Origin of the sequence: Paenibacillus sp. FSL M7-1414, assembly GCF_038003195.1 — a bacterium.
GTDB classification, from domain to species: domain Bacteria; phylum Bacillota; class Bacilli; order Paenibacillales; family Paenibacillaceae; genus Paenibacillus; species Paenibacillus amylolyticus.
In genome coordinates, this window is record NZ_JBBOOS010000001.1 from 1,672,475 (window position 1) to 1,903,160 (window position 230,686).

The 230,686-nt window shown below is 44.5% G+C and carries 244 protein-coding genes, 1 tRNA gene and 1 pseudogene (2 of these 246 cut by a window edge); 214 read left to right on the forward strand and 32 right to left on the reverse strand.

Features of this window, described 5'->3' with window-relative positions:
• From MHH92_RS07515 to MHH92_RS07540, 6 genes and pseudogenes are all read left to right on the forward strand, one after another.
• Positions 1 to 1,808: the 3' portion of an ABC transporter ATP-binding protein gene (locus MHH92_RS07515; RefSeq protein ID WP_340902958.1), read on the forward strand. Its footprint begins 13 nt before the window's first position; only the last 1,808 of its 1,821 coding nucleotides appear in the window; its start codon lies beyond the left edge, outside the window; the stop codon is at positions 1,806 to 1,808.
• Positions 1,809 to 2,010: 202 nt separating this feature from the next.
• On the forward strand, positions 2,011 to 3,762 hold the full coding sequence (locus MHH92_RS07520; protein ID WP_445744703.1) for an ABC transporter ATP-binding protein: 1,752 nt from the start codon (positions 2,011 to 2,013) through the stop codon (positions 3,760 to 3,762).
• A pseudogene (locus MHH92_RS07525) lies at positions 3,759 to 3,965 on the forward strand (Rpn family recombination-promoting nuclease/putative transposase); the annotation flags it as partial. The gene MHH92_RS07520 and the pseudogene MHH92_RS07525, both read left to right, overlap by 4 nt.
• A gap of 384 nt (positions 3,966 to 4,349) precedes the next feature.
• Entirely contained in the window at positions 4,350 to 6,230 is a 1,881-nt protein-coding gene (gene recQ, locus MHH92_RS07530; protein WP_036610632.1) for a DNA helicase RecQ, read from the forward strand.
• Between the two features lie 405 nt (positions 6,231 to 6,635).
• Positions 6,636 to 8,678, forward strand: coding sequence for a B12-binding domain-containing radical SAM protein (locus MHH92_RS07535; protein ID WP_340902962.1), 2,043 nt, complete (start codon positions 6,636 to 6,638; stop codon positions 8,676 to 8,678).
• A gap of 150 nt (positions 8,679 to 8,828) precedes the next feature.
• Positions 8,829 to 9,473, forward strand: coding sequence for a DUF3885 domain-containing protein (locus MHH92_RS07540; RefSeq protein ID WP_340902964.1), 645 nt, complete (start codon positions 8,829 to 8,831; stop codon positions 9,471 to 9,473).
• A gap of 271 nt (positions 9,474 to 9,744) precedes the next feature.
• On the opposite strand, the gene MHH92_RS07545 is transcribed toward MHH92_RS07540, so the two are convergent.
• Positions 9,745 to 10,275 carry a hypothetical protein gene (locus tag MHH92_RS07545; RefSeq protein WP_340902965.1) on the reverse strand — a complete coding sequence of 177 codons (531 nt, stop codon included), beginning with the start codon at positions 10,273 to 10,275 and terminating at the stop codon, positions 9,745 to 9,747.
• A gap of 230 nt (positions 10,276 to 10,505) precedes the next feature.
• Here MHH92_RS07545 and MHH92_RS07550 point away from each other — a divergent pair, with 230 nt between their 5' ends.
• The 4 genes from MHH92_RS07550 to MHH92_RS07565 all read left to right on the forward strand — a co-directional run bounded on the left by MHH92_RS07550 (position 10,506) and on the right by MHH92_RS07565 (position 12,648).
• Positions 10,506 to 10,985 carry a hypothetical protein gene (locus tag MHH92_RS07550; RefSeq protein ID WP_340902967.1) on the forward strand — a complete coding sequence of 160 codons (480 nt, stop codon included), beginning with the start codon at positions 10,506 to 10,508 and terminating at the stop codon, positions 10,983 to 10,985.
• A 47-nt stretch (positions 10,986 to 11,032) separates the two neighbouring features.
• Positions 11,033 to 11,599, forward strand: a complete 567-nt coding sequence (locus MHH92_RS07555) for a histidine phosphatase family protein (RefSeq protein WP_340902968.1) — start codon at positions 11,033 to 11,035, stop codon at positions 11,597 to 11,599.
• 68 nt (positions 11,600 to 11,667) lie between these two features.
• Complete coding sequence (locus tag MHH92_RS07560) at positions 11,668 to 11,943, forward strand: hypothetical protein (RefSeq protein WP_340902970.1); 276 nt, start codon at positions 11,668 to 11,670, stop codon at positions 11,941 to 11,943.
• Positions 11,944 to 12,063: 120 nt separating this feature from the next.
• Positions 12,064 to 12,648 (forward strand): chloramphenicol phosphotransferase CPT family protein, encoded by a 585-nt coding sequence (locus MHH92_RS07565; RefSeq protein WP_339188940.1) that lies wholly within the window; start codon positions 12,064 to 12,066, stop codon positions 12,646 to 12,648.
• 42 nt (positions 12,649 to 12,690) lie between these two features.
• Here the strand turns inward: MHH92_RS07565 and MHH92_RS07570 are convergent, their stop codons facing one another.
• The gene (locus tag MHH92_RS07570; RefSeq protein ID WP_340902972.1) at positions 12,691 to 13,062 is read right to left on the reverse strand and encodes a hypothetical protein; all 372 of its coding nucleotides are present in this window, start codon (positions 13,060 to 13,062) and stop codon (positions 12,691 to 12,693) included.
• Positions 13,063 to 13,222: 160 nt separating this feature from the next.
• Here MHH92_RS07570 and MHH92_RS07575 point away from each other — a divergent pair, with 160 nt between their 5' ends.
• The 18 genes from MHH92_RS07575 (at position 13,223) to MHH92_RS07660 (ending at position 32,390) form a co-directional block, all read left to right on the forward strand.
• The gene (locus MHH92_RS07575; protein WP_340902973.1) at positions 13,223 to 13,516 is read left to right on the forward strand and encodes a hypothetical protein; all 294 of its coding nucleotides are present in this window, start codon (positions 13,223 to 13,225) and stop codon (positions 13,514 to 13,516) included.
• Positions 13,517 to 13,652: 136 nt separating this feature from the next.
• A complete protein-coding gene (locus tag MHH92_RS07580; RefSeq protein WP_340902975.1) occupies positions 13,653 to 14,693 on the forward strand; it encodes an ABC transporter substrate-binding protein in 1,041 nt (346 codons plus the stop codon).
• Between the two features lies 1 nt (position 14,694).
• A complete protein-coding gene (locus MHH92_RS07585) occupies positions 14,695 to 15,471 on the forward strand; it encodes an IucA/IucC family C-terminal-domain containing protein (protein ID WP_101314939.1) in 777 nt (258 codons plus the stop codon).
• A 45-nt stretch (positions 15,472 to 15,516) separates the two neighbouring features.
• The gene (locus MHH92_RS07590) at positions 15,517 to 17,238 is read left to right on the forward strand and encodes a helix-turn-helix domain-containing protein (RefSeq protein ID WP_340902977.1); all 1,722 of its coding nucleotides are present in this window, start codon (positions 15,517 to 15,519) and stop codon (positions 17,236 to 17,238) included.
• A 329-nt stretch (positions 17,239 to 17,567) separates the two neighbouring features.
• Positions 17,568 to 18,173, forward strand: coding sequence for an oxidoreductase (locus MHH92_RS07595; RefSeq protein WP_340902979.1), 606 nt, complete (start codon positions 17,568 to 17,570; stop codon positions 18,171 to 18,173).
• 144 nt (positions 18,174 to 18,317) lie between these two features.
• On the forward strand, positions 18,318 to 18,809 hold the full coding sequence (locus MHH92_RS07600; protein ID WP_076251680.1) for a GNAT family N-acetyltransferase: 492 nt from the start codon (positions 18,318 to 18,320) through the stop codon (positions 18,807 to 18,809).
• A 402-nt stretch (positions 18,810 to 19,211) separates the two neighbouring features.
• The gene (locus tag MHH92_RS07605; protein WP_340902980.1) at positions 19,212 to 19,520 is read left to right on the forward strand and encodes a hypothetical protein; all 309 of its coding nucleotides are present in this window, start codon (positions 19,212 to 19,214) and stop codon (positions 19,518 to 19,520) included.
• Between the two features lie 202 nt (positions 19,521 to 19,722).
• Positions 19,723 to 20,112 carry a hypothetical protein gene (locus MHH92_RS07610; RefSeq protein ID WP_340902981.1) on the forward strand — a complete coding sequence of 130 codons (390 nt, stop codon included), beginning with the start codon at positions 19,723 to 19,725 and terminating at the stop codon, positions 20,110 to 20,112.
• A 533-nt stretch (positions 20,113 to 20,645) separates the two neighbouring features.
• Complete coding sequence (locus MHH92_RS07615; RefSeq protein ID WP_036669548.1) at positions 20,646 to 21,050, forward strand: DUF4279 domain-containing protein; 405 nt, start codon at positions 20,646 to 20,648, stop codon at positions 21,048 to 21,050.
• A 485-nt stretch (positions 21,051 to 21,535) separates the two neighbouring features.
• A complete protein-coding gene (locus tag MHH92_RS07620) occupies positions 21,536 to 22,171 on the forward strand; it encodes an AAA family ATPase (protein WP_340902982.1) in 636 nt (211 codons plus the stop codon).
• A gap of 105 nt (positions 22,172 to 22,276) precedes the next feature.
• Positions 22,277 to 22,651 carry a hypothetical protein gene (locus tag MHH92_RS07625; RefSeq protein ID WP_340902984.1) on the forward strand — a complete coding sequence of 125 codons (375 nt, stop codon included), beginning with the start codon at positions 22,277 to 22,279 and terminating at the stop codon, positions 22,649 to 22,651.
• A gap of 112 nt (positions 22,652 to 22,763) precedes the next feature.
• On the forward strand, positions 22,764 to 24,569 hold the full coding sequence (locus tag MHH92_RS07630; RefSeq protein ID WP_340902986.1) for a serine hydrolase domain-containing protein: 1,806 nt from the start codon (positions 22,764 to 22,766) through the stop codon (positions 24,567 to 24,569).
• Positions 24,570 to 25,277: 708 nt separating this feature from the next.
• Positions 25,278 to 25,748, forward strand: coding sequence for a hypothetical protein (locus MHH92_RS07635; RefSeq protein WP_036669369.1), 471 nt, complete (start codon positions 25,278 to 25,280; stop codon positions 25,746 to 25,748).
• Positions 25,749 to 25,807: 59 nt separating this feature from the next.
• On the forward strand, positions 25,808 to 26,764 hold the full coding sequence (locus MHH92_RS07640) for an SHOCT domain-containing protein (protein ID WP_340902989.1): 957 nt from the start codon (positions 25,808 to 25,810) through the stop codon (positions 26,762 to 26,764).
• 234 nt (positions 26,765 to 26,998) lie between these two features.
• Positions 26,999 to 27,307: a hypothetical protein gene (locus MHH92_RS07645; RefSeq protein ID WP_340902992.1), complete on the forward strand. Its 309-nt coding sequence runs from the start codon at positions 26,999 to 27,001 to the stop codon at positions 27,305 to 27,307.
• Positions 27,308 to 27,546: 239 nt separating this feature from the next.
• Positions 27,547 to 29,049, forward strand: a complete 1,503-nt coding sequence (locus MHH92_RS07650) for a hypothetical protein (RefSeq protein ID WP_340902993.1) — start codon at positions 27,547 to 27,549, stop codon at positions 29,047 to 29,049.
• Positions 29,046 to 29,576 (forward strand): hypothetical protein, encoded by a 531-nt coding sequence (locus MHH92_RS07655; RefSeq protein ID WP_340902994.1) that lies wholly within the window; start codon positions 29,046 to 29,048, stop codon positions 29,574 to 29,576. The genes MHH92_RS07650 and MHH92_RS07655 overlap by 4 nt, the downstream gene beginning before the upstream one ends.
• Positions 29,577 to 32,390: an AAA family ATPase gene (locus MHH92_RS07660; protein WP_340902997.1), complete on the forward strand. Its 2,814-nt coding sequence runs from the start codon at positions 29,577 to 29,579 to the stop codon at positions 32,388 to 32,390. It begins immediately after the preceding gene.
• A 469-nt stretch (positions 32,391 to 32,859) separates the two neighbouring features.
• Here the strand turns inward: MHH92_RS07660 and MHH92_RS07665 are convergent, their stop codons facing one another.
• Positions 32,860 to 33,105 carry a helix-turn-helix domain-containing protein gene (locus MHH92_RS07665; RefSeq protein ID WP_340902999.1) on the reverse strand — a complete coding sequence of 82 codons (246 nt, stop codon included), beginning with the start codon at positions 33,103 to 33,105 and terminating at the stop codon, positions 32,860 to 32,862.
• A 164-nt stretch (positions 33,106 to 33,269) separates the two neighbouring features.
• On the opposite strand from MHH92_RS07665, the gene MHH92_RS07670 reads away from it, so the two are divergent.
• Together MHH92_RS07670 and MHH92_RS07675 are read left to right on the forward strand one after the other, a co-directional pair.
• A complete protein-coding gene (locus MHH92_RS07670; protein WP_340903000.1) occupies positions 33,270 to 33,455 on the forward strand; it encodes an aspartyl-phosphate phosphatase Spo0E family protein in 186 nt (61 codons plus the stop codon).
• A 38-nt stretch (positions 33,456 to 33,493) separates the two neighbouring features.
• The gene (locus tag MHH92_RS07675; RefSeq protein WP_340903002.1) at positions 33,494 to 33,796 is read left to right on the forward strand and encodes a hypothetical protein; all 303 of its coding nucleotides are present in this window, start codon (positions 33,494 to 33,496) and stop codon (positions 33,794 to 33,796) included.
• A 124-nt stretch (positions 33,797 to 33,920) separates the two neighbouring features.
• Here MHH92_RS07675 and MHH92_RS07680 read toward each other — a convergent pair whose 3' ends face one another.
• From MHH92_RS07680 to MHH92_RS07690, 3 genes are all read right to left on the reverse strand, one after another.
• Positions 33,921 to 35,600, reverse strand: a complete 1,680-nt coding sequence (locus MHH92_RS07680; protein WP_340903004.1) for an ABC transporter substrate-binding protein — start codon at positions 35,598 to 35,600, stop codon at positions 33,921 to 33,923.
• 134 nt (positions 35,601 to 35,734) lie between these two features.
• A complete protein-coding gene (locus tag MHH92_RS07685; RefSeq protein WP_340903005.1) occupies positions 35,735 to 37,345 on the reverse strand; it encodes a response regulator transcription factor in 1,611 nt (536 codons plus the stop codon).
• Positions 37,346 to 37,767: 422 nt separating this feature from the next.
• Positions 37,768 to 39,579 (reverse strand): sensor histidine kinase, encoded by a 1,812-nt coding sequence (locus MHH92_RS07690; protein ID WP_340903006.1) that lies wholly within the window; start codon positions 39,577 to 39,579, stop codon positions 37,768 to 37,770.
• A gap of 169 nt (positions 39,580 to 39,748) precedes the next feature.
• On the opposite strand from MHH92_RS07690, the gene MHH92_RS07695 reads away from it, so the two are divergent.
• From MHH92_RS07695 to MHH92_RS07720, 6 genes are all read left to right on the forward strand, one after another.
• On the forward strand, positions 39,749 to 40,711 hold the full coding sequence (locus tag MHH92_RS07695; RefSeq protein ID WP_370511435.1) for an ABC transporter permease: 963 nt from the start codon (positions 39,749 to 39,751) through the stop codon (positions 40,709 to 40,711).
• Between the two features lie 16 nt (positions 40,712 to 40,727).
• Positions 40,728 to 41,600: a carbohydrate ABC transporter permease gene (locus tag MHH92_RS07700; protein WP_036610522.1), complete on the forward strand. Its 873-nt coding sequence runs from the start codon at positions 40,728 to 40,730 to the stop codon at positions 41,598 to 41,600.
• A gap of 196 nt (positions 41,601 to 41,796) precedes the next feature.
• The gene (locus tag MHH92_RS07705) at positions 41,797 to 42,453 is read left to right on the forward strand and encodes a hypothetical protein (RefSeq protein WP_340903008.1); all 657 of its coding nucleotides are present in this window, start codon (positions 41,797 to 41,799) and stop codon (positions 42,451 to 42,453) included.
• Positions 42,454 to 42,496: 43 nt separating this feature from the next.
• The gene (locus MHH92_RS07710) at positions 42,497 to 42,964 is read left to right on the forward strand and encodes a GNAT family N-acetyltransferase (RefSeq protein WP_340903009.1); all 468 of its coding nucleotides are present in this window, start codon (positions 42,497 to 42,499) and stop codon (positions 42,962 to 42,964) included.
• A 120-nt stretch (positions 42,965 to 43,084) separates the two neighbouring features.
• Positions 43,085 to 44,701, forward strand: coding sequence for a xylulokinase (locus tag MHH92_RS07715; protein WP_282322207.1), 1,617 nt, complete (start codon positions 43,085 to 43,087; stop codon positions 44,699 to 44,701).
• Positions 44,702 to 44,997: 296 nt separating this feature from the next.
• Positions 44,998 to 45,639 carry a FusB/FusC family EF-G-binding protein gene (locus MHH92_RS07720; protein ID WP_340903010.1) on the forward strand — a complete coding sequence of 214 codons (642 nt, stop codon included), beginning with the start codon at positions 44,998 to 45,000 and terminating at the stop codon, positions 45,637 to 45,639.
• 128 nt (positions 45,640 to 45,767) lie between these two features.
• Here the strand turns inward: MHH92_RS07720 and MHH92_RS07725 are convergent, their stop codons facing one another.
• Positions 45,768 to 46,355 (reverse strand): NAD(P)H oxidoreductase, encoded by a 588-nt coding sequence (locus tag MHH92_RS07725; protein WP_340907643.1) that lies wholly within the window; start codon positions 46,353 to 46,355, stop codon positions 45,768 to 45,770.
• A 244-nt stretch (positions 46,356 to 46,599) separates the two neighbouring features.
• Here MHH92_RS07725 and MHH92_RS07730 point away from each other — a divergent pair, with 244 nt between their 5' ends.
• The 14 genes from MHH92_RS07730 to MHH92_RS07795 all read left to right on the forward strand — a co-directional run bounded on the left by MHH92_RS07730 (position 46,600) and on the right by MHH92_RS07795 (position 54,286).
• Complete coding sequence (locus MHH92_RS07730) at positions 46,600 to 46,986, forward strand: winged helix-turn-helix transcriptional regulator (RefSeq protein WP_340903011.1); 387 nt, start codon at positions 46,600 to 46,602, stop codon at positions 46,984 to 46,986.
• 18 nt (positions 46,987 to 47,004) lie between these two features.
• Positions 47,005 to 47,490 (forward strand): NUDIX hydrolase, encoded by a 486-nt coding sequence (locus tag MHH92_RS07735; RefSeq protein ID WP_340903013.1) that lies wholly within the window; start codon positions 47,005 to 47,007, stop codon positions 47,488 to 47,490.
• 69 nt (positions 47,491 to 47,559) lie between these two features.
• Positions 47,560 to 47,949: a hypothetical protein gene (locus MHH92_RS07740; RefSeq protein ID WP_340903015.1), complete on the forward strand. Its 390-nt coding sequence runs from the start codon at positions 47,560 to 47,562 to the stop codon at positions 47,947 to 47,949.
• 185 nt (positions 47,950 to 48,134) lie between these two features.
• On the forward strand, positions 48,135 to 48,998 hold the full coding sequence (locus MHH92_RS07745; protein ID WP_340903016.1) for a DUF4085 family protein: 864 nt from the start codon (positions 48,135 to 48,137) through the stop codon (positions 48,996 to 48,998).
• A 35-nt stretch (positions 48,999 to 49,033) separates the two neighbouring features.
• Positions 49,034 to 49,306, forward strand: coding sequence for a hypothetical protein (locus MHH92_RS07750; RefSeq protein ID WP_155985068.1), 273 nt, complete (start codon positions 49,034 to 49,036; stop codon positions 49,304 to 49,306).
• Positions 49,307 to 49,328: 22 nt separating this feature from the next.
• Complete coding sequence (locus tag MHH92_RS07755; protein WP_036610495.1) at positions 49,329 to 49,544, forward strand: hypothetical protein; 216 nt, start codon at positions 49,329 to 49,331, stop codon at positions 49,542 to 49,544.
• Between the two features lie 41 nt (positions 49,545 to 49,585).
• Positions 49,586 to 50,131 carry an HAD-IIIA family hydrolase gene (locus MHH92_RS07760; protein WP_036669414.1) on the forward strand — a complete coding sequence of 182 codons (546 nt, stop codon included), beginning with the start codon at positions 49,586 to 49,588 and terminating at the stop codon, positions 50,129 to 50,131.
• Between the two features lie 20 nt (positions 50,132 to 50,151).
• Entirely contained in the window at positions 50,152 to 50,625 is a 474-nt protein-coding gene (locus MHH92_RS07765; RefSeq protein WP_340903020.1) for an NUDIX domain-containing protein, read from the forward strand.
• 88 nt (positions 50,626 to 50,713) lie between these two features.
• A complete protein-coding gene (locus MHH92_RS07770; RefSeq protein ID WP_340903022.1) occupies positions 50,714 to 51,577 on the forward strand; it encodes a phosphotransferase in 864 nt (287 codons plus the stop codon).
• A gap of 89 nt (positions 51,578 to 51,666) precedes the next feature.
• On the forward strand, positions 51,667 to 52,206 hold the full coding sequence (locus MHH92_RS07775; RefSeq protein ID WP_340903023.1) for a MepB family protein: 540 nt from the start codon (positions 51,667 to 51,669) through the stop codon (positions 52,204 to 52,206).
• A gap of 25 nt (positions 52,207 to 52,231) precedes the next feature.
• Positions 52,232 to 52,492 (forward strand): hypothetical protein, encoded by a 261-nt coding sequence (locus MHH92_RS07780; RefSeq protein WP_340903024.1) that lies wholly within the window; start codon positions 52,232 to 52,234, stop codon positions 52,490 to 52,492.
• A 40-nt stretch (positions 52,493 to 52,532) separates the two neighbouring features.
• Positions 52,533 to 53,570 carry a hypothetical protein gene (locus MHH92_RS07785; RefSeq protein WP_340903025.1) on the forward strand — a complete coding sequence of 346 codons (1,038 nt, stop codon included), beginning with the start codon at positions 52,533 to 52,535 and terminating at the stop codon, positions 53,568 to 53,570.
• Between the two features lie 197 nt (positions 53,571 to 53,767).
• A complete protein-coding gene (locus MHH92_RS07790) occupies positions 53,768 to 53,926 on the forward strand; it encodes a hypothetical protein (protein ID WP_340903027.1) in 159 nt (52 codons plus the stop codon).
• Between the two features lie 63 nt (positions 53,927 to 53,989).
• Positions 53,990 to 54,286 carry an SHOCT domain-containing protein gene (locus tag MHH92_RS07795; RefSeq protein ID WP_340903029.1) on the forward strand — a complete coding sequence of 99 codons (297 nt, stop codon included), beginning with the start codon at positions 53,990 to 53,992 and terminating at the stop codon, positions 54,284 to 54,286.
• Between the two features lie 147 nt (positions 54,287 to 54,433).
• Here the strand turns inward: MHH92_RS07795 and MHH92_RS07800 are convergent, their stop codons facing one another.
• Positions 54,434 to 55,417 carry a cation diffusion facilitator family transporter gene (locus MHH92_RS07800; RefSeq protein WP_340903031.1) on the reverse strand — a complete coding sequence of 328 codons (984 nt, stop codon included), beginning with the start codon at positions 55,415 to 55,417 and terminating at the stop codon, positions 54,434 to 54,436.
• A 292-nt stretch (positions 55,418 to 55,709) separates the two neighbouring features.
• Here MHH92_RS07800 and MHH92_RS07805 point away from each other — a divergent pair, with 292 nt between their 5' ends.
• The 7 genes from MHH92_RS07805 to MHH92_RS07835 all read left to right on the forward strand — a co-directional run bounded on the left by MHH92_RS07805 (position 55,710) and on the right by MHH92_RS07835 (position 61,544).
• The gene (locus MHH92_RS07805) at positions 55,710 to 56,387 is read left to right on the forward strand and encodes a response regulator transcription factor (protein ID WP_253506705.1); all 678 of its coding nucleotides are present in this window, start codon (positions 55,710 to 55,712) and stop codon (positions 56,385 to 56,387) included.
• On the forward strand, positions 56,384 to 57,760 hold the full coding sequence (locus tag MHH92_RS07810; protein ID WP_340903033.1) for a sensor histidine kinase: 1,377 nt from the start codon (positions 56,384 to 56,386) through the stop codon (positions 57,758 to 57,760). Before MHH92_RS07805 ends, MHH92_RS07810 begins: the two co-directional genes overlap by 4 nt.
• 67 nt (positions 57,761 to 57,827) lie before the next feature.
• The gene (locus MHH92_RS07815) at positions 57,828 to 58,958 is read left to right on the forward strand and encodes an ABC transporter permease (protein WP_340903034.1); all 1,131 of its coding nucleotides are present in this window, start codon (positions 57,828 to 57,830) and stop codon (positions 58,956 to 58,958) included.
• Positions 58,955 to 59,632: an ABC transporter ATP-binding protein gene (locus MHH92_RS07820; RefSeq protein ID WP_249911380.1), complete on the forward strand. Its 678-nt coding sequence runs from the start codon at positions 58,955 to 58,957 to the stop codon at positions 59,630 to 59,632. The genes MHH92_RS07815 and MHH92_RS07820 overlap by 4 nt, the downstream gene beginning before the upstream one ends.
• A gap of 164 nt (positions 59,633 to 59,796) precedes the next feature.
• Positions 59,797 to 60,357 carry an NUDIX hydrolase gene (locus MHH92_RS07825; protein ID WP_340903036.1) on the forward strand — a complete coding sequence of 187 codons (561 nt, stop codon included), beginning with the start codon at positions 59,797 to 59,799 and terminating at the stop codon, positions 60,355 to 60,357.
• A gap of 22 nt (positions 60,358 to 60,379) precedes the next feature.
• On the forward strand, positions 60,380 to 60,892 hold the full coding sequence (locus MHH92_RS07830; protein WP_307414429.1) for a DUF4275 family protein: 513 nt from the start codon (positions 60,380 to 60,382) through the stop codon (positions 60,890 to 60,892).
• Positions 60,893 to 60,950: 58 nt separating this feature from the next.
• Positions 60,951 to 61,544: a DUF4304 domain-containing protein gene (locus MHH92_RS07835; protein ID WP_340903039.1), complete on the forward strand. Its 594-nt coding sequence runs from the start codon at positions 60,951 to 60,953 to the stop codon at positions 61,542 to 61,544.
• 136 nt (positions 61,545 to 61,680) lie between these two features.
• Here the strand turns inward: MHH92_RS07835 and MHH92_RS07840 are convergent, their stop codons facing one another.
• Entirely contained in the window at positions 61,681 to 62,502 is an 822-nt protein-coding gene (locus tag MHH92_RS07840; RefSeq protein WP_340903041.1) for a DUF2785 domain-containing protein, read from the reverse strand.
• Between the two features lie 77 nt (positions 62,503 to 62,579).
• On the opposite strand from MHH92_RS07840, the gene MHH92_RS07845 reads away from it, so the two are divergent.
• On the forward strand, positions 62,580 to 62,873 hold the full coding sequence (locus tag MHH92_RS07845) for an RNA polymerase alpha subunit C-terminal domain-containing protein (protein ID WP_036610457.1): 294 nt from the start codon (positions 62,580 to 62,582) through the stop codon (positions 62,871 to 62,873).
• 19 nt (positions 62,874 to 62,892) lie between these two features.
• Here MHH92_RS07845 and MHH92_RS07850 read toward each other — a convergent pair whose 3' ends face one another.
• Positions 62,893 to 63,837, reverse strand: a complete 945-nt coding sequence (locus MHH92_RS07850; RefSeq protein WP_340903045.1) for a hypothetical protein — start codon at positions 63,835 to 63,837, stop codon at positions 62,893 to 62,895.
• A gap of 352 nt (positions 63,838 to 64,189) precedes the next feature.
• Between MHH92_RS07850 and MHH92_RS07855 the strand changes: the two genes are divergently transcribed.
• The 54 genes from MHH92_RS07855 to MHH92_RS08120 all read left to right on the forward strand — a co-directional run bounded on the left by MHH92_RS07855 (position 64,190) and on the right by MHH92_RS08120 (position 101,696).
• The gene (locus MHH92_RS07855; protein ID WP_047842146.1) at positions 64,190 to 64,696 is read left to right on the forward strand and encodes a DUF2569 domain-containing protein; all 507 of its coding nucleotides are present in this window, start codon (positions 64,190 to 64,192) and stop codon (positions 64,694 to 64,696) included.
• A 119-nt stretch (positions 64,697 to 64,815) separates the two neighbouring features.
• A complete protein-coding gene (locus tag MHH92_RS07860; protein WP_339188862.1) occupies positions 64,816 to 65,430 on the forward strand; it encodes a histidine phosphatase family protein in 615 nt (204 codons plus the stop codon).
• A gap of 38 nt (positions 65,431 to 65,468) precedes the next feature.
• Positions 65,469 to 66,125, forward strand: a complete 657-nt coding sequence (locus MHH92_RS07865; RefSeq protein ID WP_339188861.1) for a pyridoxine/pyridoxamine 5'-phosphate oxidase — start codon at positions 65,469 to 65,471, stop codon at positions 66,123 to 66,125.
• An 81-nt stretch (positions 66,126 to 66,206) separates the two neighbouring features.
• Positions 66,207 to 66,776 carry a GNAT family N-acetyltransferase gene (locus MHH92_RS07870; RefSeq protein ID WP_339188860.1) on the forward strand — a complete coding sequence of 190 codons (570 nt, stop codon included), beginning with the start codon at positions 66,207 to 66,209 and terminating at the stop codon, positions 66,774 to 66,776.
• 339 nt (positions 66,777 to 67,115) lie between these two features.
• Complete coding sequence (locus MHH92_RS07875) at positions 67,116 to 68,072, forward strand: radical SAM protein (protein WP_339188859.1); 957 nt, start codon at positions 67,116 to 67,118, stop codon at positions 68,070 to 68,072.
• Positions 68,073 to 68,367: 295 nt separating this feature from the next.
• Positions 68,368 to 69,381 (forward strand): phosphodiester glycosidase family protein, encoded by a 1,014-nt coding sequence (locus tag MHH92_RS07880; protein WP_340903050.1) that lies wholly within the window; start codon positions 68,368 to 68,370, stop codon positions 69,379 to 69,381.
• Positions 69,378 to 70,391, forward strand: coding sequence for a bifunctional glycosyltransferase family 2/GtrA family protein (locus tag MHH92_RS07885; RefSeq protein ID WP_340903051.1), 1,014 nt, complete (start codon positions 69,378 to 69,380; stop codon positions 70,389 to 70,391). Before MHH92_RS07880 ends, MHH92_RS07885 begins: the two co-directional genes overlap by 4 nt.
• A 127-nt stretch (positions 70,392 to 70,518) precedes the next feature.
• Entirely contained in the window at positions 70,519 to 70,779 is a 261-nt protein-coding gene (locus MHH92_RS07890; protein ID WP_340903053.1) for a DUF962 domain-containing protein, read from the forward strand.
• A gap of 20 nt (positions 70,780 to 70,799) precedes the next feature.
• Positions 70,800 to 71,510, forward strand: a complete 711-nt coding sequence (locus tag MHH92_RS07895) for an AAA family ATPase (RefSeq protein ID WP_339188844.1) — start codon at positions 70,800 to 70,802, stop codon at positions 71,508 to 71,510.
• 67 nt (positions 71,511 to 71,577) lie between these two features.
• The gene (locus MHH92_RS07900; protein WP_339188841.1) at positions 71,578 to 72,066 is read left to right on the forward strand and encodes a cysteine hydrolase family protein; all 489 of its coding nucleotides are present in this window, start codon (positions 71,578 to 71,580) and stop codon (positions 72,064 to 72,066) included.
• A gap of 257 nt (positions 72,067 to 72,323) precedes the next feature.
• Entirely contained in the window at positions 72,324 to 72,845 is a 522-nt protein-coding gene (locus MHH92_RS07905) for a GNAT family N-acetyltransferase (RefSeq protein WP_339188838.1), read from the forward strand.
• 24 nt (positions 72,846 to 72,869) lie between these two features.
• Positions 72,870 to 73,280 carry a hypothetical protein gene (locus MHH92_RS07910; RefSeq protein WP_340903055.1) on the forward strand — a complete coding sequence of 137 codons (411 nt, stop codon included), beginning with the start codon at positions 72,870 to 72,872 and terminating at the stop codon, positions 73,278 to 73,280.
• A 305-nt stretch (positions 73,281 to 73,585) separates the two neighbouring features.
• The gene (locus MHH92_RS07915) at positions 73,586 to 76,297 is read left to right on the forward strand and encodes an S-layer homology domain-containing protein (protein ID WP_340903056.1); all 2,712 of its coding nucleotides are present in this window, start codon (positions 73,586 to 73,588) and stop codon (positions 76,295 to 76,297) included.
• A 237-nt stretch (positions 76,298 to 76,534) separates the two neighbouring features.
• Positions 76,535 to 77,017 (forward strand): hypothetical protein, encoded by a 483-nt coding sequence (locus MHH92_RS07920; protein WP_339188832.1) that lies wholly within the window; start codon positions 76,535 to 76,537, stop codon positions 77,015 to 77,017.
• 70 nt (positions 77,018 to 77,087) lie between these two features.
• Complete coding sequence (locus tag MHH92_RS07925) at positions 77,088 to 77,552, forward strand: NUDIX domain-containing protein (RefSeq protein WP_339188831.1); 465 nt, start codon at positions 77,088 to 77,090, stop codon at positions 77,550 to 77,552.
• 41 nt (positions 77,553 to 77,593) lie between these two features.
• Positions 77,594 to 77,974, forward strand: a complete 381-nt coding sequence (locus tag MHH92_RS07930) for a hypothetical protein (protein WP_339188830.1) — start codon at positions 77,594 to 77,596, stop codon at positions 77,972 to 77,974.
• A gap of 51 nt (positions 77,975 to 78,025) precedes the next feature.
• Positions 78,026 to 78,661, forward strand: a complete 636-nt coding sequence (locus tag MHH92_RS07935) for a hypothetical protein (protein WP_340903059.1) — start codon at positions 78,026 to 78,028, stop codon at positions 78,659 to 78,661.
• A 53-nt stretch (positions 78,662 to 78,714) separates the two neighbouring features.
• Complete coding sequence (locus tag MHH92_RS07940; RefSeq protein ID WP_340016277.1) at positions 78,715 to 78,993, forward strand: hypothetical protein; 279 nt, start codon at positions 78,715 to 78,717, stop codon at positions 78,991 to 78,993.
• A 133-nt stretch (positions 78,994 to 79,126) separates the two neighbouring features.
• On the forward strand, positions 79,127 to 79,579 hold the full coding sequence (locus MHH92_RS07945) for a hypothetical protein (protein ID WP_340903060.1): 453 nt from the start codon (positions 79,127 to 79,129) through the stop codon (positions 79,577 to 79,579).
• Between the two features lie 31 nt (positions 79,580 to 79,610).
• The gene (locus MHH92_RS07950) at positions 79,611 to 80,114 is read left to right on the forward strand and encodes a DUF4188 domain-containing protein (protein WP_340903061.1); all 504 of its coding nucleotides are present in this window, start codon (positions 79,611 to 79,613) and stop codon (positions 80,112 to 80,114) included.
• 25 nt (positions 80,115 to 80,139) lie between these two features.
• A complete protein-coding gene (locus MHH92_RS07955) occupies positions 80,140 to 80,640 on the forward strand; it encodes a hypothetical protein (protein WP_340903062.1) in 501 nt (166 codons plus the stop codon).
• Positions 80,641 to 80,808: 168 nt separating this feature from the next.
• Positions 80,809 to 81,255: a LytTR family DNA-binding domain-containing protein gene (locus MHH92_RS07960; protein WP_340032264.1), complete on the forward strand. Its 447-nt coding sequence runs from the start codon at positions 80,809 to 80,811 to the stop codon at positions 81,253 to 81,255.
• Complete coding sequence (locus tag MHH92_RS07965) at positions 81,252 to 81,662, forward strand: hypothetical protein (RefSeq protein ID WP_282318870.1); 411 nt, start codon at positions 81,252 to 81,254, stop codon at positions 81,660 to 81,662. The genes MHH92_RS07960 and MHH92_RS07965 overlap by 4 nt, the downstream gene beginning before the upstream one ends.
• Positions 81,663 to 81,677: 15 nt before the next feature.
• On the forward strand, positions 81,678 to 82,076 hold the full coding sequence (locus tag MHH92_RS07970; RefSeq protein WP_340903063.1) for a hypothetical protein: 399 nt from the start codon (positions 81,678 to 81,680) through the stop codon (positions 82,074 to 82,076).
• Positions 82,077 to 82,154: 78 nt separating this feature from the next.
• Complete coding sequence (locus tag MHH92_RS07975) at positions 82,155 to 82,547, forward strand: hypothetical protein (protein ID WP_340903064.1); 393 nt, start codon at positions 82,155 to 82,157, stop codon at positions 82,545 to 82,547.
• Positions 82,548 to 82,552: 5 nt separating this feature from the next.
• A complete protein-coding gene (locus tag MHH92_RS07980) occupies positions 82,553 to 82,900 on the forward strand; it encodes a hypothetical protein (RefSeq protein ID WP_127544694.1) in 348 nt (115 codons plus the stop codon).
• 290 nt (positions 82,901 to 83,190) lie between these two features.
• A complete protein-coding gene (locus MHH92_RS07985; RefSeq protein WP_340903066.1) occupies positions 83,191 to 83,643 on the forward strand; it encodes a hypothetical protein in 453 nt (150 codons plus the stop codon).
• A gap of 59 nt (positions 83,644 to 83,702) precedes the next feature.
• Positions 83,703 to 84,545, forward strand: a complete 843-nt coding sequence (locus MHH92_RS07990) for an adenylyl-sulfate kinase (RefSeq protein WP_340903067.1) — start codon at positions 83,703 to 83,705, stop codon at positions 84,543 to 84,545.
• A gap of 220 nt (positions 84,546 to 84,765) precedes the next feature.
• Positions 84,766 to 85,257, forward strand: a complete 492-nt coding sequence (locus MHH92_RS07995) for an NUDIX hydrolase (protein ID WP_340903068.1) — start codon at positions 84,766 to 84,768, stop codon at positions 85,255 to 85,257.
• A 14-nt stretch (positions 85,258 to 85,271) separates the two neighbouring features.
• Positions 85,272 to 85,841: a phosphoglycerate mutase family protein gene (locus MHH92_RS08000; protein ID WP_340903069.1), complete on the forward strand. Its 570-nt coding sequence runs from the start codon at positions 85,272 to 85,274 to the stop codon at positions 85,839 to 85,841.
• A gap of 93 nt (positions 85,842 to 85,934) precedes the next feature.
• On the forward strand, positions 85,935 to 86,450 hold the full coding sequence (locus tag MHH92_RS08005) for a nucleoside deaminase (protein WP_340903070.1): 516 nt from the start codon (positions 85,935 to 85,937) through the stop codon (positions 86,448 to 86,450).
• The gene (locus MHH92_RS08010) at positions 86,447 to 86,821 is read left to right on the forward strand and encodes a hypothetical protein (RefSeq protein ID WP_340903071.1); all 375 of its coding nucleotides are present in this window, start codon (positions 86,447 to 86,449) and stop codon (positions 86,819 to 86,821) included. Before MHH92_RS08005 ends, MHH92_RS08010 begins: the two co-directional genes overlap by 4 nt.
• 41 nt (positions 86,822 to 86,862) lie before the next feature.
• A complete protein-coding gene (locus MHH92_RS08015) occupies positions 86,863 to 87,405 on the forward strand; it encodes a GNAT family N-acetyltransferase (RefSeq protein ID WP_340903073.1) in 543 nt (180 codons plus the stop codon).
• Between the two features lie 20 nt (positions 87,406 to 87,425).
• Positions 87,426 to 88,091 carry a Type 1 glutamine amidotransferase-like domain-containing protein gene (locus MHH92_RS08020; RefSeq protein ID WP_340903075.1) on the forward strand — a complete coding sequence of 222 codons (666 nt, stop codon included), beginning with the start codon at positions 87,426 to 87,428 and terminating at the stop codon, positions 88,089 to 88,091.
• The gene (locus MHH92_RS08025; protein ID WP_340903077.1) at positions 88,084 to 88,977 is read left to right on the forward strand and encodes a PhzF family phenazine biosynthesis protein; all 894 of its coding nucleotides are present in this window, start codon (positions 88,084 to 88,086) and stop codon (positions 88,975 to 88,977) included. Before MHH92_RS08020 ends, MHH92_RS08025 begins: the two co-directional genes overlap by 8 nt.
• A 26-nt stretch (positions 88,978 to 89,003) precedes the next feature.
• A complete protein-coding gene (locus MHH92_RS08030; RefSeq protein WP_340903079.1) occupies positions 89,004 to 89,765 on the forward strand; it encodes an aminoglycoside adenylyltransferase domain-containing protein in 762 nt (253 codons plus the stop codon).
• 4 nt (positions 89,766 to 89,769) lie between these two features.
• Positions 89,770 to 90,129, forward strand: a complete 360-nt coding sequence (locus MHH92_RS08035; RefSeq protein WP_340903080.1) for a GNAT family N-acetyltransferase — start codon at positions 89,770 to 89,772, stop codon at positions 90,127 to 90,129.
• 145 nt (positions 90,130 to 90,274) lie between these two features.
• Positions 90,275 to 91,114, forward strand: a complete 840-nt coding sequence (locus MHH92_RS08040; protein ID WP_340903081.1) for a GNAT family N-acetyltransferase — start codon at positions 90,275 to 90,277, stop codon at positions 91,112 to 91,114.
• A 23-nt stretch (positions 91,115 to 91,137) separates the two neighbouring features.
• Positions 91,138 to 91,728 carry an HD domain-containing protein gene (locus MHH92_RS08045; RefSeq protein ID WP_127544656.1) on the forward strand — a complete coding sequence of 197 codons (591 nt, stop codon included), beginning with the start codon at positions 91,138 to 91,140 and terminating at the stop codon, positions 91,726 to 91,728.
• Between the two features lie 45 nt (positions 91,729 to 91,773).
• Positions 91,774 to 92,229, forward strand: a complete 456-nt coding sequence (locus tag MHH92_RS08050) for an NUDIX hydrolase (protein WP_076327121.1) — start codon at positions 91,774 to 91,776, stop codon at positions 92,227 to 92,229.
• 17 nt (positions 92,230 to 92,246) lie between these two features.
• Complete coding sequence (locus MHH92_RS08055; RefSeq protein ID WP_127544653.1) at positions 92,247 to 92,576, forward strand: HIT domain-containing protein; 330 nt, start codon at positions 92,247 to 92,249, stop codon at positions 92,574 to 92,576.
• Between the two features lie 175 nt (positions 92,577 to 92,751).
• Positions 92,752 to 92,910, forward strand: coding sequence for a hypothetical protein (locus MHH92_RS08060; protein WP_162158967.1), 159 nt, complete (start codon positions 92,752 to 92,754; stop codon positions 92,908 to 92,910).
• 108 nt (positions 92,911 to 93,018) lie between these two features.
• Complete coding sequence (locus MHH92_RS08065) at positions 93,019 to 93,798, forward strand: hypothetical protein (RefSeq protein ID WP_340032269.1); 780 nt, start codon at positions 93,019 to 93,021, stop codon at positions 93,796 to 93,798.
• Positions 93,799 to 93,932: 134 nt separating this feature from the next.
• Entirely contained in the window at positions 93,933 to 94,613 is a 681-nt protein-coding gene (locus MHH92_RS08070) for a zinc dependent phospholipase C family protein (protein ID WP_340903085.1), read from the forward strand.
• A 103-nt stretch (positions 94,614 to 94,716) separates the two neighbouring features.
• Positions 94,717 to 95,139, forward strand: coding sequence for a hypothetical protein (locus MHH92_RS08075; protein WP_340903086.1), 423 nt, complete (start codon positions 94,717 to 94,719; stop codon positions 95,137 to 95,139).
• Positions 95,140 to 95,166: 27 nt separating this feature from the next.
• Positions 95,167 to 95,745, forward strand: coding sequence for a GNAT family N-acetyltransferase (locus MHH92_RS08080; protein WP_340903087.1), 579 nt, complete (start codon positions 95,167 to 95,169; stop codon positions 95,743 to 95,745).
• A gap of 296 nt (positions 95,746 to 96,041) precedes the next feature.
• Positions 96,042 to 96,539 carry a PH domain-containing protein gene (locus MHH92_RS08085; protein WP_340903089.1) on the forward strand — a complete coding sequence of 166 codons (498 nt, stop codon included), beginning with the start codon at positions 96,042 to 96,044 and terminating at the stop codon, positions 96,537 to 96,539.
• The gene (locus MHH92_RS08090; protein WP_340903091.1) at positions 96,536 to 98,098 is read left to right on the forward strand and encodes a PH domain-containing protein; all 1,563 of its coding nucleotides are present in this window, start codon (positions 96,536 to 96,538) and stop codon (positions 98,096 to 98,098) included. The genes MHH92_RS08085 and MHH92_RS08090 overlap by 4 nt, the downstream gene beginning before the upstream one ends.
• Positions 98,099 to 98,180: 82 nt before the next feature.
• Positions 98,181 to 98,957 carry a Cof-type HAD-IIB family hydrolase gene (locus MHH92_RS08095; RefSeq protein ID WP_339188779.1) on the forward strand — a complete coding sequence of 259 codons (777 nt, stop codon included), beginning with the start codon at positions 98,181 to 98,183 and terminating at the stop codon, positions 98,955 to 98,957.
• A gap of 109 nt (positions 98,958 to 99,066) precedes the next feature.
• Positions 99,067 to 99,237 carry a YHYH domain-containing protein gene (locus MHH92_RS08100; RefSeq protein WP_094030640.1) on the forward strand — a complete coding sequence of 57 codons (171 nt, stop codon included), beginning with the start codon at positions 99,067 to 99,069 and terminating at the stop codon, positions 99,235 to 99,237.
• Between the two features lie 94 nt (positions 99,238 to 99,331).
• Positions 99,332 to 99,793, forward strand: coding sequence for a GNAT family N-acetyltransferase (locus tag MHH92_RS08105; RefSeq protein ID WP_076252572.1), 462 nt, complete (start codon positions 99,332 to 99,334; stop codon positions 99,791 to 99,793).
• On the forward strand, positions 99,780 to 100,442 hold the full coding sequence (locus MHH92_RS08110; RefSeq protein ID WP_340903099.1) for an HAD family hydrolase: 663 nt from the start codon (positions 99,780 to 99,782) through the stop codon (positions 100,440 to 100,442). The genes MHH92_RS08105 and MHH92_RS08110 overlap by 14 nt, the downstream gene beginning before the upstream one ends.
• Before the next feature lie 55 nt (positions 100,443 to 100,497).
• Positions 100,498 to 101,025 carry an NUDIX domain-containing protein gene (locus tag MHH92_RS08115; RefSeq protein ID WP_340903101.1) on the forward strand — a complete coding sequence of 176 codons (528 nt, stop codon included), beginning with the start codon at positions 100,498 to 100,500 and terminating at the stop codon, positions 101,023 to 101,025.
• A complete protein-coding gene (locus MHH92_RS08120) occupies positions 101,025 to 101,696 on the forward strand; it encodes a DUF3298 and DUF4163 domain-containing protein (protein ID WP_127544625.1) in 672 nt (223 codons plus the stop codon). Before MHH92_RS08115 ends, MHH92_RS08120 begins: the two co-directional genes overlap by 1 nt.
• A gap of 295 nt (positions 101,697 to 101,991) precedes the next feature.
• On the opposite strand, the gene MHH92_RS08125 is transcribed toward MHH92_RS08120, so the two are convergent.
• Positions 101,992 to 103,152: a glycosyltransferase family 4 protein gene (locus MHH92_RS08125; protein ID WP_340903103.1), complete on the reverse strand. Its 1,161-nt coding sequence runs from the start codon at positions 103,150 to 103,152 to the stop codon at positions 101,992 to 101,994.
• Positions 103,153 to 103,577: 425 nt separating this feature from the next.
• On the opposite strand from MHH92_RS08125, the gene MHH92_RS08130 reads away from it, so the two are divergent.
• Positions 103,578 to 104,147, forward strand: coding sequence for a DMP19 family protein (locus tag MHH92_RS08130; RefSeq protein WP_340903104.1), 570 nt, complete (start codon positions 103,578 to 103,580; stop codon positions 104,145 to 104,147).
• Positions 104,148 to 104,173: 26 nt separating this feature from the next.
• Entirely contained in the window at positions 104,174 to 104,458 is a 285-nt protein-coding gene (locus tag MHH92_RS08135; RefSeq protein ID WP_253506839.1) for a hypothetical protein, read from the forward strand.
• Positions 104,459 to 104,553: 95 nt separating this feature from the next.
• Here the strand turns inward: MHH92_RS08135 and MHH92_RS08140 are convergent, their stop codons facing one another.
• Complete coding sequence (locus MHH92_RS08140; protein ID WP_253506841.1) at positions 104,554 to 105,327, reverse strand: sporulation protein; 774 nt, start codon at positions 105,325 to 105,327, stop codon at positions 104,554 to 104,556.
• A gap of 181 nt (positions 105,328 to 105,508) precedes the next feature.
• Here MHH92_RS08140 and MHH92_RS08145 point away from each other — a divergent pair, with 181 nt between their 5' ends.
• From MHH92_RS08145 to MHH92_RS08240, 20 genes are all read left to right on the forward strand, one after another.
• Positions 105,509 to 106,186 (forward strand): class I SAM-dependent methyltransferase, encoded by a 678-nt coding sequence (locus tag MHH92_RS08145; protein WP_340903106.1) that lies wholly within the window; start codon positions 105,509 to 105,511, stop codon positions 106,184 to 106,186.
• A 6-nt stretch (positions 106,187 to 106,192) separates the two neighbouring features.
• Entirely contained in the window at positions 106,193 to 106,600 is a 408-nt protein-coding gene (locus MHH92_RS08150) for a hypothetical protein (RefSeq protein WP_340903107.1), read from the forward strand.
• Positions 106,601 to 106,652: 52 nt separating this feature from the next.
• A complete protein-coding gene (locus tag MHH92_RS08155) occupies positions 106,653 to 107,192 on the forward strand; it encodes a hypothetical protein (RefSeq protein ID WP_340903108.1) in 540 nt (179 codons plus the stop codon).
• A gap of 8 nt (positions 107,193 to 107,200) precedes the next feature.
• Complete coding sequence (locus MHH92_RS08160; RefSeq protein ID WP_340907644.1) at positions 107,201 to 107,740, forward strand: GNAT family N-acetyltransferase; 540 nt, start codon at positions 107,201 to 107,203, stop codon at positions 107,738 to 107,740.
• Positions 107,741 to 107,787: 47 nt separating this feature from the next.
• Entirely contained in the window at positions 107,788 to 108,312 is a 525-nt protein-coding gene (locus MHH92_RS08165; protein ID WP_036610311.1) for a YfiT family bacillithiol transferase, read from the forward strand.
• Between the two features lie 33 nt (positions 108,313 to 108,345).
• Positions 108,346 to 108,861, forward strand: coding sequence for a GNAT family N-acetyltransferase (locus MHH92_RS08170; RefSeq protein WP_017689739.1), 516 nt, complete (start codon positions 108,346 to 108,348; stop codon positions 108,859 to 108,861).
• A gap of 130 nt (positions 108,862 to 108,991) precedes the next feature.
• The gene (locus MHH92_RS08175; RefSeq protein WP_076327101.1) at positions 108,992 to 109,375 is read left to right on the forward strand and encodes a VOC family protein; all 384 of its coding nucleotides are present in this window, start codon (positions 108,992 to 108,994) and stop codon (positions 109,373 to 109,375) included.
• Between the two features lie 191 nt (positions 109,376 to 109,566).
• Complete coding sequence (locus MHH92_RS08180) at positions 109,567 to 110,313, forward strand: class I SAM-dependent methyltransferase (protein ID WP_047842201.1); 747 nt, start codon at positions 109,567 to 109,569, stop codon at positions 110,311 to 110,313.
• A gap of 49 nt (positions 110,314 to 110,362) precedes the next feature.
• Positions 110,363 to 111,127 (forward strand): SDR family NAD(P)-dependent oxidoreductase, encoded by a 765-nt coding sequence (locus tag MHH92_RS08185; protein WP_253506852.1) that lies wholly within the window; start codon positions 110,363 to 110,365, stop codon positions 111,125 to 111,127.
• A gap of 183 nt (positions 111,128 to 111,310) precedes the next feature.
• Complete coding sequence (locus MHH92_RS08190) at positions 111,311 to 112,000, forward strand: response regulator transcription factor (RefSeq protein ID WP_017689733.1); 690 nt, start codon at positions 111,311 to 111,313, stop codon at positions 111,998 to 112,000.
• Positions 111,997 to 113,001 carry a sensor histidine kinase gene (locus MHH92_RS08195; protein ID WP_047842202.1) on the forward strand — a complete coding sequence of 335 codons (1,005 nt, stop codon included), beginning with the start codon at positions 111,997 to 111,999 and terminating at the stop codon, positions 112,999 to 113,001. Before MHH92_RS08190 ends, MHH92_RS08195 begins: the two co-directional genes overlap by 4 nt.
• Positions 113,002 to 113,117: 116 nt before the next feature.
• A complete protein-coding gene (locus MHH92_RS08200; protein ID WP_253506855.1) occupies positions 113,118 to 113,873 on the forward strand; it encodes an ABC transporter ATP-binding protein in 756 nt (251 codons plus the stop codon).
• A complete protein-coding gene (locus tag MHH92_RS08205) occupies positions 113,870 to 115,795 on the forward strand; it encodes an ABC transporter permease (protein WP_253506858.1) in 1,926 nt (641 codons plus the stop codon). Before MHH92_RS08200 ends, MHH92_RS08205 begins: the two co-directional genes overlap by 4 nt.
• 200 nt (positions 115,796 to 115,995) lie before the next feature.
• On the forward strand, positions 115,996 to 116,541 hold the full coding sequence (locus MHH92_RS08210) for a ClbS/DfsB family four-helix bundle protein (protein ID WP_253506861.1): 546 nt from the start codon (positions 115,996 to 115,998) through the stop codon (positions 116,539 to 116,541).
• Positions 116,541 to 117,071, forward strand: a complete 531-nt coding sequence (pgsA, locus tag MHH92_RS08215; RefSeq protein ID WP_253506864.1) for a CDP-diacylglycerol--glycerol-3-phosphate 3-phosphatidyltransferase — start codon at positions 116,541 to 116,543, stop codon at positions 117,069 to 117,071. Before MHH92_RS08210 ends, pgsA begins: the two co-directional genes overlap by 1 nt.
• 16 nt (positions 117,072 to 117,087) lie before the next feature.
• Positions 117,088 to 117,513: a GNAT family N-acetyltransferase gene (locus MHH92_RS08220; protein ID WP_036669633.1), complete on the forward strand. Its 426-nt coding sequence runs from the start codon at positions 117,088 to 117,090 to the stop codon at positions 117,511 to 117,513.
• A 40-nt stretch (positions 117,514 to 117,553) separates the two neighbouring features.
• Complete coding sequence (locus tag MHH92_RS08225; RefSeq protein WP_243391477.1) at positions 117,554 to 117,991, forward strand: GNAT family N-acetyltransferase; 438 nt, start codon at positions 117,554 to 117,556, stop codon at positions 117,989 to 117,991.
• A gap of 108 nt (positions 117,992 to 118,099) precedes the next feature.
• Entirely contained in the window at positions 118,100 to 118,522 is a 423-nt protein-coding gene (locus MHH92_RS08230) for a hypothetical protein (protein ID WP_340903110.1), read from the forward strand.
• Between the two features lie 179 nt (positions 118,523 to 118,701).
• The gene (locus tag MHH92_RS08235) at positions 118,702 to 119,922 is read left to right on the forward strand and encodes an RtcB family protein (RefSeq protein ID WP_340903111.1); all 1,221 of its coding nucleotides are present in this window, start codon (positions 118,702 to 118,704) and stop codon (positions 119,920 to 119,922) included.
• 248 nt (positions 119,923 to 120,170) lie between these two features.
• A complete protein-coding gene (locus MHH92_RS08240; protein ID WP_340903112.1) occupies positions 120,171 to 121,349 on the forward strand; it encodes a DUF4272 domain-containing protein in 1,179 nt (392 codons plus the stop codon).
• 192 nt (positions 121,350 to 121,541) lie between these two features.
• Here MHH92_RS08240 and MHH92_RS08245 read toward each other — a convergent pair whose 3' ends face one another.
• The gene (locus MHH92_RS08245; RefSeq protein WP_235193769.1) at positions 121,542 to 122,582 is read right to left on the reverse strand and encodes a LacI family DNA-binding transcriptional regulator; all 1,041 of its coding nucleotides are present in this window, start codon (positions 122,580 to 122,582) and stop codon (positions 121,542 to 121,544) included.
• 525 nt (positions 122,583 to 123,107) lie between these two features.
• On the opposite strand from MHH92_RS08245, the gene MHH92_RS08250 reads away from it, so the two are divergent.
• The 10 genes from MHH92_RS08250 (at position 123,108) to MHH92_RS08295 (ending at position 137,002) form a co-directional block, all read left to right on the forward strand.
• The gene (locus MHH92_RS08250) at positions 123,108 to 124,490 is read left to right on the forward strand and encodes an ABC transporter substrate-binding protein (protein WP_445744664.1); all 1,383 of its coding nucleotides are present in this window, start codon (positions 123,108 to 123,110) and stop codon (positions 124,488 to 124,490) included.
• 126 nt (positions 124,491 to 124,616) lie between these two features.
• Positions 124,617 to 127,544, forward strand: a complete 2,928-nt coding sequence (locus MHH92_RS08255; protein WP_340903114.1) for an extracellular solute-binding protein — start codon at positions 124,617 to 124,619, stop codon at positions 127,542 to 127,544.
• 75 nt (positions 127,545 to 127,619) lie between these two features.
• Positions 127,620 to 128,531 (forward strand): carbohydrate ABC transporter permease, encoded by a 912-nt coding sequence (locus tag MHH92_RS08260; RefSeq protein ID WP_340907646.1) that lies wholly within the window; start codon positions 127,620 to 127,622, stop codon positions 128,529 to 128,531.
• A gap of 2 nt (positions 128,532 to 128,533) precedes the next feature.
• Positions 128,534 to 129,397: a carbohydrate ABC transporter permease gene (locus MHH92_RS08265; protein WP_340903117.1), complete on the forward strand. Its 864-nt coding sequence runs from the start codon at positions 128,534 to 128,536 to the stop codon at positions 129,395 to 129,397.
• Between the two features lie 11 nt (positions 129,398 to 129,408).
• The gene (locus MHH92_RS08270) at positions 129,409 to 130,875 is read left to right on the forward strand and encodes an NHL repeat-containing protein (protein ID WP_340903120.1); all 1,467 of its coding nucleotides are present in this window, start codon (positions 129,409 to 129,411) and stop codon (positions 130,873 to 130,875) included.
• On the forward strand, positions 130,856 to 131,476 hold the full coding sequence (locus MHH92_RS08275) for a YIP1 family protein (protein ID WP_076209262.1): 621 nt from the start codon (positions 130,856 to 130,858) through the stop codon (positions 131,474 to 131,476). Before MHH92_RS08270 ends, MHH92_RS08275 begins: the two co-directional genes overlap by 20 nt.
• Positions 131,477 to 131,490: 14 nt before the next feature.
• Complete coding sequence (locus MHH92_RS08280; protein ID WP_340903124.1) at positions 131,491 to 134,076, forward strand: DUF5696 domain-containing protein; 2,586 nt, start codon at positions 131,491 to 131,493, stop codon at positions 134,074 to 134,076.
• Positions 134,073 to 134,972 carry a carbohydrate ABC transporter permease gene (locus MHH92_RS08285; protein ID WP_047842215.1) on the forward strand — a complete coding sequence of 300 codons (900 nt, stop codon included), beginning with the start codon at positions 134,073 to 134,075 and terminating at the stop codon, positions 134,970 to 134,972. Before MHH92_RS08280 ends, MHH92_RS08285 begins: the two co-directional genes overlap by 4 nt.
• Before the next feature lie 28 nt (positions 134,973 to 135,000).
• A complete protein-coding gene (locus MHH92_RS08290) occupies positions 135,001 to 136,011 on the forward strand; it encodes a carbohydrate ABC transporter permease (protein WP_081745928.1) in 1,011 nt (336 codons plus the stop codon).
• Positions 136,012 to 136,039: 28 nt separating this feature from the next.
• On the forward strand, positions 136,040 to 137,002 hold the full coding sequence (locus MHH92_RS08295; RefSeq protein WP_340903126.1) for a glycosyl hydrolase: 963 nt from the start codon (positions 136,040 to 136,042) through the stop codon (positions 137,000 to 137,002).
• A 151-nt stretch (positions 137,003 to 137,153) separates the two neighbouring features.
• Here the strand turns inward: MHH92_RS08295 and MHH92_RS08300 are convergent, their stop codons facing one another.
• Positions 137,154 to 137,420: a SunI/YnzG family protein gene (locus tag MHH92_RS08300; protein ID WP_339188725.1), complete on the reverse strand. Its 267-nt coding sequence runs from the start codon at positions 137,418 to 137,420 to the stop codon at positions 137,154 to 137,156.
• A gap of 222 nt (positions 137,421 to 137,642) precedes the next feature.
• Between MHH92_RS08300 and MHH92_RS08305 the strand changes: the two genes are divergently transcribed.
• The gene (locus tag MHH92_RS08305; protein WP_340903128.1) at positions 137,643 to 138,251 is read left to right on the forward strand and encodes a DUF1349 domain-containing protein; all 609 of its coding nucleotides are present in this window, start codon (positions 137,643 to 137,645) and stop codon (positions 138,249 to 138,251) included.
• 26 nt (positions 138,252 to 138,277) lie between these two features.
• Here the strand turns inward: MHH92_RS08305 and MHH92_RS08310 are convergent, their stop codons facing one another.
• On the reverse strand, positions 138,278 to 139,384 hold the full coding sequence (locus MHH92_RS08310) for an MFS transporter (RefSeq protein WP_282318826.1): 1,107 nt from the start codon (positions 139,382 to 139,384) through the stop codon (positions 138,278 to 138,280).
• An 88-nt stretch (positions 139,385 to 139,472) separates the two neighbouring features.
• Complete coding sequence (locus MHH92_RS08315; protein WP_340903130.1) at positions 139,473 to 140,003, reverse strand: TetR/AcrR family transcriptional regulator; 531 nt, start codon at positions 140,001 to 140,003, stop codon at positions 139,473 to 139,475.
• 235 nt (positions 140,004 to 140,238) lie between these two features.
• Here MHH92_RS08315 and MHH92_RS08320 point away from each other — a divergent pair, with 235 nt between their 5' ends.
• Positions 140,239 to 141,084, forward strand: a complete 846-nt coding sequence (locus MHH92_RS08320; RefSeq protein WP_340903131.1) for an AraC family transcriptional regulator — start codon at positions 140,239 to 140,241, stop codon at positions 141,082 to 141,084.
• Between the two features lie 393 nt (positions 141,085 to 141,477).
• Positions 141,478 to 142,212, forward strand: a complete 735-nt coding sequence (locus MHH92_RS08325; RefSeq protein WP_340903132.1) for a YdcF family protein — start codon at positions 141,478 to 141,480, stop codon at positions 142,210 to 142,212.
• A gap of 109 nt (positions 142,213 to 142,321) precedes the next feature.
• Here the strand turns inward: MHH92_RS08325 and MHH92_RS08330 are convergent, their stop codons facing one another.
• Both MHH92_RS08330 and MHH92_RS08335 read right to left on the reverse strand, forming a co-directional pair.
• Entirely contained in the window at positions 142,322 to 143,659 is a 1,338-nt protein-coding gene (locus MHH92_RS08330) for a M56 family metallopeptidase (RefSeq protein ID WP_340903133.1), read from the reverse strand.
• A 6-nt stretch (positions 143,660 to 143,665) separates the two neighbouring features.
• The gene (locus MHH92_RS08335) at positions 143,666 to 144,040 is read right to left on the reverse strand and encodes a BlaI/MecI/CopY family transcriptional regulator (RefSeq protein WP_340903135.1); all 375 of its coding nucleotides are present in this window, start codon (positions 144,038 to 144,040) and stop codon (positions 143,666 to 143,668) included.
• Positions 144,041 to 144,207: 167 nt separating this feature from the next.
• On the opposite strand from MHH92_RS08335, the gene MHH92_RS08340 reads away from it, so the two are divergent.
• The 17 genes from MHH92_RS08340 (at position 144,208) to MHH92_RS08420 (ending at position 158,039) form a co-directional block, all read left to right on the forward strand.
• On the forward strand, positions 144,208 to 144,729 hold the full coding sequence (locus MHH92_RS08340) for a hypothetical protein (protein WP_340903137.1): 522 nt from the start codon (positions 144,208 to 144,210) through the stop codon (positions 144,727 to 144,729).
• Positions 144,730 to 144,845: 116 nt separating this feature from the next.
• A complete protein-coding gene (locus MHH92_RS08345) occupies positions 144,846 to 145,736 on the forward strand; it encodes a TIGR01777 family oxidoreductase (RefSeq protein ID WP_340903138.1) in 891 nt (296 codons plus the stop codon).
• 152 nt (positions 145,737 to 145,888) lie between these two features.
• Positions 145,889 to 146,890, forward strand: a complete 1,002-nt coding sequence (locus MHH92_RS08350; protein ID WP_340903139.1) for a beta-ketoacyl-ACP synthase III — start codon at positions 145,889 to 145,891, stop codon at positions 146,888 to 146,890.
• A complete protein-coding gene (locus MHH92_RS08355; protein WP_340903140.1) occupies positions 146,880 to 148,172 on the forward strand; it encodes an ATP-grasp domain-containing protein in 1,293 nt (430 codons plus the stop codon). The genes MHH92_RS08350 and MHH92_RS08355 overlap by 11 nt, the downstream gene beginning before the upstream one ends.
• A complete protein-coding gene (locus MHH92_RS08360) occupies positions 148,169 to 149,164 on the forward strand; it encodes an NAD-dependent epimerase/dehydratase family protein (protein ID WP_340903141.1) in 996 nt (331 codons plus the stop codon). Before MHH92_RS08355 ends, MHH92_RS08360 begins: the two co-directional genes overlap by 4 nt.
• Complete coding sequence (locus MHH92_RS08365) at positions 149,158 to 150,018, forward strand: MBL fold metallo-hydrolase (protein WP_340903142.1); 861 nt, start codon at positions 149,158 to 149,160, stop codon at positions 150,016 to 150,018. The genes MHH92_RS08360 and MHH92_RS08365 overlap by 7 nt, the downstream gene beginning before the upstream one ends.
• Positions 150,015 to 151,343 carry a F390 synthetase-related protein gene (locus tag MHH92_RS08370; protein ID WP_340903144.1) on the forward strand — a complete coding sequence of 443 codons (1,329 nt, stop codon included), beginning with the start codon at positions 150,015 to 150,017 and terminating at the stop codon, positions 151,341 to 151,343. Before MHH92_RS08365 ends, MHH92_RS08370 begins: the two co-directional genes overlap by 4 nt.
• A gap of 68 nt (positions 151,344 to 151,411) precedes the next feature.
• Positions 151,412 to 152,332: an SDR family oxidoreductase gene (locus MHH92_RS08375; RefSeq protein WP_340903146.1), complete on the forward strand. Its 921-nt coding sequence runs from the start codon at positions 151,412 to 151,414 to the stop codon at positions 152,330 to 152,332.
• 214 nt (positions 152,333 to 152,546) lie between these two features.
• The gene (locus MHH92_RS08380) at positions 152,547 to 153,128 is read left to right on the forward strand and encodes a DJ-1/PfpI family protein (RefSeq protein WP_017689696.1); all 582 of its coding nucleotides are present in this window, start codon (positions 152,547 to 152,549) and stop codon (positions 153,126 to 153,128) included.
• Positions 153,125 to 153,703, forward strand: coding sequence for a GNAT family N-acetyltransferase (locus MHH92_RS08385; protein ID WP_340903149.1), 579 nt, complete (start codon positions 153,125 to 153,127; stop codon positions 153,701 to 153,703). The genes MHH92_RS08380 and MHH92_RS08385 overlap by 4 nt, the downstream gene beginning before the upstream one ends.
• The gene (locus MHH92_RS08390; RefSeq protein ID WP_340903152.1) at positions 153,700 to 154,575 is read left to right on the forward strand and encodes a serine/threonine-protein kinase; all 876 of its coding nucleotides are present in this window, start codon (positions 153,700 to 153,702) and stop codon (positions 154,573 to 154,575) included. The genes MHH92_RS08385 and MHH92_RS08390 overlap by 4 nt, the downstream gene beginning before the upstream one ends.
• A 100-nt stretch (positions 154,576 to 154,675) precedes the next feature.
• Positions 154,676 to 155,044, forward strand: coding sequence for a hypothetical protein (locus MHH92_RS08395; RefSeq protein ID WP_340903155.1), 369 nt, complete (start codon positions 154,676 to 154,678; stop codon positions 155,042 to 155,044).
• A 50-nt stretch (positions 155,045 to 155,094) separates the two neighbouring features.
• Positions 155,095 to 155,766: a GNAT family N-acetyltransferase gene (locus tag MHH92_RS08400; protein WP_340903157.1), complete on the forward strand. Its 672-nt coding sequence runs from the start codon at positions 155,095 to 155,097 to the stop codon at positions 155,764 to 155,766.
• On the forward strand, positions 155,763 to 155,981 hold the full coding sequence (locus MHH92_RS08405; RefSeq protein WP_340903159.1) for a hypothetical protein: 219 nt from the start codon (positions 155,763 to 155,765) through the stop codon (positions 155,979 to 155,981). Before MHH92_RS08400 ends, MHH92_RS08405 begins: the two co-directional genes overlap by 4 nt.
• A 67-nt stretch (positions 155,982 to 156,048) precedes the next feature.
• On the forward strand, positions 156,049 to 156,435 hold the full coding sequence (locus tag MHH92_RS08410) for a hypothetical protein (RefSeq protein WP_340903160.1): 387 nt from the start codon (positions 156,049 to 156,051) through the stop codon (positions 156,433 to 156,435).
• A 245-nt stretch (positions 156,436 to 156,680) separates the two neighbouring features.
• On the forward strand, positions 156,681 to 157,463 hold the full coding sequence (gene murI / locus MHH92_RS08415) for a glutamate racemase (RefSeq protein WP_340903162.1): 783 nt from the start codon (positions 156,681 to 156,683) through the stop codon (positions 157,461 to 157,463).
• Positions 157,464 to 157,487: 24 nt separating this feature from the next.
• On the forward strand, positions 157,488 to 158,039 hold the full coding sequence (locus MHH92_RS08420; RefSeq protein ID WP_253506937.1) for a histidine phosphatase family protein: 552 nt from the start codon (positions 157,488 to 157,490) through the stop codon (positions 158,037 to 158,039).
• A gap of 68 nt (positions 158,040 to 158,107) precedes the next feature.
• Here MHH92_RS08420 and MHH92_RS08425 read toward each other — a convergent pair whose 3' ends face one another.
• Together MHH92_RS08425 and coaA are read right to left on the reverse strand one after the other, a co-directional pair.
• The gene (locus tag MHH92_RS08425) at positions 158,108 to 158,470 is read right to left on the reverse strand and encodes a DUF423 domain-containing protein (protein WP_253506940.1); all 363 of its coding nucleotides are present in this window, start codon (positions 158,468 to 158,470) and stop codon (positions 158,108 to 158,110) included.
• 64 nt (positions 158,471 to 158,534) lie between these two features.
• Positions 158,535 to 159,464 carry a type I pantothenate kinase gene (coaA, locus tag MHH92_RS08430; protein ID WP_036610217.1) on the reverse strand — a complete coding sequence of 310 codons (930 nt, stop codon included), beginning with the start codon at positions 159,462 to 159,464 and terminating at the stop codon, positions 158,535 to 158,537.
• A gap of 195 nt (positions 159,465 to 159,659) precedes the next feature.
• On the opposite strand from coaA, the gene MHH92_RS08435 reads away from it, so the two are divergent.
• The 7 genes from MHH92_RS08435 to odhB all read left to right on the forward strand — a co-directional run bounded on the left by MHH92_RS08435 (position 159,660) and on the right by odhB (position 167,550).
• Positions 159,660 to 160,448 (forward strand): DUF3891 family protein, encoded by a 789-nt coding sequence (locus tag MHH92_RS08435; protein ID WP_253506943.1) that lies wholly within the window; start codon positions 159,660 to 159,662, stop codon positions 160,446 to 160,448.
• Between the two features lie 238 nt (positions 160,449 to 160,686).
• Complete coding sequence (locus MHH92_RS08440; RefSeq protein WP_074094279.1) at positions 160,687 to 161,196, forward strand: 8-oxo-dGTP diphosphatase; 510 nt, start codon at positions 160,687 to 160,689, stop codon at positions 161,194 to 161,196.
• Positions 161,197 to 161,223: 27 nt separating this feature from the next.
• On the forward strand, positions 161,224 to 161,589 hold the full coding sequence (locus tag MHH92_RS08445; RefSeq protein WP_340903166.1) for a YybH family protein: 366 nt from the start codon (positions 161,224 to 161,226) through the stop codon (positions 161,587 to 161,589).
• A gap of 243 nt (positions 161,590 to 161,832) precedes the next feature.
• Positions 161,833 to 162,330: a GNAT family N-acetyltransferase gene (locus tag MHH92_RS08450; protein ID WP_036610208.1), complete on the forward strand. Its 498-nt coding sequence runs from the start codon at positions 161,833 to 161,835 to the stop codon at positions 162,328 to 162,330.
• Complete coding sequence (locus tag MHH92_RS08455) at positions 162,331 to 162,765, forward strand: NUDIX domain-containing protein (RefSeq protein WP_253506948.1); 435 nt, start codon at positions 162,331 to 162,333, stop codon at positions 162,763 to 162,765.
• 634 nt (positions 162,766 to 163,399) lie between these two features.
• Positions 163,400 to 166,273, forward strand: a complete 2,874-nt coding sequence (locus tag MHH92_RS08460; RefSeq protein WP_047842236.1) for a 2-oxoglutarate dehydrogenase E1 component — start codon at positions 163,400 to 163,402, stop codon at positions 166,271 to 166,273.
• A 5-nt stretch (positions 166,274 to 166,278) separates the two neighbouring features.
• A complete protein-coding gene (gene odhB, locus MHH92_RS08465; RefSeq protein ID WP_253506951.1) occupies positions 166,279 to 167,550 on the forward strand; it encodes a 2-oxoglutarate dehydrogenase complex dihydrolipoyllysine-residue succinyltransferase in 1,272 nt (423 codons plus the stop codon).
• A gap of 126 nt (positions 167,551 to 167,676) precedes the next feature.
• On the opposite strand, the gene MHH92_RS08470 is transcribed toward odhB, so the two are convergent.
• From MHH92_RS08470 to MHH92_RS08485, 4 genes are all read right to left on the reverse strand, one after another.
• Positions 167,677 to 168,657, reverse strand: a complete 981-nt coding sequence (locus MHH92_RS08470) for an alpha/beta fold hydrolase (protein ID WP_101313293.1) — start codon at positions 168,655 to 168,657, stop codon at positions 167,677 to 167,679.
• Between the two features lie 41 nt (positions 168,658 to 168,698).
• Entirely contained in the window at positions 168,699 to 169,676 is a 978-nt protein-coding gene (locus MHH92_RS08475; protein ID WP_076252465.1) for a type I phosphomannose isomerase catalytic subunit, read from the reverse strand.
• Between the two features lie 189 nt (positions 169,677 to 169,865).
• Entirely contained in the window at positions 169,866 to 170,450 is a 585-nt protein-coding gene (locus MHH92_RS08480; protein ID WP_340903171.1) for a class I SAM-dependent methyltransferase, read from the reverse strand.
• Positions 170,451 to 171,404, reverse strand: a complete 954-nt coding sequence (locus MHH92_RS08485) for a TIGR01212 family radical SAM protein (RefSeq protein ID WP_036669734.1) — start codon at positions 171,402 to 171,404, stop codon at positions 170,451 to 170,453.
• Between the two features lie 439 nt (positions 171,405 to 171,843).
• Between MHH92_RS08485 and MHH92_RS08490 the strand changes: the two genes are divergently transcribed.
• Together MHH92_RS08490 and trmB are read left to right on the forward strand one after the other, a co-directional pair.
• Positions 171,844 to 172,044 (forward strand): hypothetical protein, encoded by a 201-nt coding sequence (locus MHH92_RS08490; protein WP_036610190.1) that lies wholly within the window; start codon positions 171,844 to 171,846, stop codon positions 172,042 to 172,044.
• A gap of 152 nt (positions 172,045 to 172,196) precedes the next feature.
• Entirely contained in the window at positions 172,197 to 172,952 is a 756-nt protein-coding gene (gene trmB / locus MHH92_RS08495) for a tRNA (guanosine(46)-N7)-methyltransferase TrmB (RefSeq protein WP_076252463.1), read from the forward strand.
• A gap of 129 nt (positions 172,953 to 173,081) precedes the next feature.
• Here trmB and MHH92_RS08500 read toward each other — a convergent pair whose 3' ends face one another.
• Positions 173,082 to 175,334 carry an AraC family transcriptional regulator gene (locus MHH92_RS08500; RefSeq protein WP_340389829.1) on the reverse strand — a complete coding sequence of 751 codons (2,253 nt, stop codon included), beginning with the start codon at positions 175,332 to 175,334 and terminating at the stop codon, positions 173,082 to 173,084.
• A 408-nt stretch (positions 175,335 to 175,742) separates the two neighbouring features.
• Here MHH92_RS08500 and MHH92_RS08505 point away from each other — a divergent pair, with 408 nt between their 5' ends.
• The 3 genes from MHH92_RS08505 to MHH92_RS08515 all read left to right on the forward strand — a co-directional run bounded on the left by MHH92_RS08505 (position 175,743) and on the right by MHH92_RS08515 (position 179,262).
• Positions 175,743 to 176,648 carry an ABC transporter permease gene (locus MHH92_RS08505; protein WP_017689672.1) on the forward strand — a complete coding sequence of 302 codons (906 nt, stop codon included), beginning with the start codon at positions 175,743 to 175,745 and terminating at the stop codon, positions 176,646 to 176,648.
• A gap of 96 nt (positions 176,649 to 176,744) precedes the next feature.
• Positions 176,745 to 177,608, forward strand: coding sequence for a carbohydrate ABC transporter permease (locus MHH92_RS08510; RefSeq protein ID WP_370511436.1), 864 nt, complete (start codon positions 176,745 to 176,747; stop codon positions 177,606 to 177,608).
• A 100-nt stretch (positions 177,609 to 177,708) separates the two neighbouring features.
• Positions 177,709 to 179,262 (forward strand): ABC transporter substrate-binding protein, encoded by a 1,554-nt coding sequence (locus MHH92_RS08515; RefSeq protein ID WP_076252459.1) that lies wholly within the window; start codon positions 177,709 to 177,711, stop codon positions 179,260 to 179,262.
• A 140-nt stretch (positions 179,263 to 179,402) separates the two neighbouring features.
• Here MHH92_RS08515 and MHH92_RS08520 read toward each other — a convergent pair whose 3' ends face one another.
• Together MHH92_RS08520 and MHH92_RS08525 are read right to left on the reverse strand one after the other, a co-directional pair.
• Positions 179,403 to 180,554: a UDP-N-acetylglucosamine--LPS N-acetylglucosamine transferase gene (locus MHH92_RS08520; RefSeq protein WP_036669745.1), complete on the reverse strand. Its 1,152-nt coding sequence runs from the start codon at positions 180,552 to 180,554 to the stop codon at positions 179,403 to 179,405.
• A 50-nt stretch (positions 180,555 to 180,604) separates the two neighbouring features.
• Positions 180,605 to 181,132: a phosphatase PAP2 family protein gene (locus MHH92_RS08525; RefSeq protein WP_017689668.1), complete on the reverse strand. Its 528-nt coding sequence runs from the start codon at positions 181,130 to 181,132 to the stop codon at positions 180,605 to 180,607.
• Positions 181,133 to 181,843: 711 nt separating this feature from the next.
• Between MHH92_RS08525 and MHH92_RS08530 the strand changes: the two genes are divergently transcribed.
• The 9 genes from MHH92_RS08530 to MHH92_RS08570 all read left to right on the forward strand — a co-directional run bounded on the left by MHH92_RS08530 (position 181,844) and on the right by MHH92_RS08570 (position 190,661).
• Positions 181,844 to 183,082, forward strand: a complete 1,239-nt coding sequence (locus MHH92_RS08530) for a glycosyltransferase family 2 protein (RefSeq protein WP_036610177.1) — start codon at positions 181,844 to 181,846, stop codon at positions 183,080 to 183,082.
• Positions 183,083 to 183,418: 336 nt separating this feature from the next.
• The gene (gene infC, locus MHH92_RS08535; RefSeq protein WP_017689666.1) at positions 183,419 to 183,913 is read left to right on the forward strand and encodes a translation initiation factor IF-3; all 495 of its coding nucleotides are present in this window, start codon (positions 183,419 to 183,421) and stop codon (positions 183,911 to 183,913) included.
• Positions 183,914 to 183,937: 24 nt separating this feature from the next.
• A complete protein-coding gene (gene rpmI / locus MHH92_RS08540) occupies positions 183,938 to 184,141 on the forward strand; it encodes a 50S ribosomal protein L35 (RefSeq protein ID WP_017689665.1) in 204 nt (67 codons plus the stop codon).
• Positions 184,142 to 184,229: 88 nt separating this feature from the next.
• Entirely contained in the window at positions 184,230 to 184,589 is a 360-nt protein-coding gene (gene rplT / locus MHH92_RS08545; RefSeq protein ID WP_017689664.1) for a 50S ribosomal protein L20, read from the forward strand.
• A gap of 579 nt (positions 184,590 to 185,168) precedes the next feature.
• On the forward strand, positions 185,169 to 186,209 hold the full coding sequence (locus MHH92_RS08550; RefSeq protein WP_076252456.1) for a BMP family lipoprotein: 1,041 nt from the start codon (positions 185,169 to 185,171) through the stop codon (positions 186,207 to 186,209).
• Between the two features lie 299 nt (positions 186,210 to 186,508).
• Positions 186,509 to 188,047, forward strand: a complete 1,539-nt coding sequence (locus tag MHH92_RS08555) for an ABC transporter ATP-binding protein (RefSeq protein ID WP_036610171.1) — start codon at positions 186,509 to 186,511, stop codon at positions 188,045 to 188,047.
• Positions 188,040 to 189,119 carry an ABC transporter permease gene (locus tag MHH92_RS08560; RefSeq protein ID WP_076252454.1) on the forward strand — a complete coding sequence of 360 codons (1,080 nt, stop codon included), beginning with the start codon at positions 188,040 to 188,042 and terminating at the stop codon, positions 189,117 to 189,119. The genes MHH92_RS08555 and MHH92_RS08560 overlap by 8 nt, the downstream gene beginning before the upstream one ends.
• A complete protein-coding gene (locus MHH92_RS08565; RefSeq protein WP_036610165.1) occupies positions 189,120 to 190,082 on the forward strand; it encodes an ABC transporter permease in 963 nt (320 codons plus the stop codon).
• 216 nt (positions 190,083 to 190,298) lie between these two features.
• Positions 190,299 to 190,661, forward strand: a complete 363-nt coding sequence (locus MHH92_RS08570) for a hypothetical protein (protein ID WP_339188654.1) — start codon at positions 190,299 to 190,301, stop codon at positions 190,659 to 190,661.
• 6 nt (positions 190,662 to 190,667) lie between these two features.
• On the opposite strand, the gene MHH92_RS08575 is transcribed toward MHH92_RS08570, so the two are convergent.
• A complete protein-coding gene (locus MHH92_RS08575) occupies positions 190,668 to 191,111 on the reverse strand; it encodes a GNAT family N-acetyltransferase (RefSeq protein WP_036611020.1) in 444 nt (147 codons plus the stop codon).
• A gap of 604 nt (positions 191,112 to 191,715) precedes the next feature.
• Between MHH92_RS08575 and ilvB the strand changes: the two genes are divergently transcribed.
• The 4 genes from ilvB to MHH92_RS08595 all read left to right on the forward strand — a co-directional run bounded on the left by ilvB (position 191,716) and on the right by MHH92_RS08595 (position 196,880).
• Positions 191,716 to 193,467, forward strand: coding sequence for a biosynthetic-type acetolactate synthase large subunit (ilvB, locus tag MHH92_RS08580; RefSeq protein WP_036610160.1), 1,752 nt, complete (start codon positions 191,716 to 191,718; stop codon positions 193,465 to 193,467).
• Positions 193,464 to 193,946 carry an acetolactate synthase small subunit gene (gene ilvN, locus MHH92_RS08585; RefSeq protein WP_024628317.1) on the forward strand — a complete coding sequence of 161 codons (483 nt, stop codon included), beginning with the start codon at positions 193,464 to 193,466 and terminating at the stop codon, positions 193,944 to 193,946. The genes ilvB and ilvN overlap by 4 nt, the downstream gene beginning before the upstream one ends.
• Positions 193,947 to 194,207: 261 nt before the next feature.
• Positions 194,208 to 195,200, forward strand: coding sequence for a ketol-acid reductoisomerase (gene ilvC, locus MHH92_RS08590; RefSeq protein WP_036669754.1), 993 nt, complete (start codon positions 194,208 to 194,210; stop codon positions 195,198 to 195,200).
• A 138-nt stretch (positions 195,201 to 195,338) separates the two neighbouring features.
• Positions 195,339 to 196,880 carry a 2-isopropylmalate synthase gene (locus tag MHH92_RS08595; protein ID WP_036610154.1) on the forward strand — a complete coding sequence of 514 codons (1,542 nt, stop codon included), beginning with the start codon at positions 195,339 to 195,341 and terminating at the stop codon, positions 196,878 to 196,880.
• A gap of 416 nt (positions 196,881 to 197,296) precedes the next feature.
• On the opposite strand, the gene MHH92_RS08600 is transcribed toward MHH92_RS08595, so the two are convergent.
• Positions 197,297 to 198,277 (reverse strand): aldo/keto reductase, encoded by a 981-nt coding sequence (locus MHH92_RS08600; RefSeq protein WP_036669756.1) that lies wholly within the window; start codon positions 198,275 to 198,277, stop codon positions 197,297 to 197,299.
• 233 nt (positions 198,278 to 198,510) lie between these two features.
• Here MHH92_RS08600 and leuB point away from each other — a divergent pair, with 233 nt between their 5' ends.
• The 14 genes from leuB (at position 198,511) to MHH92_RS08670 (ending at position 219,185) form a co-directional block, all read left to right on the forward strand.
• Positions 198,511 to 199,596 (forward strand): 3-isopropylmalate dehydrogenase, encoded by a 1,086-nt coding sequence (gene leuB, locus MHH92_RS08605; protein WP_036669759.1) that lies wholly within the window; start codon positions 198,511 to 198,513, stop codon positions 199,594 to 199,596.
• Between the two features lie 277 nt (positions 199,597 to 199,873).
• Positions 199,874 to 200,413, forward strand: a complete 540-nt coding sequence (locus tag MHH92_RS08610) for a peroxiredoxin (RefSeq protein ID WP_036610146.1) — start codon at positions 199,874 to 199,876, stop codon at positions 200,411 to 200,413.
• A 357-nt stretch (positions 200,414 to 200,770) separates the two neighbouring features.
• Positions 200,771 to 201,187, forward strand: coding sequence for a hypothetical protein (locus MHH92_RS08615; protein ID WP_017689649.1), 417 nt, complete (start codon positions 200,771 to 200,773; stop codon positions 201,185 to 201,187).
• A 448-nt stretch (positions 201,188 to 201,635) separates the two neighbouring features.
• Positions 201,636 to 202,742 (forward strand): PAS domain-containing sensor histidine kinase, encoded by a 1,107-nt coding sequence (locus tag MHH92_RS08620; protein WP_036610143.1) that lies wholly within the window; start codon positions 201,636 to 201,638, stop codon positions 202,740 to 202,742.
• 121 nt (positions 202,743 to 202,863) lie between these two features.
• Entirely contained in the window at positions 202,864 to 203,829 is a 966-nt protein-coding gene (locus tag MHH92_RS08625; protein WP_047842249.1) for an AAA family ATPase, read from the forward strand.
• A gap of 4 nt (positions 203,830 to 203,833) precedes the next feature.
• Complete coding sequence (locus MHH92_RS08630) at positions 203,834 to 204,949, forward strand: DUF58 domain-containing protein (RefSeq protein ID WP_047842250.1); 1,116 nt, start codon at positions 203,834 to 203,836, stop codon at positions 204,947 to 204,949.
• The gene (locus MHH92_RS08635; protein ID WP_340903223.1) at positions 204,946 to 206,259 is read left to right on the forward strand and encodes a DUF4129 domain-containing protein; all 1,314 of its coding nucleotides are present in this window, start codon (positions 204,946 to 204,948) and stop codon (positions 206,257 to 206,259) included. The genes MHH92_RS08630 and MHH92_RS08635 overlap by 4 nt, the downstream gene beginning before the upstream one ends.
• Before the next feature lie 83 nt (positions 206,260 to 206,342).
• Complete coding sequence (locus tag MHH92_RS08640; protein WP_036610133.1) at positions 206,343 to 207,299, forward strand: aldolase catalytic domain-containing protein; 957 nt, start codon at positions 206,343 to 206,345, stop codon at positions 207,297 to 207,299.
• A 289-nt stretch (positions 207,300 to 207,588) separates the two neighbouring features.
• Positions 207,589 to 209,715, forward strand: a complete 2,127-nt coding sequence (locus tag MHH92_RS08645; protein ID WP_340903227.1) for a bifunctional diguanylate cyclase/phosphodiesterase — start codon at positions 207,589 to 207,591, stop codon at positions 209,713 to 209,715.
• Positions 209,716 to 209,874: 159 nt separating this feature from the next.
• Positions 209,875 to 209,945: transfer RNA gene (locus tag MHH92_RS08650), tRNA-Gly, on the forward strand.
• A 519-nt stretch (positions 209,946 to 210,464) separates the two neighbouring features.
• Positions 210,465 to 212,357, forward strand: a complete 1,893-nt coding sequence (gene abc-f / locus MHH92_RS08655) for a ribosomal protection-like ABC-F family protein (RefSeq protein ID WP_076252444.1) — start codon at positions 210,465 to 210,467, stop codon at positions 212,355 to 212,357.
• Positions 212,358 to 212,767: 410 nt separating this feature from the next.
• Entirely contained in the window at positions 212,768 to 213,802 is a 1,035-nt protein-coding gene (gene pheS / locus MHH92_RS08660) for a phenylalanine--tRNA ligase subunit alpha (RefSeq protein WP_017689641.1), read from the forward strand.
• Positions 213,803 to 213,884: 82 nt separating this feature from the next.
• The gene (gene pheT, locus MHH92_RS08665; protein WP_076252442.1) at positions 213,885 to 216,338 is read left to right on the forward strand and encodes a phenylalanine--tRNA ligase subunit beta; all 2,454 of its coding nucleotides are present in this window, start codon (positions 213,885 to 213,887) and stop codon (positions 216,336 to 216,338) included.
• A 138-nt stretch (positions 216,339 to 216,476) separates the two neighbouring features.
• Positions 216,477 to 219,185, forward strand: a complete 2,709-nt coding sequence (locus tag MHH92_RS08670; protein ID WP_076252440.1) for a hypothetical protein — start codon at positions 216,477 to 216,479, stop codon at positions 219,183 to 219,185.
• Between the two features lie 104 nt (positions 219,186 to 219,289).
• Here MHH92_RS08670 and MHH92_RS08675 read toward each other — a convergent pair whose 3' ends face one another.
• Together MHH92_RS08675 and MHH92_RS08680 are read right to left on the reverse strand one after the other, a co-directional pair.
• Positions 219,290 to 219,685, reverse strand: coding sequence for a cytochrome C oxidase subunit II (locus MHH92_RS08675; protein ID WP_373461337.1), 396 nt, complete (start codon positions 219,683 to 219,685; stop codon positions 219,290 to 219,292).
• A 217-nt stretch (positions 219,686 to 219,902) separates the two neighbouring features.
• Complete coding sequence (locus tag MHH92_RS08680; protein WP_036610114.1) at positions 219,903 to 220,262, reverse strand: phage holin family protein; 360 nt, start codon at positions 220,260 to 220,262, stop codon at positions 219,903 to 219,905.
• Between the two features lie 187 nt (positions 220,263 to 220,449).
• On the opposite strand from MHH92_RS08680, the gene MHH92_RS08685 reads away from it, so the two are divergent.
• The 4 genes from MHH92_RS08685 to MHH92_RS08700 all read left to right on the forward strand — a co-directional run bounded on the left by MHH92_RS08685 (position 220,450) and on the right by MHH92_RS08700 (position 225,337).
• The gene (locus tag MHH92_RS08685; protein ID WP_047842259.1) at positions 220,450 to 222,816 is read left to right on the forward strand and encodes an endonuclease MutS2; all 2,367 of its coding nucleotides are present in this window, start codon (positions 220,450 to 220,452) and stop codon (positions 222,814 to 222,816) included.
• A gap of 50 nt (positions 222,817 to 222,866) precedes the next feature.
• Positions 222,867 to 223,307 (forward strand): DUF350 domain-containing protein, encoded by a 441-nt coding sequence (locus MHH92_RS08690; protein ID WP_340903233.1) that lies wholly within the window; start codon positions 222,867 to 222,869, stop codon positions 223,305 to 223,307.
• Positions 223,308 to 223,426: 119 nt separating this feature from the next.
• Positions 223,427 to 223,993, forward strand: coding sequence for a hypothetical protein (locus tag MHH92_RS08695; RefSeq protein ID WP_036610107.1), 567 nt, complete (start codon positions 223,427 to 223,429; stop codon positions 223,991 to 223,993).
• Positions 223,994 to 224,122: 129 nt separating this feature from the next.
• Complete coding sequence (locus MHH92_RS08700) at positions 224,123 to 225,337, forward strand: MFS transporter (protein WP_036610105.1); 1,215 nt, start codon at positions 224,123 to 224,125, stop codon at positions 225,335 to 225,337.
• 89 nt (positions 225,338 to 225,426) lie between these two features.
• On the opposite strand, the gene MHH92_RS08705 is transcribed toward MHH92_RS08700, so the two are convergent.
• Entirely contained in the window at positions 225,427 to 226,647 is a 1,221-nt protein-coding gene (locus MHH92_RS08705) for an NAD(P)/FAD-dependent oxidoreductase (protein ID WP_340903235.1), read from the reverse strand.
• Positions 226,648 to 226,744: 97 nt separating this feature from the next.
• Between MHH92_RS08705 and MHH92_RS08710 the strand changes: the two genes are divergently transcribed.
• From MHH92_RS08710 to MHH92_RS08740, 7 genes are all read left to right on the forward strand, one after another.
• Complete coding sequence (locus tag MHH92_RS08710) at positions 226,745 to 226,978, forward strand: hypothetical protein (RefSeq protein ID WP_340903237.1); 234 nt, start codon at positions 226,745 to 226,747, stop codon at positions 226,976 to 226,978.
• 45 nt (positions 226,979 to 227,023) lie between these two features.
• Positions 227,024 to 227,419: a spore coat protein gene (locus tag MHH92_RS08715; protein ID WP_047842263.1), complete on the forward strand. Its 396-nt coding sequence runs from the start codon at positions 227,024 to 227,026 to the stop codon at positions 227,417 to 227,419.
• 160 nt (positions 227,420 to 227,579) lie between these two features.
• The gene (locus tag MHH92_RS08720; protein WP_024628343.1) at positions 227,580 to 228,080 is read left to right on the forward strand and encodes an Lrp/AsnC family transcriptional regulator; all 501 of its coding nucleotides are present in this window, start codon (positions 227,580 to 227,582) and stop codon (positions 228,078 to 228,080) included.
• Between the two features lie 13 nt (positions 228,081 to 228,093).
• Positions 228,094 to 229,302 (forward strand): aminotransferase class I/II-fold pyridoxal phosphate-dependent enzyme, encoded by a 1,209-nt coding sequence (locus tag MHH92_RS08725; RefSeq protein WP_047842264.1) that lies wholly within the window; start codon positions 228,094 to 228,096, stop codon positions 229,300 to 229,302.
• Between the two features lie 188 nt (positions 229,303 to 229,490).
• Positions 229,491 to 229,712, forward strand: coding sequence for an aspartyl-phosphate phosphatase Spo0E family protein (locus MHH92_RS08730; RefSeq protein ID WP_179198508.1), 222 nt, complete (start codon positions 229,491 to 229,493; stop codon positions 229,710 to 229,712).
• 177 nt (positions 229,713 to 229,889) lie between these two features.
• Positions 229,890 to 230,441, forward strand: a complete 552-nt coding sequence (locus tag MHH92_RS08735; RefSeq protein WP_076252431.1) for a hypothetical protein — start codon at positions 229,890 to 229,892, stop codon at positions 230,439 to 230,441.
• Between the two features lie 37 nt (positions 230,442 to 230,478).
• Positions 230,479 to 230,686, forward strand: partial view of a bifunctional adenosylcobinamide kinase/adenosylcobinamide-phosphate guanylyltransferase gene (locus MHH92_RS08740; protein ID WP_036610092.1) — the 5' end (the start) only. 335 nt of this gene lie beyond the right edge of the window; only the first 208 of its 543 coding nucleotides appear in the window; its start codon is at positions 230,479 to 230,481; its stop codon lies off the right edge, out of view.

Here is a 230,686-nt window from a genome sequence, read left to right on the forward strand (position 1 = left end):
AAAAAAATTATACAACGTTAGGCATGTTAACTCGATTATGGACACTAACGGGCAAGTACCGTATGTTCATCATTCTGTTACTTTTCGCCGCATGTTTGGTCTCCCTGATTGAGGTCGGTTATTTGGAATCGATCCGAAGACTGGTCAAAGGCGCGACTGAAGCACAGTTTTCGTTACTTTACTCAGGGTTGATCATAGGCGTTAGCATTGTAGTATTACGATTGATTGTAACCGCATTCATGACGAGGGTCGAGACGTTATTCCAGCAAAAGACATTATTGTCTGTGCAGTCTCTACTGCTCTCATCCTTTAGCAACACAGAGACGCGCGATCTGGCACATTATCATACGGGTGACCTAACCTCTAGGATCTGGACTTCAGCCAAGGAAGCACAGAAGGGGATCAACCAACATGGCATTGAACTCGCGAAAAATATCATTCAGCTGATTCTTGCCTTTGCTTACTTCAGCTGGGTGAACTTGCCGCTGTCGTTGGCTATCATTGCATTCACATTGATCTATCCTCTTGTAACAGTAGGACTGGGTAAACGTCTACAAAGAGAGCATGATCAGTTGAATACCAGCGCAGCGTCAAGAGATGAGATACTGACTGAAATCATCCAAGCCCCAGTTGAGATCCGAAGTTACGGACTCGCGGGTTATGTACACCATCAATTTAAAGGTCGAATGGATCAGGTGTTCAAACATACGATGTCTGTATCTGTGTTACAACGACTTTCGGAAGCAGCCGGACGGGTTTCCACGTATGGTGGCATCATTCTGATTCTCTATCTAGGCGGCATGCAGGTCCTGAATGGACATATGGATGTAGGAGGACTGGCAGCTTTTCTGGTAGCAAGCAGTCAGTTAACACGTCCGATTGAATCGTTATCTGGGTTGTGGAATGATTTTATTGGTTCGGCTTCTCATGCGTCCAGAATCTTTGAGGTGCTGGATTTGGAGAGAAAGAACACGGTTGCTAATACCGGTACAAATACATATGTACGGTCCGATACGCATTTAGGGCAGCTTGAAAAGCAATCTAAACCGGCTGGCATCAACGTGCAGCATGTGTCTTATAGGTATGCGGAGCAAGAAGAAGTGTTAACAGATATTTCTTTTGAGGCCAAGAAAGGAAAGCTTACTGTAATCACCGGGCCAAGTGGATGCGGGAAAACCACGTTATTGAAATTGATAGCCGGATTAGATAGACCTGTTACTGGTTCGATCCAGGTCATGAATCAGAAGAAATTACTGAAGGATATGCACGAAGTTCGGACAGGGAATATCAATCAGGTATATGTTCCGCAACAAGCCTTTATTTTCACAGGTACAGTGGAAGAGAATATTGTTTTTGGACAAGAGGGGATATCTGCCGATCAAGTAAAGGTTGCGGCCCATATGACGCATGCACATGACGCGATTATGCGTCAATCGCTCGGCTATGGGACAGAGCTTCAGCCACAAGGCGGGACGATGTCGGGTGGTGAGCTTCAGCGTATTAGTTTAGCCAGAGCGATGCTGAGGAATCCGGATATTCTATTGTTGGATGAACCGACGTCATCTCAAGACCCGTGGCATGAGCAACGATTGAATGATCTCTTTGCCCGAATCACTGCTGACAAAGGCACAACGGTTATTGCAGTTACTCATCGATTATCGCTGATCGAACGGGCAGATCAGGTCATCTATATTCAGAAGGGACGCGTCGAAGATACGGGGACTCATCGTGAATTGCTGGATCGTCCAAACGGATATCGAAGTTATATTGCGGAGCAGGATACGGAAGTGGAGGGACAGCATGAGTAACAAGATCGAAGATGCAGCATATACCGATGACGTTGAAATGAAAAGCAGTCATGAGAAAAGCGGAGCATATGAGATAAATGAAAATAATGAAAATGAAAATATCGAAAATGAAGCTCATCATCAGATGAACGAAAGTGATGTTCCAGATGACCCAAAACAAGCTGTATCATTGGCAACGGTATGGCCCGTTATTTTTCGCTGGATGAAACCTTATGGATTAGCTGTAGCGATCTTGCTCATTTTTATCGCAGCAGATGCGGTCTTTGATTGGGGACTTGCCTTTGTACAGGGATTCTTCGTGGATGCTATTCATGATGGGGGACAGGAGCAGTTAAACGCTACAGCGTTGATCTTTATCGCCATTCTGGCAGGGTTTATCGTATTACTCGCGATGCATCGTTATGTGCTGGTATGGCTCAAGGAATCGATGCAACGGGATATGTCCATGGATCTGTTAAAACTGTTAAACCGGATGCCCTATTCCTGGGTGCGCAGACAGAAGTCCGGGGATGTGATGCTTCGTATCAAGGAAGACACCAAGCATGGTGCAGAAGTTGTGGAGGCTATTGCAGAGGGTGTTACGGTTGTATTCATCATTGCTCTATCGCTGGGTTACTTGTACAGAGCAGATGCATGGGTTGCGGTTATTGCCTTGGTAAGTGCAGGGGCAATCTGGTTTACGGCGAGGTTGTATGATCAGCGAATTGTACATCTGTCCGATGAGGTCGAATCCAGGGAAGGCGAGTCCCAAGAACAGATCCAACAGTATGTTGAAGGGATACCGGTGATTCAGATGTATAATGCTTCACCGTGGTTTCTCGCTCGTTTTCGGACACAACAGCAATCACTGAATCGTGTTCAGGCCAAGTTGCAGATGACCCTGAGCATGTCGGATAACGTGGCGATGGCGGTGTTTGGTTTGGCTCAATTGGCAGCGTTGTTCCTTATTGCTTTGTCAGCGGCTAGGGGAACTTTGTCTCCGGGCATGGTTGTTGCAAGTAGTCTGCTGTTTGAACTGGTGGTGTGGCCAGTACTCGGCTTGTCCAGCCAGTGGAGTCAGATGCAAGCCAGCGTGGGTGCATTTGGACGTATCTCTGCATGGTTGAAATTGGCGGAGAACAAGAAGGCAGATACATCCAATACTAAGCACGAGGAGCTTGCACAGGGAATTTGTACCCAAGATCAAGGGAGTACACAAAAAGGGGCACATAAAGAGAACGAAATTGCTATGCTACGTCTTCAACAGGTTACGGTAACCGATGAAGACAGTGGTCGGAAGATTTTGGATCAGATTACGCTTAATCTGGTTCCTGGTGGACTGGTTGCGGTAGTTGGCGCCAGCGGTGCTGGCAAATCTACACTGTGCCAAGTGTGTGCAGGGCTGATCGAGCCAACAAACGGAAGCGTATTGCTGGGTGATAAACATGTTGCAGATTATATAGAGATGGATGACCAGTCCAGACTCACGTATATGCCGCAGACACCTACTTTTTTCACAGGAACGATTGAAGATAATATTCGTCTGAGTTCAGACGTTACATTGGACAGAGTGAAGTTTGCGGCAGAGCAGGCAGGTTTGCATGAATATATTGAGGCACAGGAAGGACAATACGCAGCAATGTTGCATGAGAAAGGGGCCAATCTATCTGGAGGCCAACAACAGCGACTGTCGCTTGCCAGACTCTTTACGAGGTCATCTGATCTATATATTCTGGACGAACCAACGTCATCCCTGGATATTCAGACAGAACAGAACGTAATGAATCACTTGCTGAACTTTATGAAAGGCAGCATAGGATTACTCGTCACACATCGCATGGAGGTTGCTCGTCAGTGCTCTCGCATCCTTGTGATGGAACATGGCCGAATTGCCGAAGATGGAACGCATGAACAACTGATGCAGAGGAAAGGATTGTATTATCGTATGAATGCAAGAGGCGGTGGTACAACATGAATGAATCTGGGGTTAAGATAGTAATGGATACGCTGGAGTTCTTAAGTCAGGATCGTGAAGCACGTCGTTTGTATGAAGAGCGGCAGAAGTATTTGCATGACGAAGCTTCTATGATTGAGTGGGCTACGGAAAAAGGCATAGCTAAGGGGATAGAAAAGGGATTAGTAGAAGGGAAAAAAAGAAAGACGATTGAAATTGTGAAGATTGCCGGAGTCTGAGGTAGAATCGTTAACAGATTAAAGTGAAGTTGTAAGGTATAGTAGCTTCACCAGATGAATGGGTATGGGTACACTAGCGTGATATGAGTGTGTCGGTTGTGAATAAAAGTTTACAACAATCGTTTTGTCCAACTAGGGCAGGACGGTTGTTTTATTTTAATGAAGGGGCTTCAAACGTTTTACAGTAAAACGCGGTTGCTCATTCGGGGCTGGGCCGTTAAACTAAAGGGAGCGGCGTTTGCTTGACGGACAAGTCATGAGAACGCCATTTTGTTGTCAAGGATGCGGGATATGAGCCGCTTTCGGATGTCAGAATCGGATCGGACCAAGCTGGTGGGAAAACACCGGTGATAAGTAAGGAGTCTTTACATGAGTGTGCAAACACCTACATTAGAAGAAGCGCAGGGTCTCCTGCAAAAATATTATGGCTATCCCGACTTCCGTGAGGGACAGAAAAAGATTGTAGCCAGCCTGCTCGAACGTGAAGATACGTTGGGTATTATGCCAACCGGGGGCGGTAAGTCGATCTGTTATCAGATCCCGGCTCTGTTATATTCGGGTCTGACACTTGTTGTTTCCCCGTTAATTTCATTGATGAAGGACCAGGTCGATGCGTTGACGACCGCCGGAATTGCTGCCGCGTACATTAATAGTACACTTAGCGGCAAAGAAGTGAATGATCGCATCCGCGCGGCGCAGCGCGGTGAGCTGAAGCTGCTCTATGTCGCGCCTGAGCGACTGGAGCTGGATTGGTTCCGCGAGGAGATGGGCTATTTGCCGATCTCTTGCGTTGCTGTTGATGAGGCCCACTGTGTGTCGCAGTGGGGGCATGATTTTCGGACAAGCTACCTGGCGGTAGCGCCGTTTGTGGACAGTTTGCCGGAGCGGCCGGTGGTTGCGGCCTTTACGGCTACAGCGACGCCCGAGGTCATGGGCGATATTCTGCGGTTGCTGCGTTTGCAGGACCCGCAGACATATGTGACCGGACTGGGGCGGGATAATCTGGCGTTTAGCGTGCTGCGTGGCGAGAGCAAGAAGGATTTTGTCCTGAATTATGCGCGCGAGCATGCCAGCGAGCCGGGCATTGTGTACGCCGCGACTCGTAAGGACGTGGACGATCTGCATCAGCGTTTGTTGCAAGCGGGATTGCCCGCAGGACGCTACCATGCCGGGATGACGGACGATGAACGGTCCCAGAGCCAGGAAGCTTTTTTGTACGATGATATCCGAGTGATGGTGGCGACAAATGCGTTCGGGATGGGGATTGATAAGTCGAACGTGCGTTACGTTATTCATAACAGCATGCCGAAGAACATGGAGGCATACGTGCAGGAAGCAGGGCGTGCGGGACGGGACGGAGAACCGAGCCAATGTATTCTACTATTCGGGGCACAGGACATTATCACCCAGAAATTCCTGATTGAGCAGAATCCGATGGACGGCGACCGTAAACAGAACGATTACCGAAAGCTGCAACAGATGGTGGATTACTGTTACACAACGCGTTGTCTGCGCAGTGCGCAGCTGGATTATTTCGGTGAGGTGCATGACGATACACCTTGCGGTACTTGCAGTTCCTGTACGGACGACCGTGAGTTGGTAGACATGACGATTGATGCACAGAAAATATTCAGCTGCATTCACCGCATGCGTGAACGGTATGGTGTATCGCTGGTCGCTTCGGTGCTCAAAGGCTCCCGTGCCAAAAAAGTGCTTGATTACGGCTTCAACTCTCTACCAACTTACGGCGTGATGGGTAATCGGACAGAGCGCGAGATATCGGAGATCATCAACGTGATGGTATCCGAAGGATATCTGATGTTGTCCGAGGGACAGTATCCGGTTGTACGTTTGCAACCACTAGCGGTGGAAGTGCTCAAAGGCCAGCGTGAAGTGATGCAACGTGTCGTCCGCAAGACAGCGGCAACGGCTTCGGGTACGAATTATGGCGGACGTCGTGGACGCGATGCAATGCCATCTGCGGTTAATGAGACGGTATTTGAACAACTTCGTCTGATCCGGCGTGATCTGGCGGCGAAAGAGCATGTGCCATCGTACATTATCTTCAATGACGCGACCCTTCGTGAGATGAGTGTGGTATGTCCACAGACAGAACGTGACATGCTGGATATCAAAGGGGTCGGTGAGGTCAAGTACCGCAAGTACGGACTGCCGTTCCTGGAGTTTTTCCAGAAGCAATCGGGCGAAGAAGTGGATACGGATGACGATGCGTTTTACGAGTATGAGTGAGTATGAAATGAGTAAGAGTAAGTGTGAATTGAGTATGAATTGTTAATTTTCACTTTCCAATCTTTGAAGTTGGTTGTCGTGTCTCTGTAAAGTGGACAAATGGTGGCGAATTGTCTTTCAAAGGGTGGACATTGGTGTTAGAAAGGGCTGACCGCATCGTATACAACATGTAGTTTTATTGTATCTGGTTCATACTGTATGTTGTATTTTTAGTGTGGTGGGTTGTATATGTCTTTTTGAAAAGAGTGTCCACTCTTTGAAAGACAAAAGTTAGATATGTCCATGAGACATGGAATGGCTAGTTCAAAAGAGGTTTAGATGAACAGCATCCGGGGCAGGATGGCTGTGCAGCTTTCTTTTTACCAAAAAAATATGGTCTGGGTGTCCAGGCAAAGGTTGTGAACCATGAAGGTTATTCTTTCTACATTAAATGCAAAGTACATCCATACCTCCTTGGCCTTGCGGTGTCTGAAGGCATACAGTGAGAAGGATTTTGATATTGACCTGGCGGAGTATACGATCAAGGACCCAGTGATGAACATTGTGTCTGATCTGTACCAGCGTGGTGCGGACGTGATTGGGTTCTCGTGTTACATCTGGAACATTGAAGAGACAATCAAGGTCATTGATAACCTGAAAAAGGTTATGCCGAACGTGAAAATTCTGCTGGGCGGGCCGGAAGTGTCCTACGACACGGAATATTGGATGAACCGGATTCCCAATGTTGATTTCATCGTGATGGGTGAAGGGGAAGAGACGCTACATCAGCTTTTGATGGAGCTGGAAGGGAGTAAGAAGTTCCACTTTGTCTATGGACTGGCGTATCGCAAAGGGGAAGAGGTCATTCTCATGCCAGGACGCCCGAAAGCGGATCTGAACGATCTGCCGTCACCGCACCGATTTGAAGAGGATATCCCGGAGCTTGGGAAACGGGTTGTTTATTTTGAGACCAGTCGGGGCTGTCCGTTCAGTTGTCAGTTCTGTCTGTCCAGTATTGAGGTCGGCGTGCGATATTACGATATTGAGCGGACGAAGTCGGATATTCTGTACCTGATCGAGAAGGGCGCGAAGCTGATCAAGTTTGTGGACCGGACGTTCAACATCAAGCGGGATTATGCGCTCGAAATGTTCAAATTCCTGATCGAGAATCATCAGGGGACGGTGTTTCAGTTTGAAATTACGGCGGATATTATGCGTCCTGAGGTACTGGACTATCTGGCAGAGAATGCACCGCCAGGCACATTCCGGTTCGAGATCGGGGTTCAGTCCACGAATGATCCGACAAATGAACTGGTGAAACGCCGTCAGAACTTTACCAAGCTGAGCCGTACGGTCAACAAGGTCAAAGCTAGTGGCAAAATCGATCAGCATCTGGATCTCATCGCCGGACTGCCGGAGGAAGATTACAATACGTTCCGCAAGACGTTTAACGATGTGTTTGCACTGGGGCCAGAAGAGCTTCAACTCGGATTCCTTAAAATGTTGCGTGGTACGGGCCTGCGTCTGGATGCGGAGAAGTATAACTACACGTACATGGATCACGCGCCCTATGAGATTCTGGGCAGTGATGTCCTGCCGTTCAGTGACATCGTACGCCTGAAGCGGCTGGAGGATGTACTGGAGAAATACTGGAACGCACACCGGATGGACCATACGCTGAAGTATCTGATGGAGCAGGAATTCAACTCACCGTTTGATTTCTTCCAGGCGTTTGGGGATTACTGGGAAGGTCAGGGGTGGCAGAAGATTGGTCACCAACTGGAGGATCTGTTCACTCGTCTGCACAGCTTCTTGGAATCACGGAACACGCCGCATATGGATATCGTGCTCGGCCTGATGAAACTGGACTATTTCCTCGGCCACAAATACAAACCACGCAAAATCTGGTGGGAAGATCCGCTTCAGAAAGATCAGTGGGCAGGTTATATGAAAACGTTGGCTGAACGTCCGGAAGACGTTCGTCTGCCACGTGTTGCCGGCGCCGCAGGCACGGCATGGCTCGAAAGCAGCGGCACGGGTCCGAGTGCCGCTGTGGGAAGTTCGGCTGCTGCCGAGGAAGACTCTGCCGCAGATGCGGCGGGTGTAATCGGCAGCGAAGCCGGGGGTGCAGCGTCGCTCACTTCGGGCGACGCAACAGGGTCCGCCGCGGATGGAGCGGCGGACATGGTGGACGGCAACGCTTCGCGTGCGTTGCCGATGACCTCGGCCATGACCGCACAGACGGTCATGGGTGCCCGTGCTTTCGCCGACCTTGGTCTCGGCGAGAAGGAACTGCAGAAGCACACCGTATTGGATGTGCTTCCGTTCCGGCTTGAGCGTGTGCTAGCTGGCGCCAGCCCGCTTGCCGCGAAAGGCCGGACGCTGCTGGTCGTTGTGTACCAGCAGCATGAAGGGCAGCAGGCGCAGTATTACACGCTGCCGCTGGGAGAAGAAGCCGTTGCTATGTAGGTGCAGCGGCCTGAGATAAACTACATGGCTAATTGGTGCCATGTAGCAAGAGGAAGCGCCACGACTATGAGGTCGGGGCGCTTTTTTTACAACAGCAAAGCTCTCATATTAAGGTACTGTAAAAACCCTAGAAGACACGGAGGCCACAGAATGGACCTGAAGACGTATCTGGCAGAGCATTTTCCAAACCTGACCTTAGAACCGCCTCTTTTTTATAATTGGGATGTTGCAATACGATTCGAACTTGGCAATCCTCTGATGTTTGGAACGAATACGGAGCATTACATGGAACAAGTTTATCAGCGATCACTTGAATTATTTAAGGCTCTTCATGATCAAGAAGATGAAATCCTATTAATAACTCAAGCTTATTTTGCAGATAAGCCTAAACACAAAGTGAAGAAATTGAACCTGTACAGAAAATATATCAAGAAGAAAGGGCCGATTAGAGCCTTGAGCCTTGAGATATTTCCAGGTTTGGATTGTGAACTGGATGACATCCTAGAGCCAATGAACAACATGTATAGGTACTGGACTAAATGTAGAGTTGAGGACTTGAAATATAATCAGTTAATCAAAGCTATATGTAATCATGATGTTGGAATTAAGCCAAAGATTCATCATAGGGTGTATTTCATTAATATAAGTAAGAAAACGATATTTCATATCTATGATGATAGAGGTTGCGATGTTATTTCAGCAGCAAGGAAAGAGCTAATGGATATCTATACGGAGTATAACGATTGGATTTTAGATTATGATCGAGACAGAATTAACAATATATTTATAAGATAATACAGAAAAACCTAAAATTTAATTAATCATAATCTCTAATAATTGTGGAAGAATCAATAAAGTATTCTAGGTAGCTGAGAGAAGCTAGATACAAGTTATACTGTAATATTCATGTATTAGGCCATTCGTACTTGTTGGGTTAGAGAAAAGCAAAGCAAAGAAGCCGGGGACTTAACCACACGGCTTCTTGTAGATGATTTTTTCAAAAAAATTGTAATGTTGCAATAAGGAGATTATCGGCACCAAAGGGTGTTGTAAATTGTTAAGCTTATCACTTTTTTATTTTTTCTAACGGTACGTTAATGCTTGCTGATTCGATTGGAGTTATAGTCGTTCCGTCTTGTTCAATTAAGGAAATGGTTATTTCTATAGAGTCTTGATTATCCAAATCTATAGAAATTGATCTACGCTGAAACTCATCAAACAGGCCTTCTGTTTTAACAACGGTATCTTCTTCAAACAAATTACCATTTTCATCTCGGATCGTAACTTGGAAAATTCGATCTGGAATTTTTTTTGATTGATCCGGTTGATAGTCTCTTTTACTGTACCATAACCCAAATTGTAGTTTTTTTGAAATTGGTAGGTAGTAGAGCTCTGTAAGATGTATATTTGGGTTCTTTAAATCTTGATTCTGTTCTGTAAGCTGAATGGGTTGTTCATCGTTATTATATGGAGTATCCCATTGTAATGGCAATGTCGAACCAGTTTTGAGAGCAATTAGTTCCCTGTCAGCATACCAATAAACCCCAACTAGAATTATAATGACTGAAAAAAGTGAAATAATTAGTGTTTTTTTCACACAACATCCCTACCATCTTTAGTTAATAACCTAACTGTCCTACTCCGTGTATCCAAGATTTAAATAAATTTAAAACCCCATTGTAGTTATTAATTCCATTACTTGCAACTACAGTATTGGACATATCTAAAGCAGAAGTTTTCAGATGTGATCGCACAGGGGTAATGTATTATTTGAAGTAAAGGTTTGGAAAAAACTTTAAGAGTGTTCCGATGTAAGGAGTAAGGATTATGGATAAGAAAGAGAAGAAGTTACTCATTGCTATAATTGTACTTGCTGTAATTGTATTAGGAGTTATATGGTACCTAAAAGTAGGCTATCTATTAAGGAAACCGGAGATGCCCGAAGCAAATATTGCAATTCAGACCCAAATGGTGGATGGCGGTAAGATCAGTTTACGAAATGCTGATTACACGGAAAATCAAATCACGGTTGGATATGAAGTGAAAGGGTTCAGTTTGGAGGAATATAATATTGCTTGTGAGCTTTATCGTGACGGACATTTGATTTCAACTTCTGGCTCAACAGGTGGAGGTTTGATAGAACTGGACGAAAAGCATTATTACTTCATCGGTTATGAGAATATAACTGAATTGACTTTGCCTGAATCTATACATCTAAACGTGGAGATTAAAGTGATACCTAATGATTTTAGACAAAAATCGATAACTGCATCATTTGACGTTAGTCTTGATAAAGAAGTGCAATAAATTAAAGAAGGCAGTAAATTTTGATAAAAGAAATTCAAGGGGGTCCTATGAAGACCATCGTTTATATGGTAAGGCATGCGGAGTCACCGTATACGGAAGGAACGGAAAGAACGAGGGGGCTTACCCTGCAGGGCAAGATGAATGCAGAACGAATAACGGATATATTAACGAATGAAGGAATACATTCCATCGTCTCAAGTCCTTATGCCAGGGCGATTCTAACCTTAGAGGGTGCGGCAGCAGCGTTAGAATTAGATATTCAGATCATGGAGGATCTGCGGGAAAGGCATTTTTCAGATGATATGATTGCGGATGAAGAGTTCGAGCCTGCTTCGAAGAAGATGTTTGAGGACCCGGATTATGCATTGCCAGGAGGCGAGTCGAACACGGTTTGCCAGAATAGAGCAGTGGGCGTGTTGAAACAGATTTTAAAAGAATACAAGGGTAAAAAAGTGGCGATCGGCACACACGGACATGTAATGACGTTGATGATGAACTACTTTGATTCGAGTTACGGATTGGATTTTATGAATCAAACCAAGAAACCGGACATTTATCGATTACAATTTGACGAGATGGAATTAGAGAACGTGACAAGGCTATGGAGCGAATAGAGTGAAAGTGAATAAGCGAGAACGCTTGTTCATAATTTTGGTTAATTGAATTTTAAGGGGTGACTCCATTGACATTACAAAACTTATTTCATGAAAAACCAACGAAACTATGGAAGGAGAGAATGGTTAAACACGGAGATGAGCTTTTCACAGAAGAGAGATTACTAATGTCTGATCAAGCCCTGAATACATATTTGCACCAATTAATAGCATTACAAGAAACGCAAGATTCTGAGCACATGATGAAGGCTGTAGAAGAAGTTGTGCTTAGGTTTAATGAAATGAATGAGGCAATGGTTACTTTATTGAGACGATGGAACGTGAAGAATTGGCTGATTTTATAGACAAGGCGGCTAGGCTGGTTGGATCGGACATCCGGGAGGATGAAGATATTACGGAAGAATGGAGAGAATGGTAATTCGGCAGAACAGTGTTTTCCAATTTTAATGATAAGGGTGATCAATATGGAACGAGGACTCATTATATTTTTGAACGGAACGTCAAGTTCGGGGAAGACAAGCATTGCGATGGAAATGAAAAATCAGGGAGACATTCCGTTTCATCATCTATCTGTAGATCAATTTCTGCATAATTATGATCAATTTATCGATACTACATATCCAGATATGAAACCAACAAGAGAAGTGGAGCACCATGTGATGGCGGATATCCTGTTCGACCCGATCAATTCGATGTACTGTGCAACCATTAAACTGTTTTCGGAAATGGGTTTGAATGTCATCGTGGATACGGTTATCAGCAATGACGAGTGGTTTAACGGTTTTTATGATTTACTATCGGATTATCCGATATTATTTGTAGGCGTGCATTGCTCGAAAGAAGAACTTACCAGAAGAGAGCAGAGCAGGGGAGATCGCGAGATTGGACTTGCCCATTCCCAGTTCGACTACATCTACTCCTATGATGAATATGACCTGGAAGTGAATACGGAAGAGCTTAGCTCAGCTGCATGTGCGGAAAAAATATTAAGTTATATGAAGTCTGATCAGGAATACTCGGCATTTAAGAAGTTAAGCAGAAGAGACTGAAGCTGATTGCGTCAGATAATATGATATCCATTCAAATGAAAGTTAGGGATGCGGCCAAATCTTTTTCTTAGAGTTGCCAGGACCTAATAAGTAGATTTCATCAACACTCCCATAAGTATTAGAAAATGAAATTGTGAAGTCTTTACTACCACCGATAGGAAGTTTACTGCCTTTAATCTGAATGAATAATGAATTGTTATGATGTGAGAGGTAATAGCCGTGATATTTGCTAATACTGTCTGCAAATCCACCTTGTATAGTAATAAGCTCAGGAGAAACTTCAGTTCTCGTAACCATTGTCTCGTCAGGATCGACAACCTTGTTCAACATATAAAATCCAATGATAATAGGAACAACGACAATAATAACTGCGCTAACAATAATGCTAAACTTCATGTTTGGTCGCATACTCATGATTCACCTCATAATTAGATGATATGAATCGATGTCTCAATACTCATTGGGCATCGATTTATTGTATTTAATCAGAACAGAATTCTACGTTTAGAAATATTAGGCTCATTTAAATAATATACTAATTCATTTTTTTTGTAGAGATAGGGGGAGGTCACCGATGGGAATTAACGCTAAGAATCCAGAAGATCATATCCAACACATGTTACAGGCAATCATTGAAAAAGCACTATCCATTATCAACGATAGTCATAAACAATCCTTTGGCTCTTTGGAATATTTCTTGGAGCACATTATAGCGTATCGGAATGAACAACAATACATGTCTAACGAGTGGCATATCCGTACACCGCGCTGGCTAGGGGAGTATGGAAATACGCCGGAAGAAGAAGAGCTTCTTTCAGACATTTACCTACTGCAAGCATATATCACTGAAACATTAAAGGGCGGATAAGCGGCTTACGATGTCGCATTAGTCCGGCTCAAATGTCGCAAAAGTACATGGTAACGCGATGCGGAGATCGTTTATACTCTCTTTATATTTCGATAATGAAAATCATTATCAGTATTATACATAAGGGGGATTCATCATGAATCAAGGAACAAAGAGGCAGGCTGCCGGAAGCAAGGCATATACTGCTCACAAATCACGATTATTCATGGGCTTGATGTTAGCCCTTATTCTTGTCCTGACGGCTTGCGGTGCTGGAACAGGTACAGATAGCGGCAAACCGTCCGCGGCAACGCCAGCGGAGACACCTGCGAATGCAGAAACACAAACAGATGGAGCTTTTCCCGTAACGATCACACACATGAAGGGTGAGCTGACGCTAAACGAAAAACCACAGAGAATTGCAGTGCTTGATGTTAAGTTTCTGGATCAGATGTTAGCGGTTGGCGAGAAGCCGGCTGGCAGTGTTATCGCTGGAGGTAACACCGATTATCCAGAATACTTAGGCGATCAGCCAAGTGATGTGCAGGTTCTGGGTACACGGGACGAGCCTAACCTGGAAGCGATTGTAGCACTCGACCCAGATCTGATCATCATGACCGACTTTCAAGAGAAGCAATATGAGGGTGTAAGTAAAATTGCTCCTACCCTGGTACTCGATTTCTACGAAGACTGGCGGGATACGTTAGCTACAGTGGCTAAGATTACAGACAAGCAGGACGAGGCAGAGAAAGTGCGTACAGCGTATGAAGAGAAAATCGCCGGGCTGAAGACAAAATTGTCAGAGAAGCTGGGTGATGAAACGGTGGCGATCATTCGTCCACGAAAAGAAGGAATTCGTGTTCACGGTATTGAGCACCGCATTGGCGGTATTATGTACAATGACTTGGGGCTGAAGATGCCTGCTTTGGTACAGGAGATTAATGAAGATGGTTCCGTAGAAATCTCGATGGAGAAGGTTCCTGACATTGGGGCAGATCGTTATTTTGTGCTGTCGGATGAGTTGTTTGCGGCAGAGGCAGAGGCGATGTTAACTAATCCCGTGTGGAAGTCCCTTGATGCTGTGAAAAATAACCGCACGTATGACGTAAACTCCACACTGTGGATTGCATACTACGGACCGCTTGCGATTAATCTGATTGTAGATCAGGCATCGGAAGCCCTGCTCGAATCGAACTAATATGAACCCATATCTCTCGACAGACTTATGGAAAGAGACAGTGGAGGATTATTCGATCTTGCTTGGTGAGCCGCCTGAACATAGTGTCCGTACCATTGCTCTAAGTGAGTTGCATGACGAAACGGCATGCCGGGAGTATATCAGTTGGTTTCAGGAGTATATCGATGCGCCTGACATGAAGGTTGCAGCTTCGATGTTAGCCAAACGGATTGGTTATCTGTGGACGGCTCCGCTGGTGACCGCGATGACTTTTCATCATCAGCATGTTTCGTTTCAGCTGGAGAACAGCTTTCTCTATCATCCGGTGCTCTCAGATCATGAGGGAGGCACACGATTTCCTTTTCTAGCGGTGAATGGACTTCAGGCTGAAGGACTAGCGGGAGACAGGGCAGTGTGGCGGGAAAAGGTGGTCGAGGAGATGTTTGCGGTACAGCTTACACCCCTGTTAAAGACGCTTGCTGCAATTGCACCACTTTCGATGAGTATTCTCTGGGAGAATATCATGGTACGTATCGGCCGACTATTCGCTCCTGATGAAGCCGAGACTGAGCAGGAAAGTAAGATCATTCGTGAGGACTTTTCATATCTGACGCAGGTGGCATCCGGGGAAGTGTTTGGTGAGAGGAAGAATCCGTTAACCCGCTTCACCGATTGTAAGGACAATGTGCATGTTGCCAAAAGCGAGCGAATTACCTGCTGTTTCTATTACCAGATGTCAGGGGAATACTGTCTCAAATGTCCGAAAATTGACAATGAGAAAGAATCTCAACTAAAATGACAACAGCAAGAATTTTACCTTTGCTATTGTCAGGAGATGAGAAAAATGCCGCTGCAAGAACAGACAAGTCTATGGAGTGATACAACGATCAAGATGCTTGACGGGTATAGCGGTACTTTGCAGACAGGCAGTGTTCTTAGCGAAACTGAATTAACTTCAAATGTGCTGCTGCTGGCATATGGAGGGGAAGGGGAGCTTGCAATGGATGGCGAGGGTAGCCACATTGGAGCTTCTTTTGCCTGTCATGTGGTGAAGGGATCATCCTTTACGCTGACGGCCAGATCAGAGGACATTCATTATATTGTCATTATGTACAAGGCTTCTTCCATAGAGGGTGCCTCTCTTGTTGTGCCTTCATATCGCAAGCACCCGCTGCGCAGGTCATTTGTTCAAAACTCGGCAACCCATGCGGAATGGATCGAAAACGCCGAAAAAATCGTTGCCAAATGGCGCCGCGGTGAAGGACTGGAACGTTTCTATGCCAACGCCTTGCTTCAAGGAATGATCTACGAGCTGATCATGGAATATGAACGTGGTCAAGGGGGAGCAGAGTCCGACATTGTGGATGTAGTCGCTTCTTATATCACATCGCACTATCGTCAAAACTTGGAGCTAAAAGAGCTGGCAGCCCTGGCGGGTTGTAGTGTAAGACAGCTGCAGCGACGATTCAAACAAGAGAAGCAGCTTGGACCGATGGAATACGTCATTCAGCTGCGTATGGAAAGTGCCTCACGCATGCTGTGTCATACGGATGCTTCCATCGGTGAAATTGCGGACAAAATGGGCTATCGCGATATGTATTACTTCAGTAGGGCATTTAAAAAATATCATGGCGTCCCACCGCTACATTACCGGCATGCCGCCGCTTCGAGAAGAGATGCAGACTATGCGAATGCTTTGCTGCAAAATCGCACAGCATCTTCCTATCAATCAGCCGAAGGCCCGGTCATCTGCCATATGCGCGGGGAGTACACCGTCACCGAAATACCACAGCGTCTCGCTGTCCTCGATGTGCAATATGCTGATCATTTGCTTGCACTGGGCTTGTCTCCGGTAGGAAGTGTCGGACTAGGAAGTACCGTGTTAACGTTCCCTCAATCACTCCGGGCAGGACTCCAGCCTACAGCATTACTTGGTACGTATGAATACCCCGATCTTCCGGCGGTAGAGCGACTTGCGCCGGATCTGATTATTTGCACCGAGGTGCATGATCAGCATCATGAATGGTTAAGCCAGATCGCTCCAGTGCTCATGTTCAAGCGTAATGAAAACTGGCAGACCATCCTGAGTCTATTCGGTGAACTGACAGGCAAGCGAGCAGAGGCCAAGCAGATTATCGCGGATTATCATCGCCGAACAGCTTTGCTGTCCGAGGAATTGTCCTCTGTATTGACAGGAAAAAGTGTGGCATTGATTCGTCCATTGGATTCCCTCGTGCGCGTCCATTCTGCTGCTCATCGCACAGGCGCTGTGCTGTACCGGGATCTGGGTCTGCCCGTTCCGTTATTTGTGGCAGATACCGCCGACACGGCCTATCATATCTCGGTTGAGAGATTACCTGCAGTACAAGCTAGCCACTACTTTTTGCTGAGTAATGAGCTTATGCAGGATGGGATATCTGCGACAGAGACGAGGGTTTTGGAAATGCTGGATGGGAGCGAGCAACAGTGTGTACATTCTGTTGATGCTGCAACATGGATCGGCTGTTATGGGCCGACAGGTATTAATGGGATAGTGGATCAGATTGAACAGGCGCTGTTGGCTTGATAGGTAGTTGTTGGCGCTAGCCCGCTTGCAGCGAAAGTTGGTACGCTCTACCTTTTTTAAAGTTGATATGTTCCAAATGCATCGGAAGGTCGTCGGATTCCCCATGGGATAAAGAAGGGCCTTTTAGTTTTATTACTATACGGAAGGTTCCAATGCATACTGGTATCTTGTACAACCTTCATATATTCAGTGTATTCAAAGCCCATTGGATCGATTGGATAAGGGTTTGAGAAAACTAATAAATCGCCCTTATTCGCCAATTTCCTTTCGTAATTGTAACAATATGGGTTATCATATACGTAGTTCAGGCACTAGTAGGAGGTGATTCAATGAAAAAAAATATAGCAATAATCATACTAATGGTTGGATTGGTAATAAGCATGTACTACAACTATCAATCCAAAGCGTACAAAGATAATCAAGAAGTTGAATACACGGTTAAACTAAATCATGGAACTCAAATGGGTATAAAAGAATCAATCTTTAATTTAGATAATGTGATAAAAAGCTTAGAGGACGGCTCTTCCAAGGAAACAGTCATACATGCCTTAGGAAATGTGGCGGTATCTTTGAAAGTTGGTGAAGAATCATTCGTGTTCCTGAAATCCGACTTCAGGGAAGATCAATTATCATCAACTCACTTAATCTATAATGTGTTTAGAGATATGTATACGTATATAAATGTAGAAATCATAGGCGAAATTTTATCGAATAAGATATCGCTAGAAAAAGAATCGAGAAATCAACTGATTAAGGATATAGGAGTGCTTAAACAAGATTTGGCGTATATTGATAGTCAATTTAACGAGGATATTCTGAAAGAACAAAGTCCTAAGTGGATTGAAAATAGATGGAAAGAGTTAATTGGAGAGATTGTAAATCGAAATACGGATTATAAGTTATATGAAAGAATGAAAATGAAATACAATCTATAATGAGTTCGTGAGAGACTATGGATATAGGCGGATAACCCCGCACCAGCTAACTGTGATCATGTAGCTGCACCCTTTCGGATGCTTTTAAGCCGGTGGTGGGTTAGCATCTACGAAACGACATCAAACCATAAGGAGGACAATTTCGTGATTAGATTGTGTAAAAGCATGGATACGGATGTAATGTATCAGATTATTAATGATGCAGCAAAGGCATACAAAGGAGTAATTCCTGACGATAGGTATCATGAGCCTTATATGACATTGGAAGAGCTAAAGTGCGAAATGAACGATGGTGTAGTATTTTGGGGGTTTGAAGAAAAAAATCAATTATTAGGAGTTATGGGAATTCAAGATAAGGGTGATGTATGTTTAATTAGACACGCATATGTACGAACAAACCAACGGAATAGCGGAATAGGTACGAAGCTTTTAACTCATATGGTGGCTTTAACAAATAAACCGATCTTAATAGGGACATGGGACTCAGCTGAATGGGCTAAGAAATTTTACTTAAAGAATGGTTTTAAACTGGTATCACCTGATGAGAAGAAAAAGCTATTAAATACCTATTGGAATGTTCCAGAAAGACAAATTGAGACCTCTGTGGTCTTATGCGATAGCAAGAGGGCCACTTGACAAAATTATCAGAATATACAAGTTGAAATTAAATTAGAAGTGGTTTCGTATAATATCATATTCCCGCGCAGGGGCTTGTGCCCCTTGATCTCAAGAAACAAGAGCAATTCATAACGATCGGACAAATTGTAGATGTGAAGAAGAATAAAAATATCATTATAGTCAAAGGATTGGGACGAGGTAACAGCAAAGTTTTAATCAAATATAGTCCTATTCTGAATATGATGCAGCCAAATGACCTGATTGAAATCACGAGATTAAAATATACAAAAATGATAACGAAAAAAGTCTATAAGGACCAAGAGATACAACTTTGAGCAAGTGGTGGAAGAGTTGTAGTACTTTACATAAAAATAGAGGATGAATTTTGATATACGTCTAAGGTAGAAGGAGAGAATGTAAATGAACAACTTAAGCTCTCATAATTGCAATCTAAATATAAGATATGATCTGCCTGATGAGGTGTGGGCTAAAGTTTCTAAAGTATATGAGCGGATGCCAGGGTGGATTGGTTATAAAAGTGGAATTCCATATTGGTTTGGAACTGAAGAGGATGATGTCTTCATTGAAGCATCCGTTGAGCCTAGTGGATTATCATTTTATTCACAGATGAATAGCGATGTGTGGATGTCTTGGATAGAAACATTTAAGTTGGAAGCGACAAAAGTGTTGGGTTTTGATGTTGGTGAACCTGAAGATGGATATATGTGATGAATGAACGAGGCTGTGAGATTCATGGGCAGTGAATACCGCCGCAGGATGGCACAGGTGCCTGGATGTATTGGTGCAAATCATCAATGGTAAACCCATTAAGTGGCATGATAACTCCACTGAGCTGCGTAAAATCTACAGTGAAGCATTTAAGTTGGAGGATATAAACCAATAAAATGATCTAAAAGGATAAAAAGAAAAAATGATAAACTCTATTAGCATTGATGAACGGAATGGGACCACATTTAATGAAGAGATGATTATGAACCCTACATGGGCAGACAGTTTACGTTTTTTGAGAAAACTCGATGGAGATAAATTTACATTAGTTTTTTTTGAGGTATCTGACACAGGTTCAGTATTAGTTGGAGGCGGACCGGAATATTTTGTAGTGTCTATTACAATTGATGAACATATATATACGCTTATGAACGATAAGCAGGGAAATAGTGAAATTTCTCTAGTTATTGGTGGTCAGTTAGGAAATTATTGCGATAACATTTGTATAGAATTAATACCCATGCTTGAAGTGCTAAAGTATTTTTATGAAACTGGTAAACTAAACGAATCACATCAATGGAAACAAGAATAATAATTACAGGTCAGTTAGGGTTCTCGGGCTCGTAAACACCAAAAATTATGTACAATTGTATTAAAAGAGTTGGAGTAGGAGAGTTCAGTGGTGGAGAGGAAATTCAAAAGTCATTTTTTTTATATTGTTCTACTGTCAGTTCCATTTGTAGTATTAGAGATTTTACTTTTATTAAAATATCCTAACACCGGGTTAGGCAGGATTATAAGCTTACCCATGACCTTTTTGGTGAATGGTATGATTATTCTGATCTTATCCAGTTTAGTTTATTATTTGCTTAGATACACCAGATTTAGAGTTGTTGGGCGAGTTATTCTAGGATTAACGATATGTTTAACTCTTATCGTAACAGTACGGTTCTATCCGCAGGATTCATCCAAACATATTTCAAAAACTATAGTAGAAGATATTAAGAGTTTATGGATTAAATGAGGAATTCGCTTAGTATATATTTTCTGATTAATTATTATTTTTAAAAAATCCATACATCAATTCTTAAAGAGGTGAAACTCCTGAAAGACAAAACCAAAGTGATGGCCTATTTTTGTTTATTTGGGGATGAATTCGATCCGAATCATGTAACTTCAATACTTAGAATCGAACCTACCAATACGGCTTACAAAGGCGACATAATTAACAAAAAGCATCGAATAAAAGAAACATCATGGACATTAGGTACGGATTATGAAGAATCATTAGATGTAAATCACCAATTAATAAAAGTAGTCGATATGTTAAGAAACAAAGTAAAAGAGATCAACTCGATTCGAATTGAACATCAATTAAGAACAAAATTTTTCATTGTAATAAGAATAGAAGAGGGGAAAACGCCTGCTCTTTATTTCGATTCTGATTTTATTGAATTTGTTAATATGATTCATGCTGAAATTGATGTTGATTTGTATGCAAATCCATATAATGATGAAAAATTGGAATAAGAAAATAAAGTTTGTAAGACACGCTTTGAAGGAATGGACATCAGATAACATTATGTAGGAATAAACGAACCTTAAGGCTCATCAATATCGGATAACAAAGTGTTTATGATGTGGGACAAGTATCCTTTTTGTTGAAAATAGTGGTGTTTTTCTTAAAGGAGGATCTTAAATAATGAGAAAACGACATTCTATTTAAAAAGCGGAGTGGTCAGAAACAAGAGAGACCCATTATCACAAAGACTGCAAGGATATGGTATTTTCATTTGGCGATAGACTCATTGAAGTGGATGGCACGGTTTATTTGAAACGAAAAGAAGTCGAGATTAAGGTAATAGAACCTCTTAAACGAAAAACATTTTGGTATGAAACTTGGCTAAAGATCAAAGAAATCTACAATACATAGTCTAATATAAATTCAACATGATCGCTTAAGAGCCAGTGAAGGCTGATTAATCATTTGGTGAGTAATATTTGGTGGTAATTGAATGACGATAATTTGTCTCGAAGGTGCCAGTTCTGTAGGTAAAAGTACCACTTGTCAGCAGTTCGCTACACAATATGATGCGTTTATTGTTCCAGAAACAGGGTTGCTTTTTGAATCTCCTCAACTTGAAGGTAAGGAACTTATGATGTGGTTACTGGAGAGACAAATCGATAGATGGCATATAGCATATGAGAAGAATCAACAACATGAGTATGTGATTTTGGATGGCGATGTATTTAAGATTTGGTACAGCTGGATATATGGTTCTGAGCACCTATCATTAGATGAAACAGCAAACTTCTTTAGAAAGAAATTATTGGAGAATGAAATATCATTACCGGATACTTATGTACTATTCTGGGCTGAAGAAGATGAGCTGCGCAAGCGAAAGGAGATGGATCAGACAAGATCCAGAAGAAATTTTGATAAACATCTGCGCATGATTGAACCTCAAATGAGATACTTCCATTACCTTAATGAACTCGTACCAGGATATGTGGGGATTCATAAAGCAGAGACTGTAGCAGATAATATACATCATATTGTAAAGCATAGCGAGACTTTACCGGACATAAAAAAACGAGAGATCGAAATCTTTGATAGAGTAATTGATTTTTACAAAAGTACTACTCCTTAATCTCAGTGTGGCTTTTAATATCAGATCTCAAAGCTACTCTAGCTGTGTCTTGGATAACTGACCAAATACTGCGAACCAAGGAAAAAGGAATATGCGAGGTGCGTTATGGGCGTAAGAAAAAAATATAAACGTAAAATCGTTCGATCCAATCGATTATTTTATTGGTATGTTGAACCGGGTATTGACGATGAAGGGATAATCAAATTACATATCGTTTCTGAGGATAAGAAGTTAATCGTCACTTATGAAGTGGGACAACACAGTATTAAGAACAAGCCCCCATTTATAGTCATCATCGGAGAAGAATTCGAAGGCTGGACAACAGAATATATAGGATACAGAAGAGTACTGACACCGAAATGGAGCGATGAGATCATCACGCCAAACTGGATAGGTGAAATGATTGATTGGTGCCTCTTGAAAGATAAAGAAATAAACATCGTTAATTGGAAAGGCGAAATTCTCCGACATCTCTCCTAAATGGAGTTAATTGCATTGGAGAAATAACTTAGATTCGTGTGGACTCTTTTGAAAACGCATACGTGAAAACAAGAGAATGTAATTAACATTTAAAATAAAAGGAGAGAAGCAAATGCAGATGAATTGTAGACATCACACGGTTAACAAAGTAATCACTTGTGTTCTGTCATTCATATTTATCATTATGGCAATAGCGGTACCTGCCCATGCTGAAGAGAAACAGGTTGAGACTACACCATCCAGGATTCCGTTATCCAAGTTAGAGGAAACGATTGATGCTTATGTTGCCTCCTATGAGAAGTATACTGCTGCCGTTTCGGTTGTGGCTATCAAAGACGGTGAAACCATTGTGAATAAAGCATATGGTTACGCAGATATTGAGAATCAGCGAAAGGCGGATACCTCTACGGTTTTTGAATGGGCTTCAATCTCGAAACTGTTGGTCTATACAAGTGTGATGCAGCTTGTCGAACAAGGAAAGCTTGATTTGGAGACGGATATCCAAGAATATCTACCAGAGGGATTTTTCAAAAAGCTGAAATACGATGATCCAATTACTCTATTGAACCTGATGCATCACAATGCGGGTTGGGAAGATCAAACAGCGGCCGAGGTGTTTTATTACTCCGAGGATGAAACGTTAGAATTAGGAGAAACACTGCGTAAAAATGAGCCGAAACAGATATATAAACCGAATAGCATAGTGGGTTATTCGAACTACGGCGTTGGTCTAGCTGGTTACATCGTGGAAGAGATAAGTGGCCAACCTTTTTATGAATATGTCAATCAACATATTTTTGAACCCCTTCATATGAACGACACTACGATTCATCCAACGGGGCAAGATCGTCCAGACATAGTGCAAAGAAGGAATGAGATTGAAGGGTATACGAAAGATTTGAAACTGATCCCTGAGAACAGAGTATACGTAACGTTTTATCCTACAGGGGCAGCCATGGGGACAGCAGAAGATTTAGGCAAATTCCTTGCAGCGCTGATGCCTGTCGATGATAGCAATGTATTATTTGCTAAGAGGGACACGTTAGACGAAATGTTGTCAACAAGTCTATATTATGACGGGACTTCGATTCCTCGATTTGCGCATGGGTTCGTTGAGATGGCATACTGGGTGCCTACACTGATGCACGAGGGGAATTTGAAAGGATTCTCCAGTAAACTTGTCTTTGATCCCGAATCTAAATTTGGGATGGTCGTCATGACAAACCAGTCTTTTGAGGAAATTTATTATTATGGACTTATTAAAGAAATTTTCGGTGATAACGTCAATTCTAATATAATTACTTCGGAGGGAGGAGGATATTTTCAATCCGCACGACGGCCTGCCTCTAGATTTACCGATTTATTCAGGCAACTTGATATAACAAAATTTTCAAAAGCTGAGTTAAGTAGTCTTTATAATGTGGTCGAGCATAATGGCGTTGTTGAGAAAATTTCCTTCACTCCTTACATGGATTACTTGCCTGTATCGAATTTGAAGGTGAACTTGATTGTAATATCTTTTATTCCTGTCATACTAGCCATCCTTTTCAGTGTGACTGCTTTGCTCGTCTATTTTATCCGGATGCTACTTTACAAACTAAATAAACGAGGAAATCCTCGGATAGATTTTAATAAATATCATCTTGCAATTAACTTTGCAGGTGTGGCACTCCTTCTTAATCTTTTCATCATACAAAAGAAATTGAGGTTTCCAAATTACCCTGCTTATTCTTCGTTACGGATCAATTTAATGTTTAACCTACTATATGTTGTTCTAGCAGTGGCGTATCTTGGCTTGCTTATTTACAAACTGCGGAAGAACAGTTACAGCAAAAAGCAAAAGGTGATGTACATCATGTCTGGCATCTCGGCATTCATCTTGGCTGCTTTTATTGTGGGATGGAATTTGTATGTTTAGAGTGGATCGTGCGTGGATGATTTCCATATATATGTGATATTTCAGGACGAATCATGAAAACGCATTAGATACAAAGACAGCAGTTCTTTATTGGGATCTGTTGTCTTTCTATTTGTCCGCTAAGTATGAAAACAAAGTCAAAGCGCGAAGAAATATTGATCAGTGCTCTTATTGAGATCATTCATTGGCTTGCTGCATCAACCAAACGACCATTTTCAATGATACTACTGTTACCAAGTAAATTTTCCTACAATGGTTCATTAGCATGCAGATTGGAACATGTTCAATATTCATTAGTTGAGGCATATCATGGCTATTCATCTGTTGGAAAAAAGGGACAGATCTGCGTCTTACATCCTAGACCTGATTGTTCATAGGACTGCACGTACAACTGAATAATACAAAAAAATGAAAGATTGAAACTACTCTTTGAGATCTTAGAACTGATTTTTTGTTTGGTGATTAGGCAAAAAGATCTAAAAATAGTTCTTATAGCACAAAAAATACTCTTCGCAAATGTCACAAAATGGTTTATTATGTATGTAGTTCAGGAAAATACATTATCAAGTGGTATGTGAAGGCAAGTTATTTAGTTGTCATAACTCTTATACACACCTATGCATGAGTGTGTTTCGAAACGGGCTAAATAAATTATTTACAAAAAAATGGTGATAATATCACTTAAATCCTTACAAAGGAGAATATAACATGAGGATTACAAACAGATCTTTTTATCATGGAGTAGCATTAGCAGGAATTACTGAACATGAGAACTTCACTTCGATTAACAGAATATCTAATATTAATTCATTACATGCATATCAATTAAACCATGATAAAGGGTTGTACATTAAGTATACTGCAAAAACGGGTAAATCTTGGAGATTCACGTTTACTCCAGAACACCAAGTAGAGGTTACGAAAATATTTAAGCAATTCCCAATGAATACATATCTAATTTTTGTATGTGGAGAAACAGGGGTTTGTATAGTAGATTTTGAAACATTTGAATCTTGCATTGACCTAAACCAAATAGAAAGTGAATGGATTGAAATATATAGACCGGATGGCGGCAGTTTTAGAATAAGGGGGGCTAATTCCGAACATAAAAGATCGATACCCTTAAATAACTTCCCTAAAATCCTATTTGAAAAATCTGTATCAGGTATATCAAAGTAGTTCGGAATTAAATCAGGAATTTATATGGTTATTAAGAAAAATTACAGGAGTGATTACTAATGTCGAAGCAAGAAAATACAAATTCACTAGAAGCAATTGTAGTTAATTCATTAAAAGTTCCGGGAGTAAAAGTAAATCGTCAAGAGTTTTTGACACATATATTAGCGAGTAAAGTGAGCAGTGGTGAACTTCTAGCTGCTCTTGATAAGGGGCCAGTTGATGCAGGGATTTCTGTTAATTTGCTCAATAAACTAGCAAAAAGTCATATTGAAAAAAGAACATTACAGAGTACAGGAATTTCTTTTGCAACAGGACTTCCCGGAGGAATTGCAATGGCGGCAACCATTCCAGCCGATACTTTACAATTTTTCGGAGTAGCATTAAGACTGGCCCAGGAACTGGCATATTTATTTGGTCATGAAGATTTGTGGGGAGAGCAAGGTATAAATTCAGACAGAGTAAAATCAGAACTAATAATTTTCCTTGGGGTAATGTTTGGAGTGGGCGGTGCGAGTTCTGCTCTTAAAATAATATCTGCAAAAGTGGCACAGCAAACGTTGAAAAAACTTCCTCAAAGAGCTTTGACGAAGACAATATATTATCCTATCGTGAAAAAAGTAGCATCCACAATAGGAGTTAAAATTACTAAAAAAACTTTTGCCCAGGGTCTATCTAAAGCCATCCCTTTAGTAGGCGGGGTGATTTCAGGAGGAATGACATACGCTTCAATGAAGCCTATGGGGAATAGACTACGTAATGAGTTGTTTGAAGTAGCCAGTAACTATTCAGAAAAAGATTTTGTGAATGATATGGAAAATTTCAAGAAAGAAGTAATTGATATTGGATCAGGCGAAGAAATGGAATGGGATGAATTAATTTCAGCAACCAGAGAAGAGCCAGTGAAAAAAGTTGAGAGTGCGGCCGACGAGATATTAAAGTTCAAGCAATTGTTGGATTTAGGCGTAATTACAGATGAAGAGTTTGAAAAGAAGAAAAACGAACTTCTGAATATGTAGATATTATTTTTCGATAATTGAAAAATAAAAAAACCTCAATTGGAGTGTATGTATGAGTGGAACAAGGTGGTTGTATATAAGTAATGATCTGAAAGTCCATAAAGTACCAATTCCTAAAAATAGTAAGTTTAAGCCTATTAAAGAGTTAGCCGGACAAGAGGTGCTCAAAGTTCTCCTATACTATGAGACGTTTGAAAAGAAGCCGTCAAAATTATTACTTTTAGAATTTCTAGAGTGATTTTAGATTCAGAAGGTTCTTATGAATTAACTCAAGAGGAAATGGAAAAGGCACTATATAACTTTAATGAATTCGGCTTTGCAACTCCAGAAGAACTTGCACAACGAGATGAACCCTTATCTTTACCGAGTACTCCTGTGTTGCCGACAAATCAAGAAAAAAAGACAATATACAACTACTTGAAGGAAAATATAAATTCGCTATCACACAATGCACCATACATCATGGAGGAAAGGATCAGTGCTTTAAAGCAAATTCACAAAGAGCATATAGAATTAATAAAGAAAGCGGTCAAGTTAAAATAATTAAACTTATGCATAATAAGTTTTTAGTAAGCCGTTAATGTTATTTTTTTATTCTTTCTGAATACTTTGTGTGTCTTCAAACTCGAACAAGCCGAACTATAAATGGATGCACGAGTAAAAAGACGTTCCATTTAAACTGTTTGAAGAGACACCTTAGAAATGAAAAGATAATTGAATAATTGGGAAGTCATAGTGCATCGTTGAATTTGAGGTTAGATATAGAGAAGGTAGGGCTTGAAATGAAATCTACTGATGTTAAACACTCTATAGCGGGATTCTACTTTCAACTTCTGATAGCCTGCTATGAATTAGTGAATGTTTATGAATATGAAGATGCTTACGTAGGTGTAGAATGTGATGCAGATGTAAGAGTAAACTATGGTAACGATCAATTTATTGAAGCTAAATTTTATAGCGATGACTCCTTTACTCGTAATCAAGAAGCTATAACCCATACTATTTATAATTTTTATCACACATATAAGAGAACAAAAACAAGTGGTACATTCCAAATAAAAACGAATGTGCCGTTTGCTACTTCTGATTTTGATTTTTTTAATAATTGGAATACGAAAAAGTTTGATATCCCTAATGAATACATTAATTATGTGAAGGATTGTTTGGTGTACGAATATGCCGATAAAAAGGAGGGTAAAGAAGCTTATGAAGTGTTTAAAATGTCCTATAAGAAATCTAACCCTCAGCTGAAAAGACCTCAATTTAAACGTGCCTTAATTAATCACTTACACTTATATCCAGATGAATACAAGAATTTCTTATCTGAAGATGTGCTCATAAGCGATGAGGAAATTTTAGAATTTGTTAAGTTAGTTACCTTTGATACTCCCAGAAAAAAAGTTGATAAATTCAGCAGTATTTTAGCTCTTAAAGAGAAAACTGAATATCATTTGTCAGTTCATTTTCCTGGACTGAGTAACTTTGAATATGAAAATATTAGATTTCTTATTATGAATGCTTTTTTGGATACGACAGTGGATACAACTTCATTCATTTTAAAGACAAGTTCGATTAATCAAATCGTAGCAAATCACACTGAATCAATCCAAGAACTGTTTAACAAAGATGTTTTGGTTAGCTCTATTAAAGATATTGAAATTGAATTAATTAAGTATGAACTGCTTCTAAAGAGAAAAGGGCACTCTGATAGTTTAGATCGTATTTTAAAAGTAGTAGGCACATGCACTGAACAGTGGGTTCACGGAATGAAAGAATATGGAGTAACGCAGATGAACAGCCGATATCTAATGGGATCTTCTCCGTCATATGCGCTTAACATACTGGAATTATTTAAAGCAATGGGAGAAATATATGCTCTATCGGAAAAAGAGCTAGGAGATATAGATCTATTTGATCTTGAAGGCATTAATAATGTATCGTTTTCTGAATATAAAGGATTTTCTTTAAAAACTACACATCATGCTAGTGATAAGCAAGATGAGCAAATGTTAATAACTGCTTTTATCGAACATACTCTAAAAGATCAACATCTTATGAAGGCTATAGGTGATGAAACCATAATTTTTGATGCTGATTGCAAAATATGTGATCCGGAAAGATTAAATATAGAGGACATAGTTATGGATATTTCAAAACCCTACGGAACTATTTTAAACCAGGAGTTTTATCGCTCTTTTCAATATAAATGTATACGATGTGTAAGATTGCTAACACACGATGCTGATTGTCCTTTTACTAAAAGTTTTAAGGAAGGGCGGATATGATGGATAGTATAATGAATGAATTAGGAATAAAGGATTTCCTTCTTTATGAAGAACTGCCTTCCTGTAGAATAGGTAATCTTGATAAAGATAAAATATTAGTTATTTGCTTAATAGACGAGTTACCTCAAATTGATGATATCGCTAAAAAATTACCCAGTCTAAGAAATAAAATGATGATGCAAATGAATAACCCAAAGAATATTGAAGTCGTTGAAACTAAGATACCGATCTCCAAATTTTTGTGGGATATGTATATAGTAGCTCTTCATCAATATAAGGATGAAAAGAGCAGCTTCAACCCTACAGAAATAGCTAAATATGAACGTGATAGATTCATAGCCAGAAAAATTATTATTCAATATGAGCACATGGAGGAATTAAAAAGGAATTTTGTTGAGCTATTATTTCCAGAAAGAATATTGGATAGCTTCTCAGTTTTAGAAAATCTAGAGAGCGAAAAGATAGATTTTGAGAAGATTAAAGAATTACTTCAAAATATTGAAAATATAGTAAAGAAGGAGGTGTGAATGGTGTATCTGTCAAAAGTGAAAATAAAAAATTTTCGTGGATATGGTGAGAACGAAGGTTCTTCAGATCGTTGCTTTGTTTACGACGAACTGGACTCTCCCTTGGTAATATTTCATGGATATAATGGGTTTGGAAAGACATCTTTTTTTGAAGCAGTCGAATGGTGTTTGACAGATAACGTTTACCGCTTGGAAAAATTTTATCAAGAAAAAACTTATCAAGCTAATGAATTAAAACGAAGTCATTATTTGAAATTTTACCATCCTAAACATGGAAATATTGAGCGTAGAGAGATATTCGTTGAATTACTATTCACTAATGGGTTACGTATTGTCCGGAAAAGCACTAACAATGTACTTCGTACTACAGAAAGAGACACAAGTTATTTATCTAGAGTATATATGGGAACAAGTGATTTGGTTGAAGTAACTAACGAATTAGTCTTGCACCAGTTTATTCTAGAAACGAAGGATAAAGAAGCTTTTTTTCATACTCATATGTTAGGACAAGAAAGTATAAGTGATTTTTTGAGAAATAATTCACCAGCGAAACGAAGAGATATTTTCATGCATCTTTTACAGGAAGAAGAACTTAACAATGCTTACCAGTCTCTGAGTAAATATCAAGCAAAAAACAATTCGTTAACAATTAAATATACTGAGTTAAGTAAAATTATTCAGAATCTTCAGAATTTCCAAATTGGAATTACAGATTTTATGAAAAAATTAAATTTTGAAGATATGGCTCACTATATAAGAGCGATCAATGAAGATTACAATAAAATTAAACTTATTTTATCAGGTAGTGATATTAACGATTTAGAGTATGATTTTTCATTGTTAATGATGGAATCAAACATAGGCCTTAACAATTGTATTAAATATCTGCAGACAGTAAGTGTGGAACATCAAAGAGTTAGTCTATTCCGTAACGATATGAACTCCAAGTATGAAGAGTTGTTACGTCTCAGTAAGCGATTTGAAAAAGCATCTTTATTGGAGGAGGCAAAAAAACATTTACAAAGATCAGAAGCAGCTAATCGTATAAAGCGAGAAAACAGCAATTTATTAATGAAAGAAAGCGATGAAATAAATCGACAAATAATTACAGCTGAAACAGGTGTGAAATCCATTCAAAATAAAAAAGAGTCCCTTGCAGACTATAAGAATGTATTCACTTTGTTAAGAAGATTTATTTCCAACTTCGATGTTAACATTCAGTTTTGGAAAGAGTGGAGTGAAGAGGAAGAAAAATGGAATAAATTCATTCTTGATTTTTCATCAGAACTAAACATTAATTCGAAAACATTGGAAATTGAGGATATAAACAAAGAATGGTTTCGCGAAGTTGAAGAGCGATCAACAAATTTGCAGAGAACAAAAAAACAATTAAAAGAAAACTTAGAAGCGATAATTTCACAGAAAGATTCTGTTTCTCAGTTGAATAAACAATACCAAGAAGCTTTAAATCACGTTAAGAAGATGGTTAATGAAAATTTCCTAAGTATTGATAAGTGCCCAGTTTGTTTGAATGATGACTTTTCTAATTCTAAGTATACTAGTTTAGAAGGTTGGGAAGATAGTTCTACTACAGCTGAGAAGCTTGTTTTGATAATTGATTCAACTTTCTCTGCAGGTAACGAACAGATTGCTCTTATAAATAGTAGAGAAAAAAAGGTTAATGATAATATTCGTGCACTTGACAATCAATTTTTTAAAGAAGTAACTGAGCCTTTGCGTTTGCGATTGGAAAATATATTGACTAAGTTTAAACAGCAATATGATGATGTTGAAAAACAACTTAATAAGGATTTGAATACTTATTCTGAACTAAAAAGTTCTTTGATTCTTAAAAATAATGATATTAAAATACAAATCGACAGGATTCAGGAGTCCTTAATAAGTCTTTTCGGGAGTGAAGTGAAGCTTGAAGAACTTGAAGCATCTTCACTTGATGATATTATTTCTAGATCTGAAGAATGGTTTGCTCTAAATCAAAGTTTACTTGGTTTTTCTAGTAATCTGACATTTAGTGAAATAGAAAGTGAACTTACTATGCTCAGGGAACAATATCTTAATGGCAAAGATTATGCCATAGTGAAAAGGAACATGGAGTCTATCAAAAGTAAATTTGTTGTTATTGATGATCTTATTGATTCTATGAAAGAAATCCTAAATAAGAAGCTTCCAGATGAATATGAAGCTGTAATGATTCGATATGAGAAACTGGAAGAAGTAATAAAACAATATAATGATGAAAAGCAGCAGATTGATTATTATCGGACTGAGGTAAGTAAATGGCATGGAAAATTACTTGGAAAGCAAAGACAAATTGTTAAGGAAAGGTTAGAGAACCATCCCATAATCAGTTGGGTATATGAAACAATCAATCCGCATCCATTTCACAAAAGATTACACATTACAAACACAGAGCGAGGAACTAACTTTATAGGTGAAACACAACTTGAGGATAAGGTTGATCTCTATCTTGATCAAATATTTAGCGCTGCCCAATTAAATATTCTGGCCTTAAGTATCTTTCTTGGCTTAGGTCTCACTCAACGATATAGTCAGCTTCAACAACTGTTTATGGATGATCCTATACAGAGTATGGATGATGTTAACATTCTTGCTTTTATTGATGTGTTACGAGCCATAATGGACTCCAGATATAGTAATAAACACATAGTTGTTTCAACACACGATGAAAATTTTGCTCAATTGCTTTCTATAAAAATGAGAAATAGAAAAATGGTTCAGTATAGGATTGTTGGATACACTGAAGAGGGACCTCAAATTGAAAAGATAAAGTAGACTCTTAGCTGGGGTTGATAGGTGCTCGTCTGTGATATTTAGGATTGTGTCTAGCTAATAAAGATATAGCAGGCTACGAGTCGTTGTAGATGCCTCTAATGTTTTTTTGATAATACAGATATTCCAAGAGAGCATCCTTCATTTGGATGCTCTCTTTTTGTTAGATATTCTTTCTGGAGCAAATTGTTGTAGTTCAGCGCGATCGTTTTTTTAATGTTGAAGGGGGAAAAAAGTATCGCTAGTGGATGCAGATGTTCAAGGGAACTTAACAAAATCCTTGGGTAGGTGAACTAGACATCAAGACTACTCAAGGGCTATTGGAACTTAGGAGAGATTATAAGAAGGAGATTTCCAAACGCTTTATTTTTATCGTGAATGCCACTATTCGAAGTGTACAATCTCGATTATGTAAAATATTAGAATATTTCCATAATAGGTATTTATGCCTTAAATTATATTGTCACTTTACTCATTCTTCCCCAAGCAAATACCCCACAGAAACCTCCAAGGCTTTCGCAATTACCACCACTTCATAATCTTGAACCAGACGATATTGCCCCTCCAAACGGGAAAGACTGGTTTGACTAATATCCAAACCCAGTGTTTGCAATCTGGCAAGAAATTCACGTTGTTTGATTCCTTTACTTTTACGGATAGTCACGACTCGAGAGCCGATGATGTTTTTGTCGCCGGGTGGTTCTTGTCTATGCTTCATTATGTACACCTCTCATTTCAACCAAATTGTATGAGAAATAATGGTTGTTTTAATGCGGATATCGAATTAAAATGAAATAAACCGATAATCGCATTAAAAATGACTGCTCACGTCTAGCATTAACAAGACATGGCGCAGTTTAGACCCATCAGAGAGGTGGATGTATGAGCCGGTTGCTTGACTTATTGGAAGAGGAACGGCGCAAGCTTAATCAGCTTGGTGAGGCATCCTTGAAGCAAGCGATTCCGTTATGGGACAACCCTGAAGTGCAAGAACAGAGCCGAAGGGTGGATGAACTGGTGACCCGAGTGAGTGAAATAAAGGCGAGGCATAACCGAGTTGTACGATGATGAGTGAGGTTACATAATGCGATAGGGGAGGAGAAGCAATGGATTTTCCGCCGTGGTTGCAACAAGCGATTCAGGCAAGGCTAGATGAAGTATCTGCCCGAATCGAGCATGACCCTGAATTGAGTCGTGTACGTGAAGAAAAGGACGAAGCGTTCGAAGGATTGTTTGCTGGCAAGGATATCGAGCAAACACCTGAATATGCTGAGTGGGAGAGCCGATACATTGTCAGTAAAGGAATAGAGAATGAGCGGTTGTATATGCAAGGGCTGAGGGATGGGATTCAGCTGACAGTTTCCTTGCTGAATCATTCGATGCCGGAGGAGTTTGATACGAAGGCTTGATCCACTAACGCGAATCCATAAGTCAGGGGAAGCGGCCCCGATCTTAACTTAAAAAACCAGCCGAAGCGGTAGGTTACACGCTTCGGCTGGTTTTTTAACGATTTACTTTTCCAAAATCTAATCCTTACTTCGCACTTACCGATTTAAACCAATCATTTACTTCTTGCGTGATCTGATCACCGCCATTAGATTTCCAGTTGGCGACGAATTGGTCAAAGGCATCAATTGGCAGATTGCCGTAGATGATTTTGTTGAAGGTTTCCATCTCGGACTGGCGGAGCAGGTTCCATTTGGATACCATGGTTGGTGTTGCAGCGCCAGTGAAATAGTTTTGTTTACGAACGTCGATCTGGGACATAACGACTTTACCTGCATACCAGTTTTCCGGTTTACGGAATTCGGCCATTTGTTTCTCGTAAGGCGTTTCAGGCTTCTCGCCGTTGGCCAGCTTCACGAGTGTTTTCATATACAGATCCGGGATACGTGCTGGGCCGGTCAGGAAAGGGAATTCGTTGGAGAAGTCTTTGATCTTCTCTTTGTCACTGGTCGGTTGTCCGTCAATGATATCCCAGTCGTAACCTTTGGCGAAGCCGTATTCATACTCACTGCCCGTAGCCGGGTTAGCCAGGTTATCGAGCAAGTAGTTGTAGTACAGGAAGATGGCTTCTGGATGTTTCGCATCCTTGTTGATCATGATACTTGCGTTGACACCAGAGTTCTGCCACTTCGTACCGATCTTGCCGTCTGGGCCAGCTGGAACAGGGTAAGCTTTATACTTTGAGCCAGGTACGTTCTTCAACAGGTCAGGTGCAGGCCAGTCCGGTACCCAGTTTGCGCCAGGCAGAATGCCCGCTTTGCCAGCTGTCCAGCTTTCAGCGGATTTACCTTCGTCCCAAAGAGCGGAGTCAGCGTGGATATAACCTTTATCCATCCATTCAGCCAGCTTGGCAAGGGCTTGTTTGGCACCCGGGTTAACAGAGCCGTACTCGAGGTTGCCGTTTGCGTCTTTGTTCCATTGCTCCTCGATTGTGCCGTATGCACCGAACAACCAGTCGAGCTGACCCATCCAGGTGTTGGTGTTATTTTTCAGCGAGATCGCCAGCGGGAATACTTTGTCTGGAGACAGACCGTCCGGGTTCTCGTTTTTGAATTTGTCCATGATGTTCTCAAGGTCTGCAATGGTTTTTGGAGCTTCCAGGTTCAGCTTCTCCATCCAGTCCTCGCGGAGCCAGAGCAGTGTATCGTCGTTATCGGTGTACTCCATGATCGGCATGTTGTATTTCTTGCCGTCCTTAGTAAACGGATACCACAGTTCAGGATGTGCTGCTGCGTGATCTTTCAGGGTCTGACTCGCGTACTTGTCGAACAACTCATCAATGGCGATGAATTGACCGGAGTCGATCAATTGATTCGTCAGTACCGCATTGGTAGGTACTGTCACGAAATCAGGCAGCTTTTCGCCAGAGGCGATAGCCAGTTGCAGCTTTTGTCTGTATTGATCGTCGTTGGCCGGATACCAAGTATCTTTATGCTTCATACCCAGCGTTTCGAGCATCCATCGATCGTGCACGTTATTTTCTTTAGTATCCCCTTGCACGTATTTCTTCGGCATCAATACCGAACTGAACTCGATGGGTGGATCATATTTTCCTTTGGCAAAAGCAGCTTCTGCTTCAGCTGAGCCGACAGTTCCCGGCGTATTATTACCATTGTCACTGGCTGTCTCGCCACTGCCGCACGCAGTGATCGTGATGAGTGCGATAACCATGAGCAGTGACCACCATGTTTTTTTGAATTTGATCATTGTTCAATCCCCCTACGGTGTATGATCTTTACAGTGTAACTGTACCAATTTGTGCGGGAGTGCATCTATATGAGTTTGTTAGTTTCCATAGGACTCTATTAGTGAATGTTCAAAAAGATCGGTTTTCAGTCATGTTATTTATGCTGGTCTCTGTATTCCTGCGGCGTAACGCCGAATTGACGCTTGAACACTTTGATAAAATAAGCCGGGTCCATATAGCCAATCTCCATGCTGATTTCATACACTTTTTTGGTGGTCGTCACCAGCTTGTGGCAGGCCCGATCCATGCGCAGACGCGAGATATAATCACTGATGCCTTCGCCGGTTTCTATCTTATAGATCTTGGACAGGTGGGTCGGGTGCAGATTGACATGGTCGGCCAGTACACGCAAAGATACATCCAGATGCAGGTTCTTATCTGTAAAATCCTGAATCTTCTTCACATACTCGGAACGGATGTCCTTGATCTCGTTAGACGTGCCTTCCTTGAGTTTGCCCAGCACACTAAGCGACCATCTCCGCAATTTGCTGATGGTAGCGAAAACTTCCCCACTTTGCAAATCCTCGACATCATTGCCCATTAAAGTGGTCAGAGTCAGCTTGTTCCGGTGGGCAATATTGGTGAATGAAGCCGTAATAAGAAAACCTGCCTCCATGCAATGCTCCCATGATTCCGACCATTTCTCATCCAGTTCCGCGCAGACAGCGCGTATTTTCTCTTCGGCGGCATCCCACTGTCCGCTCTCTAGCAAACTAATAAAGGTGGGCGGGGTGTACAGCACGTCCAAGGGACCTTGTGCCGCAGGTGTCTCGACATCGCTGACACGCATGACGAATTCGCGTTCATCGCCAACGATCTGCCGGAAGTAAGCGGAAGCCTGACGGAAGCGATCGTAAAGCTGATCCGGAAAGGTGAAACACTCGGTGATAACGATGGAGAGGGAGCCTTTCAGAAACTGTTTTACTTTGGATTGAAGCTGAATTGATAGCTTCTCCAGCATGGTTTCTTTGCCAATATCGCCTTTCCGATCTTTAAACTGAAGTAAAAACACGAGATATCCGTGCTCCTCCTTGACGCCCCACACTTCCATAAACTCACCCATAATCTCTTCCGCCATATTGATGATCGCATATTCGATCAGGGTCTGATCATTGCTGTCATAGTGTCCGAATTCTTCTTCCAGACGTACCAGCATTAATGCGGCATCCCCGGTGTGAAAGGGCAGAGCGTAATTGGCGAGCTTCCGATCCCATTCGGCAGCGGCGATTCGTTGTCCTTGTAAAGCGCCTAGGAGCAGTCGTCCCCGCAAATGGGGGAGATTCTCTCGCAACGTAAACTGGGTTCGTGTCAGTGAACTGACAATTTCCCATTCGTTGTTCAATTGATCGATGGCTTTCTGCACAGCACCCATTAATTCATCGTCAGTCGGGGGCTTGAGCAGATAGTCTACGGCCTCGAACTGGATGGCTTTTTTGGCGTAATCAAATTCAGAATACCCGGATAACAGAATACATTTTATTTTTTTGTCCCGGATGCGAATGCGTTCGATCAGTTCTATACCTGTCATTTCGGGCATCTGAATGTCCGAGATCACGATATCGATGGGGTGGGTGTCAATCATTTGTAGCGCTTCGTGTGCCGAGTATGCTTTATGCACATGTTCGATCCCCAGTGTGTGCCAGGGCTTGGTCATGGACAGGTTATCGACCCAGTGTGCTTCATCGTCTACGATCATCATTTGCATGGTGTAGTGTCTCCTTGGTGGTATATAAGTCTTAAGAGTTAAAATCAATGGATGCTTCTTGTGAACGAGGTCGCTACGGATTTGAAGGGTTCTTTCGATCGCTGTTCAAGCCCCATTTTCTGAATTTGAAGATTGGATGGTTAAAATGGTGCTTGAAAGGCGAACGCTGCGCTTCTCCAGAATCCCTTCAATCCTTCGCTTTGGTTCACGTAAAGTATAACCCTTTATTTTAAAACAAGCCCTATATAAAGGTTGAATTTGTAATAAAAGCGAAGCGTATGCTCCGATGAGGCATTCTTTCCAGAATGGTTTTCATGAGAACACTTCCGAACACTTCGTTTCTTCAGGTTTTTCTGTCCTCTGCGTTATCGTGTACATGATCTTGTTCAAAATTAAATCGTCAATTTATCGTTAGTAGCGCATCAATTAGTATCGGTATTACCTTTATCGGAATTTGTGTCCTCATTTGGTATCTCCCAGATGATTTCGGTTCGGAATCCGCCAAGTGGGGATGGGCCAAATAGGAGGTAGGAGTGACTGCCGAACAGGTGCGTGATTCGTTGGTGCGTATTCCAAAGGCCGCAGCCCATTTCTTCCTGTAATGGTTCCTGCATCTTCAAGTTCAGCGCTTCGTACTGTTCTGGGCTGAGGCCAGGACCATCGTCGTCGATGTATATTCTGCCAAAACTGTTCAAGCGCTCCCCGGTAATTCGGATTTCCCCGGAAGAATAGGACTTCGCCACACCGTGTATGACGGAATTCTCAACCATCGGTTGAAGCATTAATCGTGGCACCGACTGGGCAAGCATATCCTCAGGGATATCGATGTGATACTCAATGCGACCATTGCGCAGCTTCTGGATATCCAGATAGTTGATCAGCAGCTTGATCTCTTCTTGTAGTGACGACGTCTCCCGTTCCATACGGGTGGTATAGCGATAATACGCACTTAGGTTATGTGCCATGGAGACGACGGCTTGCTCGTCCTTCATCTGGGCCATGTTGATGATATAACCAAGACAATTATATAGGAAATGCGGATTGATCTGCGCCTGTAATTGCTTCAGCGTAGCTTCTCTGGCTCTAATTTTCTCATGGAATACATTTTCGATCAGATCTTGAATCTGATGGGACATATCGTTGAATCGGCGGAACAGGAATGAGAACTCATTCTGGTTTTTGCTATACAGTCGGACAGAATAGTCTCCTTGCTCTACACGACGTAAGCCTTTAATCAGCTTTTTGATCGGATATTGAACATTTCGGTACAGCAGGATTGAAGCAGAGATGCCCACCACCAGCAGCAAAATCATACAGGTGTAGAACAGATTCTGACTCAGCGAGATGGGTTTCAAAATCTGATACAGTGGAATCACATCAACCAGATGCCAATCCAGATAAGTGGACTTCACGGAACTAACCAGATAGTTCTTACCGTTCAGCTCTACGACATCCTGTGTAGTATCTTCCGGAGAATGCGTGTCCAGATACTGAATGAGTTCTGCGGATAATTGCTTGTCCGCGCTGCGATTGAGAATGGGGGAATTTCCTTTGTGATACAAGAAAGGATCGCCTTGTCCGCCCGCTTTATACGTATCCAGCATATTTTGAATGTTCTCATAACTGAAGCTGGCTTCAATCACCAGATTACTTCCCGTGAGCATCCCCGGCTGTGCCAAGGAATCGGTATAGAACCAATAGAAGGAGTTCAGTTCGTCCTGTGATGCGGAACCCTGATCCCCATAGGTCCATCGTCCACTCATATTTTTTTTCAAATACTCTTCATCATATCCTGTCGTTTGGTTGTAGTTGGCGATGACATCCTTATTCTGCTGTGAATGCACCGCATATCGGGTGGGCCATATATCCGTAACGCCGGTTTGCAGCGTCATCTTCTCTTGTATCACATAACGGGTCTGCATCCGGTCATATCGATCATCCCACATGTTAAGGCCGTTGAATGCTCTGACATTGGGGTCTCGGGAGAGAATCAGGCTGAAATCCATCATCTGATTGATGCGGGAGTCGATCTGACTGGACAGAAAGGTGAGCTGTTTTGTGTTGGAGATCTGCAGTTCTTTGCTGACGACATCATAGGTGACGTTATTCGAGTAGGTGTACATGATTAGAATGGGGATGAACAAGACCACAATTAACAAGTTTATTTTGGCAAAAAGACTGAATGGGGATCTGGTTTTACCTTGAAAAGGCATTAAGCGCTTCCATATATACATGAAAAGTCTCCTTCTAATTCGTGTGTAAACTACCTCTTCTGATGATACCCTAACAAAACACTATCAAGCCTAACAATGTTATATAGCAGACCTCAGAATGGCTTGATACTATTTATATCAGAGAACCCGATCACACACAAAAACTTTTTTTGGGAACAGGAGAAGCGCTATGGAGGCTAAATTGGAGGGTAAGCGGATCCCGCAGGCAAACGTTGGGAACAAGCTGGATAAAAAGAGAAAAAAACGCTACAAACAGCCATGGATTCTGCACTTTATGGTGTTGCCGGCGGCCATTATGGTCTTTATATTTTCATACATTCCGATGTCCGGGATTTTGATGGCATTTCAAGATTATAAACCTGCACTGGGATTTTTCAATTCCGAATGGGTAGGACTGAAACACTTCAGGTACATGTGGGAAAATGATTATTTCCTGCAAATTACGTGGAACACGCTATTTTTTGCCTGTACGAAGATCGTCATGAATCTGATCATTCCGTTTATCTTTGCCTTATTGCTTAACGAGGTACGGAAGATGGCACTGAAAAGAACAATTCAAACACTCGTGTATCTTCCTCACTTTCTGTCTTGGGTTACGTTGTCAGGCATCCTGATCGACATTCTGGCTCAGACGGGTATTGTCAATCAGTTCCTGGTTTCGGTATTCGGCATCAAGCCGATCTTCTTCCTGGGGGATGGCAGCTGGTTCCGGTTCACGATTATAGCGAGTGATGTCTGGAAAGAGTTTGGTTTCAACACAATTATCTTCCTAGCGGCACTGTCCGGTATTAACCCTGCACTCTATGAAGCAGCTGAAGTAGATGGGGCAGGACGCTGGAAGCAAACGATGTATATTACCATCCCGGCACTGATTCCCATTGGGATTGTAATCGCAACACTGGCACTTGGTAATGTGCTTAACGCCAACTTTGACCAGATCTTTAACTTGTATAGTCCGTTGATTTACCAACAAGGAGATATTATCGATACGTTTGTGTATAGAGAAGGTCTGTTAAGTGGGCAGTTCAGTTTCGCTACCGCTGTGAATCTGTTCAAATCGGTCATCAGCCTGATCCTGATTGTGATCTCGTACCGACTGGCTTACCGATTCGCCGGATATCGAATTTTCTAGAAAGGATGACAAACGAATGTACCATAAAACGATGCCTTACCGCATATTCAGCATATTCAACAATGTGTTCCTGACCATCCTTTCACTGCTCTGCTTGCTGCCTTTGTATCACTTGCTCATGGTATCACTTAGTGCATCTGCACCTGCAAATGCTGGTCTCGTAACGTTCTGGCCAATTGGATTTACACTGGAGGCGTATGCCAAGACGTTTGCCAATACCAATTTCCTCTCTTCCTTATGGGTATCTGTGGAGCGGACGGTACTTGGTACTGGACTTGCGTTAATCGTCAACACGATTGCAGCGTATGCACTTTCCAAAGAGACGAGGGTGTTCCGCGCACGTAACATCTATCTGTGGTATTTTGTCATCACGATGCTGTTCAGCGGTGGCCTCATTCCAGGATACATCCTGATTCTAAAGCTGGGACTGATGAACACATTGCTGGCCTTGATCCTGCCAGGATTGGTTGCGGTGTTTAACATTATCTTGCTGCTGAATTTCTTCCGTACCGTTCCGAAGGATCTGGAAGAAGCGGCATTTATCGATGGCGCAGGGCACTTTAAGACGTTTATCAAAATCTATCTGCCTGTCTCGGTACCCGTTATTGCAACGGTTTCGCTCTTCATGATGGTTGGGCATTGGAATGCGTATTTCGACGGAATCATCTACATCCGTGATGCGGAAAAACTGCCACTCGCGACATTCATGCAGACGATCATCGTGCAGGCTGATATGTCGAAGCTTGATCCAGAAGCGGTGAAGAACCTGTCCCAACGGACCATTCGGGCTTCGCAGATCTTTATTAGCGCACTGCCGATCCTACTTGTGTATCCGTTCCTGCAACGGTATTTCGTGACTGGGATTGTGGTAGGTGCTGTGAAAGAGTAGTTGAATGTAGGGAATGAATAGGATTGCAAAATGGAGTCACTGAACTGGGGAAGGCCAGGGAGGTGGCTTCTTTTTTGTGTATAAATAAAGAATGTTGCATATATGTAGTGTATTACCTTTATTTGAATAAAATGGTACGATGGGAAAAATGAAATGCAAGTATATCCTGATTATTCCTATCGAGGAGTTGTACATAGTGAAAAAGATGATGATGTTTACACTTGCTATAACGTTGTTAAGCTGCTCCATGGCTCACACCGTTTCAAGTGCACCTAAGAAAATCAGCGTAATTTTTAATGAAAAGGAACTCAAAACACAGGCAGAAGCCGAAGCGAAAATGATAGACGGCCGAGTATATATCCCGGCTAATATCCTTCGAGGTGCGAGATTCTCGGTAGAGTATAAAAACTCAACGCTGCATTTGGTTAATAGCTATTTTCTGTACACCAGAAATTTGATGGAGATGCATGTGTTTAATCATGTCTTTACAACGCGATTCAACAAGATGGATCAGGAAGTGGTTCACATTTTGGGCAATGTGCTGCTGGAAGAGCCGGTAGATTTCTCGAAATTACACGAGTTCATAGCGGAAGCTGAATCAAATGCGGGAATCCGACCGGAGAACTTTACTCCCGTGCTAGACTATAATTCCTTTGATTTTGGATCTGCGAGACGAAGTGTAGAAGCATACAAAAAAGCAAGTCGAGAGTTAATCGCTTATGTCGATACTGGAGACAAAGAGAGGTTGAAGTCGTTTTACGAAGAGAGAAAACAGGCACTTGAGTACTACGATTCTTATACCAATGTGTATGATCTTATTTTTAAAGCGAGTTTTACGAGTGCAGTGAGATAGAGAAGAAAATAGTAATGATGATAAGTGCGGGAGGGAATTCAAAATGGAATTTAGCAGAATAACTTGGGATAATTTTATCGAATGTATTGAACTTAAAGTTACTCCAGACCAACAAAGATTCATATCCTCGAATCAACATGCACTTGCTGAAGCGTACGTTGCCTCAGATGAGGGGCAGATTATTATTACTTTTGCAGTCTATAAGGAAGATAATATGGTAGGTTTTATTTCGATGTACTATGATGACGGGGATGGCAATTTTGAATATAGCAGTTATGGCATCTTCAAGATGATGATTGACCAGCGATACCAAGGTAAGGGATATGGTAAAGAAATGGTAGTAAAAGCAATCGAGTATGCGAGAACTTTCCCACGTGGAAAAGCCAAAGTTGTAGAACTCACCTACAAACCTGAAAACCTAGCTGCGAAGAAAATTTATGACTCTCTTGGTTTTATTCAAACTGGTGAAATATTGGCATGTGGCGAAGTACAGGCGGTATTAACTTTGTAATTGTCCGTTACAGCTCCAATTCTGCTCTTTCTTCATGAAATTTACACCTTGATTTGGGCTATTCAAATCACCTATTTCCGAATCGGGCGAATTCCAAATTGAGAGAGGATGAATACGATGATGGATCAAAACTTGAAACAAGCAATAGTCAGGGGAGAAACTTCGCTAGGCATTGAATTTGGATCCACACGAATCAAAGCTGTACTCATGGATCACCATTTTAATACCATCTGTTCAAGCAGTTATGAGTGGGAAAATCAATTGATTGGCGGTTACTGGACTTACCATATCGATGAAATGATTCATGGGTTGCAACAAACTTATCATCAATTAAAGCAAGAGATTGAAAAAAATTATGGTGTAACGATACAAAAAATTGGCTCAATCGGATGTTCTGCTATGATGCAGGGTTATATTGCACTTGATCAAAATGGGGAGTTATTGGTTCCGTTTCGTACATGGCGTAATGCCACAACGGGGAAGGCTGCATCAGAGCTAACCGAGAAATTCCAGTTTAAAATTCCAGAGCGCTGGAGCATCGCACATTTGTATCAAGCGATTTTGAACGGAGAAGAGCATGTTACGAACATCAATTATATTACGACGTTATCGGGTTACATACATCGGCTGTTAACTGGCAGTAAAGCTATTGGTATAGGGGATGCCTCAGGTATGTTCCCAATTGATGAATCCACACTGGAATACCATGAAGATATGTTGAAGAAGTTTGACGATATAATTGCCGACAAAGGCTACACGTGGAATCTTAAAGATATTTTACCTAAAGTGTACACTGCAGGTGAACATGCCGGATATCTTAGTGAAGCTGGTGCCCGACTGTTAGATCCATCAGGTAACTTGGAATCCAATATTCCACTTTGCCCTCCGGAAGGCGATGCTGGAACAGGCATGGTTGCTACGAATAGTGTCCAAAAACGTACGGGTAACATTTCCGTAGGTACATCGATTTTTGCCATGATTGTATTAGAAAAAAACCTATCTAGGGTATACCCTGAGATTGACATCGTGACTACACCTGATGGCAATCCTGTGGCTATGGTTCTTGCGAATAACTGCTCCAGCGATATTAATGCCTGGGTCGACTTGTTCCGTGAGTTTTATGAGGCGATGGGACAGAAGCCCGATATGAACCAGTTATTCAGTGTGTTGTTCAATGAAGCACTGAAAGCTGACGCTGATGGCGGTGGCTTACTGAGCTATGGCTACTATTCAGGCGAGAACATTACAGGAATTGCAAAAGGTCGTCCATTGTTCGTACGTTCTCCAGAGAGCCGCTTCAATCTGGCAAACTTTATGAGAGTCCATCTGTTTGCTGGGTTTGCTGCACTAAGGCTCGGGCTGGATATTCTCACACAGAAGGAGCACGTAACGATTGAGCACATTTGGGCGCATGGCGGATTGTTCAAAACCCCACTAGTCGCTCAAAAAATGTGCGCAACCGCACTGAATATTCCCGTGTCGGTCATGTCTACCGCTGGTGAAGGTGGCGCATGGGGAATGGCTATTTTGGCTTCCTACATGGTTAATAAGCAGCAACACGAGGGTTTGGCGGAGTACCTTACTACTAAGGTGTTTATTGATGCAGAAGGACAAGAGATTTCTCCAAATAGCGCGGATGTGAATGGATTTGCCTTGTTCATGGAGCGTTACACAGAAGGACTGGCCATTGAGCAGTCAGCGGTAGATCATTTCGTGGAAAATGGGAAAAAAGCCTGAGATGTAATCATATTTCTTGAACAGAGGAAATTGGAACGAAGCCCGTTGCCTACACTATGATGCCCTGTTATAATTTCGATATATCTATCGTATTGGGGGTTATGACGTGGCAATATGGATAATGCCGGATTGCTCGTTCGCTAGAAAGCCTTACGCAAAGCCTGAATAGGGGCGGACTTTGTGTAGGGCGCGACAAAAATGAGATTGTTGCCCTGGAATCTACATTAACATAATGTTACATCCCGCAGGCTTTGCACCTTATTTGTTCTTCCAATAAAAATAAGGGGCTGAACGCCATGCAAACACCATTTATTCAGAATCATCAATTTAATTATATTCAAAAACAAGCTGATTTCCTGCTCAAAACGCTACGCTCGGTTGCGGATCCAAAAGTATTGGAAACCGTCCGTTATACGGTTGGCACAAATGCGGTGAGCATCTTCGATGAACTCACTCTGGAGCAGAAGCAACTGCTGGAGCAGTTATCCACGTATGAGACGACACATGAATTGCAGACGTATCTGAACCAGATCGAATCATATCTGATTCCATATCCGCAAGTATCAGCGAAGCAGATTCAGAAGTTGTTTCCAAAGGCCAAGAAGCTTAAAGTGCCCGATCTCGAATCCATCGATTACGCACACACAACCTATCTGAGATGGACTGACATTGCGACGAGCCGTTTGTTCATCGTGTACCCGCACGAAGGCAGATTCCTCGGTATTGAGGGACGGATTACACCCACGAACAAAAAAGGGTACTGCATGTTCTGTCATCGTCATCAGGAGCTGGGATTCTTCAACGTGAAGACCAAGGCTCATTCGCCGGATAACTTTTCTTCCATTGCCCAGTACGTATGCATGGATAACACAGCTTGCAACCATAGCATTACCGATATCACTATGTTGGAGAAGTTTCTTCTCTCGACAGTAAAATAATGAAAGACACACAGGCAGGGTCGCTCTTCGGAGCGACCTTTTTGCCGTGTTCAAGCGTAGTGATTCGCCATTGAACGTACCACTAAACTTCAGAATTCATATTCGGGTCATACATTTTTCTCATACGATCATGGAGTCGAAATATCGTTGGCATAGTTCAGTCCCAAGTGATGTGCATGGTTCAGCAGTGCCTCATAATGCTCAGGCTTGGATTCCAACGTTTCATATAAAAACTCAACCCTCGATTGGGACACGCCGCAGTAATCGGCAATCCCCACATTGAGCAGGTTGGCGATCGATTGACCATAGTTGCGCTTATGCATCTGTTCTTCCGTCACACCCGAAAGAGAGATCCACAAGATCTGCTTATGAGAGAGCTTGTTCGCGCCGTAGGCAAATCCGTTGTTCATGACACGATCCACATAACCTTTCAACATGGCTGGCAGATGCCACCACCAGAGAGGAAACACAAAAGCCACAGCATCGTGTTTCTTCAACCGCTCCATCTCCGTCTCAACCTCAGGCGAGAATACCTGATTTTCTTGGGTATAGTCTGGTTCATCCATCTCTCGGAGAATTGGGTCGAAGCCAATCCCATGCAAATCCAATATCTCATAACCGTGACCAGCATCGGTAAGACCCTGTGCAAAACGTTGAGCTACCTGAAAGGTCAAGGAGTCTTTTCTTGGGTGGGATACTACAACGAGTACGTTCATCTTATCTTTCACTACCTTTCTGGATTGCAGTCTTGTAGCCATAAATCAGTGGCTGATGCTATTATAAACAGGTATGAAAACATCTGGAAGTACGCACTTTGATGTTCTATAGGAAGAATGAAGTGCTATAGGAACATTAAAGTACCCTAAATGGATGCCTCGAAATAGGCTCAAATAATAGAAAAAAGAGCAATAAAAAGATTATGATTCACCTTGATATAGCCTGATTATGGAGGGGTTCAGAATGACGGAACATGAAGACACAAACGCTCCAAAGAAATATAAAGTAGGCGTGGAAGCGGCCTTGGAAGTGATGGGCGGGAAGTGGAAGCCTTTGATTATTTATCATTTGATGACAGGACGTAAACGCACGTCGGAGCTTCGAAGATTGATACCGGACATTACACAGAAGATGCTGACAACACAGCTCAGAGGACTTGAAAAGGATGAGATCATACAGCGCAAAGTATATTCGGAGGTGCCTCCCAAAGTGGAATATGAGTTGACGGACTACGGATGGGGACTCAAGCCCGCGCTGGACCATTTATGTTATTGGGGAGAAGAGCATCTGGACAAAATCCACGGGGATAAGTTTAAAGTATTGGAGGATTTCGATTCTCAGGAAAGTTGAAGAGAGGGGCACGAGAAGGTGGATGGTGCAGAGCACGTGAAACAGGTAGTTCCCATTCGTTGTGAAGGCGTGGCTGTAGTTCTGTTGAAGAAAAGCCTCGATCAATACCGTGTACTGATGCTAAAGCGGGCTGGTCGTATGTTGCATAACGAGTGGTGTTATGTTGGCGGCGGGATAGAAAAGGGCGAGAAGGCATGGGAAGCTGCACTCAGAGAAGTTCATGAGGAAACAGGTATTACGGAAGTCCGGTTGTATTCTGCCAATCAATTCGAACAATATTATTCACCCATGGGGGAGTATATCTATACCGCTCCCGTATTCGTAGGATATGTGGATGAAAGCCAGGTTGTCCGGTTAAATCATGAACATACCGAGTACCAATGGATGACGTTTGACGAAGCTAAAGAAAATGCGGCATTGCCTGGGATTGATAACATTTTGGATTTTGTTGAAAAGTATTTTGCCAGAAAAGCCCCTTCCGAGTGGCTTCGGATTAATGGTTAGAATAATTAGGAGGTGGAACTCATCACATACAAGACGATTTATCCAAGAGCATGGTTGAGCCTATTATGTATGTTGGTCATTGAAGCTATGTTTTTCAGAAATATTATTTATGATGAAAATGGTATTATGAAGTACTTCCTGATCGTTATATTGACCTTTATTCTCGGTTATATCGTTTTTCTGCTCTGGCGTTTGTTTTTCACTAAACCCAGTATTACGCTGGAAAGCGATCATGTGATTTCTATGAAACTTCAGAGATATGATGCATCTCAGATTGAGTGTATTTATATGAATTACAGACGGATTGGCATCAAACTCTATGGTAAACGGTTAGTGCCGATGGATCTATGTTTTTATTTTCAACGAGGTCAGGAGTCCGCAGGAGTAGAATCAGTGTATGAATGGGCGGCGCGAAATGACAAAGAGATTAAACATAAATTGTTTCAAACCATGGGATAGAACAGTGCATTTGCGAATATAAGGAATCGTTGAGGCTGAGGATTTTGGAGGCGTAGCGATGCAAACAATAGAGCAATTTCTAACGAGATCGATCTGAAGTGGTCGAGGTGTTAGGCTTTACGAGATCTGTTATCGCTAACACGATTATTGACGTAGATTTCTAAAAACCAGTAGGAGAGGTGCTTATGAGATATCTAACGAAAGAATGGTATGAGTTGTGTCAACAGACACATCTTCATTTTGGTTTAAGAGTACATAACGGAGCTAATGAGTCAGATGAGAATCTATTTTTAAGGCTGTATAAAAGAAAGGAAAAAGCGCATGTGAAAGAAGAACGCGGAATGTATAACTTGGACCCACGTTTCATGCTGGAGCATGATGGACAGGTGCTCACTCGCCTAGACAAAGCTTTCGGTGAGGAAGAAGTGACAGAAGAGGATCAGATCGTATTTCACATGCCGCCGGAACAAAGAGCACATATCGAGAAACGTATTGCAGAATATGATGTACGACCTCCTTTTGATGAGAAGAAATGCAAGGAAGAGTACAAAGAATCGATAGAGTGGACTTTTCAATATAAGGCAGAGAATTTGCCACTAGAAATCGTTGAACAAATTGCGGATATTCGTGTGTTTACATTGGGATATTGCACGAGAGAAGTTTTACAGCAATTAAAGAAAAAAAGTGCAGAAAATAGGAGAGAGATGGGACGCGTATCAACCCAATACAGGGAAACAATGATGGCACAGGAGATCCCCGATGAAATACATGGCCGGGTTCAATATCATGATTGTACGGTAACGGAACTGTTGACGATGGATGAAGTGGTTATTCGTTTTGACACCCGTGGGGGCTTCACCAATATAAATAAACTTACGCTGGTTGCACCCGAAATCATCAAGCAAGACGGTGGGATTGTAGGCAGTTACTGGCTGTATCAAGAGCTGTATCGAATCGATAACGGATATGAGCTTCATGTTTTATTTGAGGGAGAGAGTATGCCTGAATTGATTGTTCGCTGTGCTGACATTCTCGTAGAGGAAGAATGAGAGAGGCCAAGAGGATGAATATGGAGGGAATAGAGATGGAATGGACCACCAGTACCTTTGGTTATTTATCTACTCCCGTATTTGTCGTGGGCATTGCATGTTACTTCTTTCCTGATTTTCTATACAAAATATTTGTTCTGATGAGATATCGAAAAATTAAACCGAATTACGAGTTTGAAGATAACCCACCTAATAGTGATATCCCTAAACATATCGAAATAATATTAAAAGTACTAGGCACCATAATGGTTATATTAGGGATGATATGGTTTTGGTTTTCAGAAGAGTTTTATAACATATTATTTTGACAGCAAGGAGTTGAACACCATTTTGGAGTTTTATGGAGCTTTAGTAGTATCACTTATATGTTTAATTGTCGTTCTTATCTTTGCAGCAATTGTACGTTATGCGATAGATTCATCCAAAACATCGAAAAAGCTGGATGTATTAATCAAAGAAGTACACTATCTGAAAACTGAAATTAAAAAATTGCAACACCATAAGCAGCAAGATGGTAGCAAGCATATTATTGACGAAAAAGTATAGATGAACACCTTGAAATTTTTCTGAGAAGGGAACGGACCTTGATGAACCCACAGGTGAACGTACAAGCTGTTTTTATAGACAGAGATGGAACAATTGGTGGTACAGGTCATTTTATTCATCCGAGAGATTTCAGATTATACCCCAATGCTCAAGAAGCAATTATGCATTTAAAGCGAGAAGGAATTATGGTACTGGCTTTTACGAATCAATATCGAATCTCACGTGGAGAAGCAAGTGTTGAGGATTTTGAAGAGCAATTTCGTGAGTATGGATTCGATCACTCCTATATATGTCCGCATGAGCAAGAATGCAGTTGCAGAAAGCCTAAACCCGGAATGTTATTACAGGCATCAGAGGAACACGGTCTGGATTTATCCAAATGCATAGTAATTGGAGATGTAGGAGATACAGACATGCTTGCTGCCCATGCCGTAGGAGCGACCAAGATCATGGTGCGAACAGGCTGGGGGGAATCTTCATTAACCAAATTCAGAGACAAATGGATGGAGACCGAACCTGATTATATCGCAGAAGATATTTGGGATGCCGTACAATGGATCATTCATGGAAGAGAATTCAGTAATTAAAAGACAGGAGGTAACTGTGTATGGGCATGTCAGACTATTACAAAAACCTGAGGGAAAAGATCGGCAACGAGCTTGTTTTTATGCCGGGTGTAGCTGGGATTATCCGAAATGAACAAGGGGAGATTCTGTTCGGTCGTAAACATAACGAATCAACCTGGGGGCTGATTGCTGGAGCAATTGAGCTTGGTGAAATACCGGCGCAAGCGATGGTAAGAGAGGCACTGGAAGAGACAGGTCTAGTTGTTGAACCCGAGAAGATTATCGGGGTATACGGGGGTGAAGCAAGACGGTTTACATACAGTAATGGTCATCAGGTTGAATATTTGACTATCGTATTTGAATGCAGGATCAAATACGGGCAACTCACGCCCGATAATGAAGAGATGAAGGATCTGCAGTTTTTCCCCGAGGATCAGCTTCCACCCATGGCAAACCAGTATCCAGATTATATGTTTAGCTCCAATCAAGAGGAACGGGCGCATTTTGAAAGATAATCCAACCGACTGTGCGATTGAAATCTAAACTCACTCACCTTATCTTCGACAAATGAATTCAGATCCTAGTTATTATGAGGAGAACCATATGTTAATTAATCCAACGATTAATGAGATCAATGACTTATTCAAGATGCATTCCATCAACGAAGAAATATCTGAAATTCAAAGTTTGTCAGGTACCACAGCTGGACGTATTTATCGATTGAGTACAAGTCTGAATAAGCACTATATTTTGAAATCAGATGAACCCGAACAGATTCACATCGCCCAGCAGTTTTTGGATACGTATAAGAATTCTTCGTTACTGCCTGAAGTTTTGTTGACTGATCCGGATAACACTTATTTCATTTATACGTATATGGAAGGTACGACCCATTTCAACCGGGGCCAGAAAAGAGACTGGTTAACTCGTCTGGTGAAAGAGTTATTCAATACATATGTGCGTTCTACAGATACGAAATCATGGGGCAGAATAGAGTTCCCACAGAGGACATGGAAAGAATTCAATCAGATTAGTATTCATGAAGCAAAGATGAATATCGGAAGTGTTTTAACGACAGATGATTATAATCTGGTTCAATCCAAAGTGGATCGTCTTTTTCATGAGGAAGAAGAAAAGTTTCTTTTACATGGCGATACGGGGGTTCATAATTTTGTATATGATAAAAATGAACTCATCGGCGTTATTGACCCATCTCCAATGGTTGGACCTATCCTCTATGATTTCTTGTATGCTTTTAGCTCTTCGCCGGATGATATCAACACCGAAACATTATTTGCTACGTTCGAACTTTTAGAGCAAGTAGATATGGATAAATCCAGATTGATAGAGGAAGCTCAGGTCCATCTATATTGCCGAATTGGGCTGAGTAACAAGCATCATCCTGATGATCTGCCTGAGTATTTGAAGGCTTGGCATGAATGGAAGCGATTATGTCAGGAACTTTGAACTAACAAACTTTTTACAGCTATCGCAAATGCCTTAGTTCAGACTATACAAGAAAGGAGAGATATCACAAGTTTGATAACAAAAGTAGTTTGAATCGTCTGAATGCTTGGACGACCTCCGATGTACTTCATGGCGACTTACTTGCCAGTAAAGAACTTATCTATGACAAGTGTGGCTTTGTATGCTCACAACCATATGAAGAAGCACAAAATGCTGAATATGGTGCATATGTGTTCACCATAAATGCTCTCTCCATTCGATTTCGCGTCGCCAAAACCACGCCAACCAAGATCGGACAATTTGTTACCCTATGGCAGCGGAGTGAGGATGGAACGACACAGCCATATGATGGATCAGATCCAGCAGATGTGTATGTCATTAGTACGCGCGCAGGCAGCCACTTTGGTCAATTTGTATTTCCAAAGCATGTATTGTTACAGCGAGATATCATATCGGATCAAGGCAAAGGTGGCAAGCGAGCCATACGTGTATACCCGCCTTGGGACAAACCAACAAGTAAACAGGCTCTAAAAACACAGCAATGGCAGCTGGAATACTTCTTGAAAGTATCTTTTACCGAACCGTTGAACTGTGATCAAGCTCGGGTACTTTATGATAAACCATTATAATCACCTATGATTTAGGAGTGTGGTCATGATCGTATTAACGTCAGCAATAGCATTTACCTTCCTGATCCTAATCGTGATTCTCTTTCAAGTTGCTTTAGCGGTAGGTGTGCCTTGGGGGGAGTACGCCATGGGTGGAAAGTTTCCCGGGAAATACCCTATCTCCAATAATCATTGCCATTTCATAACAATGAGCAACAAAGAAATATACAAAAACAGAGCTCTGGCATGTATGCCAAAGGGCTCTATTAATCACTGCCGTTCCTCATTTATACTTATGATAGTTTAACCCTACATAGAGAAGATCAACGGAGAGGAGTGGTTTTATTATGCCGATCTACTACTACCTTGCAGCAGTTTTAGTTGTAACAGCCTATATGGTTCGACGTAAGCTCAAGATTTTCCGTCCAGCAGCAGGAAGACGCAGAAAACAGATGAAAGTTACGTACAGACGAAAAAAAGCACCATTGAATCTTGGACTTCGAGAAGAAGTCTCCTATCAGCAAACCATTCTTCAATTGGAGAAGAGTTACAATAAGCATTTTGCCAACAAACTCAAGATCCGAATTCAACAGGAATATCCTCACATGAAAACGCTGGAGTATCGGTGGAAATTGATAGAGCTTAAGCGATATTTCATTATGGCTTCATTACTTAAGCAGGTGCCCATGTTCAGTGATGAAGTTGATGATTTGTGGCATGAGATGCTGATGTTTACGAAATCTTACGCTGATTTTTGTGCAGAATTAATGGGTTCCACGGTACACCATGAGCCGGCAATCACCCGCCGCGAAACGCCAGAAGCACGTGCATGGTTTGACTGGGTGTACTGCCAATTATTTGAGTTCACCCCCTACAGTGCTGCAATCTGGGGTGATTTTTTCACTTACCCATTATCCAGTGATGTACAGAAGCTGATCGCACAGGGAGATCAATCCGAACTGGTGAATGAACTGTTTCATGCCAGACGCATGCAGGAGGATCCTGAAGCTGCTCAGGTGATTGCCTACTTGATTGGTCAACTACGTAGATCCGCAACTCTAAGTGAAGAAGAGCTGTCTCCAGCATCTTCCGGAAGTAGCGATGTAGCTCTCGTCATGGCTAGCGCCATGATATATTACTCCATGCATAACGAGGCGACATATGGGCTACACATGGGCCGGCTGGAGCAGGAAATTCTTCCACAGGAAAAGGCAGCCTATGGTTCCTCGTCAAGCAGTAGTTGCACGAGCAGTTCCAGCTGTTATGCGGATCAATGTACCGACAGTAGTAGTTCCTCGGGAGAATCCGGATCATCCTCGGGATCATCTTCTGACTCTTCTTGCAGCTCATCCAGCTGTTCATCTTGTGGTGGTGGCGGAGATTAATGAAGTTGAGTATTTGGGCTACAGTGAATCTGCAATCTTGAATGAAACAGTCACTAGACAAATGGAGATTGCCGGAAGGGAAGAGCACATGCGAAGCAACAAATTCACACCGTATTTAAGTTTTATAGGTTTTGGATTAGTCATTCTGACCTTAAGCGTGAATGTAAGCTTTAAGCTAGGAATTGAGAAAGGCTTGGATGAAGTCCACGCTGGAACGCGGAAAAATGAACAAAGAAGATTTCTTGGATCAGATCAAGAAAGTTAAGACCAGTTTGGGAATCAACATCAGTTATATTGTCATCCTGTTGTTTCAGCTTGGATACGTCATTATAAACTGGGACGAGGTTGATGTTTAGTATTCGGACCGACCTTTCCTGATTTTGAATAGAAATATACATAACCTTTAGGAGGAATATTCATTGAAAGCATTATCAATCGTTAGCCTTATTGGGTTCTTACTCAATTTTTTATTTATCGTAGTTTTTATAGATGGTTCGCAAGAAAGTGCGGAGGTAGCGGCAGGTTTGGGGATTTTGGGTGTCCTGTATGGTCTGCTTTTCTCAATCCTAGCTTTGATCATATCAAGCAAGAGAAAAAAGACCCCTGTAAATGTTCATGAACAACTGCTTCAGCTAGGTGACTTAAAAGAAAAAAATATCATATCAGAATATGAATTCGATCAAAAGAAAGAGAAGTTACTCTCCAGATACAAGTAGTCCAGAGCCCGCTACGGTTAGGTAAAGGCTATTCTATTTTCTACTCATACCAAAAAGCTGAACTTAGGAAAATAAAAACAGGGCGTTCCCTTCACCGGGGAATCTGCCCTGTTTTCATTTAGAAGCAACTAATATTTGTTACCCTTCTCAATGGTGATGATGTGCGTGAGCATCTGGTGCGTCGCCTTTGACGGTACATAATACCGAGGTGTCATGCAGATGTTTTTCGGACTCTACTTGGAGCGTCACATGTTTGATTTCTTTATGCTCCAGCATATGTTCAATCTTCTGAACCAGGATCTCGGATGCATAAACATCCATCATTCCATCCACCACAATATGAGCGGTCAGCGCATTCAGGTTACTGGTGATGGACCAGACATGCACATCGTGTACACCTTTGACGCCATCGACTTGTTTAATGGTCTGCACCAGTTCATTCACATCGACATTGGCTGGAGTGCCTTCCATCAAAATATGCAGGGATGATTTGGTGACATAGAAACCACTTCGTAATACCAACGCCGCGACAATCACACTCGCCAGTGGATCGGCCCAACCCCAGCCAAAGAACATCATGAGCAGTGCTGCCGCAATGGCCCCAACCGATCCCAGCATGTCACTGATGACATGGAGATAAGCCCCGCGCATATTCAGGTTATTCTCTGTATCACTACCACGCATCATGATCCAGGCCACCAGAATATTAATGAGCAATCCAATGACGCTGATGATTAACATACCTATGGTTGCGACTTCTGGCGGGTGGATAAAACGACCAATGGCTTCGTAAAAAATGTAGAGCGCAATGGCGATTAACGTAATTCCGTTTAACGTAGCGGCCAAAATTTCAAATCTTCTGTACCCGTACGTTTTACCAGTATTCACTGCTTTTTCACCAAAGGTGAACGCCAGTAAAGCGATCCCGAGTGCAATGGAATCGGACAACATATGACCTGCATCCGAGATGAGCGCGAGACTGTTGGTGATGAATCCACCAATGGCTTCAACGATCATATAGATGGTAATAATAATGAAGGAAAACAACAGGACTTTCTTGTTATTGGTAGTATGAGCGTGGTTGTGTCCATGATCGTGCCCATGGTTCTGATCGTGATGATGTCCGGACATATAAATCCTCTCCTTTGGAGCCTTGCTCCGTTATGTAATATGGTTTCTAGTGTGGCTATAATTGATCCTTAGCGATGGTTAATCACTAACAAATGAATATATGAGCGTTCGTTCATATATTATGGTTTTATTATAGTTGTGCCTCATAATAGTGTCAACCAGATTCATGGAAATGTAAACATGGCCGCGGTGTTTCCGGGAATGTGTGCTGGCGAATGAGATTGCTTTTATGCTACCATCTGTGCAGAATCAAAGTGAGATGTACTTGTTACATAGAAGGGCGGACAACCATATGAAACATCTGCTGCTGGCAGACGATGATGCCAATATTCGAGCACTCCTGCGGCATGTCATGACCAAGGAAGGGTATCGGGTCCATGAAGCACAGGATGGATTGGCAGCGGTCAAACTGATGCAAGAAACGCCGATCGATCTGGCGATCCTCGATGTGATGATGCCAGGTATGGATGGACTGGAGTTATGTGATTACATTCGGCAGCATTACGACATTCCAATTATGTTGCTGACGGCTCGAGATCAGCTATCTGACAAGAGAGACGGTTATTTGAAAGGAACGGATGAATACGTGACCAAGCCGTTTGAACCTGAAGAACTGGTCTATCGGGTAAAGGCGTTGTTTCGTCGGTACCATCGCACATCCAGCGATATTATCCGTATGAACCGGATTGTCATTGACCGCAACAATGTGGAGGTTACCGATGGGCAATCCATTCTCTTTTTGCCAATGAAAGAATTTGAATTACTCTCACAGCTTGCCCAGTTTCCAAGCCGTTTGTTCTCGCGGGATGAGCTCATTCGGCTCGTATGGGGAGCAGATTATGAAGGAGATGACCGTACCGTTGATGTACATATCAAGCGACTCCGTGATCGTTTTGCCGATTATACGGATGACTTCGTCATTCAGACGGTCCGGGGCATTGGATACAAGATGGAGGTGAAAGCACCTTGAGGACCTTGTACGTCCGGGTATTCCTCATTACGATTGCGGTGATTATGGTCAGCGGCATGCTCGGTTTTCTTTTGTCGAATATCTACTACCATACAAAGCTCAAGGATTTTAATGATGAGAAACTGGTGGGCATCGCGATGCAAATGAAGCAGTTTGTGGAGCAGCAACCCGGCACGATGGAGGATTATCTGAACAATGCCGCCGCACTCGGATACGAAATCTATGTGACGGATGGAAAAGGCACTGACCAATTCTATGGCCGCGAATTCCGTGAAAAAGATCTGAATAAGCAAGCTGTAGATCTGGTGCTGCGGGGTGAGGTATACCATGGTGTCGCTCAGTTTCCGAGTAAACCTTTCATTACCGGTTTTTTCGATAATCAATTAAGTAACACCGTGGGTGTTCATCTGCAACTGGGCAATGCCAATTACGCTCTCTTTATGCGCCCGGATGTAATTCTGCAATTCGGTGAGCTGCGAATCTTTTTTGCGCTGATTGGAGCATTGACGATAGGTATTAGTATCCTGATCTTTCTGATCAGTACCCGCTATCTGGTCAATCCGATTGAACGTCTGTCCGAGGCGACCAAGCGCGTTGCTCAAGGAAAATATAATCTGAAATTGCCTACCGCAAGGCGGGATGAGATTGGACAGCTGGCCCAGCATTTCATGACCATGAGTCGTGAATTGGAAAGGGTCGATCAGGCGCGGCAGCAGTTTGTATCGAATGTATCGCATGAGATTCAATCACCGCTGACCTCGATTCAGGGTTTTGCCCAATTGGTGGCGGATCGGGATCTGCCTGAACAGGAACGGGAGCACTATGCATCGATCATTGAGGAAGAGAGTCGTCATCTCTCCTTGCTCAGTAAACAACTGCTTCTCCTGTCCTCCCTTGAACAAGGCAACGAAGATCTGTCCAAAGTGAAGTTCTCTTTGCGAGATCAATTCCGGCAAACGGTTCAGGTGCTGCAATGGCAACTCGAAGAAAAAGAACTGCTGCTTCGGATATCGGTGCCCGAATCCATCCAGCTGGTCGGCAATGAAGTGCTGCTCATGCAGGTGTGGATGAATCTGCTGGGTAATGCAGTGAATCATCTGCCACAGGGAAGAAGCATCGAGATTCATGCGGAGCAGTCGGATAACCAGTATGTGATTCAGATTCGGGATACAGGAGACGGGATTGCTGCGGAGCATCTGCCTTTCCTGTTCGATCGATTCTATCGGGTGGATCGTGCGCGGGAACGTTCTTCTGGACGAACCGGGCTTGGACTTGCCATTGTGCAGAAAATTATCCGAATTCATGACGGTACAATCGAGGTTTCCAGTTCGCCTGAGGGTACAGTCTTCACGGTGACACTTCCGCAGATGTAATCTGTTATTCATTTGCCGTTCATTTTCGCCTCCTATACTTGGATTATCAAGAGGGAGGTCACAGAACATGTACTTGGCTATTCGGGAAATGAGGTATGCCAAAGGGCGCTATGCCTTAATTGCTACAATCATGGTGCTGGTTTCATTTCTGGTACTGTTTGTTACAGGTCTTGCACAGGGGCTGGCGTATGATAACGCAGCTTCGGTCAAAAATATGGCAGCAACCCACTTTGTGCTGGAGCAGGATTCGAATCATCGGTTCACCCGGTCACAAGTGGATCAGGATCAGCTTGAGCAAGCTCGCTCCGTAGTGGGGCAAGAGAACGCTGAGCCACTCGGTGTGAAAATGACAACCGTCAGTCCAACCGGCGACACAAAAAAGATCGATGTCACGCTGTTCATGGTTAATCCGGAGGGCTGGCTTGCTCCAACGGTGACTGAAGGGTCTCTGATTACGGATCAGACAAAAGGGCAGGTTGTGGTGGACCAAAAGTTGTCTGAATCTGGTGTCACGATTGGTACCGTTCTGGTCGATCAAGCTTCGGGAACGGAGTGGACCGTTGGTGGATTTGTACAAAATGAGTCTTTCAGTCACTCCCCAGTGGTGTTCCTGAATGAACAGGAATGGCTTACGCTTCAAGGAGGTTCACGAACTTCGCAAAGTTCAGGGGACACCAATGCCAATGCTTCGATATACAATGCTATTGCGATTAAGGATGGGGGCGATCAGGTAGACCGCCTGAGTGTTGCATTGTCTAATACGGAAATCATAACGAAGTCGGATGCCGTATCGGCCATTCCTGGATATAAGGAAGAGCAGGGATCGTTGCTCATGATGATCGCTTTTCTATATGTCATCTCGGCGTTTGTGCTTGCGGTATTCTTCTATGTCATCACGATTCAGAAAACGAGTCAGTTCGGTATATTAAAAGCCATCGGAACGCGGAATGCTTATCTGGCGGGTAGTGTTTCGTTACAAGTGTTGGTTCTGTCGGTTGGCAGTCTGGTGATTAGCGTACTATTGGTTCGACTGTTTGAGTCCATCTTGCCAGCATCGATGCCGTTTCAATTAGGTTTATCCACCCTCGCACTGACCTGTGTATTATTCATACTCATGTCTATGGCGGGTTCATTGTTCTCGGTGTGGAAGGTTACCAAAATTGATGCACTTGATGCGATTGGGAGGACAGCAGCATGAGAAACCGATTGGTATTGCAGGGAATTACACAGACCTTTGAAGATGGTGGCAGTAAACGGACGATTCTGGACAAGTTGCACCTTGAGGTTGCTGAAGGGGAACTTGTGGCTGTGATGGGGCCTTCCGGCTCGGGCAAAAGTACATTCTTGTCCATTGCAGGCGCACTTCTTGAACCGACGGAAGGACAGGTTTTGCTGGACGGAGCCTCTATTATGGGCAAAAGCAAACAAGATATATCCGATGTACGGCTTCAGCAGCTTGGTTTTATATTTCAAAGTGCCAACCTCATTCCGTATCTGAAAGTAGAAGAACAACTGATGGTGGTCGCAAAGCTCGCCGGAACGGATAAAAATAAGGCGGAGAAACGAGTGGATGAGTTGTTGGATACGGTAGGGTTAACCCATCGGAGGAAGGCATATGCAGAGAAGCTGTCTGGCGGGGAACGTCAGCGGGTCGCCATTGCACGGGCATTGATGAACGATCCGGCTGTTCTGCTCGCGGATGAACCAACAGCCAGTCTGGATGCGGAACGTGGGCTGGATATTGTCGGCATGATTGCACGGCTCGTGAAAGAGCAGGGCAAGAGTGCAGTGATGGTTACGCATGATGAGCGGATTTTGCCGCTCTGTAGCCGGGTTCTTTTTTTGGAAAATGGGAAACTGGTGCAGCATTAGAAGGAGAATGGTCTGAGAGTCTGGAGAGAACACTGATTCAAGGCTTAAGGGCAGAGAGCGTAAGAAGAGGGTCACGTATTCCCCGGTGGGAAGGTGGCCTTCTTTCTGTGTTTTCGACTATAATTGGAAGAATAGTGGAATTAGATAGAGAGGATCGGGTGCGGATGAGTAGCTTGAGTGCGGAACTATTTCCGGCGCTGAGTACGTCAATTCATTGGGGAATTATTGAGGCGGAGTTCAGATTGAACGACATCGTGGATGAAAAGCTGGTGAGTAATATTAGCATCATTCCGTTTGTCGGGGATCAATGTGTTGTCTTCCAACTGGATAATGGAGCCTGGGAGCTGCCTGGGGGTACGCTTGAAGCAGGTGAGCAGTATATGGATGGATTAAAACGCGAACTGATGGAGGAACTTGGGGCAGAAATGCGGTCCTATCAGATCTTTGGTCAATTCTATTGCACATCCAGTGCGTTGGAACCGTATCGACCGTATATCCCGCATCCCCATTTCGTACGAATCATCGGTTATGGAGATGTTGAACTTGTCGGTGATCCGCTGAATCCGGAGGATGGTGAGCAGGTGGTTGCAGTGGAAGTGGTAGAGATTGATGAAGCGATCCAAAGATTCCAGAAACAGAACAGACATGACATTGCGGAGATGTACAAACTGGCTTATGTACTGCGAAATGAAGCTAAACAGTCAGGCAAGGGCCAGGTATTATAATTCCAGATAACTTACGGAGGTAATGATGATTCGAGATAAAATTAACGAGCTGCTGGATGCGTTACCCGAAATGGAACTGAACCGAGCATATTGGGGGATTGAGCGTATCCATCAGGAATATATGTTCAAGGAGAAATTGCAGGATAAAGGGGTTGTCGTATCCGAACTGTATGAGGAATCCGAAGGGATTGTACAGCAATGGGACAGCGTATTTGCCCATAATATCGATGATGTGGTCAAAGAGTCTATCCATTATAGCCAGTACAAGTGGCATATGTTCAGTTATGAACAACAGAAATGTCTGACACATGATGAAGCACGAGATGCTTTCGATGCCGAGCCGAAAGATGAAGTATATGTGATGTATGAAAGTGGTGGTTGGGTGCTTTTATACGAAAACGCGAATCGGGTCATTGCAGCGGATTTTGATTCGGAGCAGGATATCTATATCTTCGACCGAGCGTTTACATGGACGTACGTGTATACGCACGAATCCATGTGTGGCCCTTATTTTTATAAAATAGAACAAGCATGATTCTGAACAAAAAAGGGTAACAACGAATTAAATAAACTTTGCCTTGGGAGTGATATCAATGCAGGAACTTTTTAAGAAGATCATCAAAACAGACGTCAAACCCGTATTTGCCAAACACGGCTATTCGAAGAAAAATCTGAATTTCTACAAAGCGGATGGAAACCTCGCATATAAGTTCAACATTCAAAGAGCAAAGTATAACACCAGTAGACAAGTCCAGTTTTATGTTAATTGTGGTGTTCATTCCACCGAACTTGCGGAGTTGCATTCCGTTGGATTGAATGGAGACATATTGGAGTTCACATCTCATTTTACCTGCCGAATCAGAGAAATAGCCCCTGCCGCTCCGGCCCACTATACCTTAACGCCTGATATCGATCCAGACGCTTTATCGAAAGAACTGGTGTCACATTTGGAAGAGGGAATGTCATTCCTACACTCGCTAACAGGGGCCAAAGATATAGTCCATTATTATATGGACAAGACAGCTCTACATTTAAGCGAAGTAACCTTCCGCTTCCTGCTAAAAGCCGGCGATACGGAAGAAGCCAAGCATTATTTACAGCAACTGCACGCCAAATACGGAGCCGAAAAGCGCTGGGCCATATTAGAAAAGAAATATGCAGCCGTTTTTGCCGAGTACGGAATGTAAGTTATATGGTAAGAAAACAAGCCGAATTCATAACCTAATTTCAATTTGTTTGGAGCTGAATTTAACAATAATTAAAATTGCGATTCCTTCCAATAATATGTCTGAGATAAGGGTGAAAATCTGGAAGGACTGATAATCATGAGTAATATACGGGTTCTACTTTATATAATGTGTGCTCAATAGTTGGATCGAGATCAGCATCCAATTGGTGAAATTTAATCCTGAAGTATAGACTCTTTAGAAAGTTTTTTATGTTATTCTTTTGCCTAAACGAGGGAAGAAATTCTGCATCTTTCTCTACATCACCAAAACGTTGAATCCATTGCTTTATGTAAGTCTTACTAAGCATCCTTCTATTTAAGACACTAATGATGGATTTCACCATTCTTTCATCTTCCCCATCGGAGTACACGCGATCTGTGACGGTTATCTTTTGATAAACTAGGTCGAGGATAGTTAAGAGATCGGTCTCATCTAGTTCGCTACATTGAGCTAAATCATCCAAAACATCTGCTGCGTGTGCTATGGCATGAGCCCAGCCTTTTACTTCGTCATGTCCACGGTTATCACGCTCTTTTTGTACATTGTAGAATACGTTCCCTTTTATCTGATGAATGTGTTCTTTTGAGAGAAATGGTGATTCTCTATGCCTGGATAAAAAGAGTGATATAACCAACATAGAGAAAGATCGAGTGAATACAGCGTCTGAATTTGTTTCTCCAAGTCTAAAATGCAAATGGTTTTCATCCAAGACTACGGGTAAGATTTGCTCTAGTTCGTACACAGTCAGAGCATGACCAGGAATCCAATTCGATAAGGTTGTGTAAATTAATTCATCACGTAGCTGGGCATCCAAAGAACCGATGTTATGTATCATTTCTTGTACTAATGGAAATATATCTGAAGGTGCTTGGTAGTCATTCTCTTTTATTAATAACAACTTGTCTTTTAATTCCATTCTACACACTCCTATGAGTAAACTATCATTCAGGTTGCCTTGGTTATATTATACAATTTATAAGGAGTGATGCCCACATGGCAAACGATAAAGGAACACTCAGAACATGCGAACAAGGACATTTGTATTATAAAAAAAGTGATTGCCCAACCTGTCCGACGTGCGAAGCTGAACGTAAACCGACAGAGGGATTTCTAGCCTTATTGTCAGCTCCCGCCAGACGGGCCTTGGAGAATGAAGGCATCACAACACTACTGCAACTTGCGGAGTACACGGAGAAAGAGATCCTGAAACTTCACGGAATCGGGCCATCTGCCATGCCCAAACTGCGAAGCGCTTTGGAAGAAGAGGGATTGTCTTTTAAGAAATAACCCTCTTCACGCTGTTCCACTAATCCAAACCAGAAGCGGAAGTAATCTCCTCCATCGTTACCCGATACAAGAAGTTACCTTCACTGAGTAGCAGACGATGTTGGCGAAAATCCTGTCGTGCCTGCTTGAAGGGGTGATCATCTTCATTTAGCAAATCAATCTTCTGCCCCTTGCTCATTCTTCCGGGCTTCTCCATTTTCTTAAGGACAAACGTACCATGTTTACCGTACCCGGCATCGAACAAGAAATGATAACCATCCGTACTGAGGCCAGAGGAACCGGAGATGTTTGGATTCATAAATGTTACGTTAGGTTCACTGGTTCCCCCTGAGATACAACCGAGTTCAAAATCGGTATAGAAGTAGAACCAGACCTGCTTCTCATTTACCACATTGAGTGCGTAACAATCTGCAATGTCAGCTGCGCGGTTTTCGTACACTTTATTACCGTGCTCATCCCAGGCCAGCAGACCGCTTGATCCAATTGGATCGCTCCATCCGTAGTTACCAAATACCCCTTCATCGAAGTAACTGGTCCAGATCGTTCCCTTCTCTGTGACCTGTACACTTTGGATACCGTCTCCCAACAGAAACTCGCGGATCGTATTTCCGTCTAAATCACACACTTTGGCGTTCAGATCAAACTGTTCATTTCCGTAATTCGCACACCGTGCTCCGACGAGCAGCAGATGATCATGTAATGGCTGTACGTAATGATAATTGAACGTCTGCCCCCAGATGACAACTTCCTCGATAGTTTGATCTGTCACAATGAGCACTTTGTACGTATAGCTTTGATTCAATTTACTTTGAACGAACATACCTCGTTCTCTTTCGGGGATCTGATTCATCAAAAGCACATAAACAAGGCCATCCCCGCCCCACTGGGTGGAAACGATATCGAAGCCCTCGACATAGTTTGAAATGTCGGCAAAAGGCAAAAGTTTTACTTTGGGATTGGTCATATCCATATCCTCCTTTGTAGTCAAATGCAGAGTCACCATCTGCATCTGTATAAGAGGATTATGACGTACGTGTACTTTACTGAACATGGCGGAAGTATAGCGAAGGTCTTTCTTTGGCTTTTACAGTGGATGAGTATGATGTTTGGTAACCTGTGCCTTGACACTCGTAGTACAATAAGGAAGTTGTGTAAAATTCTATATAATAGGAGGGCGGAGAGATTGCTATAAGGAGAGTGTGAAAATACATACAACGCACGTGAATGAAGGGGTAAGAATCACCCGTAGATTCAATTTACAATTACGAGGAAGACTCATCTCAGAAAAACAAAACTAGTTAAGGAAGTGTTAAGAGGTGGAACCACATATTCAAGAGCAAAAGACAGACTACCGTCCACTAGGCGTATCGGGCTTAGGTGGTTGGCTGATTCTCGTCCAGATTGGATTATTTCTTACGTTGATTTTCCTGGCGCTCCAATTGGTTATGTATTGTTTGCCCATGCTTACAACAGAGACTTGGGAGTTGCTAACTTCGAAGCAATCTGAATATTATCACCCGCTATGGGGACCGGTCGTTATTTTTGAAACGGTATATAACGCACTTTTTTTAGTGTTTAGCATATATACTATCATTGCTTTGTATAGTAGAAAATCGATCTTTCCTCGTCTTATGATCATATTTTATAGTGTCAGTCTAGCCGTTAGTATCATTGATTATCTATTGTTGCTTCAGATTCCGATGGCGAGAGAACTTGAGGATGGAAACTCGTTAAGAGATATTGGCAAGTCGGTACTTACTTGTGCCATCTGGATTCCTTACTTTATCAAATCCGAGCGAGTTCATAACACATTTGTAAGATAAATGGTAAGCAGGAAATACCCGATCTTGGATAGAAGCTATCTGAGGTCGGGTTTATTTGATACAAGCGAAACCAGTTACATATATAGTTAACCAGTTCAATGTGAAAAGGAGGAGAGATCTTGAAAATTTACCTGGTAAGGCATGGGATGGATGAGGAAGGGTATCGAGGCGGATGGAGTGATCGTGGACTTACGGAACAGGGAATCAATCAATCCAGGAAACTGGGAGAGCATTTGCATCATCATGCTGAGGAGTACAACATACATACGATTATTAGCAGTGATCTTCCTCGTGCAGTGCAGACTACACGGGAAATTGAGAAGAAATTAAACATGCAGGCTAGCTTAATGAAAGATTGGCGTGAGATGAATAACGGAGATTTGGCAGGCATGCTCCATAAGGATGCTGAAGAACATTACCCAGGAGTTTATTACAACACCCTTGAAATGGATTCACCTTTTCCGAGAGGAGAAAGTCCAAGGGATTTTTATAACCGGATAAGCATATCTTTCGAGAATCTTCTTAGAGATATAGAGGAACAAACAGTCAAGTCCAATGTTCTGTTAATTACTCACGGCGGAGTGATTAACATCCTGTATTATCTGCTTGAGAAGAAGGAATGGAGCAATAAATCCAGCTTTTATCCCATGGACAACACCAGTGTACATACCGTTGAAAAGGGAAGGCATGGTTGGAAACTTAGCAGCGTAAATGTGTTAAGTCATCTAGATTAGTTGTTTTTCCATGTTAAATAGAAGACGGAGGCGATGACATGAGCGATAAACCAATTGAACTGTTGCAACGTTTAAAATCTTTATCCGGCCCATTTCCAACGTGGGATATGGGGCAGTTACCGGATCGGCCGGGGAAGTTATTTTTGGATTGGTTGAGATTGGCGGTTGAGAACGAAGTGAAGGAACCTCATGCTATGACGATCTCGACCGTGGATCAAGATGGTTATCCTGATGCGCGGGTGTTGATTTTGAAAAATGTAATTGACGAAACGTTTTATTTTGCCTCCAGTTCGGAGAGCCGAAAAGGGCAGCAGTTGAAGGAGAATCCTCATGTCGCTCTGACATTCTACTGGCCTTCCCTTGGAAGACAGATTCGGATAAGGGGAATTGCCGAGGATCGGGGAGATGAAGCGGGTGCTGATGATTTCCGCAAACGTTCAGCTGGAGCGCGAGCAGTTGCCATGACAGGGCATCAGAGTGAGGTTTTGGATAGCGAGGAAGTGCTGGATAGTTCCATTGAAGCTCAGAAGGAAAAAATAAGACGTGACCCCAGTGTTGTTACACCTCATTGGCGTCTATATGCCGTGAATGCACAAGAGGTGGAGTTTTGGCAGGGAGATTCGGAGCGCAAGCATGTACGAGTCCAATATGTGATGCAAGATGGGCAGTGGAAGTCACTCAGATTGTGGCCTTGATTTTAGAACAGATGAGTCAGGCAATATGAAGCGAGCTGCTGTGTGTTTCTTTTTCCTAACAATCTGAGGGAGGATAAATCTATGAAAACGATTGAAAGTTTCTTCGAACCATTTCCCATGTTGGAAACCGAACGGACGTTACTCCGACCTCTTACCTATGATGATCTGGAGGATATGTATAGTTATTGCGTTGTACCTGCTGTATCGGAGTTCACCACCTGGGACGCGCATCAGAGCAAAGAAGACACCAAAGCTTTTTTAGATTTTGTCATGAGTCGCTATGAGACGGATCTAATTGGCCCATGGGGGATTGAAGATAAACACACCAAGAGGCTGATTGGTAGTTGTAACTATCTAGGGTGTGACAGCGATAACAGGAGAGTTGAACTGGGATATGTGTTATCTGATCAATTTTGGAATCAGGGCTACATGACCGAGGTAGTGAAACGAATCATCCAATTTGGATTTGATGAAGTGGGGCTCGAGCGAATCCAGGCCAGATGTTTAGTGGAAAACACAGGTTCTGCCAAGGTCATGGAGAAGGCAGGCATGCAATTCGAAGGTGTGCTGAGGAAATACATGAAGGTAAAAAATGAGCTTCAAGATCTGAAGATGTATGCTATCGTAAAAGAAGACTTCTACTCGTGTTAAATAAAGAACGTGTTATTGAAAAGTCGTGTGTCATTTATCATGCTGGCGAGCCATAGATTTTCCTATAATCCTAAATTTATCAGTGATACACAATAAAAGCAGAAGTAAGAAATAGCTTGAATTGCTACATCAAAAGGTCAAGGTATCGTATTTTATATTGTCTAATTCAATAATTATATGCCTAGCTTTGGCCCATTCCTGATCGTTGAGGATATGGGTTTTATTTTTGTTTTCAGCAAGCAACGTACATAATGTCATATCTTGAACCTGATGCTTTCCGCTATAATCTTCAAGTTATTAAAACATGGATTGAATGAAGGAACCAGGAGGTACAACGAATTGACGACCAAAAACAGATATAAATCACTCGAACTGGAAACACCCGGCGTATATGAGCTGGAAGGGCTTGAAGTGGGAGTGACATCGAATTGCAATTATAAATGCGACTATTGCTGCGCCTACAATCGGGATGATGGAGCGTGTATCAATAGTCAGGAAGTCATCCGTATTATTAGTGAGCTTCCTCGTCTCAAGAGAGTGCGATTGTCAGGGGGAGAAGTTACTCTGAAATACCAGGATTGCCTGGAGATTGTGACGTACTGTACGGCACATGGCATCGATACACAATTGAACAGTAATGCCAGTCTGCTGACTGAAGAACGAATCATCGCGTTGCGTGATGCAGGCTTGTCCAACATTCATATCTCGTTCAATTATACGGATGCGGAGTCGTATGCTACGTACTACCGCGTGCATCCTCGCATGTATGAAAGGTTGGAGCAGAATATCCGTCTGTGCACGGAAGTCGGTCTGGAGACGGTGCTGGAAACGTTACTATTTGAAGGTAATCAAGCGAACATGCAGGCCATTAGCGATAAGGTGTATGATCTGGGTGTGCGCATCCATGAGATCCAGAACAGTATTAAGATGCCGCATACCGACTGGACCCAGATTGTATCCAAAGAGTCCCTTGTTCGATCTGTTACGGAATTAATTAAACATAAAAAGCCAGATACAACGCTCTATTTCACCTGTATGGATCGGTTCGCTGAACAGTTGAATTTGCGTGAACAACCTGGTGTGTATTTCTCTAATTGTGTGGATGGCACGAAACAGCTGCACCTGCACGGCAACGGGGATATTCTCATCTGTGAGTTATGCCATCCTGTTGTGATTGGCAACATCTATACTGGAACGTCGTTGAAGGATATATACGCTCAGCAGCCCCCGGCGTTAACGGAATTCCTGGAGAAGCGGCCTTGTCCCGCGTACGATGCTCTTTTTGCAGATGCATAACAGGAAGACCTGTTGAAGATATGTGATATGAATGTTGAACGAATATGTACACGATAACAGTGACCTTTAGGGTTATATAGACTGAAATCAAGGTGATCTGGTTTCCTCAATGGGAAAACGGATCACCTTTTTTTATTGAACTATTCAGTTACACAATAACAGCGATTGGAGGGTTGTTCTGTCATCGGAGTGGCTAGTGTAAATAATCTTTAGTTCAATTGATATGGTTTCAGATTCATTTAAGCTACCCGGCCTAATATGGCCTTAAGAACTTAGATGAAGAGGTGAGCTTCACATGATGAAGATTGATGAGAAACCAACCCGGAAAGACCCACATAAAAGTCCCATCTCTCCAAGAAAGCGCAGATGGCTCATCATCACACTTGTCATCGTGCTTGCAGTAGGTGGAATCCTGTACAGCCTGGCTGACCGTTACCTGATCCGGCATGTGCAGGTGGTTGTAGCAGATGAGAACACAGCAACGGCAACAACTCACACCGACAATGATTCCAGCAATACTTTGACCACCGCAACTGAAGTGAATGCAACGTCAGATGATTGGAATTATTCGAGTGATGATATGAAAGTCAATATTGAAAAGGTACAGACGGGTTCTGGCTCGGATCAGATTACGTATTATGTCGCTGATGTTCAGTTAACGGATGCAAGCAGCCTGCGAACCGCGCTGGCGGACAACAGCTTTGGAACGAACATTACCGAAAATACGTCAGAGATTGCCGCAGCCAACAATGCGATCTTTGCCATTAATGGTGATTATTACGGATTCCGCGACGATGGTGTCATTATCCGAAATGGAACACTGTACCGAGACAGCCCCACGCGGGATGCACTTGCCCTGTTCAACGACGGTACGATGCAAACATATAACGAGAACGAGATTTCTTCCTCGGAACTGCTGGCCGAAGGTGCAACCGATACACTATCTTTTGGGCCCATTCTGATTCAAAATGGCGAGATCGTCAGTGATTTTAGCAGTGTGAAAATCGATAACAACTTCGGTAATCGTTCCATTCAAGACGCAAATCCAAGAACAGCGATCGGCATGATTGCTCCGAATCATTACGTCTTTGTGGTGGTGGACGGACGGCAGGACAACAGCCGAGGCATGACCTTGGCAGAACTGGCTGATGTCATGAAAGGTCTGGGAGCAACCGAAGCCTACAATCTAGACGGCGGCGGTTCATCCACGATGTATTTTATGGGCAGAGTTGTCAATAACCCGCTGGGGCGTAACCAGGAACGTGGCGTAAGTGACATTTTATATCTGACGGAGGGACAAGGATCATGACGATATTAATTCCATCATATGAACCCGATGTGCGTTTACTGAATCTCGTTCTGCAACTGCAAACATTTAAACTTGGCCCTATTGTGATTGTGGATGATGGCAGCGGCCCCGGTTACCGTGGGATTTTTGAAACGGCAGAAGCCTATGGCTGTACGGTCCTGACACATCCCGTCAATCTGGGTAAGGGCAGGGCGTTGAAGACGGGCTTTCAGTATATTAAGGAGTACGGACCTCAGGGCGGTGTGGTGTGTGCAGATAGTGACGGACAGCATCTACCGCATGATATTAAGCGTATCTTCGAAGTGCTACTCGCACAGACGACACCAGGAATTGTACTCGGCAGCCGTCGCTTCAGTGGTAAAACTCCAGCACGTAGCCGGTTTGGCAATACAGTCACAAGGGCGGTCTTTTCCCTCACAACAGGTACCCAGGTATATGATACACAGACGGGTCTACGTGGTTTTCCTTACTCCATGCTGGATTGGCTGAAGCAGATTCCCGGGGATCGGTTTGAATACGAGATGAACATGCTGTTAACGGCACACAAGGAAGGGTATGAGATTACGGAGGAGTTTATTGATACGGTGTATCTGGATCACAATGAGTCCTCCCATTTCCGCCCGCTGGTTGATTCATTCCGGATCTATATGCCAATCCTGATGTTCAGCACATCTTCGGTGCTATCGGCACTGATTGATTTTGGATTACTGTTCGTCATCCAGTATTTTACGCATAATCTGTTTCTGTCGGTTGTCGCAGCAAGGCTATGCAGCTCAATCTTCAACTATACGATTAATCGAAAGTACGTATTTTCCGCTGGACGAACCTCTAAGGTTCGGCAGTCATTGCCCAGATACTTCTCACTTGTCCTACTAGTGCTGTTATTAAACTACGGTTTATTGTATTTTTATAATGAAAAATTAATTATCCCGCTGCTCACAGCTAAGCTACTGACCGAGGTATCCATCTTCCTGTTCAGCTATTGGGCACAGCGCAGATTTGTCTATTAACTCTGAAGAGAGAGTAAGCCTATGGCTTGCTCTTTTTTGGTTGAAACGGTTTCATATGTACCCCGAAATAGGTTACGATGGAGTGGGAAATAAGGAGCCTTATTTTAGGTGGGATGGATGTGGACTGATGTTGAATCGTGTGCGCAAGGACTTGCGTTATTACCTTCAGGAGCATCAGGATCGGAAAAACCGCATTTTGCATTACTTCGCGTTTTTGTCGGCGTTTGTGGCATGGATTTTTTTGTTTATTGATATCAAAGTCACGCTCCTACTCGCTGTCATCCATTACGCTTTATCCTGGATGGGGCACTTCTATTATGAAGGCAATAAACCCGCAGCTTTTCGTTATCCTCATAATTGTAAATATTCTTTAGTTGAACTTATATAAATAAATGTGGGAGGATGATTATGTATCTTCGAAGTGTGGAACTCATGTCGGCCAAGATCGAGAATTGGGACCAATATCCTTTTGACATCCCCGCGATCCGATCCTTGGAACGATTGGAGCTCACGAATAACGTTACTTTTTTTGTAGGCGAAAATGGTTCAGGGAAATCTACTCTGCTGGAAGGCATCGCACATCAATGTGGATTCAATACCGCAGGGGGTGGCAGGAATAATACCTATGAGACACATGCTTCGGAATCCTCGCTCGGGAATTATCTCAGGCTGGCCTGGTTGCCCAAAATAACGAATGGTTTCTTCATGCGCTCTGAATCGTTCTATCAATTCGCATCACATGTCGATGAAATGCCGGCGTCGCTTCAATATTATGGCGGGCGTTCATTACATGAACAATCACATGGGGAGTCTTTTCTCAGTCTGTTCGTCAATCGCTTCAGTTCCAAAGGCATCTATCTGCTCGACGAGCCCGAAGCCGCTTTATCTCCAGCTAGGCAGCTCTCCTTATTGCGTATCCTTCATGATCTGTCGGGTACTTCACAATTCATTATTGCGACGCACTCACCCATTTTACTGGGGTATCCGGGGGCAGAGATTTTAAGTTTTGACGATAGCCATATTCAAGAGGTAGCCTATGAGGATACCGATCACTATCAGATTACTCGCAGCTTTCTGGAGAACCGCGACCGGATGCTGAATGAATTATTTAAAGACTAAGAGTTCAATTTAAGCAAGGAAAGTTACAAAACATGAGACGTAAAATTTATTTATGAGGAGAGATTGGATGAAAGTAGGTTTGCTGATTGTTGATATGCAGGAGAGTATTGTGCGGAAAAAGATGGACCAAACTTCGATAGACCATGCTTGCGAGTACATTAATCATGTGGCTAATGTGTTGCGATCGAATGATCATACGGTCGTTCACGTGCAGGATGTGGAGGGCATGGAGGAGGCACCACCGGAAGAATATCGTATTATTCCCGAGGTAGATGTGAATGAGAAGGATATCACAGTTACCAAAGAAGCTTCCAATGCTTTCTGGCAAACTGATCTGGAGCATGTGTTGAAGAGTCATGGAATTGAATTGGTGATCATCGCTGGTTTTTCCGCAGAGGAATGTGTTCTATTCACCTACAACGGAGCGATGGAGCGAGGTTTCCGCCCGGTGATGTTGCAAAACGGAATTCTTAGCACACATCACGAAGCGGTAATTTCAACGTACAGAGATCGCAATGTGATCTCATATCCTGTAGTTGATTATCTAATCCATTAAGTGTTTGCACATGCCAGTGGATACTTGGTGAAAAATTAAAATAAGACCAATAATCGGACTCTGTAGGGAGTCTTTTTTTGTACAAATGTTCATGTCCAGTGTGAAAGTTAAGGTTACTCCATGGTTTAAACCAAACTTTGCCTATATCTGCTGTGGTTGAAAGAATATATTGAGAACAGGGCACAGCAAACTCGTTGTGGACATCGGTAATGTCATGTATGGACCACTAGCGACTCATTAACTAAGGGAGATGTGCAATGAAGATGAATGTACAAATTACGAGTATTTTGGCAGAACAAAAGGAATTGTTCCTCAACCTGTACAACTTGTACTTATATGATCTGTCCGAATTTTCTGGCGAGGATCTACTTGAAGAGGGGAAATATGATCCAACGAACACCTATCTATATCTGGAACGCGATGAATTACATCCGTTTTTGATTCAGTATGAAGGAGAGGTTATTGGATTCGTACTGGTGTGCTCACCTCCATATGTGCCGGAAGAAGTGGATTATACCGTGCAGGAGCTGTTCCTGGTCAAAAAATATCGCGGGCAGGGGCTGGCAGCAAAAGCAGTTGACTTGGTTTTTGCTCAATTTGAGGGTAGATTCAAAGTAGAACAGCTTGCTAACAATGCGGCAGCAGTTTCGTTCTGGAAAAAGTATTATGAGCAACATCAGATTGAATACACTGAGTCTGAATATAACATTGAGATTGACAACATCGCTGGTAGCCACCGGATTTTGTCTCAGACTTTTGTACGTGGAAGAGAGAAATAATATTTAAATTAGAAGGTGATTAGTTTGATTATTATCGTAGCAACCAAAGGGAGTTCGAAGTGGGTCTCAGGTGTATTCCAGGCAGAAGATGTAGCTAGACAGTATATGGATCTCATACCCGAGGAGCTTAAGGAATACCAGAAATTCATTCAGATAGAGAATATCACATATCCATTTTATATTATAGAGCGTCAGGATTCTCCATTTAGGTTTCTTGGTAAAGATGAAGTGATTTCACTTTTTGATAAAACAGATGTGTCAGAGGATGAAGATGAGGTGCACTTCAATATATACACGATTGATTCAGATTATAGATCGAACAAACCTGGAACAGATTATATGGGAGCACTGAGGCATGATCATGTGACCAATGAATCTATAGAGATGTACCGAGAAGAAGGAACAGCGTTTCTGAGTAGACGAAGGATTTTATGAATGTGAGAATTGAGGAAACTAGTGATTCAGAATTTTAGTTTACTACCTAATTTAATAAACGAGGATACCTATGGATACGACAACGAGGTGTCCTTTTTTTTGTTATATTTCAGTTCTGATGTGATAGGGAGGAGTAGAAAAAATGTATACTGTATGCACCGAAAGTTGGGCTCTAAACTCTTTAACAGACTGGGTTTTGCAGCCATATTTCATGGTCAGTATTTTATGTATACTATTGCTGATCTTTGTGATAAGTTGAGCGAGTAAGATCCAGTAATCATACTATGAGTGAGAGGACTAATATCATGAATTGTGCTAAAAAGCTTGTGACCACTCTATTGATTACAGTTATGTTGTTTTCATCGTTTAATGTAGTATTTGGTGCCGCCGAATCTTCGGCATCAGACATCGAGGGAAACTGGGCAGAAAGCCAAATTACGAAATGGATCGACAAAGGTTTTATTCATGGTTATGAAGACGGCAGCTTTAAACCGAACAATACCATAACAAGAGCAGAATTTTTCTCATTGGTTAATCGTTCATATGGATTTACTGAAACAGCATCTGTATCCTTCAAGGATGTTACTTCATCTAACTGGGCATATGCTGAGGTTTCCAAGGCTGTAAAAGCTGGATACATAAAGGGTTATAGGGACGGTACAATCGGTGCCAATAAACCCATTACTAGACAAGAAGTTGCAGTTATTATCAGTGATCTTCTGGATCTATCGAATGAAGCTAGTACTGGAAATCACTTTACGGATTCGAATACGATAGCCTCATGGGCTAAAAATTCGGTAGATGCTATAGTGGCTAAAGGGATTTTACAGGGCTACGATAATAACTTCAATCCGAATAAACCGATCACTCGTGCTGAAGCAGTCGTTGCGCTGGATCGTTCAGTGAATGCAAGAGCAACGGATTACAGCTTAGCTGGAACATATGGCCCTGAGGCGGGAACGCAGACCATCGATGGGGATGTGCTCATTAGCGCAGCTGGGGTTACATTGAAGAATATGATCATCAAAGGAAACCTATTATTTAGTGAAGGTATCCAAGAAGGAGATGTACACCTTACGAATGTTACGATCAAAGGTGTGACTCGGGTAGAAGGTGGGGGCGTTAGTACCATCTATTTAAAAAATACCGTAACATCTACCCTTATCGTTGATAAGAAAAAAGGACCTGTTCTCATTATTACAGAAGGTTCAACGACAGTTGGAGAAGTAACCATTCAATCCCCTGCTACGCTACAAGAATCGGATACTACGGGGAATGGCTTCGGCAAGATTACATTATCCGAGCGGTTACCTGCGGGTTCAAAAGTAGGTTTGAAAGGAACATTTGATTCCTTAATCATTAAAGGCAGTGGGGTTCAGGTGGATATTCCTGAAGGCCGTATTAAGGACGTTATCGTAGCAGTTACAGCAACGGGGACGACTCTTAACTTAGGCACGGATGCAACGATTGTAAACCTTTTCTTAGATGCAGTCGCTAAAATTCTAGGCACGGGTACTATTGAAAAGGTGACGCTGAGTTCCGTTGCTAAAGGTGGTACGACATTTGAAACTACAATTCGACTGTTGGATAAAGTCATAAATACAGTGACTCCAGCTACTCCAACTGCTCCTGTGACTTCACCTTCCACTGGTGGAACGGATACAATCGCTCCTACACTGTCCAATGTAACGAGTGGTCATATTGCAGGTGGAGATCCTGTGGTAGGTAGAAGCAATGAGAATGGATATCTGTATCTGGTTCCTTCCACAACACCAAAAAAAATCACAAGTTTAAATCAATCTGTTGCAGGATTGTTAGGCAAGAAGCAGTCTGTGATAGCAAACTTAGATGCCACAATTAATACAGTGGGATTAGCTTCAGGTACGTATGTCGTATATGCCGTTGATCTCGCGAACAATATATCGATGGCTTCGGCAGAGATCGTGATTGGTACAAATCAGTTAACCGTTTCGACTCCAGTACTCTCAACCGAGAAAATGTACGATGGAACGTCTTCGGCTACAGTAATAGCAGATTCACTAACCGGAGTTGCTGCTGGAGACCATGTAACCGTGAGTGCAGCAGCCACCTACAATAATGCAATAATAGGCACAGGTAAAACAATAACTGTAGTTTATACGTTGGGCGGAGCGGATGCGGCCAAGTATATTGCGCCTGCAAACTATATAATCCAGACAGGGGCCATTACAGCCGCACAGTTGACGATCGGCGAGCCGATGTTGACTCTTGATGAGATAAATGGAGATTCATCCTTAGCCGTATCTGCCGGTTCATTAGTTGGGGTTGTTCCAGGTGAGGATGTGACCGTGATTGCAGAGGCGGTATATGATACATTATCAACTCAGGAAGTTAGACCATTAACTGTGGTTTATACAATAGCTGGTGTTGATAGTGGCAAATATATTGCTCCAGTTAATAATACGAACTACACTGTTTATGTACAATCTAGTGCAGATACGGGGACGATCATAGACCTAATTACCACCTTCAAAGTGTATGATGGAACCTTTGCAACAACTGCAATAGCAGGTTCTAGAGTAGGATCTTGTGGAGAAAATGAACAAGGTATTTGTCCTGGGGATGTCGTAACGGTAAGTGCTTCAGGAGTCTATGATAATGAAAATGTAGGAACAAATAAAAAGATAACCGTATCGTATATTTTATCTGGTAATGATGCAAGAAACTATACTGCGCCAGATAAAATTGCAGTGAATGGTGTAATAACTAGAAAGCAATTGATGATCACGTCTCCGACATTAATACTCTCCAAAGTGTATGACGGAACTCTTATTGCAAATGTAACACCAGGTGCATTATCTAACATTATCCCTGGGGATGACGTACAGGTAATCGCCGTAGCCACTTACAACAATGTAGCTGTAGGAACCAATAAAGTAATAACGATTAATTACATTCTTACAGGAAATGATGCAGGAAATTATGTTGCCCCAGCAACGCAGATAGTTGGTACAGGGCAGATTACTGCTACACCATGATGTTTATGTTTGAAGACCATTTTCATTAGGGACTTTTCTGATGAAGTGTAGAAGCAAATAGAGTCTCCGCTGTCGAATAAGACTGTGGAGGCTTTTTTGATTTTCTGAAAAGAGTAGAATATAAATGGTAGAGTTCAATGCTCAAAATGATTTCGCATTTACCAATACATGGGTTATGATGAATTAAGAGGATTGAACAGATATTGAAGCATGGGGAACTGTAACGGAGGTGCGGGTATGTCGAAGCATCATTTTGTTATTGAAAACAAATCGCAAGTAAACGAAGATATCTATACTTTCTATTCTTGGGACTCTAACGGCGTGATACATGGAAATGGATTAACCACAGAGAATCATGCGACCTTGGAAGACGAATTCATTGCGTACATCTATGATTCCCTTTGCTGGTTGGATACATGGAATCCATCTACCTGTATGAGAGGTAGTGGACTGAACAACTATGGAATAACCGTGATTAAAGAGCAGGATGTTTTGTTGAAGTTTCATCAACTGATTCAGGCCTGGATTGATCTATTCAGCCATGCGGCGGATCCGATTGTTCTGACAGGGAGTTACTATTTTGATGGAGAAGAACAAAAGGGCTACTACGAGAAACTCGTGTACAACAAAGTTGAATTAATCAACGAATTACATAAGCTTGCGAACATGGCAAAGTATGCTGAGATAAATGGGAAATGCATTGTGCATTTCGGGATATGAAATTAATAGGAAAGTTTCCTGATTGAAATTGTGAACTGTTGAAGTAATCCAACAGAGAGGAGCAAGAATAATGACTAGTCGTATTGTAGTTACGGGTGGAGCTATTATTCGAGATCATATGGGGAGGGTTCTGCTGCAAAAGAGATCAGATTATGGAGATTGGGGATTACCCGGTGGTGGTATGGAACCAGGTGAACGAATCGAAGAAACCATGATTAGAGAAGTGAAAGAGGAAACAGGGCTTGAGGTGAATTCTTATGAATTGGCCTCCATCTATACGGGCGAGAGGATGCACTATACGTATCCGGATGGAAATGAAGTAGTATTTGTAATGTTTTTATTTGACGTTATTGCGGAGTTGGAAGGAAAACTCTGTGATGATCAATTAACTCTTTTATTTGAAGATGAACAGAAGGAGTCATTACAGCTTGTTTTTAAAAGTCTGGATGAGATTGATATTTCCACAATTAACAATGTGCAGAAGCCTATATTTATAGACTTGAAGCAAGGAGAGTCTAAATTGCTACGCGAGTGATAGCGTCAATAGAATAACTCAAAATGAATAGAGGTTAGATCATGATGAAAAACATGGAATTAATTCAACCTTTTATTCCTGCATTTTCTGTTCAAAATTTGGAGTGGGTTGCTGGGTTGAATCTGTATATAAAACAAGACAAATATTATGACAATATTTCGATAGCAGATATTACATTTTTAATGAAATACTCAAATGTTACATATGAATTACTTTTTAGATTCACCAATATTGAAAGTTTTCATTATAATCCTGATGGTGTTTTAGTTAAGATAATTGGGTTTAATATTAAAGATTTAAAAGATCATGGATATCATCCGATGAAATATTTCGTTGAGGACTACGAGGACGGAATATTAGGATTTTATTGTGAGGATATTGAATTGATACATGTACAAGAGAGTGAGCACTTAGCTTTGTAAATCATAGAACATCATAGTTTGAGCCTTTTAATAAAGAAAGGAGTTTTTATATTGCCTTGGCCGATGGTACATTTTGCAATTGCATCCGAATTGATATCCGAGCCATCCCCTGAATTGTTATTGGGAAGCCTTGCTCCTGATTCGATCCATGTAAGAACTAATCTTCGTACAGAAAAGGCAAAAACCCACCTCATGCCAGAGGCAGGAAGATTCGCAACAGACGAAGAACTTAAAGGATTTTTTGAATCCAACAAGAAGTTAGCTTATAGTGATCCCAAATTCCTGCAATATCTGTGCGGTTACATCGCCCATATCTATACGGATCGCGCGTGGACATTCGATATCTATCCTGCATATGAAGTCCATCCCAACGGAAGAAGTGTGTATACACAGGATGTCACAAAGCTGGAGTTTATGATTTTACGGAATTGGAACAGGGCCAACGATTGGTTAAATGAGCTGAATGTGGGGAGAGCATTTGATCTAGGTGGATTGCTGGAATCTGAGGTGTACCAGTATGAAGGAGAGAAACTTGAGTTTTTAGCTAACCCTGACAACGAACCTTTGGGTGATTTAAATATGTTATCCATGGAAGCTATGGAAGAGTTCATACATAAAACGGTGTTAGCGCTAAAAGAATTGTATACAAGTTGGAATGTGTATGAAGATTTACGCAGCACTGTGTAAGCAAGGGAGAGATATACCTGAAGGTATACAGGAAACAAGTACGCAAAATTGTAGTGAATGATACACTGTTCCTGTACGTTGTGGATGAGCAAGCTTACGATATCGTCATTCGGGTTTATTCGAATGCGCTTAAATCTACATTTGTAGAGTTCGATGTTGCTTGGGAAGATACATGGGATATATTTGTCTATGAACCCAAACTGATATCCAACCTTATTCAATATGCTATAAAACAAGGGTGGGACTACCAACAGAAGAATAACAAAATGAAATTTAACAATGCGACCAGCATTGTAAGAATTCTAATGGCAGAGAAGCAAACACGATCATAAGGAACTTGAACACAAATTGAAAGCACGTCTACTGCCCCACTACTCACCTAATTTTAAATTAGAAGCTATATGTACTGAAAGGCATGATCTCCAGTTAATCTTGCATCATGAAATCACATAAAGGAGGATGACTATGGACATCGTTATGACGCTTGAACCGCACGGATGGCTGGATATCCTGGTTCAACCCGATCAGGGAGAACAGATTGAGATTCCGGTTTCTTTTTTGTCGGATGCGGTGGATGAGATAACACGTCAGTTCGTTGCATTGCACAAAGGAGCCACGGAGGTAACCATGACCATGCAGACCGAACCTGGAGAATATCGCTTCTGGATCAAGAAACGTTCGCAGGTAATCGTTCAATTCATGGTGTATGAGATGAGTGATAACTTTAGCACGGAAGCCGTTACAGAGGGGCGATTGCTTATGTCTGAGGAGTTATCCTTGGTCAAGTTGACTAAGCTATTTTACAGAGAATTAAGCAAATTGAAGGAAATGGGACTGGAGGAATATCACAAACGGTGGAGTTTTGAGTTTCCCTTGAATGCCTATGAGCGGATAGGAAGGGCCGTCCAGATCCGATGAAATCGAATGTTTTGAGAGAAGGAGAGATTACGTGGCGAACATACATAAGGGAAGATACTCCGCTCAGATTGAGGGAGAATTTGTTGTTTTTATCATCGGAATGAGGATCAATCGTCTGTGGGCTATACACAAATGGTTGCCTGTCTTTAAGTCCATGGGACCGATGATTAAAGAACTGTATATGAATCCGGAGACTGGATTTCTGAGTACAGAGTATTTTATAAGTTGGCGTGGGGTGACGCTACTCCAATACTGGCGCTCTTACGATGAATTGGAGAAATACGCACGAGGCGGATTACACTTGGAAGCTTGGAAAAAATTCAACCGATCCATTGGTACTGACGGAACAGTAGGGATATATCATGAAACATACAAGGCTCAGTCGGGTTCCTTCGAGACCATATACGCCAACATGCCCAAATTCGGATTAGCTAAAGCTTCTGACCATGTGCCTTCGACAGGGAAAATGGAGACATCCAGACGCAGAATGGGCGGAGAGAATGACCCGGCCGTGGAAGTACCAGAGAATCCTTAAAGTGATGAATAGAGAGGAGCATGTTATGAAGGCTAAACTTCGACCAGAAGATATATATTCAAAGCAACTGAGCTGGCTGTGTATTGAACCAATGCTTGTATCAGTACGGGGCAGAGATATGGCAGCCAAATCAGAGATATACCGATTGTTACACGAAGGGCAACAAGCTTTATTTCTGTTCTATTCCTATCATAATCACACGAAAAGTCTGGCAGAATTTTATTGGTTTTCGGCATATAACATCATTGAGATCAAAAGCTGGAATGGAATAAAAAATGGGATGCACTTTTTTCATTTAGATGAGATGGTTAATGTACTTGAACAGATTGAAAGTCTCATTACGGACAAAAATAAAGTGGGTGAAGAGTGGCTTGAGGTGCTGGCAACAGATCTGGATAAGGACCCAATCTTGCTTCAGAGAACAGAGGTGTTATATGACACCTATCAGACCGTCGCGCAAGCAGCTATTAAACATATGAATGAGATGATCCTGCAAAATCGGGATATGTATCTGGAGATTGAGTAAGGTTAACGTAGCACCTCCTTATAAAAAGAACTGCTCCCATGGAGTGGTTCTTTTTAGTATCTATGCAGTACCGATGCAACAAACTTGCAAAATCATGCAACAAAACGCAATACAGTGGGATTGCCGTAACTATGCTTGTAATATGAGTTGTGAGAGGAGGGGCAACACATGAAAGTCATTTTTGAAGAGGACACAGCAATTGATAAAAGGGTAGCCAAGGTCATAACCCATCCTGCGGAGAAGTCGAAGTGGGACCGTATTCAGAAGGCAATCTGTGAATCGGAAACTCAATTAACGGTCATCCATGCCAAGAATAATCGCAATATACAGATCCAGTTGAGCTCGGTGGTTGCCTTTGAATCAGAGGATCGGATGTGCTGTGTCCGGGTGATCTCAGGTGAGAGGTACTTGCTTCATAAACGTCTGAAATTTGTAGAAGAGGATCTGGATGACCTTCATTTTGTAAAAATAAATAATCAAACGATCATCAATACGCGGTACATCACCGCATTCTCTGCAACAGACCAAGCTCGAATTAAGGTAGACCTGAGCGATAGCTCCAGTTACTTCGTCAGCCGATTTTATATTAAAAACTTTAGGGGGAAATTATCATGATTACTCAACTTAGAAATTCTTTTTTTCAAGTATTCACTATAATGACGCTATGGATCACACTCTTGGCTACAATATTCTTTGGTGATCTGCCCATTCAGATGTCCTATTTATGGAACATAGCGGGTATTGCTTTTATTGCAGCTTTGTTGTTTGGAATGATGTATAACATACTGTGGAACTATTTTACGTTAAAACCGGTATGGAATATCGTCATTTCTTCCACATTCAATATTGCAGGAGGCATGGCGATGGTATGGTTATTCTCGGTAGACATGTTCCAATTCATCGCTCCCTGGTTCCCCGGCATGTGGTTATTATCTATCGTGCTACACGTCATCGCTTTTTATTTTTATGCTAGAATAGATAGCAGGAAAAAAGCGGAAGAGTTAAATAACATTCTCAAGTAGGTAGGGAGTACACGTATGAACGAGGAAGAACTGTTGCAGTTGTACGGATTGGAACCTGATGAGGTACACCGGGAGGCCATCCGACAGCTGCTTCAGCAAGAGATTGAGAACCGGAAGTCAGAGGATAACGAGGTTCTGAGACTGTTGTGCATCATGTTATTCTGTATTGGAAATGTGGAGGACACCACGCTGATCTGGAAAGCCAAACGAAAGAATCAGGATACGGGCAGTTATATTGATGTGCAGTTATTATGTGGTGCGGGACATGAGCAGACTTTATTTTATCTGGAAAATATGGACGGGGAACAGGCGCACAAGGAGTTGCTTTACCTTAGACAGTGCGAGCCGTATGACTTTGTTGATTTCTCCAATGCGGAATGGGTCTCAAACTATAAACAATATTATGGTGTTTAATATATGAACATACGGGATGAGGTAATTCATAGGCATGGAATAAACGAGCAAACAGACATACTGGAAGGAGGGGGGGCTATGCCAAGTTTGCATGACAACATCATATTAAGCTACGAAGTTGATTTAGAGAACAAAAGGATCAGGATGCGTACTCGTTCAAGTCATGATGTGCCGAAAAATATGGATGTTTTATTCTCTGGTGTTATGGCTCATATGTTTGATACACCGCTGCATGGCAACATTATTTTGGATCTGGATGAGTGGGATATAGAGCATTTTATCCCTTATAATCGAGAGTTGTTAGAATCGGGGATGGGTCAAGGGTGGCCTGTCAGTTATGATTCCTATGATGAATTGCAAATCCACCTGATCGAGGAGAAATACAAGTACATGGTGATCTCATCCTCGTATGGATTGAGTGATTGGGTTTTGGCAAAGAACGTAGAGATTTCTGTTCAAGAAATGGGGTGAACGGGATGGAGCGTGAATACACACAGCATGGTGGCAAGAAGGGCGCAGGACTAAGAACGGGCATTGTTGTTCTTGTTGTTCTGCTCGTTATTCTAGTAATGACCAATCCAAACGAAGAAGATTTTGTTGCGTGGCTCGCAAGTGAACATGACATCCATGCTTCGTATGATGTGAATGATGGCAGGACGTTTACGCAGACGATCGACGGTGAGGAAAAGAAGCTTCACTATAAAGGCGGACATATAGGGCATATAGGGATTTTTTCAACATACAGTTACCGTTTTGCGGATAATGAAGAAAAAGAGATCCAGATTGAAGCGGTCGGTATAATGAATATGTTATTTGATAGATAGGTAGATTGATTGTGGACAGTTACAAAAGTTGAGTGAAAGTTCTGCTGATAACCACGCGCTTTGCATGATGTAACTCGTGCAGAGAAGCGTGTTTTTTTGCGTATAAAGCGGTAGAAACAGAGATGGTTAACTTCGTTTATTCGCAAATTCCACATTATGGGTTATGATGTACCTTGAGAGAAAATTTTACATACATAGGAAGTCTCTATTTTAAATAAAATATTTTAAATAAAAGGCATTTAAGGTCTTTACCAGGGGAGTATTATCCATGATTGAATGGAGGGCTGACTATGAAAAAGTTAACCGTAGTTTCAGTATTATTTCTACTTCTAGTGGCCTGTCAGAACCAGGAAAACACTGAAGATGCACAACAATCATCGACATCCCAAGAGAAGGAAGACATCCCACCAGAGTATCTCGATGAAACAAACTATACAGGGGACAAATTGGAAATCGTCAAACTTATGAATGCTCGTATGCGTTATTTATACGAAGAGGATGAAAAGCGATATATGAATCTTTTTGATCCAAAATCTCCTATATCAAGTATGGGAAGATACAAAGTTCTCAAGGTTACTCCCATGAGCGACATAACTATACAGGAGCAAAGGAAGCTCTTTCAGGCAGTGGTGACGGTTAACGAGTTAAAAGAGAACAATGAAGAGTATAGCAATACGATGGTGTTTTGGAAAAAGAAAGAAGATGGCGATTCTGCGCAATGGGTTATTGCAGATATTGATTGATAACATAGTGTCTGACACATGAAAGATCCATATCTTCACACAAAGTAAAGGGTGATGTAATGATGACAAGGCGATTAATACTGATTGAAGGGTTACCGGGTTCAGGCAAGTCAACGGTTGCCAAAATGGTATCCGAAATTTTGATAGGACAAGGCAAGGAGGTACAACTATTTCAAGAAGGGAACCTGGATCACCCTGCTGATTACGAGGGCGTATCTTTTTATTATGCTGGAGACTTCGAGGCTTTATTGAAAACACATGAAGAATACAGAGAGATTTTGGAAAGCAATGCGATTGTCCATGATCAAGGTATCCTGATTCCTTATCGTAAGATGAAAGAACAGTGGGGAATAGATCTGCCCGATCAGATTGTACAGGATATTTTCAGCCGAGATATTTACGAAATTCCTTTTGAGCAAAATGTTAAGCTGATCACCGAGAAGTGGCAAGATTTCGCCCAAAACGTGTTAAGCACGAATGATGACTGCATCACGATATTTGAGTGTTGTTTTATCCAGAATCCACTAACCATGGGTCTCGTAAAATGCAATCAATCCAAAGAGCAGAACGTGCAGTATGTATTGGAACTGGGGCGTATCATTCATGCTCTGAACCCGCTTCTCATCTATATCGACCAGAAAGATATATCCTATACATTTGATAAGGCAGTCAGTGAAAGACCAAAAGAATGGTCAGAGGGATTCATTAATTATTATACGAACCAGGGTTTGGGGCAGGCACAGAGTTATCAGGGTGTTAAGGGTACGTTACAGGTTTTGCAGGAAAGAAAGAAGCTGGAGTCCAAAATCTATGGGTTACTTCAGATGGATAAGGTATGGCTGGATAATTCGGATTATGACCGCGAGGCTTGTAGGCACAAACTAGAAAAGATTCTGCAGTAACCTTAATGAAATACGAATACATACCGGAGGTCAGTTTTATGACATTTTATGGAGTAGCCTTAATTGCAATAACCGCAATCTTAATTATTATAGGTGTTCGAAGCAAACGGAAAGTAATTCTTAGATGGGGCATAGCCAGTTTAATTTTATTGCTCGTACTCATCATTCCCTCATTCATCATGGGATTCATGGACGGATTTGCTGATGGGTGGTCAGCGAGATGACCACTGCAGATAACAATAATGTATCGTATGAACAAAATAACAACAAATTCAACTTCCGTGTGGCAGGTATTGTGATGGATGCGGGAAGAGTTCTTTTGCATACGACTGAACAGGATGATTTCTGGAATCTGCCCGGAGGTCGGGTGAAATTAAACGAGACAACAGAAGCGGCTATTGTACGAGAAATGATGGAGGAACTGGGTGTTCATGTAGAAGCAGAAAGGCTCGCATATGTTAGTGAAGATTTCTTTGAATATGATGGCCTGAAGTATCATGAAGTTGGCTTTTATTATCTCATCACATTGCCGGAAGCCCATAAGCTATATAGTGAAACTGAATTCAAAGGTTTAGAAGATAACGGTAAGTTAACTTTCCAATGGTTTTCCTTGGACGAACTGGAGCGGATGGAAGTATATCCTGTGTTTTTGAAAAAGGAACTGACTAACCTTCTTGATGCAAAAGGCATCAAACACTTCATTCAGAAATAGAGGAATAGGTGCCTATGGACATTACATTTATTCGTCATGGTCATGGCGAACACTTGATGGATTATCCAAACCAATTAAATTGTCTGCATCCTGGCCTCACTGAATTGGGAGAAAGTCAAGTCATAGCGTTGCGTAAACAAGTGGTTTTTGCGCCTGAAGACGTCATTTTGGTTAGTCCAACGAAACGTACTATTGAAACAGCACAACTCCTAACCACTAACAAAAATCTTGTATTCTTCAGCCCGCTGGTTGGCCCAAGAATGTTTCCTCAGAATCCAGAGTTTGTTCCTTTCGTCTGTGATCAGATCTATTCAAAGGAAGAACTCAGCCATCAGTATACTGACATAAGAATGCTTGATTTGGGTTTGGATTGTTGGGAAGAAATTATTAATCAGATGGATGCAGATCGGTTCCAGATATTAGCTGAACAGCTTCTTGAGTGGTGCAGGCAACAGAGCGGCAATACGTTTATCATTTCACATGATGGTACGATATCGAACAACAGGATGTTACTCGGAGAAAAAGAGTTAACCAAAAGTGATTTTCTTGGTGAAGCAGAGCAGTACACGATCAGGAACTTTTAACGATCTAAGGAGATTCCGTCAATCTCTTTTACTACACATTAGACAAGGAATCTGCTTTATAAGCGACTATAACTGCACTTAGGGGGATTTTCAATGAAGTTATCGGATTATGAGTATCTAACTTTGGCTCTGGAAGAAGCAGAACAATCATTTACTGAAGGAACGTATCCGATTGGTGCGATAATCGTGGATGTGGATGGGATTGTCGTGAGTAAAGGCAGGAACCGAGTTTTCTCGGATTGCGACCCCACCGCACATGCTGAGGTGGATGCCATTCGTCGGGCAGGAAAACATTTGCTGGATGTAGAGAAGAAGAAATTCTCGAAGAAGAAAGACTTGACGCTTTATACTACCTGTGAGCCTTGTCCCATGTGTTCGTGCACCATATTAATGTCGGGGATTAAAAAGATTGTATGGGCAGCAAATGATGAAGAATATGGAGGGCTTCGACGTTTCAAGGAAGGGCCTCATTTTATCCATATGTTTGACACGTTATCCTGTGTTGCAGCACCCTATCTTGATCTGGAAAACAGACAGAGGGCTTTGCTTGCCAAATGGAATATTGGTAGAGGTGTGCTCAATACAGAGTGGGAGATTCCTAAACAATGAAATCTGTTCCGTTCTCTATACTTATAGCCAGTGTCATTTTAGGTATTTCGTTTATTATTGGCTGTATATTGCTAACGACTCAGGAGAGAAATAGTGAACTGACTCAGGCAGCAGAGCAAAAAGTACCTAATGATAAAGCATTAATGACGATTCAAGAAACTGCCGAGTATCTAAGTATGACTGAAGAACAGGTGATGAGTATTATTAAGGCTGAGCAAGGGAGTTTTACGGTGTCAGGTTTCTTTGATGGGAGAATGTTTCCGTTCATTAAGGTTCAGGATAATTTTTTTGTTAGTAGAGTGGAGTTGGATTTGTGGGTTCAGGAAGCAGCTACAAGTCACAGAAGGTATATTAATGGGCAAATGCAGTAGTCTATGGGAACGATGGCATAATCCAAAGGAGATGAATTCATATGGAATTCGTGGGAGAGAAAGTAAGAATAACAACAGTCACAGAACAGGACCTCGACTTCATATGTCAACTTGAATGTGACACAAATATATGGAGCTTTGAGGAAACTGTTGAAACGGATGAGGAGAAGGTCCGTGAGAAATATCGCAGCCATTTTGCTGTCGCAGATGAGAAACCGTATGCCTATGATTTCGTTATACGCCGCTTGAATGATCCAGAAGATACACCCATTGGTATCGTTCAGATGTGGAGTTATGTGGATTACCGAAAAAGCTGGGAGATTGGATACGGTGTGCTTTCAGAATACGCAGGCAACGGATATGGGAGCGAGGCTACACGTCTTTTGTTACAATTTGCGTTTCAAGAGTTACAAGCTCATAAGGTTGTCGGCATGTGTAATTCACAAAACGTTCGCTCAGCAGCACTGATGCAGCATGTGGGTATGACACGGGAGGCCGTCTACCAGGAAGAACTATGGTGGAACAATCAGTGGACAGACCAGTATTTTTACTCCATTTTGGATAGAGAATTTAAGTCTGTCTAATAGGTACGGGAGGAAATAAGATGACTACATTGGTTCTGCTAAGTGATTTGGTTTTCGAATCTAACGATAAATTGGATCAGAGAATACTACGCTTATTTAACAGTGAACAGCCTTCCATCGGATATATCCCTTCGTGCTCCGACCCGGAGCGGAAGTATTATGAACATACTAAACGTTATTATAATCAAATAGGAATAGATAACCTGCAATATTATGATCTTGATCTGGAGTATGAGGAGAGCACATTTGGTGCTATTTTCGAATGTGATGCGATTCATCTATCCGGCGGAAATACGTTTTATTTTCTAAGTTTATTACAGAAGAGAAATATGGTTGGTTTGCTACGTTCCTATGTGAAGAGTGGCGGCATTCTGATTGGAGTTAGCGCAGGAAGTATTCTGACTACACCTACCATAGATATAGCGGGATATGGGGAAGATGCTGATGAAAACAATGTAGATCTGAAAGATATGCAAGCACTGGGACTCGTTGATTTTGAGTTTGCACCGCATTGGGACGGTTCGGAAGATACCCTGAATTCATTAAGAGAGTATACGCGCGTTAACCGTACGGCGGTTTATGCGTGCCAAGATGGTGGCGGGCTTGTAATGGATGGTAAAAGCATAGAGTTGTATGGACATGTGCGTCTCTTAGATTACAGAGAGAGTGGGTCTGGTCATGAGTAATATTACGGTCTATTATTATGATGCTTTCTCTACCGTTCCCGGTCAAGGTAACCCGGCAGGAGTGGTTTTTGATGCTGATCATTTCAGTGAGACGGAGATGCAGCAGATCGCTTATAAGGTTGGTTTTAATGAGACGGTATTTGTGTTGAATTCTGAAGTAGCTGACGTCAGACTACGTTATTTTACACCGGGCCATGAGATTAATCTGTGTGGTCATGCCACAATGGCATCACTGTATGGTTTGAAGACGCGTGGGATGTTGAGTGACAAAGAGTTAATCACGATTGAAACCAATGTAGGTACATTACCCATACGATTTGAGCGCAATGCCGACACCATTTACATGGAAATGAAACAGGATCAGCCGCAGTTTATACCATTCCAGGGGGATATCGAGAAGCTGGTAAGCGCCATCAATCTCACTCTGGATGATGTTGACCTTTCTACGCCAATCGTTTATGGAAGTACAGGAGCCTGGACGTTATTAATCCCGATTCGTGAACTGAACTCCTTTATGAAAATGAAACCGGATTCTTCCCTGTTCCCAGGAATTTTAATTGAGAATCCCAAAGCTTCCCTGCATCCCTTTTGTTTCGAAACCCGTGATTTCGATGCGATGATGCATGCCAGACATTTTTCATCACCATACTCTGGTACGACGGAAGATCCAGTGACTGGAACAGCCTCCGGGGTGATGGGTGCTTATTATTTAACCTATGTGAAACCGGAGATTGATGAGGTACAGTTTGTGGTAGAGCAAGGGCATGAGATTGGTAGAGATGGAAAGGTTCAAGTGAGTGTGATTCGGGATGGTGAGGATATGGATGTCAGAATGAAGGGGACAGCTGTTTTTGTGCGTGAACTGAACGTTGAATTGGACACCTGATCTTCTACATAAAGGAGAGACTGTTATTGAATGAAAAGACTGTTTTAGATAGCGTTACTCGTGTCTTGAAAGAAGAATTAACGGATGCCTTGGTGGGAATATATTTACACGGTTCCATGGCCATGGGATGCTTTCATCTAAATCAGAGTGATATCGATATATTGGTCGTTAGCCGGGAAAAGCGATCTGCTGACACCTATCGAAGGATAGCAAAAAAGCTAATGCATATTGAAGATGAGATGCACATTACGAAAGGTTTTGAACTCAGTATTGTACTGGAATCTACGATTGTAAGTATGGCATACCCTACCCCTTTCGAATTTCATTATTCTGCCTATCACCGGGAGAAATATCGAACGGATGAGCAATATCTCTGTGGTGGATATGAAGATCCGGATCTGGTAGCACATATGGCGGTCATCTATGATCGAGGTATTGTGCTGGATGGTAAACCCATTAAGGATCTGTTCCAACCGGAAAATCGTGAACATATGATTGCCTCAATTACATCGGACGTGAGTTCAGCTATGGAAGAAATTGCGGACAACCCAGTCTACTATGTATTGAGTCTATCCCGGGTTCTTTTGTACGTGAAAGATTCAGTCATTCATTCCAAGCGAGAAGCAGGAGAATGGGCACTTACAAACCTTCCCACTAAATACAAGGAAGTCATCTCACAATGTCTTGCAAAGTACAATGGTGATTTGGAGAATGTGAATTTGAGTGAAGCCTTACTTCGGGAGTATGCGAAATATATGTTGAATCAGATCCAATTGAAGGGAGATTAACATTTTGCAAATTTTTGATATTCGGCAGAAGCCGGAGGTGTTGCAAGAAGCAGTACAGTATTTCTGGAAACAATGGGGCTCGGAATCAAGCTTCCATTTCTATCGGGATTGTATAGACCGTTCTGTGGATACAGAGAGTGATGTACCAAGATTTTATGTGATGTTGGACGGAGACCGAATTATCGGTGGGTGCGCTTTGTTGCGAAGTGATCTGAATAGCAGGCAGGATCTTTTTCCCTGGTTTGCGTGTCTTCATGTTGATCCAGAATATCGGGGCCAGAATCTGGGTGGACAACTTCAGACCCATGCGATGAATGAGGTGAAAGCAAAGGGTATGACAAGCTGTATTTGTGTACTGATCTGACTGATTATTATGAAAAAAATAACTGGGCCTATATCAGTAAAGGATATTTGCTTGATGATGAAGAGACAAGAATCTATGAATATAAGATTTAATAGAGGTTACACACGCTTTATGGCTTTGTCTTGAATTCGAGAGGAATGAACCTATGATTACCCAGATTAATAAACATGATTTCCACAAAGTAAAACATCTCACGGACTCGTGTCAGAATATTGAAGTCAAGGCGGTGGCGTCTGGCTTGAACCCGGGACGGATCTATGTAGATGATGCAGAGAATATCACAGCAGCTCTAATTTGGGTACATGGACAATCTGGTTTTCAGTTGATCGGCGACTCTCGAAGTGAGCCCTTTCTGAATGAATTGAAAGAGTACATGCGGGAACGTATTGAACCTGAGTTATTGGACTTACATATGCATGCTGTTGAAATTGGTGTGGTGGACGAAGCCTGGGAAGATGTTCTTCGGCACATCTCCGGGAAAAGAGATATCTCCAGTGATATTCAGCATGTATTCAAGTTGAATCCAAATTCGATAAGTCAGCAAGCACCTCTCGACATATGTGCTTCACAGGACGAGAAAGTCAGAATTCTCAGGATAGATGAAGTACTATTAGGAGAGAAAAGATATAACAATTCTCCATTCCTGAAAGATAAAATCTCTCACTTTTGGAAGACAATAGATGATTTTTTACAACATGGCTTTGGCTATATTGCAGTGCATAACGATGATATCGCGAGTGTTTGCTTTTCGGCATTTATCGTAGATCAGACACATGCGGTTGATATTGAAACGGTTGAAGTCTACAGAAGAAGGAATTATGGTGCGATGGTGGCAAAAGCTTTTGTGGAAGAATGCAGTCGTGTAGGTATACATCCGTATTGGGATTGTTCACCGGACAATGCAGGCTCAATTCGTCTGGCACAAGATGTGGGGATGTCACTCGATTTTAACTATAGAGTTTACTGGTATGATCTATCCACATAGATGGGTATGAAGGAGGATGTGCTGTGAGCGAATCATTACAGGATCAGATTCACTTTCTCATTGAGATTGATAAACTCAAAACGATTGAACGAAAGACGAGAATTATGCACGGTGAGAGACTTGAAAATGATGCGGAGCATTCCTGGCATCTGGCGATGATGGCCTTGGTTTTGCAGAGTCATGCCAACAAGGATGTGGATATCCTCAAAGTCATTAAGATGCTTCTCGTTCATGATCTGGTCGAGATTGATGCCGGAGATACGTTCGCTTATGATACGGTGGGACACACGGATAAATATGATCGTGAACTCAAAGCAGCTCATCGGCTGTTTGGTATATTGCCTAAGGAACAGGCGGAAGAACTACTCTATTTATGGTTAGAGTTTGAAGCAAAGCAGACGCCTGAAGCACAATTTGCCTCATCTCTGGATCGGTTGCAGCCTCTGATCCATAATCATCAGAATGAGGGAGATACGTGGCAGAAATATAACATTACAAGTGATCAGGTATTAAACAGAAACCGTGAGATTGCGAACGGTTCCGAAACATTGTGGGAGTATGCGCAGCAGCTTATTCAGAAATCCGTAGATCAGGGAATCTTGACCAAATCATAAGGGTAGGTTTCACGTATGCACTTTGAAGATGGGGGAGAAGCATGAATGGGGTATATCATGGAGCTAAGAAAACTGGTGGGCCCGCGTCCTCTAATTATGGCGGGCTCATGTGTACTCGTGTTCAACGAGGAAGGTCACCTGTTGCTACAAAAACGTACAGATAGCTTGGATTGGGGGACACTTGGGGGATCCATGGAACCCGGGGAGTCTTTGGAGGAAACAGCTGCGCGGGAATTGTATGAAGAGGCCGGACTGAGAGCGGAATCATTCAAACTCATTAGCATTTTTTCAGGTGAGGACATGTACTATCAGTACCCACATGGTGATGAAGTTTACAACGTCATGGCTGTTTATGAAGCTTCAGGTATCAAGGGCAGCCCAACCATTTTGGATGATGAAGGGCTGGAACTCCGATATTTTGATCTGAATCAGCCGATCCCTGAGATCAATCCGTTTACGGAATATGTGTTGAAGAAGGCAGGATATATTAGAACTAACTAGTAAGAGGAGGGTATGTTATGACGCAGGACTTCTATTGTGATGAGGTGCTGAGTGGTAAAACGCAAGTCAAAGTTGTCATGGAAACAAATAACGTTATGGCTTATCACCATACCCGACCATACTACGAACACCATATCGTGGTGATTCCCAAGATTCATATTCAGTCCTTCATTTCAGAAGAGGAAGAGAATAATGATGAACTACTCTTAGAAATGATGCGTGTCATTAAAAAGATTGCTGCTGACTTGTTAGCTCAGACAGGCTCGTCGAAGATTATAACTAACTTGGGCAGTTATCAAGACTCGAAGCATCAGCATTGGCATATAGTCAGTGGTGAGCGAACTTAGGAAACTGTATACCGGATTACAAAACTTCCACCTTTCACATACGGATGTGGAAGTTTTTTCGTTTTGAACCACTAAACATACCAAACAACTCTTACATCTACCCAAAAATGAACTAAGGAAAAATATGCTAGAATAGGGAGTGAACATTTAAAAGGGTCAATTAGGAGGAATAATAATGATGGTTGGTTCTATAGTTACGATATTTGCAATGTTGATTAATGTGTTGTTATATGGACTGGGCGTGTATGCGCTGATCCTGTTTATTAAGCTGGCCCGGCGTGGGATTCAGGCACTGGATATCTACCTGTATGAGAAACGGGGAGAGCGTTTTTAACGTTCACCATCTCACACTCGAACAGAATTATCATTTTTCTCTCAGTGTTTTATCTTTCCTGATCTAGTATGATTAACGCATCAATCCAGTAAAGAGAGGGTTAATGACATGGATGCTTTTTTAGAGCAAATTAACGAGTTAAACGAGCTTCAGAAAGACTTGGTTAGCCTACATCCTTTGTTTGCAGAACATTATCCAGTGGTTGTAGCCTATGAAGCTTTATTATATATCTATGATTATTCGTCCAAAACGCAGCAATATGAGTGGGTGAAGACGGTACCGGACGATTTATATATTCCAGATGAATGCCTTGCTGCGATGCCGGTGCATCATATGAACGGACGAATGTGTGCGATTGTAACGGATACAGCGTTCAAAGATCTGGAGCAGAAAGTTTATCTGTTCCACGAATATGTTCATTGTTATGTATATGAGAAATATGATGAACGGATCGTGAACCGTCTTCAGATTAAACATAAAATGGACCAACTGAAGCGTGTGACATGGGAACTGGATTATGAATTTCCGTATGAAGATGAAATCGTTGTGGAACGGATTAACTCATTGTTGTCTGCTTTGAAGAGTAAAGACCTGACACAAGTACAGACAGCTAGAAAGGCGTTGTTCACTTCATTAAATGAAGAACAAGCCGAGTACTGGAGCTGGTTAGAGTGGAACGAGGGTTACGCGCGTTATATTGAGAATCTGATTCGGGCAAAATTCGGGCAGGAGAGCAATCATTTTGGAGATACAGCTCCGTTTAATCGTCTAGTATTCTATGAATGTGGGTCGGAATACATTAGTCTGCTTGTGAAGGAGCACCCGGAGTACCATACGGATCTGGAGCAGCTGTTTGACCGCATGCAAGTGGAGAGAATTCAGGGATAATCACGCATCTACGGTGAAAAAAGGTGGAACATCGAAGTCTCACTATTCCAGTGATCTGCGTTGCACCAGTAGGTTATATCGTTTCTTTTTACTAAGTATAGTAGAATACTTCCCGATAAAAGGAGATTAACTCTATGCCGTTACCTATGGTTCATCTCAATATCGCTAATCTGATTGCAGACTCGCTGCAAATGCAGGCTGATCGAGGTTCATTCTATCTGGGGAACATCGCCCCGGATTCCATACATATGCGCGAAGGTACAACCAGAGATGATAAGGAATACACCCATTTTAACCCGAAAGATGATGGAGATTATGTTGGTGAACTGAAGGATCTCTACTCAAGCTATATGCAACAACTTACCGATGAAGGATGGAAGTGCTTTGTGCGAGGATACTTTATGCATGTGCTAACAGACTATTACTGGTTCCGTAGTGTGCATCCCGAATTCGTCGAACGGGTCAACAAGGTAGACCATCATACAGGCAGTAGCAGATCGAAGGATGAACTAGCGCGTTTATATTACCAGGAGACGGACCAGATCGATTTTAATCTCTATCAAGGTTCAAGTTGGAGCGAAGAAGTATGGCAGGTGCTCAACAGCTCACCGGGTTATGACATGACGGACCGTTTAACTGCTGATGAGATTGTGCGCTGGCGGGACCACACGTTTTCTTTTCTTAATGGGGAAGAACCGGGAATTACTCCTGAGTTCATCACGGGTGAGAGAGTTCAAGTATTTGTGGAAGAGAGCGTAGAGCGACTGATCTCTATGTTGTCTTCATGGGACCCGGAGTTACGTAACTTGATATGAATATAGATAGTTAGTGCAGTTGAGTCATTTCATTATATACTGTATTTATTACTTCTCTACTCATTACTAGTTTATTTAATACTAAGTAAGGGAGGCACGCAGTATGGTGAAATATGTAGGAGTGTTGCTCGTATTTGTCATTGCCACGTTCATTGCAGGGTGTAGCAAACCGAATGAATCGAACGCGGAAGAAGGGCTTCCTGTACTGATCACTTTAACGTGTAATCCCAACCTTGCCTTGGAACCATGCCAAGATGTTGTGTTTGATCGATCTGACGAGATTCGAATCATGATGGAGGCCATACATAAGGCAGAGCGTATGCCAGGTATTATTGATTATGGTACGCAGTACAAGATGAGCATAACAAATGCGGACAGCTCCATAACAAGGTATGATTTTTCACTAGGAATGGATCCCAAGATGCAAGGCTTGTTAGTAAACGAGGAAGACACGCATACTGGATATAGCATTCCTCTTGAGGATGCGAATCAACTAAGAAGACTGATTCAGCGACGTACAGATTAAGAGGGTATATGGGACGGAGAAGAACCTGTGGATGACAAAATTACCATTGAACCTTTGACGCGATCGGATGCAGATGGAGTGTATCAGGTGTTCGAGACAACCATTCCCGCAGCATTTGATCAGGAGGGAATAGGCTCGCTTCTGGATGATATTCAGGATGAGATAACACACAAAAAAGCGATGATTCACAAGGCATTGCAAGCAAAGGACAACATCAAAGCAAGTGTATTTTTCCTCGTCGCCAAAATGGGGGATGTTATTGTAGGCACAATCTCGTATGGACCGTGTGGTAAGGAGATTCGAGAATGTACAGAGGGCCGGCTGAACGGTATCGGAGAACTGGGTAGCCTGTATGTGTTGCCCGAGGTTCAAGGACAGGGGGTTGGTTCGGCGCTCATTCTTGCACTGGTTACTGAACTGCAACGGCTGGGAATTCAGCAATTCTGCCTGGATAGCGGTTACCAGATCGCACAGAAGAAGTGGCAACGCAAATTCGGTGAACCCTATGTCGTGGCGAACAACTATTGGGGAGAAGGAACAGATCATATGGTTTGGCTGTGTGAAGTACAGGGTTTTATAGAGGTTGTTCAAAAAGCCCGCTTTTGATTACGAAGGATGCCTATCGGCATCATCAGCATCGAATATGGAATTCAGCCGAAATGTCCGTTGCTCACGTAGTTTTCCTACGCTCCGCTACTCCATTTCTAGCTTCATCCCATCTTCTCGGTACTGAAAACCAGTCTTTTTGAACATGCACTAAAGTAAAATGACATGAACAAAAGAGATGACGACCTGTATTGTATAGGGGTCATCTCTTTATCTTTTTGCATCGATCGTGGACGATTGTTCGTACATTGTATCATGTGTGTTTTTATGTACCCGAGGAAAAAAGGAGTGAACATATGTCAATACAGTGGAATACACCCGAGCAACGGCTGTCCCCTCATGCGGTAAACTTGTGGAGAATTAGCGCCATCATATGGAATGTAATAGGTTTCCTGATCCTTGCCGTACTGTTAATACTCGACTCCATCTATGGATGGAAGACGTGGATTGGTTGGATTTTGTGGGGCGTTACGGGCATATCGGTGCTCTATGCGGTGTGGGATATTTTCATCCAGCCTTCATGGTTATACAAGCATTGGTACTATGATGTGAATGAGGAGTTCCTGCAACTGAAGCGCGGGGCGCTAACCAAGGTACATCAGATCATCCCCATGGCGAAAGTGCAATCGGTTACAACAAATCAGGGACCTTTAATGCGAAAATATGGACTCTATTCCGTATCGGTTGGCACGATGGGTTCATCGCATGAAATCCCGGCATTGCCAGAGGAAGTTGCGCTTGCACTCCGTCATCAGATTGCGTCCTATGCGCGGATTAATGAGGTGGATGAATGATCGATATGAAGCGACATCATCCAATAACCATGCTGTGGAGCTTGTGGAAACGGGTAAAGAATTGGTTCGCTATCGTCCTTTTTTTGTTTGTTTTCCGTCAGGGCTCGGAGTCCCAATGGATATTCTATGGAAGAATCGCTTTTTATGTAGGTGTCTCCATTAGTATCCTGTCCATGATCCTGAAGTGGTTCACCTCGCGTTATGCAGCAGACGATACAGCCTTTCATATCTATAGTGGTGTGTTTAACCGTACCCGAAGAACGATACCTTATACGAAGGTCCAGAATGTGAATCGTCATACAACGTTGTTTCATCGGTTATTCAGGGTGACGTCGATTCGATTCGAGACCGGAATTAAGGGAGAAGATGCTACCTTTCAGTTACACGTTGTTTCACTTTCCGAAGCGGAGCAGCTGGAGAAGATTGTAGCAGGTCATATGGCTGAAGAAGCAGAAACAGCAGGAGCAACAGAGGAACATGATACGTTGGATGCAGTTCAGGTTATGGAAGAGGGAGAGGCGCAATCCGAACCTGTTATAACTGATGAAGCCATGTCTCTGCCTGCAAAAGAAAAACAGGAACGGGTTGTTCATTATCATTCCACCCGCAAGGACATATTCAAAGCATCCTTTACCTCGCTCAGCTTTCTCGTACTGATTCCGGTCCTGGCTACGCTGTATTCCTGGGTGAAGGACTTCTTCCCTGATGAAGAAGTAACGGAAAGTTTGTTATTAACCTGGCTTGATTCCTGGTGGATTGCCGGTTTGATGATTTTAGTTTTATTGATTATATCTATTGCTCTGGGCATAGTCAGAACCTTCGTAAAGTATGGAAATTTCCAGATCACCTCGGATGCCAAACGGATCTATATCTCGAAGGGCATGATGGAGCAAACGTCATTTTCAATCTTGAAAGAGCGAGTCCAGGCCGTGAAAATTACACAGTCACCGATGAAAAGGCTGCTTGGATTAGCGGAAGTAGAACTGACCACTGCAGGTAGTCTGGGGGAATCCGAGCAGGAGGTGAACTCGCTCTATCCTTTCTTGCCTGTGAAGCAAGCCTATACCCTGATTGAGGAGATCCTGCCATCCTATCGGGTTACGCAGGAGATGGAAAAACTTCCACGAATATCACTATGGCTGCGCCTGCTCAAACCAAGCTGGGGGTGGATCATAATTACGGGTTTATTGTGGTATTTCAAACCATTGGTGTTTGGGCAGAAACATGCCTGGTGGATGATTTCCGCGATTCTGCTCGTGTGGATTGCAACATGCAGAGTGATGGACTTTTTCCATACCCGATACATTCTGCATCAGAATTTCATTCAACTTCGAACCGGTGCGCTCACTTCAACCCTCTTCATCTCCAAACGTGAGAAAGTCATCGAAGTGCAGATCACCCGTAATGTGTTACAGCGTTGGTTCGGTCTGGCTTCCATTCATACGGTAAACCGCGCCAAACCAGTACTGCATCATCGGGCACATGACATTTCCCTGGATACGGCCAAATCATTTCAATCATGGTACATGGGTCGTACCCAAGATGTTCAGACCCGTTAATTGCAAGAGCAAGTGCAGGAAGACCACATCAGGTTATTCTGTGCTTGCTCTTTTTAATTGAAGACAGAGGAGGAAGAACAATTTGATTAAAGCTGTGTTCTTTGATGTGGACGGTACATTGCTGAGCGAAATAGATCGGAGTTTATCACCGCGTACAGCTGAGTCGATCCGGGAATTGATTCGTAAAGGCGTTCAAGTCGTACTCGTCACAGGCAGGCCCTATAATTTATGCGAAGAATTCAGAAATCTCGGAATCGATACAATCATTTCGGCTAATGGGGCATTGATCAAAGCAGGTGATGAAGTGATACATAAGTCTGTACTTTCAGCACAGATGGTTAGAGCATTCAGTGAGTTTGCCGAGTTGCATGGGCACAGTATTTCATATTTTACAGAATCATTTGAGACGAACGGGTTGTGTACAACAGATGGTCGTGTTACTGACGCTTTAAGAGATACGCTTGGACTCATGAATTCCCCGCAGAAAATCAGCACGTTGGAACAGGACGTATATTGCATTTGCTTATATGCGGATGAAGCGGAGACGGAGAAATTCCAGTCCAGATTTCCTTCCTTACGATTCGTGAGATTCCATCCGTATATAGTGAATGTGCTGGAAGCGAGCGAAGTCAGCAAATCTATAGCCGCAGAGAAAGTTCTCGACTACCTGAAGATATCCAGAGAGGATACAATGGCCTTTGGCGATGGGGAGAATGACGTGGATATGCTAGTGTATGCGGGAACCGGAATTGCGATGGGAAATGGCGGAGAACGGATTAAACAAAGCGCTGATTATGTCACCCTGCGGGCAAGTGAAGATGGGGTCTTCCATGCATTGAAGCAATTTAAGATTTTATGAGAATGGATCGGCTAAAAAGATGAAGGATATCCAAATTGTGGATTTTCATGTAGAATGATATAGCACGTATTAAGCCCTAAAGCATAGGGTGTTGATCGAAGGGTGACTTATGAAAAAGGTTGTTATCGTAATCCTGTCTCTTGTCGTACTTGTTGGTGTATCCTCTTCCGCTTATGCTCATCCAGGCAGACTGGATAAGAACGGTGGACATAACTGTTCAGCCAAATCCAAACAAAAGGGTCTGTGTACAGGTTATCACTATCACAAAAAGAAAAAATGAGAATGAGCTGTACAAGATAAACCCGGCCATCGTTCAATGTATGGTTGGGTTTGCATGTGTACCATTGATTTAAAATGATGGAGGCGGTTACACCATGCAGATACAGGAGATATCGGTGTGGAATCATGACGATTTAGTGGCGATGCTGGTCGAAAGCTCCAGTGAGGGGTTCAGACATATCGAGCGATTAATCCATGAATATGAGACAGGAATCAATACATTCGAGCAAGAAGATGAAGCGCTTTTTGAATGCAGAGTGCACGATAAGGTGGTTGGGATCTGCGGTCTGAACAGAGATCCTTATTCTGAAGTGACTGATACCGGAAGAATTCGCAGGCTTTATGTGATGAGAGAATTTCGAAGACATGGGGTTGGGCGCAGGCTGATGGATGCGGTTATTCATAAAGCGGAAAAACATTACGCTCGACTGGTTCTGTACACGGATCAACCGGTTGCCGGCTCTTTTTATCGCGACTTGGGATTTAGAGAAGTGACGAGTATGGAGAAGATAACGCATGTACTGGAATTGGGGGAGAAGAAAGATGGATCATATTAAAGCCGTTATTTTTGATTTGGACAATACAATTCTGAACAGAACAATGACCTTTGACGGCTTCACGCAGAGTTTGATTAAAACCTATTTTGGTCACCTTGAGTCAACCGAAGATATAAGCAAACGAATTATTGAACTCGACCAGGATGGTTATAAGGACAAACCCCTTCTGTTCAACGAGTTGTTGAATGAACTGCCTTGGGCAGAGTATCCGCCACATGCAGAACTGATGGAGTTCTATGGCAGAGAGTATGTGCGAAGTTCAGTTCTGATGGAACAGGCGCGAGAAGTCGTTCAGCATCTTCGGGGGAAATACCAAACCGGGTTAATCACCAATGGGCAGACCGATATTCAGTATGGAAAAATAGATCAACTCGGTATCCGGGAGGATTACGACCATATTATTGTTTCAGAAGAGGCTGGAGTCAAAAAGCCCGATCCACGCATATTTCAGCTTGCGCTCGATCATTTCGGTCTGAGACCGGAGCAATGCATTTACATTGGCGATCATCCCGTGAACGATATTGAAGGAGCAGCAAGCGTAGGCATGAGCACCATCTGGATGAAGGTCAACCAGCCGTGGCAGGACAGCATTACGTTGGGTCCTTTACATACGATTGAGCATCTAAATGAGTTGAAGAAACTGCTTTAGAAGGCGGTTATATAAATTGAATTCCTATAATCACAGTCTGGAAAGGGAGGAACATATGGAGATTAGACAGATGGCTACAGCGTTTTTGAGCAATGGTTCAGACATGCTGATGATGAAGAAGGCGGGTAGCAGATTGTTTGATTTTGAATTCTGGGGTGGCATTGGCGGACATCTGGAAAAAGGGGAACTGAACGTACCCATGAGCGCCAGCTATCGGGAGATTGAAGAAGAGACCGGGTTCACGCAAGAGGATGTCGAACAATTTCGGCTTCGATATATTCTGTTGGAAGTTAACGGTGGGGAGATTTGGCAGCAGTTTGTATATTTCGGAGAGACCACGCATCGACATTTTGTGCCCTCGGATGAAGGCGAGTTATTCTGGATACCACTGGATGAGGTGTTGGACTTACATTCGTCTATTCTGATCAAAGCAACGCTTAGGCACTATTTACAACACCCAGGAGCAGAGGACATCTGGGTTGGAAACGTTCAGAGCGGAACAGACCTAAAGGGTACTCCACAGGTAATATGGAACAGAATGCAGGAAACGATATCATTTGAGCCAAAGGGGGTTAATCGATAATGTTGAAATATAGAATGGAAAGAAAAAAATTGAGATGGATAAATTACCTGTTGATCACTGTACTGATTGCTATAATTCTTCCGAGTAGTCATGTAGAGGCAGGCAGCACGATTACAGTGAAAACGAAGGTCCAATATTATAAAGGACAGCCATACATACATCTAACAGGTGGAAATAAATCTGTGACGGATAAACTGAACAAGACATTTAAACTCCACGCAGTGAAAGCAGCTCGCCTGGACAAAGAAGAAAAGAAATCAAACAAAAAATATTTCTACATCACCATGGCCAGTGTAAAATACAATGCAAAAGAAAAGTTATCTGTGGTATATGAAGATCATGTGTACACTGGCGGAGCACATGGAATGGATGCGACAAAATCATATAACTATGATTTAAGAACGGGGAAAGAACTGAAGCTAAGCGAGTATGTCAAAGACGATACTCAGATGGAGAAGGTAGAGAAATCAATCTCCAACAGTCTATTAGCCATGTATAATGCAGGAGTTTCTATTTTTGAAGAAAATATTTATGATTTTCAGCTTGATCAAACATCTGAATTCTTTTTATATGACAAAGGTATCGTCATCCGATTCCACCCTTATGAGGTTGCACCCTACGCTAAAGGGTTTGTAGATATCAAAGTCCCGTTCAGTAAATTCAACCAATAGATTGTTTGCAATATAAGGCATGATCCAGTTCAATGAGGTCATGTCTTTTTCTATATATACAATCATTCAAAATACTCTAATTTCAATAACTTCGGCTTCTATGTTTCTACATACCGTGTAAATAGCTTAACCCATTCCAAGAAGGAGGTTTTGTTATGAAACGTATGGAAACATGTTTCAGGCTGACCGTAGCAACGTGCACCTGCTATGCCAGCCTGAACGAGCGAACCGGTTTAATTTAGCATAGGGCAGAGGCGATTGTTATGGGTTGTTGGAAGAAACTCTTTTTGTCAAACTATGCTGTAATAATTCGATCTTTCGTTTGTCTGTTCCGATGTTCTATAGCCTCCTCATAATCCCCGATTAGTGTATCAAAAATATACTCCCACGACCGCTGTTCAGCCAGCTTTCTGCCTTCCAGTCCCATTATCCTCAATTGGTTCACGTGATTTCCCCAGAGACATATCTCCCGAATCAGTGCATCAGCCTGACCTGGCTCGAATAACACACCATTGCGGTGAGGGGATATCAGATCCTTTACACCTCCAGCATTGGCCGCCACCACAGGGAGTCCTGAAGCCATCGCTTCCAGTACCACATTGCCAAATGTCTCCGTAGAGGAAGGAAACACAAACAGATCTGCCGAAGCATACATAACAGCAAGTTCTTCGCCATGCATATAACCTGTAAAGGTGACATTGGGTGGGGATTGCAGACGCATTTTCGGGAGAGATGGGCCGTCGCCAATGATGATCCAGTGTACACGGGACTGCATTTCCTGGGGCAACTGTTGCATGGTAGTCGTGAGTGTAGCGATATCTTTTTCCGGGGCAATGCGTCCAACGTAGAGTAGAATAAGGGGAGCGGTGATGTGGTATCGTTCACGGATATCCGATCTGCGTTTATCAGGGGAGTATAGGTTGCAATCAATCCCGCGAGACCAAAGTTTCAGACGCTGAATGCCTTGGGTTTGCAGGGTGTTTAACGTTTCCTGCGATGGAGTTAGGGTTGCATCACAGGCACGGTGGAACCACTGGATATACTTCCAGTAGAGAGGAATCATACTTTTCAACCGGTAGTATTCGAGATAACGATCGAAGTGGGTATGGTAGGAGACAACATGGGGAAGACGGTGTTTGAGCGCATACCTCAGACCAAGCAACCCCATATTAAAAGGTGTGGCGATATGCAGCAGATCGGGTTGAAAGGTTTGTAGTTGCTTGTGCGTGTCTGCTCTGTTAGGTAGAGCAATGCGGCATTCGGGATACAGAAAAAAAGGGATGTTGGCAACCGATCGGACTTGAGTCTCATGGCTTCCTTCAATGACGGAGTTCGGAGTAAACAGCAGATGTTCAATTCTTCTGCGGTTCAGATGGTTACTCAAGCGGTGGAGCGTGCCAGCAACACCATTGGTTTCCGGAAGATAGGTGTCTGTGAACAAGGCCAGGCGCATCATTACCCCTCCCAAGACTCGTGATGCCAAGATCATAACAGCGGAACATTTTCCAGAGGTCAAGTGCACGTTAACTTGACGATATTCCCTGTAAATTGTTAAAGGATATACTATACCAACTTCCATAAGTTCAACTTGTATAGCGTATTCTGATATGATGTAATAACGTGTCGGCGTAGTTGAACTTGAAATTTACACGAAATGGAGAGGGCAGAAAAAAACTGAAGAAGCGGAGCTAAAAGCTTTCTGCAAGAAAGCTGCTTCGGAAGCTTACACTTCGCCTTTATCACCGGATTTTACCCTTTAATAAAGGGATTGAAAAAATCTGGGGATAACAGCGATCGGAAGTTTATTCTGACCGCGTAGTGGTCCAGTGTAAAAAACACGTTCAAACTATTTAGACAGAGAGATACAGGAGGCAGAGAAAGATGAACAAGTTACAAGAAGAATTGCAGGAGTTGTTACCACTTGATCAGCTTGAAGAGATGTCAGGTGAAGAAGTGGTGGGGAGTGTTGCCATGGACCTTTATCGGGCTGAATTTTCGACGATTCGAGAAAGTGGGCCGGAACTTCCGCAAGTATTGAGAGATATCATTCTAATCATTGATCTGGATACCGAGCTGTCCATGAACGGGATGACTGGTTTCCTTGAGAATTCCAGCGGACAGTATCTGGGTGAGACGATAACAGCTATGGAGCGGATCGGCAATGATGCAGATGCCGTGATCCTGAAGAAGATAGAGCAGATGTTGTCCGAAAGCGGTGTAACGCACGGGCAATTACGAGATAATGTGAATGGCCTGTCCGAAGATGACATCACGACAAGCCTGCAAACACACGGGGAACAGATTTATGAGGTATTGCAGCAGATTGAACTGGAAGCCGCGAATTTGAGCATGCAATCGGATAACGAAGAAAGCTTTGACCTGCTGTATCAATATGTGGACGAAAATAAAGAACGTTTAAAACAGGAGATGCAGCACGTTTTGTCTAATTGAATTGGAAAGAGGAGGTAAATGCAAGCATGAACAAACGATTAGCGATGGAATCCGTTCTGGTTACCTTGTTATTCATTATCGGTTTTGTAGCTTGGAATATCGTTCAAGGCATGATCATGACCATGAATTACGTACCTGATCTGACAAACACCGCTACTTACGGTAACCCATTACAATCCAAGGTTGCTTTTGGAACTATGGTTCAGTGGGATACAACATCCATGATCATGGCTGTTGCCGGATTCGTTTTGCTCGCCGCCGCATATTACGGTCTTCGATCAGGAATGCAACGCTGGACACAGCGTTCCTGAAGTATTGTCTTGTGAAACTGAACCAACCAAAAAACCGTCCTTCATCAGATTTGTCTGATAAAGGACGGTTTTTATTCGTTTACACAAACTATAGATTAAATATGTTTGGAAATGATTTCTTCCAATCCTTGAGCGACAGAATGCGCCCCTCGCGCCAGATGTCGTTTATACAGATGCAGGCGGACAAAACTTTCATCCGTGCCCATCGCTTCCGAGAACATTCCACTGAGTCCACGAGACCGGCGATCGATCTGTAATAGCAGCTCCAGCGAATCGCCCATGGGATAGAACAGCACTTCCAACTCATCCAGATGCCCACGGAACTTGTTTGTTGGTACAAATTCGAATTCCTGCACAAATGGCAGATTGCCACCCAGCTTCGGCGCATAGTCATTGGTTACTTCGCGGAGCTTGAAACCAAGGATATCAATTGCATCGAGCACGGTGTTCATGTCTTTGCTAGGAACAACATGCAGTCTGTCCCGGTCTGAGGGGTCTACAGCACTTGAAATATCGAGGCCCGTCTCCACCCATACCTCTGCACGATGCAGTGTAATTGGCAGATTTTCTGGGAGGTCAAATGAAAATTCTTTCTCCAATTTGGCTCCAGGCTGTAATGTAAAACCTTCGGTGAGTAGATATTTGGCTATAACGGCTGTTTCTTTTACTTTACGATCATCGTGCTCCCGTATGTAATGGGTTTTGATTGAAAGATAGATTCGATCTACGTTCTGTTCCACATCTCCACCTTCAATGTACACAACCCCCGTGATGATTCCTCCAGGCGTGACCTCTGGTGTATGCAATTCCGTATTTACTTTGGCTGCTCCAACACCTACACTGGCTAACATTTTCTTGAAAAATGACATGTGCTCAACCTCCAGATCAGATGGTTTATTATATGGGATACATATGGCTTCGACCTTAATACGGAAGCTGGAAGAGAAGCGTTTCAAATTTTAATAAAGATATATCGTATATCCAAACAGGAGAATCGACGTACCCATGTCGAATGTTTAAATAAAGGGAATTTTTGTCAGGAGGAACTCTATGAGCATGGAATGGTACGATATGATTGCACAACGTAATGGGGGATACAAGGGTAGAGCTTTGTATACGCTGGAAGGTAACTCTGCTGAAGATATTTTTGAAGAGCGGTTGATTAAGCTTCTGCCTCAGTATACATCCGTGCTCGATGCAGGCTGTGGACATGGGGAGTTTACGTTGAAAATGTCGGAATATACCGATCACATTATGGGGTTAGATAATTCGGAAGAGATGATAAAGATAGCTCGGAACAGTCTTCATTCAAGCAGGATAACAAATGTAGAATTTGTCTGCGTCAGCACAAAAGAAAAGATGCCATTTGAAGATAAGCAATTTGGTCTGATCTATGATCGCAGAGGTCCAACTTCCATTATTGATCATGGGAGATTGCTGCAAAAGGGTGGAGTTATGATTGGTATTCATACGGATATAACAAAGGTACGTGAGCGTTTGGAAAGAAATGCATTTAAGGAGATCAAGATTGAGGAATATAACGAGGCACTTATGATTTTCTCGGATGAAAAAGAATTTGCCATCTTTCTCTCCGATATCCCCGGAAACCCGGATTATACACAGCCTGAGTACCGGGAACAGCTGGAAGTCAAGCTGAAGGAGAACCAGGTTGATGGTAGAATTGCTGTAAGAGAATGCAAGTATATTTGGCAGGCCATAAGGAGCTGAAGTAGATTGAACACAGAATTTTCAGAACAGAAATATGGTGAAACGGGTGTCAAAACCAGCTTCGAGCAGATGGCAAACGGGGAACAAAAATATAAAATGATAACAGAAGACGGAAGTTATTATTGCAGAACCGTTGCCTCTTCCCACGGAGCATGGCAAAACAGTCATGTACATATCAATCTAACGGAGTTTTATGTGGTGCAAACCGGATGGATAGCGTATGCCAGTTATGGAGACGATCAGATGTTTTCGATTCGAGTGGTGCGTGCAGGAGAGCACATCATTGTCCAACCTGGAATCCACCATAATATATACATGTCTGCACATAGCTCGATACATACCATCAAGCATGGATTGAATACATCCAGTGATTGGACGGCATCCCCTGAGTTGGATAGGTTAACTCAATATTAACAGAGAAGGAGCTACTCCAAAAGTATGATTAACCAGAGGGGAGGATAGACAGATGCGTAAAAACACAATATTTTGGATTACGGGAGTAACGATAATTCTCTTGGTGACTCTGCTCATATACAGCTATGTTATTCCAAGTGTGAGTGCCCAGGATGTTGTGATGGCAGGCACAATCAGGCAGATTGATACGAATGTAGTTGAGGTAGAGTTAGAGATAACGCGAAAAAGAGAAGACAAGGATCAACATATGGTGTATCCCGTTGTCCCTGGATGGGAAGGGGTCACATTCAATGAAGAACAAGATGATGCGTGGTACATGCCTTCGTCTGTTGGCAGCTCCTATCTTGATCAAGTCATTCTGGAAAAGTATCTGAAGGCGCAGGGGAAAACCATGAAATCAACTGATAATCTGATAGGATTTGCGATACCTGATGAGATAGGGAGCTACAAGTTGCGGTTAACGCTCAGATCTTTGGATGGAACGACTCAGCCGCTTGAGAATCCCATGGTGTATTATGTTCACAACGAGCATTTGTTAGGGAAGGATCTGAGTTGGGTTACGAGTGAGAATCTGGAGATCAATAAGGAGTAATCAGAATGATGAATGTATATGAATCGAATGAAATCACCGTACGTTTCTTGGAAACAGAAGATGAACAACATCTGGTGAAGTGGCTGTCAGACCCGGAAGTTCTTCAATACTATCAAGGGCGTGATCAGCCGCATGATCTGGAACAGGTGAGAGAGCATTTTTACAATCAAAAAGATGATGCTACTCGTTGTATCGTTGAGTATGGAGGACATCCGATTGGATACATTCAGTTCTATGAGCTTGAGGAAGAAGAACGAACGGAGTATGGTTATGGAGACACGGATGAGATCATCTATGGAACGGATCAGTTTATTGGTGAGGTAGAATACTGGAATAAAGGCATTGGTACACAGTTGATGCAATCCATGCTGGCTTATCTGATTAATGAAAAACAAGCCCGTAAAGTGGTTATGGACCCTCAATCCTGGAACTTAAGAGCGATATCCTGTTACGAGAAATGTGGTTTCCAAAAGATTAAGCTGTTGGAGAAACATGAGCAGCACGAAGGACAGATGCGAGACTGTTGGCTTATGGAATATGCCCTGTAGATCCTGTTTAAAGTTATTTGAATCATATAAACAAGGAGGAATAATGGATGGATGAAAGATTTCCGATAGGACCATTTGTACACACGGGTGAAGTTACTTTGGCACAACGGGAGAAGTGGATTCAGGACATTGCTGAGTTGCCTGAACGCGCACGAGAAGCGGTAAAGGGATTGAGTGAAGAGCAATTAAGTCTACCGTATCGAGAAGGTGGATGGATGCTCAAACAGGTCATTCACCACATGGCAGACAGCCATATGAACAGTATGATTCGTTTCAAGTTGGCCCTGACAGAGGATACACCAACGATTCGGCCTTATTATGAAGAGCGCTGGGCTGAATTGAGTGATTCAAGGGACTTGGATGTCGAATTCTCGCTTCAGATTTTGGATGCGCTCCATCGTCGTTGGGTGTTTCTGTTAAACGCGTTGACAGATGCAGATTATGCCAAACAATTTTATCATCCCTCATCGGAAGAAACGACAAGACTGGATTACAATCTGGGCATGTATGCTTGGCATGGCAAACACCATGTTGCTCACATCACATCGCTTCGGGATAGATTGGGAATATAGCTATTAGAAATATCTTTTAAGGAGGATTCATCAATGAGTGTACATATCAGACTATTAAATGAGAACGATCCTGTAATCATATCAAAGGCGTTTCAGGAGCAGGGTTGGGGGAGATCCCCTGAGCAGTATCTTCATTACTTGGCTGAACAACAGAATGGGGAACGCGTAACCTTGGTAGCCGAGTTGAATGGAGAATTTGCCGGATACGTGAATGTATTGTGGAATTCCAGCTACCCGTCTTTCAGGGAACAAGGCATTCCCGAAATTAACGATTTTAATGTGCTGATGAAGTTCCAGCGCCAAGGTATTGGTTCACGGTTGATGGACCGAGCAGAGGAAGTTATTCTGGAACGAACGGATGTAGCAGGCATTGGTGTAGGTGTGTTTTCCGATTATGGCAAAGCGCAAGTTCTATATGCCCATCGCGGGTACATACCAGACGGTCACGGTGTACACAAACATGATCATTACATTCAACCGGGTGAAGAAACGATTATGGACGACGATGTTGTACTTTATCTTACGAAGAAGTTAAAAGCCACGCAATAAGGCTAATGTTTACTTAGTACTTGCAAAGAAAGATGATCAAAAAGCTGTCCTGCATGTTATACTCTATTGGAATTTGAGGAATGATAAGCAGGATGTTAAGAGATTAGATGGTCAGAGGAGTGAATGATGCATGTTTAGCAAAGTCGGCCAGATTATGTTGTATGTCAACAATCAGGATGAATCACTGGCATTTTGGACGGAAGTTGCAGGATTCCACATTGTGGATGAAGTAAACCTTGACGAGGGCATGAGATGGATTGAGATTGCGCCTACCGCAGACTCGCAGACAAGCATTATACTCCATGACAAAGAGTTCGTTGAACGGATGTCGGCGGGTGTAAATCTGGGCACACCTTCGTTAATGTTCTTCACCGAAAATCTGGATCAGTTATATGCCGACTTGGCTGGTAAACATGTAACGGTGGGAGAGATTGTCGAGATGCCAACGGGGCGTGTCTTCAACTTTGCTGATAACGAAGGGAATTACTTTGCAGTTTTGGAACGGGCGAAGTAAGTTACAACACAAAACCCCAACAAAAAAACGATCGACATTCATGTCGGTCGTTTTTTTGTTGGGAAAAAGCTTATGTTTTAGAGTAGAAAAACACAAGAAAAATAGAGAACTACTGGGTAAAAATGTTATAATAGAGTGTGGCTGATTTAACGAAAATGCCGAGGAATGAATAATCGAAAATGAAGGTTTGAATGGAGCAGTTAAGGAGGAATGTGGTTGTGGAAAAGACGATTAAAAGTGTACAGGATCTATATGATATGCTCGATACGGATTTCAGATCTGCCAAGCAGTTTTGGGAACCTTTCTATGAGGATCGGAACAGACCAATCCCCTTTTTCCCAAACAAACCGGATGAGAATCTGGTAGCGCATGTGAACGAAGGTGTGCTGAGCGGCGGTAAGGCACTGGAACTGGGGTGTGGCCCGGGCAGAAATGCGTTGTATTTAACCCGCCAAGGATATCAGGTAGATGCTTATGATCTTTCGGAGACAGCTATTGCCTGGGCTAAGGAGAGGGCGGCAGAGGAGCAACTGGACGTGCATTTTGAATGTCGATCTGTGTTCGAATTGTCCCCAGAGCAAGAATATGATCTTGTCTACGACTCGGGTTGTCTGCACCATCTGTTGCCACATCAGCGCATTCCCTACATAGAGATGATCCACAATGCACTCCGGCCTGGAGGATACTTTGGAATGACTTGTTTTGCTCCTGGTTTTGGCGATATTGGTGGGCCTGAGATCGTTATGAATGATTGGCAGGTGTATCAAGAGAAGTCGATGCGCGGTGGTCTTGCGTTCACGGAGGAGAAGCTTCGCTACATGCTGGAAGATGGCTTTGAATGTGTGGAGTTCCGTGCAATGAAGTCGCTGGAGCAACATGAACCGTATTTTGGTGTACCTTTTCTCTGGGCCACGTTGTGGAGAAAGAAAAACTCGTAAGAATAGTGAAATAAACATGCATTGAAAATAGAGGAGGAGTGGTATCGGAATGGGAACAGAAACAGGAAAAAGACACTTTATCATTACAGGCACATCCAAAGGGATCGGTTTACAACTTGCAGAGTTATTATTGGCTAAGGGGGATTACGTTTACGGTATTTCACGCGGGGGTTCGGATCTGTTGGAATCAAGCGAGGAATGGAGCGGGCGTTACCGCCATGTTCAGTATGATCTTGCCGACCTGAATGGGATCGATGATTTGATTACACGCATATTGGACCAAATTCCGTCTCAGGAAGCCGATTTCATTGGACTTATTAATAACGCAGCGATGCTAGAGCCTCTAAAACCTATCGATCAGTGCAGTGCGGCAGAGATAAGTCAAAGTCTCAACATCAGTCTCGCAGCACCAATGATATTGAGTTCATCTTTTATTCAACAAACAAATCATCTGTCCGCCAGACGTAAAATTGTTAATCTCTCATCTGGTTCGGGAAGTTATCCCGCGCCTTCAATGGCAGTGTACTGTACATCGAAGGCAGGGATGAACATGTTCACCCAATGCGTATCTTTGGAACAAACGGGTCAACAGAACCCTGTTGAGATTATTGCTTTTGATCCGGGGATGGTCGATACGGAATTGCAGGCTGTTGCACGAGGCAAAAGTGCAGAGGAGTTCGCCCTTGCGGGTATGTTCAATCAAGTATATGAAGCAGGACAATTAAGATCGCCACGAGACGTAGCGATGCAGTTGATCGAGCGGTTGGACGAAAACAGTGATGCAAGCCATGTTATACACACTATTGAGAGCTAATAGGATATACGTATTTCGGCTTGTTATCTTTACGAAGTATGGATACCTTTTGATATAAGCCCAACTTCCCTGTACACTGGAATCAGCGATCGGAAGAACGATTCGAACGGTAAAGGTGATCCTGCAACAACGGAGTCTATTTACCTTATTCAACCTTAGAAGATCAGAAACGTGGTGAATCTCTTGTTTAAAATTATGCTCATTGAAGACGACGAATCGTTATTCAGTGAAATCAAGGAACGTTTGTCCCAATGGTCGTATGATGTGTATGGTGTGCAGGATTTTGGAAAGGTATTGCAGGAGTACAGCGTAATTCAGCCGCAACTGGTCATTATTGATATTCAATTACCACAATATGACGGGTTCCATTGGTGCCGGATCATTCGTTCGCACTCCAATGTGCCGATTATCTTTTTGTCCTCACGGGATCATCCTGCGGATATGGTTATGTCCATGCATTTGGGTGCAGACGATTTTATCCAGAAGCCTTTTCACTTCGATGTATTGATTGCCAAGATCCAAGCGACTTTGCGGAGGGTGTATAACTATAATACAGAGCATATTGAACTCCGAACTTGGCGCGGTGCGGCTATTGAATATGTGAAAAATACACTGACCTGCGGGGATGAATCTGTCCTGTTGACCAAAAACGAAATGTTCATCCTTAAAGTGCTGGTCGAGCACAAAAATCAGATTGTTACCCGTGAGGACCTCATCCGGAGCTTGTGGGATCATGAGCATTTCGTGAGTGACAATACGCTAACGGTTAACGTTAATCGGTTACGGAAGAAACTTGAACCCATCGGCTTGGAGCGGTACATTGAAACCAAAGTAGGGCAGGGGTACATGGCAACGGAAGAGGCAGAAGCGTGATCGGAAAGTACATACGAGAAAGGGCTAGTTGGTTATGGCTACTGGTAAGCATGCAACTTATTATTTTATTGGTGGCCTACCTGGACTCGTCCATTCCATTCCAATCTGTGATGTATATCGTAGGACTGAATGTGGTGGTATGCCTTGTTTTTATCTGGGCGAGATACCTGAAAGAGACCCGTTTCTATAAAAAATTGAGCATCTGGGATCATACCTATGATCTGGGAGAACTCGATATCGCCGAAAGTCCATATGAGCAGATTGTACATGAGGCCGTCAGTTCCCAGACACAGCGGTATCGTAAGGAGTCGTCACATCATTTTATCGCTCTGGAACAGGAGAAGGACGAGATGTTGTCCTGGATTCATGAGGTGAAGACCCCACTGACAGCGTTGCAACTGATGATCGAGCGCTTGCCAGATGACAAGTTACAGAGCCAAATGACTTATGAATGGTTACGAATTCATCAGTTGCTGGATCAGCAGCTTCACCAGAAGCGTATTCCGTTTATGCATAATGATCTGTTCATCGAAGAGACGGAACTTGAACCGGTATTGAATAGCGAGATACGAGCACTGAAATCGTGGTGCATCTCCAAAGGCATTGGCTTTGATGTGTCTTTAATGGTATCGCGCGTGCTCACAGACAGCAAATGGTTAGGCTTCATCCTCCGGCAGTTGTTGAGCAATGCGGTGAAATATAGCGATTCATCGGACATCCTCATTGAAAGTCGGGAACAGGATGGACACATCATACTCATGATTCAGGATCACGGGCGAGGGATTGAGACTCAAGATCTGCCGCGTATATTTGATAAAGGATTTACGTCTACCCGAGGCAGAATGGATGGAGCGGCTACCGGGATGGGGCTGTATCTGGTTCGTCAGGTGGTCCAGACGCTTCATGTGAACATTCATGTAGAATCTTCTCTTGGCGAGGGCACAACCGTAACACTTACTTTTCCGCGAAAAAACGACATGGTGCATCTTGCAGGCGTGTGACAACAATGTCACATGCTTTTTGGTTTTGTTCGGTGAATCACACGATAACACTGCACATCCCGATTATGATATAGACACGAGCATTTTGCAGAAGATCTAAGAGGAGTGAGCGGGATATGTGGATACTGGAAGCCAAAAAAATTCATAAAGTCTATGGTAATAAATTAAATAAACAGGAAGTGCTGAAGGGAATAGATCTTGGGGTAAGCAAGGGAGAGTTTGTTGGTATTATGGGGCCTTCGGGTTCGGGTAAAACAACGCTGCTTAATGTACTTTCCTCCATCGATCGGGTGAGCCAGGGCACGATTGATATTGAGGGCAAGGAATTCACCGGAATGAAGGAGAAACAGCTGGCTGAGTTCCGCAAACATCATCTGGGCTTTATTTTTCAGGAATATAATCTGCTGGATACCCTTACGGTAAAGGAAAATGTATTATTACCGCTCTCGATCACGAGCATTCCAAAGCAGGAGGCACACCGGAAGTTTGAACAGATCGCCCGTGAACTGGGAATCTACGAATTGAAAGACAAGTATCCATCTGAGATTTCAGGGGGTCAGAAGCAGCGGACTTCGGCAGCACGAGCATTTGTCCACGAGCCGAGTATCATTTTTGCGGATGAGCCGACAGGAGCGCTGGATTCCAAGTCCGCTTCGGATCTGCTCGGCAAGTTAAGTGATATGAACAGCGCACGAAAAGCGACCATTATTATGGTTACCCATGATCCGGTTGCCGCAAGTTATTGCCGCAGAGTGATCTTCATTCGTGACGGTCAGATCTACACCCAGCTGAATAAAGGAGACGAGTCACGGCAATCGTTCTTCAACGATATTATCAAAACCCAAGGCGTATTGGGTGGTGTACAGCAATGAGCTTGAATTATATTATTTTCCGCAATCTCAGGAAAAATCTAAAGAATTATTATCTCTATGTATTTGCGCTTGTGTTCAGTGTGGCATTGTATTTTTCCTTTGTGACGTTACAGTATGATCCTTCCATGGATGAGGTAGCTGCTTCAACAAAAGGTGCGGCGGCTATAGGCGCATCTTCGGTACTGTTAATCGTCATTGTTGGTATCTTTTTGCTCTATGCCAATACGATCTTTATCAAGCGGCGTAGCAAAGAGATTGGATTATTTCAATTGATCGGACTGACGAAAGGCAGAATTTTTGGTATTTTGAGTGCGGAGAACAGTATTCTTTATTTTGGCTCCATGGCTATCGGTGTGTTAATTGGGTTTCTTGCGTCCAAGCTGGTATTGATGATATTGTTCAAAATTCTCGGTGTGGATGCGATTACGAAATTGTATTTCTCTCCGATGGCACTGATGCAAACGGTGATTGTTTTTACGATAATGTATTTGCTTATCATGCTGATGAACTACACTTTTATCAAGAGACAGAGTATTCTCTCGCTCTTTCGGGTGTCGGCGACTACGGAGCAGCAGGTGCAGAAGATGTCTGTCGGACAGATGATTATTGGCGTCTTGGGTATTGCTCTGATTGTGTATGGATACTACATGTCTGCACGGCTGTTCAGCGGAGAGGCAATGGGTATGCAGCAGTTGATGTATACGATGATCCTGATTCTCTTCTCGGTCATACTGGGGACATACCTGTTCTATAAGGGTTCGGTAAGTTTTATCTTTAATCTGATTCGCAAAAGCAAAAACGGCTACCTATCCATTCATGAGGTGTTGTCTTTATCTTCAATCATGTTCCGCATGAAATCTAATGCATTGTTACTCACGATTATTACAACCGTATCTGCACTTGCTATTGGCATGCTGTCACTCAGTTACATTTCGTATTATTCGGCAGAGGCTCAGGCGAAGGAAAGCTTGCCGGAGGATTTTTCATTTGCTCAGGTTGAGGTGAAAAATCGCTTTGTAACGGAGTTGGAACATAAACAGATTCCATATGAGGAGAATCATAGACAGCCTATTTATATTGAAATTGATGCTCATGAAGTGATGGACGAGTCCATGACGGAAAAGTACCTGTTCAGTAGTGTGTTGAGTGACAACATGGTAGATAACATAGATCTGCAACCAGGTGAAGTGATCTTCATGGGATACGGAAATGCCATTCAGCAGTTGATTTCCATTGAGGAGAAAGGTCCGATCGTCTTGCATGGATTGAAGCATACACTGGACCACCAGCTGATCGGAACCACCCAAAAGGGGGTTCTTCCTGGATACTATTCTGGGGGCACGCCTGTAGCGGTAGTAGATGAAACGGTATACCAGCAGTTGCGGCAGGATCTCGATCCCGAGCTGCAAAAATCCGAGTGGGCGGATTACTATGGTGTACGTATTCTGAATGAGGGGCAGGCTGAAGAGGCATATGCCGTATATAAGGAGCTACAGTTGGAAGCACCGAGCTTCTCCCAGATTGAGTTCAGAAATAACCAACGTAACAATATGGGACTGATTATGTTCATTGTTGGTTTCCTTGGTTTGACGTTCTTGATTACATCGGGATGTATCCTGTACTTTAAACAAATGAATGAGAGTGAAGAGGAAAAGGGCAATTATACCATTCTTCGTAAACTTGGATTTACACAGAGCAATCTGTTGAGGGGAATTCAGATCAAGCAGTTGTTTAACTTTGGTATTCCGCTTGTGGTGGGGTTGAGTCATAGTTACTTTGCCGTGAAATCAGGTTGGTTTTTCTTTGGTACGGAGCTGGCGACACCTACGGTCATTGTCATGATAGTTTATACATTGTTATATTCGATCTTTGGTCTGTTGTCTGTGTGGTACTATAAACGGGTGATTAAGGAAGCTTTGTAAAATTGGGATCAGGAGTATGCTGATATAGCAAAAATAGGTTGAGTAAAGGGCAGCTGTATTGTTTACAGACTGCTCTTTTTTCTTTTTCTAACTATAATGCCTCATGAAAAAAAAGGATGATTATGGAATTGAGTCGAAATGATGATAGAGTCCATGCTTCTGATTCATGTATAACGGTGAAACGAGGGGAGTGGAGTAGCGTGCCTGGAGTTCTATATGCCTCGAAGAAAGAGTTAAGTGAGACGATTCGAAGCACCTATGAATTGTTCGAGGGTGAATTCAATGACATCCATAACAGCGACAAAGATAAGTGGGTTGAAGGTGTGGATAAGACGCCTGCCCAGATGATCGCGTACCAGCTGGGATGGATGAACCTGGTGATGGATTGGGAGCGAAATGAACAGTTGGGACATGAAAGTCATATGCCGACACCAGGATATAAATGGAACCAACTGGGGTCATTAAATGAATCATTTTACGAAAAATATTCAAGTTATACGCTGGAGGAGCTACGCTCTTTGTTTCGGGAGACAGAACAACAATGGCAGAACTGGATTGACACCCTTAGTGAAGAGGACTTATTTGTACAAGGGATGAGACAGTGGACGGGAACAAAGCCCAGGTGGGCTATGGTGAAATGGATCCAGATTAATTCGGTAGCTCCTTTTAAATCCTTTCGTACCCGAATACGTAAATGGAAAAAAGGTCACTTAGCCAACATGGATGAGGGGAGAATGGGTGTCTAATGAATCTGGCAAATAAAATCACGTTGGCTAGAATCGCGTTGATTCCATTGTTTATGATCTGTTTTCTCAATCAGCAAAGCGTGATGATTGCACTAATTATTTTTGCAGTAGCAGCAGGTACGGATAAATTGGATGGATATGTGGCGAGAAAATATAATCAGATCACGAATCTGGGAAAGTTGCTTGATCCACTGGCGGATAAACTGTTGATTGCGGTAGCGCTGATCATGATGGTTCAGGAGAATATGATCAGTTCATGGATTGCTGTAATCATTATAGGACGTGAAATTGTCATTACTGCATTGCGAATGGTAGCCACAGAACAGGGTATTGCTCTTGCAGCTGATCGTTATGGAAAAATCAAAATGGTGCTTCAGGTGGCAGCCATCATTGCCATTTTGTTGAATAATGTTCCGTTTAGTTTGCTGACTGATATCAGAGTGGATGTGGCATTACTATGGGGTGCAACAGGCGTTACTCTCTTATCCGGAATGAATTACATTATCGTAAATTATAAACTGTTGAGATAAAAGGAGTGATTAGGAGATGTCCCAAATAAATATTAATCCAAGTACTTCAGAGGATTCAGAGTATGTTCGCCAGCAACTTATCGCATTTAATGCTGCACATGTGAGCGAGGAATTAAGGCATCGGTACGAAGAATTGAATTTCAATATCAAAAATGAGACCGGCGAGATTGTTGCAGGTGTGCTTAGTACACTTTGCTGGAACTGGCTGGAGGTTGATATCCTTTGGGTGGATTCTGAACAACGGCATCGGGGGTATGGTTCACAGTTGTTGCTTGAAGTTGAGCGAATTGCGCGAGAGAAATCTTGTGATTTTGTCATGTTGAACACTTTCTCCTATCAAGCACCGGAATTTTACAAGAAACATGGCTACCAATTGATCACAACGATCGAGAATGCACCGACTGGACACAGTCATTATTATTTTAAGAAGGACCTCACTTAAGACAGACAAAGCATGCGAAATAGGAAAAATCAGGAGGGTTATGATGGTTACCATTAAAGGAATCGAACTTGAAGATTTACCGGCACTAAGCCAGCTATACAATGAGTTGATGGGAATGCCTACCAATGAACAGCAGATGAAAAAGATGTTTCATTACATACAACAGAATGGTCATTATCATGTGCTTGGGGCATTTTACAATGGCAAGCTGGTTGGGTCCGTTATGGGGGTTGAGTGTATGGATCTGGTGGGGCCATGCAAACCGTTCATGGTTGTGGAGAATGTGATTGTATCGGATCAGGTACGCAGGCAGGGCATTGGGCAGAGGTTAATGCTCCAGATTGAGCGGATTGCAAAAGATATGGGTTGTGGTTACATGATTCTGGTGTCTGGCGATCAGCGTAAGGAAGCACATATATTTTATGAGAAGTTAGGTTTCAAGGATGAGAAGGTTCAGGGTTATCGGAAGCATCTTTAACACGCACTTCAAGAGAAAATTTCTTACACAAGTGGAAGGATTACTTAAGGAACATGGCGAATAAGGCATAGTCTTAACAAAAGAAACAAATAAGAGGGAGGCACTCTCGTGTTCAAAAAATGGGCTAATGTTTTCATGGTTCTGAGCCTGGTATTCGCCGTATGTTCCCCAACCTCCTATGCTTCCGCCAAAACGGTTAAGGTAACCGTTACGCTGGTGAGCGCAGAGCTTGTCGAGAATAACTCTGTCGGTAATGAGTGGGCCATCGGAGCAAGTGTGAACGGCAAAGATCTGGAGGAGGGTTCGTCAGTCACTTTAAACCTGAAATCCACGGGTACATTGAAACTGGAGGCCATCGCCGAAGAACAGGACAAAATTCCCGATTACGGGGATAAAAGCACCAACGTCAAACTATCTTCGTTCTCCAAATCAACCAACAAGACACTTTCCGTGGTGGTGACCGAGAACAGAGGCCGATATTCTGGTAACACAGCGACTTGGGCGTTCAAGTTTAAGATTAGCAAGAAGTGAATAGGAACCAACCGTGAGAAAAGGGAGCCTAGCTCTCTTTTTTTAATGCGTAGATAATTGGTGATCTAAAGAAAGAGAGCATTTCGAGCCACGCTGATCTTTGTTAAACTAATGAGAACAACAGTATAGAAATAAAAGATGTATTTTCAAAAAAAAGTACATAGGAGGTTAACACAATTATGCGTATCGTAGATAACATTAAAGTCTGGGGGGAGCCGCTGGAGAACGCCGTAAGTCAGGCGGTGACTTGCTCGCAATATGGAGATGTATTGGGTGTGGCTCTGATGGCCGACCATCACAAAGGTTACTCACAGCCCATCGGTGGTGTTGTTGCTTATCGGAATATGATCAGTCCGTCAGGTGTCGGATATGATATTGCCTGTGGCAACAAGGCTGTGCGTACAAATCTGATGTGGGAAGATATTCGGGATCAGATTGTAACGATCATGGATGACATCAATTCGACCATTTCTTTCGGCGTGGGTCGTAACAATCCAACACCCGTGGATCATGAGCTGTTCGACGACGCGAGCTGGAATCTGTTTGATACCATTGAACCGGGATTACAACATAAGCTGAAGACACTTGCACGCAACCAACTCGGAACCGTAGGCAGTGGCAATCATTTTGTGGATATTTTTGTAGAAGAGGCAACGGGGAAGGTGTGGATCGCGAATCATTTTGGCAGCCGCGGGTTCGGTCACAAAGTGGCGAGTGGGTTCCTTAACCTTGCCGCAGGGCGTCAGTTCAGTGGCAAAGCGCCGGGCGAATCGATGGATCAACCGCCTACGTTGTTTGACCTGAACAGCGAAATGGGTGATATGTATTGGGATGGAATGACTTTGGCGGGCAGATACGCCTATGCAGGGCGTGATTATGTCATTGAACAGGTACTCGGAATTCTCGGGGCAAGTGCTGAATATACCGTTCATAACCATCACAACTTTGCCTGGAAGGAACAACACATGGGTGAAGAGGTAGTTGTGGTCCGCAAAGGTGCAACGCCACTGGCACCCGGGCAACTCGGTTTTGTTGGAGGCAGTATGGGTGATATCTCGGTAATTGTGGAGGGGATCCACAGCGAGGAGAATACCGAGTCATTCCGCAGCACCGTACATGGGGCAGGGCGCACGATGAGCCGAACCCAGGCGGCTGGCAAAATGAATTATAAGCTGCGCACACGTATGGGTGGCGAGATTAGCGAAGCACAGATGCATGAGGCGATTCGTGCCTATGGCGTGGAGCTGCGGGGAGCGGGCACAGACGAAAGTCCGTTTGTGTACAAGAAACTGCAAGACGTGCTGGACGCACATGCAAATACGCTGAAGATCAACCATGTGCTGCGTCCCGTTGGTGTCGCCATGGCCGGAGGTAATGAATTCGATCCGTATAAGGATTAGTCATATATGTTCAACTGAACATTTACACGATAAGGGAGAGGGCAGAAATAACTTGAAGAAGCGGAGCGTTCGCCTAAAAGCTTTCTAAAAGAAAGCTACATCGGAAGCATACGCTATCACCGGATTTCCCCTTTCCAAAAAAAGGAATAAAAAAATCTGGGGATAACAGCGATCGGAAAGTTATTCTGCCATCGGAGTGCCAGTGTAAATATTCATTAGTTGAACTATATATAGAGAGGGTGAACTTCATGAGGAATTGTGCGATATATAGCTCTCAGTTTGACCTGGATCAGCTGTTTGAATTGATTCAATCCATTTATCCTGAGGGTACGATTGAACGCCGGGAAGACAAGACCCATATTCAAGTGACTCAGAAAAAATGGCTCAGTAAGAAAACCAAAGGCTTTAATATCATGACCAGCCAGACACATCCTGAGGAATTTAAGACAATGATTCAGGGGATGCTTGGATTTTTGAGTCAGATTAAAGGGCGCAATGCTTCGCTACAGGAAAAGGTATTGATCAAATGTTCCACATTGAACATGGTGGTTGGTATTGAGACGGAAGAGGACATCTCGGAAGAATTCTTCGGCGAATTGTTGCGGTTGGCTGATGCGCTGGATGCTGTCATCTTCTGGGGAGGTGGATCTCTGCTGAACGCACAAGGTCAGCTATTGCTGGATGTGAATGGAGAATCTGAGGTAGAGGATTACACGGTGACAGCGCACCCCAGTTTCCTTGACGGTGACAGCCCCCAGTCGGAGTCTGGCATTCAACGTAAAGCGCGTTCAGAGCAACTGTTGACTGAACAAGGCATTCCGTATAATGCGCACTTGCCCGCAAGGGCCGGAGATGAGCACACCACGATTCGGAGTGAAGAGGAAGTTGCGCGCCGTGCGGTTGCCCTATGTCTTGCCGCGCTTAAGGGTGAGTGTCTGGGAGCCGGCGAAAGTGCGGATGATACCGCAGCACTGGTTCAGGAAGTGATCGACAAGTATGAGGCTGACTCCTTTTTCTCACCCGTAGAGAAGAGGTTTATCGACCAGTACGGAGCAGAGCAGCAGGAGATTATTTCCTTCTCCTGGGGATATGAAGCCTACCACGTAATGTTATGGGCGCTTGGTTATGTGAAGGAACTGGGTGCACCAACGGAGTTGTGTAACGTAGGGAAGGATGTCGGTTATTTGCAACAGAAGGATAGTTTTACCGACTTTCTCTCCGATGCATCTCTGCGTAACAAAAGCGAGATTCTGGATGAAGCAGATCTGATCTACCGTTATAACTGGGTGTGCGTGGATAGTCGTGTGAATGACAAAACACCTCCAGCTGGCCTGAATGGTGGAGTGGCTTATGAACGTCACCGTGCATTGAACTGGCTGATCTGTTATCTGGATCTGGCGTGGGATGATGTGCGTACAGATACGTAGAACGGGATGATGTGACGGCCTATTGTAAATAAACAATAAACATTACACAACATACAACAATACAAATACCCCTATAGCCGCACGAATACGGTTAAAGGGGTACTGGGTGTGCTGTTCTGTGTGGACATAAGCATTATTCCATATATGCTTAATATGTATATCCACACATATTCACCAACATGTATTATACTTTTACCCACTATGCCTGCCAAACTGTTCACGAATAATGACATCAGCAAGAATCAACTTTTTCTCGACGTTGCTCTCTGGATTCGCAATGCGCCATAACATCTGATCCACTGCACGCGCACCGAGTAACTCCTTGTTCACATTAACTGTAGCCAGTAATGGGATATTGTCGTATAGATTATCAAATCCCGTGACAACACACTGATCGGGTACACGAATACCCATACTCTCAAGGGCTTCTATGGTGTATAGCCCATAGAAATCATTCGCACATACAAACACTTCAGGCAGGTTATCCTCACTGATCACCGAAGTGAACGTCTGGCGGAACTCATCCAATGCCTGATTACTCAGCTCGGGAATCTGATGTATTTCCATCCCATGACCCATAAGCACAGAAGTGTATGCAATCCAGCGTTCATAGAAGCTATGAGCATCCCCGATATTGCCAACGAACTGGAATGTTTTGAAACCCTTGCGGAGCAAATAGAGCATGATCTCCCGCATGGATGCAAAGTTATCGGTGAATATGCTGTCACTGTGAAAAACAGGGTCCAGATGATCCACCATCACAACCGGAATACTGAGACGCTTGATTTCAAGCAGAATCGGGGTAGAGATAGAGCCAACGGTAATGATTCCTCGAATGGCATCCGGGTTGAGCAGGGTAAATAGCTGGTCTGCTGAGGGTTCCGTCAAGGTCAGAATATTAATCCCTTTTTGGTTCAGCTTGGAAGAGATCCCGTTAAAGACGGGGCCCCAGTATACGGAGTCTTGATTTTGGTACCGAACATTGGGGAACAAAATCAAAATCGTTCCGCTTGAACGTGTGTTCTTTGGTTCCTGAAGTTCATGGCTGTTATACAGTTCACCAGACAACATGCTGTTATCTTTGAAATATCCAAGTTTGCCAGCGGCCTTGAGAATGACATCCCTCGTTTGATCGCTAACTCCCGATTTTCCAGACAAAGCTCGTGACACCGCGAATTTCGACAAACCCGTAAAATGTGCAATCTCCTGAATTGTTACCTTTGTCTTCATCATACCATCCTTACACTCGTAGTTCTGCCGTATTCCTTATTTGGAGCGATATCCAACTGGTTCTAGTATAACATGATGTATTTCTCTTAATCTAATAACGGACAGAGAATTCAAAATGTTAGTGATGCACAGTATTTTAGGATGAACGTTCAACGTGACGGTAAGCATATTTTCAGATAGTATGACGAAATTTGTCTGCTTAATTATTATTTTGTTATTTTATAAAAATAACAAAATAAACAAAGTTAGAATCATGGTTTAATATGTTTGTACTTAGAGTCCAGGATATTGAATAAGCTGTGATACAGGCATATTACAGATTAATCAGCATTTTATCAGAGAAATTAGAAAATGTTAACAACAAAAATGTTGACGCTTACATTTTGCTGTGTTAAATTTTGTTTGTCAAAAGCAAACAAAGAAATAACAAATGGTGGTGGTTGTTTATTTTCGATTGGTTGATGAATGGGGTTAACGATTTAGGGTGAACCATGATTGGTATACACATTCGGGGAGGTTGTTAAAATCATGATGAGAAGATGGAATGTTCTACCTCTGATGTTATTGGCTGTGATGCTTCTTGTATCCGCTTGCAGTGGTGGGGGGACAGCACAGACGGGGACCGAAGCAGAGGGAACAACGAACTCAGGTAACAGCACCGAGGTCGCTGAGACAGAGAAAGAGGGCGAAGCGGAAGAAGCTGTGGTTAATGTGCCTGATCTGGGTGGGCGTGTCATCAAGGTCGCGGCCTGGTGGGACTTGAAACCGGCGGGAGAGACGGCCTCCGATAAGGCCAGACTTGATAAAATTGCAGAGGTCGAGAAGAAATACAACGTGAAACTGGAGTTTGTTAACGTACCTTTTGAAGAATACATGAACAAATTCACAACGTCTGCACTGGCTGGCGAACCGTTCGCCGACATCGTTCAGATGGAGTACAAATCCGCATTACCCGCCATCCTCAAAGGGCAACTATTACCCATCTCCGAATTCACTACACCTGAGAATAACATCAACCAAGAGGCTAACCTGATTGCAAAATTTCCTGCCATTGCAGGCAACGAATATGCCTTCGAATCTCCAACCAGCATCGGTCTGGGACTTCACTATAATCGTGACTTGTTCAAAAAACTGTCATTACCTGATCCGCAGGAACTGTATAACCAAGGTGAATGGAACTGGGATAAATTCTTGGAACTCGCCAAACAGGCAACCAAAGATACCAATAACGACGGCAAAACTGACGTATACGGATTTTCTGGCTGGGCGCTTGATGTCGTTCGTCATTTTACCGCAGCCAATGGTGGAACGATCGTGGATGATACCAATAGCAAAGAAGGATTGTCCGATCCGAAAACGATTGAAGCTGCCGAATTTGTCAAACGCCTGTATAACGTGGAAAATGTCGTGAAGGTCAAAACCGGCGACAAAACCAATTGGGAGGAAAGCAATACGTTCAAAGATGGAGATGTAGCTCTGTTCACCGCTGCTGAATGGCAGTTGGGCGATCTCACCTTTGCTGTTGGTGTTGTGCCGATTCCGAACGGGCCACAGGGTAGCAAAGAGGTAACGTATGCAAACAATGCAGCATCAGCGAAGTTCATTCCAAAAGGTGTGGAAGATCCAAAGATCGTCTACCAAATCTATGAAGAGACCTTCGACATCCCGCAGATTGAAGAGTATCCAGGTCAAGATTATCTGGAGAGTCGTTATACCGACGAGAAGGATATTGCGATCATTCGCGAGCACATCGCTGGAACCGGCCGCATCTTGCTGGATGATGCCTACACAGGATACCCTTTCGGGGATTATGTGAACGATATCATCAAAAACAATGCTTCCGTGACAGCAACAGCCGAGAAATACAAAGCACAGGCACAAGCTGCAATTGATAAACTCGGCAAACAATAACTACACTTATCACCAGCAAACGATTCAGGCAGGGGGGCTCGTGTCGGCAATGTTGCACGGAGCCCCTTTTCCTGAACCACCAAATCGGCATTGCTGGCATCAGCCTTGATGAGGAGGACTCGTAGGATGGCTGGAATTCTACAACGTAAGACATGGATATTGTCCACAGTAATCATCGTGGCGGCAGCCTGCATCATTCTATATGTAACTTCCGGCGCTGATGGAAAGAGTGCAAACATTCCACCTGGCAGTCTGCCTGCCATTGAAGTGGATGCAGTCTTGCAGCAGACCCGGCAGAAAAAGGGATACGAACAGTATCGATCCGGAACGGATCAGGCTACACAGCCGAATGTGGACATCACCATTGAAGCAGGAGATTACATAAAAGCCGAAGGTGAAGACGTCCGCAAACTGACTAATTATGAGGGAATGGATGGTGTATCTCTCCATACCGGAGAGACCGGACAAGTTGATTGGACCATTAACGTGCCGGAGACCGGGCTGTATAACCTGTCCGCTACCTATTATCCCGTTGAAGGCAAGAGTTCGGCCATTGAGCGTGCATTGTACATTGATGGTGAACTTCCTTTTGCGGAAGCCGCCTATTTGCAGTTTGACCGGGTATGGGCGAATGAGAAAGATGTCGTTGAACAGGATAACCAAGGCAATGACCTTCGCCCGAGACAAGTGGAGCAACCACGCTGGCTGGAAGAAACGTTTCAGGACTCCGACGGGTACGAACAGACTCCATTCAAGTTTTATTTGGAAAAAGGGGAACACACGCTAACGCTAAAATCATCGCGTGAACCCATGGTGATTCGGTCCATTCGTCTTTTCAATGAGAAGACAGCTGTTCCTTACACAGAGACTGCAGGGGCACAACAATCGGACTCCTCTGGGCAGCCGAAGGATGTACTGATTCGCATTGAAGGAGAAGCCGCGATTGCCAAATCTTCACCTACGTTATACCCGACCAGCGAAAGGTCAAGTTCTGCTGTATCTCCTTATAGCGCTTCCCAGGTACGCATCAATACGATTGGCGGCTTTAACTGGCGTCTGCCAGGACAATGGATTGAATGGGAAGTGGATGTGCCGGAAAGTGGACTGTATCATATCGGTTTTACCGCTCAGCAGAATTTTGTCAAAGGCATCTATTCTACACGCAAACTGACCATCGATGGTGAAGTTCCGTTTGCAGAGATGGCGAAAGCACCTTTCCGTTATCAAAGTGACTATCGTATTGACGTGATGGGCGGCAAGGAAGCATACAAGTTTCACATGGAAAAAGGAAAACATGTGCTGCGGCTGGAGAACAGCCTCGGGGACTTCGCACCGCTTATCCGCAATGTGGAGGACAGTCTGTACAACTTGAACTCCATGTACCGACGTATTCTGATGATTACAGGCACGAAGCCTGATGAATTTCGGGATTACCGGGTGGAAAAACAGATTCCGAACCTGCTGGAAGTATTCAGCGGAGAAAGTAAACGTCTCAAGGACGTGGCCGCACAGCTTCGTCTTCTGTCAGGACAGTCCAGCGATCAGGAAGCACTGATTAAGACGATGGCGCTGCAACTGGACGAGATGATTGACAAGCCAGATACCATTCCAAGACGGCTTGCGGCTTATAAAACCAATACAGGCGGTCTCGGCACATGGGTGCAGCAGGCACGAGAGCAGCCCCTTGAAATCGATGCACTGTACGTCACTTCGATTGACCGCGATATTCCTAGAACAGGTATAGGGCCACTTGCCAAGCTTGGTCATGAAGCGAAGATATTCTATCATTCGTTCTTCATTGATTATAACCAGATTGGTAATGTAGCTACATCTGAAGATCAGCGTACGGTAACCGTCTGGATTGGTAGCGGACGTGACCAGGCGAATACGATGAAAGCGATGATTGACAAGACCTTCACACCAGACAGTGGCATTAACGTCAATCTGAAGCTGGTGAATATGGGAACCTTGCTGCCAGCGACCTTGTCTGGTGAAGGACCGGATGTAGCGATGCAGATAGGTAATGATCTGCCGGTGAACTTTGCGATGCGGAACTCGGCTGTAGATCTGACGCAATTCAGTGATTATAGCACCGTGGAACGGGAGTTCAGGGAAAGTGCAATCGTGCCGTATGCCTATGATTCAGGCGTATATGCCCTGCCGGAAACACAAACCTTTAACATGCTGTTTTATCGTAAAGACGTGCTCGAAGAACTCGAACTTGAAGTGCCTCAGAACTGGGAGGATGTCGAAGCTCTGCTCGCGATTCTGAGCAAGAATCATATGGAATTTGGTATGCCGATTGTGACCCAGGCGAATATGCAAGGTGTCAATATTCCGCCGAACTCGCAGTATGCCACGATGCTGCTTCAGAACGGCGGTGCCTTCTATCGTAACGATGACAAGGAGTCGGATCTGGATTCAAGGATCGGAATTGAGACGTTCAAGCAGTGGACGGAGTTCTATACCGATTACAAGTTAGAGCGGGAATATGATTTTGCCAACCGTTTCCGGACAGGACAGATGCCTATCGGACTAACGGATTACACCATGTACAACCAATTGTCCGTATTTGCACCGGAGATTCGCGGACTATGGGGATTCGTTCCTGTCCCGGGAACTGTTCAGGCGGATGGAACCTTGAATCGGGACGTACCGGGTGGAGGCAGCGCAGTCATGATGCTGGAGGGTGCCAAGGATCAGGATGCGGCGTGGGAGTTCATGAAGTGGTGGACCAGTACACCGATTCAAGCTGAATTCGGGCGGGAGATGGAAGGGCTGATGGGTGCCGCTGCCCGTTATCCAACGGCCAACATCAAGGCACTGGATTCCCTGCCGTGGCCTGCGGAGGATTACGCCAATCTCAAGGCACAATTCGAAACGGTGAAGGGCATTCCTGAAGTACCCGGTGGTTATTTTACAGGCCGCCATCTATTCAATGCATTTTACAAAACCGTTGTTGGCCAAGTGGAAGCCAGGGAATCCATCATGGATTATACCCAATATATTCAGGACGAGATTCGCGTCAAACGTAATGAATTTGGTCTTCCGTAAGCAGAGGGAGGGTTAATCGTGCCACAAATATCACTCCGAGACGGACAAAACAGTCCTCCTGAGAAAGCGTCAAGGATGGGCATGAAATCGTGGTGGAGCTGGAAGCTCCAGGAAATCAAGGCCAGCAAACATTCCTATGTTCTGCTTGCACCTTATATGCTCCTGTTCCTCATGTTTACCGTGATTCCGGTTGTCATTTCGATCATACTCAGCTTCACCTACTTTAACATGCTGGAATTCCCGCGTTTTATTGGCTGGCAGAACTATACTCGTCTGTTTCTGGAGGATGATGTATTCCTGATTGCAATCAAGAATACGCTGTTGTTTGCCATCATTACCGGACCGATCAGTTATATTGCCTGTTTTGTCTTCGCATGGATCATTAATGAGTTAACACCGAAATGGAGAGCGTTCATGACGCTGATCTTCTACGCGCCCTCCATCTCGGGCAATGTGTATTTTATCTGGCTAATGATTTTCTCGGGAGATCGTTATGGTATTGCCAATGGGCTGTTGATCAAATGGGGTTTTCTGTTGGAGCCGATCCAATGGCTGAAGACGGAAGCCTACATTATGCCCATCCTCATTCTCGTGCAGCTATGGCTGAGTCTCGGAACCGGATTTCTGGCGTTTATCGCTGGTTTGCAGACGGTGGACCGGACATTGTACGAAGCGGGAGCGGTGGATGGGATCAAGAATCGCTGGCAGGAGCTGTGGTACATTACGTTGCCTTCGATGCGTCCACAGCTCATGTTCGGCGCAGTCATTCAGCTCACAACCTCGTTTGCCGTGGCCGATGTGTCGATCGCACTGGCCGGGTTCCCGAGTGTGAACTATGCGGCAGAGACGGTGGTAACCCATTTGATCGACTTTGGTACTACGCGGTTTGAGATGGGATACGCATCGGCAATTGCTACCGTACTGTTCATGATTATGGTGGGTACCAACTTGCTGGTCCAGAAACTGCTTCGAAGGGTGGGAGAATAGCTATGGCTGCAATTGCGACAGGCAAAAAGCGGGTAAATCGCTCGCTATCGGGAAGCCTCTCCCTGTTTGCCCTTCTGCTCGTATTTGGTGCCTTCATGGTGCTGCCGCTGATCTATGCAATCAACAATGCATTCAAACCATTGGATGAGATTTTCACTTTTCCACCAACGCTATTTGTCAAAAATCCGACGTTCAGCAACTTTACAGATCTGCTGAATCTGCTGAGTGACTCGTGGGTGCCTTTCTCACGTTATATATTCAACACGGTATTTATTACAGGCATCAGTATCGTAGGCCATGTACTACTAGCTTCCGCAGCGGCGTACCCACTTGCCAAACACAAGTTTCCGGGCAAAGTATTCATGTTCCAAGTGGTCGTACTGTCACTGATGTTCACACCTGCGGTAACGGCAATTCCGAACTATATGATCATGTCATGGCTCGGATGGATCGACACCTACTGGGCCGTCATTATTCCGGCATTTGCCTATTCACTCGGGTTGTATCTGATGAAACAGTTCATGGAGCAGATCCCGGATGCGCTGCTGGAAGCGGCCAAGATTGATGGTGCCAGTGAATACCGGATCTTCTGGTCCATTGTCATGCCCAATGTGAAACCAGCTTGGCTGACATTGATCATACTGCTGTTCCAGATGTTATGGGGCAGTGATGGCAATGGATACATCTATAGTGAACAGCTCAAGACCCTGCATTATGCAGCAGGGCAGATTATTCAGGGCGGAATATCCCGGGCAGGAGCGGGTGCTGCGGTAGCACTGATTTTGATGAGTGTGCCGATCACGCTATTTATTTTCTCTCAGAGCCGAATCATTGAGACGATGGCGAGCTCGGGCATGAAGGATTAAGGGGGAACGATATGGCACGCACAGTGAAAAGATGGCTTGTTCTCCTGGCGGCAGTATCTCTGCTGCTGGTGAATGCCGTGCCTGCGGCGGCCTCCCCGGCGCCGTATGAGAGTTATAACTACAACTACTGGAAAGAGGCTGTACCTTCACCGGATGCCTATCTGCCCGAGCGTACCATATCAGGTCGTGACCTCGGCATTAGTGAGTTCAAAGACCCTGGTGATGTGAATGTTTCACCTTCCGGGTTGATCTATATTTTGGATAGTGGCAACAGCCGGATTGTTGTATTGGACCCAGACTTTAAGCTGCTGCGCGTCATTGATGGATTCATGATGGATGGTAGCAAGGAGACCTTTAACCTTCCGGGCGGATTATTCGTGGATGAGCAAGAACGCATATACGTCGCCGATACGGGCAACGGTCGTGTGGTTGTCCTGGATGGAGAGGGGACGCTGATTCAAACCATCACGAAGCCCGAGTCGGATATCCTATCGACCCAATTCCAGTTTCAGCCCTTGAAGCTGACGGTTGACCATGTAGGCCGAGTGTACGTTGTGGCGCAAGGGGTCTACGAAGGTATCATGCAGTTTGACGAGAGTGGGAAATTTATCGGATATGTCGGTACCAACAAAGTGGAGCGGGACTACGGCGAATATATCTGGCGCATGTTATCAACCAAAGCCCAGCGCGCACAGATGGTTCTCTTTGTTCCAACGGAGTTCTCCAATGCGGATATTGACCACAAAGGATTTGTGTATGCAACGAATATTGATCCCGGCTCAAATGAACCGATCAAACGGCTGAATCCGTCTGGTGAAGATGTACTGAAGCGGTTTGGTTATTACGACGTCAAAGGTGATATCCGCTTCCGCAACAATCCGGGTCCATCCAAACTGATCGATGTGAAAGTGCTGGGCGACGGCATGTACAGTGTATTGGATGCGACACAGAACCGGGTGTTCACGTACGACGATGAAGGTCATCTGCTCTACATATACGGTGGCAAAGGAAATCAGGTGGGCACGCTCAAAACACCTGTCGCGATTGAACAATCAGGTGAGCATCACTTGGTTCTGGATCGGGGCAAGAACAACCTTGTTGTCTATGAGCCAACCCGTTTTGGTGCCCGTGTGAATGAAGCGGTGGCACTCCACTATCGGGGCGAGGACACGGAAGCCGTGAATATATGGCGAGAAGTGCTGAAGCTGAATGCCAACTATGACATCGCCTATATTGGTATCGGCAAGTCCTTATTAATGGAGAAGAAAAACGAGGAAGCGCTAGGTTACTTTGAACTTGGGATGGATCGCAAGAGTTATTCTGTGGCGTTCAAGAGGCATCGGCGGGAGATGATGAAGGAACATTTTGGTACATTCCTGACCGCTGTAATCGCGCTGATTGTCATTCTGATCCTGACCCGGGTGACGGTTAAATGGAGACGGAGGAGGCAGGTTGATCGTGAAGCAGGATTTCATTAAGTTTCCGCTGCATCTCATTTTTCACCCCATTGATGCATTCTGGGACCTCAAGTCGGATAACCGGGGACGGCTGTTTGTTGCTTTTGCAGCATTGGCGCTTACCATTGTTATGATGATTTTGCAAAAGCAGTACGCAGGATTTCTCGTCAATTACATCGATCCTCGTACGATTAACAGCATCATCGAAATCGCCACGGTTGCAGTACCTTTCTTTCTATGGTGCATGGCCAACTGGGCGGTAACAACTTTGATGGAAGGGGAAGGCAAGTTCAAGGAAATCGTTCTGGCGACAGGTTACTCGCTCATTCCGGTTATTCTGATCTATGCCCCAATGATCGTGATCAGCCGTTTTATGGTGCAGGAGGAGACTGCTTTTTATTATCTGTTCAATAGTATTGCGTTTTTCTGGTTTGTACTGCTTCTGTTCATTGGCATGATGACGGTACACCAGTACACGGTGATTAGAACAATCATTACGATGGTGCTGACGCTCATTGTGATGGGCATTATCGTATTCCTTGGCGCACTGGTCTTCAGCATGCTGCAACAGCTGTATGAATTCGGTTATAACATTTACCGCGAGTTGATTTTTCGGACCTAAAGGAGGCGGCATCCGTGAACAAAAGGCAACGATTATATACGGTGCTGGCTGGTGGTGCAGCTGTAATCATGATTGCAGCCGGGCTGCTGTATATAAACAACAGGGGGATTCCTGCCGTAGAAGCCGCGGCTTATCTGGATACGACAACCAAAGCCATGCCCGTCACGGAGGACCCGTTGCAGTTCCTTAGCGACTCCTCGCAGGGTGTGCCTGGTATGCAACTGGTCGCTGAAGATCAGAGACTCGCCCTGTACTATAACGAGGAGACAACGGAAATTGCAGTACGTGACGGGAAAAGTGGAGAGATCTGGTACAGCAACCCGAAAGAACGGGCTGAGGACGGTCTTGCTTCCGCATATGAAAAAGAGGTGCTGTCCTCCCAGTTGAATGTGTCTTTCCGGGATGCGATGGGCACACTGGAGAACTTTCCGAATTTCAGTTCCAGTATCAGCAACAAACAATTCACTGTGGGGCAGATCGATCAAGGGATACGGGTCAACTATACACTTGGTGATACATCACTTGGTATTGATGCCCTTCCGAAACTGATTAGCAAGCAGCGACTGGAGGAGAAGGTTCTTTCCAAGCTGGACGCTACTGTCGCAAGATACACGTCTGCCCGTTATTATCCAACCAAGAATAATCCAGATATTTTGGAACGGCTCGATGGACAGATCTCGAAGCAGCTTGTGCTGAACAAGATGCTGGGTGCTTTTGAGACGGCGGGGTATACGGCGGACGATCTCGCTTTTGACAATCAGGAGAACGGGGTTGAAGGCGGGGGCGTATCCGATAAGCCCGGCTTTGTCATTTCAGTGGAATACCGACTGGAGCAGGGAGCACTTGTTGTGACCGTGCCTCTGAGCCAGATAGAGGAAAGTGGGCAATACCGCATTCGGAATATTGATTTGCTCGCTTATTTTGGTGCTGCGGATACGAAAGGAGGGGGCTACATGCTCGTTCCTGATGGTTCCGGCAGCCTGATCCACCTGAACAATGGGAAAACCCAGGAAGAACAGTATGTACAGCGCGTATACGGCGCAGACCCAAATGATAATTCGCTCAGTCGTCCTCAGGTTAGTGAATCCGCGTATATGCCTGTGTTTGGTCTGAAAAACGGGGAGAATGCCTGGTTTGCAGTCATTGAAAAAGGGGACGGCATTGCCAGTATCTCTGCGGATATTGGAGGCAGGCAGAACAGTTACAACCACGTGCATGCGACCTTCTCCCTGCGCGGGGAGGATGAGCTGGAGATGTACACCTCGCAGAAAATGCAGGAGATCCAGCTGCTTAGCGAAGAGCCTTACCGTGGAGATATTCAGGTCCGTTATCATTTCCTTCATGGAGAAGATGCCAGTTACTCGGGTATGGCCCGCCTGTATCAGCAGCAGTTGATCGAGCAGGATGTATTGAAGCCGCTCGCAGAACAGACGGAGTTGCCGTTTTATGTGGATGTGCTTGGTGCAGTGGACAAAAAGGCTTCGTTCCTGAGTGTACCCTATCGGACCACTTTAGCTATGACGACGTACGAACAGGCTACCGAAATGGCGGCGAAATTACAGCAGGATGGTGTGAACCGCGTACAAATGCGGTATCAGGGATGGTTCGGCGGTGGCATCAGTCATCATACGCCAACCCAGGTGAAGTTGGACAGTGAAGTGGGCAGTCGTTCCGAACTGCAGGCGTTGTCCACCAAGCTGGAGCAGTCGGGTGGAGCTCTGTTCCCGGATGTGGCTTTCCAGCACATTTATCACGATGATATGCGCTTTGCTCCTTCCTCGGATGCAGCGCGGTTTGTAACAAAGGAGACAGCAGAATTGTATCCGTACAATCCTGCACTTAATCGCATGGATCAGAGTAGGGACAGCTATTATTTGCTCTCAGCGGCCAAGCTTCCTTATGTAGTGAGTGAGTTTGCTGACAAATTCAATAAATTGGATCTCGGCGGATTATCCCTTCGTGATCTCGGGCAGGTCCTGACTTCCGATTATCGGGATAGTCGGGTGATTCATCGGGAGACGGCGAAGAACATTGTGAAGGAGCAGCTGGGCAAGCTGGAACAGTCCTATCCGAACCTGATGATATCTGCTGCAAATAGCTACGCTTGGGGAAGTGCGCAACATGTTGTAAATGTACCCGCAGGATCAAGTCGCTTCAATATTACCGATGAAGAAGTTCCTTTTTATGCGATGGTCATTCATGGATACATGAACTATGCGGCATCTCCGATGAATACGTCGGGGGATCAGGATCTCCGCAAACAGTTGCTACGCAGTCTGGAACTCGGGGCAGCTCCGTATTTTCAATGGACCTATGAACCATCATCCGGGCTAAAGCTGACGAATTATGATTCGGCCTACGCAACGGAGTATGCATATTGGGTGGATGATGCCGTTGCCTTGTATAAGCAGGCCAATGAAGTGCTGGGAAATCTGGCGAATGAGCAGATTTTCAAGCATGAACGCATTCAGGATGGCGTTGTCCGGATCACCTATACTGGGGGGACATCCATCCTTGTGAATTACAATGCGGATGCAGTAACCGTGGATGGAACAACGGTTGGCGGGACGGACTATGTGGTGGGAGGAGTGAACCGATGAGAACCATTCGATTATCGCTGAAGTCACGGAGAGCGCTGCTTGGACTTGCATTTATTTCCCCGTGGCTACTCGGTTTCATCTTCCTCTTTGCCACGCCGCTCCTGCAATCGATTCGATTCAGTCTGAGTAATCTGTCCGTTGCTCCGGGCGGGTACGTTCTGGAATACGTTGGATTTAAAAACTTCAAGGATGCGCTTCTGGTTGACGCGACGTTCAACCGGATTCTGGTCGACTCGGTTGGAGCGATGCTACTGAATGTGCCGATGATTTTGTTCTTCAGTCTGTTTACGGCCACACTGCTTAACCAGAAGTTCAGAGGCAGAACGATGGCACGTGCAATCTTTTTCCTGCCGGTTATTCTGGCTTCGAGTGCAGTCGCAGCAGCTGAGTCTGCGGGATTAATCAATCTGATGGGGGATGCGAGTGCGGTGGATGCATCAGCCGATGGCGGTGCTTCGTTCAACGTGGTATCCATTGTGCGGATGCTGGCGGATGTGGGATTACCGATGGCCTATGTGGATTACATTGTAGAAGCCATCATGCGGATCTATGAGATTATTAGCAGCTCAGGCGTTCAGATTTTGATCTTCCTCGCTGCACTGCAATCGGTACCGGGATCGATGTATGAGGTTGCGAAGATCGAAGGGGCGACAGCTTATGAATCATTCTGGAAAATTACATTTCCCATGGTCAGTCCGTTGATCCTGACAAATGTCATCTATACGATCATTGATTCATTTGCCGGGAGTCCAGTCACACAGGCCATCTACCAAACCGCATTCAAAACCCAGAACTTTGGCTTAAGCTCGGCGATGTCCTGGCTGTACACACTGGTGATTGGTCTTGTATTGATCGTAGTGGGCTGGGTATTGTCACGGCGGGTTCACTACAACTGACGGTTAACATTAAGGGAGGCTTCAGATTATGGCTGCATCAGGGACAGATCGCATGGTGGTAGTTCCGAAGCAGAATTATCACATGCATCGGGTGCGAAACAAAACATCGGACCTTCTCTATTCCATATTCAGATATGCACTGGTCATCGGCATTTCATTTATTATTTTGTACCCGTTATTTCTCAAAGTGTCAGTTGCGTTTAAGGATAAACAGGATATCTACAATCCAACGATCTATATGATTCCCCAGCACTTTACATTGGATAATATCCGGCTAGCGGCGCAAGTGATGGATTACCTGCCTCTGCTGGCGAACACGTTATTGTTTGTTACCATCACAACGCTTCTGACAGCGATATCCTGTGCACTTGCCGGATATGGCTTCGCCCGGTTTTCGTTTCCGGGTAGTAATGTACTCTTCATCCTTGTGATTCTGACGATTCTGGTGCCGACAAGCACACTTATGGTGCCAATGTATCTGCATTTCCGCAGCTTTGACTTTATGGGCATCATCCAGTTGTTCTCTGGGAAAAATGGTATCAATCTGCTGAATACGTATTGGCCTTCCATGATCACGGCTGCTACAGCGGGAGGGCTGAAGGCGGGGCTGTTCATCTATATTTTCCGTCAGTTCTTCAAGGGCATGCCAAAGGAAATCGAGGAGGCTGCATTGATTGACGGCGCAGGTGGATTCAAAACGTTTGCTCGAATCATGCTGCCCAATGCAATCTCGCCGCTGATTACGGTCATTTTGTTCTCGTTTGTATGGCAGTATAACGATACCTTTTATTCGGCATTATTCATGAGTGAAAGTCCACTGATCTCGCTGAAAGTGGCTTCCTTACCTGCTCAGGCGAACCAGTTGATTCCGCAGCTGATGGGCTTTGGCTCGAACTCGGGCATCAAGGCCGATCCAAACTATGTGGCGATGATTGTGGATACAGGCATTTTGCTGGCTATTGCACCCCTGATTATTTTGTATCTGTTTGTGCAACGTTATTTCGTGGAGAGTATTGAACGTTCTGGTGTAGTGGGTTAACATGGTAAATCCAATTGGAGGTGTAGAGATGACAGTGCGTGAGATCAGCAGAGTTCCGGTGAATAAAGCAGCGACTCCCGAAGCAAAAGAACTGATGGCGTTCCTGGTAGAGCGTTATCAAAAAGGGATGTTGTCAGGCCAGCAGGATTATAGCAATCTAAACTGGATTAATGAAAACACAGGCCGCAAACCAGCTGTGATTGGCTTTGATCTCATGGAATATTCGCCATCAAGAACAGAGCGCGGCGCGGTCTCCCAGGAGATCCGGGATGCGATTGCATGGCACCGACAAGGTGGCATTGTGACGCTGTGCTGGCACTGGAATGCACCGACGGATCTGATCGATGAACCAGGTAAAGAGTGGTGGCGGGGGTTTTACACGGATGCGACCACCTATGATCTTGCCTCCGCGCTGGCTGATACTGAATCGGATGCATATCAGTTATTGATTCGGGATATCGATGCGATTGCATTTCACTTGCAAGAGTTGAAGGATGCTGGTGTGCCTGTATTATTCCGACCACTTCATGAAGCGGAGGGTGGCTGGTTTTGGTGGGGAGCGAAAGGCCCCGAACCTGCCAAACAGTTATATCGTTTGTTGTATGATCGATTGGTTCAAGAACATCAGCTGCACAATCTCATCTGGGTCTGGAACTCGGAAAAACCGGAATGGTATCCGGGTGATGATGTCGTGGATATTGTCAGTGTGGATGTATACCCTGAAGCAGGAGATCACAGCCCGCTGGCGGCACGTTACACCAACCTGCGAGAGCTTGTGAAGGATAGTAAAATCATTGCACTGGCCGAGAACGGCTCCATCCCTGACCCTAAGCAGATGAAGGAACAGGATGTATACTGGAGTTGGTTCTGTACCTGGACAGGTGGATTCCTGAGAGATGGGACGCATAATGAACTAACGTTTTTGAAGGAATTGTACCATAGCAAAGAGGTCATTACGCTCGATCAGTTACCGAAGTGGAGTTGGTTATAAGAATCCCACGTCCAACTTGAATTGGAATCAATGAAGCGTTAGTATTCGCTGTAAGAATTCATGCGAATACTAACGCTTCATTTGTTGGCAGCGCACATTTGTTAATGGAACCCCTCTTCCGAGAAACATCGGAATCCGGTTGCACAAAAATCTAGTTTGACGGGTGTAACATAGCTATGATATTGGTATGTAAAGTCACGCTGGAAGTGAATAAAATATACGATTGATTCACTGTGCGGATCAGAATCCTCTCGCTTGTGCCATTGACTGGACCAATCCGAATGGCGGATGGTTCGCTACCACCGTATGTATCATCCAGGGTGACCGATGTGATATGTGTGATGGGAATTTCAATTTTGGAAAACTGCCACCGGATGACCAGTTGATCTTCTACTTTTTTCACGTTAACACCAAACATAGGATGACCTCCTGTTGTAATTCATATTATTGAAGTAATCTCGTATGTCCAGTTTATCATATTTTGGATAAAATTACCTTATTAATAATAAAGAGTGACGATCTCTATCAACTGATATCAGGGATGGGAACTTGATGTAAAACATACAGGATTAACCATGATATATATCGAATACAAATAGAGAATTAGAGAACTTATACTCCAACACAAAGGGTGTGCCACATGACGAATCTATTCGAACATTGTTCAGGTCAAACATTATCTGCCAACCTGAGATGGCTGAACGAGCCAGCAGATTGGTCCATTGAAGACGGCAAAGTAACGATAACCGTTTCGCCAATCAGTGACTTTTTCATTGATCCGGGAGGTGAGCCGGTGAAAGCTTCAGCTCCATTTTTACATACGATAGTCAAGGGAGATTTCAGCATCACGACTCAAGTACAGGTGGACATGAAAGAACAGTATGATTCGGGCTGCCTGATGGTGAGGGTGGACGATACGAATTGGGCTAAAGTCTGCTTTGAGTATTTTGAAGAACAGCCATCTATTCTTAGTGTTGTTACTCGTGGTAATTCGGATGATTGTGTATCAGCACCTGTAGAGGTTAACAAGCCTTATTTACGCGTAGCCCGGGCAGGCAACAGCTTTGCTTTCCATTATTCTCAAGATGGAGAGAAGTGGAAGCTGGTTCGTTATTTCGGACTCGACTGCCCGGAAGAGATCAAAGTTGGCATTGTGGCCCAATCCCCCATTGGGCAAGGGACAACGGTTACTTTTACAGACGTACAGCTTCAACATGGAGTGACCGGAAGTGTTCGCCGGGTAATATAACAGCGATCAGAAGGTTTTTCTGTCATTTATTTCACCCGAATTAACAATCCAAACAGGCCGAGTATAGCAAAAGCCAGAAATGCCGTTGTATTAGAAAACACTTCGATCGTATAACCTGCCATGGATGAGCCAAGGAATTGCCCAACACCCAGAGCGAGAAAGGCAAGGCTAATTCCGATGGACACATTTGGACTGAATAGTCTCGTGGCCCAAACGATAAATACACTGGTCAGGAAAATATACGTGCTGCCAAATATGATCGCAGAGATGAGACTGGCAGTCATTGATGGCAGAAGGATAACCCCGAGCGAAATAGCCAATAAAAGTATGCCTATTCGGTAGGACCACCCAATCTCGAACCGTTCAATAATGCGACCAGCGCATCCACCGAGTATCCCCATAACCCCCATCACAATCCAGAACAACACGGCTTCCGAATCGGAGGCCCCTTTCTCGTCTGTGAGGAAGTTCCGGGCAAAGGTCCAGTAGATTGCAGAACTGAAACCTGTCAGCAGACAAGCCATGAGCAGAGCAGATCCTGGTCTGGTAGGTTTCATACATGTCCAGAGAGATTTGGTACAAGGCAGTGTCTTGGTTGCCGGAATAACACGTCTGTTCCACAAAAGAACCACAACACCGATTACAGCAAACAGGATGTAGGTTAGACGCCAGTAATCCGTGAACAGCCAGTAGAGTGGACCTGATATTACAATTCCGAAGCTGGTCCCTGTGTTAATCCAGCTGTTGCCTCTTGCTTGTAGCTCGGGAGCAAGCTCGGCATTAACCGTGTTACCGAGGGCTGGAGAGGCCCAGCCTGTACTCAAACCTGCTAGAAATATACTAAATGTAAGAACCCATGCATTCTGAGCCAAGGCGATGCCGGTTAATCCGAGCACTGCGCTGATCCCTGCCAATTGAATGACATAATGATGTCCCTTGCGATTAATCAACAATGGTGCAGTTAGAAGGGACAGACAGTAGGCAATATACGTTCCTGAGTTAATCGCGCCAGAGGCTGCATCATTCAATTGTAAGGCTTCCGAAATTTCCGGCATAAACAATCCATAACTGAATCGCCCGAATGCATAACATACAGCGATAAGTGCAATGCCTGGAAAGATAATTTTTTTCATTAAATCCACCGCCTTTTAGATAGAACGATCATTATATTTCTTATTAAATAAAAAAGTGAGTTGAAATATTAACTCACCCGGAATAGCTTTATTTGAAACTGGTCTGCGTCATATGGATCAGTTCAAGGCAGACGTCATATACATTTTCTGTCTCAGCAAGTGCCGTGGAACCCTCCAGCAGCAGGGAGAATCGCAATAGATCTCGATCACTTGCAACAGGCGCCAATGTTTGGATTAAAGTTCGCATATGTCTTTTATGTGCATTTACTGTCTGCACGATGATATGATCTGCATGACCTCCGAATTCTTCTTTGGCGCGTAGAAATAAGCAACCTCTTGATTCGTGTTCCTTCAACCAGGTTGCATGTCCTTCAGCCAGATTGAGGAACATAGGTTGTGCTTTATTGTCTGCATATTGCCTGAGCTGTTCTAAATAACGCTGTTCGCGTCGCAAGAGTACCTGGACAATGAGATCATCCTTGGACTCAAAGTGATTGTATAGCGTCATAATCGCAATCCCGGCATCCGTGATAATCCGCTTCAAGCCGATGGAATGGAAGCCGTGGAGGTAGAATAATTCTTCAGCCACGTTCAAAAGCATTTCTTTTTTGCTGCTCATATTCAATGATACTCTCCCTTCAAAATAAGATAGAACGATCATTATACTTGTAGGCTATAATAATTCGTTGACATTGTCAAATTTTGTGACTCCCCTTGTCTTTGGTTAGTTCAAAGCCTGGGCAGGGCGTTATATGAACAACGTCGTTGCACATTAACCGGACATATGAGAGCACAACATGACAGGTTTTTGGGTGGTTTATCCGTTATATTAGACATCAAGGAGTGATTATTACATGAACTGGATCAACGCATTACAGGTCGCTATTCAATATATGGAAGACCACTTGCTCGAAAATATGACGATGGAGCAGATTGCAGCGCAGGCCCATATCTCTCCTTTTCATTTTCAACGTACCTTTGCCTTATTAACTGATGTTACTGTAGCCGAGTACATAAAACGCAGACGATTGACACTGGCGGCACATGAGCTGCTTCAAACTGATCACAAAATCATTGATCTGGCATTTAAATACGGTTACGACACACCGGAATCTTTCTCCAAAGCATTTCGTAGACAACATGGGATCGCACCCAGTGAGGCTCGAAAGAATAGTAACGCTGTCCAATCGTATAATCGTCTGGTGATTCAAGTGAGTCTAAAAGGAGCAGAACCGATGAAATATAAAATTGTTGAACATCCCGAATTTACGTTGGTTGGAGTAGAGGAAACTTTCTCATATGCAGATCAAGAACATCTGCAAGGAATCGGGAAGATGTGGCAGGAAGCGTGGACAAGCGGTACAGAGGATCGTTTATTTGAACTGAACAACGGGGATATACCAGGGTTACTTGGCGTCGTTGTGGATCAGAGCGAAATTCAGGAGAAACAGATGCAATACTGGATTGCTACGACTTACGATGGTGAAGTACCGGAAGGATTATCAAGCTTCATCATGCCTGCTTCCAAATGGAGTGTATTTGAGGTAGAAGGCCCGATGCCGGAGAGTATGCAGCTTCTGTGGAAACGGATTATTTCGGAATGGTTTCCATCCAATCCTTATGAGCACGCATATATGCCGGAGCTGGAAGTATACCCAGGCCCCAATCAACCGCCACAAATCTGGATACCGATTAAATAAATTTTAACCGTTTCAAACTCGATCATTGTCGCCCATAAACATTCGGATAACCGAAGCTGTTTATGGGTTATTTGGTTGTGATTAATCAGAGATTTGAAGTTGTACAGAGGATGTTCAAGCGTTGTTCATTTTATTGCGGATAGGTAAACATGATATATTGGAACGAAGGTTAACAGCAATAAGAGGACAACGAGGTAAACCGCAGGAGGCAGATATGTTATATGAGAACCCATTCATTCAGACGATCATCAAACACAAGCATTTAATGCATGACCTGCGGAGAGTTCGTAGTCTCCATTTGCCTCAAAGTTACATAGGTGCAGGATATATTCGTAATTATTGAATAATAAGTGATTTGCGGAATAACGGGTACAAGAAGGAGTGTCTACGGATTTGATAAAAAAGTTCTTACACAAAAATGGACTGATCATTGATCTTGTCCTGTTGGCATGTTTTGTGGCATTTCTGGCCTTCTGGGGCCAAAGGTTTGCAGTCATGTTTTTTGGCATGATCACGGTGGCTTTTATCGTGCTAAGACGGATCGACTATCAGAAGCATGTTATTCTGAAACGGATTATCCTTACAGGATTTGGTGTGGTTGCCGTCTCTTTTGTCATTATTGAAGCCCTTGTATTCACACAGCTTGGTGCGAATGATCCGGAAGAAGCGGACTATGTCATTATTCTGGGTTCAGGCATCCGTGGAACGGAATTGTCATTGACCCTGAAACAAAGGTTGGATGCCAGTCTGGACTATATTCGCAGCCACCCTCAGACACCGGTCATTGTATCGGGTGGGCAGGGACCTGGAGAATCCATTCCTGAAGCGCTCGCCATGAAAAACTATCTGATTGAACAGGGGATTAACTCCGCCCAAGTGATTATGGAAGATCGCTCCACAAGTACACAGGAGAATTTGGCCTTTTCCAAAAAAATCATTCTTGAATCCGGGTTAGAGCACCCTGAGATCATGATTGTCACCAGTGACTATCATATGTTCCGTTCCAAATACATCGCTGCCAAGAACGGTTATGCAGCAGAATACGGCATATCGGCTCCGTCACCGGGTTATCTGAAACCCGTCAATATGATCCGTGAATATTTTGCTACGATCAAAACATTTATCTAATGCACATGACAGAGAAACGGAAACAGGACGAAGCGGAGATCTATGATCTATGCTTCGTCCTGTTTGCATATAAGGATGGCTATTGCTCCTTAACGATAGGTTATTTTTCTTAAGGAGCAGGTACAGTTACTGAAACCTCATCCCCAGGGAGAGCTACGATTTCAGGAGATCCAACCGTAGAAGGAACAGTGACTGTTTCTACAACTTTAGCCTCAGAAGGTCCAGTAGTAGATGGAACAGTAGTAGATGGAACAGTAGTAGAAGGTACAGTAGCAGACGGAACTGGCACAGCTTCGGAAACTTCATTCTCAGGTAGAGCCACGATTTCAGGAGTTTCGGAAGTAGAAGGAGCAGTTACAGCTTCGGAAATTCCGACCTTGTTGGGAGAAGCTACGATTTCAGAAGACCCATCAGTAGAAGGAACAGGCACAGTTTCAGAAGCTTCAGCCTCCACTTTAACCGTATGGTTTGATGCCCATACTGCGGTGGACGTACTTACTCCTGTAATAAGCAGGAGGGCTCCCATACTTATTATCCAATGTTTCTTTTTCAGTTTCTTTACATTAAACATAATCATCAATCTCCTTTTTAATTGTTTGCCTTCACCCGATAGGGACGAACAAAATTGAGCAGGCATTTTCTTGGTTCCCGCCATCACATTTAAAATTGTCTCACCATATCGTCTTCGTTCTTCGTGGGACATCTCTTTCACCACATCTTCATCACAGGCCAACTCGCTCCAGGTATGAATGTCCCGGCGAATCATATGAATCAGGGGATTGAACCAGTGCAGGGCACTAACCCCCAAGGTCAAAGCTTTGACCCACAGATCTTTATGTTTTAGATGTACCAACTCATGATGAATTACCATACTGATGTCCATTTTCACCGTATTTTCGGGTGGCAGATATATCGTGGGTTTAAACAAGCCAACCAGTATAGGGCTTCGTACTAGCGTGCTGTGAGCAAGCGTGATATTACGTTTGAGACCCAAAGCCTCTTTGATTAATGGTAGCTGTACAGCTGCTTCACTATGACAGAGGACTGGGGTACGTGTACGAGATAATTCATTCAGAAATCTTCGATAACAGTACACCTGCCATGCAGAAAAACTGATGACTCCAATGCCCCATACGCATAACAAGAACCAGGCTGTGGTTACCGAAATGGTTTGTTCCGGGATAAACGTTCCTGCAAGTACGCCCGAAGCTGCTGCATTCTCCTTACCCGGTATAGTTGATGTCGTTTGGAATGCAATATCCAAAAGCCATGAAAGGCCAAGAGATACCGGGAACAGATAAAACAAGATAGCCAGTTTACCGAGTCTGTAGAGCCACTTGGTTGGAAAAAAAGATACGGGTATAAGTCGTAGTGCCAAAATACAAACAGAAACGATACTTCCCGCCACGGTCAGGCTGCACAGAATCTCAAAAAAGATATTCATCATCTGCACCTACTTTTCCGAAAGCCATTTTTTCAGTTCTGAAATGTCATTGTCTGAAAGCTTGTCACCGTCATACATGGCCGAAACCAAATTTTTGACTGAACCTTGATACAGTCCATCAAGAACATGCTGCGTTTCTTGTAGTTTGTAATCTTCGGGCTTTAGAAGAGGCTCATAATCATTGGTCCGTCCACGTCTCGTAACGGTAAGAGCGCCTTTATCCACCAACCGTGACAGAAAGGTAGACATGGTCTGCGCTTTCCACGCTTTCCCCTTCTCAGCAAATATGTCTAATAGTTCTGTGGAGGTGACCGGTGGGGCGCATGACCATATAACGACCATTAACTCCATTTCTGTTTCGGATAATTTTTGAATCTGGTTCACAGTGAACACTCCTTAACATCGTTATGCGTCCATAACGATTGTATTACTACACTACGTAGTACGTATAAACTACTACAACTTGTAGTGGATAGTCAAGTTATCCTGATAGATGATTGCCAAACCATGTTATAATATAGGTCATTAATAGAAGAACGATGTAGGAGTGAATGATCATTACAGCATATCAATTACCTGCTCTCTATGAGCAGAAGCGAGTTTCAATGCACGAGATGGAAGAGATTGTACGCCTGTTAGCTCAGGCACCGCTATTATACGATGATGGACTGAGCATTCAGGTTCAGGATTACATGGGAGGCTTGGAGGTTGAACTTGAACATGAGGTACGCCGTGCAGTGACCGAGTTGTACGAACTGGCTGTTCAGGCCTGCCGGGTCTTCGCCGATCCATTGGCGTACGAGCAACTTCAGGATGCGCTTGGGTTACAGGCTGAGTTATGGCAGGAGGAAGTGCTTACTCTTGCAAAGTGGATGGATTGGTTGAAGCAGATCAGCGAAGGAAAGAGAACACTGCCAGAGTACAACTTCACAGCGATGCTAGGGAACTTGCCGGACGGATTCATGATCCATGATTTTTATGATGAGCTCCGATATCAGCTGGAACAAAACCCTGCAAACGCATGGGCTATCGAAGAGCGGGATCGCTTGTACGCAGCCTTGGGTGCGAATTAAATCAAACCAACGGGTCACCGGCGGTGTTAATCTAATATCTGCATTTTGCATGCATGGAAACATTCCAATCTATATCTTGCGAATTCTTTACCCAGTATGGGAAATGAGGGGATACCGTGAAGAAGGTTGTATTAGCTGGTGGAACGGGATTTGTCGGACAGGATTTTGCCCAAAGATTCGAGAAACTAGGTTATGAGGTGTTAATTATCTCGCGTCAGCCCGGTCATATTGCCTGGGAGGATCGTGCGGGAATTATAGGGGCACTGGAAGAGGCAGAAATGTTGATTAACCTGGCAGGTAAATCGGTGAACTGCCGTTATACGGAGGAGAATCGCAAAGTCATTCTGGAATCCAGAACCCGGACAACGCGCATTCTCGGCGAAGCCGTCCTGGCTTGTAATCAACCTCCTGAATTATGGATTAATTCGAGTACAGCAACCATATACAGACATGCTGAAGATCGTCCCATGACGGAAAAAGAGGGCGAGATTGGCTCCGGGTTCTCGGTCGACGTTGCCAAGGCATGGGAACAGGCTTTCTTTGAATTCAGTCTGCCGTCTACACATCAGATTGCACTGCGGATTGCGATTGTGCTGGGCGAGGGTGGCGTGATGGTGCCCATGACGAACCTCGTCCGTTTTGGACTGGGAGGATCTCAAGGTGCAGGAACGCAGCAGTTCAGCTGGATTCATATCGAGGATCTGTTCCGCATGGTGATCTATCTGCAAGAGCATCCACACTTGAATGGTGTGTTCAATGCGTCCTCTCCGCATCCGGTGACGAATCGGGAGCTAATGGCGCGTCTGAGAGAACAGATGGGTGTTCGGATCGGACTACCTTCTCCTCGATGGATGCTTGAACTGGGCGCACGTTTTATTCAGACCGAGACGGAACTGGTTCTCAAAAGCCGTTGGGTAATTCCCGAGCGAATGGAGAGGGAAGGATTTACGTTCACATACGGTACGCTAGATGCCGCTCTTGCCGAGATTTTGAACAAGAAGAAATGACACTTTATACAAAAGAAAACACAACAGGAAGGGCAGAGGCATCTGCCCTTTTATTATATATTTCAAAGCTTTTACTTCATGGCGTTTCGCTATTTGAGGTGAGGTGTAAATTTCATTTAAATCAGTCAGATGAACAGAAAGAGGTTGGGGAAATGCAACTTAGAAGAGTAAGGATCGCAGGAACAGGGAAGTACCTGCCTGAACAGGAAGTCACCGATGAGGAACTGGATCGCCGCTTGGACGTGCCTGCCGGATGGGTCAGTAAAGCCACAGGCGTAGGTGTACGTCATTATGCTTCGGGTGAAGAAACCTCCTCTTTCATGGGCGCGCGGGCTGCGGAAGTTGCACTGGCGGATGCAGGATTACAATTCAGTGATATCGACTGTCTGGTGTGTACCAGTGGCACGAAGGAACAACCGTTGCCAAGTACGGCGGTATTTATCCAGCAGGCCATGGGGCAGCAAGATTCTGGCGTACCTGCTTTTGATATGGATGCAACCTGCCTAAGTTTCCTGAACGGACTGGATGTGATTTCCTATATGGTAGATGCCGGACGTTACCGGCGAGTACTGCTCGTAGCCACTGAGATTGCCTCAGCCGGACTGAATTGGTCGGATAAAGAGAGTGCGGCCCTGTTCGGAGATGGAGCGGCCGCTGTTATTATTGAGCGTTCGCCTGAAGGGTCATCCTCTCAGATTGTACATGCTTCCCTTCAAACCTACAGCCGAGGTGCCCGCTTCTCGGAGATTGCTGGTGGAGGTACACGGTTGCATGCTTCAAATTATAAGGCAGATCAGCCTGAACCCTACCTATTTCATATGGATGGACAGGCGATCTTCCGCATGGCTTCCAGACTTTTGCCTGGATTCATTGGTGATATGCTGCAGGCGACCGGGAATCGAATGGAGGATTTCCAATTGGTCATTCCTCATCAGGGAAGTGCGATGGCGATGAGACTGATTCGCAAGAAGCTTGGCATTGCTGAAGATCGGTTTATGGACATCACACGAAATCACGGCAATACGATTGCGGCATCAATCCCGATGGGGCTGCATGAAGCGATTAAACAACAGCGTATTCAGCGTGGAGATCGGGTGTTGATGATTGGCACGGCTGCCGGATTATCATTGGGAGGACTCATTTTTGACTACTAGATCTGGGAAAACTGGACATCGTACAGCTGATTCTCTCCGTGTGTTGCTTACAGGCGGAAGGGCTCCCGTAACGCTTGATCTGGCACGCATGCTTCGCCGAGCAGGCCATCGGGTCTATGTTGCGGAGAGTGCCATACGGCATCTGACCAGATCATCCAGTGCAGTGGAACAGTGCGCTGTGGTCCCATCGCCGCGTCATGACACAGCTGCGTATCTGGCGGAGTTGGAACAGTTGGTTCAGGATTGGCAGATTGACCTGCTGATCCCAATGTGTGAAGAAGTCTTTTATGTTGCCCAAGGGGCAGACAGATTGCGTGTATATTGCCGTGTTCTGGTTACAACTCTGGAGCAGCTGCATGAGCTGCACCATAAATATGATTTTATCCAGCTTGCAGGGTCACTTGGTTTTTCGGTTCCGGATACACACCTGATCCAAAGTCGGCAGGAATGGATGGAAGCTCAGTCTGTTCTGGGAAAAGTAGGAGATTGGGTATGGAAACCGGTGTATTCCCGCTTCGCAGCCAAAGTTCGCATGCCAATACTCGTGACCGATGAGGCTAGGGCAGGGACGGATCAGGAAGGAAACGTAAGTGAAAAGAAACGTCGACATTTCCGTAACGACCCTCCGGACGAGGTAGCACTATCATCTATTTCACCTTGGGTTGCACAGGCCTACATTCCTGGTCAGATGTTATGTACATACAGCATAGCGCATGAAGGGCAACTGGTTGCACATGCCACTTACGACAGTCGCTATCGTACAGGAAGCGTGGGAGCCAGTGTTTTTTTTGAACAGGTGGAACATGAGGATGCCCTTGCGTGGGTGAGACAATTTGTTGAGGCAACGGGGTTTAGCGGACAGATTGGGTTTGATTTTATAGAAGGTCAGGACAGGCGAGTGTATGCGATTGAGTGTAATCCGAGGGCAACGAGTGGGATTCATCTGTTTCACCCTGGAGATGACTTGGTGCGTGCATTGACTGAACCGGAGACGTTGGTCAAGGAAGGAAAAATGATCACGCCCGCACGGGGCAGCAAAGCCATGCTCATGCTTCCCATGCTGGGAAGTGGAGTACAGCAGATCTTAGGCAAAGGAAAGCTCCGTGCATGGATAGCAGCATGGCGTGGAACCAGGGATGTGGTCTATGTAGGGCAGGATATCCAGCCTGTATTTCAACAATTCGGAGTGGTGCTAGCCGCATGGCGTCTGGCAAGATCGCAGAAGTGCTCGCTGACTGAAGCTTTGACTCATGACATAGAATGGAACGGTGAACAACAATGAATAGAGCATTGGTTACAGGAGCTACGGGATGTCTGGGCAGGCACCTGGCGATACGACTTGCCAAAGAGGGTTGGGAAGTAACTGGCATGGGCCGACAGCCTAAGATTGGTACAGAACTTGAGGTGGCAGGAATCCGATTCTTGAGTGGAGATATACGGGATCAGGCAGCAGTAAACGAAGCGTGTGCGGGGCAGGATATGGTCTTTCACTGTGCGGCACTATCCTCGCCATGGGGCAGATATCGTGACTTTTATAGCAGTAATGTAGAAGGTACACAAAACCTCATTGATGGCTGCCTGCATAATGAGGTGCAGCGATTCATACATGTCTCAACTCCAAGTATATATTTTAACTACAACCCGCGATATAACGTACATGAGAATGATCCGTTGCCATCCAAACCAGCTAATCATTATGCAGCCACGAAGCTTCTCGCTGAGCAGGTTGTAATGGAGGGGCATGCGAAGGGACTTCCGTCGATCATGATTCGACCGCGAGCGATCTTTGGTCCGTATGATCAGACGTTGTTTCCCAGAATTGTCGCAGCAAACGCAAAATCGGGCGTGCCCATGATCGGTGGTGGACAGGCGTTAATCGATCTGACATGTGTGGATAATGTGGTGGATGCCTTGTTGTTGTGCCGCGATGTCGATGCAGAAGCACTTGGCAGAGCCTACAATATTTCCAATGGCGATCCGAGGGCGTTCAGTGAGTTGGTGAGCAGCCTGTTTGGCATGTTGGATATGCCCTTGCGTCGTCGAAACATTCCTTATCGGATGGCATATGGTGTGGCAGCGTTGCTAGAGCGAGTTCATGGCTTTATCCCTGCGATGGGTGAACCTGCATTGACACGGTATACAGTCGGCTCCTTATCTATTCCACAGACATTGGATATTACGGATGCACGGGAGCAATTGGGATACATCCCTCGGGTGTCCATTGAAGAGGGATTGCAACAATTTGCAGACTGGTGGAGGGCTGAATCATGCTGACAACAACTCCGGTGGAACTATATTTGGGTGCGGCGGGTTATTGTACACATCCAGAGTTTCTGACGCTGCGTGGTGGTCGATTGAGCCCAGTACCTTTCCCGGCAGGATTTGCCTGCATCATTCATCCCGTACATGGACCGATCCTGCTGGATACGGGATATAGTTCCCGCTTTTTCGAGGAAACGGCTCATTTGCCTAACGCACTGTATCGTCATATTACACCTGTGGTCTATAGTGAAGAGGATAGTGCCGTTCATTTTTTGGCTCGAATTGGACTGAAAGCTTCGGATATTCGGTATATCATCCTCTCGCATTTTCACGGCGATCATATCGCGGGTGTACGAGATTTCCCAGAGGCACAATTCATTTATCTGCCAAGGGCCTATGATGCTGTGCGCTCACTTGGTCCGATTGCGGCTGTAAAAGCAGGTTTTCTTGCGGGGCTTTTGCCCGAAGATTTTATAGTCAGATCATTGCCAGTTACGTGTGAGCCTGAGCGATGGATAAGAGCGGGGGAAGCTTTCCCTTTTGATGAGGTCTACGACATCTTTGGTGATGGCAGTCTGCTTGGGGTGGATGTATCCGGTCATGCGGAAGGCATGATGGGACTCCTGTTGCGTACAGAAGAACATGACTATTTTCTCTGTGTGGACGCGGTATGGTCGAGTCGGGCTTTTCGTGAACAGCGCAGACCGAATATTCTTGCTGGAATCATTATGTCGAATCGACAGGAATACCACCGTAACTTTGACAAGCTGGTTCAGCTGCATCAGCAGTTTCCACACATTCGTATTGTGCCGAGTCATTGTCGAGATGTACTGGACGCTTGGGGTGTAGGAGGGCCGAAACGATGAGTAATACCTTTCGTATTGTGGTTTATTATGCACTCGCACGTGGGCTGCGAACTTGGAAAACGCGAGAACAACTTGAGCGCTGGCAAGAGCGCCGGATTATTCGGCATGTTCATCAGATCCGTGCCCGATCTCCGTTTTACCGGAAGTGGTGGGGGAGCTTGGACGCATCCGACTGGAGAAGATTTCCCTTGATTGACAAATCAATCATGATGCAACATTTCGATACACTGAACACGGTGGGCATTACCAAGGACGAAGCGCTGGTTCTTGCGGGTGAAAGTGAAGAAACGCGTGACTTCAAACCTTCCATTCAAGGTGTGACGGTTGGACTGTCTTCGGGCACGTCAGGGAACCGGGGGATATTTCTGGTGAGTGATCGGGAGCAGGATGCTTGGACGGGTACGGTGTTAGCCAAGTTGCTGCCTGATGGACTGTGGAAACCTGCAAAGATTGCGTTTTTCCTGCGGGCCAACAGTAATCTGTATGAATCGGTGCAACGTGGCAAATTGCAGTTTGAGTACTTTGATCTGCTGGAGCGTGTGGAGACCTTGGTGAATCGGCTGGAAACCTACCAACCTACCGTGTGGGTGGCTCCTCCATCCATGCTGCGTCTGTTGGCGGATGCCTATGTAGCAGGCCAGCTGACTGCTGTGCCGGATAAAATCATCTCTGTTGCCGAGGTGCTGGACCCCCTGGATCGCAAGGTGTTGGAGAAGGTCTTCGGACAGACCGTTCATCAAGTCTATCAGTGTACAGAAGGATTTTTGGGTGCGACCTGTCGCTACGGCACACTGCATTTGAATGAGGATATCGTGCATATTGAAAAAGAGTTCATTGATCCCGCCACCCGGCGGTTCGTGCCCATTATCACAGACTTCTCCAGAACATCACAGCCGATTATCCGGTATCGGCTGAATGATATTCTGACCGAGGCGGCGATGCCATGTGCCTGTGGTTCCCCGTTTACCGCCATTGAGCGGATCGAAGGCCGCTGTGATGACACGCTTTATTTTACACAACTACTTACGGGTGAGGCGGTACCGGTCTTTCCGGATTTCGTTACCCGTTCGGTCATTGCGGCTTCGCCGGATATTGAACATTATCGTGTGGTGCAGCAAGGGGACGGAACAATGGAGGTATCCCTTCGACTTGGCGGGAACGCAGTGATGGCTCAGGTTGAGACGGATGTACGGAGTCAACTCATGAAGCTGGGGGAGCGGCTTGAATGCAACTTACCTGAGATTAGATTTGTTCCGTATACGTTTGAACCGGGACTTACGAAGCTGCGTAGGGTGGAGAGAAAAGATAACGGAGTGGCGGATTAAGCAGCAGGGGCCGTGCGGTATAGGTAGGAACGGAAGTAAGTAATTTACCGAGGAAAGAAGGACACACCGTGACAGTAGAGGAACACTTAACAGAAGCCGGACAGGGACGGATTAATACAGGTTCTGATGTAGTGAAGAAGACAAAGGAGAGAGCGAACGCTCCGGTGGCCTTAATTACGGGTACATCCAGTGGTTTTGGTATGCTTACGGCAATCACCCTTGCTAAGCAGGGGTATCGCGTTGTTGCTACAATGCGTGATCTGAGTCGAAGAAAAGAATTGGTGAAACTGGCTGAACAGGCGGGGATAACCGAACGTTTGCAATATGTGCAACTTGACGTGACCGATACTGAATCCGTGCAGAAAGCTGTGGGGTCCGTACTTCTTAATAATGGCCGAATCGACATGCTGGTGAACAATGCGGGATTTGCGGTAGGCGGGTTCATTGAGGAAGTATCGATGGAGGATTGGCGGCGACAGATGGAAACGAATCTGTTTGGATTAATCGCTGTGACACGTGCGGTCCTGCCTGTGATGCGTGAACAGAAGCAGGGGTTAATTATAAATTTGTCCAGCGTCAGTGGGTTGTCCGGTTTTCCAGGGTATGCGCCCTATGCTGCCTCCAAATTCGCTGTGGAAGGATTCACGGAAAGTTTGCGGCATGAGATGTCTTCGTTTGGTGTTCGGGTGGTATTGGTTGAGCCTGGCTCTTATCGCACACCGATCTGGAATAAAGGTTTGGGTGAGATTCACCGGAGCGAGGACTCTCCGTATAAGCATAAGTTGGATGCGGTTCTTCGTTATTCCAAACATGCGAGCGAGACGGCACCTGATCCACAGGAGGTAGCCGATCTGATTGGCCGAATTGCACGGATGCGTGCACCAAGACTTCGATATGCTTTGGGAAAAGGTTCGCGTGTGCTCATCATAGGTAAAGTACTGCTACCCTGGAAGTGGCTGGAGTGGATCATCGCCCGTGGATTAAAATAGAGATAAGGTACGAGTCACGATTGCGTAATTTCCGAAAAGGAGGGGTTAGCCATATTCGAATTCATCGTCATTATTTTACTTCTTGCGATTGTGGGTCTGCTCTTTCATATCAATAGCAAGCTGCCAGCGCGTGACCGGGTGAAGGAAGCAATGGAACGGGATCGGAATCAGAAACATAATCAGGATGCTCCAAATTAAAACGCGGAGGTTACCAATGAAAATGGCATTCGTTTTGTTTGATGGACTGACTTTCCTTGATTTTGCAGGGTTTTATGATGTGATCAATCGGTTGAATTTCTTTGAACCTACCAAAGGAACGACGTGGGAAACCTGTGCCATGACAGATCAGGTCACGGATGAGTCTGGTCTAACGTTGAAGGTGGATCGAGTGAAGCCTGACCTATCGGAATATGATCTCGTGTTTATCCCCGGAGGCATGGGAACGCGCAAGCTTCGATATGACGAGGCCTTTGTAGGTTGGCTGAAACAGGCTGAGTCTGTGCCTTTGAAGGTTTCGGTGTGCACAGGCTCTCTGTTGCTGGGTGCAGCTGGTTTTTTATCCGGCAAAAAAGCAACAACACATCCCCGTGCATATAATTTGCTTGAGCCGTATGTCACCGAGGTGATTCAGAAGCGGATTGTAAAAGATGGAAATGTAATTACTGCCGGTGGTGTGGCCACGTCCATTGACCTTGGGATTTATGTTGTTGGGTTGCTTGCAGGACAGGAAGCGGCAGCGAATGTAAAACTTCAGATCGATTATCCTTATGAGATGCAGGGAGTGGTCGAAGAATGAATGAAGGCCGAAAGCAAGAGACCTATATCATTCGCAATATTCAGCGGGATGAAGCAGACACCTACTGGCCTTTTCGATTAGAAGCATTGAAAACACATCCTGAAGCCTTTGGGGCTTCGTTTGAATTGTCGATTCAGATCCCCATAAATGAAGTACAGGAACGCATACATAATGAGCCCGATGATTATATTCTGGGAGCATACACAGAAGAAGGAACCTTGGCGGGAATGATGGGTTTCAAAAGGGAACATGGCCTAAAGCTCAGGCACAAAGGCATGATCTGGGGCGTCTATGTTGCTCCGCCATATCGGGGAAGTGGGCTGGCTTCGCTCTTGCTCCGCGAGGTGCTGGATCGGGGAAGACATCTGGAAGGCATCAAGCAGATTAATCTGAGTGTAGTTACAACGAATGAGTCAGCCAGACGTTTATACGAGCGATATGGATTTGAAGTCTACGGCATCGAGCGTAACGCATTGGAAGTCAACGGTCAGGGATATGATGAGGCGCATATGAATTACTTTTATGCTGAGCACTCAACATTGGATGAAAATATCACCACAGGAGGAGTCCGATGACAGATCATGTTGAACTTGGTATCGACGGTGTTTCCTTTGTTTTAAAAGAGTCTCATTCTTTCGATTGGTTACAGCCATTGGGTACGGTCTTTCGCGTATTCGATCAGCAGGATTCAGGGAATATCTCCTTCGGTATTGTGCAAAAGGATGGAAAGCGATTGTTCGTTAAATATGCGGGAGCACATACAATTCATGCGAATCATACGGGAAGTCCCCCGGAAGCCATTCTTAATCTGAAATCATCTGTTTCCGTTTACGAAGATTTGGCGCATGACACGTTGATTCGACTAACGGATCATTTTGCAACGGATGAGGGGTATGCCTGTGTATTCGATTGGGTGGATGGGGAGTGTTTGCATTCCCACTGGTATTTTCCGCCTCCGGCCAAATATGAAGATCCGCGTTCGCCCTACTATCGGTTCAGACAGCTTTCTGTTGAGACACGCATTCGGGCAATGGAGCAGATTCTGAATTTTCATATCGAGGTGGAACGAAGAGGTTATGTGGCTGTTGATTTGTATGATGGCAGTCTGATCTATGATTTTGACAGAAACTTTATGAAAATTTGTGATATCGACTTGTATCGGAAGGGCTCTTTTACCAATACCATGGGGCGCATGTGGGGATCTTCCCGCTTTATGTCCCCTGAGGAATTTGAGCTAGGCGCACCCATAGATGTGGTTACCAATGTATTCAACATGGGGGCAATGGCGTTTGGTTTGCTTGGCGGGGAGAAGGATCGTTCCTATGAGAGATGGGATGCCGGAGAAGCATTGTATCAGGTTGTGATACGTGCAGTGAGCGATGATCGGTCCGAGCGGTACGCAACGATTGCGGAATTGGGTGACTCCTGGAAACAAGCTACGAATTAAGGTCAATGAGTGAGTGGTGGAATTTTCGCAAATATGCAAAATCCATTCGTAAGTGTGTGTGAAATCCCGTATAATGGAAATTATTAAGGGGGTGCAGACGATGTGCAGATATGCCATGTCAGGACCATATAAAGACATCTATGCATGTTTCATTTGTTGCAAATCATTTAAACAAGTTTCCAGACATGACCTGAGCCCTGAGGTGGTGGCACAACTTGAATATAAATGCCCGCAATGTGCCACGTCTATGGTTAGCATGGGACAGGATTTCCAGGCGCCCAAGCAAAATGATACCAAGCAATGGACCAAAGTGATGATGCTGTACCGCCATGGTTATACCTATCATAATTGTGGGTGCGGGGCTGGATATCGCCCGGCTGATTTACGTGAATTATCCGATTTTCTGGAGCAGCAAGAAGCTGGTAAAGGCAGTGAAGGCAAACGATTATTGCAAAGGTTAACTTCATAGTTATGGTTCCAAAATCCAACCTGTCGTCTATGGAAATGTTGAAAATACAGGTGAGTACTTTATATACGATCAACGAGCAGCAGCGTCTATTAAGCATCAACGAGCCGGGTGGTGGGCAGGCTCCAGCCATTTTTATCGGCATGACTTCTGCTGGTTCACTGATCTATTATCATGAGCAGTTACCGCCGGATCTAATGGATGAGTTGGGGAAGGGTTGCGAGCTTCCGTTGGATATTCCGAAACTGATTCGAAAAGTGGAAACCTTTGAGCCAGTTAACCGTGTGTGGATGGGACCCGCCTATGCTTTTCCTGAGATATCCCACGAGTGGAATCAGAAGGTTCAGTTGATTGGTCAGGAGCAGCATTATTTGCTGGCAGAGCATTTCCCTGAATTAACAGACTACTTGTATGAAAAAAGCCCTATTGCCGCTTATGTTATTGGGGATTCTGCTGTGGCAGTGTGCTGCTCCGCAAGGTTTTCCGATCATGGGGCGGAAGCGAGTCTGTATACGGCACCCGGTTATAGAGGACATGGATATGCAGCGGAGACGGTAAAGTGCTGGCAGTATTATGTCAAGGAGCGTGGACGCATGCCAATCTACAGTACATCTTGGGATAATCTCGCTTCACAGCAAGTTGCCCGTAAACTCGGATTAATTCAGTTTGGTGTGGATTTCAGTATCACAACTGTGGATTTGAGGAAGGACTGTGATGTCTTATGATCCGCACTTTCGTACAAGAGGATCTGCAGTATGTCATTGAAGCACATATCCGAATCTATCGAAACGAGTATAATTATGATCATAGCTTTGCTGAATTTATCACCAATGGCGCGCGTAGATTATATCAATCTGTGGGCTTTGAAGTGAAGGAAGTCCGCAAGCAGATGTTGTCAGGTCAGGAGCTTACCGAAGAACAATGGGAACTTGTTCTGTAGTTGGCCGGGGGCTTGAGCATGAAAGCTGAATCTGTTGAGTTAACTCGTTGTTGAAAGGAGTGGTACAGTGAATCGCAGAAGACTGATTCTGGGTTTGTTATCCGTATGCACAGCATTGACGGTAGCAGCATGTTCGACTTGGACAGAAGACCAAGCATTATCAGCAACCATTGAAAGCAAGTTGCAGCAGATGGTTAGCGACCCTGTCCTCCTGACCAGTAGCAATCCGAATGATTATATTGCTGGTAACCGGGAGGCTTACGACGACATCTTGAATACGGGGGAGGCAGGACTGCCTTTCCTGCTACAGCAGCTCGAATCCAGTCCGGACAATGGTCTCAAGGAATGGATCATGGCTCAGGCAAGTACTGAAATGCTCGGAGAGCTTAACCCTGTAGAGGCGTGGCATAGTGGCAAGGACTGGCTCAAACAGTATAAAATGAGCGTAGAATAATGGCTTATCTTCTCTATAGTACCTGACTTAGCGGAAGTAATGGAGGGGCGGAATCGATTCTGAAGAAGCGATAGCGTTCGGCTTAGTCAGCGATCAGAAGAACGATCCGTAACCGGAATGGTTCCCGCAAGCCGTCAAGCACTGTAGTGTGTGATGAGCCGGAAGTACAAACCTCACCTCCAGTCAGCATGAGCAGCATTGAGAGGTTCTTGGAACCCGAAGAATACATTATAGAGGTGAAATCCTTGACTAAAAAAATTGCTTTTTTTGATTCAGGCATCGGTGGTTTAACCGTTTTGCATCAGGCATTACAACAGTTTCCTGAAGAAAAATTTCTGTATTATGCGGATACCTTGCATGTCCCGTATGGAACCAAGTCTGCGGATGAGGTTAGAGGACATATTTTTGATTGTGTGGAAGCCATCGTTCAGGAGGATGTTCAAGCTATCGTGATTGCTTGTAATACAGCAACAAGTCTGGCTGTGAAGGATCTGCGCGCCAAGTATGATATCCCGATCATTGGCATGGAGCCTGCAGTGAAACCAGCCGTGGAGATGAATCGTGATAGTGGGAAGAGAGTGCTTGTATTTGCCACGGCCCTCACCTTGAGCCAAACCAAGTATAACGAACTGGTATCACGTGTTGATGATCACCACAGTGTGGATTCCATTGCGCTGCCGGAACTTGTGGAGTGGTGTGAACAGCTGGATTTTGATCCAGGCAAAATCGCTGATTATTTCCGGTTCAAGCTGGCTGATCTCGATCTTCATGGGTATGGCACAGTGGTGCTTGGTTGCACGCATTATCCATTCTATACGTCCATTCTGCGCACGGTTCTGCCCGATCATATACAGATTATTGATGGCAGTACAGGTACAGTGAACCATCTGAAGCAGCGGCTTGGACTGGTGGCTCAACATGGAGACAGAACAGGGAAACAAGTCACTTTCCTCAGTTCATCAGGCCGACCGGAAGAGCAGGAGAAGATGTACAGTGCACTTCAATATCTTGAGATGAACTCCAAGTAAGTTACACCATAGGAGGTGATAGCTATGCAGTCGATTTATCTTATCCGTCACGCCAAGGCCACAGGGCAGGAACCTCATGCAGAGCTTACAGATGAAGGGATCAGGCAGGCTGAAAAACTTGCGGATATCTTGGCTCATCATTCCATAACGTATATTGTCTCCAGTCCATGGAAAAGGGCTGTTCAGACGGCTATGCCACTGGGCATAGCAACGCTGCAACATATACATACGGATGAACGTCTCCAGGAGAGGGTACTTAGCTCTCTTGATCTGCCTAACTGGATGGATGTACTGAAACGTACATACGATGATGTGGATTGGATGGAAGAAGGCGGGGAATCTTCGAGAAACGCGGCTGCAAGGGGGCTGGCACTACTGGAAGAGTTGTGGAGCAGACCGGAACAGCACGGGGCCGTGGTTACACATGGAAACTTATTATCACTACTTATTCGTGAGTATGAACCATCCTTTGGTTATGAAGAGTGGACCAGACTGTCTAACCCGGATGTGTATGTGCTGGAGAGACAACGACCGGATGCAGGGCTGTCCACCATTCGAAGAATCTGGACAGATTAAACAGCAAAAGAGTGCTCCAGCGATATTATATCAGCCAGAACACTCTTTTCGTTTATCCACGGGGCATATTACAATGCAGCAATCATGATCATAACCCATCCAGCCAAAAATGCGACTCCACCAAGTGGGGTAATGGCTCCCAATTTGCGAATACCCGTTACACTTAAAAGGTACAGGCTGCCAGAGAACAGGATGATCCCGGCGAACATCAGCCATCCGGCAAGCATGACGAGTGAAGAGGATTCAAGACGGTCTGCCAGCAGTCCGATCAGGATGATGCCAAGTCCGTGGATGAGGTGATATTGAACACCGGTTTCATAGATTTTAATCATGTCAGCGGATAGTTTGCGCTTGAGCGCGTGTGCGCCAAAAGCACCCAATGCAACAGCCAGGAACATCATAATACTGCCGAGTATAATCAGGGTTTGCAATGTGTTTTTCTCTCCTTTTAAGGGTAATTAGATATAACATCAAAGTGTACTGCACGAGTGTTGTCTACAGTTTGCGCAATTGAATCTGCCCAATGGAGTGATCGGCTTCCTTTTTCAGAATCAGTCTGGCACGTCCTTTGGTTGGCAAAATGTTTTCATGCAGGTTTTTGGCATTGATATCTTGCCAGATCTGGTTGGCCGTACGCACGGTTTCTTCTTCATCGATATTGGCGAATCGTTGATGGAAAAAGGAATCTGTGTTCTGGAACGCTGTATTGCGGAGTAGCTTGAAACGCTCAACGTACCAGTGTCGTATATGCTCTTCTTCCGCATCAATGTAGATGGAAAAATCGAAGAAATCACTAACCAGCAAAGGCGTTTCCTTTTTGATCTGAAGTACATTGATACCTTCAATAATGAGAATATCCGGTTGACAGATCTGCTTCTCTTCTCCTTGAATGACATCGTAGGCGAGGTGAGAGTAGACGGGTGCTTTCACTTCGGGTTTGCCAGATTTCACATCACCCATGAACTGAATCAGGGATTTGATATCATAACTTTCCGGGAATCCCTTGCGGTTCATGATGCCCTTCTCTTGCAGCACCGCATTGGGATATAAGAAACCGTCGGTTGTGACAAGGTCAACCTTCGGGCTATTCTTACCTCTGGCGAGCAGTGCCTGTAGTAAGCGGGCCGCTGTACTTTTGCCCACGGCAACACTCCCCCCGATTCCAATGATGTAGGGAGTGGGGAGGGCTTCTTTTTTCATAAAGGAGGCCGTCAGTTGATTCAGCTCTCGTGAAACTCTTGCATATAGGTCAATAAAGTGGGTAAGAGGCAAATATATATCTTCGACTTCTTGAATCGATACCTCTTCATTCAATCCCTTTAACTGTTCTAATTCGGCTTCCGTCAGTGGAAGAGTGGTCTGATGTTCTTTAAGTTCAGCCCATTCCTTGCGGTTAAACTCGATGTAAGGAGAGTATAAATTCATGAGATCCCGCTTTCTGTATGTAATATAATTGTGGACACAACCTTTAGTGTATCAAATTTCAGGAAACTGACAACACCTTTACATTGTGCCTTTCATAATGCCTTTCGTCAAAATGGAGCGAAAAACAACTTACTAGGAAAGTTTAACCCAATTTATGTTAAAGTCAACGTATACCATGCGGAAGGGTGACAGCACATGATCGTATATGAGAGAGAGCATGATTTTGTTTTGACCGCACAGCATGAGCATGGATTAGTAGCCGGAGAGATGGCTTCCCACTGGAAAAATGAATTATTAGCCGATGCTGCGCATCGGGATGAATTGATTCTAGCGGCCAAGGAACATGACCGTGGCTGGATTGAACTGGATTCGTCTCCGTTCTGGAATGATTACAGTCAATCGCCGTATTCGTTTCGTGACTTTCCATTGCGTCCGCGTTTTGTATTCTACCATAAAGGGATTGAAGAAGTTCGTCAGAAAAACCTCTACGCCGGATTATTGTGTAGCTTGATGTACACGGAGCTATTTCAGAAAAATCTGGGGGCCAATGCTCAGGATGATGATGACATCCGAGATTATCTGCAACAAGAACACGAACGTCAGCTGGATTGGGAGAAACAGCTTGGTGGTGATGCTGAAGCCCTGAAACAGAGGCTGCAAAGTGATGTGGAGATTATGCTTTTCTGTGATCAGCTCAGTCTGTTTCTCTGCATGGAGGAACCTGGAACACCTGCTGCGCGTTATGATTTTTTTGCAGAAGGGCTCAGTTGTACGTTTGATGCCTGTTCCAGACAACCGATTCAAGCAGAGTGGTTATCCAATGAAAAAGTAGGGCTGTCTTTTTTCCCGTTTGATGAGGACTTTACGATCGTTTTGCCTTATAAATCAGTGCCGAAGGCAAGTATCCGCAAATTTGGTATGCAACAGGCTTATCGCCGGGCTGAATGGAAGGAACGCCGGGTGTTGATTACGGAATTGAACTGAGGACTGGAAACTCCAGACTTGAGGAAAGAGCAGCATAGAATATCACAAAACAGGCGGGCTTCTGATGTACAGGTGTACAGGGCGTCCGCCTTTCGTATGCATATATATCATCATAGACTATAGTGTGAGACCGGTGAAAATACGAATGAATCAGAGTGGGAATAAAGAAGGAAAACACATGTTATTCCCAGAAATGTTAGTGTACAGCAGAGAAGCGCACGTTAGCAGGAGGACGAATATGGATACTAGAATAGAAATATTAACGATGTGTATGGTATGGGACAAAATGAATGATCAGGTGTTGTTAATGAATCGGCCGGACCGCAAAGGATTTCCGGGATACATCGCTCCTGGGGGAAAGGTAGATTTTCCGGAGAGTATCGTGGATGGTGCCGTGCGGGAGGTTCTGGAGGAGACGGGGCTAGTAGTTAATGAGATTACGTATAAAGGGCTTGATGAGTTCTGTGATCCCGAACAAGGATTGCGGTACATGGTATTTAACTATTTGGCGACTTCATTCGAGGGTCGGTTATTGCAAGATCCGCCCGAAGGCGAGCTGTTATGGGTGCCGATGAAGCGGGTTTTTGAGCTGCCTATGCAGGATTGGTTCGCTGAACGTTTCCCGCGTTTTTTCCAAAAAGGCACTTTTGAGCGGAGCGTGATCTGGGAGAAGTCATCCGGACGTACGTTGCAAGAAACATTTATGGTGTATAGCGATTCCGTACTTGAACAGAGTGGGACCCGATAAGTTAAACCGTCAGAAGGAGGAAAAATCATGGGATACCAGCATGCCCTGCAAGGATACATTGCGGCGACAAATACACATCAGTTTGATGAAGTCAGTAAATGGTTATCGCCACAAGCCGTATATTGGTTTACGGGAACGTCTTGTACTACCCCTAACGAAATTCGGGCGTATTTTGAGAACGCTTGGGAGACAGTCAAGGAAGAAGTGTATCGTGCTGAAGATGTTAAGTGGATTACGACTAGCAAAGAGCAGGCCGTTTGTATTTATACCTACCACTGGAAGGGAATTTATCAGGGAGAGCTGGCTTATGGCAAGGGTCGGGCAACGAATGTGTTTGTTTATACGCTTGATGGGGAATGGAAATTAATCCATGAGCATTTAAGCTTGGGTTAGGATAAAAAATAATGCCTCATAATGTATCATCCATATCTATATATTTATATCCAAATATTATGATATAATGAAGTTTACTATTTTTATAGGAGATGACTAGTCTGTGGGTAATAGTGTGTGATTAATAGATTGAGTAAACTAGTTTGTTGAAATGAAGAATGATATATTTGTAGATTTGCCATACATAGGCTTCTGCAAACAGAACGTAAATGAATATTGTACGATGAAAAGGTGGAGATTGGCATGAAATTGTCGTTCCGGATTTTGGACTGGGAAGAAGAGAGACCCTACGAACTTTTATTGATGGCTGATCCTTCAAAAGCAATTGTTGATGAGTACCTGAGTCGGGGTGTTTGTTTTATTGCCGAGTACGAAGGAGAGATGGTTGGGGAGTTCGTATTGTTGAAGACTCGTCCAGAGACTGCGGAGATTGTTAATATTGCCGTACAGGAAGAACTGCAGGGACAAGGTGTAGGCAAACACATGATTAAGGAAGCGATGGAAGCTGCACGTAGATTGGGATGCCGAATTCTCGAGATTGGGACGGGCAACTCCAGCTTTCATCAATTGAAGTTATACCAACGTTGCGGTTTCCGCATTATCGGGGTTGATCGTGACTTCTTTGTGAGGCATTATGAGGAAGAGATTATAGAGGATGGTATCCGCTGTGTGGATATGATCCGTATGGCCATAGATCTGGATGCTGTTACAGAGGATGAAAACGAAAGGAAGAGTCCTTAAGTGAATCGGCATACACATATTGGGGTATATGGCTTGGTAGCTTGGGAGGGCCAATTCCTGTTGATTCATAAGGCTCGCGGAGCATATCAGGGGCAATGGGATTTACCAGGCGGAAGGCTGGAATTTGGCGAGCAGCCAGAGACTGCTCTTCATCGTGAGATTGAAGAGGAGACGGGCCTGACCCATCTACAAGTGATGATTCGTTCTGCGGAGTCTACGGTACTGGAATGGGTGTATCAAGGTGAGCCGGAAGAGTTGCACCATATCGGGATGTTGTATGATGTTGTTTTGACCGCAGCCAGTCAGCCGGATCATATCAAAAAAGAACCCGATGGTGAAGATTCGTTGGGCGCGGACTGGTTTACACTGGAGCAAGTTAGAGATCTTTCCCTAACGCCGTTTGCAGAGTATATGATTAGCCAAAGTACATCTTGATGTGCATCCTCAACTTTATTGTTAACTTAAATTTGATGAATCCAAAGAAGCTGCTCGGATAATTTATGTCTGGGCCAGCTTTTTGCTGTGGGTCTCCTGAAGAAAACCCCAATTATTTGTTGAATGTGACGTCAAATGGTTAATGTTTAACTTGACGGTTTGTTTTTGCACATAATGGACCACAATTCAATTAAGGAGGTAAAATGGGAGATCGTATGCCTATTTTTTTGTAATTAAGCGTTCGTTGTTCTGCTCAAATTGATCGATTTATTCGATTCATCTAATTTATGCATCAATTGAACTAAAAATAGGAAATGCTCCTGAGCGTAAAAGTTTATAGAATAGATAGTAGAACATGGACTTCACTTGAAGAAGTGGAGGAAGTGTAGCCTTCGAACGGATCAGGACAGTATTCGACATCTGTGCGACGGTATATACAATCATTGTTTTACTTTGATTTTGAAAACGCAGACAAACCTTGACGGGAGCGTCGGACTAACGTTACTACCACCAACAGCACGATTATTGGACTTCATGAAAAATTTCGCTTAAAATGTTGAACGAACGCAAATTACGGCTTAGTCAATGATTTCCGTCAAAAACTTATGACTAAATCAAGACGGAGGGAACGTCGATGACGATCGTGGAAGGCAACAAGAAGCCCTGGGAAAGTTACTATGGCCCCAATATGGGATACGTACAGGAACAATATGAATTATTCACTCAAGACCCTGGTTCGGTTACACCGGCTTATCGTGAACTATTTGAACAATGGGGTGCACCGCCGATGTCTGGTAGGGATGCACGCACAACCTTGAATTCCGGCAACGCCCAATCGGCTTCCGGAAGCGTAGACATTCAACTATTACAGAAAGCGGTTACAGCGGGTAAACTGGTATGGAACATCCGCACCTATGGTCATCTTGCTGCAGATATAGATCCGCTTGGAATCAGTGAAGATACAGACACATCTTTGCTGGAACCTCAGCATTTTGAATTAAACGAAGAAGATCTGAAAGCTTTGCCTGCTTCCCTGATCTGGGAAGGTGCAGATGGGCAGACAGCAACCGGATGGGATGCAATTCAACGTTTGCGTCAGATATACACTGGACCCATGGCCTACGAATTCAGTCATGTGCACGAAGTTCAAGAGCGTGAGTGGCTGAATCGTCGTGCGGAATCTCGGACATCACCGGCTCCACTTACGCCGAAAGAACGTAAGGCTTTGCTGGAACGTTTGGTTGAAGTCGAGCAATTTGAAGATTATCTTCACAAAACATTTGTTGGGCAGAAACGTTTCTCCATCGAAGGTAACGATGTGCTTGTGCCGATGCTGGATGAAGCAGTTCGCATCATGGCAGAAGCCGGATCAAGCCACATTCTGATGGGTATGGCCCACCGTGGACGGTTAAATGTACTGGCTCATGTTTTGGGCAAACCGTACAGCAAGATTTTCTCTGAATTTCATCATGCTCCGAACAAAGATTTGGTTCCATCGGAAGGTTCGACTGGGATCAACTACGGTTGGACGGGGGATGTCAAATATCATATGGGTGCCAACCGTTTTGTGAAAGACGGGGAAACTGTGCAGGCACGCCTTACTCTGGCGAATAACCCGAGCCATCTGGAATACGTTAATCCGGTTGTACAAGGGTTTGCTCGTGCGGCTCAGGATGACCGTCGTGACCCTGGATATCCGAAGCAAGACGTGACGAAGGCAGCTACCATTTTGATGCACGGTGATGCAGCATTCCCTGGAGAAGGGATCGTTGCAGAGACGCTTAACTTCAAAGCTCTGCCAGGATATCAGAATGGCGGAACCATCCATATTATCGTCAACAATCGTCTGGGTTTCACTACAGATAGCAGTGATTCCCGTTCAACGTACTACGCAAGTGACCTTGCTAAAGGGTACGAAATTCCGATTGTACACGTGAATGCGGACAATCCGGATGCTTGTATTGCAGCCATTCGTATGGCAGCCGAGTATCGCAATCGCTTCAAAAAGGATTTCCTGATCGACTTGATCGGTTATCGTCGCTACGGCCATAACGAAACCGATGATCCCGAAACAACTCAACCTATCGTTTATGACAAGGTGAAAAACCATCCAACGGTAAGCCACTTGTATCAGGATCAGTTGAAAGAGGAATCGATTATCGATGATGCATCCATTACGAGCATTCGCGATGGAGTAACGAACAAATTAAAAGAAGCTTATGACCAGATGAAGAAAAATGAAGTACATGAATATTATCAGCGGAAAATCAGTGAGCCGGAGGCTGTTACGATTACTCCGACTGCGGTACCGCTTGAGAATCTTCGCAGCATTAATGCCGATCTGCTGAAATGGCCTGAGAACTTCAATGTGTATCCGAAGTTACAGCGAATTTTGCAACGCCGGAGCACTTCCCTGAACGAAGGGGAAAAAGTGGATTGGAGCCTTGCGGAGACACTCGCATTTGCAACCATTCTGGCAGATGGCAAGCCAATTCGGATTAGTGGACAGGATGCCGAGCGTGCTACATTCGCTCATCGGAATCTGGTGTTGCATGATTCGGAAAATGGAGCAAAGTTCTGCCCATTACATCACTTGCCACAGGCAAGAGCATCCTTTGCAATCTATAACAGTCCGTTGTCTGAAGAATCCGTTGTTGGATTCGAATACGGATATAACGTATATTCACCCGATACACTGGTCATCTGGGAAGCTCAATTCGGTGACTTTGCCAACTGTGCACAGGTTATCTTTGATCAGTTTGTATCAGCGGGTCGTGCCAAATGGTCTCAGAAATCCAGTCTGGTCATGTTGCTTCCACATGCGAATGAGGGTCAGGGACCTGAGCATACAAGTGCTCGTCTGGAACGCTTCCTGCAGCTTTGTGCAGAAGACAACATGACGGTTGCCAACTTGTCGAGTGCTTCTCAGTACTTCCACTTGTTGCGTCGTCAAGCTTCCTTGACTGAAACGGAAGATGCTCGTCCACTTGTGATGATGTCACCGAAAAGTCTCATTCGGAATCCGCGTGTTGCTTCACCAGCAGTCGAATTCAGTGAAGGCAAGTTTGAGCTTGTGCTGGAGCAAGCCGGACTGGGTACACAGCCGGATCGCGTAGAGCGGATTATTTTGTGCAGTGGCAAGATTGCCATTGACTTGGAAGATGCTTTTGAAAAAGATAAAGCTGATTGGTCATGGCTTCACATCATTCGAGTGGAACAGCTATATCCGTTCCCGGCAGAAGAGATTAAACGCATACTCGCACGTTTCAGCAATGTAAAAGAACTGGTATGGGTACAGGAAGAAAACAAAAACATGGGTGCCTGGACATACATGGAGCCTCGTCTTCGTGAAGTTGCCCCTGAAGGCACAACCGTTAGATACGAAGGTCGCCCGGAACACGCAAGTCCTTCCAGCGGTTATCAGCTTGTGCATAGTATGGAACAGCAACAGATTATTACATCTGCGTTGAAACAAACGACGAAGAATAATATTCCACTGGGGAGGTAACAGCTGTGAGTGAAATTAAAGTACCTGCAATGGGTGAGTCAATAACTGAGGGAACTGTATCCAGATGGATGGTTAAAGAAGGGGATACCGTTAATCAGGGTGATGTACTTCTTGAACTGGAAACGGATAAAGTAAATATTGAGATCAGCGCAGAAGAAAGTGGCGTGCTGGAGAAGATCATTTGTCAGGAAGGAGAGACGGTTGAGATCGGTGAAACGATCGGTACACTCTCAGCTGGTTCTGGAGGAGGAAGCGGTGCACCCGCTTCCGAACCAGCAGCTGAAGAGAAAAAGGCCGTTACTCCTGCACCTGAAGCTCCAACACCACCATCGGCACCTGTTGCGGCAGCGCCAGAGTCATCTGATAGTGCTAAGACGGCTTCACCGTCTGCCCGTAAGCTTGCACGTGAACGTGGTATCGAGTTGGATCAGGTTCAGAGCAAAGATCCGATTGGACGGGTATACCAGGACGATGTGAAGAGTCATAACAATCAGCCTCCTGCTCCTGCTGCTCCACCTGCGAGTAAAGCTCCAGCAGCACCAAGTGCTCCGGCAGCTGGAAGTTCTACCTATACCAAACCAGTGGAGCGTCAGCGGATGTCTCGCCGTCGTGCAACCATTGCGAAACGTCTGGTAGAGGCTCAGCAGACAGCAGCCATGTTGACTACGTTTAATGAAGTTGATATGACTGCGATCATGGATGTACGTAAACGCCGTAAGGACAAGTTCAAAGAGAAACATGAGATTAACCTGGGCTTCATGTCCTTCTTCACTAAAGCGGTTGTGGGGGCTCTGAAAAAGTTCCCTACAATTAACGCAGAGATTGATGGCGAAGATGTTGTACTCAAAAAGTATTATGATATCGGCATCGCCGTATCTGCGAAGGAAGGACTGGTTGTACCGGTTGTGCGTGATGCAGATCGTCTGGGCTTTGCCGAGATCGAGAAGAGCATTGCGGATCTGGCATCCAAAGCTCGTTCCAACACGCTGGCGTTATCTGATCTGCAAGGTGGAACGTTCACCATCACCAATGGTGGAACATTTGGTTCCTTGTTGTCTACGCCAATTCTGAATACACCTCAAGTGGGTATTCTGGGGATGCATAAGATCCAGCTTCGTCCAGTGGCGATTGATGCAGAACGGATGGAGAACCGTCCAATGATGTACATCGCGTTGTCCTACGATCACCGGATTATCGACGGTAGTGAGGCTGTTCGCTTCCTCGTAACCGTGAAAGAACTGCTTGAAGACCCGGAATCCCTGTTAATTGAAGGTTAATCCATAACGTTTGATTATAGCTATTATTCATATCGCTTAACAAGAAAACCCCTGAACTGGTGCGCAGCGTGAGCTGTACATCCGATTCAGGGGTTTCTTTTTGCTCTTGATATGTCTCCGACTCTATTATATAGAGTCAGCCGTCTCAGTCAGGTTCAACGGACTAGAGTGTGTATTCGGGCCAGAGGTATTCCGCTCTAACCAGTTCACAACATGCTGAGCCACTTCTGTCCGGTTGATCTCATGCAGCATTTCATGCCGTCCATCCGGATACAGGCGATACTCAATGTTCTCCAGCCGAAGCTTCTTATACTGCGAGACCAGATTAAGAACGCCTTTGCCATGAAGTCCGACAGGGTCCTTCTCACCTGAGAACAGGTATACGGGTTTGTGTTTGGGTATGCGCTCCATATTGTGTGGAAGATGGACTTCAAGCAGCAATTTGAAGAAGTCGCGGAAAAAGCCTGCTGTACAGACTGCTCCGCACAGGGGGTCATCAATGAATCGCTGAACCTCTTGTGAGTCCCGGGACAACCAATCAAACGGTGTCGTTGCAGGGCGGAAAGAGCGATTAAATCCACCAAATACAATCGCGTTGAGCAGCATGCTGGGGTGGGTAGCCCCCTGAATGCCGCATTGTAAAAAGGCGAGTTTCTCTCCAAACCGGAGCAGACCGCGTCTGCCGTTTGTCCCGGATAAAATAAAGGCATGGTACTGCTCATGACCAGCGTACATGAGATGTTGTACCAAGAATGAGCCCATGCTATGTCCCATTAGAAATAGGGGCACCCCAGGATTCTCTTTGGCGGCTACTTCGCCCAGATTGATCATATCACTCGCCATCCAGCGGAAGGCATCGATACCAGCATTACCAAGCAACTTGGCATTCTCCACAGTTTTGCCATGACCCCGATGGTCATTGGCATAAACCGCATAGCCATTTTGGGTAAGGATGTCGGCAAATTCGGCGTATCGGGCTGCTGTCTCGCCCATGCCGTGTGCAATTTGCACTACACCTTTAACGTTGCATTCCGGATCGGGAAGCCAGCGGTACACATGAATACGGGTACCTTCACTAGCGACCAAGGCAAAGGTAGATTCCTGCATCTCGTGTAATTCCTCCTTCACAGGTTACATATAAGCTTGATTTAGGGCAGATAAGAGCGAAGAACAGTGGTATTCCCGTTCAATGTATAAGAACCCAGATTGGCTGGCAAGAGATAACATTGTCCAGCTTTCAATTCAATGCTGTCTGATTCAGCATGTGCCCACTCCAAAGTTCCTTCTCCTTCACAGACAACGAGAATCGTGAAGCTGTCAGGATTGGTGGAGAGTTCCCAACGTTTATTCACAATACCTTTTTCAACTACAAAATAAGGGCATTCCGCAAGCTTGAGCCATTCACCAGGAGTAGCGTTATTTGTTTTCATCGTTGAGGCACCTGCGCCCTCATAGGCGGTGACATTTAATGAGTCTTCAACATGCAACTCACGTGGTTTACCATCCAGCCCTGGACGATTATAATCGTATATGCGGTACGTCGTATCCGAGTTTTGCTGAATCTCAGCGACAACGACACCTGCACAGAGCGCATGCACTGTTCCGGCAGGGATAAAGAACGTATCGCCGGCCTCTACAGGTACCTGACGAAGGGTATCCATCACCGTGCCGTTTTCCAATGCTTCTTTTAATGTTGCCCGATCAACGCCTTCGTTCAAGCCATAGATGATGTGTGCGCCCGGTTTTGCGTCGAGTACATACCACATTTCTGTTTTGCCAAGCTCGCCTGGAGGAAGTGCCTCATAATCGTCTGTTGGATGAACCTGAACGGACAGGTCATCGTTGCAGTCAAGCAGCTTAATCAGAAGGGGGAAACGGCCGCCTTTTTCAGAGACACCTTTGGTTCCAAGCCATTCGGTGCCCAGTTGTTCACGAACTTCATCCAGACCCTTGCCAGCCAGTGCTCCATTTAATACCTTGGTTGTACCGTTGGGATGATCTGCAATCATCCATCCTTCTCCGATATGTCCTTCAGGGGGCGTAAGGCCGAATTGCTCCAGCGCACGACCGCCCCACACACGTTCTTTGAACTCAGGTTGGAATTGTAATGGGTATGGCGTAGACATCAGTAATCTCTCCTCTAGTATATGAAATGGTGGATCGCTTTAATCAGTCATGGGCATGTAGTCGCCATGAGCAAACAAGTGAATACGTTTGCATATGTAGATGTAGAACACAGATCGCAGTAAGAAAAAGCCGTTAATAGCTCGCCTTGCGATTGTGTCTAGTTTATTGTATTTGGTGAACAAAGGAAATTATTTTTTCTCGATTCCGATCAGAAAAGGAGAAGTTTCTCGCTGCAATTGGCGATAGATCACAACCTGTGCCTGTTCCACCGGCAGCGCAGAGGACCAGTCCAATACAGCTTCTGCTTCCTGTGCCCCTCCGTCATGACCGGAGTAGAGCACAACCGTAATAATTCCGCGAGGACGTAATAAAGCGAGTGCAGCCTCGAGTGCAGCGATCGTGCTGTCAGTCTCGGTGATGATGGAGGAATCTGCACTTTCTGAAGGCAGGTACCCCAGATTGAACATAACTGCACCAACCGTACCAAGCCATGACTCAGGAACTGCTTCTGCCATTCGATCATGGCTTAGTTGAAGCATGGAGATGGAGCCAAGCTTGGCTTCATCATTTTGTTTTCGAATCCGGGCCTGTGCCAGCGTGAGGGCTTCACTTTGAATATCGAATCCAATGACTTGACCACGCCTGCCTACTTGTTGTGCCAAAAATAGTGTGTCTGCTCCTGTACCCACCGTTGCATCTATCGCCAGATCACCTGGCTGCAGACGGGAAGCAATCCACTGATGCGCACAGCTGAGAACCGAAAGAAAGCCCATCTATGCTCGCCTCCAATACTTACCTTGCCATGAATCCCGCTCTCGCAGCTCACGATCAATGGAGTTTAACACTTCCCATTTGTTCATGGACCACATCGGTCCAATCAACAGATCACGTGGTGCGTCGCCTGTAAGACGGTGTACGATCATTTCCGGTGGAAGCATCTCCAGTGTATCTACGATCAGCTTGATATACTCGTCCTGATCCAGAAAACGTAAAAGACCAGCTTCGTATTGTTTCACCATTGGTGTTTTGCGCATCAGATGCAGCAGGTGAATCTTGATTCCCTGTACATCCATATTGGCAACTGCCCGTCCAGTGTCCAGCATCATCTCATGTGTCTCTTGAGGCAGACCATATATGATATGTGTGCACACACGTATATTCCGTTTGCGCAGTTTCTCAACCGCTTCTTCATAACACTTCGTGTCGTGCGCGCGATTAATCAATGTTGATGTGGAATCATGGATGGTTTGAAGCCCCATCTCAACCCACAGGTAGGTGCGCTCGTTCAGTTCAGCCAAATAATCAACAACGTCATCTGGCAAACAGTCCGGGCGAGTGGCGATGGACAAACCAACAACACCGGGTTGCTCAAGAATTTCTTCAAAATATTCGCGCAGCTCCTCAACCGGAGCATACGTATTCGTATAGGCTTGGAAGTAGCCAATATAATGGGCTTTAGGCCACTTGAGGTGCTGTTTATCTCGAATTGTATTGAATTGGGTGACCAGATCTTCACGTCTGCTGCCAGCAAAATCGCCTGATCCACGCGCACTGCAGAATGTGCAACCACCTTTGGCAATGGAACCGTCGCGGTTGGGACAGGTGAATCCAGCATCCAGCATCACTTTGAAAACCTTATTGTTAAATTGATCTCGCATCTCATAATTCCAGGTATGGAATCGTTTATCTCCCCACAGGAGAGGGGACTGTAATGCAGGTGCATTCATCTTCAGGGTACTCCTTTGGCTGTCGAATTACCGTAATCATACGTGAACAAAAGAAGAAGCGCTATGCGATTTCCGTCATAGACGATGGATAGCGATTATAGGTGTCTTCATGAACTTTAGCATTTTGCATTATTCGATTTCAATCGCTCACGGGTACAAGATATGGACAGGAAAAAGCATCCTGATCCATATCTTGCTGATTGGAAGACGCTTATGGGATTTATGCAAAATGCTCACTTTATCATTGTATCAAAAAACTAAAAAAAAAGGGAATCGAAACGCAAAAATAGGCCGTAAAATCAAGGTTTTCTCCTTGCTATAGTTTACACCTTATGTTATATTTAAATCAGCGTCAGACACCATCTAATGGGTATTATTCATCATAGCATTTGAATCAACGTTGACGTCATGGACCATACTATACCGTGAGGTGATATGAATGAATTCCCAAGTTAAAAACAATGAGTTGAATCATGTGTCTGTTGAATTGACGGCAGAAGAAGCACTGGCTTTAACAGGTGTTCGTTTTAATGGAAATCCGAAAGTGAAAGCGGCTGCAAGACAAAAAGTTCGCGATGCTTTCGAAAAGACATTTGATTTTTCACACCAAGATAAGGTAGACTATGAACTACTAAAGTAGTTGGACCCCAATTCCAAATAAATCGAAGAGGGAATCTTTGAGATTTGCCCAAAGTGGCAGATCCGAAGATTCCCTTTTCATTGCTCTTTACAATTTGCCAGTTCTTCGGCAAAATAAGTCTGAGACAAGTATGGGACAAACGGAGGAATAAAATGCGTTTACGTGGCAGAAAAGGGATAAGAGAAAATCTGGAGCAACAAGTTGATCTTGTTGTACTGGACCCCAAGCAACATAAAGGAAAATGGTCTGAACTGTTTGGCAATGATCACCCGATCTTCGTGGAATTTGGTATGGGTAAAGGTCAATTTATCAGCCAAATGAGTTATAAATATCCGGAATTTAATTTCATCGGTATTGATATGTATGATGAACTGGTGCGTCGTGCCAGTGAGAAAGCTCGTAATGCGTGGAGTCAGGCTGATGTGGAGACACCCCCTAACCTGAAGCTTGCGCTGGCAAATATCGAACAGATCGAAGAAGTTTTTGAACCGGAAGAACTGGAGCGCATTTATTTGAACTTCAGTGATCCTTGGCCAAAAGCAAAGCATGCACGTCGTCGGTTGACGCATCCGCGCTTCCTGAAGAAATACACGGAATTGCTTAATCCCAAAGGTCAGATTCATTTCAAAACCGATTCGGAGACGCTGTTTGATTTCTCACTCAACGCCATTGCCGACTTCGGCCTACAAATGACCAATATTTCTTTGAATCTGCATCGTGATGGTTTGAATGAAGAACATGTGATGACGGAGTACGAGCAGAAATTCATGGGTAAAGGTATGAACATTCACCGGGTTGAAGTGATTGTGGGTGAAGAGGCCCTGCGTGAGTATCAGCAGACACGTCTGGACAAGTATAAAGTTCGTGAAGCTTCGGATGAGTCTGGTGAAGATCAGGAACAGGAATAAATCGAAATCTAACTTAAACTCATTAAATAAGAGCGACACATGAGGTGAATGATTCATTCTCATAGGTCGCTCTTTTTCTGCATTAACAATCGATGTGCATTACTCCATAAACTCAAGTCTGGGATGATTTCAAAAGTTTTCTGAATGAAATTCTTTGCGGCGATAATCGTTTGGTGTAACCCCATTGAACTTTTTGAACATGCGATAGAAGTATGAACTGTTGGTGAATCCGGTCCTCTCGGCAATGTCGGCAACGGAGTTTTCTGTCTCCACCAGCAGATGCTGGGCCTTGGCTATGCGGGTTTCGTTAATTACGTCCGTGAGCCCTTTCAGGGTGAGCTGTTTGTAGAGCCTGCTTACATAGATGGGCGACATGCCCAACTCATCTGCGATAGAAGTTAGACATAGATTGGGGTCCGCATAGTCCCGCTCAATAATGCCATTGATTTTACGAATCAACTCTTCGTGCTTCAGTGTACGTTTCTCCTCGACTTTGGAACCAAGCTCATCAAACATCCGATAGAAGTGTTCATGTACTTCACTGATGTCTTCCGCGTCTTTGACAGGCAGCATTAGACCATCCGAGACTGAATCAAGCGTGAGTTGATTATTCTTCTTGAGGGTATTTCGTACATGGTTCAGTGTCATCGTCAGATGGGATAAGGCTAGCTGGAAGACGGTAAATGGATATGCAGCTGTTTCGCCCACGATATCTGCATAGACTTGTTTTGCTTCTTGCGTCTTACCTGTCATTAGATGATCAACAAGTTGTCTTTCCTTACCTGCTGGGAATGCGTACTCCTTGGCGTGATAAGCCATGATGTCAGAGGTATAGATCAGACAGCCCGGTCCCATGAACAAACGATGCAGTGAGGCTTCGGCTGATCTGGTGTAGGATGCAATACTGTCTTCCAATGAATCTTCTTCCGTGCCGATCGTACAGGAGATGGAGCATTTCAAATGGGTCATTACAGCTGCCTGCATCATACGTAGCAGCTCTTCGATCCGGTTATGAGCAGGTTGCTCAAGTTCATGGCTTTCCGCTTTTTCATTGAAGATGAGTGTGATCAGATCACCGCCCATGTCCACAGCTTCCGCATTGTAGTGGAGATCGGCTGTCTCGGTGCAGATGTTCATCATGGCGTATTTTACAAGTTGGGTCTCATCACGATACGTTTCGCTGAATTCGGTAAAATGGTCAATACGCAGCAATACCAGTCTGGATGCACGCTGAACATCAATGGAGGAACCATAGAACTTCATCCGTTCTTCCAGCATACCTCCAGTTACTGTTTCGCGGCCCTGTAGGGCCCCTCGTAGAAAATCCTGCCGTAACAAATGAAGACTGCCACGTCGCTCTGCTTCCATTACACGTAAACGAACAAGCACCTTATCAATAGGGTGATATAGTTTTCGGGACACAAGGTAAGAGAGCAGTAACCCTGCGAAGAGAAGTCCAACACAAAACAGAACGGTATGTGTGCGCATACTCCGTATATCTGAGGTAATCAGATCATAAGGTGTTATTCTTACATAACGCCAACCTAGGTCATCGGGAGCGGTATAGGTGATGAGAGATTTTTCTCCGTCGACCTTCTCGGTAAAGTAAGCTGATTGCCCCGTATCCTGCAAAATTGGCTTCATAAAAGCTTCGCTGGAGAGATTTTTCATCAATGCACGGTCGCCAAAGTCAGATAAAAGGTCTCCATTCTCATTCACGATAAAGGTTTTGCCGGGTTGATCCACAGCATTCATATTTGGACTGAGCCAATCATCCTTGATATTAACGATGACAGCATAGTTTAGCTTCGCGTTATCATTAATTGTGTCATAACAGAGATAGGTGTAGCTGTTAACCTCTGTTGCTTCGGTAGAGCCGACCTGATATGTACGCGGGATGGGCACAAAAGGTTTATAGTCATGGAAGCGTTGGAGGATGCTTGTAATCCCCTGATCATCGATCTCCGAGACGGACTGCTGCCCATTGCGCACGTCGGAACTGATAAAGAATTCATTGCTTTTGGAGTTATATACATAGATGGATTCGATAAAGGGAAGGGACATACGGTAGTTGTCTAGCTGCTCCATCGCCGATGTGATCTCATAAATATTTGGTTTGGAATAGAGCAGTAATGAAGAGATGGTGTAGTCCTGATAAATCTGATATGACAATGATTTTGCAGTCTCGGTCATTTTGGCCACTTCACGGCTGGTTTGAGTAAGACTGTTCATATCTGTACGATACACCTGACGAAGAGCAATCCGATTATAGTTGACGTACAAAATAGAAGAAACCACAAGTAAGGTAGCGACGGTACTGATAATAATGCCGATCAGAATCCGTGTGAAGACCTTTTGACTGTCCTCTGAACGTTTACGCATTCTTCTTCCCCCTCGAACCTCCTGTTTTGGGTGAACAACATAGAATTTCATATACATACGTGAGGCTTCATAGTTGGATGAGCAGAAGAGCAAGAGTAACTTGAATTATATATTATGTATGCGTTTACATCAATGATGGACAGGTTGTTTTGCCTGTTTTCTCTACATAAAGTTCAGCTTTCGCTGGATTGTTCACTAGGTGTAGCCTATGCACGATATCAACATTTGTGAACAGATGTGTGTCGATGTCTGTTCATTTCATGGTTCGTTCGTTTTGTTCATAGTTCATTTCGCAGAATCGTTCATTTTCTGACGGGAAGCTTCAGTATTCGTGAGTGAAGAGAGCATCTACAATAAAAAGAGAGCTCCACCACGCAGCACCGCAAGAAATTCGGGAGGGATCGAGCCATGCTCAAAGAATTGAACAAAAACAAAATCATGTTTCTGATGCTGTTGCCCACGCTGATCTTTTTTCTGATTAACTCGTATTTTCCGATGGTCGGCATCTATTATGCGTTCACCCGGTATGATTTTGAAGGCGGATTATTTGGTAGTCCATTTGTCGGTCTGGAGAACTTTAAGTTCCTGTGGCAATCCGGAATGCTGCTGAAGCTCACAACCAACACTGTGGGTTACAATCTCGCCTTCATTATATTAGGAAACGGTCTGGCGATCTTCTGTGCGATCATGCTTAGCGAAATCCGGGGCAGGTTATTCAAAAAAATCACGCAATCCGTCATGTTTTTGCCGTATTTCATCTCATTTGTACTATTAAGTGTAATCGCTTACAACATGTTCAACTACGAGTCGGGTTTTGTGAACACGGTGCTCAAACGTTTTGAGGCCGGCCCGGTCGACATTTATAACACACCCTGGATCTGGGTGTTCCTGATCATCATCTTTTATCTGTGGAAAAATCTTGGATACAGCATGGTCATCTATCTGGCCGCCATAACGGGTATCAGTGATGAGTATTATGAGGCTGCCCGAATCGACGGGGCCAATATATTTCAGCGGATCTGGTACATTACAGTACCGATGCTGAAGCCAACCTTTGTCATCCTGTTGTTGTTCTCACTCGGCAGCATTATGAAGGGGCAGTTTGACCTGTTCTATCAACTGATCGGCAACAACGGGGTGTTGTACAACGCTACAGATATTATTGATACGTATGTGTATCGTTCACTGAAAGTAACGTTTGATATCGGGATGGCAACGGCTGCTGGTCTGTATCAGTCCTTGTTTGGATTCATTTTGATCATGACCGTCAACTATATTATCCGCAAAGTAAATGAGGATTACGCCTTGTTCTAGAACGCCCGCAGGGCAGGAGGGAGAACGATCATGAACACGCCAATGAATACTCACACTCGTACGAATACTCGTCTCAGAGATTCGGAATTCACTTTCATGTTTCAACTGATTTCCTACAGCTTCATCATCATTTTATCAATCATGTGCTTGCTACCGTTCCTGCTGATTCTATCCGGTTCATTCAGCAGCAACGAGTCCATTGTGAGGGATGGTTATCACCTCTTTCCAACGGACTTTTCCCTGGAAGGTTACAAAATGGTGTTCAAATTCCCGACTCAGGTACTCAAGGCTTATGGAGTAACGGTCTTTACAACGGTGGTGGGGACTACGCTAGGGCTGTTCCTCATCACGATGGCCGGATTTGTGCTCCAGCGTAAGGATTTTAAATATCGGAACACGTTCTCGTTTTTTATCTACTTCACAACCCTGTTTGGTGGGGGACTTGTGCCTTGGTACATTATGCTGGCGAACTACTTCAATCTCACAGATACGTACACCGTACTTATTTTCCCGGGGTTGATGACGCCATTCCTCATTATCCTGATGAAAAACTTCATTCGCTCGGCAGTGCCGGATGAATTGATTGAGTCCGCCAAAATTGATGGAGCGAATGACTTCCGCATCTATTTCAGCATTGTGTTGAAACTGGCGATGCCTGGTATCGCCACCGTAGGGCTGTTTTTGGCACTGGGTTACTGGAATGACTGGTTTACCTCATCCCTCTTCATTAACAACCCGGATATGTACCAACTTCAATTTTATCTCTACAACACGATGAACACGATTACATTCATTGACCAGATGGCGATTGGCACAGGGATCACACTCAGTCAGGATGTGCCTACCGAATCAACCAAGATGGCAATGGCTATCGTTGTAACGGGACCGATTTTGTTCCTGTATCCGTTTGTACAACGTTATTTTGTTAAAGGACTCACCATTGGTGCAGTGAAAGGTTAGAACGTGAACGCGCTGTGGGCGTCAGGCCACTGATATCATTTCAGGTCTGAAACATGGCGAGTCTGCGCTAACATATAAAGGTTCACCACAAAAAGGGAGGATGCGTATGCGTAACAAAACAATTCGGCACCTGTCTCTGGTACTTGCCCTGATGTTGTTCGCCGGGGTACTTGCCGCATGTAATAACGATTCGGGGGGATCGACGCAAGGAAGCGAGCAGGGAGGAACATCCGGGAACAAAGGCGAGAAAGTCACGCTCCAATTTTACATGCTTGGGGATGCTCCGAAAGATCTACCTGTTATTGAATCCGAGATCAATAAGCTGGCGGAGGCTGATCTGAACGTCAATGTGAAATTCAACTACACCTCATGGACCGACTGGGATCAAAAATATAAACTGCTGCTGTCTTCCGGACAGCCGATCGATCTGATCTTCACAGCGGATTGGACATTCTACCAGTCCTATGCCAAGAAGGGCGCGTTCCTGCCACTGGATGAAATGCTGCCTACGGCAGCGCCGGCGCTGAAAGCTCATGTACCTGATGACATGTGGAATGCTGTCAAAATCAATGACAAAATCTATACTGTTCCATCAACTTGGATTGAGTATGTAACCGAGGGAATTGCGTACCGTGAGGACTTGCGCGAGAAGTACAATCTTCCAAAACCGGAATCCTTGGAGACGCTAGAAGCGTATCTGGAGGGCATCAAAGCCAACGAACCCAATATGATTCCGATTGCGGATAGCAATGCCAACCATACCCATGGTATTCGTCAATTGACATCCAAGCTGGTTAATACAGCAGGTCAACTTCCATATGGACTGGATATTATGTATGAAACACCAACAACCGTGACGTCCTACTGGGGATCGGCGCAACATCTGGAAGACCTGAAAACATACAAACGCTGGATGGATAAAGGCTTTTTCCCGAAAAACGTACTGAATGTAAAGGATACTTCCAACTCATTGCTGCAAAATGGAAAAGCGGCTGTTGTTCTGTCCGGGGAGAACCCGAACAAATTTAATGCAGATGTTATCAAGGTGCAGTCTACTCATCCAGATTGGAAACTGGCTTATTTCCCGTACCCGAATGCGAAAGGGTTTGCACAACCGGTTCACCCGATCCACAATGGTTTTGCGATTCCGCGTAGCAGTAAAAACCCGGAAAAAGCATTGGCATTTTATGAGAAACTGGTGACAGACAAACGATATAATTGGTTGACTGAATACGGCGTTGAAGGCAAAAACTTCGAGGTAGATAATGGATACTACAAAATGGTCGGAGATGCACAAACCAACGGCTTCCCGCGTGAAGGCATGAATGGCTGGGCTTGGCGTAATCCGGAATTCATGCTCTATGACAAAACCTTTGATGACGTGCTGACCATGTTTGAAGATCTCGACAAAATCAAGAAGCCGGATATTTATACCGGATTTGCTGAAGACTGGACACCGTACCAAGCCGAGAAGGCTGCATTGGAACAAGTGGAAAAACAATATCTGTATCCGCTTAATGTAGGTTTGGTGGCAGACGTAGAGGCTGGATTGAACACATTTATGGAGAAGGCTAAACAAGCAGGATTGGAAAAAATTCAGACAGAATACACCAAGCAGTGGCAGGAGTATTTGAAGTCAGCAGGCACTCAATAGTTTGTACTTTCCTTCATAAAGAAAAGGTGCCTTCAGGTTCGAAGGCACCTTTTCAATGTGGTTGCAGGCTTGTTTGAAGCCGTTGGTTAGAGGCATGATTGGACGAAGAATACGGGAAGCGACATCCTAATGGGATAAATTCATAAACGGGCCTCTTCTGCGGATGAAGGACGAACGTCCTCCAGCAGATCGATAATACTTTGAGCGCTCTGCATTGGATGAACCTTGGCGATTTCCGCCAGATGACGTTTGCGTTTACGTACAACATCCGGGTAGTGATGCAACAGCTTGTTCATCCATTTAACCACTACGTCGGGCGAAGTTATGGGTTCTCCCAACCCTCTTGCCGTAAAATAATGGACGTTTTCTTCTTCCTGACCAGGTATAGGATTGTGGAACAACATGGGAATTCCTTTGGCCAAGCCTTCACTGCATGTCATTCCCCCAGGTTTGGTAATCAGAAGGTCGGATACTTCCATTAATTTGTCCACTTCGTTGGTGTATCCCATAATGTGAATGTTTTCTTTGCGATACATGGGGTTCTGTTCCATGCTGATCCGTGTTTTATCGTTGCGACCGAGACAAAAAATGATCTGAATATCTTCATGCCAGCGTGTCAGCAGCGGATGGACCAGCTTGTCGCTGAGCATTCCCCAACCGCCGCCCATCACCAGTACAGTAGGCATGTTCTTGAGGTTAAATCTGCTTCGGATCTCTTCTCGCCCGGGATGCTCCCAAAAATTTGGATGCACCGGAATGCCCGTGACTCGAATGTTGTCTGCAGGTACGCCTCGTAGCATTAGTTTGGACTTAACCTCATCTGAAGAAACCAGATAAAGGTCTACTTCACGGTTAATCCACGTCCCATGTGCATCATAGTCGGTGATGACTGTGCATAGGGGAACCTGTACACCCAGACGTTTCAGTCTGGATATGACAGCACTTGGAATCGGATGTGTACAGACAATCGCATCGGGACGTAACTGGCGCACAACGCTGCGTGTGTGTGTATAGAACAGTTTATGCAACGCCAGTGTGGTCAGCCTGTTCAATGATTTTTTATATTGGTGTCTGTATACGTATCCGAAAAGTTTGGGTTGGTTGGTAACCGTTTTTTTGTATGCTGTTATAATCAGAGGTGCAACCTTTGGATTTAAGAAACTTCCCAATTCAAGCACTTTTGTCTGCACGTCTGGCGAGAGCTTTCGCAAATTGCTGGACAGTGCATAGGCGGCTTGAGTATGACCCGTACCAAAGCCTTCAGATAATAGTAATACTCTTTTTTTCTCCACGCTTACTTCACCTGTTCCTGCTAGGTTTTTCTGAGTCTAACATATCGGCTTTAAGACCAGAATGCAACTGTTGCAAGTGCGACTAAAGTACCTATTGTGGCACCCGCCAGAACATCGGAAGGATAGTGTAACCCCAGATAAATTCGAGAGAATCCGACAATAAGGGCCACAGGCAACAATATTAGCAATAAGATTGGATCAGTGGTCATAAAGGGAACTGTGACCGAAAAAATGGCAGTTGTGTGCCCTGAAGGAAACGAGTGATCCGTCAGGGGATTACGGAACGTAATTGTATCCGGCAAGGCCAGATAAGGTCGAATGCGGGGATACAATTTTTTCGCGATGGCTACAGGGATGTGGCTGACCGCAAGGGCGATACATGCCTGGAGTCCTGTTGTGCTCCATGGAGCTGGAGCAAGCAGCCAGATTAACAACGATATTGCAATAGATGAAGTTGCTCCACCCAGATGGGTGAAATAATACAGCCAAAAATTCATAAAACGATTATGAAGTCGGCCGTTGATCCACATAAAAACATTTCGATCATAATCTTGAAACTTTAAGAATAAACGGCTCATATTGGCCTCCTGCCAGTCAGGCCGCCCGTAATGGCGGCATTATTTCCGGTGATTTTCTGCATCCGGTTTCGTCCTGATTAGTATATAACCGTTTTTCATGAACTTGAGGTTATTTCAGGTATATGTTTATCATATTTTTAAATGTTGTCCTTTTCAAGAAGAACCCATGTAAAGAAAGTGAAATTCATGTTAAAGAGTGGATATATACCCATCTTAACTTTTTGACTTGGGTCAGCCAAAAAAGATACAATGATTCAACATGGCTGAAATGAGGTAAAAAAAATGTGAGTTCTGTTTCAAACTTTTTGAGGTCTGTTTGCGTTATTTGTTATAGAGCCTCTGACGAAGAATAACATGCTGATGAAAAAAGCAGGGACTTTAGAAATAAAAATCAAGTAAACGGCTGAAAATAAGATATAACAGGCATGAATGCGAGGTTGTGGTATCACGAAGTGTCTATTCAGCGTTTAAAGATCACATTTCTGCTTCAGAAAGTGGAATTGGGGTTTTGACAAATGACTGAAAAGGATACAGAATCGATAAAGCAGCCAACTGATAGCAACCAAGCTTTGAAACATTGCCTGATATATTCACGTAGTACACAAAAGAACAGGGTCATATTCTGCAGATCAAAAAAAAATAAATTGCAGAATCAGGAAGAGAAATGCTTGAGTAAACTGGGTTTTGAAAAAAAGGGGGTAACAGAGAACGATGTTGGACGCTATATTCGTCACGATGCAGGTCATTCTGGCACTGCTAGCCGTGTACCAATTCACGTTTTCGCTGTTCGGTCTGATTAAGAAAAAGAAAAAGAAACATTATCCGGCGACAAAATCATTCGCTGTACTCGTCGCAGCACACAATGAGGAACAAGTCATTGGTGCCTTGATGGAGAACTTGAAACAACTTGATTATCCGGAAGATCTGTACGATGTGTTTGTCATCTGTGACAACTGTACGGATGGAACGGCTCAAATTGTCAGAGAGCATGGATTAAACGCCTGTGTACGTACCAATGCCGATTTAAGAGGTAAAGGGTACGCCATCGAATGGATGCTTAAGTACCTGTGGAAATTGCCACGTCAGTATGACGCAGTTGTTATGTTTGACGCGGATAACCTGGTTGACCGTAACTTCTTGCTTGAGATGAATGATGACTTGAACAATGGTTCGCGTGTTATCCAAGGATACATTGATACGAAAAATCCGGAGGATTCCTGGATTACTGCAGCTTACGGTGTATCTTACTGGTACATCAACCGTCTGTGGCAGTTGTCTCGTCATAACTTGAATATGGCGAATTTCCTCGGAGGAACCGGAATGTGCTTTGAGACCAACCTGTTGAAGGAAATTGGTTGGGGTGCAACAAGTCTGGTTGAGGATCTGGAGTTTACGATGCGCAGTGTGCAACGTAATGTGTATCCTGTTTTCAACTATGACGCCAAAGTATTTGATGAGAAGCCATTAACATTTAAAGCTTCAGCGAGACAACGTCTGCGCTGGATGCAAGGTCACTTTACAGTTGCACGTAGATACTTCTTCCCGCTGTTATGGCAGTCCATTAAGGAAAGAAGCCTGGTGAAATTTGACCTTGCTATCTACGGAGCCAATGTCTATGTGGTGTTGCTTACGTTCCTGATGACGGCTGTGATGTGGGTAGACATGGCTATATTCAGTGGTCCGCACATTGCTAATATTTATGGATACTTCCCGTTATGGGTTGGGTTCGTGGCTATTGGTTTGAACATTCTGACGTTCCTGTTGTCCATGGCGCTGGAGAAGGTTACCTTTGCCAAAGTTTATCTATATCTGATTTTGTTCCCGATCTACCTGCTGTCTTGGTACCCGATTACGTTCTACGCTTTCTTTACGCAGAACAACAAACAGTGGAGCCACACTCAACATACACGTGTTGTACGGTTGGATGAGGTACAGAGCAAGCAAGGGTAAGGAACATGCGTGCGATACTTTGTTGACATCTGATATAACAAATGTATAATTTGCGAAAAAAAAGTTGTGAAGAATGTTGACAATGTGTTTCATGGGTGATATAGTATTCAAGTGCCTTAAAACGAATAGTAATGGAATCACAAGCAGAAGTCCGACTTCTCACCTGATCAACAAACATGTTGGCTGGTCAACGATCCCAATAATTTATGAAGTGTATACTCATGAAGAATTGTGTTGATTACAGGGATGTCGGTAGCTTGACCGGCATCCCTTTTATTTTTGTGTAACTGGATATTCAAAATGACCTGGAGGTGGACGATTATTAGTAAAGATCACATGATTAATGATGAGATTCGGGCGAAGGAAGTACGCCTTGTCGGAGCTGAAGGAGAACAAATTGGGATTACGCCCATTCGCGAAGCACTGCAAATGGCGATTGACCTGAATTTGGATCTGGTCAATGTGGCACCACAGGCTAAACCGCCGGTGTGTCGTATTATGGACTATGGCAAATTCCGCTATGAGCAACAAAAGAAAGATAAAGAAGCCCGTAAGAACCAGAAAATTGTTGATATTAAAGAAGTATGGTTCCGTTCCAATATTGAGGAGCACGATTATCAAACGAAGCTTCGTAATGTAGTTAAGTTTTTGAACGAAGGCGACAAAGTGAAATGTTCTGTTCGTTATCGCGGACGTGAAATTGCACATGCCGCGATTGGTCAACGGATTTTGGAGCGCGTTAAGGTAGAAGTTGCAGAACTTTGTACTGTTGAACGTCAACCGAAATTGGAAGGCCGCAGTATGATCATGATTTTGGCTCCTAAAGCCTGATAACATTGGAGGAGGAAACACAAAATGCCTAAAATGAAAACACACAGCAGTTTGAAAGGACGCTTCAAAATTACCGGTTCTGGTAAGGTCCTTCGTTACAAAGCTCACAAAAACCACTTGCTTTCCCACAAATCCAAACGTGCTAAGCGCGTTCTGAACGGTAACCCAGTTATGGCTGCCGGGGATGTTAGACGTTTGAAACAAGGCTTGGCTAACTTGAAAGGCTAATTTTAATTAGTACATTCCGTATGGGGGATCGGCTACGGCCGTACACATACCACGGATACATTTATATTTATTTGGGAGGTTCTTTAATATGGCAAGAGTAAAAGGCGGTTTTGTAGTACGTCGTCGTCATAAAAAGGTTTTGAAACTGGCAAGAGGTTATTTCGGTTCCAAACACCGTATTTTTAAAACAGCTAACGAGCAAGTAATGAAATCCCTGGTATACGCATACCGTGACCGTCGCAACACGAAACGTAACTTCCGCAGACTGTGGATCGTTCGTATCAATGCTGCAGCACGTATGAATGGTTTGTCTTACAACAAACTGATCCATGGTTTGAAACTTGCTGGAGTAGACATGAACCGCAAAATGTTGGCTGATCTGGCCGTTAACGACATCAATGCGTTCAACTCTTTGGCTACTGTAGCTAAAGGCAAAATCAACGCTTAAATTGTATGATACAAGCCGCCGTACCTATATGGCGGCTTTTTTTACGGCTTGGAAGAAATTCGAAGATGAATCTCTGAATGAGTAGAGCGAATAGGCTATAGTCTGGAAGGGAACAATGAAACTAGATAACTGGTGAATAACGATCCATGGGAATACATAAAATACGAACGGTGAAATAATACAAATAAAAACAGGTAAATCCCTCTCATCACTAAAGTTCACGATATGTTTTTGTTATATAACATCACATCGTTGTAACGTTAGTGTGTTAAATCGCTAAATTATTAAGCGTTTTCAATAAAAAAAGAACAAAAATATGTGATTTTTGGTGATGAAACATCTGGATTTTAACACTGGTTGATTGTATAATCACCTCTAGTAGGCTAGTCCTAGATTTTTCTCTCCATGTCATAATGTTCGGTTTTTCGACAGATGATAGGATGCTTCAAGGGTGAGAATGCGCTTTTAATGTCGAAGAAACCATACATTCTGCATAAAAGTCATTCCTGCTATCTGTTAACCGTTCAATTGTAGGCTGGATTGGAATGAGGGATATATCATTAAGGGGGAAAAAGAGAAATGAAAAAGATGCTCAGCTTGTCTTTGGTAATGTTGCTGGCGGTATCGGTTATGCTCGCAGGTTGCGGTAGCAAACCGAAAGAAGAAACAAATGCCGGAGGAGATACAGGTGGCACATCCACTGAAGCGAAATCCGACCTCAAAATCGGTATGGTTACTGACGTAGGTGGAGTTAATGACAAATCCTTTAACCAATCCGCTTGGGAAGCTCTGCAAGCGACTGAAACAGAAACAGGTACTGCTGTTAAATACCTGCAAAGTAAATCCGATGAAGAGTACATTCCTAACCTGAACGAATTCGTTAAAGGCGGATATGATCTGACTTGGGGTATCGGTTTCCAATTGGCTGATGCAATCAAAACTGTAGCTGAGCAAAACCCTGATGCTAAACTCGCGATCATCGACAGTGTTGTTGATGCTCCTAACGTTAAATCCGTAACATTTGCTGAAGAAGAAGGATCTTACCTGGTTGGTGTTGTGGCTGGTCTGACAACAAAATCCAACAAAATTGGTTTTGTAGGCGGTATGGAAAGCCCACTGATCAAAAAGTTTGAAGTAGGATTCAGAGAAGGCGTTAAAGCAGTTAACCCTGATGCTCAATTCATTTCTAACTACACAGGTGCATTTGATAAACCTGACTTGGGTAAAGCAGCAGCAGCAACACTTTACAATGAAGGCGTAGATATTATTTTCCACGCTTCTGGCGCAACAGGTAACGGTGTGTTTAACGAAGCAAGTGCTCGTAAGAAACAAGGTCAAGATGTATGGGTTATCGGTGTAGACAAAGATCAATCTCTTGAGTTTGGTGATGAGATCACTTTGACTTCCATGATCAAAAAAGTTGACGAAGCAGTTAAGCGCGTTAACAAAGAAGTAGTTGATGGTACATTCGCTGGTGGTTCCGAGAACCTGACTTTGAAAGAAAACGGCGTAGGTATTGCTGATACCTCTACTGCCAATGTATCTGCTGATACACTTGCAAAAGTAGAAGAGTACAAAGAAAAAATCATCAGCGGCGAAATCAAAGTTCCTACAGAGTAATTTTGATCTAAGTCGCAAATGAATAATCATTGGGGCCGGTCTTGACCGGCCTTATGATTGCAAGAACAGGAACATTTGATCAAGTCATCATAACAATTGTACAAGGTCACTGTGCACCAACGCTCCGGTAGGAGCTTTTCTTAAGATAATGGAATTGAGTTGTTCTTAATGAGCTGAACCATTCGATTATCGCAAGAAAAACTTCAGCTAAGCGCGGTCTGTCTTCTTTGAAAGTACGTCGATAGACGTTTTTTTTTACGTTTGCGGAACCACACTATATCAGTTATAAGGGTGATTACATGGGTGCAGCAACCCCCGTCGTTGAGTTAAAACAAATTACGAAGCGTTTCCCAGGCATTGTTGCCAACGACGCCATCAGCCTTCAGCTTCGTAAGGGCGAGATCCATGCGCTACTGGGCGAAAACGGCGCTGGTAAGTCAACGTTGATGAATATTGTATTTGGTCTCTATCAGCCAGATGAAGGTTCCATTGAAGTGAATGGCAAGCCTGTCATCATCGACAGCCCTAACCGAGCGATCGATCTTGGCATAGGCATGGTGCATCAGCATTTTAAACTTGTACAGCCGTTCACGGTAACAGAGAACATTATTTTGGGATCTGAACCAACGAAGGGTCTCAATATTAACTATAAAAAAGCAGCCGCTGAAGTTCAGCGTCTTTCCGAACAGTATGGACTGAAGGTGAATCCTCATGCCAAAATTCATGATATTTCTGTCGGAATGCAGCAACGTGTAGAGATTGTTAAAACGTTGTATCGCGGTGCAGACATTCTGATATTTGACGAGCCTACAGCCGTATTGACTCCTCAAGAGATCAAAGAACTGATGATCATCATGAAGAAGCTTGTAGCTGAAGGAAAGTCCATTATTTTGATCACGCACAAACTGAAAGAAATCATGGAAATCTCCGATACGGTAACGATTATTCGTCGGGGTAAAGTGATTGATTCGGTCAAAACTTCGGAAACAAATCCGAATGAGCTGGCAGAGAAAATGGTGGGGCGGAATGTCACATTCAAAGTGGACAAAAAACCGGCTACACCTGGAGCCAATGTGCTCGAAGTCAGTAAATTAACGGCCAAGAATAAAGAAGGTATTTCGGTTCTGAACCAACTTAACCTAAACGTACGTGCAGGAGAGATTGTCGGAATCGCAGGCGTGGATGGTAACGGGCAAAGTGAACTGATTGAAGCTCTTACCGGACTTCGTAAAGTAGAGAGCGGTTCGATTCTTTTGGAAGGCAAGGAGCTGTCCAATCATTCTCCGCGCCATATCTCGGAGTCGGGTGTAGCCCACATTCCGGAAGATCGCCATAAACACGGACTTGTACTTGATTTTTCAGTGAGCGAAAATATCGTTCTGGAATCGTATTATAAAGCACCATACACCCGTAAAGGGTTCCTTAACTTCGATGCCATCAAACAGCAGGCGAAGCGGCTTGTTGAGGCATTTGACGTGCGTACACCAAGCATCGAGACCAAAGCTCGGTCCTTGTCCGGAGGAAACCAGCAAAAGGCCATTATCGCCCGTGAGGTAGATAAAAACCCTGAACTGCTTATCGCTGCGCAACCAACACGTGGTTTGGATGTAGGGGCTATTGAGTTCGTGCAAAAGCAACTGATTGCACAGCGCGACCAAGGGAAGGCTGTTCTGCTGATTTCATTTGAGCTTGATGAGATTATCAATGTATCTGACCGAATTGCAGTTATTTATGAAGGACAGATCGTTGGCGAGGTGCTGCCGGAAGAAACCAATGACAGGGAGCTCGGCTTGATGATGGCGGGCAGCACCCAAAAGAGAGGTACTGCGCATGAATAACGTATTGAGATGGTTTACCCGAGATTCATTTATTTTGCCTGTAGTAGCTATTATTATGGGTCTTATTCTCGGTGGAGTTGTCATGCTGATTGGTGGTTACAATCCAATTGAAGCCTATGGTGCATTGTTCACCAAGGTATTTGGCGACATGTACAACTTTGGTGAAGCAGTACGGGAAATGACGCCACTGATCATGACTGGACTCGCATTTGCATTTGCATCACGTGCAGGGTTGTTTAACATTGGTGGAGAAGGTCAATTTCTCGTTGGTATGACCGCTGCAACATTTGTTGGTGTTAAGTTTGCAGGTTTGCCGATCTACCTTCATGCGCCACTGGCTTTGATTGCCGGTGCATTGTTTGGTGGTCTGTGGGCCGCGATTGCTGGTTATCTGAAAGCAGCGCGTGGGGTCAATGAAGTTATCAGTAGTATCATGTTGAACTGGATTGGTCTATATCTCGCCAACCTTATCGTTCGCCAATTCTTGCTGTTGAAGGGCGAGAATCGTTCCGTGGATATCAGCGAATCGGCTTCGATTAGTTTGACATGGCTCTCTGAGCTGATGGGCAATTCCCGTGTACACATGGGGACGTTGATTGCCCTTGTGATGGCTGTGCTCTTTTATATCTATATGTGGAAAACAAAACAAGGTTATGAAATCCGCGCGGTAGGTTACAACCCTAATGCCGCTGAATATGCAGGTATGCATGTTAACCGGAATATCGTAAAAGCGATGTTTATCAGTGGTATGCTAGCCGGTCTTGGTGGTGCATTCCAGGTTCTTGGTGTGTTCCAATACCAAACCGTAATGTCGGGTTCACCGGGAACAGGCTTTGACGGAATTGCAGTTGCCCTGATTGGTTTGAATCATCCGTTTGGGGTGTTATTGGGGGCAGTGTTGTTTGGTACCCTCACGTACGGATCTGCAGGTATGAGTTTTGCTGCGGATGTTCCGCCTGAGATTATTCGGATTGTGATCGGTTCGATTATCTTCTTCATTGCGGCACAAGGCATCGTGCGCTGGATACTTAAACCGTTCTATTCGAAGCGTAAGAAAGAGAAGGTGTTGTAGATGGACTTGTTGACAATTGGGCAAATTATCAATACGACGCTTGTCTTTGCTACGGCATTGATTTTTGCATCACTCGGCGGAATTTTTTCGGAAAAATCAGGTGTAACCAACCTTGGACTTGAAGGTTTTATGGTCTTTGGTGCCTTTGCAGCTGGAATCGGGGCGCATTATGCTCAAGAAGCGGGCATGGGCGGAACGACATCGGCCTGGATGGGGGTTTTGCTCGCGATTGTATTGGGCGTAATGGTATCTCTGATTCATGCCGTTGCGTCTATCACATTTAAGGCAGACCAGATTATCAGTGGTATCGTCATTAACTTTTTGGCAGCAGGAAGTACGTTGTACTTGGTTAAACTGTTGTTTGAAGGTTCTGGTGATTCACCGTTGGTTCAAGGCTTCAGCAAGTTTGATGTGCCATTGTTGAAAGACATTCCTTTGCTTGGAGAAGCCTTCTTCAAGAACGTATATCCAACAACATATCTGGCCATTCTGTTCGTATTCCTGACGTATTACATCATGTTCAAAACGCCATTTGGTCTGCGCCTTCGTTCTGTAGGTGAACATCCAAGTGCGGCTGATACGGTTGGTGTTAAAGTGCTTCGTTATCGCTATATTGGCGTTATGATCAGTGGTGCGCTTGCGGCTATTGGTGGAGCTGCGATTACGTTGACGACTACGGGTACATTCTCACACAATACGGTTTCCGGCCAAGGTTATATTGCCATTGCAGCTATGATTTTTGGTAAGTGGAATCCGATTGGTGCCTTTGGTGCGGCTGTCTTCTTTGGATTCTCACAAGCGATCCGAAACTATGTACAGTTGTTTGAATGGTCACAAAGTATTCCCCAGGAAATTATTTTCATGTTGCCTTACCTGCTTACCATCATCGTTCTCGTTGCAGCGGTTGGACGTTCTTCGGCTCCGTCTGCACTCGGTGAAGCATATGATCCGGGGAAAAGGTAACAACCTTTTCTATATCAGTTTAGCTATTCAGAGTTTTGATAAAGGGTCCGCCTTGTGCGGGCCTTTTTTGTTTTTTTGAGCGTCACCAAGCCACTTTTTCACGTTTAACTTGGTTCTCGTGCAGATACCCATATTTTCAGGTAGGGACAAAGAAACAGGCGAATTCAGTGATGGACGAATACACTGTTTTGAACGATCCGAGGAGGAGGGGAAAGTATGAAACAACAAGTTACGCGTGATGAAGCGATGAAATTAATAGGCAAAAATATTGTTGCAATCAAAAAAGACGGCACTCGGGTTACGGGAAAGCTGTTGAAAGTATCGGGCAACAAACTGGTACTCAAGCGTTTGAATGGCAAAAAAGTACGTACAAAAGCGATTCTGCCACTGGTATTGTTTGATCTGCTCGCTATTGCCACACTGCCTTATGCTTATGGAGGTGGTCCCGGCTTCGGTCCCGGATATGGACCTGGACCAAAACCAGGCCCTGGATATGGTCCAGGCTACGGACCGGGATATGGACCTGGTCCTGGATTCGGCCCTTATGGTCCAGGTCCACGCCCACCAGGATTTTTCTAGGACATTCTATAATGTTTTTTCCAATTCGTAGCAGCGGCTTATCATGATGTATCGAATCGCGCTGTATCCATTTTTTTGATAAAACTGAAGCCCTTTGGTATTTCCCTCATCCACCATCACTTTAGATCTTCGACAACCCCGAGATACCGCAAAGCTCTCTGCTTTGAGCAACAAAGTTTGCCCGTAACGTTTGCGTTGTTCTTTCGGACTAACGGCCATCATATCGACATAGAGCAATTCCCCATGCATGAGAAAATGGATGAATGCCACAGCAGCTTTGTCTGGCTCCGGCGAGACAACAAAGGTCATGCCCCTGTTCATTCGCAGGGGTATTTCTTTGCGGATTTTATTAATTTCCTTTTCGCTCATATGGGATAAAGGAACAAGTTGAGTGTCAATCAGCTTCATGATGGCGCCATCATCCAGCTTGGATGTGCGTTGCCGAATCACCATGCGGAGCCTCCTTTCAGGACCAGTCGTGCTGCTCGTATATCCTATGCCCGAAGCAAGATAAAAGGTGACTGAATGAAGCGCTAGGATTAGGGCAACCTTATAGGCTGAAGAGGGAGGAAGGAAGGTTCTCTGAATTTTTATGCAAAACAGGTATTGACTTATCGGTTGGAGGAATCATATAATGTTCCTAACATTTAACGAGAATATTTCATCGGCTATGAAGAGGACGAAGTTTTAAGGGCTCTTTTGCTCAGAGAGTGGCTGGAATTGCTGAAACCACCACCATTATCCCTTATATACGAGCTCACCTCGGAGCTGTTTTCCTGAAAAGCACTGGATGTCACTCCTTTCGCGTATTAGGGAAAATCGTATGTCTGCGTTACAGACAACAGGTATGGGAAACGACTATGTTCGTTTGAGCTATTCGTTTTGTTGTACCTGGTAAGGTCCGTTATTGCGAAATTTCGGGCAAAGTTGGGTGGTACCACGGAAGCGATAACCTTTCGTCCCTCGCAAGCATGAACTTGTTTGCAGGGGATGGAAGGTTTTTTTTGTAACTTTAAATGTCAGAATGGTGTAAATTCCGAGAGGAGGATGACTAATGGGAGCTCAAATTCCAGAAGTACGATCGACAGATGAATTACGTGAAAAATGGATGAAGCCGGAGGTCATTAGCGGTTCCGAGATTCTGCTGAGAAGTTTGTTGCTTGAAGGTGTGGATTGCGTATTTGGTTACCCGGGTGGCGCAGTGTTGTACATTTACGATGCAATGTATGGTTTCGAGGATTTCAAACACGTCTTAACCCGTCACGAACAAGGTGCAATTCATGCAGCTGACGGATATGCACGTGCAAGCGGCAAAGTTGGTGTTTGTATCGCTACCTCCGGGCCGGGAGCAACCAATCTGGTTACTGGAATAGCCACGGCATATATGGATTCTGTGCCGCTGGTTGTCATTACGGGAAATGTTAATTCCAGCCTGATCGGCTCGGATGCTTTCCAGGAAGCGGATATTACCGGGATTACAATGCCGATCACCAAACACAGCTATCTGGTAAAAGATGTTAAGGATTTGTCGAGTATCATTCATGAGGCATTCCATATTGCCAACACCGGCCGTAAAGGTCCTGTACTGATCGACATTCCGAAAGATGTCTCAGCCAACAAAACCTTGTTTGAACCAAGTACTGAACCTGTTACATTAAGAGGGTACAATCCACGGACAGTACCAAACAAACTGCAGGTTGACCGTTTGGCTCAGGCCATTCAGGAAGCAGAACGTCCAATGATTCTGGCCGGTGGCGGTGTGGTATACTCGGGAGGACATGAAGAACTGTTCGAGTTTGTTGAGAAGACAGGTATTCCGATTACGACAACCCTTCTGGGGCTTGGTGCATTCCCAAGTGGGCATGAACTATGGACAGGGATGCCAGGAATGCACGGAACATACACATCCAACCTGGCCATCCAACAGTCGGATCTGCTGATTAATATCGGCGCACGATTCGATGATCGGGTAACAGGTAAGCTGGACGGATTCGCTCCACATGCCAAAATCGTTCATATCGATATTGATCCGGCTGAGATTGGTAAAAACATTGCAACCGATATTCCAATCGTTGGTGATGTGAAGACCGTACTTGAAATAGCCAACAAAGAAGTTGGACGTGCAGAGCGTGCAGATGCATGGAGAGACCAGATCAAACAGTGGAAACAAGAGAAGCCATACAGCTATACGGATTCAGACGAAGTGCTGAAACCGCAGTGGGTTGTTGAAATGTTGAATGATACAACCAAAGGTGAAGCGATTGTGACTACGGATGTGGGACAACATCAGATGTGGGCGGCACAATATTACAAGTTTAATCAACCACGTTCATGGGTAACTTCGGGTGGTCTAGGAACGATGGGCTTTGGATTCCCTTCTGCAATTGGTGCTCAGATGGCCAATCCGGACAGACTCGTTATCTCCATTAACGGTGACGGCGGAATGCAGATGTGTTCCCAAGAACTCGCAATCTGTGCCATTAACAATATACCGGTAAAAATTGTGATCATTAACAATCAGGTACTTGGAATGGTTCGCCAATGGCAGGAACTCATCTATGAGAACCGTTACAGCCACATTGATCTGGCAGGAAGCCCGGATTTTGTAAAACTGGCTGAAGCATATGGCGTGAAAGGATTGCGTGCAACGAATAAGGAAGAAGCAGCGCGTGCTTGGCAGGAAGCTTTGGATACACCAGGACCAGTCGTTGTAGAATTCGTAGTACGCAAGGATGAAAATGTGTATCCAATGGTTCCGCAGGGAGCAACAATTGATCAAATGCTGATGGGGGATGCTGACGAATGATTAGACATACGATTTCAATATTGGTAAACGATCAGCCAGGCGTCCTTCAGCGTGTATCAGGGTTGTTCGGTCGACGCGGATTTAACATTGAGAGTATTACCGTAGGTCAATCGGAAGAACCTGGACTCTCCCGGATGGTTATTGTCACCATTGGTGACGATAAAACGCTGGAGCAGATTGAGAAACAATTGTACAAAATCATCGATGTTATTAAAGTGGTTGATTTCAGCCTGAAACCGATGGTAGCCCGTGAACTCGCTTTGATTAAAGTGAAAGCAGAGCCTTCCGAGCGTCCTGAAATTCTGGGTGTGGTAGAAACATTCCGCGCATCCGTTGTAGATGTTGGTCCAGGCAGCCTGATTGTGCAGGTAGTCGGAGATACGGACAAAATTGATGCTATGATTGAATTGCTCAAGCCATATGGTATTCGCGAATTGTCCCGTACAGGCATAACTGCATTGGTACGCGGCAACGTATAAAGTTATAATGAATGAAGAGGGACGACGGTTAGCTAACATATACAGTTGATCTTATGTGAGTGTCAGTCCCTTAACAGTTGTAATTTAACATTTTAGTGATGTAACGCTTGAAAATATAGCTACATTCCCGCATTAATGGGCGGGTGTCTGAACGGATCGGATCAGACCAGAGATGCTTTTGACACTCCAAGCGAGGCGGTCCCTTGAGACACCCGCTCATTAATGAAGGGTTCTTTACAATACAAAGGAGGACTTATAAACATGCCAGTAACTACTTATTATGAACAGGATGCAGAGCTTAACGTATTGAAAGGAAAAACGATCGCGGTAATCGGTTATGGTAGCCAGGGCCACGCCCAAGCTCAAAACCTTCGTGATAGTGGATTGAACGTAGTCATCGGACTTCGTGAAGGTAAATCCTTCGACACTGCAAAAAATGACGGATTTGAAGTTCTGTCCCCGGCTGAAGCAACAAGCCGCGCAGATGTAGTTCAAATCTTGCTGCCAGACGAAACTCAAGCTTCTGTATACAAAAACGAAATCGAACCAAACCTGAAAGAAGGCGCTGCATTGCTCTTCTCACACGGTTTCAACGTTCATTTCGGTCAAATCGTTGCTCCAAAAAACAGCGATGTATTGCTGGTAGCTCCTAAGTCCCCTGGTCACATGGTACGTCGTACTTATGTGGAAGGTTTTGGTGTACCGGGCCTGATCGCGATTGAGCAAGATGCAACGGGTAAAGCTAAAGAAATCGGTTTGGCTTATGCTAAAGGTATCGGTTGTACACGCGCAGGGGTTATCGAAACTTCCTTCCGTGAAGAAACAGAAACAGATCTGTTCGGTGAGCAAGCTGTTCTGTGTGGTGGTGTAAGTGCATTGGTAAAAGCTGGATTCGAAACATTGACAGAAGCGGGTTACGCTCCTGAAATGGCATACTTCGAATGTCTGCACGAACTGAAGCTGATCGTTGACATGATGTATGAAGGTGGACTTTCAAGCATGCGTGATTCCATCAGTAACACAGCTGAGTACGGTGACTATGTAACTGGACCTCGCGTTGTAACTGAAGATACGAAGAAAGCAATGAAAGAAGTCCTGACAGATATCCAACAAGGTAAATTCGCACGCGACTTCATTCTGGAAAACCAATCCGGACGTGCATTCTTGACAGCAACTCGTCGTAACGAAGCTGAACACCCAATCGAAGTGGTTGGCGGACAATTGCGTGAGATGATGCACTGGATCAAGAAGTAAGCATTAACTTCTAGAACATGCACTTTAAGGTATTCAAGTAAACTTAGAGCTTTAACTGGGAATAGCGGCCGTGCTTATGCGTGAGCCGCTATTGCTGGTTCAGAGAAACATATATAACAAGTACAGGAGGTGCGAAGCGTGCGTAAAATCTATGTATTTGACACAACGCTGCGTGATGGAGAGCAATCCCCGGGAGTCAATCTGAACACTCGTGAAAAGGTGGAAATTGCCCATCAGCTCGAGCGGCTTGGCATTGACCGGATGGAAGCGGGTTTCCCGGCGGCATCTCCAGGTGACCTGGCAGCTGTCAATGCAGTAGCAAATGCGGTCAAAAATGTGACTGTAATTGGCTTGTCCCGTTCCAGAGAGCAAGACATTGATGCGGTTAAGGAAGCACTTAAAGGTGCACAGGACCCATGCATTCACGTTTTCCTGGCAACTTCACCTATTCACCGCCAACATAAATTGCGCATGGACAAAGCGCAGGTACTGGATACAGCTCGTTCCGCGATTCGTTATGCAAAGAAAACATTCTCGAAGATTGAATTCTCACTTGAGGATGCAGGTCGTACTGAGTATGATTTCCTCGTGGAAATGGTGAATATGGCTGTTGAAGAAGGTGCAGCTGTCGTGAATATTCCGGATACGGTTGGTTACCTGAGCCCATATGAATACGGAAACATTTTCAAACATCTCAAGGAGAATGTACACGGTATTGAAAAGGTACAGCTGAGTGCCCACTGCCATAATGACTTGGGTATGGCGACGGCCAATACACTTGCAGCCATTCTCAACGGAGCCGATCAGATCGAAGGTACGATCAATGGCATTGGTGAACGTGCCGGAAACACGGCGATCGAGGAAATTGCTATGGCGCTGGAGACACGTCAGGAATTTTTCCAGGCGAAAACATCGCTGCAGTTGTCTGAGATTGCACGGACCAGTCGTTTGGTTAGCCGTTTGACAGGTATGGTTGTGCCTGGAAACAAAGCCATTGTTGGGGCAAATGCCTTCGCACATGAATCCGGCATTCACCAGGATGGTATGCTGAAGGAAAAAACAACGTATGAGATCATGACCCCAGAGTCCATCGGTCTGAAGGAAAGTAAACTTGTACTGGGTAAACATTCTGGTCGTCATGCTTTCCGTGAACGGTTGATTGATCTGGGATATGAGCTGGAAGAAGAAGCATTGAATCGGGCTTTCGCCCAGTTCAAAGATCTGGCTGATAAGAAAAAAGAAGTTACTGACGAAGATCTGCTTGCCGTAATTGAAGAGAAATTGCAGGATGCACCTGAGGTGTATAAACTGGAATCCATCTTCGTAACGTACGGAGACGAATCAGTACCAACGGCCAAAGTCCGCATTGCAACGCTTGACGGGGATACGATTGAGAAGCAAGCAGAGGGTAACGGATCGGTAGATGCAATCTACAATGCGATTGACCAAGTGAGTGGGGAAGACGTAACGTTGTCTGACTATTCCATCAAATCGGTAACGCATGGTAAGGATGCATTGGGTGAAGTGCATGTTGTGCTGACTCAGAATCAGGTTTCGGTACAAGGACGTGGCGTAAGCACAGATATATTGGGTGCAAGTGCACGTGCCTATGTAGACGGCCTGAATCAATTGATTGAGAAGCGCAAGACATATACGAACCGTGTAAACGTTAACCTGTAGGCTCCGATGTAAGAAGCACGCACCCTTCATTGAACTTAACTATAAGCCGAGATACATGTATGCTGCTAGAATGATCAATCTTTAATTTAATGGATATAGAAGATCGTTCGGCTTGCTTTGTTACGTTTAGTGAGGTACGTAAAGAGTCTGACTCTCCTGTGGAGGGTCAGACTCTTTTGCTTGTATTTGAGCATTTTGCATAAATCCTCTAAGCGTCTTCCAATCAGCAAGATATAGATCGAAATGATTCTGTTCGTCTATACCTTGGTTGGATCAGGATGCTTCTTCCTGTCCAACTCTTGTACCCGTGAGCGGTATGATTCGAATTATGCAGAATGCTGATTTATATAATTATGGCAGTGAAACACAATGCATATTATACGGTTATCATTACATTGACTTACGCTTTCAATCTATTACCATGCGTATGCATTAGGTGCATGTCCACCTGGGCCCGGAAAAATCTCATCCAGACGTTTGAGCACAGCTTCATCCAAAGTCACGTCCAGACATTTGAGTGCGGTCTCAAACTGCTCCAGCGTACGCGGTCCGATAATCGGGGCGGTCACCGCCGGATTGGCTGCAACCCATGCCAAAGCCACCGTATCCTGTGGTTCACCGAGATCACGACACAGTGCGGCAAAGTCTTCAAGCTGAGTTTGCTGCTGCTCGATCCGTCCAGCGATGCCCCCGCTGCGTGTTCCTTCCAGCTTTTGCAGAGCGTTACGTCCCAGTAACCCACCATCCAGTGGACTCCATGGAATGACGCCGAGGCCCAGCTCTTTGGCTGCGGGCAGTACTTCCAACTCAGGCAAACGACAGTTGAGACTATATTTATGTTGTTCGGAAACCAGGCCGAGGAAATGACGATTTTTGGCTTCACTTTGAGCGATTGCAATCTGCCATGCAGCAAAGTTACTCGATCCTACATAACCGATTTTACCCTGATGAACGGCATTCTCGAACGAACCCCACAGCTCGTCCCACGATATGGCAGGGTCTACATGATGCATCTGGTATAGCTCGATATGATCGGTCTGTAAGCGGCGGAGGGAACCCTCCAGATGCCGTCTGATTTTGTAGGCGGAGAGGCCAGCTTCGTTGTTGGGGCCATCTGTATCATCATGCATGGAGCCATAGACTTTGGTGGCCAGCACTACTTTTTCACGTCTGCCCCCACCCTGATTGAACCAGCGTCCGATAATTTCTTCGGTAAGGCCGGAATTTTCACCCCAGCCGTAGATGTTAGCGGTATCAAAAAAGTTCACGCCTGCATCGAGTGCTGCGTCCATAATGCGGAAAGCTTCTTTTTCATCTGTAGCAGGCCCGAAATTCATGGTACCGAGACAGATTCGGCTGACCTTGAGGCCTGATTTACCCAAATACGAATATTGCATGTTGCTTATCCCTCCTGCGTACCTGATTTGAATTCAGCTATATTTTAACCCAGCCGGGAGGTCAGAACAACTTGGAAAGGCCAATCTCTATTGGCTTATAGGTAAAATCTATTAAAGTCATAGATTGTATATCTTGGTCAAATGACCTTGGAATATGATACAAAGGAGAGAGTTAATATGAGACGTTACTTTATGAATAATTAATGAATGAAATATAAGGAGTGGACAACCCAATGGCAGACGTGAAAAAAATTGCAGTTATTGCAGGTGACGGAATTGGCCCTGAAGTCGTAGCTGAGGCTGAGAAAGTTCTTAAACGTACGGAGGAAGTATTCGGTTATCGTTTTGAGACAGAGCATGCGTTGTTTGGCGGAATCGCGATTGATGAGAAGGGTACGCCTCTTCCTGAAGAAACACTGACTGTATGTAAAAGTGCAGATGCAGTCCTGCTTGGAGCGGTTGGTGGTCCAAAATGGGATAACAACAGCAAGGAGCTTCGCCCGGAAACAGGCCTGCTGGGTATTCGCAAAGCACTTGGATTGTTCTCCAACCTGCGTCCGGCTGTTGTATTTGATTGCTTGAAGGATGCTTCAACTCTGAAACCTGAAGTACTGGAAGGTACAGATCTGATGGTGGTACGTGAGTTGACAGGTGGGATCTACTTCGGTGAGAAATTCAGACGTGAAAGTGCACAGGGCGAAGAGGCAGTAGATACGTGTGCATATAATGTAACAGAAGTGGAGCGGATCGTTCGTCAGGCGTTCGAAATCGCGCAAGGACGTCGCAAAAAGCTGGCTTCTGTAGACAAAGCCAACGTATTGGAAACTTCCCGTCTCTGGCGTGAAGTCGTGAACCGGGTAGCACCGGATTATCCGGATGTTGAACTGGAGCATGTACTGGTAGACAACTGCGCGATGCAATTGCTGCGTCGTCCGTCCAGCTTCGATGTCATCGTAACGGAAAACATGTTCGGAGATATCTTGAGTGATGAAGCAGCGATGTTGACAGGTTCCATCGGTATGCTCGCATCTGCATCACTGGGAGAGGGCAGCTTCGGACTCTATGAACCGGTACACGGTTCCGCACCGGATATCGCAGGTCAAGGCCTCGCTAATCCGATTGCAACCATTCTCTCTTTGGCGTTGATGTTCCGTACAACCTTTGGTTATACAGAAGGTGCGGATGCCATTGAAGCAGCTGTGTCGGATGTATTGAATGCAGGACACCGCACGAGTGATATTGCTGTAGACAAGAGCACAGCGATCAGCACGACCGAAATGGGCGATTTGATCGTGGCGGCTATTCAGAAACAGGCGTAATTATATTACCAACTACAGGCAGCCCTTTGTTTCCAGTTATGGAATGTACAGAGGGCTGTTCCTTTATCATTTTTGCTACGAAAAATCCTTATTTATAATGATTATAAAAAAATAATGTTTATAATCTTGACTTTGGGAAGTCCGGATGATAACATTTTACTTGTACTTGTTATCAAGGTTCAAATCATTTTAATTACAGGAAAAGCGTACGCGTTTTTCTTGATGATGAGCAATCCGCAAGGATGCTTACATAATCCCAAAGGAGGAATTTTTAGTTATGGCAGAACGTTTGGTAGGTAGACCAGCACCGGATTTCGCAATGGAAACAGTATCGGGAGACGGACAAGACTTCGGTTCCGTTAAACTGTCCGATTATCGTGGCAAATGGCTTGTATTCTTCTTTTATCCTTTGGACTTCACATTTGTGTGCCCAACTGAAATTACAGCTTTGAGCGTTGCTTCCGAGCAATTTAAAGCTTTGGATACAGAAATTCTTGGCGTGAGCGTAGACTCCGTACACAGCCACAAAGCATGGATCAATACACCTGTAGACAGCAATGGTCTGGGTCAATTGAACTTCCCGCTGGCTTCCGATATCACGAAGCAAGTGGCTAAAGATTACGGCGTTCTGATCGAAGAAGAAGGCGTAGCATTGCGCGGTCTGTTCATCATCGATCCAGAAGGCGAACTGAAATATCAAGTGGTTAACCACAACGATGTAGGCCGTAGTGTTGAAGAAACACTTCGCGTACTGCAAGCACTGCAATCCGGCGGATTGTGTGCAATGAACTGGAAACCAGGCGACACTAACCTGTAAGCCAGATTAACTTGAACGGTTTTTGTTCAAGCCCTCATCCCGTTAGGGATTGAGGGCTTTTTGCACCCTTTTGACGGAAGTTATCACGAAGTTAATCAAAAGTGTTTGAACAAGCAGCTAAGCGTGTTAATAATATATTAGAAGAAAGTCTTCTTTTTATCTGTTGAAAGAGGAATTGATGGCCTTTAAGGCGAATAGGGTATGGAAACCCGGTAAATATTCCGGTGCTCTGCATTTATAATCTGTACATGAATGTGATACACTGATGGAACTATTCCTTTTTGGAAGTGCTGTAAGTGTACGGGATGGCATTTTAACAAAAAAAGTCCCGGCACGTAATAAGGAGGGTGAACAAAAATGAGTTACTGTTGTGGGGCAAGTATGGTTGGAACGAAGGGCACGCTGAAGCATTACCGCACCCAGGTTCATAATGTTCCCCTGCTGTTTTGCCCGGTGTGTCACCGGGTTGAGGTGCATTATAAAGTGGAAAACGAATACGAAATCCTGGCTGAATATGCGCATGGAGACGGTGCATCCGAGATCGACTTTCAAGATTATGTTACAGAAGATGAGGATGCGATTTTTGAAAACTGTGTAAACCGTGAGAGCGAGGATGCCATGGTCATTGTGCAACGCCAGATTGATATGGCTCTGGATTTGCTCAGGCTCGCCAAGGAAACCAAAGACGAGAAGTGGGAAAGCGAACTTAAACGTCGATTAGCTGTGATGAGTCAGCGCAGACTGAAAATTCAGCATAATAAGACCGGACTATAGATGATCTCGGATATATCACCAATTAAAGATATTAAAAACGAAGCTGATTTGCCTAACTGGGTGAAACGGCTTCGTTTTTGTGCTGTATTCTGGAACTAATTCGAGGTTTTTTTTAAAATAATTTCCATTCGACACTTTCTCCGATTGACTCTCTTCTATAAACTTGTCTATGATAAAAACAGACTTGCAAAAGAGGCGGAGCAAAAAATGTTCGTGTTTGGGAATAGGAGAAGGTCAGAATGGGACAAACGTATATGATTTTCCGGATCGACTGTTGGTTACCGGGAATAGACCAGCTTGAGTTCCGGCCATGCCATCCATATTTTCGGCTCAGCCCCCCAACGAAAGGGCACCGGTAATGAAAAATAAAATCGGCCCTTCCTGTTTCTGTGATGATATGATGTCCGAATGGCAAGTTTATCATTTACGTGAAAAGGAGGAACCTGACATGATTAGTGAATTTCAGGATACAGTGCCTCAACCAACGGATGGTTTCCCGCCTGTGCATCTGGATAACAACAAGTACGAGAATGTACTGGAACATCTGGATAGCGGTATTATGTTGTTTGACAGTCACGGTGTATTGACGTTTATTAACGTTCAGATGGCAAAGTTGTTGGAACTTCCAAGAAGTCTGTTGAGCGGCTGCACCCTGATGCAAATGCTGCATCATCCGCAGATGAGCCGATTCAAGAAAAAGAAAATTTTACGTATCTATCGGGAAACTATTTTTCATCGTAAGCGCTATCATGAGTTGATTGATGAATACGGAAGGCATTGGCTGGTTACTGTGACGTACGGTGATCAGATGGATGGCGACTTCTTGTTCAGCGTCAAAGATGTATCTGATTATAAACAAATTGAACAGACCGCTTATCAAAATGACAAACTTGCGATGCTGGGGCGAATTTCAGCATCTATTGCTCATGAAATTCGTAATCCGTTGACTGCAATCCGTGGGTTCATTCAACTGCTCAGGCCCCATTTGCTGCAGCTCGGCAAAGACGAGTACGCTCGAATCATACTGACGGAGATTGATCGGGCGAATGACATCATCTACGAATTTTTGAATTCTTCCAAACCGTCAGCTCCACAGAAGACCGTGATATCCGTCGACTCTTTGCTCAAAGAGGTGGTCTTGCTGACCGAAAGCGAAGGGTTGATGAAGGGATGCGAGATCGTACTGGATGAAGGGGATGCCCCGCTGAATGTGTCCATTGATGTCAAACAGATAAAGCAGGTTATTTTGAATATGGTGAAAAACGCAATGGATGCCATTGAGGAAGTTGGCGAAGAACATACGGGTCTAATTCGAATATCTACCGCCACGGAAAACAAGTTCGTGCAGATCTCCATCGCGGATAACGGTCATGGGATGGACCATAACACGCTTGTACGTCTGTTTGATCCATTCTTCACGACCAAGGAGAGCGGAACGGGGCTTGGACTTTCGGTGAGTTACCGAATCATCAAGAACCATGGAGGAACCATCTCTGTGGATAGCAAAAAGGGCGAAGGCACGCGGTTTATAATTATGTTACCCTTGGTATATTGAGAAAAGCGGGGAGTCGAGGAGTTGGCCATTTGCCAACTCCTTTGTTTTATGTTGCCAATAACGGTTATAGTTAGTAATGAATGCGAATACATAAGCTCCATAACGGAAGGATGAGATGCAGATGGAAATCCAAGGAATGGAACAAATGAATCAACAACTGATGGATCACGTGGGAAAAGTGATTGTGGGAAAAGAGCATACGATAGAGCTGGTAATGACAGCGATCATAGCGTCAGGGCATGTGCTGCTGGAGGATGTACCGGGTACCGGAAAAACGATGCTTGCCAAATCGGTAGCTTCCTCATTGGACTGCACATTCCAACGGATACAGTTTACACCGGACTTGCTGCCCTCGGACTTAACAGGGATTCATTTTTTTAATCAAAAAGAAGGGGATTTTGAATTCCGACCCGGCCCCTTGTTTGCCAATCTTGTACTAGCCGATGAGATTAACCGGGCTACACCGCGTACACAATCAAGCTTGCTGGAGTGTATGGAAGAGCGCCAGATCAGTATCGACGGTTCAACGAGACAGCTGGAACGGCCATTCATCGTTATCGCCACCCAGAATCCTGTAGATAACCAGGGAACTTTTCCACTACCTGAAGCGCAGATGGATCGTTTTATGATGAAAATTCGCATGGGTTATCCAAGCAGTGAAGAGAGTGTAGAAATTTTGAGACGTACGGTAGCCAGTCGTTCTGTTGATGATCTCTCGGCAGTGATCAGTCGTGAAGAACTTTTGAAGGCGCAGGATACGTATAAAACAGTGCAAATCAACGAAGATCTGCTACGATATATCATTCAGTTAACCGAAGCGACAAGGCAACATCCAGAGCTCTCGCTTGGCGTAAGTCCACGAGGGGCTCAGGCATTACTCAAGGCAAGTCAGGCATGGGCTGCACTGCATGGCAGAGACTTTGTTTTGCCTGATGATATTAAAGTACTGGCGGAACCTGTGCTGGCGCACCGACTGGTATTCCGTAACCGGATCAGACAACAAGAGGGCTTGGCGGAGCGTATCATCCAGGAACTTCTGAATCAGACAGAAGTGCCTACGGAGAATCTCGCTACAAGCGGGCGTTAATCTTATGGCATTATTATGGCTTGTCCTTGTTGGAGGCATTGTCGTTGTTATACATGGTGTGTGGTTTGGACGACCTGCACTGCGAAAACTCAAGTACAGCAGACAATTCAGCAAGCTGCGTTGTTACGCTGGAGATGAACTTGAGATGGTGGAGACGATATCGAATGAGAAACGAGTCTCCGTACCGTGGCTCAGACTTGAATCGATGATGCCAGTGTCGTTTGTATTTCGTTCCGGCTCAGGTATGGATATTAGTCAAGGCGAGATCTATCAGAACCATAAGAGTATTTTTACGTTAAAACCGTTTACTCGTATTACGCGCAAGCATCCTTTTACATGTACTCAGCGTGGGATTTATCCATTAAATACAGCAACGATGACAGGTGGGGATCTCTTTGGAGTGTGGCGTTCCACCAAACCAATTCCTTTGCAAATGTCTATGATCGTGTACCCTTCATTAGTGAATGCAGAGGATCTTCCTGCAATTTATCAGGTATGGCAGGGAGAAGTGGAAGTATCACGATGGATCGTTGAAGATCCTTTCTTGATCCTGGGTGTTCGGCCTTATGGTGCAGGCGACCCCATGAATCGTATTCACTGGAAAGCGAGTGCACGTACAGGTGAATTACAAGTCTACAAACAGGGATGGACGGCTGATCCGCAATCCTGGATTGTAGTCAATATTCAGGAATCTGCAGATATGTGGAGTGTTGTTACTCGACCGGAAAAGATTGAGCGGGCACTTCGTTACGCTGCCACGGCTGCAGTGGATGCCATCGGTAGAGGGTTGCCGGCAGGTTTCGCCCATAATGGTTATCATGTGGGTGGAGGCCGCGATACACTTCGGATTGAACCGGATTATGGCACGCCCCATCTGGAACGGTTACTGGAAGCTATGGCTGAGACAGAGTTGAAATGTATGGTGCCCATGGAGCAATTCCTGAATGATGAAGTACGTCTGAATGAAGAAGCACAGCAAATCCGCAGCTATCTGCTGATTACATCATATGTATCTGCCGCTATGGAGCACGAGATTGCACGTCTGCACGAACAAGGACATCGTGTAACGATTCTCCCGGTAGAGGACGTGAAGGGTAATACGAAGGCGGTGAGTGCATGAGGAACAGATCGGTAGCGACGACCACAGGACTCATAACAATGCTTGCCGTCTTGATGGCTGGCATATACCTTTTTCCGATATTTACGCTTGCTTCATTCTACGCAATGGAACATTTGCCGTACACATTATTCATCATGGTTGTTCTTGTAGGTTGGTTGGGACAGTTCATTCAGCATAAAATTCCAGGTTTTAGCGAGAAAAGTACACTCATTCGTGGACTAGCGGCACTCGTCATAGGATTTCTCTTCGCATTCGTTGTTGGGATGAGCCTTATTCTCCCGTTGCCGGATATCATCACATTGGTACTGTGTGGAGTCATCTCGGCTTATGCAGGTCTGACCTTCCAGCCAGTCTTTCATTCTGTGTTGTTATGGCGCTTGCAGATTATGGGTGTAATCAGTGCGATCGTGCTTATGATTGCTTCGAACTCGTTGGGATTCATGCAGCCGATACAAACCTATACCCTATGGATCTATATTGCGGGAGTGATCAGCTTTGCCTTTTGGCTGGTTGGACGATATATGCTGCAACTGGATCAGGCAATACTCAATGACGGCAAGAGAAGATTGGTATTAAGAGATTTTGCACGTGCGAATCATCAGCGGTTCATGTGGATGTTTATTGTTATCGTCGCGATTGGTGCTTTCCCAAGTCTGGCTGCCTGGCTGGGACCGCTACGTGATCGCTTGCTCGCATGGATCAGGGGATGGTTTGGTCCGATTTCCGGCGAGGAGCCACGATTACCAATGGACAACCCCAATCAGCAGTTAAATATACCGAATGACTGGAGAGAGCCGCCATCCGAGCCCTCAGTCTTCTGGAACATCCTCGGGTGGGTAGTGATGTGTGCTGTAGCAGGAGCAATCCTGTGGCTGCTTCTGAGGTTGGGTCAAAAAACGATAAACAGACTTATGGACCGATTCAAGGGGATGTTACAACCAGGTGAAAAGAAGGCAGAACCACGGACGGAGTATATCGATGTCAGTGAGACGCTTGATGCGCCAGCAAAAGTCCGAAAGAATTGGTTTCGCAAGAAAGAGGCGCCACCTGCACAGGATGCTGAACGTGTTCGGTATTACTATCGGACTTGGATTGAAAGAGCAGCTCATCGAGGCGTGGAAATACAGGGAACGCATACTCCGCTGGAGGCTGCACAGACCATTATTCAGAATGGTATGAAGGTAGAAGAAGATGAGCTGTCTGCGAGACTGCCAGATACGTATAATGCCGTTCGTTATGGAAAGAAAGCTCCCGATCGTTCCGATATGGTTGAGATTGACCGAATCTGGAGATCTTATCGAAGTAAATAAGTCCGGAATCCCTTTACTTTTCTTGTCACGTTCAAGTATCATGAGAGGAATACACAAGTTGGTCAGAAAAGGAGCAGACATTAATGAAGACAAATCATTGCAAAATTGTAGATTGTACGATCCGTGATGGCGGATTGGTGAATAATTGGGACTTTAGCGTGGACTTTGTTCAACAGCTATATGCTGGATTGAATGAAGCCGGCGTTGATTATATGGAAATTGGATATAAGAACTCTCCGAAGTTGCTTAAAGGTGCTGAGGAAGCAGGACCATGGCGTTTCCTGAACGATGATTTCCTGCGTAAAGTTATTCCTCAAAAAGGAAATACCAAACTGTCTGCACTGGTTGACGTTGGACGTGTGGACGAAAATGATATCTTGCCTCGCAGTGAGAGCATGCTGGATCTGATCCGGGTTGCCTGCTACAGCAAAGATGTAGACAAGGCACTTGCACTGGTTCAAACATTCCATGATCGTGGATATGAAACTACACTTAATATTATGGCACTCTCCAATGTTATGGAGAATGAATTGTTGGAAGCATTTGAATTGATCAAAGAAAGCGCTGTGGATGTTGTTTACATTGTAGACTCCTACGGTAGCTTGGACCATAATGATGTGAAATATCTGGTAGAGAAGTTCAAGACTCACTTGCCTAACAAACGTCTTGGTGTTCACACACATAATAATATGCAACTTGCGTTTTCTAACACATTGGTTGCGGCAGAACTTGGCGTCGAACTGCTTGATGCTTCTGTGTATGGTATGGGCCGTGCTGCTGGAAACTGTCCAACCGAATTGCTCGTAGCTCATCTGAAAGGAACAAAATACAATCTGCGTCCAGTACTTGGTGTATTGGAACAGTTGATGGTTCCGCTCAGAGAAAAAGAAGAATGGGGTTACATTCTGCCTTACATGATTACAGGCGCGTTGGACGAGCATCCACGTTCAGCAATGGCGATTCGCTCATCGGAAGACAAGGATAAGGTTGTTGATTTCTATGATAAATTAACAACACCAGAAGTGAATTTTGAGAAGTAATATAGTCTGAAATACAGTTGCAAAATAGGAAAACATGGACTCTAACTGGAGATCCATGTTTTTTTAGTTCTTAATGCCTTGTTTTTCTATATATTTGTGAATAAATATTCCTAGGAGTAACTATTTTTTAGTTCACGTATACAAAATTAAATGTTATTATGTACCAGATAGCATGTGTATGCATGTGAATTGAACGTTGGTTAATATGTTTTTTGTCGAATCGTGTAGTAAGTTGTTGAGTTTGGTTAATGTAATTCAGGATAGGTGATCCCGGGAAGGAAAACACGGCATGAAGGTTAATCTGCAAGATCAGAGAAAAATAAGTTGGGTCGCTGTGGGCGGCTTATTATGTTTCCTCGCAAGTCAATGGTTTCGTTCTTCTTCAAGCTCTGATCTGATCATATCGGGTTACCCGGTTTTGACACTCTTGGGTGGATTTGCTGCGGTAGCGGCTTGTATCGGCATCTATAATCAAAGCTGGTTGTTTCGGACACAGAAGCTAACGCTTCGGAGGACATTATTGACAACACTCTTTTTATTGATTGGTCTGTTTGAACTGGTTCATATCGTTTCATTTGCAGAAGAGATTCCAAATGGAGCCATGATGGAATCGGAGTTCTCCTTAATGATGTCAACCATGGGATCTTTGGTATGTTCCGTAGGTTTACTGCTCGTGTATACCTTAAATGAGAAAGAATTTGCATTACCACGCAAATTCTTACTTTTAAGTGGGACATTGGGTACCTTTGTTATTTTGTACATATTGGCTATTCAGGAATGGAGCATGTTGCCGAGTATGCTTGATGGGGAAGTGCTTGGTGGTATCTTCACTCGAGTTCATCTTATGGTTGGATTGCTCTATGGCATTATTGCAGTTCTTTTGTTTGTACAATGGAAAAAAACCAAAGATGGTGATTTACCAACCATTCTATGTGGGATTCTGTGTTTCTTTTTTGGTGAATGTTATTTTGTTTCAGCAACTGGGGTGAACGATCTCAATCTGTTATTAGGATTGATGAGTAATTGTATGGCATATTTTTTCATTCAAAAAGGGCTGTATACGTCCGTAGTGGACACACCTTTCCTGCAACAGCAGGTCGCGGAAGCCAAGATGAACTATATTGCTCATCATGATGATGTAACGGGACTTCCAAACCGTCGTCGCCTTTCACAGCAGTTGAAAAAGATGATGGATGATGCCGTGGTGCAGGAACAGCTTGTTGGTGTATTGGTCCTGAATATTAATCGGTTCAAAACCATTAATGATTCGCTTGGACAGCAAGCGGCTAACCGTGTTTTGCGTCAGGTAGGTCAACGACTGAAACAATTGTCCCTTCCAGGAGAAGAAGTCTTTGGATTGGGAAGAGATGAGTTTGCATTAACGATGACCGATTTCAGTTCAACCGATACAGCGTTGCGTCGGACAAGATCCATTTTGCAACTTTTTGAGAAGCCCGTCTTGGTTGATGGCAATGAGTATCATCTGACACTTGGAATTGGGATGGCTATTTTCCCACATGATGGGGAGTCACCACTGGAGATTATTCAAAATGCCGATACGGCTTTGCACAGTGCTAAGGAACAAGGAATGGAACTGAATCGTTTTGCTCATGCGATGCAGATGAAGGCACAGGAGCGTTTGCAGCTTGAGAATGATCTGCGCAAGGCGTTGGATCGAGGTCAGTTCTACCTGGTCTACCAGCCGCAGGTTAATCTGCAAAGTGGGCTAATCGTTGGCATGGAAGCCTTGGTGCGTTGGCAGCATCCGCAGCGAGGCTCGGTATCTCCGGCGGACTTTATTCCTCTGGCAGAAGAGAGTGGGCTCATTGTGCCACTTGGTGAATGGGTGCTTCGTGAAGCGTGTGCACAGAACAAACAGTGGCAGGAAGCCGGTTATCGTAAACTGTGTGTTTCGGTGAATCTGTCGATGAGACAATTCAGGCACTCCCATTTGTTGGACAATATCAATGGCATTCTCAAAGAGACGGGACTAGAGCCTGTATGGCTTGAACTGGAGATTACAGAGAGCATGACATTTGATAAAGACCGGTCATTCGAACAGTTGCGCAAAATCAAAGAAATTGGTGTGCATATCAGTATCGATGATTTTGGAACGGGATACAGCTCGTTGCACTATCTGAAGGATCTGCCGATTGATCGGCTTAAGATTGACCGTTCATTTGTGAATGAAGTCATGGAGGACAGCAATAACGCAGCGATCGTATCTACCATCACTTCAATGGCGCATCATTTACAACTGAAAGTCACAGCTGAGGGCGTGGAGAACGAAGATCAGATGGTCTTTCTTCGCAATCAACACTGTCACGAGGCTCAGGGTTATTTCTTCAGCAAACCGATTAAAGCGGCTGAATTTGAAAAGCAGTTTTTGAGAGATGTGGATAAGCCTACAGGATAGGGAACAGCGGGGGCGCGAGGGTGCTCCTGCTTTTTTTGATGGATGCGTAATGAAAAAAATGGAAAATATGACTTGCATGCTATAGAGGATCATGGTATATTATTATTTGTAAAATCACTGTTAAATTCCTAAGGAACTTAACAATAAATCTTCAATCATGCGGGTGTAGTTCAATGGTAGAACTTTAGCCTTCCAAGCTAATAGCGTGGGTTCGATTCCCATCACCCGCTTAACGAAGCAGTACCGAAGCCCTTGCGATGCAGGGGCTTTTTCTATTACCTTAAAAGAAATCTCGTGGTAACAGCGATCAGAAGATTGTTCTGTTTTCGGAGTGGCGAGTAAGTAAGTATTCTTTAGTTTAATGTATATACCCTTTGCTTTTTTCCAATGATCTGGTACAATAACGGAGAAATTGATACTACACATGAATGAGAGGTAACCATACGTCCCATGAAGTAAAACACATGAATTGAACCCCAGTTAACTGCAGACGGTTTTATGACGCAGTCAGCCAGAGCGGCTGAGCAATGAGGGGATTCGTGTGTCCAAATTCAGCTATGGGAAAAGGTATGGAGCAAGTAAGCCATTGAGGTTTACGTGTACCCTGTATTTTGGGTTTCTTTGTTCATGCCGTAGCTTACCTTAGATCTGTCTTTGAATGCTTGATCCAACCCTGAATTGCCAAACCGCCGGCTGATGCCAGCGGTTTTTTTTGTTCAGCAAAAAGGATGCAGGAAGGATGAGGCCTCATGATGACATTGGTACGCTTACATGAAGTATCAAAAGAATGGAACGGTATTGAATTGTTTACAGGATTAAATTTGGAGATTAATGAGGGCGAACGACTCGCCATTTTGGGTCGCAACGGATGTGGCAAGACAACGTTGTTACGTATCATTTTGGGTGAGGAGCATGGTGGAGGACGGATTGAACGTCATATCCCTCAGCAGGAATGGGGGTTCATGCGCCAGCGCTCGGAGATTGAGACCGGGATGAATGTACTGGATGCGGTCCGCCGTGAGAGCGGTCAGATCTATGAAGTGAAACGGAACTTGGAAGAACTGGAACAACGGTTGAGCATGAGCACTGAAGCGGATGAAGAGCTGCTTGCAGCTTATACACAAGTGATGGAGCAATATGAACAGTTGAACGGTTATATGTGGGAGACTGAGGTAGAGAAAGTACTGACTCGCCTTGGATTATCCGCAGAGCATTGGAACAGACCCTATCATTCCTTGAGCGGTGGACAAAAAACAAAGGCTCGTTTGGCGGGGCTGCTTGTCAGCAAACCCAAGTTCCTGATCCTGGATGAACCGACAAATCATCTGGATGAGGGAAGCATGCGCTGGCTGGAAGAGTGGTTATCCTCATATGAAGGTACGTTGTTATTTGTATCACACGATCGTACGTTTATTGATCAGGTAGCAACAGGAGTCATTGAGTTCAGTCCAGATGCCCTGACCAAATACAAGGGAGGTTACTCCGACTACAAGATCCACAAAGAGCGTGAATTACGCGAACAGGAAACGATCTACCGCAGGCAGGAATTGGAACGTAAGGCGTTGGAAGAAACGATTCGAAATTATCAGGAATGGTTCCATAAAGCGCATAATTCGGCGACTGATGTGGAGGTGAAGATCACCCAGAGTTTCTACAAAGCCAAAGCCAACAAAAATATTTCACGTTACCATGCGAAACAAAAACAGCTGGAACGTTTGGAGCGGGAACGGGTGGATAAACCTCGTGAAGCTGCAAAGTTGAACATGGAATTACAGATGAATCCACTGGCTGCACGCCAGCTGATTGCGCTGGAAGAAGTGAGTTTTTCATATACGGGAGACAAACCATTGCTGCGCGATCTTCGGATTGCTGTGGAACGTGGAGATCGGCTTGCTGTACGAGGTCCTAATGGAACGGGCAAGACAACACTGCTGAAGTTGATGATTGGTGAACTGGAACCTTCGCAAGGCAAGGTCACACGGCATCCACAGCTGAAAATCGGTTACTTTTCACAGGAGCTGGAAGGGCTCCCCGAAAATCAGACGCTGCTGGACAGCTTGCTTACTCTTCCATCCATGACACAAAGTGCGGCACGTACCATTCTGGGATGTTTCCTATTTTCCAGAGATGATGTATTCAAGCGCATTGGGGATTTGAGCATGGGGGAAAAGTGCAGAGTGGCATTTCTGAGACTGTACTTTGGCGGAGCCAATCTGCTGGTGCTGGACGAACCGACCAACTATCTGGACATCGATACCCAGGAAGTCATGGAAAATGTATTAAAACAAGCTTCAGGTGCTTTGGTGCTTGTATCCCATGACCGGATGCTGACGAAGTCACTCGCGAATCGGTTATGCGATCTGGAGGCTGGTGGCACAGCAACTCTGTTTGAAGGAGGTGTGTCGGATTGGGAGCAGTCCACCAAACTTCGGGAGGTGGCGCTGGAGACCCGGGAATCCGATGACGAGCGGTTACGATTGGAGATGCGCCTATCGGAGTTGCTGTCTCCTGTGAGCACTGCTGGGAAAGACAGTCTGACACAGCCCGAGCATTCGAATGAGCGAGCAGTCGAGGCAGCTGAGATTCGCGAAATCCAGCAGCGCCTGAAACAATTGAAAGATAATGGTGCAAGCATAAATTAGAACATGGACGGCTTGCTATTTCGATCTATTTTGCATATAATTATGAACGATCATCGATGATTACATCGATATAGGTAAACTAAGCAAACGTGATGATGGAGATAAGTAAGCAGTGCCTCTGGACAGGGAGGAAGCGCCGTAGATTGAGAGCGTTTCTGTAGAACAAGGCTGCCGAAATTCACTCCGAAGCGGTTCCCTGAACCTGTTTGTGTGCAGACACAGAGGCAACAGTAGGGGCAAACGGTTAACGGTCGTTATTCCGTACAAAGTGAGACAGAACCAGTTGCAGGCCATAAGGGCCACGCAGCAATGGATGTCTAACAAGGGTGGTACCACGGTCTTTTCGTCCCTTCAGGGGAGAGAAGGCCTTTTTTTGTTGCAAAAACACCACAAAAAGGGGGCAATTACACATGAAAGAACGTTTAGAGGCATTGAAGATCGAAGCGCTGGAGCAGTTGTCTGGTGTGAATGATCCGCAGACGCTCGGTGATCTGCGTGTAAAGTATTTGGGGAAAAAGGGTGCATTAACTGAGATTTTGCGTGGTATGGGTGCGCTTAGTGCGGAGGAACGTCCAGTTATTGGTCAAGTCGCCAATGATGTTCGGGCTGCCATTGAGGAAGTCATCGACAGCAAGCAGGATCAGTTCCAGAAGGAAGAGACGGCGAAGCGTCTGCAATCCGAGAAAATTGATGTGACCCTGCCAGGACGTCGCGGACGTCAAGGCGGGCTGCATCCACTGACCAAAGTGGTACAGGAGATCGAAGATATTTTCATCGGTATGGGATACCGCGTTGCGGAAGGTCCTGAAGTCGAAATGGATTATTACAACTTTGAAGCATTGAATCTGCCGAAGAATCACCCGGCGCGCGATATGCAGGATTCTTTCTATGTTACCGAAGACTTGTTGATGCGTACCCATACATCTCCGGTTCAAGTACGTACCATGCAGAGCATGAAGGGCGAAGTGCCTGTCAAAGTCATCTGCCCAGGTAAAGTATACCGCCGTGATGATGACGATGCGACACACTCTTTCCAATTCAACCAGGTTGAAGGATTGGTCATTAGCGAAAACATTCGTATGAGCGATCTGAAAGGAACCCTACTGCAATTCGTACGCGAAATGTTCGGTTCCCACACAGAAATTCGTCTGCGCCCAAGTTTCTTCCCATTCACAGAGCCAAGTGCGGAAGTGGATGTAACTTGTGTACAATGTGGCGGCAGCGGCTGTCGCGTATGTAAGCAAACAGGCTGGCTTGAAATTTTGGGCGGCGGTATGGTTCACCCGAAAGTACTGGAAATGGGTGGATACGATCCGGAGAAATACAGTGGTTTTGCATTTGGAATGGGCGTAGAACGTATTGCGATGCTGAAGTATGGTGTCGATGATATCCGTCATTTCTACAATAGCGATCTGACCTTCCTGAAGCAATTTGGACGGCTGTAACTTTAAGACAAGAAAGATTAACCATATAGAGCAAGCGAATGAACCGGGAACACCAATTTATAGATGAAGGAAGTGAACGTCCATGAGAGTATCGACAGATTGGCTGTCTGATTATATTTCCCTTGAAGGTGTGACGCCACAGGAATTGGCTGAGAAAATCACCCGTGCGGGTGTCGAAATTGATGTAGTGGAGAACCGCAACAAGGGCGTCAATAAAGTTGTTGTAGGTTATGTGAAGAGCAAGGAGAAACACCCTGATGCAGACAAACTGAATGTATGTGTCATCGATGCTGGTCAGGAAGAAGATCTGCAGATCGTGTGTGGTGCGAAAAATGTGGATGCAGGCCAAAAAGTAGTCGTAGCCCTGGTTGGAGCAAAGCTCCCTGGTGGATTGGATATCAAAAAAGCCAAACTGCGCGGTGTTGTCTCCCTTGGCATGATCTGTTCCGCCAAAGAGCTGGGCATGAACGACAAATTGTTGCCGAAAGATCAGCAGGAAGGTATTCTCGTTCTGCCGGAACAAACAGAGGTTGGCACGCCAATCAGCCAGGTTCTTGGTCTTGACGATCATGTTCTTGAACTGGACCTGACACCGAACCGTTCCGACTGTCTCAGCATGCGTGGTGCAGCTTATGAAGTGGGTGCCATCCTGGGTCGTGAAGTGAAGCTGCCAAGTCCCAAAGACCAACTGGTTGAAATTGGTGATGCAGCCGCGAATCATATCTCTGTAGAGATCAAGGCACAGGAGCAATGCATTCACTATGCAGCTCGTTATGTAACCGGCATTAAGCTGGGTGCTTCCCCGCTGTGGATGCAAAACCGTCTCATGGCGGCAGGTGTTCGCCCAATCAATAACATCGTTGATATCACGAACTATGTCATGCTGGAATACGGTCAACCGCTACATGCATTCGATGCGGATAAGCTGGAAAAGGGCCATATTGAAGTGCGGATGGCCAACGAAGGCGAAACGATTGTTACGCTGGATGGACAAGAGCGTAAGCTGGAGCCACACATGTTGCTCATCACGGATGGCGTGAAACCAGTAGCCATCGCTGGGGTTATGGGTGGCGAGAATTCCGAGGTATCGGAAGACACGGTGAATCTGTTGCTGGAGTCCGCCAAGTTCGACGGCGGAACCGTTCGGAAAACGTCACGCCAACTGGGGCTACGTTCCGAAGCAAGCATGCGTTTTGAGAAGGAAGTAGACCCGGGTGCGGTGATTACGGCTTTGGATCGTGCGGCTGAACTGATTCAGCGTTATGCTGAAGGTGAAGTGCACCAGGGAATCGTGGAAGCTGGAGCAGAAGTTGCGGAGAAACGTGTAATTCAATTGTCGCTGGACAGACTGAATCGTTATCTGGGAACTGATCTGTCTTTGCTTGAGGTAAAAACGATCTTCGCTCGCTTGCACTTTGCATGTGGTGATGCTGATCAAGGATTGCTGGATGTGGAAGTGCCAACACGCAGAGGGGATATTACGCTTGATGTAGACTTGTTTGAAGAGATTGCACGCCTGTACGGATACGACAACATTCCAACCACATGGATTGAAGGGCCGACGACTCCAGGGGCATATACACGCTCTCAAGCAATGCGCCGCACGATTCGTGGATTGCTCTCAGGCAGTGGCTGGCAGGAAATGATCAGTTACTCCTTTGTACACCCGGATAAAGCGACATTGTTTCCGGCATTGACACAAGGCAGTAAAGCCGTGAAACTCGCGATGCCTATGAGTGAGGACCGCAGTGTGCTTCGTACGAGCATTTTGCCGCAAATGCTGGATGCAGCGGTGTATAACATGAACCGTAAACAGGATTCACTGGCTGTATTCGAAGTGGGCAATGTGTTCTTCACCGAAGAAGATCAATTGACCAAGCAACCACATGAGATTCCGGTACTGGGCTTGCTGCTCACCGGGAATCGTGCAAGCCAGCAGTGGAATGTTGGAGCGGAGAAAGTAGACTTCTTTGATCTGAAAGGTGCTCTTGAGCATCTGTTCGCCTATGTGGGACTTGAACAACGCATTCGCTTGGTAGCAAACAGCCCTGAAGGATTCCACCCGGGACGTTCCGCATCGGTTTACCTGGAAGGTAAGGATGGCGGGGAAGGTACATTGATCGGTACAGTGGGTCAATTGCATCCGGAACTGCAACAGCAGTATGATCTGAATGATGTGTACATTGCAGAGATTGCACTTGAATCGATCTATAATGAAGCAGACGCTGACATTCGTTATCGTGAGCTTCCGCGTTTCCCGGCCATGGAACGTGATATCGCGGTTGTTGTGAATGAGGATATTGAAGCAGGAGATATGCTGCGCGCCATTCGTGAATCGGCGGGTGAATTGTTACAAAACGTACAGGTATTCGATGTGTTTACTGGCAGTAAACTGGGCGAAAACAAGAAAAGCGTGGCAATGGCACTGGTGTACCGGAATCGTGAACGTACACTGACCGATGAGGAAGTTACTGAAGTTCATGCCCGTGTAGTGGCTCGTCTGGAAGAGCAATTCGGAGCGGAATTGCGTAAATAGGACAAAAGAAGATTTTTTGAACAAAGATTAGCAGGAATTGTTTGAAGTCACATCGAATCCTTAGCATTAGAGGATCGATGTGACTTTTTTGTGATTACAGCTTAGAATCAACATACAGACTTGAAGGAGGGCACAACTGTGACTACACCTGATCGTACACGCGTCACCGTAGAGATCTACGGGACTTCCTATAAACTGGTTGGCAGCAGTGCCGACTATATGAAACAAGTAGCTAACCTGGTGGATGAGCGTATGGGCGCAATCTCCAAGCAAAATTCCCGTCTGGATACTCCGCGTATTGCGGTACTGGCGGCTGTACATATGGCTGAACAGTCTCTTCAGACTCAGGAAATCCGTAATGAACTGAAGATGCTCACTGGAGAACGTACAGAACTGAGAAACGAATTGAATCGGTTAAACGCCATACAAAATGAACATCAACAAGAATTGGAACGGCGTGACCAGGCTCTTGCTGATTTGCAACAGCTGAAGATTGAAGCAGAGCAGGCGTTGCAAAAGTCCGAATCGGACAAAAATTCAGAGATAGCCAAGTTGAATAAGCTGCTGGAGCAAGAACGCGCTCAAGCAACGGAGCGAGTGCAGAAATTGCAGGCCCAAGCGACAGCACAACTGAAGGAAGCAGAAGCCAAGGGAACGAAACAGCTGAAGGAAATGGAAGAGAAAGCGGCTAACCAGCTTAAAAATGCACAGGCACAGGCTGCTTCCCAGCTCAAAGAAGCTCAGAACCGTTCTGTAGCCGAATTGCAGCAGGCGCAGGCCAAAGCTGCGGCGCAATATAAAGAGTTGCAGGACAAGACTGCAGCTCAATTAAAAGAAGCCGAAAGCCGTGCCGTTGCAGAACGTCAACAGATTGAAGCCAAGGCTGCGCAGCAGGTCCAGACAGCCAAGGAAGAAGCCGAGTCGGCCATTTTGTCCGAGTTGGAGCAGGCAGAGAGCAATCTGAAGAAAGCTCAGGAAGAGGCAGCGCTGCAATATAACGAACTTCAGCAACAGATGGAACTTCGTCTTCAACAGGCTGAAGAAAAAGCGCTACAACAGACACAAGAGCTCACGGATCAGGCGAATCAGGAACGGGCTGACTTGCAGGAACAAGCGGAGCAGAAGCGCCTGACTGAGATAAATCAGTTGAATGCGGAGTTCAAGGCGTTATCCGAGCAGTTGGAACTCGAATGGATGGAAAAAGAAGCAACCCTCGAGGAACAATTGCAGCAAGCCAAGGAAGCAGCAACGTCCCAGGCAAAAGAAGCCGAAGCGGCGGCAGAGGCCTTGTTGCAAGAAGAACAGGGCAAGCTCAAGCAGCAACTTGAGGACCAACGTAAACAGGCGGAGACTCGACTATTAGATGTCGAAGAGCAATTAGAAGAAGTGATGACCCAGCTCATCAGTGCACAGGACATGGTTGCAGAGCAAGAACAGCAGCTTCAGCACGAGCGTGGTCAATTGGAATCGTTACGTCATGAGCATGGGGTCCGTAAACAGGAGCAGGAAGTTCAGACTCGCCGAATTACGGAACTGGAGCAACAACTGGAGCAGTTGAAAGAGGACCGTTCCCAGTTGCAGGAGCTACTGCGTGAAACGGAACAGGCTGCCCAGCAATCCCGTGATTCACAGGAACAATGGAAGCAGAAGTATAATGAAACTGTGGATAGAGAAACCTCTCTCACAGCACAGCTACGCAAACTTCAGGAGCAACATGCACAGCTTGAACAGGAAGTTCAGAAGCTTCGTGAGGCTGAAGTGAAGTCGGAAGAGGAACAGCGCAGGTTGCATAAGGTGCTTGAACAGGCTCATGCTGCGGTGCGTACATTGCAGCATGAGATCGGCACGCTTACGGAACGTGAGCAGTCCTGGAAGGACCTTGCTGAGCAGCGATTGGCTGAGATCGGAGACCTGGAGAATCAGATTCTTGAAGTTGCTGAACAAAATGAAACGTTGGAGTCTGGTGTGCAATCCCTTCATGATGAATTGTCCGTGGTGAAGGAAGAGTCTCGTTTCAACCATGAAGAGGCTGTGCAATACCAGAAGGATGCAGAGCTTTTGGAAGAGAAACGCAATCAGCTTGAAGTTGAGCTAAATGTTGTTCGGGAAGAGCTGAACCGACTTCAGGATAACTATAAACAAATCCGTAATGATTACAGTGATGCATTACAACGGGAAGAGAATTACAGTTCCAAGCTGGATGAATTGAGCAAGGAGAAACAAGAGATTGTGAGCTCACTTGAAGAAGCGAGACAGTCTTCGGCTAAACTTTCCGAGCGTTACTCTGAGCAAGAGAGCCGGCTAGCCCAGACTGAGGAAGAAGCGTTGGAATGGCAGATCAAATACGAAGAACTGTCAGCCAAACAGACCGAGTTGGCATCCCGTCTGGAGCAGTTGACAAGACGTGAAGAAGAACTTCGCTCAAGTGTTGAACAAGCAGAGCAGAACGACCAGGTGTGGCAACGCCGTGCAGATGAATGGGCGGCTCAGGAACAATCCTGGCAGGAACGCTGGGCTACACTTGAGAATGAACTGACGGTTTGGAAGAGAGAAAGTGCTGCAAGTAGTGAGTTGCTGGAGGGACTGGAGCAAGAACGACAGCAACTGGACAAGTTACGTGCAGAAGCGACCCAAGAGAAAGAGATCATGGAAACTGAACTGCTTGAGATGGGGGAGCGTTACGAACTAGCGGCCAATCAATTACGTTTGTTACAGGTTGAACGTGAAATGGAGCAGGAGAAGGCAGAGCAGCTGAACACGGAATATCGTCAGTTGCATGATGAATATACGAAATTGCAGACGGAATATAACGAATGGATTGAATTGATTGAACAGGACCAGGCCTAGCGGAATGAATGTAGCAGAACTGGCTCGTGGGCAACGTACTCTGGTACAATTTGTTATACTAAAGAAGGAGCTCCCGTCGCTGCGGGGGCTCCTTGTCTTGAATACTATTCTTCAACGATAATTTTGGAGATCATGCTGCTGTGTCCTGAACCACAGAAGACAGAACAGGACATTTCAAACTCACCAACTTTGTCCGGGGTTATGACTTTGGAGCTATTTCTGGTATCCAGTTGAAGATTCAGCTCAGGCACAAGGATACCGTGATTTCCGTTTTCATTTTTATAAACAATGTTAACGGGAACGCCTTTTTTAAGATGGTACTCAGGTTGATCGAATTCATAGTTACTCGCCTTGATGACCAATTCTTCACTGGCTGTAACTCCAGCATCCGCATCGGATCCATTGCTGCCAGATTCTGCGGACTGTTTTGCTCCTCCACATGCAGTGAGGACCAGAATTAACATACAGGCAGCAAGCCATGTTATGCCTTTCTTCATCATGTGCCTCCTTAAAGCGTGATATGGATAAAATTTGAATGATTGCTCCAGTCATCATACCGCAATATGTGGATGCCTGTACACGCTGCGTATGTCGTTTTCTTGAAAATTGTACATGTACGGCAGAGCGTGTGTACTGCCCGAATGAAATAAACCCCTTCCGGCACAGGGCCTTCAGAGGTTTAGGAGAATACATGGGGACGTTAGGGTGAAGTGGAGATTAACTTTTGGAGCTTCGTCCGGCATCAAAAGGGGTGGATACCGGGATGAAGAGATCGATAATCCCGATAACCAGCGCAGCGAGAATGGCACCGAGCAGGCTGACTTCAACATGATCTACAACATATTGACCAAGCCAAATCACCAGTGCGCTAACGATAAATCCGACAATACCGCGACCAAACGGGTTGACTCTTTTGCCGAAGATACCTTCAACGATCCAGCCGAGCAGGGCAATGACAAGAGCAAGCAACAGAGCGCTCCAGAAGCCACCAACGGCGAATCCGGGAACGATCCAGCTGACCACCATTAATACAATTGCAGCGATGACAAATCGCACGACATGTCCCAGGAAATTCATGGTGTTTACCTCCTTTTATTCGGATTGAACTGAGCAGGGCAACTCCAAGGGGATGGAGAGGTTGCACAATCCTGACACCTGTAGTTTGTGGTGTTATGGTTGAAGTTATGTGTGGAAGGATTCGTTAAATAGCGTAAGAAAGTTTCTTTCGTTATAATACAGATATAGTTTGGAAGGAGTTGTACACTTGGACACGAAAATTTTACACACACTGGAATATCGCAAAATTTTAAATACATTGCTTAGCTTTGCCCAGACGACCATGGGAAAAAAGAAAGCGGAGCAACTTGAACCAAGCAGTGAACTTGAAGAAGTGAAGCGGTTGCTGCAGCAAACCGATGAAGCCTTCACATTTGATCGCTTGAAAGGCTCACCGTCGTTTGGGGGAATTGTAGATATTACGGCTTCCATCAAACGTGCTGAAATTGGAGGCACACTTAACCCTCACGAACTTTTGGGAATATCCAATACAACCTTTGCAGCGCGGCGATTGAAACGTCAGATTGGTACTTTGCATGAAGATGAGCCCATCGAATCATTGTTCTATATCAGTGATCAACTGTCAGAGCAAAAAACGCTTGAGGATGCCATCAAAATCTGTATTGACGATAATGCAGAGGTTGCCGACAGTGCAAGCGTAACGTTGGCGCAGATTCGTCGTGAGCTGCGAGGCGGAGAAGCGCGGATTCGCGAAAAACTGGATTCCATGATTCGATCCTCTACCGTATCCAAGATGCTTCAGGATCAGCTCATCACCATCAGAGGAGACCGTTTTGTTATCCCGGTGAAAGCTGAATATCGTTCGTACTTTGGCGGGATTGTGCACGATCAATCCGGTTCGGGTGCGACATTGTTCATTGAGCCGGAATCCATTGTTGCAATGAACAACAAATTACGCGAGACCCGGATTCGGGAAGAACGCGAAATAGAAATTATTTTGCAGAAATTGACGGCACTTGTCAGTGAGCAGGGAGAGTGGCTGTTGTATGATGTCGACTTGCTGGGATCACTTGATTTTATCTTTGCCAAAGCACGTCTGGCTCGTGAACTGAAAGCAACATTGCCTCGCATGAATGACCGCGGGTTCCTGAAGCTCAAGAAAGGCCGTCATCCACTGATTCCGATTGAAAACGTAGTTCCAATTGACATAGAGTTGGGCAATGATTACACATCCATTATCGTGACAGGTCCCAATACAGGTGGTAAAACGGTAACGCTCAAAACAATTGGATTGCTGAGCCTGATGGCAATGTCCGGTTTATTTGTTCCGGCTGAGGATGGCAGTCAGTTATGTGTATTTGATGCGATCTATGCAGACATTGGGGACGAGCAGAGTATCGAGCAGAATCTGAGTACTTTCTCCAGTCATATGACCAACATCATTCGCATTCTGAAAAACATGACACCAAAAAGTTTGGTATTGCTTGATGAACTTGGCGCAGGGACAGATCCGGCTGAAGGTTCCGCACTGGCGATCTCCATGCTGGAGCATATGCACCGGACGGGATGTCGCATGGTTGCAACCACTCACTACAGTGAACTGAAAGCATACGCATATGAGCGTAAAGGTGTCATTAATGCCAGCATGGAATTTGACATCAACACACTGAGTCCAACCTATCGCCTTCTGGTGGGTGTACCTGGACGAAGTAATGCATTTGCCATTGCAGAGCGACTGGGATTGCCGGGTTACATTCTCGACTACGCCCGTGGCGAAGTGAAGGAAGAGGATCAACGGATTGAACACATGATTGCTTCTCTTGAAGAGAACCGTCTTACGGCTGAACAAGAGCGTGAGAAGGCAGAGAGCTTGCGCCAGGATATGGAGAAATTACGCAGTCGTCACCAGACCGAACTGGAGAAACTGGAACAGCAACGTGATCGCCGGATTGAAAAAGCAGAAGAAGATGCACGCAGTATTGTGGACAAGGCTCGCGCGGAAGCGGAGAAGATTATAGCAGATCTTCGCCTGTTGGCTATGGAAGAAGGTGCTTCCGTGAAGGAGCACAAACTCATTGCTGCCCGCAAACAGCTGGACGAGGCTGAACCGGAGAAACGCAGAAAAACGGTTAAGAAAACGGCAACAGCGCCGAAGACTCGTGCTATCGGTCCTGGTGATGAAGTGCTTGTCTACAGTTTGAATCAAAAAGGCCATGTTGTAGAGATGGCGGGCAGCAAAGACGCTATGGTACAACTGGGGATTATGAAAATGAAAGTATCCCTGGATGACCTGGAACTGCAGCAATCGGCTCCCGCAGCCAAACCGAAACAAAAACCGGTAACGGGTATGAAGCGCACACGTGATGACAATGTGAAAAGTGAATTGGATCTGCGTGGTACCAACCTGGAAGAAGCCCTGATGGAGACAGACCGGTTCATTGATGAAGCTTTCCTTGCCAACCTGGGCCAAGTTTATATTATTCATGGTAAAGGTACAGGAATTTTACGTTCCGGTATTCAGGATTACCTGCGTAAGCATAAACATATTAAAAGCTACCGGCTGGGCAATTACGGAGAAGGCGGGAACGGTGTGACCGTCGCAGAATTGGAATAGCCGGTCCATGAATCAATGATATTCTGCAACCTTATTCATGAAGGTCGCAGATGGAGAGAGGGGAACGGTGCGTGATAGAAAGCATTGACCAATTGCTGTCTCATCCCTTGGGGATGGTACTCGGTTTTTTCTCGGTAGCGATTATGGAGCTGCTTGTATTTCTGGCTTGCTTCGAACTGGTGACCAAGTATAAATGCTGGACGGAGATCAAGAAGGGCAATGTGGCCGTTGCGATGGCTACAGGAGGTAAGATCTTCGGGATCTGCAACGTATTGCGGTTCTGCATACAAGCGAAATCTTCGGTATATGAAGCCATGACGTGGTCATTTGTAGGGTTTATCCTTCTGCTCATTGCCTATTTTTTGTTTGAATTCCTGACACCCGTGTTCTCCATTGATAAGGAGATCGAATCGGATAACCGAGCTGTCGGATTGATATCCATGATTATTTCAGTCTCGCTGTCGTTTGTAATTGGCGCGAGCATTATCTAGGGGGACCGGTCATGAAGATATTGATACGAATTCTGTTTGCGGCATCGATCGTGTTTTTTGCCATCGGTGTCATCTATGTAATGAATACATGATTATATGAAAGAGAAAGGTTGATCAATATGGAAACAACAGTATGCCCTTGGTGTCAGACGGAGATTGTATGGGATGAGGAGCTCGGTCCTGAAGAAGAGTGTCCTTATTGCCACAATGAGTTAAAAGGATACCGTACACTCAACATTAACATCGATGATGAAGAGAACGATGAAGCTGAGGACGACATCTATGATGTAGACGATGTAACGAACGAGAAACAGACTACGGATCTTTCGGATCTGTGGGGGGATGAAGTCGAACTCAAATTGCCGGAATTGCGAACGTTAACCAAATACGCGGATGAAGGTAATGATCTCATTCAGTATGAACAAGGTGTACAGAAGCAACTTGATCATCAAGAAGAAGTACCTGAGTGCCCGAATTGCCGGGAATTCATGATTCTCGCAGGTACACAAGTTGCAACGCAGGATAACTTCACACCAGTTGCTAACGCAGCTTCAGGCGAAGGGTCACTATTGGCATCACCGTTTAAAGTATTGACCTATGTATGCTCGGGATGTTTCCAAGTTCAATACAGTCTGTCTGAGGAAGATCGTCTGCGTCTGATCAAGAACCTGAGTACGCAGGAATAAACATTTCGGAGATTCTAACCAATTTCATAGCAATCCTGAAGATTCATCATGTTTTCCTCTTGCTTGGGGCACGTTAACCCTAAGACCTACCTGTACATAGTTCAATTCAGGTGGATGAAGGAGGAGCAGATGAAGATTACTTTAGGCCGACAATCCATTCTGCTTTTGGGCGTGAATGGATTGTTTGCGTTAGCCGGAGCGCTGTCGGGAACCTTTTTGAATGTGTTTCTGTGGAAAAGCCGTCCGGATTATGCCATGTTGGGGTGGTTCACTCTCAGCCAGCAACTGGCCATTGGACTGACATTCTGGCTTGCTGGCAAATGGGTCAAGGAACATAATAAAATGAGTGCACTACGACTAGGTACTGCGCTGTCCGGCATATTTTATATGATAGTCCTCTGGGCTGGTTCCAAAGCTGTAGACTGGATATGGCCTCTGGGTATGCTACTAGGTTGTTCCTTGGGGTTATTCTGGATTGCATTTAATGTTGTGTATTTTGAAATAACGGATCGGGAAAACAGGGATTTATTCAATGGCTGGGTCGGGTTACTTGGTTCGATGACAGGAATTATAGGTCCATGGTTCTCCGGTCTGATTATTACTCGCATGACAGACAACACAGGATATCGGCTCATCTTCACGGTATCACTCGTTATTTATGTCATAGCAGTAGTTTTTAGTTTTTTTCTGAAAAAAAGAAAGGTGAGCGGTACATACCGCTGGTCGGAACCTTGGATACAGCTATCCAAGCGGGATAGTCCCTGGAGGACCTTAGGCTTGGGTTTATTCGCTCAGGGTGCACGTGAAGGTGTCTTTGCCTTCCTGATTGCACTGCTTGTATATTTGGCTACCGCACAGGAGTACAAATTGGGGCAGTTCTCACTCATCACTTCAGCTGTGGCACTAGTAAGTTATTGGGCAGCCGGGAAATGGTTCAAACCACAGTATAGATCAAAAGGCATGTTCATTGGAGCCCTCATTCTGCTTGTTGTGCTTCTTCCTCTTCTCTGGAAAGTGACCTATGGTACGCTGTTAATCATGGGGATTGGGAGTGCTGTTGCGATGCCGTTATATGTATTACCGATGATATCAGCGGGATTCGACATGATGGGCACAAGTGGCGAAAATGTGGAGAAAAGGGTTGAACTTGTCGTTTTGAGAGAGTTATGCCTGATGCTTGGCAGACTATGTGGGTTGGCCATATTTATTGTGACGGTCTTAAATGCTCCGTCTCTACGCATGTTAACCTGGCTTATTATTGTCCTTGGTGCTTCTCCGCTAATTGGATGGATCTTTATGCGCAAGTTATTGAACCGAACGGAAGGACAAGAGCCCTCGGCTTAGCAGGCTTATATAAACAGGGTACAGCGGCGGGAAAAGAGAACTTTCCGTGTGCTGTACCCTGTTTGTAGTTGTATTGATTCAGTTGTTGGTTAGACAGGAGATGGTTTATTTGTACGTGTGAGAGAGAACAGATCCATATCAGGGTTTTGTTTGCCAGTAATAGCATCCACAATTAAGGAAGCAGCAATCATGCTGTATACGGTCCCGTTACCTCCATACCCTTCTACAAAGTACGAATTCGGATAGTCTGGGTGTGGACCGATTAACGGAAGACCGTCATGGGTGCTTCCAAAGACAGCCTCCCAAGCGTAATCGACTTCGAGATCAGGTAATGGGAAATACTCGGCAATCTTCTGTAGCAAAATCTCACCTTTATGAACCGCTTTGATAGCCCGTTGTTCTTCTCGAGGACGATTCTCATCAAGTCCACCTGCAATAATTCTTCCGTCTGGAGTTGTGCGCATATATAGATAAGGTCGTTCGGTCTCCCATATCATGCATTGCTTATACCAGCTACTGAGATCCTGTAGTGGCTTGGTAGCGATAGCATAGGTGCTTTGAAGATATGCGCCCCTGTCCTTTTTAATTTCTTGTGTTTCATAGCCTGTTGAGAAAATAACATGTTTGGCACGTACAGTGCCATGAGGTGTGTAACATAGGACACCATTTTCATCATAATCACAATGGGTGAATTCACTATGAGCATAGACTCTTGCTCCTTGACGTGAGGCTGAGTGGAATAGTGAGTGAACCAAACGATAGGGATTAACCTCAGCATCCCCGCTTGTGTATAATGCAGCACGTTTGCTGAACGGGAAAAGTGCACTGATTTTTTCCTGATCCCACAGCTCCACATCAAATCCATAATGTTTCAGGTTACGATATTCTTCCTCCAGCAACGATACATCTTCCTCGTTACTGGCACAATAGAGACTTGTGCGAGGCACAAACCAAGGATCAATCTCAAGCTTCGATGAAATTTTTTCGAGATGGTGCATGGCATCCCGGCATAATTCGTAGAATCGAACACCGCGCTCTTCTCCAAATGTCTCGATACAAGAGGTGAGCGTTTTGTCATTTGTATATTGGAGCAGGCCCGTATTTGCCATACTACTGCCATAACCGATATTTCTTTTGTCAATAACAACGGTGTCAATCCCCTGATCCGTCAAAAGCTTGGCAGACAACGCGCCTCCCATTCCACCACCGATGATTAGACAATCACAGGACAGGTTTTCTTGCAAAACAGGATAATGGGGATGGGAAGTAAAGGTAGTTGGCCAAAATGTTTTTCCGTTAATAAGTTCCATTATTGATCACCTCTGTTGAATATAGTTGAAGTATACTTTTTCAGGTTAGGGTAACAATAAATTCGCAATAACTTTAGATTAAGGAGGTCAGATATACATGCAAAACTCACAAATGCAAGCACTGAGCCCCAAGGAACTGAACTATATTGCGGATTCAATTTCCAATGAGGAAATGTTAATCAAACAATGTGCAGCTACAGCCTCCATCACACATAATCCGCAAATTCAACAGGCGCTGAATCATTATGTTCGCTCACATGAGCAGCATCTGAATACTCTTGTCAATTCGTTACAGCAACATCAATCTCTTGCACCAGCGCAATCACAGTAAAGTTCAAAACATGACAAGTTATTTTAAAGTATAGGAGGAAAATACGTGTACACTCAATCTTTGTCATCTGGTGGAAATTTTATGCAGGAGCAGGATCTGCTGAAGTCGATTCTTGCAGATTTAAGACGAACCTCACGCGAATATACGACTGCGACAACGGAAGCTTCCTGCCCCATGACACGTCGAATGTTCACAGACCTGACGAACGATACCCTAAGATTACAAGGGGAACTGTTCAATCTGATGCAGCAAAACAACATGTATTCTGTCTCATCCAAGGCACTTCGTCAGGATGTGGACAAGCAAATTCAGTCCGCCCACCAGACCCAACAAAAGTGTCAGCAGTTCATTCAGGAAAAGAATACGCAGAACAGTTCATATAGCCAAGCTCCTAATGTGCCGCAGCATCAACCGAATTACGGTAACCCTTATTACATGTAACCTTTGCAAAAGAGGTTTGAAGCACCTAATGGTAAAGGACCATACCACCGCTTGCCTGAATTCAGGGCAGGCGGTCTTTTGTCTATGCATCAACGTCAAATTCATGTAATATAAGTATTAATTCATTTTCAGGAACCTGGATGATGCTGGAGGGAAAACCATGAAAGATTTGAACGATCTGCAATTAAAAGTTCTGGATCTGCTAAAGGAAGACGCGAGAAGGACTCCCGCACTGCTGTCGACGCTGCTGGGGGAGTCGGAAGACAAGATCAAGAACGCCGTGGCACAGCTAGAACAAGACCACGTCATCGTGAAATACGCAACCGTCGTGAACTGGAGCAAAATAGATGATGAAAAAGTAACGGCCCTGATTGAAGTGCAGATCACGCCGGAGCGTGGTCGTGGTTTTGAAGGGATTGCCGAACGTATTTATCTCTATCCGCAAGTGAAGTCCGTATATCTCATGTCCGGTGCATACGATCTGCTCGTTGAAGTGGAAGGTGGCAACCTGCGTGAAGTCGCTAATTTTGTGTCGGAGAAACTGTCTCCGATAGACTCTGTACTTTCAACCAAAACGAATTTTATTCTTAAAAAATATAAGCAGGACGGGATTATCTTTGAAGACCATCAGGAAGACAACCGTCTCATGATCTCGCCGTAAAGGAAGATGTGTCATGATAGTGAATGAACAGACAACCGGGAACAACAAGAAAATGACATCTTATCTGGCACCCCTCGTGCAGCAGATACCTCCATCCGGAATTCGTAAATTTTTTGATCTGGTTGGAGACAACAAGGATATTATCACTTTGGGTGTGGGTGAACCTGATTTTGTTACCCCTTGGCATATGCGTGAAGCTTGTGTATACTCGCTGGAAAGAGGTATGACCAGTTACACATCCAACGCAGGTATGCCGAAGTTGAGAGAAGCCATTAGTGAATATCTGGATACTCAGTTTGATACCAAATACGATCCCAAGGATGAGATTATTGTTACGGTGGGTGGCAGTGAAGCGATTGACCTGGCTTTGCGCGCATTAATCGTACCTGGTGACGAGATTCTCATTCCTGAACCTTCGTACGTGGCGTATTCACCAATCGCTTCAATCGGTGGCGGTATACCAGTTGGTGTTGATACCTATGCGAAAGATCAGTTCAAGTTAACGGCCGAAGCACTTGAAGCTGGTATCACACCGAAGTCGAAAGTGGTTATTCTGTGTTATCCGAGTAATCCGACTGGAGCCATCATGACGTATGAAGAGTGGCTGCCTATTGCTGAAGTGATTAAAAAGCATGATCTGATTGTGATCGCGGATGAAATTTACGCTGAATTGACGTATACGCAAAAACATGTTAGTTTTGCAGCTATCCCTGACATGAAGGAGCGGACTATTCTCGTAAGCGGATTTTCGAAGGCTTTTGCAATGACAGGTTGGCGGATCGGTTACATGTGTGGTCATCCTGAGCTTATTGCAGCCATGCTCAAAATCCATCAGTATACGGTAATGTGTGCGCCGGCCATGGGTCAGGTTGCTGCACTTGAGGCGTTGACGAATGGTTTGGGTGAGAAAGATCGGATGGTAGAATCGTATAATCAGCGTAGACGTTTAATTGTGCAGGGCTTCAGAGATATTGGACTTGATTGTCATGAACCTCAGGGAGCATTCTATGCATTCCCGAGCATTCAAAAGACGGGTATGAGTTCAGACCTGTTTGCTGAGCGATTGTTAACGGAGAATAAAGTGGCTGCTGTTCCGGGCAATGTTTTTGGCCCTCAGGGTGAAGGCTTCTTGCGTTGTTCTTATGCTACTTCTGTAACCCAATTAAATGAAGCTTTGGAACGAATCGGAAACTTTGTTTACAAACTGCAAAAAGAGGGTTAATACTAAAGTAGAATCTTTTTACAAATGTGACATTTTTATCATTGGAAAAAAATAACTTTCTTTTACAAAATAATGTGTTATAATTTCAATTTGAAATAAGTTTTCATAAATTTGGAAACCATTTTTCCAAGGAGGGGTTAGCTTTGTTTTGTGTTGAATATGATTTACCGACGAATCGTGGGCACTATCTGGCAGAAGGCGATCATGGCGACCGATGGTCGGTGAAACCCGATAACGCATCTTTGCATGACATTTCCTTGGAAGATGAAATTCATATGCTTCGTCGCAAGATGGAACAGATCTTCCTCGAAGAGAAATCATTCACATCCGATATTGTAATTGAAATCAGCAGTTTGCTGGATTTAAAGATTAATGAATATATGAAGGCTAACCCGATTAAAGCAAAATAACGTTTATGCTGGATTGAAACGTTTCATTAATCGAATTAGAAAGTAAAGAAAGGGAGACCTGAGAAGGTCTTCTTTTTTTGTGTGAAAGGGCAGGGTGATCCCCCGATAAGCCAGGTTATTTTTTTGCGTGGAACAATTGTGATATATTGGACATAGGAGACTAAAGGGGGAACTGGAATGAAGAGATTTTGGGGGCTTACTGCAATCATTTCTATCGTTTTTCTGCTTGCTGGTTGTGGAGGTAAAGATGGTTTTTCCATATTCATCATTGATAACCAAGGAAATCCATCTGTAATCTCAGAGCAGTTACAGGCCAATCTGCAACAGAAACTGGGCGAGGAACCCAAGGTAGAAGTGATCACCAGTGCGATGTATGATGTTCAGAAAATTATGGTAGAATATGCGGCTGGAGGACATGATATCTTCATATTGCCTGAAACCGACATGAAACAATACGGAAGTAATGGCTCCAATGTTCCGCTGGATGATACTTTTGATCCCAAGAAGTTTGAACGGGGTGTATTTGAGGGTGGAGTATTGGTAGAGAAGGGTGAAGGAGATGGAGGTTCAGATCTCAAGCAAGAATCACATCTTTACGGCATTCCACTCGAAGATATGAAAATGTTTAAAGATGTAGAATATGCTGCGAGCAATTTGTTCGCTACCATTCCAGTGTCATCTTCTAATGTCGAAGAATCCAAAAAAGTGCTGAAGGCGCTGACAGAGTAAAGAAAATTCAGAATGGCTATGGAAGGAGGGAAGCGGATTGCTGATTACGGTCACAGGCGGCATAGGTAGTGGTAAAACCCGGTTTGCCCTCAAGTACGCAGCCGGGATTAGCCGGGAGGGTGTATATTTATCCACCGGTGATCATGATCCCGTTATTCCCGAATTGCCATCCGCTCATTATCGTGCCATTCATGCCGGGAACGGTCAGCATCTGACAGAGGTGATCACCCAGATTAATCGGGAAT

What these genes read in the sequence shown, in the direction of transcription:
- MHH92_RS07520 (WP_445744703.1), top strand. Translation starts at nt 2,011, where the DNA reads ATGAAACCTTATGGATTAGCTGTAGCGATCTTGCTCATTTTTATCGCA.
- recQ (WP_036610632.1), top strand. Translation starts at nt 4,350, where the DNA reads ATGAGTGTGCAAACACCTACATTAGAAGAAGCGCAGGGTCTCCTGCAA.
- MHH92_RS07535 (WP_340902962.1), top strand. Translation starts at nt 6,636, where the DNA reads ATGAAGGTTATTCTTTCTACATTAAATGCAAAGTACATCCATACCTCC.
- MHH92_RS07540 (WP_340902964.1), top strand. Translation starts at nt 8,829, where the DNA reads ATGGACCTGAAGACGTATCTGGCAGAGCATTTTCCAAACCTGACCTTA.
- MHH92_RS07550 (WP_340902967.1), top strand. Translation starts at nt 10,506, where the DNA reads ATGGATAAGAAAGAGAAGAAGTTACTCATTGCTATAATTGTACTTGCT.
- MHH92_RS07555 (WP_340902968.1), top strand. Translation starts at nt 11,033, where the DNA reads ATGAAGACCATCGTTTATATGGTAAGGCATGCGGAGTCACCGTATACG.
- MHH92_RS07565 (WP_339188940.1), top strand. Translation starts at nt 12,064, where the DNA reads ATGGAACGAGGACTCATTATATTTTTGAACGGAACGTCAAGTTCGGGG.
- MHH92_RS07570 (WP_340902972.1), bottom strand. Translation starts at nt 13,062, where the DNA reads ATGAGTATGCGACCAAACATGAAGTTTAGCATTATTGTTAGCGCAGTT.
- MHH92_RS07575 (WP_340902973.1), top strand. Translation starts at nt 13,223, where the DNA reads ATGGGAATTAACGCTAAGAATCCAGAAGATCATATCCAACACATGTTA.
- MHH92_RS07580 (WP_340902975.1), top strand. Translation starts at nt 13,653, where the DNA reads ATGAATCAAGGAACAAAGAGGCAGGCTGCCGGAAGCAAGGCATATACT.
- MHH92_RS07585 (WP_101314939.1), top strand. Translation starts at nt 14,695, where the DNA reads ATGAACCCATATCTCTCGACAGACTTATGGAAAGAGACAGTGGAGGAT.
- MHH92_RS07590 (WP_340902977.1), top strand. Translation starts at nt 15,517, where the DNA reads ATGCCGCTGCAAGAACAGACAAGTCTATGGAGTGATACAACGATCAAG.
- MHH92_RS07595 (WP_340902979.1), top strand. Translation starts at nt 17,568, where the DNA reads ATGAAAAAAAATATAGCAATAATCATACTAATGGTTGGATTGGTAATA.
- MHH92_RS07605 (WP_340902980.1), top strand. Translation starts at nt 19,212, where the DNA reads ATGAACAACTTAAGCTCTCATAATTGCAATCTAAATATAAGATATGAT.
- MHH92_RS07610 (WP_340902981.1), top strand. Translation starts at nt 19,723, where the DNA reads ATGATAAACTCTATTAGCATTGATGAACGGAATGGGACCACATTTAAT.
- MHH92_RS07615 (WP_036669548.1), top strand. Translation starts at nt 20,646, where the DNA reads ATGGCCTATTTTTGTTTATTTGGGGATGAATTCGATCCGAATCATGTA.
- MHH92_RS07620 (WP_340902982.1), top strand. Translation starts at nt 21,536, where the DNA reads ATGACGATAATTTGTCTCGAAGGTGCCAGTTCTGTAGGTAAAAGTACC.
- MHH92_RS07625 (WP_340902984.1), top strand. Translation starts at nt 22,277, where the DNA reads ATGGGCGTAAGAAAAAAATATAAACGTAAAATCGTTCGATCCAATCGA.
- MHH92_RS07630 (WP_340902986.1), top strand. Translation starts at nt 22,764, where the DNA reads ATGCAGATGAATTGTAGACATCACACGGTTAACAAAGTAATCACTTGT.
- MHH92_RS07635 (WP_036669369.1), top strand. Translation starts at nt 25,278, where the DNA reads ATGAGGATTACAAACAGATCTTTTTATCATGGAGTAGCATTAGCAGGA.
- MHH92_RS07640 (WP_340902989.1), top strand. Translation starts at nt 25,808, where the DNA reads ATGTCGAAGCAAGAAAATACAAATTCACTAGAAGCAATTGTAGTTAAT.
- MHH92_RS07650 (WP_340902993.1), top strand. Translation starts at nt 27,547, where the DNA reads ATGAAATCTACTGATGTTAAACACTCTATAGCGGGATTCTACTTTCAA.
- MHH92_RS07655 (WP_340902994.1), top strand. Translation starts at nt 29,046, where the DNA reads ATGATGGATAGTATAATGAATGAATTAGGAATAAAGGATTTCCTTCTT.
- MHH92_RS07660 (WP_340902997.1), top strand. Translation starts at nt 29,577, where the DNA reads ATGGTGTATCTGTCAAAAGTGAAAATAAAAAATTTTCGTGGATATGGT.
- MHH92_RS07665 (WP_340902999.1), bottom strand. Translation starts at nt 33,105, where the DNA reads ATGAAGCATAGACAAGAACCACCCGGCGACAAAAACATCATCGGCTCT.
- MHH92_RS07670 (WP_340903000.1), top strand. Translation starts at nt 33,270, where the DNA reads ATGAGCCGGTTGCTTGACTTATTGGAAGAGGAACGGCGCAAGCTTAAT.
- MHH92_RS07675 (WP_340903002.1), top strand. Translation starts at nt 33,494, where the DNA reads ATGGATTTTCCGCCGTGGTTGCAACAAGCGATTCAGGCAAGGCTAGAT.
- MHH92_RS07680 (WP_340903004.1), bottom strand. Translation starts at nt 35,600, where the DNA reads ATGATCAAATTCAAAAAAACATGGTGGTCACTGCTCATGGTTATCGCA.
- MHH92_RS07685 (WP_340903005.1), bottom strand. Translation starts at nt 37,345, where the DNA reads ATGCAAATGATGATCGTAGACGATGAAGCACACTGGGTCGATAACCTG.
- MHH92_RS07690 (WP_340903006.1), bottom strand. Translation starts at nt 39,579, where the DNA reads ATGTATATATGGAAGCGCTTAATGCCTTTTCAAGGTAAAACCAGATCC.
- MHH92_RS07695 (WP_370511435.1), top strand. Translation starts at nt 39,749, where the DNA reads ATGGAGGCTAAATTGGAGGGTAAGCGGATCCCGCAGGCAAACGTTGGG.
- MHH92_RS07700 (WP_036610522.1), top strand. Translation starts at nt 40,728, where the DNA reads ATGTACCATAAAACGATGCCTTACCGCATATTCAGCATATTCAACAAT.
- MHH92_RS07710 (WP_340903009.1), top strand. Translation starts at nt 42,497, where the DNA reads ATGGAATTTAGCAGAATAACTTGGGATAATTTTATCGAATGTATTGAA.
- MHH92_RS07715 (WP_282322207.1), top strand. Translation starts at nt 43,085, where the DNA reads ATGGATCAAAACTTGAAACAAGCAATAGTCAGGGGAGAAACTTCGCTA.
- MHH92_RS07720 (WP_340903010.1), top strand. Translation starts at nt 44,998, where the DNA reads ATGCAAACACCATTTATTCAGAATCATCAATTTAATTATATTCAAAAA.
- MHH92_RS07725 (WP_340907643.1), bottom strand. Translation starts at nt 46,355, where the DNA reads ATGAACGTACTCGTTGTAGTATCCCACCCAAGAAAAGACTCCTTGACC.
- MHH92_RS07730 (WP_340903011.1), top strand. Translation starts at nt 46,600, where the DNA reads ATGACGGAACATGAAGACACAAACGCTCCAAAGAAATATAAAGTAGGC.
- MHH92_RS07740 (WP_340903015.1), top strand. Translation starts at nt 47,560, where the DNA reads ATGTTGGTCATTGAAGCTATGTTTTTCAGAAATATTATTTATGATGAA.
- MHH92_RS07745 (WP_340903016.1), top strand. Translation starts at nt 48,135, where the DNA reads ATGAGATATCTAACGAAAGAATGGTATGAGTTGTGTCAACAGACACAT.
- MHH92_RS07750 (WP_155985068.1), top strand. Translation starts at nt 49,034, where the DNA reads ATGGAATGGACCACCAGTACCTTTGGTTATTTATCTACTCCCGTATTT.
- MHH92_RS07760 (WP_036669414.1), top strand. Translation starts at nt 49,586, where the DNA reads ATGAACCCACAGGTGAACGTACAAGCTGTTTTTATAGACAGAGATGGA.
- MHH92_RS07765 (WP_340903020.1), top strand. Translation starts at nt 50,152, where the DNA reads ATGGGCATGTCAGACTATTACAAAAACCTGAGGGAAAAGATCGGCAAC.
- MHH92_RS07770 (WP_340903022.1), top strand. Translation starts at nt 50,714, where the DNA reads ATGTTAATTAATCCAACGATTAATGAGATCAATGACTTATTCAAGATG.
- MHH92_RS07780 (WP_340903024.1), top strand. Translation starts at nt 52,232, where the DNA reads ATGATCGTATTAACGTCAGCAATAGCATTTACCTTCCTGATCCTAATC.
- MHH92_RS07785 (WP_340903025.1), top strand. Translation starts at nt 52,533, where the DNA reads ATGCCGATCTACTACTACCTTGCAGCAGTTTTAGTTGTAACAGCCTAT.
- MHH92_RS07790 (WP_340903027.1), top strand. Translation starts at nt 53,768, where the DNA reads ATGAAGTCCACGCTGGAACGCGGAAAAATGAACAAAGAAGATTTCTTG.
- MHH92_RS07800 (WP_340903031.1), bottom strand. Translation starts at nt 55,417, where the DNA reads ATGTCCGGACATCATCACGATCAGAACCATGGGCACGATCATGGACAC.
- MHH92_RS07805 (WP_253506705.1), top strand. Translation starts at nt 55,710, where the DNA reads ATGAAACATCTGCTGCTGGCAGACGATGATGCCAATATTCGAGCACTC.
- MHH92_RS07815 (WP_340903034.1), top strand. Translation starts at nt 57,828, where the DNA reads ATGTACTTGGCTATTCGGGAAATGAGGTATGCCAAAGGGCGCTATGCC.
- MHH92_RS07820 (WP_249911380.1), top strand. Translation starts at nt 58,955, where the DNA reads ATGAGAAACCGATTGGTATTGCAGGGAATTACACAGACCTTTGAAGAT.
- MHH92_RS07825 (WP_340903036.1), top strand. Translation starts at nt 59,797, where the DNA reads ATGAGTAGCTTGAGTGCGGAACTATTTCCGGCGCTGAGTACGTCAATT.
- MHH92_RS07830 (WP_307414429.1), top strand. Translation starts at nt 60,380, where the DNA reads ATGATGATTCGAGATAAAATTAACGAGCTGCTGGATGCGTTACCCGAA.
- MHH92_RS07835 (WP_340903039.1), top strand. Translation starts at nt 60,951, where the DNA reads ATGCAGGAACTTTTTAAGAAGATCATCAAAACAGACGTCAAACCCGTA.
- MHH92_RS07840 (WP_340903041.1), bottom strand. Translation starts at nt 62,502, where the DNA reads ATGGAATTAAAAGACAAGTTGTTATTAATAAAAGAGAATGACTACCAA.
- MHH92_RS07845 (WP_036610457.1), top strand. Translation starts at nt 62,580, where the DNA reads ATGGCAAACGATAAAGGAACACTCAGAACATGCGAACAAGGACATTTG.
- MHH92_RS07850 (WP_340903045.1), bottom strand. Translation starts at nt 63,837, where the DNA reads ATGACCAATCCCAAAGTAAAACTTTTGCCTTTTGCCGACATTTCAAAC.
- MHH92_RS07865 (WP_339188861.1), top strand. Translation starts at nt 65,469, where the DNA reads ATGAGCGATAAACCAATTGAACTGTTGCAACGTTTAAAATCTTTATCC.
- MHH92_RS07870 (WP_339188860.1), top strand. Translation starts at nt 66,207, where the DNA reads ATGAAAACGATTGAAAGTTTCTTCGAACCATTTCCCATGTTGGAAACC.
- MHH92_RS07880 (WP_340903050.1), top strand. Translation starts at nt 68,368, where the DNA reads ATGATGAAGATTGATGAGAAACCAACCCGGAAAGACCCACATAAAAGT.
- MHH92_RS07885 (WP_340903051.1), top strand. Translation starts at nt 69,378, where the DNA reads ATGACGATATTAATTCCATCATATGAACCCGATGTGCGTTTACTGAAT.
- MHH92_RS07890 (WP_340903053.1), top strand. Translation starts at nt 70,519, where the DNA reads ATGTTGAATCGTGTGCGCAAGGACTTGCGTTATTACCTTCAGGAGCAT.
- MHH92_RS07895 (WP_339188844.1), top strand. Translation starts at nt 70,800, where the DNA reads ATGTATCTTCGAAGTGTGGAACTCATGTCGGCCAAGATCGAGAATTGG.
- MHH92_RS07900 (WP_339188841.1), top strand. Translation starts at nt 71,578, where the DNA reads ATGAAAGTAGGTTTGCTGATTGTTGATATGCAGGAGAGTATTGTGCGG.
- MHH92_RS07905 (WP_339188838.1), top strand. Translation starts at nt 72,324, where the DNA reads ATGAAGATGAATGTACAAATTACGAGTATTTTGGCAGAACAAAAGGAA.
- MHH92_RS07915 (WP_340903056.1), top strand. Translation starts at nt 73,586, where the DNA reads ATGAATTGTGCTAAAAAGCTTGTGACCACTCTATTGATTACAGTTATG.
- MHH92_RS07920 (WP_339188832.1), top strand. Translation starts at nt 76,535, where the DNA reads ATGTCGAAGCATCATTTTGTTATTGAAAACAAATCGCAAGTAAACGAA.
- MHH92_RS07925 (WP_339188831.1), top strand. Translation starts at nt 77,088, where the DNA reads ATGACTAGTCGTATTGTAGTTACGGGTGGAGCTATTATTCGAGATCAT.
- MHH92_RS07930 (WP_339188830.1), top strand. Translation starts at nt 77,594, where the DNA reads ATGATGAAAAACATGGAATTAATTCAACCTTTTATTCCTGCATTTTCT.
- MHH92_RS07945 (WP_340903060.1), top strand. Translation starts at nt 79,127, where the DNA reads ATGGACATCGTTATGACGCTTGAACCGCACGGATGGCTGGATATCCTG.
- MHH92_RS07955 (WP_340903062.1), top strand. Translation starts at nt 80,140, where the DNA reads ATGAAGGCTAAACTTCGACCAGAAGATATATATTCAAAGCAACTGAGC.
- MHH92_RS07960 (WP_340032264.1), top strand. Translation starts at nt 80,809, where the DNA reads ATGAAAGTCATTTTTGAAGAGGACACAGCAATTGATAAAAGGGTAGCC.
- MHH92_RS07965 (WP_282318870.1), top strand. Translation starts at nt 81,252, where the DNA reads ATGATTACTCAACTTAGAAATTCTTTTTTTCAAGTATTCACTATAATG.
- MHH92_RS07970 (WP_340903063.1), top strand. Translation starts at nt 81,678, where the DNA reads ATGAACGAGGAAGAACTGTTGCAGTTGTACGGATTGGAACCTGATGAG.
- MHH92_RS07975 (WP_340903064.1), top strand. Translation starts at nt 82,155, where the DNA reads ATGCCAAGTTTGCATGACAACATCATATTAAGCTACGAAGTTGATTTA.
- MHH92_RS07980 (WP_127544694.1), top strand. Translation starts at nt 82,553, where the DNA reads ATGGAGCGTGAATACACACAGCATGGTGGCAAGAAGGGCGCAGGACTA.
- MHH92_RS07985 (WP_340903066.1), top strand. Translation starts at nt 83,191, where the DNA reads ATGAAAAAGTTAACCGTAGTTTCAGTATTATTTCTACTTCTAGTGGCC.
- MHH92_RS07990 (WP_340903067.1), top strand. Translation starts at nt 83,703, where the DNA reads ATGATGACAAGGCGATTAATACTGATTGAAGGGTTACCGGGTTCAGGC.
- MHH92_RS07995 (WP_340903068.1), top strand. Translation starts at nt 84,766, where the DNA reads ATGACCACTGCAGATAACAATAATGTATCGTATGAACAAAATAACAAC.
- MHH92_RS08000 (WP_340903069.1), top strand. Translation starts at nt 85,272, where the DNA reads ATGGACATTACATTTATTCGTCATGGTCATGGCGAACACTTGATGGAT.
- MHH92_RS08005 (WP_340903070.1), top strand. Translation starts at nt 85,935, where the DNA reads ATGAAGTTATCGGATTATGAGTATCTAACTTTGGCTCTGGAAGAAGCA.
- MHH92_RS08010 (WP_340903071.1), top strand. Translation starts at nt 86,447, where the DNA reads ATGAAATCTGTTCCGTTCTCTATACTTATAGCCAGTGTCATTTTAGGT.
- MHH92_RS08015 (WP_340903073.1), top strand. Translation starts at nt 86,863, where the DNA reads ATGGAATTCGTGGGAGAGAAAGTAAGAATAACAACAGTCACAGAACAG.
- MHH92_RS08020 (WP_340903075.1), top strand. Translation starts at nt 87,426, where the DNA reads ATGACTACATTGGTTCTGCTAAGTGATTTGGTTTTCGAATCTAACGAT.
- MHH92_RS08025 (WP_340903077.1), top strand. Translation starts at nt 88,084, where the DNA reads ATGAGTAATATTACGGTCTATTATTATGATGCTTTCTCTACCGTTCCC.
- MHH92_RS08040 (WP_340903081.1), top strand. Translation starts at nt 90,275, where the DNA reads ATGATTACCCAGATTAATAAACATGATTTCCACAAAGTAAAACATCTC.
- MHH92_RS08050 (WP_076327121.1), top strand. Translation starts at nt 91,774, where the DNA reads ATGGGGTATATCATGGAGCTAAGAAAACTGGTGGGCCCGCGTCCTCTA.
- MHH92_RS08055 (WP_127544653.1), top strand. Translation starts at nt 92,247, where the DNA reads ATGACGCAGGACTTCTATTGTGATGAGGTGCTGAGTGGTAAAACGCAA.
- MHH92_RS08060 (WP_162158967.1), top strand. Translation starts at nt 92,752, where the DNA reads ATGATGGTTGGTTCTATAGTTACGATATTTGCAATGTTGATTAATGTG.
- MHH92_RS08065 (WP_340032269.1), top strand. Translation starts at nt 93,019, where the DNA reads ATGGATGCTTTTTTAGAGCAAATTAACGAGTTAAACGAGCTTCAGAAA.
- MHH92_RS08070 (WP_340903085.1), top strand. Translation starts at nt 93,933, where the DNA reads ATGCCGTTACCTATGGTTCATCTCAATATCGCTAATCTGATTGCAGAC.
- MHH92_RS08075 (WP_340903086.1), top strand. Translation starts at nt 94,717, where the DNA reads ATGGTGAAATATGTAGGAGTGTTGCTCGTATTTGTCATTGCCACGTTC.
- MHH92_RS08085 (WP_340903089.1), top strand. Translation starts at nt 96,042, where the DNA reads ATGTCAATACAGTGGAATACACCCGAGCAACGGCTGTCCCCTCATGCG.
- MHH92_RS08090 (WP_340903091.1), top strand. Translation starts at nt 96,536, where the DNA reads ATGATCGATATGAAGCGACATCATCCAATAACCATGCTGTGGAGCTTG.
- MHH92_RS08100 (WP_094030640.1), top strand. Translation starts at nt 99,067, where the DNA reads ATGAAAAAGGTTGTTATCGTAATCCTGTCTCTTGTCGTACTTGTTGGT.
- MHH92_RS08105 (WP_076252572.1), top strand. Translation starts at nt 99,332, where the DNA reads ATGCAGATACAGGAGATATCGGTGTGGAATCATGACGATTTAGTGGCG.
- MHH92_RS08110 (WP_340903099.1), top strand. Translation starts at nt 99,780, where the DNA reads ATGGATCATATTAAAGCCGTTATTTTTGATTTGGACAATACAATTCTG.
- MHH92_RS08115 (WP_340903101.1), top strand. Translation starts at nt 100,498, where the DNA reads ATGGAGATTAGACAGATGGCTACAGCGTTTTTGAGCAATGGTTCAGAC.
- MHH92_RS08120 (WP_127544625.1), top strand. Translation starts at nt 101,025, where the DNA reads ATGTTGAAATATAGAATGGAAAGAAAAAAATTGAGATGGATAAATTAC.
- MHH92_RS08125 (WP_340903103.1), bottom strand. Translation starts at nt 103,152, where the DNA reads ATGATGCGCCTGGCCTTGTTCACAGACACCTATCTTCCGGAAACCAAT.
- MHH92_RS08130 (WP_340903104.1), top strand. Translation starts at nt 103,578, where the DNA reads ATGAACAAGTTACAAGAAGAATTGCAGGAGTTGTTACCACTTGATCAG.
- MHH92_RS08135 (WP_253506839.1), top strand. Translation starts at nt 104,174, where the DNA reads ATGAACAAACGATTAGCGATGGAATCCGTTCTGGTTACCTTGTTATTC.
- MHH92_RS08140 (WP_253506841.1), bottom strand. Translation starts at nt 105,327, where the DNA reads ATGTCATTTTTCAAGAAAATGTTAGCCAGTGTAGGTGTTGGAGCAGCC.
- MHH92_RS08145 (WP_340903106.1), top strand. Translation starts at nt 105,509, where the DNA reads ATGAGCATGGAATGGTACGATATGATTGCACAACGTAATGGGGGATAC.
- MHH92_RS08155 (WP_340903108.1), top strand. Translation starts at nt 106,653, where the DNA reads ATGCGTAAAAACACAATATTTTGGATTACGGGAGTAACGATAATTCTC.
- MHH92_RS08160 (WP_340907644.1), top strand. Translation starts at nt 107,201, where the DNA reads ATGAATGTATATGAATCGAATGAAATCACCGTACGTTTCTTGGAAACA.
- MHH92_RS08165 (WP_036610311.1), top strand. Translation starts at nt 107,788, where the DNA reads ATGGATGAAAGATTTCCGATAGGACCATTTGTACACACGGGTGAAGTT.
- MHH92_RS08170 (WP_017689739.1), top strand. Translation starts at nt 108,346, where the DNA reads ATGAGTGTACATATCAGACTATTAAATGAGAACGATCCTGTAATCATA.
- MHH92_RS08175 (WP_076327101.1), top strand. Translation starts at nt 108,992, where the DNA reads ATGTTTAGCAAAGTCGGCCAGATTATGTTGTATGTCAACAATCAGGAT.
- MHH92_RS08180 (WP_047842201.1), top strand. Translation starts at nt 109,567, where the DNA reads ATGGAGCAGTTAAGGAGGAATGTGGTTGTGGAAAAGACGATTAAAAGT.
- MHH92_RS08185 (WP_253506852.1), top strand. Translation starts at nt 110,363, where the DNA reads ATGGGAACAGAAACAGGAAAAAGACACTTTATCATTACAGGCACATCC.
- MHH92_RS08200 (WP_253506855.1), top strand. Translation starts at nt 113,118, where the DNA reads ATGTGGATACTGGAAGCCAAAAAAATTCATAAAGTCTATGGTAATAAA.
- MHH92_RS08205 (WP_253506858.1), top strand. Translation starts at nt 113,870, where the DNA reads ATGAGCTTGAATTATATTATTTTCCGCAATCTCAGGAAAAATCTAAAG.
- pgsA (WP_253506864.1), top strand. Translation starts at nt 116,541, where the DNA reads ATGAATCTGGCAAATAAAATCACGTTGGCTAGAATCGCGTTGATTCCA.
- MHH92_RS08220 (WP_036669633.1), top strand. Translation starts at nt 117,088, where the DNA reads ATGTCCCAAATAAATATTAATCCAAGTACTTCAGAGGATTCAGAGTAT.
- MHH92_RS08225 (WP_243391477.1), top strand. Translation starts at nt 117,554, where the DNA reads ATGATGGTTACCATTAAAGGAATCGAACTTGAAGATTTACCGGCACTA.
- MHH92_RS08235 (WP_340903111.1), top strand. Translation starts at nt 118,702, where the DNA reads ATGCGTATCGTAGATAACATTAAAGTCTGGGGGGAGCCGCTGGAGAAC.
- MHH92_RS08240 (WP_340903112.1), top strand. Translation starts at nt 120,171, where the DNA reads ATGAGGAATTGTGCGATATATAGCTCTCAGTTTGACCTGGATCAGCTG.
- MHH92_RS08245 (WP_235193769.1), bottom strand. Translation starts at nt 122,582, where the DNA reads ATGATGAAGACAAAGGTAACAATTCAGGAGATTGCACATTTTACGGGT.
- MHH92_RS08250 (WP_445744664.1), top strand. Translation starts at nt 123,108, where the DNA reads ATGATGAGAAGATGGAATGTTCTACCTCTGATGTTATTGGCTGTGATG.
- MHH92_RS08255 (WP_340903114.1), top strand. Translation starts at nt 124,617, where the DNA reads ATGGCTGGAATTCTACAACGTAAGACATGGATATTGTCCACAGTAATC.
- MHH92_RS08260 (WP_340907646.1), top strand. Translation starts at nt 127,620, where the DNA reads ATGGGCATGAAATCGTGGTGGAGCTGGAAGCTCCAGGAAATCAAGGCC.
- MHH92_RS08265 (WP_340903117.1), top strand. Translation starts at nt 128,534, where the DNA reads ATGGCTGCAATTGCGACAGGCAAAAAGCGGGTAAATCGCTCGCTATCG.
- MHH92_RS08270 (WP_340903120.1), top strand. Translation starts at nt 129,409, where the DNA reads ATGGCACGCACAGTGAAAAGATGGCTTGTTCTCCTGGCGGCAGTATCT.
- MHH92_RS08285 (WP_047842215.1), top strand. Translation starts at nt 134,073, where the DNA reads ATGAGAACCATTCGATTATCGCTGAAGTCACGGAGAGCGCTGCTTGGA.
- MHH92_RS08290 (WP_081745928.1), top strand. Translation starts at nt 135,001, where the DNA reads ATGGCTGCATCAGGGACAGATCGCATGGTGGTAGTTCCGAAGCAGAAT.
- MHH92_RS08295 (WP_340903126.1), top strand. Translation starts at nt 136,040, where the DNA reads ATGACAGTGCGTGAGATCAGCAGAGTTCCGGTGAATAAAGCAGCGACT.
- MHH92_RS08300 (WP_339188725.1), bottom strand. Translation starts at nt 137,420, where the DNA reads ATGTTTGGTGTTAACGTGAAAAAAGTAGAAGATCAACTGGTCATCCGG.
- MHH92_RS08305 (WP_340903128.1), top strand. Translation starts at nt 137,643, where the DNA reads ATGACGAATCTATTCGAACATTGTTCAGGTCAAACATTATCTGCCAAC.
- MHH92_RS08310 (WP_282318826.1), bottom strand. Translation starts at nt 139,384, where the DNA reads ATGAAAAAAATTATCTTTCCAGGCATTGCACTTATCGCTGTATGTTAT.
- MHH92_RS08315 (WP_340903130.1), bottom strand. Translation starts at nt 140,003, where the DNA reads ATGAGCAGCAAAAAAGAAATGCTTTTGAACGTGGCTGAAGAATTATTC.
- MHH92_RS08320 (WP_340903131.1), top strand. Translation starts at nt 140,239, where the DNA reads ATGAACTGGATCAACGCATTACAGGTCGCTATTCAATATATGGAAGAC.
- MHH92_RS08330 (WP_340903133.1), bottom strand. Translation starts at nt 143,659, where the DNA reads ATGATGAATATCTTTTTTGAGATTCTGTGCAGCCTGACCGTGGCGGGA.
- MHH92_RS08340 (WP_340903137.1), top strand. Translation starts at nt 144,208, where the DNA reads ATGATCATTACAGCATATCAATTACCTGCTCTCTATGAGCAGAAGCGA.
- MHH92_RS08350 (WP_340903139.1), top strand. Translation starts at nt 145,889, where the DNA reads ATGCAACTTAGAAGAGTAAGGATCGCAGGAACAGGGAAGTACCTGCCT.
- MHH92_RS08360 (WP_340903141.1), top strand. Translation starts at nt 148,169, where the DNA reads ATGAATAGAGCATTGGTTACAGGAGCTACGGGATGTCTGGGCAGGCAC.
- MHH92_RS08365 (WP_340903142.1), top strand. Translation starts at nt 149,158, where the DNA reads ATGCTGACAACAACTCCGGTGGAACTATATTTGGGTGCGGCGGGTTAT.
- MHH92_RS08370 (WP_340903144.1), top strand. Translation starts at nt 150,015, where the DNA reads ATGAGTAATACCTTTCGTATTGTGGTTTATTATGCACTCGCACGTGGG.
- MHH92_RS08380 (WP_017689696.1), top strand. Translation starts at nt 152,547, where the DNA reads ATGAAAATGGCATTCGTTTTGTTTGATGGACTGACTTTCCTTGATTTT.
- MHH92_RS08385 (WP_340903149.1), top strand. Translation starts at nt 153,125, where the DNA reads ATGAATGAAGGCCGAAAGCAAGAGACCTATATCATTCGCAATATTCAG.
- MHH92_RS08390 (WP_340903152.1), top strand. Translation starts at nt 153,700, where the DNA reads ATGACAGATCATGTTGAACTTGGTATCGACGGTGTTTCCTTTGTTTTA.
- MHH92_RS08395 (WP_340903155.1), top strand. Translation starts at nt 154,676, where the DNA reads ATGTGCAGATATGCCATGTCAGGACCATATAAAGACATCTATGCATGT.
- MHH92_RS08405 (WP_340903159.1), top strand. Translation starts at nt 155,763, where the DNA reads ATGATCCGCACTTTCGTACAAGAGGATCTGCAGTATGTCATTGAAGCA.
- MHH92_RS08420 (WP_253506937.1), top strand. Translation starts at nt 157,488, where the DNA reads ATGCAGTCGATTTATCTTATCCGTCACGCCAAGGCCACAGGGCAGGAA.
- coaA (WP_036610217.1), bottom strand. Translation starts at nt 159,464, where the DNA reads ATGAATTTATACTCTCCTTACATCGAGTTTAACCGCAAGGAATGGGCT.
- MHH92_RS08435 (WP_253506943.1), top strand. Translation starts at nt 159,660, where the DNA reads ATGATCGTATATGAGAGAGAGCATGATTTTGTTTTGACCGCACAGCAT.
- MHH92_RS08440 (WP_074094279.1), top strand. Translation starts at nt 160,687, where the DNA reads ATGGATACTAGAATAGAAATATTAACGATGTGTATGGTATGGGACAAA.
- MHH92_RS08445 (WP_340903166.1), top strand. Translation starts at nt 161,224, where the DNA reads ATGGGATACCAGCATGCCCTGCAAGGATACATTGCGGCGACAAATACA.
- MHH92_RS08450 (WP_036610208.1), top strand. Translation starts at nt 161,833, where the DNA reads ATGAAATTGTCGTTCCGGATTTTGGACTGGGAAGAAGAGAGACCCTAC.
- MHH92_RS08460 (WP_047842236.1), top strand. Translation starts at nt 163,400, where the DNA reads ATGACGATCGTGGAAGGCAACAAGAAGCCCTGGGAAAGTTACTATGGC.
- MHH92_RS08470 (WP_101313293.1), bottom strand. Translation starts at nt 168,657, where the DNA reads ATGCAGGAATCTACCTTTGCCTTGGTCGCTAGTGAAGGTACCCGTATT.
- MHH92_RS08475 (WP_076252465.1), bottom strand. Translation starts at nt 169,676, where the DNA reads ATGTCTACGCCATACCCATTACAATTCCAACCTGAGTTCAAAGAACGT.
- MHH92_RS08480 (WP_340903171.1), bottom strand. Translation starts at nt 170,450, where the DNA reads ATGGGCTTTCTTTCGGTTCTCAGCTGTGCGCATCAGTGGATTGCTTCC.
- MHH92_RS08485 (WP_036669734.1), bottom strand. Translation starts at nt 171,404, where the DNA reads ATGAATGCACCTGCATTACAGTCCCCTCTCCTGTGGGGAGATAAACGA.
- MHH92_RS08490 (WP_036610190.1), top strand. Translation starts at nt 171,844, where the DNA reads ATGAATTCCCAAGTTAAAAACAATGAGTTGAATCATGTGTCTGTTGAA.
- trmB (WP_076252463.1), top strand. Translation starts at nt 172,197, where the DNA reads ATGCGTTTACGTGGCAGAAAAGGGATAAGAGAAAATCTGGAGCAACAA.
- MHH92_RS08500 (WP_340389829.1), bottom strand. Translation starts at nt 175,334, where the DNA reads ATGCGTAAACGTTCAGAGGACAGTCAAAAGGTCTTCACACGGATTCTG.
- MHH92_RS08505 (WP_017689672.1), top strand. Translation starts at nt 175,743, where the DNA reads ATGCTCAAAGAATTGAACAAAAACAAAATCATGTTTCTGATGCTGTTG.
- MHH92_RS08510 (WP_370511436.1), top strand. Translation starts at nt 176,745, where the DNA reads ATGTTTCAACTGATTTCCTACAGCTTCATCATCATTTTATCAATCATG.
- MHH92_RS08515 (WP_076252459.1), top strand. Translation starts at nt 177,709, where the DNA reads ATGCGTATGCGTAACAAAACAATTCGGCACCTGTCTCTGGTACTTGCC.
- MHH92_RS08525 (WP_017689668.1), bottom strand. Translation starts at nt 181,132, where the DNA reads ATGAGCCGTTTATTCTTAAAGTTTCAAGATTATGATCGAAATGTTTTT.
- MHH92_RS08530 (WP_036610177.1), top strand. Translation starts at nt 181,844, where the DNA reads ATGTTGGACGCTATATTCGTCACGATGCAGGTCATTCTGGCACTGCTA.
- infC (WP_017689666.1), top strand. Translation starts at nt 183,419, where the DNA reads ATGATTAATGATGAGATTCGGGCGAAGGAAGTACGCCTTGTCGGAGCT.
- rpmI (WP_017689665.1), top strand. Translation starts at nt 183,938, where the DNA reads ATGCCTAAAATGAAAACACACAGCAGTTTGAAAGGACGCTTCAAAATT.
- rplT (WP_017689664.1), top strand. Translation starts at nt 184,230, where the DNA reads ATGGCAAGAGTAAAAGGCGGTTTTGTAGTACGTCGTCGTCATAAAAAG.
- MHH92_RS08550 (WP_076252456.1), top strand. Translation starts at nt 185,169, where the DNA reads ATGAAAAAGATGCTCAGCTTGTCTTTGGTAATGTTGCTGGCGGTATCG.
- MHH92_RS08555 (WP_036610171.1), top strand. Translation starts at nt 186,509, where the DNA reads ATGGGTGCAGCAACCCCCGTCGTTGAGTTAAAACAAATTACGAAGCGT.
- MHH92_RS08560 (WP_076252454.1), top strand. Translation starts at nt 188,040, where the DNA reads ATGAATAACGTATTGAGATGGTTTACCCGAGATTCATTTATTTTGCCT.
- MHH92_RS08565 (WP_036610165.1), top strand. Translation starts at nt 189,120, where the DNA reads ATGGACTTGTTGACAATTGGGCAAATTATCAATACGACGCTTGTCTTT.
- MHH92_RS08570 (WP_339188654.1), top strand. Translation starts at nt 190,299, where the DNA reads ATGAAACAACAAGTTACGCGTGATGAAGCGATGAAATTAATAGGCAAA.
- ilvB (WP_036610160.1), top strand. Translation starts at nt 191,716, where the DNA reads ATGGGAGCTCAAATTCCAGAAGTACGATCGACAGATGAATTACGTGAA.
- ilvN (WP_024628317.1), top strand. Translation starts at nt 193,464, where the DNA reads ATGATTAGACATACGATTTCAATATTGGTAAACGATCAGCCAGGCGTC.
- ilvC (WP_036669754.1), top strand. Translation starts at nt 194,208, where the DNA reads ATGCCAGTAACTACTTATTATGAACAGGATGCAGAGCTTAACGTATTG.
- MHH92_RS08600 (WP_036669756.1), bottom strand. Translation starts at nt 198,277, where the DNA reads ATGCAATATTCGTATTTGGGTAAATCAGGCCTCAAGGTCAGCCGAATC.
- leuB (WP_036669759.1), top strand. Translation starts at nt 198,511, where the DNA reads ATGGCAGACGTGAAAAAAATTGCAGTTATTGCAGGTGACGGAATTGGC.
- MHH92_RS08610 (WP_036610146.1), top strand. Translation starts at nt 199,874, where the DNA reads ATGGCAGAACGTTTGGTAGGTAGACCAGCACCGGATTTCGCAATGGAA.
- MHH92_RS08615 (WP_017689649.1), top strand. Translation starts at nt 200,771, where the DNA reads ATGAGTTACTGTTGTGGGGCAAGTATGGTTGGAACGAAGGGCACGCTG.
- MHH92_RS08620 (WP_036610143.1), top strand. Translation starts at nt 201,636, where the DNA reads ATGATTAGTGAATTTCAGGATACAGTGCCTCAACCAACGGATGGTTTC.
- MHH92_RS08625 (WP_047842249.1), top strand. Translation starts at nt 202,864, where the DNA reads ATGGAAATCCAAGGAATGGAACAAATGAATCAACAACTGATGGATCAC.
- MHH92_RS08630 (WP_047842250.1), top strand. Translation starts at nt 203,834, where the DNA reads ATGGCATTATTATGGCTTGTCCTTGTTGGAGGCATTGTCGTTGTTATA.
- MHH92_RS08635 (WP_340903223.1), top strand. Translation starts at nt 204,946, where the DNA reads ATGAGGAACAGATCGGTAGCGACGACCACAGGACTCATAACAATGCTT.
- MHH92_RS08640 (WP_036610133.1), top strand. Translation starts at nt 206,343, where the DNA reads ATGAAGACAAATCATTGCAAAATTGTAGATTGTACGATCCGTGATGGC.
- MHH92_RS08645 (WP_340903227.1), top strand. Translation starts at nt 207,589, where the DNA reads ATGAAGGTTAATCTGCAAGATCAGAGAAAAATAAGTTGGGTCGCTGTG.
- abc-f (WP_076252444.1), top strand. Translation starts at nt 210,465, where the DNA reads ATGATGACATTGGTACGCTTACATGAAGTATCAAAAGAATGGAACGGT.
- pheS (WP_017689641.1), top strand. Translation starts at nt 212,768, where the DNA reads ATGAAAGAACGTTTAGAGGCATTGAAGATCGAAGCGCTGGAGCAGTTG.
- pheT (WP_076252442.1), top strand. Translation starts at nt 213,885, where the DNA reads ATGAGAGTATCGACAGATTGGCTGTCTGATTATATTTCCCTTGAAGGT.
- MHH92_RS08675 (WP_373461337.1), bottom strand. Translation starts at nt 219,685, where the DNA reads ATGATGAAGAAAGGCATAACATGGCTTGCTGCCTGTATGTTAATTCTG.
- MHH92_RS08680 (WP_036610114.1), bottom strand. Translation starts at nt 220,262, where the DNA reads ATGAATTTCCTGGGACATGTCGTGCGATTTGTCATCGCTGCAATTGTA.
- MHH92_RS08690 (WP_340903233.1), top strand. Translation starts at nt 222,867, where the DNA reads ATGGAGAGAGGGGAACGGTGCGTGATAGAAAGCATTGACCAATTGCTG.
- MHH92_RS08695 (WP_036610107.1), top strand. Translation starts at nt 223,427, where the DNA reads ATGGAAACAACAGTATGCCCTTGGTGTCAGACGGAGATTGTATGGGAT.
- MHH92_RS08700 (WP_036610105.1), top strand. Translation starts at nt 224,123, where the DNA reads ATGAAGATTACTTTAGGCCGACAATCCATTCTGCTTTTGGGCGTGAAT.
- MHH92_RS08705 (WP_340903235.1), bottom strand. Translation starts at nt 226,647, where the DNA reads ATGGAACTTATTAACGGAAAAACATTTTGGCCAACTACCTTTACTTCC.
- MHH92_RS08710 (WP_340903237.1), top strand. Translation starts at nt 226,745, where the DNA reads ATGCAAAACTCACAAATGCAAGCACTGAGCCCCAAGGAACTGAACTAT.
- MHH92_RS08720 (WP_024628343.1), top strand. Translation starts at nt 227,580, where the DNA reads ATGAAAGATTTGAACGATCTGCAATTAAAAGTTCTGGATCTGCTAAAG.
- MHH92_RS08725 (WP_047842264.1), top strand. Translation starts at nt 228,094, where the DNA reads ATGATAGTGAATGAACAGACAACCGGGAACAACAAGAAAATGACATCT.
- MHH92_RS08735 (WP_076252431.1), top strand. Translation starts at nt 229,890, where the DNA reads ATGAAGAGATTTTGGGGGCTTACTGCAATCATTTCTATCGTTTTTCTG.